The following is a 225,624-nucleotide window of genomic DNA, read 5'->3' on the forward strand; positions in this document are numbered from 1 at the left end:
CTCGATCAGCCCGTGGGCATCGAGGTCCAGGCCCGGCGCGAATGTACCCCAGGTATAGCCCCGCTCGGAGCGCAGGCGCGTGGCGGCGAAACCTTCGGCCACGATCGCCGGCGCGGCGCGGAAGAGTTCCGCCCCCTGGAACGCGAGCGCAAGCGACTCGACGAAATGCCGGGCCGTGGCTTCGCCCAGCGCCTCTTTCACGTTCAGCGTCGTGACCGTATGGATCAGGCCGTCCAGGTAGCGGTCCGCGCCGCGGGCCCCGTCCAGTTCCGCGAACAGCGCTTCCAGCACACCCGGGTCGCGCTGTATGGCCCGCAGGGTATCCAGCGCGATCACGTTGCCGGAGCCTTCCCAGATGCTGTTCAGCGGTGACTGGCGGAAGTAGCGGGGCATCGGCGACTCCTCCACGTAGCCCGCGCCGCCGAGACACTCCATGGCCTCGTAGACGAGAGACGGGGTGCGCTTGCAGATCCAGTACTTCGCGATCGGCGTGAGTATGCGCGCGATGGCGGCGGCATGCTCCGAGTGCGGGGCGTCGTCGAAGGCGCGAGCCACCCGGAAACTCATGGCGAGCGCCGCCTCCTGCTCCAGCGCCAGATCCGCGAGCACCTGAGCCATGGCCGGATGCTCGACCAGCCGCGGGCCGAAGGCGCGCCGGTGTCCGGCGTGCCACAGCGCCTGGGACAGCGCGGCACGCATGATGGCCGTCGAGCCCACCATGCAATCGAGCCGCGTGCCCTGGACCATCTCGATGATGGTCCGCACGCCGCGGCCCTCCTCACCCACCATCCGCGCCCAGGCGTTGTGGTATTCGATCTCGCTGGAGGCATTCGAGCGGTCGCCGAGCTTGTCCTTCAGTCGCACCACCTGGATGGTGTTGCGTGTCCCGTCAGGCCTCCATTTCGGCGCGAAGAAGCAGGACAGGCGGCCATCGGTCTTCGCCAGCGTCAGGAAGCCGTCGCTCATCGGCGCCGAGCAGAACCACTTGTGGCCGACGAGCTCGTATTCTCCCTCCGCGCCCAGGGGCACGGCGCGGGTAGTGTTGGCCCGCACGTCGGAACCGCCCTGCTTCTCGGTCATCGCCATGCCGAGGGTTACGCCCCGCTTCTCGCCGGCCGGAATGCAGCGGGGATCGTAGGCCGCCACCGCCACCCGCGGCTCCCATTCCGCCGCCAGGTCCGGCTGATGGCGCAACGTGGGGACGCAGGCGTAGGTCATCGAGAAGGGGCAGCACACGCCCTGGTCCGCCTGGCTCAACACGTACATCAGCGCCGAGTGCGCCACGTGGCCGCCCTGCTCCGCCGTCCAGGCCACCGAACTCACGCCGCTCTCGAGCCCCAGCGCCATCAGCCGGTGGTAGTCGGGATGAAAATCCGCCTCGTCGATGCGCTGACCGTAGCGGTCGAAGGCCTTCAGGACCGGCGGGCTGGCATTCGCCCGCGCGGCCCAGTCCTGGACCTCGGCCGAGCCGACCCGCGCGCCCAGCCGACCGAGTTCCGCATCCAACCAGGCGGCGCCGTTACGGCTCACGGCCTCCTTCAGCGCGATGTCGTTCTCGTAGCAGTTGACGCCCTCCAGCGGCGGCGCCTGGTTGATGACCTCGTGGGTCGCGAGTTCGGTGCGCGGCTTCAGGTGTCCCATCGTTCGCTCCGGTCGGTGGATCTGCCCACAATGTAACGCCGCCGCGGCGCGGCGTCAGCCGTGGACGGACCGGATCGCCGTGCGGGGCCTGCGCGTCAGTTCTTCTCCCGGTCCACCAACCGGTTCGCAGTGATCCAGGGCATCATCTCCCGCAGCCGCGCGCCGGTGGTCTCGATGAGGTGCGCCTCGGTGTTGCGCCGCTGCGCCGTCATCGACGGGTAGTTCATGGCGCCCTCCGCGATGAACGACTTGGCGTACTCACCGCTCTGGATGCGCTCCAGCGCATTGCGCATCGCCGCCCGCGACTGCTCGTTGATGACTTCCCTGCCGGTGTAGTACTCGCCGTACTCCGCATTGTTGGAAATCGAGTAGTTCATGTTGGCGATGCCGCCCTCGTACATCAGGTCGACGATCAGTTTCAGCTCGTGCAGGCACTCGAAGTAGGCGAGTTCCGGCGCGTAGCCGGCCTCGACCAGCATCTCGAAGCCGGCCTTCACCAGCTCCACGCAGCCGCCGCACAGCACGGTCTGCTCGCCGAAGAGATCGGTCTCCGTCTCGTCGCGGAAGGTGGTCTCGATGATAGCCGTGCGGCCGCCGCCGATGCCGCACGCATAGGACAGCGCGACATCCTTCGCCCGGCCGCTCGCATCCTGGAAAATGGCCACCAGGTCCGGGATGCCGGCACCTTTGGCGAACTCGCTGCGCACGGTGTGACCGGGCGCCTTCGGCGCGATCATGACGACGTCGAGATCCGCCCGCGGCACCACCTGGTTGTAATGGATGACGAAGCCGTGGGCGAATGCGAGGGTGGCGCCCTGCTTCAGGTTCGGCTCGACCTGATCCCGGTACAGCGCCGCCATGGACTCGTCCGGCGCCAGCATCATCACGAGATCGGCGCCGGCGACGGCCTCGGCCACGCCCTGGACCCGCAGCCCGGCTTTCTGCGCCTTCGCCACGGACGCCGAGCCCTCCCGCAGCCCCACGGTCACCTCGACACCGGAGTCCTGCAGGTTCAGCGCATGGGCGTGTCCCTGGGAGCCGTAGCCGATCACGGACACCTTCATGCCCTGGATGATGGAGAGGTCGCAGTTCTTGTCGTAGAAGATGTTCATGGCGGGCTCCTGTCGATGATGTGGACGCATGTGATGATCCTGTAGGAGGGCCTTCAGGCCCGACCCGGTTCATTGGATCGGGCCTGAAGGCCCTCCTACAGGAATGGGGGCACCATAGTGCAACGGCTGTATTTTCTAAAATGAAATATTTAAAATTCTATGTTGCACTTTCTGCAACAATGGAGCCAGCATGGACGACCGCAGCCTGCGTGCCTGCCTGAGCCTGGCCGACACCCTGCACTACGGGCGGGCCAGCGCGGCCTGCCACATGAGCCCGTCGACGCTCAGCCGCATCATCAGCGGCCTGGAGGAGGAACTCGGCGTCCGGCTGTTCGAGCGGGACAACCGCAGCGTCACGCTCACCCCGGCGGGCGAGCGCTTCCGGACGTGGGCCCGCGAGACGCTGGAGCAGTGGGAGGCGCTGCGGGCCGGCCTGGCCGCCGACAGCGACGAGCTGACCGGCGAGATCAGCATCTACTGCTCGGTCACGGCCAGCTACAGCTTCCTGTACGACCCGGTCGCCGAGTTCCGGCGGCGCCATCGGCGGGTGCGGATCACGGTGCACACCGGCGACCCGGAGCAGGCCGTGGCCCGGGTGCGCGCAGGCGACGAGGACCTGGCCATCGGGGCCCGCCCGGAGCGGCTCCCCGCCGGCCTCGCCTTCGAGCCCATGGCCGTCTCACCGCTGGTGTTCATCGCTTCCCGTGAAGACCCGGACATGGATCGTTTTCTGAAGCCGCGCATGCGGCCCGCCGACTGGGCCTCGGTGCCCATGATATTGCCCGAGCGGGGACTCGCCCGGGAGCGGGTCGAGCGCTGGTTCCGGGACAAGGGGATACGGCCCCAGGTGCTGGCCCAGGCAGCCGGCAACGAGGCCATCGTCAGCATGGTCGGGCTCGGCGGCGGCGTGGGTGTCGTGCCGCTGATCGTCCTGGAGAACAGCCCGCTGGCCGGCAGGGTGCGGCAGGTTGCCGCCCGCCCCGCGCTGGCGCCTTTCGAGGTGGGATTGTTTGCGCGCCGCAAGCGGCTCGGCGACCGGCTGGTGCGGGCCTTCTGGTCGGCGCTGACCGCCGGCGGGCCGGCGCCCCCGGCGAATGCCTAGCCGGCTAGCCGGGGACGATGCCGGCCAGTTCGGCGGGGGTGATCTTCAGCGCCTTCGCCACCATGTCGAAGAAGTTCACCTCGCGCTCGCTGATGCGGCAGTCGCTGTGGATGACGTCGGCGAGCGCCTTGGCGATGGCCACCCGCTCCGAGGATTGCAGGCGCTTCGCCACGCTGGACAGATAGTCGGGCAACGGGGCGTTCTCGTAGATTTCGGACTTGGCCGCGACGCGGATGTCGGCGGCGTGGATGTCCTCGTCCAGCATGCGCTTGAGGATGGTCTGCACCGTGTCCACCTCGGCCGGGTCGATGTTGGCGTCGGCGCTCGTGGCCCGGGAGAGGGTCATCAGCAGCACTTCCTTGAACAGGGTGCGCCGGTCTTCCTCGGTCGGCTCCGAGCCGCCGAAAATCTTCAGTACGCTACTGAGATCCGCTATCGCCATGTGAGGTCTCCCGCCTTGTCCGGACCGCCGCTGCAGCGGCCCGTATTGTGATTGTGGGCGCAGTATATACGTATGCGAGCCGATCTTGCACGGCCATGGTGCGCCGGCCCGTCAGCCCACGACACGATCTCTCCCCGCGCGCTTGGCCCGGTACAGGTTCGCGTCCGCCCTGCCGAGGACGTCGGCCCGGTCTTTCCCCCGTCCGCTGGCGGCGACTCCGATACTGACGGTCACCCTCAGCGACGGCGCCATATCGGACCAGTCCATCGACGCCACCGCCACACGGATGGCCTCGCCGATGCCGGCGGCCGCCGCGGCGTCAGTAGCGGGCAGACAGATCAGGAATTCCTCGCCGCCGTAGCGGGCGACCATGTCGGTCTCCCTGCAGTGGGACTCGAGCAGTCGCGAAAGCCGCTCCAGTACCGCATCGCCCACCGCGTGTGAGTGTGTGTCGTTGATCAGCTTGAAATGGTCGACGTCGGTCAGGATCACGCCCAGCGGGCGCCCAACGCGCTCCGCGAGCTCGAGCTGACCGTCGATGAAGCCGTCGGCATAGCGTCGGTTGAACAGCCCGGTGAGCTTGTCCCGGGTCGCCTGCCGTTCGAGCTCCAGGGTCTTGGCCCTGAGTTCGCGGGTGCGCTCCTCCACCAGCGCCTCCAGCCGCTGGCGCATGTCTGCGAACTCCTTCAGCGCCAGCATGCCCAGCGAGAGGACGAACAGCAGGGTCATGATGACGGCCACCTCCATGCGGCTGAAGACGATCGCCACCAGCACGGCGGCCGGTACCGAACCGATCTCGATCATCGTCTGGAAGGCGCTGAACATCCCCGCCGTGTCCATGCCGCGCAGGCTTACGTAGATGCGCATGCCGATCTCGTTGACGGCCTGCATGGTCAGCGCCAGCAGCGCGATAAGGGCTGCGCTGCGCCAGTCGATGTCAGTCAGCGGCACCGGGCCGCCGAGCCTGACATAGAGCAGCCCCGCGACCAGGATCATCAGCGACATGAGACCCGCGTTGTGCAGGGAGGCCGTGACGGTCCGGCGGATTCTGCCGCTGCGCAGCCGCTGCAGCGGCCACAGCAGAGAAGCCAGGCCGTTGATGATGGCGGCATCCACCGGCCCCAGCAGCAGGAGGCTGGACACCTGGGCGACGCGATCGAAGGAAACGTGGCCGAAGGTCGGGTGGGGATAACCCACGGTGATCGTGAACAGCCCGAACAGCAGGAAAAAACCTGCCAGCGGCAACTCGTCGGCGGTTATGGAGGCGCCTGTCGCCACCGCCGCCGCCGCGATCGCCGTGACGGCAACCGCGAACAGGGCAGCGGCGTAGACCAGGTCTGCCGGCAGCCTGGCGTTCAGCGCAACGCCTCCAGCAGATCTTCGGCGAGGCGCAGGTGGTCCGCGACGCTGCGCGGCTCGAGGAAGCGCTCGCTCACCCGCTCCCTGGCAGCAGCGCCAAGCCGGTCCCGCAGCCCGCTGTCGCCCACGAGGCGTTCCAGCAGGCCGGCGAACGACTCCAGGTCGCGCGGGTCGTCGAGCAGCAGGCCGTGGCGGTCGTCCTCGATCTGGTCCTGGATGCCGCCCACCCGGGTCGCCAGCACGGCCGTGCCCTTCCACATGGCCTCGGTGACCGTGAGGCCGAAGCCCTCGTGCAGGCTCTTCTGCACGATGACGGCCGCATGGCGCTGGATGGCATTGACCATGGCGGCGTTCTCCTCGACGTCGACCATGGGCAGCATGGCGAGATGGATGCGGCTGCGCTGGGCGTGGGGCAGCTCGCGCCAGACCCGGAACACCTCGTGAAACACCTCGATGCCTTCCGGGTCGTCGGCCACGCCGGTCACGCTCGGCCCGACCATCACCAGCTCGGCGCCGCCGTCCCCGCCATGGCTCAGCCAGGTGGCGAAGCCCTCGATCACGCCGCAGGGGTCTTTCAGCGGATCCCAGCGCGAGACCTGCACCACCATGGGGAGGTCCGGCGGCGTCGGCTGACCGCAGCGGATGAGGTCTGCGTGACGGTCCACGCGGCCACGGCTGCCGTCGCTGCGGAAGAACTCGTAGTCCGGCGCCGCAGGCAGGGGACCCGACACCAGGCCGGCATGCACCAGCAGCGTGCGCACGGCGTTCTCGCTCATGTCCTGATTCTTCGGCGTGAACGCATCGATGCTCGGCGGGATGATGACGGTGCGGTCCCGGTCGATGATCGGCGGTACGTAGGCGTCACGGGAAAACACGAACCGGCGGGGATAGGCGAGATAGGGGCTCAGAAACTGCCAGGCCCGGTCGTACTCCTCGTTCCAGTCGCTATGGCCGATGTGGCAGCGCCAGGCGACAGCGGCGCCGTGCTCGACCAGGTAACGGGCCAGCCCCAGGGTCTGCGGGTCGTGCAGCAGGACGACGTCGCCGGGCTTGACCAGCGCCAGCAGCTCCGCCGCATTGTCCTCGAGGGTTGCCTCATAGATGCGCCGTGCCTCGTCGTCCAGGGGCGTTCCGTCCCCCGGCTCGCCGTGCAGCCCATGGTGCAGGCGCTTCGTCACACGGAAGAACGCCGGGTTGCCGCCGATGACCAGCCAGCGGGAGTCGATGTCGAAATGGCGGCAGTAGCCGAGCAATGAAGGCAGCATCTCGGCGACGCCGCCGCCCTCCGCCGTGGAATTCAGGTGCCAGAAGACACGGCCTTCCAGCGCCCGGGCGAGCCGCGCAGCCTCGGCGCTGAGATCCGCGAGGAGCCCCGGCGCGGCGAGGCCCTCGTACCGGTCGATGCTGAGCGAGTGGATGTCGACCTCGAAAAGCCTGCCCGTATCCTGTTCCATCCCGCCTCCGGGGGCTGCCAAAAGGGCGCATGATAGCGTGACCGCCCCGCCGCTTCATGCAGCCGGCGCGCAGCGAAGCGTGTAAGCTCCCGGACATCCATCGGCAGGGGCGGTTCGGCAGAGAGGGCAATGAGCAGCGACCCGGCGAACGACAGCACCGCCCGCCCGGCCGTCCCCCCCGTTCCCCTCATCGTGAACCCGGCCGCCGGGCGCGGCGCGGCCGGGCGACACGGCGACGCGATGTGCCGTGTGCTGGAGGCCGCCGGCCGTCCCGCCACGCTCCGCTACAGCCGGGAACCCGGCCACATGGCGGCGCTGCTGCGGGAGGCCGCCGCAGCCGGATCCCGCGAAGTCGTCGTGGCCGGGGGCGACGGCACGGTCCGGGAAGCCGTGAACGGGATCCTCGGCCAGGGGCTGGATCTCGCCCTCGGCGTGATCCCGGGCGGTACCGGCAACGACTTCGTAAAATCGCTGGGCACGCCGCGCAGCTGGCGCAACGCCTGTGCCGCGCTCGCGGTAGCGCTGGCCGAGCGCCGTCGGCGACGCATCGACGTGGGCTACTGCAACGGGCAGTGGTTCGCCAACAGCGTCGGCATCGGGCTGGACGGCGTGGTGGTCCGAGCCGCCGAACGGGTGCGCTGGCTGCCCGGCCTGCTCGCCTACCCGGCCGCCCTCGCCCTCGTGCTGCGCAGCGGAGTGGATGCGGCCGAGGTACGCATCGAGGCCGACGGCCGCCGCCTCCAGCTGCCGGCGTCGATGGTGATTGCCTGCAACGGCGCCTGGTTCGGGGGCCTGTTCCACATCGCCCCGCCGGCCAGCCTGGACGACGGCCTGCTGTCGGTGGTGGTCGCCGCACCGCTCAGCCGCCGCCGGGTGCTGACCCTGGTGCCGCAGGCCGTCCGGGGCACCCACATGAGCGCGCCGGAAGCCATGCTGTTCAGCGCACGGGAACTCGTCATCGAGACCTCCGCGCCACTGCCCCTGGAAGCCGACGGCGAGGCCGCCGACACCCCGGTGACCCGGCTCGCGATCCGCTGCGTGCCGGCCGCGCTGTCCGTCATAGCCTGAACAATAGCCCGAGGCGTCAGTCGAGCCCAGCCATCGCGAAGTACTTGATCTCGAGGTAGTCGTCGATGCCGTACTTCGAGCCCTCGCGGCCGATACCGGACTCCTTCACCCCGCCGAACGGGGCCACCGGCGTGGAGATCAGGCCCGTGTTCAGGCCGACGATGCCGTATTCCAGCGCCTCGGCGACCCGCCACGCGCGGGCCAGGTCGCGGGTGTAGAAGTAACTCGCCAGACCGAAGCGGGTGTCGTTGGCCATGGCAACGGCTTCGGCCTCGTCGCGGAACGGGAACAGCGGCGACAGAGGGCCGAAGGTCTCCTCGCCGGCCACCAGCATCTCCGGCGTGGCGCCCTTGACGACGGTCGGCTGGAAGAACTGCCCGCCGAGCGCATGCCGCTTGCCGCCGGTGATCAGCTCGGCGCCGCCGGCGAGCGCGTCGGCGATGTGCTCCTCCACCTTTTCCACGGCGCTCTCGTCGATGAGAGGACCCTGATCCGTATCCCCTTTCAGGCCGTCGCCCACCACCAGGTCGTCGACGGCGGCGGCCAGCTTCTCGGCGAAGGCATCCATGACCGATTCCTGGACGAGGAAGCGGTTCGTGCAGACGCAGGTCTGGCCGGTGTTGCGGTACTTCGAGGCCACGGCGCCCTCGACAGCCGCGTCGAGGTCCGCATCGTCGAAAACGATGAACGGTGCGTTGCCGCCGAGTTCCAGCGAGACCTTCTTCATGGTGCCGGCGCACTGCTCCATGAGCAGCTTGCCGATCTCCGTGGAACCGGTGAACGAGAGCTTGCGCACGGTCGGGTTGCCGGTCATCTCGCCGCCGATGGCGGACGCCGAGCCCGTGACTACGCTGAACACCCCGGCCGGGATGCCGGCCTCCTCCGCCAGCACGGCCAGCGCCAGCGCCGAGTACGGCGTCTGCGAGGCGGGTTTGCAGACGAACGTGCAGCCGGCGGCGAGCGCCGGTCCCGCCTTGCGGGTGATCATCGCCGCGGGGAAATTCCAGGGCGTGATCGCCGCGACCACGCCCACCGGTTGTTTCAGCACCAGCAGGCGCCGACCGGCCTGGGGTGAGGGAATGATGTCGCCGTATACCCGTTTGCCCTCCTCGGCGAACCACTCGATGAAGCCGGCAGCATAGGCGATCTCGCCACGGGACTCCTTCAGCGGCTTGCCCTGCTCGGCCGTCATGATGACGGCGAGGTCCTCTTGATGCGCCATCATCAGGTCGTGCCAGCGCCGCAGCAAGGTAGCCCGCTCGGCGGCCGGCCGCGCGCCCCACTCGGCCATGGCTTCGCCGGCGGCGGCGATCGCCCGGCGGGTCTCCTCCGCGCCCAGGGAAGGCACGGTGCCGAGATTCTCGCCCGTGGCCGGATTGCCGACGGCGATGGTGCCCTCGTCGTCCGCGTCGACCCATTCGCCGGCGACGTAGCAGCGGCTGCGCAACAGGTCGGGATTGTCGAGTTTCATGGAATGGCTCCTATTCGTGGGTGGTCTCGCCCCGGGTCGTGGTCTCATCCAGCGCGATGTCGTAGCGCCGGATCTTCTCCACCAGGGTCGTGCGGCCCATCCCCAGCATCCTGGCCGCCTGCGCGACGACGCCGTCGCAGGAACGCAGCGCGTCCCGGATCAGGCTGCTCTCGATGTCCCCCATGTGCTCCTTCAGACTCTTGCCGTCCGGCGGCAGGTCGGCGGCGGCGGCCGACGCCGTGGCGGCCCCCGCCGCTTCACGCCGGAGCGGCGCCGGCAGGTCGCCGACCGTGATGCAGCCGTGCGGGCGCACGACCGCCAGCCGCTCCACCAGGTTGGCCAGTTCCCGTACGTTGCCGGGCCAGTCGTACTCCTGCAGCGCCCGCACGGTCTCCTGGGCGAAATCCACCCGGATACCGAGGCGCGCGTCGACCCGCCGCACCATCTCCTCGAGCAGCAGCGGGATGTCGCGCACGCGCTCGCGCAGTGGCGGCAGCTCGATCGGGAACACATTCAGGCGGTAGTACAGGTCCTCCCGGAAGGTTCCGTCCTCGATCGCCTCGGGCAGATCCCGGTGAGTGGCAGCGATGACCCTGACGTCGACCGGGATACTCTCCACGCCGCCGATCCGGTCGATGACGCGTTCCTGCAGCACGCGCAGCAGCTTGACCTGCATGGCCGGCGGCATGTCGCCGATCTCGTCCAGGAAGATGGTGCCGCCGGCCGCCTGCTCGAAGCGCCCCGTCCGCCGCGCCACCGCGCCCGTGAACGCGCCGCGCTCGTGGCCGAACAGCTCGCTTTCCAGCAGCTGGCCCGGGATGGCGCCGCAGTTCACCGCGACGAACGGTCCCTTCCTGGCGCTGAGTTCGTGGATGTAACGGGCGACAACCTCCTTGCCCGTGCCCGACTCACCGAGGACCAGCACGGAGGCACCGCTGGCGGCGACCCGCTCGGCCAGCCCGCGGGCCTCGCACATCGCCAGGCTCTCGCCCAGCGGGCGGGACTGCACCCGGTCGGCGGCATGCTGCATGCGGCGGCGGCTGTAGCCCGCCCAGATCTCCTCCAGCAATGCAGACAGCTGACTGAAATCCACCGGCAGATCCAGACCGAAGAGTCGCGCGCCGGGGCAGTCCGCCTCGAGTGCGGCCAGATCGGCACGGCCCGCGACCACCACCGGCAGCGCGGCGTCCGCGCTGCCGACCTCCGCCACCAGGTGGGCGACGGCCGCGCGCCCGAGGGAGGGGTGGAGGAAGACCGCGGCCAGGCGCTGCCCCGCAGCGCTATCGCGCCAGCGCTCGGGCGCGGCGACCGCCGTGGCCGGCGCGTCCAGGAACTCGATGCTGTCGCGCAGGGTCTCGCCTGCCTCGGCGTCTTCGGCGATGACCAGGATGAGCCGTTCGGTGCTCACCGTGCCGCCTCCGCGGCCGGGCATCGCTTGCCGGGCCGCGCGGGAATCGCGCCCGGAGCCGTCGCCCCCGTCGCCGCTGATCTGATCACGCCTTTCAATTCAGTGCCTTGCGCCTCGAGCGGGCGTCTGCCGCAACCGCCGATGATTGTGCGGCGCAGAGCAGGGGATTGCAACTCGAGACCCGAATAATTCGAGTCGGTTCATACCCTTGCGCTACGCAACGCCGGTCCCGGACGGTACCGTCGAGGATGCGCCCCAGGGGCTAAAGATTCCACGCCGGCGGCCGATACAGAGGGTAGCCACAGGAGCGTGGCGGCGCGTGCGTGCGGATGCGCGGATCGGCGCCGCCTTCGGCATCCCGAACAAGAACGGAGGACGACGCGTTGGATCTCGCAACACTGATAGGCTTGCTCGGCGCCCTCGGGGTGGTCATCACCTCCATTTTCCTGGGCGGCGCGCCGGGCGTCTTCCTCAATACCCCGTCGCTGCTGATCGTGCTCGTCGGCACGTTTCTCGTGACGATGATGAAGTTCAGCCTGAAGCAATTCTTCAGCGCCACCGGCATCGCGGTGAAGGCGTTCACCCAGCGCGTGCCGAACCCCGAGGCCATCATCGAGAAATCCGTCGAACTGGCGAAGACCGCACGCCAGGGTGGCATCCTCGCGCTGGAAGACGCCGAGGTGCCCGACGAATTCATGAAGATGGGCGTGGGTCTCCTGATCGACGGTCATCCCTCCGAGGTGGTCCGCTCCATGCTGAACAAGGACCTGAACCAGACCCTGCAGCGCCACAGCGACGGCCAGGGCATCTTCAAGGCCATCGGCGACGTCGGTCCGGCCATGGGCATGATCGGTACGCTGATCGGCCTCGTGCAGATGCTCTCGGTCATGGACGACCCGAAGCAGATCGGCCCGGCCATGGCCGTGGCCCTGCTCACGACGCTGTACGGGGCCATCCTCGCGAACGTGATCGCCATACCGGTGGCCGACAAACTGGCCCTGCGCAGCAAGGAAGAGCAGCGCCACAAGTCGCTCGTCATCGACGCGCTGATCGGCATTCAGGAGGGCCAGAACCCGCGCATCATCGAGGGCATGCTGGAGGCCTATCTGCCCCGTTCGCGCCGCAGCGTCGACGAAGAACTGGCCTGAGGTAGCGGCGCATGGACGAGGAAGGCGCAGCGGAGGTCAGGCAAGAGGAAAAGAAAGGCGTACCCGCCTGGGTCATGACCTTCGCCGATCTCATGACGCTGCTCATGTGCTTTTTCGTGCTCATGCTGGCGTTCTCCGAGATGGACGTGCAGAAGTTCAAGGTGCTGTCCGGGTCGGTGCGGGAGGCCTTCGGCGTACAGGCACAGGTGGAGGTGAAGACCATACCGAAGGGCACCAGCATCATCGCGCGGGAATTCAGCCCCGGGCGGCCGCAGCCCACCCCGATGAACGAGATCCGCCAGCACACCATCGACTCGGCCAAGAACACCCTTGACGTGGGCGTGGACGAACCCGGCGTGGGTGACGAGGAGGCCGACAACGCGAAGGAGGATGCAGAGAAGCTCCGCCAGGCCCTGGCCGAGGAGATCGAGCAGGGCAGCGTGGACGTCGAGCTGGACGGTCGCCGCATCATCATCCGTATTCTGGAGAAGGCCACCTTCCCCTCGGGCGACGCCAGCATACAGCCGGGCTTCCTGCCGGTGCTGGAGAAGATCCGCGGCCTCATCGGCGAGATGCCGGGCGAGCTCAAGATCTCCGGCCACACCGACGACGTGCCCATTTACAACGAGCGCTACCGCTCGAACTGGGAACTGTCCACGGCGCGAGCCGTCTCCGTGGCCCACACCCTGCTGAAGGGCGGCGACATCGAAGAGAACCGGATCGTGGTGACCGGCCACGCGGACACACGCCCGCTGTATCCGAACGACAGCGTCGAACACCGTGCCATCAACCGGCGCGTGGACATCAGCATCATACGCAACCCGTCCGGCGGCAGTGAGGACCGCCAGCTTCGCATCGCCGAGGCCCGCGAACCGGATGCGGAGGAAGAGACCGGGAGGAGCGCCGACGGCGAAGAGGCCGCGGCCGATGCGCCCGGGGGAGACGAAGACGATGAGTGAAATGCAGAACGATACCGAGACCAGCGATACCAACCGCCGCCGCGTGTTTCGACTCAAGGAGCTCGTGCGCATCGACTACTCGACGGTGGACGAGAGCGAGTGGATACAGCGGCTGGAGAAGAACCTCGGCAGCACGTCCCGGACCTCCGGGCTGGATGCCAAGCTGATGGAGGTGGAGGCTTCCCTGAAGCCCGCCGTCCTGAAACTGCGCCAGAAGGCGCCGGTCAGTGCCGAGTGCGTGGAGTTGCTGAACGAGAAGATCCAGCTCGTGGCCGACAAGGTAATGGAGCTGGAGCAGCAGCGTAACCCCATCTACAAGCGCCCCACCCAGCTCTGCGATCTCAGCTCCACCGGCATGGCGTTCGCGGCACCCCACGGCATGAGCGAGGGCGAGAGGCTGATGCTGAAGTTCCTGCTCGTCTCCGACTCTCACTATGTCGAGACGCTGGCCAGGGTCGTCCGTTGCCAGGCGCCCGAGGAGTCCGACCTGGAGGACGAGGGCTACAAGATCGGGGTAGAGTTCGTCGGCATGCGCGAGGCGGAGAGCGAGATGCTGATCCGCCACATGCTCAGCCGCCAGGCCGAAGACATCCGTACGGCCCGGCTGCGGGCGCTGAAGGAATAGCCGGCGCGGCCGGTCAGCCGGCCAGCGCGGCGGTCAGGGATTCGAGCTTGTCCTCGAAGCGCTGATAGACGGGCGGATAACGGGGCCCGTCGACGCCGAGCTTGTGCACGACCGGCTGGAACTCCTCATCCACCTCGGCCTCGGCCTCCCGCAGCGACAGGTAGCACGCCGCCACGATCACGTCGTGCAGCGTCGGCTTGCTGCTGCGCCGCTGGGTCTGGTCGCCCGCCACCGTGTCGACGATGTCCTCGGGGAACTCCCAGTTCTCCAGGATCGACTTGCCCACCTGCGGGTTCCACTCCTCGAGTATCTGGCGGCGCGAGTCCTCGTCTGCCAGCAGGGTCGGGAACTCCTTCGCCTTGGTGAGGATGTAGAGCTTGCCGATCTCGTTCAGCAGGCCGGCCAGAAACGCGCCGTCGGCGTCCAGCTCGGCGTGCTGGTCCGCCAGCACCTCGGCCATGGCCGCCTTGCGCAGGCTGACCTTCCACAGCGTCTTCAACTGACTGCGGATGGCCGCCTGCTGCTCCGCCTGGAACAGCTGCTCCACGGCCATGGCGATCGCCGTGTTGCGCACCATGTTGAACCCGAGCCGGCTGATGGCGGCGCGCAGGTTTGTGATCTTCACCCCCGCCGGGTTGTAGAAGGCGGAGTTGGCCATCGCCAGGATGCGCGACATCAGCACGGGCTCCAGGCTCACCACGTCGGCGACGCGCTCGGCGGTGCAGTCACCGTCCTCCAGCGCTTCTCGGATCTTGAGCACCACGTCGGGGAACGACGGCAGCTTGATCTCCTTGCGGGTCAGCTCGTCCGCCAGCATCTGGACGAAGCGGAAGTATTCGGCACTCGACATCTTTCTTACTCCGGTCAGGACACCCGGCGAACGGCCGCAGCCTCGCCCCGGTGTCGGTTACCATGCAGTCGCACGAACAGGTCGGCCTCCCCGCGGCTCAGTCCGCAGCGGCTCACCAGATCGTCCGGCACCGCTCCGCCTCCGACCAGCCGCAGGGCCTCGCCGTAGCGCTGGCCGCCGGTGCCACCCGCCGTTGCCGGCGCAGGCGCCTGCGCGGCATCCGCGGACACACTCTCCAATTGCTCCAGGCGCCGGCCGATCTCCTCGAGACGCTCCAGCACCGCCCTGCCCAGGGCATCGTCGCCCGCTGCCTCCGGTTCCAGCGGGAGCGGCTCACGGCGGGGCTCGCCCCGCAGGATCGCCGCCACGGCGAACAGGATCAGGGCATTGGAGAATGCCAGCACGTAGATCACATTGATTTCGCTAATGAAGTCCATCACGCATACTCATCGATAATTGAACCGTTATCCTTGTCCGAATTCTCACTTTTTTCCTCGCGCTCAGATTCGGCGGCGTCGTCCCTGCGCGGCCGCTTCGGCGTATCCGGATTCACCGGCTTCAGCGGTCGGGAGGGCGCAATCGGATACACGTCGCGAATCCTGCCGCCGCCGCTGCCTATGGCCATGACTACGCCCCCTCGTCCTGCAGCCGTGCACGCAGCCGCAGCAGCGCCTGGCTGTGGATTTGACTGACCCGCGACTCGGTGACGTCGAGCACGGTGCCGATTTCCCTCAGGTTCAGCTCCTGGTGGTAGTACAGCGACAGCACCAGCTGCTCGCGCTCGGGCAGACCGCGTATGGCCTCGGCCAGCCGGCCGCGCATCTCGGTGGCCTGGGCGCGTTCCTCGGGACCGGGCTGGCCCTCCGCCGGGACCTCCAGCGGTTCCTGCAGCGTCGTGAAGGGCTGCTCCAGACTGAACAGCCGGCAGCTTGCCGCATCGCGCAGCACTTCGTGATACTCATCCAGCGAGATGCCGAGTTCGCGGGCCACGTCGGCGTCCTCGGCCGCCCCACCGGTGGCCGCCTCCACCCGCTGGATGGCCTCGACGATCTGGCGATGGCGCTGATGCACGGAACGCGGCGTCCAGTCGGACTTGCGCACCTCGTCCAGCATCGCGCCGCGGATGCGGATACCGGCGTAGGTATCGAAACTGGCGCCCCGGGATGCATCGAAATTGCCGGCCGCCTCGATCAGGCCCATGAGCCCGGCCTGCATGAGATCGTCCAGCTCCACCGAGGCCGGCAAACGGGCCACGAGGTGATGCGCGATCCGCTTGACCAGCACCAGGTGCTGTTCCACGAATTCGTCGGTCACGACGCGTCGATCGTCTGCGAGCTGGCTGTAGGTCATCCCGTGAGACTCCCCGCCGCCGTCAGGTCCCGTCCCAACAGGGACTCGAAGAAAAACGCGAGCCCGCCCGGTGCCTGCGCCGCTGCGGGCCATCGATCCACGGCGTCCGCGATGCGGCGGAAGGCGAGCGCCGCGCGGCTGGCCGGATAGGCCTCCACGACGGCCACCTGCTGCTGCACGGCACGGCGCAGCGTGTCATCCGCCGGGACGTTTCCGAGGTGCTGCAGCACCACGTCCAGATAGCGGTCCGCCACCCGCTCGATCTTCTGGAACAGCAGTCGCCCGTGTGCATCGGAGCGGGTCATGTTCGTCAGTACCTGGAAACGGCCCACGCCGTAGTCGCGGCTCAGCACCTTGATCATGGCGTAGGCGTCGGTGATGGAAGCCGGTTCGTCGCAGACGACCACCACCGCGTGCTGGGCGGCCTGGGTGAAGCGGAGCACGTTGTCGGACAGCCCGGCCGCCGTGTCTATCACCAACACCTCGGGCGGACAGGCGAGATCGCCGAACGCACGAATGATCTCGCCCTGGGCCGCAGGCGCCAGGTCGGTCATGGCCTTGTCGCCGGAGGCGGCAGGCACGATCGACAGACCGCGCGGCCCGCGCACGATCGTGCTCTCCAGATCCGTCTCGCCCGAGATCACGTGCTGCAGGTTATAGCGGGGCTGCAGGCCGAACAGAACGTCCACGTTCGCGAGGCCGAGATCCGCGTCCAGCAGCATGACATTGCGCTGGAAGGAGGCCAGCGCGACGGCCAGGTTGGCCGATACGTTGGTCTTGCCGACGCCGCCCTTGCCGCTGGTGACGGCGATCACCTTCACCGGCGCGCCGGCGAGCGCCCGTTCCATGTCCCGCGCCTGGGTATGTTCAAGAGAGCGCATCGGCACCGCCTCCGAATCGCTGAGCCATGGCCTCCTCCGAGACGTCCGCTTCGCTGCGGCGCATGCACTCGACGGCCTGGGTGGCGATCCACAGCCGCTTGGCATCGGCAAGGTAGAAGTCCTGCGGCACCGACTGGCCGTCGGCGATGTAGACCAGCGGCAGGCGGTGGCGGATGAGGACACCGAGCGCGCAGCCGAGCTGGGCGGCCTCGTCGATCTTGGTCAGCGCGCAGCCGGCGAGCGGCAGCTGGCCGAAGCGCCGCACCGCCTCGTCCAGGGAGGCTTCCTGGGCCGTGGCGGAAAGAGTCAGGAATACCTCGATCGGCGTGCCCTCGATCTTCAGTGCCGCGAGCTGATCGCCCAGACGGACGTCGCGCTGATTCATACCGGTGGTATCGATCAGCACCAGGTCCATGGAGCCCAGGCGCTGCAGCAGCGCGGCCAGCGCCTCGCCGTCTTCGGCCACGTACATCCGGGCACCCAGGATGCGCGCGTAGGTCGCCAGCTGCTCCTCGGCTCCGATGCGGTAGCAGTCCGTGGTGACCAGTGCGATGCCCTCGGCGCCGTGGCGCATGGCGTAGCGCGCCGCGAGCTTGGCGATGGTGGTGGTCTTGCCGACTCCGGTCGGGCCGACGAAAGCGGCGATGCCGCCGCGCTCGAGCAGCCGGTCCTCCGTCATCGGCAGCGTCTCCGCCAGGATCCGCAGCGGCAGCTGCCAGGCATGTTCGCTCGCATCACCGTCCTCCAGCTGCTCGGCAATGGGTGCGGCCACGTCCGGCGCCACACCGATGCGGCTGAGATTCCTCAGCACCTGGGCGCGTCCGGGCCGTCGACGCGAGTAGTCGTTCCAGGCCAGGCTGGAGAGCTGGGACTCCAGCAGCTCGCGCAAGCCGCGGATGTCCGAGTGGACCGCGTCGAGGCCGGGGTTCGCCTCGGCGGCGGCCGGGCTCGCAGCGGCCGGACGCTCGGCCAGGTCGGCCAGGGCGCGGTGCAGGCGCGGTCCGGCGGGCGCCTCGGGCTCCGGGGCGGGCGCCTCGGGCGCCTCCGCCACGGTGTCCTCCACCTCCGTCGCAGCCACCGCGCCGGCGCTACCGGTTTCAGCACGGAGGCTGCCGAGCGCCTCGCGTATCAGCGCCTCGTCGTAGTCCAGTGCAGCGATGATCTCCACGCCCTCGGCCACGCGGCTGTTCGAGAGAATCACCGCATCGGGTCCCTGCTCCTCCCGCACCCGGCGCAGGGCCTGGCGCATGTCCGGTGCTACGAATCGCTTGATCTTCATAGTGGGTTCCTCAGCTCAGGCGGCCGGTCAGTTGCCGACGGCGCCGACCATCCTTATCTGTTTGTCTTCGGGTATTTCGTTGTAGGCGAGTACATGCAGGTTGCGTATGCCGCGCATGAGCTTCGCGAGCCACGGCCGGATACCCGGCGCCACCAGCAGCACCGCCGGCTCCCCGGCCGCCTCCTGGCGTTCCGCGTTCTCGGACAGCATCCGGTGGATGCGCTCCACGAGGCCGGGCTCCAGGCCGGCGGTGGCACCGTTGCGGGTGGACTCGGTGAGCAGCTGCTCCAGCTCCGGCTCCAGCGTGAGCACCGGCAGCTCCTCGCGCATGCCGGCGACGCCCTGAACGATGGAGCGGCCCAGCGCGACGCGCACCGCCGCCACCAGCTGCTCCGGCTCCTGACTCTTGGGACCCTGCTCCGTCAGGGTCTCGGCGATGCGGCGGATGTTGCGCACCGGGATGTTCTCGGCGAGGAGCATCTGCAGCACCTTGACCACGGTGGCCATGGGCAGCGTCTTCGGCGTCAGTTCTTCCACCAGCTTCGGCGCGGTCTCGCCCAGTTTGTCCAGCAGCTGCTGGGCTTCCTCGTGGCCGAGCAGCTCGGCGGCGTGGGTCGAGAGCAGCTGACTGATGTGAGTGGCGACCACGGTGCTCGCATCCACCACCGTGTAACCGAGCATCTGCGCCTCCTCGTTCTGGGACGGGTCGATCCACACGGCCTGCATGCCGAAGGCCGGGTCCTTCGTAGCGATGCCCTGCAGCTCGCCGAAGACCTGGCCGGGGTTGATTGCCAGTTCCTTGTCCATGTGGACCTCGCCCTCGCCCAGGGGCACGCCCATGAGCGAGATGCGGTAACCCACGGGCGCCAGATCCAGGTTGTCGCGGATGTGCACGGCCGGGATCAGAAAGCCGAGTTCCTCCGTGAGTTTCTTGCGCACGCCCTTGATGCGGGAGACGAGCGGGCCGCCCCGGTTCCGGTCCACCAGCGGGATCAGGCGGTAGCCCACTTCCAGGCCGACCGTGTCCACGGGGGAGACGTCGTCCCAGCTGAGCTCCTTCGGCTGCGCCGGCTGCTCGGGCTCTGCCGATTCCCCGGCGGGCTCGGCGGCCTCCGACGGACGCCGGGCGGAACGCCAGGCACCGTAGCCGGCGCCGGCCGCCAGCGTCAGGAATGCGAAGTTCGGCATGCCGGGGATGAGGCCCAGCGTGAGCATCACCCCCGCCGTCACGCCCAGCACGCGGGGATCACCGAAGATCTGTGACAGCATCTGCCGGGCCATGTCCTGGGGCTTGGAGACGCGGGTGATGATCACGGCCACGGCGGTGGAGAGCAGCAGCGAGGGGATCTGCGCCACCAGGCCGTCGCCGATGGTGAGCAGGGTGTAGTTCTGCATGGCCGCGGACAGGCTCATGTCGTGGCGCACCGTGCCGATCACCAGGCCGCCGATGATGTTGATGAACAGAATCAGGATGCCGGCGATGGCGTCACCGCGCACGAACTTGCTCGAGCCGTCCATGGCGCCGTAGAAGTCGGCCTCCTCGCGGACCTCCTGGCGACGCTGGCGGGCCTCGTTCTGGTCGATCAGGCCGGCGTTCAGGTCGGCATCGATGGCCATCTGCTTGCCCGGCATGGAGTCCAGGGTGAAGCGCGCAGTCACCTCCGAGACGCGCCCGGCGCCCTTGGTGACGACCACGAAGTTGATGATCACCAGGATCGAGAACACGACCAGACCGACGGCGTAGTCGCCGCCGATGACGAAGTTGCCGAACGCCTCGATGACCCGTCCCGCGGCGCCCGTGCCGGTATGCCCCTCGAGCAGCACCACCCGGGTGGAGGCGATGTTCAGCGCGAGCCTGAGCAGCGTCACGATCAGGAGCACCGTCGGGAACACGGCGAATTCCAGCGGACGCTGCACGTAGACCACCGTCAGCAGGATCGCGAGCGACAGCGCAATATTGAAGGTGAAAAGCGTATCCAGCGCGAACGGATGCATGGGCACGATCATCATGCCGAGCATCGTCAGCATGAGGAGGGGTACCCCGAGCCCGCGGCTGAAGCGGGCGAATCCGTTCACTGCAGCGACACTTGCCACGTTCTACTCTCCTGTTACGAGCGCCGTACGGGCCCGGTAAAAAGACTCTCGTCCACGTCCGGCTCCGGCGCCTCGGGCGCCTCGGCGGCCGGGCCGTCGAAATCCCTGAGCTGGAAGATGTAGGCCAGCACCTGGGCCACGGCGGTATACAGCGCCGCGGGGATCTCCTGGCCGATGCGGGTGCTCGCATACAGCGCGCGGGCCAGCGGCGGCGCCGAGAACAGCGGCACGTCGTGCTGCTCGCCGAGTGCGCGGATGCGCGCCGCGATCAGGTCCCGGCCCTTGGCGACCACCCGGGGCGCCGACATGCGCCCGGAATCCCAGGCCAGCGCCACCGCGTAATGGGTGGGGTTGGTGATGATGACGGCCGCCTCCGGCACCGCCTCCATCATGCGGCGCGTCGCCACCTCCTGCTGCAGCTGGCGGATGCGCTGGCGCACCTCCGGCCGGCCCTCGGTATCCTTCTGCTCGTCGCGCACTTCCTGGCGGGTCATGCGCAGCTTCTTGGCGTGATCCCAGAGCTGGAACGGCACGTCGACCGCTGCGATCACCAGCAGCGACGCGCTCAGGATGATCAGCGACTGCACCAGCAGTTCGGCAGCACCGCCGAGCGCGGCAGCCGGCGTCTGGGTGCCCAGGCCGAGCAGCCGGTCGGCGCTCAGCCAGAGCCAGATGACCGCCGCCGTCGCAACCACCGCGAACTTGGCCACCGCCTTCAGCAGTTCATTCAGGCTCTTCATGCTGAAGATGCGCTTCACGCCCTTGATGACGCTCAGCCGCTCGCCCTTGAACGCGATGGCCTCAACGCTGAAGGCCCAGCCGCCCAGCGCCACCGAGCTCAGCAGCGCGGCTGCGACCACCACGATGAAGAACGGCGCCAGCGCAGCGACGGCCGCCACGCCGGCCTCGGCCAGCGCCTGTGGCCCGTAGCCCGCGTCCATGATCTTCGCGCGCTCGGTGACCAGCGCGCCCGTGAAGCCGTCGACGATGCCGCCGCCGATTGGCGCGGCCAGCACCGCCAGCGCCGCGGAGCCACACAGCATCACGCCCGTGGTGGTGAGTTCCTTGGAACGGGCGACATCACCTTTCTTGCGCGCATCCTCGCGGCGCTTCGGTGTCGCTTGTTCCGTTTTCTCCTGGAACTGTTCCTGCTGTCCGCTCATGGCTTCAGTTCGCTCCCACCAGTGCCCGCGTCATCTCCAGCGACTGCGCCAGCAGCCGCGTGAAGCCCGAGGTCAGGCTGTCCATGGACAGCAGCAGCACGAAGAAGCCGAGCAGCATCGACACGGGAAAGCCTACGGCGAAGAGGTTCAGCGTGGGCGCGGCCCGGCTCATCACACCGAACGCGAGGTTCACCACCAGCAGAGCCGTGATGCCCGGTAGCGCCACTGTCAGCGCACCCACGAACAGGTACGCCGTCCATTCGAGCAGGCCGCCGAGCCCGTCCCGCGTGAGCCCGCCGCTGCCCACGGGCAGACTGTGGAAGCTGTCCGCGAGCACCTGGATCATCACCAGATGCCCATCCAGCGCCAGGAACACCAGCGTGGTCAGCATCAGGAAGAACTGGGACAGCACCGGCACGTTCACGCCGCGCTGCTGGTCCACCAGCACCGCGAAGCCGAGGCCCATGCTCATGGCGATGTTCTGGGCGCCCAGCACCACCGCATCGAAGATCAGCTGCACGCAGAAACCCATGGCGACGCCGATCAGAATCTCGTGGAAGACCGTGATCACGATGGCCGGCTCCAGGAAACGCTCGGTGGGCGGCAGCGGCACCACCGGCGCGATCACCGCCGACAGCGCCAGCGCCAGCAGGATTCGCACCCGCTTCGGCACCAGCCCGCCGCCCAGCGAGGGCATCGCCATCAGCATCGCGGAGATGCGGATCAGCGGCCACAGGTAGGGCAGCAGCATGTCCGTGACGACCGGTATGAGCGTATTCACCTTGCTTCCCGTCCATGGCTCAACCGATGATCCCGGGGATGTCGGTGATCAGGCGGCGCGTAAAGTCGATGATGACGCTGAGCATCCAGGGGCCCGCGACCGAAAGCGCGACGACCAGCATCAGCAGTTTCGGGATGAACGACAGGGTCATCTCGTTGATCTGAGTGGCGGCCTGGATCATGCCCACCAGCAGGCCCACGGCCAGCGCCGAGAGCAGCAGCGGCGAGGCGAGCAGTATCGTCACCCAGAGGGCCTGCTGTCCGATGGTGGTGACTGTCTCGGGTGTCATGGACGCATCCTCAGACGTAGAAACTCGAGGCCAGCGTGCCGAGCACCATGGCCCAGCCGTCCACCAGCACGAACAGCATGATTTTGAAGGGCAGCGAGATGAGCATGGGCGAGAGCATCATCATGCCCATCGACATCAGCACGCTGGACACCACCAGGTCGATGATCAGAAACGGTATGAACACCAGGAAACCGATCTGGAACGCGGTCTTCAGCTCGCTGACGATGAAACTCGGCACCAGCACCGATGTCGGGACTTCCGCCGCCGAGGCAAAATCGGTCCGTCCGGAGATGCCGGCGAACAGCGCGATGTCGTCCTCGCGGGTCTGGTGCAGCATGAACTCGCGCAGCGGCTCCATGCCGGCGCTGAGCGCCACCTCCGCGCTCACCTCGCCGTCGATGTACGGCTTCGCGGCCTCGTCGTAGATGCGATCGAGCACCGGCGTCATCACGAAGAAGGTCATGAACAGGGCGATACCGATCAGGACCTGGTTGGGGGGCGTCTGCGCGGTGCCCAGCGCCTGGCGCAGGATCGAGAGCACGATGATCATCCGCACGAACGCGCTCATGGACAGCAGCCCCGCGGGCAGCAGGGTGAGCAGCGTCATCAGCACCAGGATCTGGATGCTGAGGCTGTAGCTCTCTCCGGCGCCCGTGGTCGAATCGTTCACCGAGTCCGCCGCGGCGGCGATGACGTCCGCCGCCGTCGCCTCGTTCGCGAAGCCGGTGACGGGTACCGCGACCAGCGCGGCGCACACCAGAGCCAGTGCGGCCAGCTGTATCGTCACTCGTGTGGCCATTTGCCTCATGACCGCTCCCTCGTGGTGCCCGCCACGGCGGCGCGCAGACGATCGGTGAAGCTGCGCTCGTCGTCGCCCGGCGCGGGGGTGAGCGGCACGACCGGCCGCTCGGGAACCAGCAGCGTATTCATGCCGCCCGGCGAGATGCCCACGACCACCTGCTGCTCGCCCACCTGCAGCAGCACCACCTTCTCCTTGGCGCCGAGCGGCTGGGCCGCCAGCACGCGGAAGTGGCCATTGCGTGCGGCACGCAGCCCCTGCGAGCGGCTGTAGATCCAGCCGAACAGCAGGATGGCACCGATCACCAGCAGCAGATTCATGCTCATGCTGAGCAGCTCCGTACCCGACAGCGGCGAGGGCATCGGCGTCGGCTTGCCGTCGCCGGCCGCCAGCACCGGGGCCGCGACGAGCCACAGCACGGCGCCTGCGACGATCGTCCGGAGCTGACCTGTGGTGCGACGGAATTCCATGCGCTCGACTCCCTGCGTGCTCAATTCAGCTTGCGGATGCGTTCGCTGGGGCTCACGACGTCCGTCAGGCGCACGCCGAACTTGTCGTTCACCACGACGATCTCGCCATGAGCCACGAGGGTGCCGTTCACCAGCACGTCCATGGGTTCGCCGGCGGGCCGATCGAGTTCGATGACCGAGCCTTCCACCAGGCGCATCAGATCGCGGATGCTGATCTTCGTGTTGCCCACCCGCAGCGAGACGGTGACCGGCACGTCCAGTACCAGATCGAGCTTGATGTCCGCGCTGTCGGCCGGGAGGCTCGACGCCCCTTTTTCGAAGCGGTCTGGCGAGTACTGCTCGCCGGTATCCGCCGCGGGCGGTGCCGCCTGGTCTTCCGCCGCCTCGGCGCCGGTGTTTTCGGTGTTATCACTCATGGTGCTTCCTCTTGCTCTCAGTCCTTGCGAGCGGCGACCCAGACGCCGGTCCGCACTGCATTGCGCCCCCGCGACAGGCCGAACTCGCCCTGGAGTACGGGTGTGTCGCCGACGCTGAGCGTCACTGTCTTCGGGGAGTTGATCGGGATGATGTCGCCGGGGGCGAGACGAGCCACGTTGCCCAGCGAGAGTTCCTTGTCGCCGATGCCGGTGGTCAGCTCCACGACGGAGGCGAGGACATGCTCCCTCAGCATGCCGGACCAGACCTCGTCCTGGTCGTTGCCGCCGGAGCGCTCGGCGCCGTCGAGGCTGTCGAAGACAGGCAGGATCGTCTCGAGCGGCAGGATCAGCTGGATGCGGCCGCTGGACTCGCCCGGCTCCACGCCGAACTCGCATTTCACCACCGGGTCGTTCGGCGCCGCGACCTGCAGCTGCTGCAGATCCGATTCGGTCTGGACGATCTCGGGCTCGAGTTCGAGCACCGGCCGCCACACTTCCTTCATGTTCTCGAGAAACCGGCTCATGACGATCTCGCTGATCCGCACCTCGCCGGGCGTGTAGCCCTCGCGGTCGCTCCGGCACTCGTTGCCGTTGGCGCCGCCGAAGTAGCGGTCGACCAGCGCATTGATCAGCGGCGGGTCGAGGAACATCAGCGCCGGGCCGGTCAGCGGCTTCATGCCGAGCAGCATCAGCAGCGGCGGAGTCGGGAAGCCGTCGCAGACGGTCTCGAAGCGCAGCGTCTCGATGGTGCGTGTCACCACCCGGGTCTCCACCCGCAGCTGGCGCATGAGAGTGCGTTCCATGCGGCGGGCAAGCTGGCGATTGAGATGATCCAGTCGGGGCAGGCTGCCGCGGCGGATCTGATTGCGGGCGGGGATCTCGTAGTCGTAGACCTCCGCATCCAGCGGGCCGGTGTCCGTCTGGACCTCGACCTTGCCGGACGACACCCCGTCCATGAGGGCGTCCATTTCGTCCTGACTGAGTACCTTCTCGCTCATCGGCTCACTGCACCACGAGCGTCGTGAAGTAGGCCTCGCGGACGCCGGGCTCGCCGATGCGCTCCGTGAGGATGCCCTGCACCTCGGCCAGGACGTCGTCCAGCATCCGCTCCTTGCCGGAACGGGTGGTGGCCGTTTCGTAGTCGTAACCGCCGAGCAGCAGCAGCAGGTTGTTGCGGATGACGGCGTCGTGCTCCTTGAACGCATCGATGATGCGTTGCTCGCGAGCCATGAACTCCAGGCTGACCTGCATGAAATGGCGCTGGCCGACTTCGCCGCCGAAGTTGACGGTGAGCGGGGGATGCAGGCCGACGTAGAGGGCCGGCCCGTCGTCCTGCTCGGCCCCGGCGGTCTCCTCTCCGGCTCCGGCGGCCTCCTCCGACGAGAACATGCCGGACATGAAGCCGCCGACGGCGAGCCCCACCACCAGCAACGCGACGGCGCCGCCGATAATCAACAGCTTCGACCCCTTGCCCTTGGGTGCGGCCTCGTCGCCGCCCGGGGTCTCGTTCTGCTCCTCTGCCATCGACATCACTCCTGTAGAAACCACAGGAGTGGATGCAAGGCGCATGCCAACCGATTTTACGCTATTAAATCTTTGTTTTTAATAGCTTTTATTTCTGACGTGTCGGATTTACGTCGCCGGGAAATTGGCGCCGGCGTCAATGATCCAGCAGCGACGCTCAGACATAGGTGTCGATCAGCCCACGGCTGGCCGGGCCGGAACGCACCGGCGTCTCCGCCACCACCTCGGCATCCGCGGCGCCGCTCACATCGGAGCCCGGCGCCGTCTCGCCACCGGCGGCGGCACCTGCGTCGTCACCGCCCCGGCGCGTGTCCGGGCCCTGGCCCGAGACGTCGGCACCAGCCAGGGCCAGGCCCGAGCCGCTGAACATCTCGCGCAGCCGCGGCAGCGCCTGCTCCAGAGCCTCCCGGGTCACGGCATGCTGGGCCGTAAACGTGATATTCGCCCCGTCCTCGCCCACGCTGACGTCGACGGAGATCGGGCCGAGATGGGCCGGATTGAGCCTGATCTGTGCCCGCTCCAGCTTCTGGCCGGCCATCCAGACCACCCGCTCGGCCACCTGGTCCGCAAACTCCGGCGTCCCCGGCGGCGACGGCAGCATGAACGTCGGACGGTCGGCCGCCGAGGCCTGGGATGCCGCCGTCAGTCCGAGTGTGGAAAGGAAGCCCGCGCCGTCCGTGCGTGTCAGCGCCTCGGGTGCCGGACGGCCCCGGTCGCCGGAGGAGCCGCCGCCGTCACGGGCCAGATCCGCCATGGCCTGACGAAGCCCGGCCATGGCCTCGACTCCCGGAGGAACCACCTGCAGTCCCGGCGCGGACGCCTGACCTGCCATTCCGATTGCAGGAGTCGCTGCCGGCATCACCGGCGTGCCCGACGACTGCCCGTTCAGCGCGGTCAGCCCGGCGGATAGAGTCTCGGCGGCGGCCCGGGCATGGGCCGCACTATCGCCCGCCGCCACTGCGCCGGAAATTCCCGGCAGTCCCTGGACTCCCTGTAGTCCCGGGGAGCCCGATCCGGCAGAGCCCGCCGGCAGTGCGCCGCTCCATTCCGACATCCGGGAGCCGGCGGAGAATGCACTCAAAGGATCGGCAAACGTGGAAGGTACGGGATGCAATTGGCCAGGCAGCGCGCCGGGCGAGCCCGGTGTCATCCCGCCAGCGACCGGCGGGGCCCCGTCAACGATCGCGGCAGAGCCGTTCAGCGTGGGCATTACCAGGCCGAGCCCCACGGGTCGGAGTTCCAGCGGCGCGGCCGGAAATTCCAGTTCCAGGTCGGGGAGCAGGTCGGCCGGCAGCGGCACGCTTTCGAACTCGATGTCTCCTTCGGCAGCCGGAGCGGCCGCCTCCCCGCCGATGCCCGCGCCGGACATGTGGCTAATTCCGACAGTGTCAGCGGAGATGCCGCCGGACTCGCCGGCGAGTCGGGCCGCGGTCTGCTCGAGCATCGGCCGGGTCGAGAGCGCCGCGGGATCGCCGGCGTCGGCCGGGATCAGATTCCCCGGGCTCCGCAGTGTCCCGTCCGGAGCCTGGCCGGGCGGCAAGGCGTTGCCGTCCGGGCGGAAGCCGTTTGCCGGTGCGCCGGGAGCGGCCGGGTGTGCCAGCGCGGGGATCCGGAAGGGCGTGCCGGCCGACGGATCGGCGGCCGCCGCGCGCAGTTTCACGGGGCCGGAGCCCGTCGCGAAGCCCTCACCGGGCCGCATGTTCAGCATGTTTTCGATCAACGGATCGCTCCCGTCTTGTGTTATCCACCCGGACAGGAGCAAGAAGCGTGCCAGCCCCTAGTCTTCACCGAATACCTGCCGCGGCCGCGCCTCGGCATCCACGGCCCGCTGCTCGCGACGCTCCTCCTCCCGGAGTTCGTTGCGGCGGTAGCGGTCGATGATGCGATCCAGAGACTCCAGCCGCTGGCGCTTCACCTGCCATTGCCGGCGCAGCTGGTCCCGCCGGCGGCGCCAGTCGGCGATGATGCCCTCCTGCATGACGATCGCCTGGTTCAGCCGGTCCAGGAACAGCCGGTAGTCACGCCACCGGCTCGAACCCACGGCTTCGCTCTCCCGGCTCTTCGCTGCGTATTCCTCGCGGTGCTTCCTCAGTTCCTGCAGCCGGCCGATCTGCTCCTGGAGCGTCGTTTCGGCCCTCCCCAGCTCGCGGGAGAGCTCCTGCTCCTCGGCACTGGCCACGTCGTGCACGGGCTGCATGCGGGTGGAGCGTTTGTTCGCCATGTCAGTCTCCTCCGCCGGCAGCGGCGCCGTCGGCCGGTACCGGCTCCATGCCGGTCGGTTCCGCCGGCAGCAGGTTGTCCAGCATCCTGAGGCTGGTCGCCATGTCTTCGCGCTGCTCGAAGTCCTGGCGTAGGAACTCGAGCATGGCCGGCCAGACGCCGATGGCCTCGTCCACGCGCCGGTCCGAGCCGCGCTGATAGGCGCCCACCGCGATCAGGTCGCGGTTGTGCTGGTAGGTGGCGTAGATCTGGCGGAAACGGCTCACCTGGGCCAGCTGGTCCTTCGATGTAATCTGGTGCATCGCCCGGCTCACCGACGCCTCGACGTCGATGGCGGGATACAGGCCGGATTCCGCGAGCTGGCGCGAGAGCACGATGTGGCCGTCCAGGATGGCGCGTGCGGCATCCGCGATAGGGTCGTTATGGTCGTCGCCTTCGGTCAGTACCGTATAGAGCGCGGTAATCGAGCCGTCACCGCTCGCGCCGTTGCCGGCGCGCTCGACCAGTTGCGGCAGCTTGGCGAAGACCGATGGCGGATAGCCCTTGGTGGCAGGCGGCTCGCCGATGGCGAGCGCGATCTCCCGCTGTGCCTGGGCGAAACGGGTCAGCGAGTCCATGAGCAGCAGCACCTGCAACCCCTGGTCGCGGAAATACTCCGCGATGGCGGTGCAGAGCCAGGCGCCGTGCAGGCGCATGAGCGGCGTGTCGTCCGCGGGCGTCGCCACCACCACCGAGCGGGCCAGGCCCTCCTCGCCCAGTGTGGAGTCCACGAATTCCTTCACCTCGCGGCCCCGCTCGCCGATCATCCCGACCACCACCACGTCGGCATTGGTGTAGCGGGTCATCATGCCGAGCAGCATGCTCTTGCCGACGCCGCTGCCAGCGAACAGGCCCATGCGCTGACCGCGTCCCACGGTCAACAGTGCGTTAATGGAGCGCACGCCCACGTCGAGCGGCTCCGTGATACGCCGGCGCTCCAGCGGATTCATGCGCGTGCCCGTCAGCGGCACGCGGTCGCTCGCTCGCGGCGCCGGGAGTCCGTCCAGCGGGCGGCCGCGACCGTCGAGGACCCGCCCCAGCAGTTCCGTGCCTGCCGCCACCTCGCGCACGCCCGGCGAGGGGATCACCCTCGCGTCCGGCGCGATGCCGTGGATGTGGCCGGTCGGCATCAGGTAGAGACTCTCGCCCGCGAAACCCACCACCTCCGTCTCCACGGTATGGCCGCCCAGCGAGACCACGTCACAGCGGCCGCCCACGGCGGCCTGGCAGCCTTCCGCCTCGAGCGTCAGACCCACCGTGCGCCGCAGCGTCCCCTCCACGACCATCGGCGGCGCGTTCTCGATGCGACCCTGGTAGTGGCGCAGACGCTCGACCCAGCGGGCGGAGCGGTTCGCGGACGGTACGCCCGTGGCGGCACCCCCGCTCATGTGCGCTCGTCCTCGATCAGGCCCGCCAGCGTGCGGTTCAGACGGCTCTCAACCGTTGCGTCGATGCGGGATTTCTCGGCTTTCACCAGGCAGCCGCCGCGGGTCACCAGCGGGTCCTCGGTGAGCCGCCAGGGACGTTCTTCCTCGGCGACCGTGAGCGCCTCGCGTACCAGTGCCGCATCCTCGGGATGCAATTGCACCTCGATGCTGCGGCTGGCCACCGGCAGCATGCGCAGCGCGTCCCGGACCACCCCGATGACGTGGCCGGGATCACTCTGCAGTTCCCGGCGGAGGAGCTGGCGCACCGCCAGCGTGACAAGGCGCAGCACCTGCTCCTCCACCTCGTCGTCGAGTTCCTCGAACGGCTTGCACAGCGCGCCGAGCAGCGACTGCAGCCTGGCCGCACGCTCGCCGACGTCGTCGGCGCCGGCCTGCAGGCCTTCCTCGTAACCCTGGCGCCAGGCCTCCTCGTAGGCCTCCCGCTGCAGGGTCTCCAGCCGGCTCGCCGTGACCAGTCCCTCGTCGCCGATGTCGGGCTGCTGCCAGCGCGTGGCCGCCTTGTCGGTGGCGGACTCAGACATACTCCTCTCCGCTGGTGCCGAGGTCGAGGTCGCCGGCGTCGGCCATGCGGCGTGCGACGGTGAGGATCTCCCGCTGTGCGGTCTCGACCTCGCTCACGCGCACCGGACCCTTGACCTCCAGGTCCTCGCGCAGTAGCTGGGCGGCGCGCTTCGACATGTTGCCGAAGATCTTGTCCTGCATGGCCTGGTCGGTGCCCTTCAGCGCCAGCACGAGCAGGTCGTTGGACACCTCGCGCAGCAGCGCCTGTATGCCCCGGTCGTCCACCGAGAGCAGGCTCTCGAACATGAACATCTTCTCCGAGATGCGCTGACCCAGCGATTCGCTCTGCTCGTTGATGTAGCCCAGGATGGAATCGCCGTCCTGGGGCTGCAGGGCGTTCAGAATGTCCGCCGCCACCTTGTCGCCACCGATCTTCGCCGTCGCCGTGCGCTCGCCCATGTTCGCCTTCTTCTCGATCAATGCCTCGATCTCGGCCAGCGCGCTCTGCTGGACGTCGTCGAGCTTGGCCACGCGCATCACCACTTCGCTGCGGATCTCCTCGGGCAGCAGTTCGACCACGTGGGCGGCCTGGTCGGCATCGAGGTAGGCGAGCACGATGGCGATGATCTGGGGGTGCTCGTCGGAGATCATCTCCGCGACGGACTCGGAGCTCATCCACTTCAGCGCCTCGAGCCCGCTCGCGTCCTCGCCGATGAGGATGCGGTCGATGAACGCGTCGGCCTTGGACTCGCCGAAGGCATTCACGAGCACCTTGCGGATGTAGGCCTCGGTGCCCACGCCGAGGGAGGTCTCCTCCTCGACGATGGAAACGAAGTGGCTGAGCACGTTGTCGGCAGCGTCCTTGGAGACGTCTTTCATCTGTGCCATGGCCACGCCCAGGCGCTGCACCTCACGGGCGCTCATGTGCTTGAGTACCTGGGAGGCCTCCGCCTCGCCCAGGGTCATCAGCAGCACCGCCGCGCGTTCGGTGCCGGAATAATTCGGCTGCTCAGACATCCTCGGCTACCCATTTCTTTACGACCTGGGCCACCCGGGCCGGATCGTAGGTGGTGATATTCCTGGCTGCGGCGATCTTCTGCTCGTAGCTCAGCTGTGGATGGTGCTGCTGCGCGGGGCCGCCGAGGGCGCCTGCGCCTCCCGCGGCGGCGAGCTGGGGCGTCGACTGCTGATGACTCTGCACGATCCCGCGCAGCATGGGGCGCAGGACGCCGAAGCCGAGTGCCAGCACCAGCAGCGCGCCCAGCACCTGGCGGCCGATCGCGAGTACCTGGGGCTGCTGCCAGATCGGCGGGCCGTCCGGCGCCGCGACTTCGGGGGCCGGCTGGAACGGCGCGTTGATCAGCTGCACCGAGTCGCCACGCGCCTCGTCGAAGCCGACGGCTTCTTTCACCAGGGCGGTCATGCGGGCGATGTCCTGTTCGCCGAGACTGCCGGCATCGCCGGCCTCGCCGTCTCCGGCGCCCTCGTCCGCGGCGCCGGCCGCGGCGACGTCGTCGATCAGCACGGCGACGGACAGGCGGCGGATGGCGCCCGTGGGCGCGATCACCCGGCTCACCGTCTTGTCCACCTCGAAGTTGCGTGTGGCCTCTCGGGAGGTATTCACGGCGCTGGCGGCCTCGCCTTCCTGCGGCGCCACGCCGCCGGCCTCGGGCGGCTGATTGCTGAGCGCCCCCGGGATGCCCTGGGCCGCGTCGGAGCCGCCGCTGCGCTGGCGCTCGCTGACGGTCTCGCTGCGCACCACCGTGCTCTCGGGGTCGTAGTTCTCCCGCGTCTCCTCCTTCACGGTGAAGTCGATATCGGCGACCACCTGGGCACGGACGTTGCCGGCGCCGACCAGCGGCGTGAGGAGATCGACGATGCGCTCCCGATAGCTCTGCTCGACCGTGCGAGTGTGCTCGAACTGGGAGGCGGTGAGCGCATAGCCGTTGCGCTCGCCGTTCGAGCTCAGCATGCGGCCGTGCTGGTCGATGAGTGTGACGTCTTTCGCCATCAGATTGGGTACGCTGGAAGCCACCAGGTGCACGATGGCATCCGCCTGCTCCGGTTCCAGCTGGCGGCCGCCATAGAGGCTCAGCATCACCGAGGCGCTGGCGCCTTCCCGGTCACGCACGAAGGCGGTCTGCTTCGGTACGGCGAGATGCACGCGGGCCTCCTGCACCGAACGCACGTTGCGGATGGTGCGCGCCAGTTCGGTCTCCAGCGCATGCTGATAGCGGGCGTTCTCCATGAACTGGCTGACGCCGAAACCCTGGGGTTCCTTGATCATCTCCAGGCCCATGCCGGTGCCTTCCGGCAGACCGTTCGCCGCCAGCTCCAGGCGCGCGTCGTGTACCCGCGAATCCGGCACCATGACCGCGCCCGTACCCGGATCCAGCCGGAAGTCGATACCGGCGGTGCGCAGGGCCTCGACCACCTGGCTCCTGTCCCGCTCGGCCAGATCGCCGTACAGCTGGGTGTAGGCCGGCGACTGCGACCACAGGAACAGGGCGATGCCGATGGCCACGCTGCCGGCAACGCCCACCAGCAGCAGGACCTGGCGTACGGCCGGTATGCGCATCACGCTCGCGAAGTCCAGGTGTGACGCCGAGGCGAAGCGATTCTCGATCGGAGGGTTATTTTCCATAGGGCTTTACCGTCAACAGTAGCGTCAACCTCACACCGGCATGTTCATGATGTCCTGGTAGGCGCTGACCAGCTTGTTGCGTACCTCGGTCACCGCCTGGAACGCGAGCCCGGACTTCTGCCGGGCGAGCATGACGTCCACCAGGCTCGTATTCGGATCGCCCGCCTCGAAGCGCGCAGCGAGGTCGCCGGACTCGGCCTGCGCCTCGTTGACCGCCTTCAGCGTGTTCTGCAGCACGTCGCCGAATTCGGGACGACCGGTCGGCGGCGGCTGCACGGACTCGGGCTGCAGGCCCGGGCTCATCGCGCGGATCTGCTCCAGCAGCTGTTCGGGTCGGATCGTATTCATGGCTCTCTACCTGTGACTGTCGCGACGGCCGCGCTCAGGCGACCTCCCGGTTTCCATTGCCATTACCATTGCCGCCGGGTATGTCGACCCCGGCCTCGCGCATCTTCGCCAGCTTGTAGCGCAGGGTCCTCGCGCTGATACCGAGACGCTCGGCGGCGAACTTGCGGCTGCCGTCGCCCTCCCGCAGCGCCTCCAGGATCAGTTGCTGCTCACGCTGCCAGAGGTCGTCCTGCAGATCCCCGTCGGCGCCGCCACCGGGCGCGGCGATGTGCCCGCCGTCCTCGAAGATCAGATCGTCCGCGTCGATGGTGTCGGTCGCCGTCATGATCAGGGTGCGCTGCACCAGGTTTTCCAGTTCGCGCACGTTGCCGGGCCAGTGGTGGCCGGCCAGCTTCTGCTCCGCCGCCGGCGTCAGCGTGGGCACGTTGCGCATTCCGCCCGCATAGTGTTCCAGCGCGTTCGCCACCAGCGGCAGGATGTCGCCCCGGCGCTCGCGCAGCGGAGGGATGTTCAGCGGGAAGACGTTCAGGCGATAGAACAGGTCCTCGCGGAAGCGCGCCTCCTGGACCTGGGAGCGGAGATCCCGATTGGTGGTCGCGAGCACCCGCACGTCCAGCGGGATGGTGCGCCGGCCGCCGATCCGCTCGACCTCGCGTTCCTGCAGCACCCGCAGGAGCTTGGCCTGCAGGCCCAGCGCCATCTCCGAGATCTCGTCCAGCAGCAGAGTGCCGCCCTGGGCCTGCTCGAACTTGCCCGGGCTCGCGCTGGTGGCACCGGTGAACGCGCCCTTCTCGTGACCGAACAGGACGGCCTCCAGCATGTTCTCCGGGATCGCCGCGCAGTTGATGGCAACGAACGGCGCCTCCGCCCGCGGCGAGCACCGATGGATATAGCGGGCGAATACTTCCTTGCCCGTGCCGCTCTCCCCGCTGATGGTCACGGTGGCCTCGCTGGCGGCAACACGCTCGGCAACCTTCAGCAGAACCCGGGTCGTCGGGTCCCCGGACACCGGGCCGTTGCCGCCCGGGGTCGGGCGGAGGTGGCGGCCCACCGTATCGACCAGTTCCCGCGCCTCGAAAGGCTTCACCAGGTAGTAGGCAGCGCCGAGGCGCATGGCCTCGACCGCTTTCTCGATCGTGCCGTAGGCCGTCATGAGCACCACGGGCAGACTGGCGTAACGGCGTCGGAGCGTCTCCAGCAGCGCCACGCCGTCCATCGGCTCCATCTGGACGTCGCTGACCACGAGATCGACGGTGTGGCGTTCGAGCCGTGCGAGCGCGCTCTCGCCGCAATCGGCCGTGACGACGTCGTGGCCGGCCGCCTCCAGCGTCGCCGTCAGCGCCTCGCGCAGATCGGCATCGTCCTCGACGATCATGACACGGGTCACGCGGCTCTCGCTCATGGGTTGCTCCTGAACTCCGGATGGTGGCGGGCACCGGCCGCGGCCGCCTCGCCCGCCCGGCCGAAGGCCGTCCGGCTCGCCAGCAGCGGCTGATCCGCCCTGGCGGGCAGCCGCAGCAGGAAGGTGGCCCCGTCATCGTGGTTCTCCACCGAAACGCTGCCACCGTGGGCACCCGCGACCGAGCGGACCACGGCCAGGCCGAGTCCGGTGCCCTGACGGCGGGTGGTGAAGAACGGCTCGAAGATCCTGTCCCGCAGGGCGTCGTCGACGCCGGGCCCGTTGTCCGTCACGGTGAGCCAGATCTCGCCGGCGTCCGTGCGCGCGGCGCCCAGTTCCACACGCGCCGTGTCACCCGCCACCTGCAGGGCGTTCTGCACGAGGTTGGTGAGCGCGCCCGCCAGAGCGGGACGATTGCCGCTCATCGTGAGGCCCGGCTCGGCCATCACCACCTTTACCACCGCTGCCGGTGCATCGCCCGGCGCATCGGGTGCAGCGGCTTCGGCCACATCCTCCAGCAGCCTGGCCACGGGGAAATGCTCGGCCGTGCCGCGGCCGCCGCCCGCGAACACCACCATATCGTTGATCATCTGTTCGAGCTCGCGCAGCTTGGCGATGGCGCGGCCGGCGAACCGGCACGTCAGCGCGGGCTCGGTGGCACCCTGCTCGATCTGGGAGACGTACAGCAGCGCCGAGGCGAGCGGCGTGCGGATCTGGTGCGCGAGACGCGCCGTCATCTCCCCCATGCTGGAGAGCCGGCTCTGGCGTTCCGCCGTCTCCTGCAGCCGCCGGGTCTCGGTCACGTCGGCGAGCAGCAGGATCTCGCCCGGCTCCGTGCCGAGCGAGCGGCGCGACAGCGCCAGCCAGCGACCGTCGGGCAGCCGCAGTTCGCCGGCCGAATCGCGTACCGTGCCGAATTCCCGGTCGATGACCTCGGCCCAGGTCAGACCGATCAGGGGGCGGTCAAGCATTTCGACGGCGCGGTTGTTGCACTCGACGATGATGCCGTCGCCGTCCAGCACGATCACCGCGCCTGGCAGCGACTCGAGCAACAGCGCCAGCCGGTTGCCGAGGCGCTCCTTCTCCAGCAGCTGCTCCATACGCTCGGAGCGCGCCTCGGCGAGCTGCCGGCTCAGCGTCAGCACTTCGCGCTGCAGCGCGCGGTACACGGCCTCGAGACCGGTGCGGCGCGCATCTGCGCCTGCTGCGCTCTCGGGTCCGGCACTGGGTTTCGCTTCACTCGTCAATCCGCTGCTCCGTCTTGTTCGCCTTGCGTACTCGACCAGTCCGTCACTCTGGTCCGTCGGATCCCTGCCGGATCCCTGGCGGAGCCGTGCATCCGCCGGTCCCGGCACAGGGTCCGGTGTTATCCAAGCAAGTCTTATGCCAACTTGGATTAGTCGCAAAAACAGAGGGTTATGCGAACGCCGCCGGGCGGCCGGCGTCAATTTCCCGACAGGGCGTCGGTATTCAGGCCGTGCTTGCGCAGCTTCTCGACGAGTGTGGTGCGCTGCATGTTCAGCCGGCGCGCGGCTTCCGCCACGGTGCCGCCGGCCTCGCGCAGGGCGCGACTGATCAGCCGGACCTCGATATCGGCGAGGTAGGAGCGCAGGTCCAGACCGTCGGCCGGCAGATCCGCTGACGGCGCGGCTCCCGCACCGGCAGCGGGCCTCGCCTGCCGGTACTTCTCCGGCAGGTCGTCCAGGCCGATCACGCCGGAGGGGTGCAGGATGGCGAGACGCTCGACCAGATTACCCAGCTCACGCACGTTGCCCGGCCACGGATAGACGGACAGCGCCTCCATGGCCTCCGTAGTCAGGCGAAAGCCGTCGCCGCCTTCCGGCGACCGGGCGACCATGAGTTCGTCGAGCAGCGACGGCAGGTCGTCCGCCCGCTTCCTGAGCGGCGGCATCTCGATGGGAAAGACGTTGATGCGGTAATAGAGGTCCTCGCGGAACTCGCCCGCCTCGATGGCGGCGCGCAGGTCCCGGTGGGTGGCGCAGACGATCCGGCAGCGGCATTCCAGCGAGTCGGCGCCTCCCACCCGCTCGAAGCGGCGTTCCTGCAGCACACGCAGGAGCTTCACCTGCATGGCCAGGCTCATGTCGCCGATCTCGTCCAGGAACAGTGTTCCCGCGCCGGCGAGCTCGAAGCGGCCGGGACGGGATTTCACCGCGCCGGTGAACGCGCCCTTTTCGTGGCCGAACAGCTCGCTCTCCAGCAGCTCCGGCGGGATCGCCCCGCAGTTGACCGGGACGAAGGGCTGGTCCCGCCGCGGCGACAGATCGTGGAGGGTGCGCGCCACCAGCTCCTTGCCCGTCCCGGACTCGCCGGTGACCAGTACGCTGGTATCGAAGTCGGCCACCTGCTCAATCGCGTGGCGGACGGCCTGGATGTCGGCGGAACTGCCGGTCAGGCGCTGGCGCCGGTCGCCGTCGCCATAGCGCCTCGCCCGCTGCAGCAGGCGATTGAGCTCGGAGCGGCGCATGCTGGCCGCCAGCGGCCAGACCGGATGGCCGGTAAGCGCCGCGGGCGGCTCGTCGTCCCCGCCGTCGTTCAGCACGAGGAAGGGGATCTTGCGGCGGACGGAGAGGAGGGAGCGGATCAGGGTCAGCAGAGCGTCGTCGTTGCCGGCATCGCCCAGCAACACCGCCGTCCACTCGCCATCCGGTCCGGTGTTCCGATCGGCGGCCGCCGCTTCGCAGCCGAGGTATTCGAGCCGGTTCAGCAGGGACTCGCGGCGCTCCGCGTCCTGCTCGACCACCAGTATGCGACTGACCGTATTCTCGCTCTCGTTGTCGCTCACGCCCTGTATGGCTCCTCGGTTGCACACGCGGGATGATACAGGGTCGACAGGGTAATGGTGTCAGTGCCGCCGACGTCGTGACGGCGGTCACAATACGGCGGCTTATGTGAAATCAGGCCTCGGTGGGGTCGAGCGAGTTGGCCGCATTGGCAATGCTGCGACGGCTCTGGCGATTCTGACCTCCGTAGGCGTGCACGGCCTTGCGGCCGTTATCGAGCTGACGCAGCTCAGCCGCGACAGCGTCACGCGCCTTGCGGGCCATCGCCAGGATCTCGCCGTCCTGTTCGAGGAGCCGCCGCAGCGGGTCCGCATGATCTGCCGCGGGCGGGCCGGCGAGAAGCTCGCGTACCAGACCGTCGCGCGCGGTCAATGCCGCTCCCACGGCCTCCCAGTCGCCCTGCCCCGCGCAGCGGCGCATCTCGTCGGAGAGTGATTCGATTTCGGCGAGCGCTCGCGTCACACAGCGCCCCCGGCGGTGGCGGCGCCGGTCCGGTCTGCCACCTGGTCGGCCACCTGGTCGGCAATGGCTTCCCAGGCGCTCTTGATCTCACGCACCAGCGAGGCGACTTCGTTCAGCGCGGAAGGGTCGTCATGCAGCTGCGCGTGCAGCAGCCGACGGGACATGTAGTCATAGAGCGCGGCGAGATTGGAGGCGATGTCGCCGCCCTTGTCGCCGTCGAGGCTGACCCGCAGCCCGTCGACGATGGAGATGGCCTTGCCGATGTGCTCCCCCTTGCCCGCGGTATCGCCGCGTTCGACGTGGCCCCGGGCGATGGCGATCCTCGCCAGCAGACGGTCCAGCATGAGCTGGATCAGCTGGTAGGGGTTCGCGTCCGCCACTTCCTGCTCGACGTGCATCTTCCGGTAATCACGGAGTGCGTTGGGACCGGCTGCGTAAGTCATCTGCTGTGTGTCCTCTGGTTCTCTGGTCGCCCCCGCATGAGGAGCTCGTTTCCGGGATGCCTAGGAGTCCTTGCCCGGCGTGGGCAGGTTGGCGAGCTGCTGCGCGAGGAAGCTGCTGGTGTTGTTGAGCTGGCTCACGAGCGAGTCGAGGGCGTTGAACTGGCGCAGCAGACGTGTCTCCAGCGCCTCCAGGCGCCGGTTCAGCGACTCACGCTGCTCCTCGATGCGCTCGATGCGATTGTTCAGGCCTTCCGTGCGCGTCTCGATAGCGCCGTCGTCCGACAGTGCCCGGTCGACGCGGTCGAACAGGCGCACCGCGAATCCGTCCTCGGCGGCGAACAGCCGGCCGACGTCCTGGAAGTTGGTGCCCAGCGCCTCGTCCAGCCGGGTGTCGTCGACGGCCAGCTTGCCGTCGATCTGCAGGCTCACGCCGATCTCCGCCAGCGTGCCGAACGGGCTCTGGCTGTTGCCGGCGGGCGTGGAGAACTCGCGGCGCAGTTGTGCCTCGAGCCCGCGCAGCGTGGCGTCACCGAGCAGCGGGCCGCCCTGCTGTGTCTCCTGGTTGTAGCTCGTCAGCGAGCCGACCGTGTCGACGAGCTCGTTGTAGCTCTCGACGAAGTCCGTGATTGTGGAGCGGACCGCGGCCACGTCGTACTCGATGACCGCGTCGTTGGTCTCGCCCGGCGCGGCGCCGAGCAGGTCGATGGAGACGCCGTCGATCGCGCCGGTCACCGTATTGGTTTCGCTGTAGACGTCGAAGCCGTCGATGCGCACCTGAGCGTCCTGGGCCGCCTGGGACAGCGTCAGGGAACCCGTGCCCGCCGCCGCGTCGTAAGTCAGCGCCGCGAGTTCACCGGTGACGCCGACGTTGCCGCCGCCATTGCCGCCACCATTGCCGCCGCCATTGCCGCCACCGTTACCACCGCCATTGGCGCCGTCAAGCACTTCGGCGACCGAAATCGAGCGCGATGCACCCGTCTTCGTCCCCGACAGGATCAGGTAGCTGCCCGCATCGGCGTTCACTATGGTCGCGCTGACGCCGGCGTTGTCCACTGCCGCGTTGATGGCGTCGCGGATGCCGGCCAGCGTGTTGTTGTCTTCGGTGATTTCGACGTCGAAACTGAGCGCGCCTACGCTGATCCTGAGCGTGCCGGTACCCACCACGGCGTCGGAGTCGGCGAAGGCGCCGGAGGTCAGCTTCGCCGACTGGGCCAGCTGCACCACCTCGACGGAGTAGCTCGCGGGTATCGCGGTCTCGTCCGGGACCACCGCGAACAGCTCCTCGTTGCCGGAACTCGCCTTCCGGGTCAGCAGCGAGTTCAGCGACTTCATGCCGTCGAGCTGGTCGCGGAAATCGGACAGGGCGGATTTGAGCGTACCGTAGGCGGACAGCTCGGACTGCGCCCTCGCCTCCTGCCGCGCGAAGCGCTGCTGCGCAGGCTGGCCCTCGGCCGCGACCAGCTGCTCGACGATGCCGCCGACGTCCAGTCCCGATCCGATGCCCGTGGAGGTGATGCTCGCCATGTCGGTCGCTACCCTTTCCTGCTGTCTCGTTCGTGTCTGGCGGCCGGCTTGCTCCGGCCACTCTGAATGTCAGCTACTGCAATCCAAGAAGCGTGCCATTTCAGGCCTGGCTGTCGTTGGAGGAGCGGTCCAGCTCCGGCAGCAGCTCTCCCCAGGGTATGGAGCGGACCAGTTCGCCGGTTTTCGAATCCGTAACCCGCACGGTTGCGGGATTTTCGCTGTAGTCGACGGCGAAGCGCAGATACATGCCGGAGCGGATGCTGCCGCTGTTCAGCTGATGTACGGCGAGTTCCAGCTGATGCCGGACGTCGCGGGGCGCGGAAAACGGCAAGGTCGTGCCAGCCGCCGGCGTCTCGTTGCCGCCGTGGAGATCCGCCTCGCCGGTCGTTGCCGGCCGGATCGCGGTATGAGCCTGGTAGCCAGCGTCATGCGTTCTCATGCTTGCCCCATTCGTTCGTGAAGTCGCCGTCCGGGAGGAGAGAAGGAAGGGGCGGCACGCGGCCGCCCCTCCCCCATGCTGCGATTGTCAGTGCGATTACAAATGCTATCGCTCTGGCTCTCGCTTACTGCAGGAGGCTCAGCGCCAGCTGAGGCTGGGCGTTCGCCTGTGCGAGCACGGCCACACCGGCCTGCTGCAGGACCTGCGCCTTGGTCAGGTTGGCGGTCTCGGCAGCGAAGTCGGCGTCCAGAATCCGGCCCCGGGAGGCAGCCAGGTTCTCGCTCACCGTCTGCAGGTTGGTGATGGTGGACTCGAAGCGGTTCTGGATGGCACCCAGGTTCGCCCGGAGGCCGTTCACGTCCGTCAGAGCGGAGTCGACACGGGCGATGGCGAAGTTGGCGCCCGCGACCGTATCAATCGCAACGTCAGACATTGCCCCAGCATCGGCAACCGTTGAAATGGCGCCGAGGCCAGTCTCAACGCCGGAATCGGCAACAGTAACGCCCGTCTCATCAGTGAGCAACCGCACCTCACCACCGTCGACAAACGCTGCAACACCCGCGATATTGGCGTTATTAATGGCGTCCGCTGTCTGCTGGGCGTCAAAGCCCTCCAAAACGGAAACCGAGGTGACTCCCGCGGAAGTCGTGATGTCGAGCGTTGCGTCGCCGGTCAAGGTCGTGAAGCCGGAACCCACATCAGTATTAACTTCACCGATCGCAGCAGACGTCACGTCGGTCTCCAGGCTCACGCTAATCGTCTCACCGACGTTGGCGCCCACCTGGAACGTGGCCGAACCGAAGGAACCGTCCAGCACCTTCAGACCGTTGAAGTTGGTCTGCTTGGCGATGCGGTCGACCTCGGCGATACGCTCGGTTACCTCGGCGTTCAGCGCCGCACGGTCGGAGGCGGAGTTGCTGGCGTTGGCCGACTGGACGGCCAGCTCGCGGATGCGCTGCAGGTTGTTGGTGAGCTCACCCAGGGCGCTCTCAGTGGTCTGGGCCAGGGAGATGCCGTCACTCGCGTTACGCACGGCCTGGTTCAGGCCGCGGATCTGCGTGGTGAAACGCTCGGAAATCGCAAGACCGGCAGCGTCGTCTTTGGCGCTGTTGATCCGAAGGCCCGTGGACAGCCGCTCCAGCGACGTGTTCAGCAGACCCTGCGACTGGCTGAGGTTGCGCTGCGCATTGAGCGAGGCAACGTTAGTGTTGATCGACTGTGTCATTACATACACTCCTTCCGATATTTGCTGGTCTGCCGCTCAGCTTCCCGCACACCATGTCCGGGCTCTGCCTCACCGCAGTACAGCTTCTTTATCGGTCGGAACGGGCCTTACTTGAGCCCGGAACGCCATTTGCGGGCCTGAATTGCCGCAGACGTGAAGCAGTCCACACTTTTGGCGCGCGGCTCCGGGCCTGACCAACGACAAGGCCGTGAGAACGGCCGCCGATTCGGCACAAAAAAGCCCCGTTTCGGCACAGCGAAACGAGGCTTCGGAAGACGCAGCTAACGCTTAAAGGACGCTGAACAGCGACAGCGACTGGATGCGCACGAAGGACTTCTGCGCGGCCTCCAGGCTGTTGATCTGCTCGGCCAGGCGGGTCAGCGCCTCGGTGTAGTCGAGGTCCTCGATCTCGGAGATGGTCTGCTCCACGGTGATGGCGAAGCCCTCGTTCGCGTCGCGCTGGTCCTCTATCGCCGCCAGGCGGGAGCCGACGGTGGCGCGCACGTCGAGCAGGTTGCCGATGGCCCGGTCGAGATCGCTCATACTCGAGTTGAGATCGTTGGTCAGGGCCGCCCGGCTGGCGTCGTTCGTGGTCGGGCGTTCCAGCGCGTCGGCGAACCGATCCAGCGTCTCGAAGACGCTCTGGTCGCGGCTCGGCTCGACGGTGAACTCGTCGCCCGCCGCCGGGGCGCCGCTGATGCTGACGACGACGCCGGCGAACTCGATGGAAGAACCCGGCTCGAAGCCGCCGGAGGCCACCAGGGCGCCGGAGCCGTCGGTCACTTCCCAGGCATCGTCGGCGACGAAGCTGACGGTGTAGGTGTCCCGGCTCCAGGCGGCCGGATCCGTCACCGCGCCGGAGTCGATGATGCCGGAGCCGCCGTTGCCGGCGGCCGCGGCGGTCGTGAACGTGCCGTTGCCCCGCGGGATGCGCTCGAACACCCGCGCGCCCGAGTCGCCGTCGGCGATGCGCCGGCCCTCGGCGATCTCGACGAAGCGCTGGCCTTCGTCGCCGTTGTACACGGCGCCGTCGGCGGTGGCGCTGAACGGCTGCACCTTGTCGCTGTAGCCGGAGAAGAGATAACGCCCGGTGGTGTCCTGGGTGTTGGCGATCTGGATCATTTGATCCTTTAGCTGGCGGATCTCGGTGGCGATGAACGCGCGGGTCTCGTTGCTCTGTGTGCCGTTGCTCGCCTGCACGGCCAGCTCGCGGGCGCGCTGCAGCAGATCGCCGGCGCTCGCCAGCGCCTGCTCCTCCACCGACAGGCGGCTTTGCGCCAGGTTGCCGTTGCGGTCGAACTGCTCGATGCGCGAGGACAGCTCACGCAGCTCGATGCTGCGCGCCGCGCCGATCGCATCGTCCGACGGCGCGAGCAGCCGCTTGCCGCTGGCGATCTGCTCCTGGGTGCGGGCGAGCGCCGACTGCAGCTCCTGCATCTGGCCGAGACTCGCCCGGAACATCCCTGCGGTGGATATGCGCATCAGTCTCGCCTCCTAGCGGCGGAACGCCCCGATCAGGGTCTCGAACAGGGTATTGGTCACGCCGATGAGCTGGGCGGCCGCCTGATAGGCCTGCTGGTAGCGCATCAGGTTTGCGGCCTCCTCGTCCAGGTTCACGCCGGACTTGTTACTGAGCGCCTGCTCGGCGTCCTCGCGCACGACGGTCTGGGCATCGAGGCCGATCTGCGCCTGGCGGCTGACGGTGCCCACCTCGGCGACCAGACGGCCGTAGCTCTCGGACACCGCGACGGTGCCGCCCGCCAGCAGACCGCGGGTCTGCACCTCGGCGAGGCCGAGCGCGTTGCGGTTGTCGCCCGTGCCGCCGGCATTGGCCTCGATGCGGAAGACGTCACCGGCCGCGGGCGCACCGGTGATGACCACCCGGGTGCCGTTGATGTCGATGGCGTCGCCGCTGGTGTAGGAGAACGAGCCTGCGCCGTCGATGGTGTAGGTATCCGCTGCCGTGAACTCGATGACCGCGCCGCCGCGCAGATCCGGATCGGCCGGGTCGATCACCTCACCGGCCGATATCTGTGCGTCACCCACGTTGTCCGTGCCGGTTGCCGTGCGCACGGGCGCCGCCAGCGCGACGGACTGGGCGTCGGCGACGGTGCGGGTGAGCGTCCCCGCCGCACCCTTGGCCGGCTGGATCAGGTATCGGTCGCCGGCGGCCGCGCCGGCGCCCGTCGTGATCTCCAGTCCGCCGGCCAGGAACGGATCGCCCGCAGTGCCGGCGCCGGTCATCGGGATGGCCTGGCCGTTGTCGGCCCGGGTCAGCGACCAGGCGCTGCCGTCGTAGCTCATCACGTAGTCGGTGCTCTGCAGGCCTGACACGTCGGCGACCACCGCGTCCACATCTGCCGTGCCGCTGTTGCGCGACGAGACCAGCACCGCAGGATCGCCGACGCCGAAGAATTCACCGCCGAGGCGGCCGTTCAGGTCCATGCCGACCGCGTGTTGTTCGTTGAAGGCCGTGGCCAGCGCCACTGCCGTTTCGCCGATGGCCGTGCGGGTCGGGTCGAGCACCAGACGGCGGAAGTCCATCATGCCGCCGATGGCGCCGCCGGAGAGATCGCCGCCGAGGGCACCGGTGCCCGCGTCGCCCTCGTAGACCACCTCCAGGCGGCGCGGATCGAATTCGCTCGGCTGCGTGGCCAGCTGCCGGGCCTGGCTGCCGGTCACCAGCGTCTGGCCGTTGCCGATGAAGACGTTGAGGGCGCCATCGCCCTGGGGCACGGTCGTCACAGCCACCTGCTCGGAGAGCCTGCGGATCAGCAGATCACGCTGGTCGAGCAGATCGTTCGGCTGGCCGGAGACACCCGCCTCGGCGCTGGCGATCCGGCGGTTCAGTTCGGCGACCGCCGTCGCCAGCTCGTTGACGTCCGTCACCGACTGGCGCAGGCGCCCGTTGATGTCCTTCTCCAGCGACTGCAGGCGGCCATCCAGGAAGTCGAAGCTGGAGGCCAGCGTGTCCGCCTGGCTCACCAGGGCCTGGCGCGCCGGCACGGACGCCGGATCGCCGGCCGCATCCTGCACGGCGTTGAAGAAGTTCTGGATGGCCGGGGCGAGGCCCACGCTGGGGTCGGACAACAGGTTGTCCACCTGGCCCGAGAGCCCGGCCAGCGTGTCGAGCCGCGCCTGGGAGGTGGTCGCGGCCGACAGCTCGTTGCCGAGGAACTCGTCGTAGATCCGGCGCACGTTCGCGACGTTGACGCCGGAGCCGATGTACTGGTTACCGATCAGGCCGGGCTCGCGCGTCTCCAGGTCGACCCGCTGGCGGCTGTAGCCCGGCGTGCTCGCATTGGCGATATTGTGCCCGGTGGTCTCTATGCCGCGCTGGAATGACAGCAGGGCAGAGACGCTTGTGGAGAGAATATTCGGCATGGTCCCTCGTCAGCACGCTCCCGTCAGAAGGAGAAGCGTTCCCTGTCTATCGGCATCAATCCGCCGAACTTGAGTGATTCCAGCGCCCGGCCCATGGTCTCGGAGCCGAGCAGCGACTTGATCTTGTCGGCATAGGCGGGGTCGGTGGCGTACCCGGAGGCCTGCAGCGCCTCGGCGTAGCCCGCCACGTCGTCGCCCCGGTCCAGCACGTTCTCGTAGCGCGGATTCGAGCCGAGCAGCCGGGCGTAATCGTCGAATCCGGCCCCCAGGGACGGATAAGCCCGGAAGCTCGCCACCTCCGGACGGGCCGCCCCACCCCGGTATTCGATGGTGCGCACGCTGACCGCATCGCCCTGCCAGCCGCCGCTGGCCTTGATACCGAACAGGTTCAGCGAGCTGCGACCGTTCTCATCCGCGATCACATGTTTGCCCCAGCCCGTCTCGAGCGCCGCCTGGGCGATCAGAGCCCGGGGATCGACGTTCAGCCTGTCTGCCGCCCGGCTGGCGTAGGGCCAGAGCTTTCGCACGAACTCCGCCGGGCTCTGCCACAGCGGCCGCTCGGTGGTGCCCTCCACCGGCACCCGACGGCCGATGGCCGGCGCCTGGTCCATGGCTCTGCCCAGCTCTTTGCCAATGCCCAGGGCGTCCACATCACCGCCGGCGCGCTGACTACCGCCCAGCTGGCGCACCAGCAGGTCGGCGAAGCCCAGGCCCGGCCCGCCGGAGATCTCCACGGCCATCTGCTTGTCGAACAGGTCCTGATAGGTCTCCGACGCATTGCTGTTGCCGAAGATCGGGTCGCCCATGCTGGCATCGCGCATGGATTTCAGCATGGTCTGCAGGAAGATCGCCTCGAACTGGTTGGCGGCCTCGCGCAGCGCGGCATCCCCGCCGCCGCGGGCCTCCGTGCGCAGCGCCGTGAATTGCTGGAAATCGGTGACGACGGGTTTCACGGGTGCGTCCTCAGATGACCAGCAGCTCGGCGCGCAGCGCGCCCGCCTGCTTCAGGGCCTCGAGGATCGCCACCAGGTCCCCCGGCGCCGCGCCCACCCGGTTCACGGCCTGCACGATCTCGTTCAGGCTGGTGCCGGGCTGGAACAGGAACATGCGATTCGCCTCCTGGGTGATCTCCACCTCGGAATCCGGCAGCACCACCGTCTCGCCCTCGCTGAAGGGCTGCGGCTGGCTGGCGAAGGGCTGTTCGCTGATGGTCACCACCAGCGAGCCGTGGGAGACCGCGGCCGGGCGCACCCGCACCTGGGAGCCGATCACGACGGTGCCGGTGCGCGAGTTGATGATGACCCGCGCGGGCGCCAGCCCCGGGTCCACCTCGAAGTTCTCGAGCACGGAGACGAAGGAGGTCCGCTGGGAGGCATCCCGGGGAGCGCGCACCCGCACGGACACCGCGTCGATGGCCCGCGCCATGTCGGCACCGAGCCGCTCGTTGATGCCGTCGGCCAGCCGGTGGGCAGTGGTGAAGTCCGGCGAATGCAGGTTCAGCATGATCGCATCGCCCTGGTCGAAGGCCGTGGCCACCTCGCGCTCGACGGTGGCGCCGTTCGGGATGCGGCCCGCGCTCGGCACGTTCACCGTCACGCTGGAACCGTCGCGGCCCGACGCGCCGAAGCCGCCGACCACCAGGTTGCCTTGGGCGACGGCGTAGATCTGGCCGTCGGCGCCGCGCAGCGGCGTCATCAGCAGGCTGCCGCCGCGCAGGCTCTTCGCGTTGCCGATGGAGGAGACGGTCACGTCGATGGTCTGGCCCGGCTTCACGAAGGGCGGCAGATCGGCATGCACCGACACGGCGGCCACGTTTTTCAGCTGCGGGTTCACGTTCGGCGGCACGGTGATGCCGAACTGGGTCAGCATGTTCTTCAGGCTCTGCACCGTGAACGGCGTCTGGCTGGTCTGGTCGCCGCTGCCGTCGAGGCCGACCACCAGGCCGTAGCCCACGATCTGGTTGTTGCGCACGCCGGCCACGGAGGCGAGGTCCTTCACCCGCTCGGCCTGGGCGGCACCGGCCGCGAGCACCAGAACGCAGGCGGCCGCCGCGGCCGCTGCCTGGCGGAAGTTCGGGAACCGTTTGTGGTTGTTCATGGTGCGGCGACCTCAGTAGGGATTCAGGATGGAGTTGAAGAACCGGGACAGCAGTCCCATGCGGTTCGCGGCGGCCAGCACGCCCTTGCTGGAATAAGTGATGCGGGCGTCCGCCACCTTGCGGGAGGACACCGAATTGTCCGGCTCGATGTCGTAGGGCCGGATGATCCCGGACAGGCGGATGAACTCCTCGCCCTGGTTCAGCGTCACCCACTTCTCGCCCCGCACCCGCAGGTTGCCGTTGGCCATGCGCTCGACCACCGTCACCGTGATGTCCCCCTGCAGGCTGTTCGACTGACTGCTCGCGCCCTCGCCCGAGAACTCCGAGCTGCCGTCGAGCGAGCCGGAGAGGATCGGCACCCCGTCCTTGGTGACCGGCCGGCCGAACACCGTCGGGCCGGTGTACTCGGCGCTGGTGTTCTTGTCTGTCGAGGTCTGGGCGTTCTTGCTCGCCGCGGTCTGCTCGTTCAGCCGGACCGTAAGGATGTCGCCCACGCGGCCGGCACGCAGGTCCTCGAACAGCCGCACGTCGCTGCCGGCCTGGTAGATGGAGCCATCCGGCTCGGCGGGCTGCGGCGGCGCTACCGGCTGCGGCGGAGCATAGCTCTCCGGGTAACGGGGCGCGCTGCCGCAGGCCGCCAGCAGTGCCGCGACGGTGGCAACGGTGGCGACGGTCTTGATTCGTTTCAGTGCATCCATGGGATCGCTCTTGGTCCTGCCTCTGCGCCCGGGTTCATTCAGGCTCAGAGGTTGTTGTTCACGTACTGCATCATCTGGTCGCTGGTCGAGATGGCCTTGGAGTTCATCTCGTAGGCGCGCTGGGTCTCGATCATGTTGACCAGCTCCTCGACCACGTTGACGTTCGAGCCCTCGAGTGCGCCCTGGATCACCGTGCCGAGACCGTTCAGTCCGGGTGTGCCGGGCTGGGGCGAACCGCTGGCCGCGGTCTCGAGATACTGGTTCTCGCCCCTGGGCTGCAGGCCCGCGGGGTTGATGAAGTCCACCAGCTGCAGCGTGCCCACCTGCACGGGCGACGCCTGGCCGGCGAGCTGCACGGACACCGTGCCGTCGGAGCCGATGGTGATGCTCTGCGCCGCGTCCGGGATGGTGATACCCGGCTGCAGCAGGTAGCCGCTGGCCGTCACCAGTTCGCCCTGGGCGTTGCGCTTGAAGCTGCCGTCACGGGTATAGGAGGTGGTGCCGTCCGGCAGCTGCACCTGGAAGAAACCGCGGCCCTGGATGGCCGTGTCCAGCGCATTGCCGTTCTGCAGCACGTTGCCCTGGGTGAACAGCTTCTCGGTCGCCACCACCCGCACGCCGGTACCGAGCATCATGCCCGAGGGCAGCTCGGTGTCCTGGGAGGTCTGGCCGCCCGCCTGGCGCACATTCTGGTACATGAGATCCTCGAACACCGCACGGCCCTTCTTGAAGCCAGTGGTGTTCACGTTCGCCAGGTTGTTGGAGACCACGGACATGCGCGTCTGCTGCGCATCGAGGCCGGTCTTGGCGATCCAGAGTGACTGATTCATCGTTTAGCTCCTGATTTCCCTTGCCGTAATCCGCTCAAGCGGATGCTGTCATCCGCTCATGCTGAGCAGTTGCGCGGCCTTGTCGGCGTCCTCGGCGGCGGTGGTCATCACCTTCACCTGCAGCTCGTAGCGGCGCGCCAGATCGATCATGTTCACCAGCGTCTCCGCCACGTTGACGTTGCTGGACTCGAGCGCGCCCGAAGTCAGGCGCACCTCGGCATCCGCCTCGGCCACCGCGCCTTCCTTCAGCCGCAGCAGACCGTCCGCGCCCTTCTCGAGCTGCTCGGCCTCCGGGCGCACCAGCTTGATGCGATCCACCGTGGCGAGCGTCTCCGGTCCCTGCCCCAGGGGCCGGATGGAGATGGTGCCGTCGGCGCCGACCGTGATGCTGGCATGGGGCGGCACGGCCACGGGCCCGCCGTTGCCCATCACCGGATGGCCCGCGCCGTTGGTCATGACACCCACCGAGTTGACCCGCAGATCGCCGGCCCGCGTGTAGGCCTCGCTGCCGTCCGGCGCCTGCACTGCGATGAATCCTTCGCCCTGCACGGCCACGTCCAGCTCCCTGCCGGTGCTCATCGTCGCGCCCCGGCGGTGGTCCGTGCCGTAGTTCTCGGCGACGGCATTCACCCGGGTCGGCTCGCCGAAGCCCTGGATGGGCAGCGCGCTGAACGCGTGCAGATCGGCCCGGAAGCCGGTGGTGCTGGCGTTGGCCAGGTTATGGCTGTTGACGGACTGCGCGAGCTCGGTCTGCTTCGCGCCGGTCATCGCCACGTAGACGAGATCATCCATTGTTCATGTCCATCGGTCAGAGTCGTGTCGGTCGATGTGCGTCATCAGCGGATGTTGATGACCGTCTGGGTCACCGTGTCCGCCGTGGAGATCATCTGCGAGTTGGCCTGGAAGTTGCGCTGCGCCGTGATCATGTTCACGAGCTGCTCCGTGAGATCCACGTTGCTTGCCTCCAGGGCACCGGACTGGATCAGGCCGAAGCTCGAGGTACCGGCCTCGCCGAGGCGGGCATCACCGGAGGTGAAGCTCTCGCCCCAGGACGTATCCTCGAGCTGCTGCAGGCCGCCCGCATTGGCGAAGTCCGCCAGCGCTATCTTGCCGAGCTCCGTGGACTGGCCGTTGGTGAAACGGGCAAACAGGATGCCCTCGGAGGTCACCTCGATGCCGGTCAGTCGGCCGGTCGCGAAGCCGTCCTGGGACAGCGAGTTCACGCCGAAGTTGCTGCCGAACTGGGTCGCCCCGTCCAGGTTCAGGGACATCGTGATGTCCGCCGCGCCGTTGCCGGGCGCGTAGGCCGGCAGGTTGATCACGCCGCCCACGGGCGACTGCAGCTGACCGTCATTGCCGAAGACCAGCTGGTCGCCGGCACCCACGACATTGCCGTCCACGGTGAACTGGGTGTTCCAGGTGTTGGTGGCGGCATCCTTCAGGAAGTAAAGCGTTCCTGTGTGGGCCGCGCCCAAGGAGTCGTAGATGGTCACGGACGTCGTGTGATTGAAGGTGTTCGGATCCGTCGGGTCGAAGGGCGTGATCGACGGCACCTCGGCATCCGCGGGCAGGTTCACGCCGTAGTCGATCGCCGTGGTGGACTGGGGCGGATTCGCGCCGGTGCTGAGCTGTACGTCGTTCAGCGAGCCGGTGTTGAAATTGCCGTCGCCGGACGGCGGATAGGCCTGCAGGCGCTTGCCGGCCGGGTTCACCACGAAGCCGTTGTTGTCCACGCTGAAGTTGCCGGCGCGGGTATAGACCCGGGAGCCGTTGTCGCTCAGCACGAAGAAGCCTTCGCCGCCGATGGCCAGATCCAGCGCGTTATCCGTGAAATCCACGTTGCCCTGGGCGAACTGCTGGGAAATATTCGACAGGCGCACGCCGGAGCCGACCGCAGAGGAGCCCGTGCTCTGGGTGCCCACGGCAAAGACCTCGGCGAACTCCGCCCGCGAGCCCTTGAAGCCCGTGGTGTTCACATTGGCGATGTTGTTGGCGGTGACCCCCAGGTCAGCCGATGCGGCATTCAGGCCGCTGAGTGCGATGCGAAAAGGCATGATGCTGTCTCCTTAGACGAAAACCCGATGACTGTGACTATCTATACGTCCGTGCGGATCAGAGGATGCGATCGACTTCGCTGAGCCTGAGCGATCCCTCTCCCGCGATGTTCAGCGTGAGCCCCTGCCCGTTACGGCCCAGGGTCACGCTCTCGATGGTGGCGCCGACCAGCGTCTGCGCGTTCTCTACCTGATTACCCCGGCTGACGATGGTCGACACCCGGTAGTTGCCCGGCGCGGCCGCCTCGCCCTCGGTGTTCATACCGTCCCACCGCCACTGGGTGAGGCCGGACCCCCGGCCGCCCAGCTCGAGGCGGCGCACCAGCTGGCCGGTCTGGTCGGTGATCTCCACGGTCACGCCTGAGGCACCGGCCGAGAGATTGACGGCGCCGTTCAACGTCCCGCCGTCGGCCAGATAGCCCTGGTCAGTGCGGGCGAGCACCTGGTGGCCGACGAGCCCGGCGGCCTGCAGCGCCTGGTCCGAATAGATGGACTCCGAAAGGGCGCTGAAAGAATTCTGCAGATCGCCGATGCCCGACACCGTGCCGAACTGGGCCAGCTGGCTCAGGAACTCACCGTTGCTCATCGGCTCCATGGGATCCTGGTTGCGGAACTGGGCGATCATCAGCTCGAGGAACTGCTCCTGGCCCAGCTCGTCCTTTGCCGTGGTGGGCTCGGATTCGCGCCGGGTGGCTATGCCCAGGCTGCCCAGGTCCTCGAAACCGTTGATGGAATCCATGTGTTCTCCTCCGGCTTACCGGCTCTGGTTACAGGCGCTAGCGGCCGAGCTGCAGCGTCTGCAGCATCAGGTCGCGCGTGGTCTTCAGTATCTCGATGTTGTTCTGGTAGGAGCGCGAGGCCGACATCATGTTGACCATCTCCTCCACCGCGTTGACGTTGCTGAGGTAGACGTTGCCGTTCTCGTCAGCCTCCGGATGCTCGGGCCGATGCTGGACGGTGAGCGGCGCCTGGCTCTCGACGATGCCGAGCACCCGCACGCCGGCGGCGTGGCTCTCGCCGGCGCCCGTCGCCGCCTGCATGGCGGTAGCGAACACCGGATGGCGGGCGCGATAGACCTTGTTCGGGTCGCCGCTGACACTCTCGGCATTGGCCAGATTGCTGGCCGTGGTATTCAGCCGCAGCGACTGCGCGTTCATCGCGCTACCCGCGGTATCGAATATCCGGAACATCGACATCATTCACTCCCCTTGATCGCGAGCTTCAGCGTGCGGACCTTGCCGTCCAGGAACATCAGGCTGGCGCGGTAGCGCAGCACGTTCTCGGCGAACTCCGCCTGCTCCACGTCGGGCTGCACCGTGTTGCCGTCCTGGGACGGCTGATGCGGCAGCCGGTACTTCAGCTCTGCCCCGCCCGGTCCGCTGCTGGCATCCAGATGGCCGGCATGGGTCTTCGCCATTGCGACCCGCCCGGACTGCGCACGCTCGAGCGCCGCACCGAAATCCAGATCACGCGCCTTGTAGTTGGGCGTGTCCGCATTGGCGATGTTGGTCGCCAGCACCTCGGTGCGCATGGAGCGCAGCTTCAGTGCCATTGCGTGTTGTCCGAAAGGGTCGATCTTCATCGTGTCTCTCTGGTCCGCAGGCACTTTGCCCGCTTCCGCCGGATTCACAGCAAATGCCGTGCCAACTCTGCAAGTGGCTGATATTCATGGAGGTCGCCCCGGCAGAAGTCTCGGAGCGGCAAAGGGCTGCCGCTGCCGGCGGCAAAGGACTGCAGCCGCAGACGGCACGGTGGGCGTCCCGCGCGCGGCCCGGCCGGCCGGCGACCCTGGGAATCGCTGGCACAGCTCTTGCATCAGGGATGGCGACCGGAAGCGGAGTCAGGGCGGCAGCGTCCGCACCATAAACCCGCGATGCGCCGCACAGCGCGTATCCGGGCCTCAAGCCTGCTTCCGGACGACGAGGGATAAGTCATGCAGAGTGGTTATGCAGAGTGACGGGACATTGACGGCAGCGACTGAAATCCGGCGCGGATGGTCCGTGCTGGCCGCGCTCGCGATCGTTCTCGTCCTGTTCGCCTCCGGGGCCGCTGCCGCCGACTGGCAGCCGGTGGAGTCCATCCGCGAGACGGCAGCCCGTTACGCTGCGGGCCAGCTTGACGCGGACGGCGACGACATCCGCGTGGAGGCTGGCGAGCTGGACACCCGCCTGCGGATGAACCGCTGCGACGTGCCGCTGTCCGGCTTCCTGCCGAACGGCATGGGCAACGGCAACCGCCTGGTGGTGGGTGTGCGCTGCGAGGGCTCGAAGCCGTGGAAGCTCTTCGTGCCGGTGCGCATCGCCCGCTACGCCGACGTGCTGGTGATCTCGCGCTCGCTGCCCCGCGGCCACGTGCTGACGGCCGGAGACGTACACACGGAGAGGCGCGACCTGTCCAGCCACCTCAAGACTTACGCGGGCAGCCTGCGCCAGTTGCCGGGACGGCGACTGAAACGGCCCGTGCTCGCCGGCACACCGATCACCCACAACATGGTGGACGCAGAGCAGATCGTCCGGCGGGGCCAGAAGGTGACCCTGGTAGTGGACAGCGGCAGCATGAAGATCCGCATGGCGGGAAGGGCCCTGTCCGACGGCGCCCTGGACCAGCGCATCCGGGTGGAGAACGTGTCTTCGCGGCGGATCGTCGAGGGGGTCGTACGGTCCGCCGAAGTCGTTGAAATTAGGATGAATTGACCATATACGGCATGATAAATGAATTGTCACCCAACGCTAAAGTTCTGCGCGGAATCGCCGATACACGGGATAACACAGACTCATGTCTGAGGTAGCCAGTTATGTCCAATAAGATTGATGGAACGAATCAGGGGCAGCCGATCGGCCCGAACGGGGTCGGCGGCAGCCGGCCGAGCGCGGGGGCGGCGCAGCGCACCGGTCAGGCGAAGGAAGCGCCGGTACCGGGCGGCGAGACCGTGCAGCTCACCAGCAACGCCCAGATGATGGAGCGCATGAGTTCGATGCTGGAGAGTCTGGAAATGCAGAACGAGCGTCTGGACGCCATCATGGAGTCTATCGCCAGCGGCGATTACGAGATCGATGCGGAGAAGATCGCCGCGCGTCTGATGATGTTCGAGAGGAGCCTCGGCAGCGACTCATGAGCCACGCTGACGCGACAGCCTGCGCAGGCGCACTCGAGACCGTGATCCGTGAGGCGCTTGCGACCGCGCAGCGACTGGAGTCGGCACTCGCGACCGAGCGCGCCGCGCTCGAGGCGCGGGACACCGCGGCGCTGCACACGGCCGGCGCCGGCAAGCAGGAACTTCTGTCCCGGCTCGACCAACTGGACGGACGGCGCCGTCGCCTGCTCGCCGATCATGGCTACCCGGCGGACCAGGGCGGTGTCGAGGCGGTACTCGCGGCCTGCGCGCCCGCTCATCCGCTGAGCGGTCTGTGGCGGGAACTCGGCGAGATCGCCGGACGCTGCCGGGACGCGAATACGGCCAACGGGGCCATCGTCCATCTTCGCCAGCGGCAGATCGGGCGAGCGCTCGACGTGCTGCGCGGGGTGCCGGAAGGCACGGCGCCGGTCTACGGCGCCGACGGCAGCAGCACCCGCGCCGGCGGCCGCGCTTTCGGCAGCGCCTGAACGGCCAGAGGCCACCAGCCCCGCAACCTGCCCGATCGCGGCGGAACCCGTACAATAGGCGGCGTTGCCATACCGGGGACGTCTCCCATGCCGCATTACCTGCCGCGAGACACCACTCGCACGCTCACCCTCAGTCTGATCTGCCTGCTCGCCGGCTTGCTTCCTGGTGCCTCCTATGCCGCCGCAGATGACGCGGCGAGCGCCCTCCACTACGCCGATATCGCCGCCCTGCAGGAACGCATGGATCGCGGCGACCTCACCTCGGAACAGCTCGTGCGCCGGTTCCTCGACCGTATCGAAGCGGTGGACGATGCCGGCCCCACGCTGAACGCCATCATCGAGGTGAATCCGGACGCCATCGAAACCGCGCGGGACCTGGACCAGGAGCGCGCCGTCGGCGAGAAGCGCGGTCCCCTGCACGGCATACCCGTGGTCCTGAAGGCCAACATCGATACCGGCGACCGCATGGCCACCTCCGCCGGATCGATCGCGCTGGCGCTGCATCGCGCGCCGGACGACGCCTTCCACGTCGCCGCGCTCCGGCGCGCCGGCGCCGTCATCCTCGGCAAAGCCAACCTCAGCGAGTGGGCGAATTTCCGCTCCACCCGGTCCGTTAGCGGCTGGAGCAGCGTCGGCGGGCAGACTCGCAATCCCCACGTGCTCGACCGCAATCCCTGCGGCTCGTCCAGCGGCTCGGCGGTGGCCGTCGCCGCGGGCCTGACCGTGCTGGCGGTCGGCACCGAGACCAACGGCTCCATCGTCTGTCCGGCGGGCACGAACGGCGTCGTCGGCATCAAGCCCACAGTCGGCCTGGTCAGCCGGGACGGCATCATCCCCATCGCACTCAGCCAGGATACGGCCGGCCCGATGGCGCGCAGCGTGCGCGACGCGGCGCTGCTGCTCGCCGGCATGACAGCGCCGGATAACGCGGACCCGGCAGCGCAGGCGCACCCGGGCCCGCGGGACTATCTCGCCGCGCTGGACACCGACGCGCTGGAAGGCGCGCGCATCGGCGTCTGGCGGCAATACTACGGCGCAGGCTCGGAGCCCCGTGTGGAGGCCATCCTCGACGCCGCGATCGCCCGCCTCGGCGAGCTCGGCGCCGAGGTCGTCGACCCGATCGGCCTCGAGATCCCCGAAGACGTCGGCGAGGCCGAATACGAAGTGCTCCTGTACGAGTTCAGGGACGGGCTGAATCGTTACCTCGGCAACGCCGGGATGGAGGGCGACCGGGGCAGCCTGGCCGGGCTGATCCGCTACAACGAATTGCGTGCCGACGAGGCCATGCCCTGGTTCGGCCAGGAGATCTTCGAGGAGGCCGAGACCCGGGGGCCGCTGACGGACGAGGCCTACCTGGCGGCGCGGGAGAACAGCGGTCCGGCTATGCGCCGGCTCATCGACGCGGTGATGGAGGAGCACGAGCTGGATGCGATCATCGCGCCGACCAACTCGCCCGCCTGGCCCATCGACTTCCTCGCCGGCGACACCTACTCGATCTCGAGTTCGCGGCTGGGAGCGGTATCCGGGTATCCCGCGATCACGCTGCCGGCCGGCAACATACACGGCCTCCCGGTAGGCGTAACGCTGTTCGGCCGCCCGTGGTCCGAGCCGCAGCTGATCGGCTATGCCTACGCGCTGGAGCAGGCGACCCGCGCGATACTCCGCCCCGGGCTGGTGCCCACGCTGGAGCGCTAGTCGGCCTGTGGCTCCGAGGACGTCGTCGCCGCCTTCTTCTTTCGCTTGCTCTTCTTCCTGGCCGTCTTTCTCTTGGCGGGCTTCTTCCTGTCGGGCTTCTTCCTGTCGGGCTTTGGTGCCGTCGCCCCGCCAGCGCCCACCAGAGTCCTCGCCCGCTTGCCTGCGGTACCGATAGTCAGCGCCTTCAGCTCGTCGAAGGAGGCCTGCAGACACTCACAGTAGAAGGCGGGATCGGGCATCATCTCCCGGCAGGAGATGGCGCTCACGGTGATCTTGCCGTCGTAGCCGATGACCGGCTGGAACAATCCCACGCCGTGGACCACCGGTCCGAGGCCGTAATAGGCGACCATCTTCGTGCCCATGGAGTACAGCGGATGATTGCTGATGGGCACGTTCGTGATGACGGTATTGAACACCGGCGGCAGGCGCTCGGCCATGTGCCAGCGGCCATAGGCCCTGGCCGCGAGCCCTGAAGTGGTCGTCGGCAGGAACTCCGCGAGTTCCATGCTGAGTTCCGGACCCGCCGTGCGCGTGAATCGCTTGGCCTCGTCGCTCGCCGCATGCACGGCGCGCAGCCGCTCCAGCGGATCCTCGATGTCGCTGCCCACCGGCAGTCGCATGGCGCTGACCCGGTTGCCCTCCGCGCCGCGCTGCCGGTCGGAACGCACGCTCATCGGCGCCATCGCGATCAGCGACTCTCCGGGCAATTCGTCCTTCGCCTCGAGATATTTGCGCAGTGCGCCGCCGCAAACGCTGACGATCACGTCGTTCACCGTGGCGCCTTCCACGAAGCCCTTGATACCGCGGATCTCGTCCAGCGCGAAGGTACGGGCGTCGAAGACACGGTGGGCCGAGACGTTGGCGTTGAAACGGGTACGGGGCACATGCCGGGGCAGGCTGAGGTCCCGCCGCACCAGGCCTGTGGCCAGCTTCGGCAGCGTCGGCGCGACGTGACGCACCAGCTTGCCGATCTTCAGCGGCGTGCGAGCCATGCCCGCAGCGCTGCGGGCCAGGAGTTCCACGTCGGTGGGTTCACGCTCCGCCGCCCAGGGCCGCGGCGGCGGCTCCGGCTGGTCGTGGGGCGTGAGGCTGTGGATCGCCGCGGCGATCTCGGCACCGGAGATGCCGTCGATGGCGGAGTGATGAATCTTGGTCACCAGACCGAAGCTGCCCGGCGGGATGCCGTCGACGTTGTCCAGCCCTTCGATCACCCAGGCCTCCCACAGGGGGCGATTCAGGTCGAGCGGACGGGCGAGCAGCCGCGCGGTCAGGATGCAGAGCTGGCGCCAGTCGCCCGGTTTCGGCAAGGCGATGTGGCGCAGGTGAAATTCGAGATCGAATTCCGGATCCTCGATCCAGTAGGGACGCGCCAGGCCGAGAGGCACGTTCGCCAGCCGGCGCCGGAACGTCTTCGCCTTGTGCAGGCGCTCCTCGAAGAAGCGGATGATCTGCTTGAAGGTGACGTGGCCGCCGGCCGCTGTGGATTGGTCGTAGATGCAGAGACTGCCCACGTGCATGGGGGTGGCAGCCGTTTCGAGATAGAGGAACGAGGCGTCGAGGCCGGTCAGTTGCTGCATGAAGTGTCTCCTTGCCCTGACCGGCAATATACACGATACGCCTGACGGGGCAGGACGCGGATGGCAGGAGACCGCGCCGCGCGGATGCGGCGCGGTCTCCTCCGCCGGTCAGAAGCGCAGACGCGCGCCCGCGTGGAACGAGCGGCCCGGCAGCGGCGCATAGGGCGCCAGGAAGGAGGTGCTGCGCCGGGCCGCCTCGTCGAGCAGATTCGTGCCGCGGACGAAGAGGTCGAGCCGGGTCTCCTGCAGCGTCATGGCATAGATCGCGGACAGATCCACCATGGTGTAGCTGTCGGTCCGGAACGAGGAGATGTTGTCCTGCTCCGAATGCCAGAGGACGTCCAGGGAGGTGGTCAGAACATCGTTGCGCAGAGTGAGTCCCGTGCCGACGCGCATTGGCGGGATGCGCGGCAGGTAGCGGCCATCGTCCAACTCCGCGTAGACGAAGTCACCCAGCAGGTCTAGTTCGGCTTCGAAACCGCCGAGGCGGCCGAGCAAGAGCGTCGCCTCGGCCTCGACCCCGTAGAAGTCGGCGTCGGCCTGGGCATACTCCGCCACCGGCAGCCCGTCCTCTTCCGCGCCGGTCAGGTTCTGGAAGATGTAGTCCCCGATCCGGTTGTAGAAGACGTGGACGTCCCAGCGCAGACGCCCGCCACGGCCGGAGAGCCCGATGTCGTAGTTCACCGAGACCTCCTTGTCGGGATCCGTGCCGAGTACCGCGAGACCGAGTTCAAACTGACCCGTTGCCAGATGGGGCCCGTTGGCATAGAGCTCTTCGGCTGCCGGCAGGCGTTCGGTGCGCGAGACGTTCAGCATCAGTGTGTAGTCGGGCGCGAGCTCGAAGTCGACGCCGGCGGCCAGCGAAACGGAGGTGTCGTCGAAATCGGACGCCAGCTCGTTGTCGTGCTCCAGGAACTCCACGCGGCCGCCCAGGTGGGCGTGACCCCAGTCGTAGTCCCGCTCCTCCACCAGGAACAGGCCGAGAGACTCGGTCTTCGTCGGCGAGATGAACGCTTCCTCGCCCGCGGCGGAGAAATCCCGGTCGTCAAGCTGCAGGCCGAAGGCGCCCCGCCAGCCGGCGATGGGCGCGTGGATGGCCTCCACCCTCGCCTGCCAGGCGTCGTTCTCGAACAGGGTGCCGATCTCGCCGGAGGGCTCGATCTCGGCGTGCTCGTAGTCGTTGATGCCCCAGGAGAACTTGACCGCTTCGAAGTACTCGCCGTTCAGCGCGTATTCGCCGCGCACGTCGACACGCGACTGCTCCAGCTCGATGAACGGACCGCCCTCTTCCTCGCCGGCATGTTCCTCCTCGCCGTGCTCTTCCTCCCCATGCTCCTCTTCGTGCTCGTGGCTGTGGCCGGGCAGGCCGTAGGTCATGTCGGAACCGCTCCAGGAGAAGCCGAGGAAGCCCCGCTCTCCCACCCAGGAGGCGCCGGCGGAGTAACCGTCGGACTCGGAGTAGCTGTTCGGCAGAATGCCGGACATCTCGTCTTCCTCCCGGTCGTCCGGATCGGCGGTGGCGTAGCCGTCGATCTCGACGTCGTCGGTCTCCCGCGTGTAGGCATCGAGGTGCCAGGCGAAGCTGCCGGCGCCGCCGTCCAGACGCCCGACGACGGCCCGCTCTTCGGCGGCCGTATCCGCCCGGGCCTCGACGGCGCCGGAGAGCGGCTCCTCGACAGGCCGACGCGGTATGCGGTTGTCGATCACGTTCACGACACCGCCGGCCGCCGAATTGCCGTACAGCAGCGTCGTCGGGCCGCGGATGATCTCGATGGCCTCCGCCAGCAGCGGCTCGATGCTCACGGCATGGTCGGCACTGACGTCCGCCGCATCCAGCGACGAGATGCCGTCGGAGAGCATGATGACCTGGGAGCCGCCCAGGCCGCGAATGATGGGCCGGGACGATGCCGGCCCGAAGTAACTGGAACTCACGCCGGGCTGTGCGGCGAGGGTCTCGCCCAGGGTCGGCGCACGGTCGGTGAACAGGTCGGCGCCCTTGAAGACGCTGGTGGGCTGCAGCACGTCGCCCAGGGGCGCCGCGGTTACCACGATCTCCTCGATCGTTTCCTCAGCCGCTTGGCCGGACACTTCCTGGGCCTGCAGGGCACCGGCACACAATAATGCTGCGGGCAGCGCCGCAGTCAGTTGCGAGATACGCATTTCTCATTCCTCTGATCGGATCAGCAGATGCCGTGCCGGCCTGTCGCTGGGCGACACGGCTGCGGTCGAGCAATAGTCGGTCGACTGACGATCAGAGGTGGGGAGGTGCGCGGGCGTGACCGTGCCGGGGCGGGAAAACGCAATGCCCGGTCGCCACGGGGACGGTGACGGCGGGTGTCGCCGGCACCGCAGGCAGCTCGGCGGCCGCAGGCGACAGCCCGTGGGCGAGCCGATCGCCGCCGACGCAGACGTCGCACTGCTCGCCGACGCCGTGATCGGCGGCCGCGGCGTGACCGGCGACGGCAATCTGGCCGGCCAGAATCGCGACCAGCGCGATCGCCGTGCAGCGGGCCAGGAATCGTGTGCGCAGGCAGAGCATCCGGATAGTCTAACGAATTTCCGGGCAGCGTGAAGACCCGTGACAGATTTCCGGGAACGCCGAGCCGGCGTCTAGGGGAGCGTCTGGCGCAGAATCAGTATGGCGCCCGAGATCGCGACAAACGACACCACCAGCAGTGCCATCTCGATCATTGCCATCCGGAACTGCTCCGGCTTGCTCTGGATGTACTGGGAAGCCTCGGTCGTCAAGATCAGCATGCGTCGTACGCCGGCGATGAGCGCCACGATGAGGAAGGGCTCGGCGACCAGCGCATGCTCGACGATGAACAGTCTGATCGTGTGGAGCAATTCCACGATCATCAGGACAAGCAGGAGCGAATCCAGCGCCCGCAGGGCGTCCTGGAGCGTCGCGCCTGTGCCGAGCGAGCGGACGAGCGCCGCGCCGGTCTTGAAGAGCAGGACCAGCGCAGTGGCTGCAAGGAGGGCGGCGGTCATCAGGTAGATGCCGTCCTCCGCGTAGGTGAGCAGTTCGGAGATACCCTGACCGCCGGTGGCCATGCGCAACACCTTTCTGGGCGCGTCCCACCTCCATGATACTCCCGGCACCCGCCTCTTTCACGGCTGTCAGACTGCAGAAGAATGCGGGTTTCCGGTCCGCGGACCGGAAACCCGACACGCAGGCGATCAGTTGCGGAAGTTGAGTTCCTGCAGCAGCGAGGAGCTCATGACCTCGCGGTACTCGGCGCGGTTACCGCTCTCCCCCTGCATCTGCTCGATGCTCTTCTTGCGCCAGGCCATGTATTCCTTCTGGCGCTGCTCGCCCTCGGCGCCCGTCGGTACGTCCTCCATGACGCGGATGAGGTAGATCGTCGGCTCGCCGCTGCGCTCGTACACATTGGCGAGGATCATATAGTCCTTGATCCAGCCCTTGGACTTGGAGAATTCCAGATTCTCCCGCCACTCGCTCGCGAGCCACTTGGCATACTTGTAGCCGCCGCCATCCTTGATGTCGATCCCGGTCACTTCCCAGTAGTCCCCCGAGGTGAATGGCCACTCTTCGGCTGCCCAGGCGCCGGTGGCCATGGCCATGGACGAGGCGCAGAGCGCCGCTACGCAGATCGTTTTTCTCATCGTTCTCATCGTTTCTCTCCCTTGGAGCGGGCAGGTATCGCCCGCTTGCCGGTCGGAAAATAGCACAGGTTGCATCGGCAACGGTTGCGAAATCAGCAACGGCTCTGCCGGCCGCGCTCAGTCCGCGCCGCGCGGCATCCCGGTATCGTCGACGTAACGATCCAGCACGGCATCGATCTTCACGCGCGCGGCGTCGGCATCGAAGTCGTCGGCGGAGGTGCCGTCCGCCAGCGAGAACATGGTCATGACCAGGCTGCGGCCGTCCGCCCGCTTCGCGACGCGGACACTCTCGTGCCGCCGGAAAATCTCGCCCCAGGCGGCCCGCACCTGGCGCCAGAACGGGGCCGTACGCTGCCAGTAGCGCTCGCCGGCGGACCAGTCGTAATCCGCTACGCGCTGGTAGCGATTGACGCCGGTCTCACGGGCCAGGATATCTGCGGGAACCATGCCGTCCCCCTCCGCCTCGAGCACGACCTTGCGGTTGTCCTCTTCATGTACCCAGCCGTCCGGGAGGACGGTGTGCCGGTTGGTGCCGATCAGAACGTCATAGTCGTCGCGCACACTGAACTCGCGACGGGGCAGCGGGCGCCAGGTCTCGGCGCTCTCCCAGATCGAATAGCTGTCCGTATGCACCCAGTCGCCGAATGACTCGTAGCGTGGCGAGTCGTCCACCTGGTAGACCGCCTGGGTCCAGCGGCCCTCCACCGCTTTGTCGTCGAGACGCACTTGCCGCCAGCGCCGGTCGCCTGCGTAGACGTGCATGACCGTGTCTTCGTAACGCCAGTCCTGACGCCAGTGCTTGATGACCATTGGCTCGGACAGCGAACCGTCCTCCTGCCTGAACACCATGACCATGATGTGCTGCAGGCTGATGAAGTCCGGCTCGTCGGCGACAACGTAGATGTACTCCGTGCCCCAGGAGCGGAACGGGCGCGCGGGCTCGAAGCCGGCGGAGAATCCCACCGTCTCCAGAAAATCAAAGCTGGCCCGGTAGGGGCCGGCCATCGCGAGTATGGCGCGTCGGTCCCGTTCTTTCTTGTCCACGCCGTCCTCGCGCAGCCGACGCCAGGCGGCGCTCGGCGTCGTGTCCACGGTGACTTCCGGGCCCTCGGTGGTGCCACCGCGAGGCGCCATGTCGCTGGTACCGATGAACGGCCAGCCGAAGATGTAGCGTTCGCCACCCCCGTCCTTCGGCTTGCCGGCCTCCGCCGCGGTGGCCGCGGCCGGGCCGGCGAGGACAGCCAGCGCCAGCACTGCTGCCAGTTGGGCTATGACCCGTTCCTTCCTTCGCATCGTCTTATCCATGGCACCGGAGAATAACATCGGGCCCGATCGGCCCGCCGGGCGCAGTACGCCGCAACCTCGACACGGCCGCTACAAAGATCACCGGCAGGCGCACCGTCCGCCTCACTGCCGTGGGCAGTGACGCGGGTCAGGCGGCTGGCCGCGCCTTGCGCATCGCGCGCCAGACCTTCATGGGCGTAAGGGGCATATCGAGATGCTCGATACCGTAAGGCGCCAGGGCATCGATCACCGCGTTCACCAGGGCCGGCGGCGCACCGACGGTGCCGGCCTCTCCCGCCCCCTTCACGCCCAGCGGATTGCGCGGCGACGGCACCTCCGTGTAATGGAAATCAATGCCGGGCAGCCGGTCGGCGCGAGGCATCGTGTAGTCCATGAACGTGGCGGTCTGCAGCTGCCCCGTGTCGTGGTCGTAGACGGCCTCCTCGAACAGGGCCTGGCCGAGCCCCTGGGCGATGCCGCCCATGATCTGTCCTTCCAGGATCAGCGGGTTGATCACGTTGCCGATGTCGTCCTCCACCGTGTAGCGCAGGATCTCGATCATGCCGGTCTCCGGATCCACTTCGAGCTCGCAGACGTGGCAGCCGTTCGGGAAAGTGCCGGCCTCGGGCGTGAAATGCTCGCTGGAGGCGAGCCCGGGCTGGACGTCGTCCGGCCGCGCCCCGTCGTCGAAGGAGGCCCTGGCGACCTCCGGCAGCGCCACCGTGCGGTCCGTGCCGACGATGCGGTAGTTGCCTTCCTCGAACTCGATGTCCTCGGCGTCCGCCTCCAGCAGCCCCGCCGCGATCTTCTTGCCCGACTCGACCACGGTCTCCACCGTGCGCGTCAGCGCCGAGCCACCGATCGCCATGGACCGTGAACCGCCGGTGCCCTGGCCCGTGGGGATGGTCCGGGTGTCGCCCTGCAGCACGCGGATGCGCGCGAGCGGCACGCCGAGTCCCGCAGCCACCATCTGTCCGTAGCTGGTCTCGTGGCCCTGGCCGGTGGACTGGGTGCCCATGAGCACGGTCACCGTGCCGTCCTGCTCGAAGCGCACGTGAGTGTCCTCGCCGCCCATGGCCGAGCAAATCTCGACGTAATAGCTGAGCCCCATGCCCCGCAGCAGGCCCTTCGCCTCCGAGGCCTTGCGTCGCTCGTCGAAGCCCGCGCGGTCGGCACGCTCCAGCGCGCTATCCAGCAAATGCGCGTATTCGCCCGAGTCGTACACCTGCCCCGTCACGGTCTTGTACGGGAAGGCCGCGGGCGGAATGAAATTGCGCCGCCGGATGTCGGCGGGATCGAAGTCGAGTTCACGGGCCGCCTTGTCCACCAGGCGCTCGACCAGGTAGATGGCCTCGGGGCGCCCGGCGCCCCGGTAGGCATCCACCGGGACGGTGTTCGTCACGGCGAGGCGGATCTCCGCGCAAGCCGCCGGGATGGCATAGGCGCCGGTGAGCATAACGGCGCCGAACCACGGGATGAACGCGCCCGCCTGGGAGGTGTAGGCGCCGACATTGCCGTCGGTCCGCACCCGCATGGCGAGGAAACGACCCTCGCCGTCCAGCGCGAGTTCCGCGCGAGATATCTGGTCACGGCCGTGCAGGTCGGAGAGAAAGCTCTCGGAGCGCTCCGCCAGCCACTTCACCGGCCGGCCGAGGTCCTTCGCCGCATGCAGCGCGGCCACGGTCTCGCACTGCAGGAACATCTTCAGGCCGAAACCGCCGCCCACGTCCGGCGAGACGACGTGCAGCCGCTCCTGCGAGATCCCCGTCGCCGCCGCCACGTGCTTGCGCAGGTTGTGCACGCCCTGGCAGCCCTGGTACAGCGTGTAGACATCCTCACCGCCGTCGTAAACGGCCACGCAACCCCGCGGCTCCATGGCCGTCGGCGCAAGCCGGTTGTTGACGAGTTCGAGTTCGACCACGTGTTCGGCGCCGGCGAACGCCTCGTCGGTGGCCGGCGCGTCGCCGTGAGTCATGATGCCGAGCAGGTTGCCGTCCACGTCGTCGTGCACCCGCGGCGCGCCGTCGGCCAGCGCATCGGCCAGGTCGGTGACGGCCGGTAGTTCGTCGACGTCGAACAGGATCAGGTCGGCCGCGTCTTTGGCCGCCGCGAGAGTCTCCGCCACGATGGCGACGACGGGTTCACCGACATAACGAACCACCTCACGCGCGAGCGGCGGCTGCTGCAGCGCGGCATGCCCGGGGTGCCCGTCGCTCTTCGGCACCGCAGATCCCGGCAGGTCGCCGAAGCCCGCATCCGCGAGGTCCTCGGCGGTATAGACTCCCAGCACGCCCGGCGCCTCGCGCGCCTCGTCCAGGTCGAGTTCGCTGATGACGCCATGGGGAAAAGGCGAGCGCAGGAAATACAACACGGCCGCATCCGCGGGCGCCACGTCGTCCAGATAGCGGCCGGTACCGGTGAGGAAACGCTGGTCCTCGACACGCCTGATCGCTTGTCCCGTGCCGAACTTGCCCATCCCTGACTCCCTTCGCTGCCGACAAGGTTCTGCGGGATTCTGCGCCGCGGCGGGCGGCAATTCAAACGGGCGGCGATCCGCTGGCGGCTGGTTAGCCGTCACTGTCGAATGAGCGGCACCCTGGCGGCAGTTCGCGTTCCGCCACAAAAAAGCGGCCCCAGTGGGGCCGCGGTGTCCATCGTCGTGACGGGATCAGTGCATCGTGTTCCCCCGCCCCAGTGTTTACCTGAAGGTCGTATACCCGGCACGCGACGGTCGATGAAATTTTTGGAATTTGAAAGGTGGCAGAAACCCCACGAAGTGTCAAATTTCAGGCGCAGAAAGCCATCAGCCTGTCGCGGCAGTGCAACATAATCGACCGCCGCACGGATACCGCATAACCCCTCATCCCGTTGCCGGTTCGTCGCCGCCGTGCCCGCGGTGAAACTCCTCCACGCTGCGGGCGACCCGCGTGGGCTGATCGAAGGCTGCAACGTGCACAATGGCGTCGCCTTCGTGCGCCAGCGGGAGTTTCGACAGGCCGATGACCACGCCGTCGTCGGCCGCAAGGATGACGGTGTCCGATGAACCGAGGGGATCGCGCACGTTGGCGATCACGTCGCCCTTCTTCACGTAATCGCCGAGCCGCACGGCGGCGTGCACGATGCCGCTCTGCGGCGAGCGGATCCATCCGCTGTCGAGCGCGGTGACCGGCCTGGATTCGCGGCGCTTCGACTTCCCGGCAGGCAGCATCCCGAGGCGGCGCATCACCTGCAGAATGCCGCGTACGCCGGCGCGGATGGCGAGCTCGTCGAAGCGAAGGGCCTCCCCCGCCTCGTAAAGGAGGAGCGGCACGTCGCGGCTCGCCGCCAGCTCGCGCAGTGAACCCTCCCGCACCGACGCGTTGATCATCACCGGCACACCGAAGGCGCTGGCGAGTTCGCGCGTCTCCTCGTGATCCAGGTCGGCACGGATCTGCGGCAGGTTGGCGCGATGGATGGCGCCGGTATGCAGATCGATGCCGTAGTCGGCCTTGTCCACGATCTCGGTGACAAACAGGTTCGCCAGCCGCGCGGCCGCCGAGCCTCTCTCGCTGCCCGGGAAGGAGCGGTTCAGATCGCGGCGGTCCGGCAGGTAGCGCGACATGTTCAGGAAGCCGAGTACGTTGACCACCGGCACCGCCAGCAGCGTACCGCGGAGGCTGCGCAGCGTGCGCAGCTTCAGCAGGCGGCGGATGATCTCCACCCCGTTGATCTCGTCGCCGTGCACTGCGGCCGAGACGAACAGCACCGGGCCTGCCCGGCGGCCGTTGATGACCTGCACGGGCATGGTCATCTCCGTGTGGGTATAGAGATCCGCCGCCGGCAGGTCGATGCTCGCACGCTCGCCGGGCCCTACGCCATGACCACCGATTTCGATGGGGCGGCCCGTCGCCCCGCGCCGGTCAGCCGACACCTTTGGTCTTCGTCTTGCCCGGCTTCGCGTTGTTCTCGATGAAGCCGATGATCAATCCCGCGACGTCCTTGCCCGTGGCCGCCTCGATGCCTTCCAGCCCGGGCGAAGAATTCACTTCCATCACCACCGGGCCGTGGTTGGAGCGCAGGATGTCCACACCGGCAACGTTCAGACCCATGATCTTCGCGGAACGCACGGCGGTGGAGCGCTCCTCCGGCGTGATGCGCACCAGCGAGGCGGAACCACCCCGGTGCAGGTTGGAGCGGAACTCGCCCTCCTTGCCCTGGCGCTTCATCGACGCGACCACCTTGCCGCCCACCACGAGGCAGCGGATATCCGCGCCGCCCGCCTCGGCGATAAACTCCTGGACCAGAAAGTTCGCATTCAGCCCGCGGAACGCCTCGATGACGCTGGTGGCCGCCTTGCGGGTCTCGGCCAGCACAACGCCGACGCCCTGGGTGCCTTCCAGCAGCTTGATGACCACCGGCGCGCCGCCGGTCATTTTCAGCACATCCTCGGTGTCATCCGGCGAATTGGCGAATCCCGTGACCGGCAGGCCGATGCCGCGGCGCGAGAGCAGCTGCAGGGAACGCAGCTTGTCCCGCGAGCGACTGATGGCCACCGACTCGTTCAGCGGGAAGACCCCCATCATCTCGAACTGGCGCAGCACCGCGGTGCCGTAGAACGTCACCGAGGCGCCGATGCGCGGTATCACCGCGTCGAAGCCCTTCAGCGTGGCGCCCTTGTAGTGCACCGACGGCTTGTGCGACGTGATGTCCATGTAGCAGCGCTGGTGGTCGATCACGTGCATCTCGTGGCCGCGCTCCTCGCCCGCCTCCATCAGTCGTCGGGTGGAGTAGATCGAGCGCCTGCGCGAGAGTATTGCGATCTTCAAGATAGGAGTCCTCCTTCGCCGCCGGCATTCTCCGCCGGCAGCCCGTTCAACGTGTCTTCCTGCGCCTTCTGGCCGCGTCGATGCGCGCGGGCCGCCCGCCGGTGAGATAGGAGCGGCCGGGATCCACGAGCATGTGTCCGCGCAGCGCCGTCCTGCCCAACAACATACGGAAACGCATGTCGGAACGCGAGGTCAGCGTCACCTCGATGGGCCAGACGAGCTCCGGCGAGAGCGCGAGCGTGGTTGTAATCACCACCCGGTGCTGGCGGTGGCCGATGGAGCTGCGCACGCCGCGCCGGTCGACCACGTCGGCGGTACAGACCACCTCCAGTTCGTCGGAGCGATGCTGCGGATGGACCAGGAAGCGCACGCGCTCCCGGCCCTCCTCCTCGAAGTGCTCGATGTCCAGCGCGTGCAGCGTGGAGGTGCGCGCGCCCGTGTCCACCTTGGCCTTGATGCGGCTCAGGCCCAGATCCGGCAAGTCGAGATATTCACGCCAGCCCACGATCCAGGGCGCGTCCTGTCTGCTCATGTGGTCGGATTGTGGTCCAATTGCGGCTGCCCGGCTTCCTGTCTACCATGCTTCGCCCGGATTCCACAATTCATCGGACCAGTCACCCGCGACACGCGTACAGGGGAATCACATGAAACTCGCCAGCCTCAGGAGAGGGCGCGACGGCCGGTTGATCGTCGTCAGCCGCGACCTGAAACGGGCCGTCGCCGCGGACGGCATCGCCGCCACCCTCCAGGACGCACTGGACGACTGGGAGACCGCCGCGCCGCGCCTGCAGGCGCTCTCCGACACGCTGCGCGATGGCAACGCAGACGGTGCCTTCGATCTGGATACGGCCGACCTCGACGCACCGCTGCCGCGCGCCTACCACTGGGTGGACGGCAGCGCCTACGTCAACCATGTCGAGCTGGTGCGCAAGGCCAGAGGCGCGGAGATGCCCGAGAGTTTCTGGCACGATCCGCTCGTCTATCAGGGCGGCTCCGACGACTTCCTCGGGCCGCTGGAAGACATACCGGTACCGGACGAGGACTACGGCATCGACATGGAGGCCGAGACGGCGGTGATCACCGACGACGTGCCGATGGGCACCGGCGCCGGCGAGGCGGCCGGCCACATCAAGCTGCTGATGCTGGTGAACGACGTCTCCCTGCGCAACCTCATCCCGGGCGAGCTGGCAAAGGGTTTCGGCTTCTATCAGTCCAAGCCCTCGACGGCTTTCTCGCCGGTGGCGGTCACGCCGGACGAGCTGGGGGAGGCCTGGCAGGACGGCACCTTCAACCTGCCGCTGGTGACCACGCTGAACGACGAGGAATTCGGCCGTCCCGAGTGCGGCGTGGACATGACCTTCAACTTCCTGCAGCTGATCGAGCACGTGACGAAGACCCGATGCCTCGGCGCGGGCACCATCATCGGCTCCGGCACCATCTCGAACTACGACCGCAGCCGCGGCTCCAGCTGCATCGCCGAGCGCCGCATGCTGGAGACCATCGAGGACGGTGCCGCGAAGACGCCCTTCCTGCGCTTCGGCGACCGCATCCGCATCGAGATGCTCGACGCCGGGGGCAGCAGCATCTTCGGCGCCATCGACCAGAAAATCGTGAAGGCCTGAGCATGGCACACGACATCGAGCTGACGGCCGCCGACGGCCACACCCTCGGTGCGGCCATCGCGCCGCCGGGAGGCACGCCCATCGGCGGGGTGCTCGTCATCCAGGAGATCTTCGGCGTCAACAGCCACATCCGCGACGTCTGCGACCAGTTCGCCGAGGCCGGCTTCCTGGCCGTCGCGCCGGCGGTATTCGACCGGCTCGGCAAGGACATCACCGTCGATTATGCGGACATCGACCGCGGACGGGACCTCGTCGGGCGGCTGGAGCCGCGCCAGACCATCCTGGACCTCGCAGCCGGCATCGAGCAGGCGACACGCGGCGGCAAGGTGGGCGCGGTCGGCTTCTGCTGGGGCGGCGCGCAGGCGTACCGCTGCGCCGCCGAGCTGCCGCTGGCGGCGGCGGTGGGTTATTACGGCGGCGGCATCCACAACATGACCGATCTCACGCCCGCCTGCCCGATCATGCTCCACTACGGCGACCGGGACACCCACATCCCGATGGAACAGGTGGAGCAGGTGCGCACCGCGAATCCGGCGGCCATCGTGCACGTCTACGAGGGGGTCGGGCACGGCTTCAACTGCGACCAGCGCGGCGACTACGACCCGGAGGCGGCCTGTCTCGCTTTCGGGCGGACCACCGAATTCCTCAAGCGCAACCTCGGCTGATCAGTCGGGCTCCCGGCCGCTGAGGACATCCACTTCGTCCACGACGCCGTTGCGCAACACGCCGACGCCGGGGATATCGACCTCCACCACGTCGCCCGGCTGCAGATAGACGGGCGGCTTGCGCACGTAGCCCACGCCGCCCGGCGTGCCGGTGACGATCACGTCGCCCGGCAGCAGCTCGGTGAAGGTGGAGCAATAGCCGATCAGCGCCGGCACGTCGAAGATCAGATCCGCCACCTCCGCGGACTGCATCACCGCCCCGTTCAGACGGGTCTCGAGCGTCAGCCGGGCCGGGTCGCCGATCTCGTCGGCCGTGGTGAGCCAGGGCCCGAAGCCGCCGCTGCGCGCGAAGTTCTTGCCGGCGGTGAACTGGGAGCTGTGGCGCTGGAAGTCGCGCACGCTGCCGTCGTTGAAGCAGGAGTAACCGGCGACGTGGCGCAGCGCCCCCTCCGGGGCGATGTGACGGCCGCGGCGCCCGATGATGACGGCCAGCTCACCTTCGTAGTCGAACTTGTGCGAGACGGACGGCCGCACCAGCGGCTGGCCGTGACCCACCTGGGAGCCGGGGAAGCGAGTGAAGAGCACGGGGCGTTCCGGCGCGTCGCGGCCGGTCTCCTCCACGTGCGGGCGGTAGTTGATACCGACGCAGAGAATCTTGTCCGGGTCGGTGATCACGGGCAGCAATTCCACCTCGGACAGGGCCAGGTCGGGCTCGGCGTCCGCGGCCAGCGCGTGGAGTTCGTCGATGGCATCGGCGGCCAGCACGCTCACGAGGTCCGGAAGCTCCACGCCGAGCTTGCGGCCGGCATCCACGATCCCGCCGGCGCGCACGACGCCGTAGCTCGGCCGGCCCCGGTGGCGGAAGCTCGCGATCCTCACCCGGGCAGCCCGCCGGCCAGCGAGGCGCGGATCCACTGCAGACGGTGGCGGCGCATCTCGCCGCCCTGCAGCGGCTCCTCGGCGGACAGGATGAGACGGTCGCCGTCGAGCTCGGCCTCGCGGATCTGGGTGGTGCCGATCAGGTCCATGTTCAGCGCGAACTCCACCTCGTGGTGGACGTCGCCCTGCACCACGAAGTAGCGGCCTGCGTAGTGCATGTAACCGTCGAAGGCCCGCACCTTCTCCGCATCCGGCGCTTTCGGCACGACCGGCGTGGAGAACGAGCCCCGCTCGCGCTCGGCCAGCACGGCCGACATGTAGCCGTCCGGCGTATACAGGATCATCCCGGTGGCGTCCTCGCCGAATGGCCGGGTCACGCGGCCGGTGGCGGGGTAGCTGATCTCCCAGCGCTCGAGTTTCCAGGCGCCGACCAGGTCGTCTGCGGTTATATGCACATCATCTCCCTCGCATCCGAAGTGGATTCTTGGTCACAGACTCGGCACAGCCGCCGTCTGCCGCCCGGGAGATTGTAGCGGATGAGCCGTGCCGCTAGCCTTGCCAGCCCTGCCCCACCCGTGCGGAGATAGCCATGGAGCCCGAAGCGCCGGCGCTGCCGGCCTGCCTCGAGGAAAGACGGCGCGCGCTGAACACGGCCCCGGTCCGCCGCGGACGCTACGTCCTGTACTGGATGCATCATGCCATGCGCGCCGACGAGAACCCGGCCCTGGAGACGGCGCTGGCGATCGGCGCGGCGCGCGGGCTGCCGGTGCTCGTCTATCAGGGCCTCGGCGGCCGCCACCGCTACGACTCCGACCGCCACCACTTCTTTATCCTGCAGGGCGCGCGGGACGTCGCCCGCGCCCTGGCCGAGCGCGGCATCCGCTATGTCTTTCATCTGCCCCGGGAGGCCGCCGTCCCCTCCCCGCTGCCGCTGCTCTGCCGGGACGCGGCGGCCGTCGTCTGCGAGGAGATGCCCGTGCCGCCTTTCGACCGCTGGCAGCCGGCGCTGGCGGCGCGGATCGATTGTGCCGCGTGGGCCCTGGATGCCCGCTGCGTGTACCCGATGCCGCTGGTCGGGCGTGCCTTCGACCGGGCCTTCCGCTTCCGCGAGGCGGTGGGCCGGGAGCAGGCGGAACGGGCCGCGGCACCGTGGCCGGACGAGGCGCCGCCGAGCGTCGGGCTAGCCGATGCCGATTGCCGCGGTATGGCAGAAGTCGACGGCCTCGCCGACCACGACGACCGGGACCTGCTGGAACTCATCGCCGGCTGCGACATCGATCACGGCGTATGGCCCGTCTTCCACACGCCCGGCGGCGCCACGGCTGCGGCCGAGCGGTGGCGGCAGTTCCTTGATCAGGGGCTGGATGCTTACCATGCGCTGCGCAACGACGCCGCGATCGAGCCGCCCGAGGGCGTCTCGCGCATGAGTGCCTACCTGCACTACGGCCAGATATCCCCGTTCCGGATGGCGCGGGATGCCGCCGCCCACAGCGGCAAGGGCGCAGACAAATTCCTGGACGAGCTGCTCGTCTGGCGGGAACTGGCGCACAACTTCTGCTACCACCGCAAAGTGCTGGAGACTCTGGACACACTGCCCCGCTGGGCCCGGGCGACACTGGAAGCCCATCGGCGCGACCCGCGCGCCCGGGATTTCTCGCCGGAGACGCTGGCCCGCGGCCGCTCGGGCGACGCGCTCTGGGACACGGCGCAGGCCTCGCTGCTCCGCCATGGCGAGCTGCACAACAATCTGCGCATGACCTGGGCCAAGGCCATCCCGTTCTGGACGCGCAGCCCGGAGGCCGCGATGGCGGCGCTGGTCGACCTCAATCACCGTTACGCCCTGGACGGCAACGACCCCAACTCCTACGCCGGCCTGCTCTGGGCGCTCGGCGCCCTGGACCGTCCTTTCAGTCCCGAGGGCCCGGTGCTCGGCCGCATTCGTTCCAGGGACACGGCGTCCCACGCCCGTCGGCTGGATCTGGCGGCCTGCGCCCGGCGCATCGATCGCCCGGCCTCCGGGGAGCGGCTCCGCGTCGCGGTCGTCGGCGCCGGCATCGCAGGCCTGGCGGCCGCCCGCAATCTGGCCGATGCCGGCCACGATGTGACCGTGTTCGAGAAGGCCCGCGGTCCCGGTGGCCGCACGGCGACGCGGCGCGAATCAGAGCGGCGCTTCGACCACGGCGCGCAGTATTTCACGGCGCGGGACGCGGCTTTCCGCCGCCACGTCCGCTCCTGGCGTCACGACGGCGTAGTCGGCCACTGGGCCGCGCGACTTGCCGATATCGCTGCCGACGGCTCCCTGACGTCCGCGTCCGGCGACGACCGCCTGGTGGCAACACCGGGCATGAACGCGCTGGCCCGTCATCTCGGCGCCGAACTCGACCTGCGTTTCCGCACGCAGATCGACGGCCTGGAGCGTACCGGCCGCGGCTGGCGCCTGCGGCGGGATGGTGACCAGGACACCGGCCGCTACGATGCGGTAATCGTCAGCGCACCGGCACCCCAGGCCGCCGAACTCGTCGGGCCGGCCTCGCCGGAACTGGCACGGCAGGCCGCGGCGGTTCCGTTCTCGCCCTGTCTGGCAGTGGCGGCGAGCCCGGCCGCCGCAGGACCGGCCCCTTTCGATGCGGCCTTCGTCGCGGACGCCGTCCTGGGCTGGACTGCGGCCGACCACAGCAAGCCCGGGCGCACTGGCCGACCCACCTGGGTGCTGCACGGCACGGCCGAGTGGTCGACGGCCAGCGTCGACCTCGGGCCTGAGCAAATTATCGATGCCCTGTGCGGCCGGTTCGAGGCGCTGACCGGCATCGCGCTGGACCGCGCCACCGCCATGTTCCACCGCTGGCGCTACGCCCGGGCCGCCGCCCGGCTCACGGCAGGCGCCCTGGTCGACGAACCGCGTTCCCTAGTCGTCTGCGGCGACTGGTGTGCCGGCGGATCGCGGGTGGAGAACGCGTGGCTGTCCGGCATTGCCGCAGCCGCGCGGGTGATCGCACTCGCCGGCACCCGAGACGGATCGCCGCGCCATGAGTAGCGCGCGCGTGAAATTCTGTGTCGCGTGCGGGCGCCGCATCGAATGGCGGCGCAAGTGGGCGCGCGACTGGGAGAATGTCCGCTACTGCTCGCGCGCGTGCCGCGCGCGTCGACTGACGCCGACCGACAACGGCCTCGAGTTGGCCATCCTGGCGCTGCTGGAGGAGCGCGGCCGTGACAAGAGCATCTGCCCGTCGGAGGCGGCGCGCCGGGTCGGCGGGGATGACTGGAAGCGCCTGATGGAGCCGAGCCGGGCGGCGGCCCGGCGACTCGCGGCCCGCGGTCGGGTGGAGATAACGCAGCAGGGCCGCGTCGTGGATGGCTCCACCGCGCGCGGCCCCGTGCGCGTCCGGCTCGCCAGCCGGACAGTGGGCTGACGGCCGGTCAGACCCGGCTCAGCCCTTGTTCTCGGTCCTTGTTCTCAGCTCTTGTTTTCAGCCTTTGGGTGCGTAAGCGCTGCACCAGCCGGCGGCGTTGACCGCCTTGCCCGGGAAGATGGAGCAGCCGGCCCACTCTTCGTCGCCCTTGGCCTGGAACAGAGCGCAATTGGCGCAGTTCTGGCCTTCCTGGAAGCGCGGCTGCTTGCTCTTGTCCACGTTGGCGGCATCGTGGACGTAACCGAGTGCCTTCGCCTGCGGGTTGTCCAGCGCGAGCTTCGGCATCTCCTGGGCCGCCGCCGGCGCCGGGCGCAGCAGCGCCGCCGCCGGGATGGCGAGCAGCCCGGTGGCCGTCATACGGAGAAAAGCACGGCGGTTCGTGAGCCGCCCGGTCTCGTTTTTGTCAGACATGTTGCTACCTCTTTGTCGAACGTTATGGAAGCTTGCCACCCGCTCCGGCAAAAAAAAAGCCGGCGACTCGCGCCGCCGGCCAGTGCACTCTTCCGGGGGAAGAGGCGGGTTGGGGACATACGAGCGAAGCCGGCCAGCGAGGTATGGGGGACTGCAAGAATCCGACTCCACTCGCGGCGAATGATGCCGGTATTACGCGCCCCTCGTCAAATTAATGACGATATCCTGTATCTACAAAATATAGACAATACTCATCGATAGGTCAGCAGTTCCGGTTGCAGGTGATCGGTAGCATTGAAGCAGTCCAGGCTGACCCGCGAGCCGCTGAACGTGAAGCGGGTGACGCTGCCGTTGTGCACGCGCCAGTTGAGCTCCGCCGCCGCCCGGTCGGGGGCGCCGAGAACGGTCTGCACGCCGATCCCTACCGGGCCGCCGGAAGTGAACACCGCCACGTTCTGGCCGGAACCCGCGCCCGCCATGATGTCGCGGAAGGCCGCACGCACACCGCCGCTGAACTCCGCCCATGGCAGCAGGCCCTCGCTGCCCTCTTGCGGATAAGCGCGGGCGATCCAGCGCTCCATCACCGCCTCGAGCAGGCGGTGGAACCCGCGATAGCGTTCGCGGTCCTCCTGCGCCGCCTCGAACGCCCGTGCCAGGTCGTCGATCGACGGGACACGCTCGCGCAACAGCGGCAACAGCGTGTCCATAATGTCGTCGGCGGGATACTCGTCGAGGGTCGGGATGCAGCGGATCGCGGGGAAGTCCCGGCCGGCCTCCCGGTATACCTCCCGCACCGTTTCACCGGAGCGCCGCTGCCGCACCAGACTGCCGCACCAGGCCGCATGGAACTCGAGACCCTGCTCCAGCCAGTGGCGGGCCAGCGCCGCGCATTGGGCTTCGCCTTTCTCCGACAGCCGGTCGTAATCATCCGTGAAGAAGCGGGCCTGGCCGTGCCTGACGACGTAGAGCCGGCTCATCGTGCGCACCCGCCCGCCACATGCCGCCTCATTCGAAGACCTCGGAGGCGTCGATGATGCGGACGTCGTCCGCCCCCATGCCGAGCGGCAGCGCCTGGATCACATCGTCTTCGGCCAGCAGCTCCGCGGGCTTCTCGCTGTTATAGGTCATGGGCGACGCCGCATCGGCCGCGATGGCCTCCGCCAGGCCGGCCGCGTCGGCGGAGACGAACACGAACTGCACGTCCGCGGTGGTGAGATGCTCCCGCAACACCCGGTTGACCTCGTCCAGCTTGAGTTCGGCGAGGCCCTGACGGACGTAGTCGGAGAACTCGCCGATGCCGTAGTAGCGACTGTCGAGGGCGTAGCCCAGCCGGCGGGACTGGTTTCTGGCGAGCAGCGCGACGTATTTGTCGAGGAACTCGCGGGTGGCCTCGAAGTCGGTCTCGCTCATGCCCTGTTCGATGAGCCGGTCCATCTCCCGGAGTGCCGTGCGGGTGGCGAACAGGGCATCGTTGTTGTCCCGCAGCGGCCGGAGCCAGACCTGGAAGATCTGCTGCTGGCGGCCCAGATTGGCGTCCGGCTGGAACTGGAACATGCCCCGCGGGAAGTATTCGATGTAGGCGTAGTCACCGTAGTTCATGCCGCGGGCCTCGCGGATGCGCTGGTACAGGCGGCTGTAGACCGAGCGATGTTCGCCCAGCCACGAGCGCACCAGCCACAGGGCGACCCAGTCCGGGTCGCCGCGGCGGACCGCTATCGGGAAACCGAAGGAGACCGCCACCGCCGGTGTCTCTTTCTGCACGATCAGCGCACGCCGGCCTTCCAGCGCCGGCGCCGGCGGCACCTCGATGGCATCCGGCTCGCCGGCAGCCAACTGTCCCATGTCGGCGGCTATCCGGTCGGCGAAGTCCTCCGGATAGCCGCCGGCGAGGCCGACGGTCAGGTTCGCGACCGTGTAATGATTGCTGTAGAAGCCGCGGACGTCTTCCAGCGTGATGGATTCGATGTCGCTGATGTCGCCCTCGTTCAGCGACCCGTAGGGATGCCCGGGACCGTAGATCTCCGCGTACAGCAGCTCTTTGCCGAGCTCCTCGTCGTTGTTGCCGACCAGGCCCGTGCGGATGGCATTGATGGTCCGTGTGCGCAGACGCTCCAGATCCGACTCGCGCCAGCCGGGCTGCAGCAGCTGGGCGCTCGCGAGCTCGTACCAGTCTGCCAGTTTCTCCCGGTGCACTGTGCCCGCGAGCCGCACCATCTCCTTGTCCACCTGGGCATCGAAGTCGGCCGCCATCGGATACATGGCGCGGTTGATCTCCTGGATGGTGCGCGAGCGGGAGCCGCCGTCGGCGAGCATGGCGGCGGTCAGCGCCGCGAGGCCCTTCTTGCCCGGCGGGTCATCGGCCGCGCCGGTCGCGAACAGGAACGAGACGTCCACCAGCGGCGAGGTCGCCGAGCGCCGCTCGAGCAGGCTGACCGGCGGCGCCTCCGCCTGTACCATCGCCGCCGCGCGCTCGTCCACCGAGAAGCTGCCGTCTACGCCCGGCAGCAAGGGATCGCTGGCCAGCGTCACGAGCACCCGGTTGGCATCGGTGAAGTAGCGCTCCGACATGCGCCTGATGTCCTCCGGCTCCAGCAATGCGTAGGTGCGGAAAGTCTTGTTGATGGTCTCCGGCGTGCGCTCGAACTGCACGTGGCTCGCCAGGATGGAGGCGATGCCCTCCGAGTCGTCCATGCCGGAGGCGAACGAATAGCGCAGGCGGGACTTGGCCTCGTCGACCTCCTCCGCGGACGGCGTGCGGGTGCGCGCCCGCGCCAGTGTGTCGGCCACGGCATCTCGCACCGCCGCGGCATGGCCCGCGTCGGTGAGGCGGGCCGCGATCATCAGCAGGTTGGGATCCTTGCGGTCCGGGAAGTAGGTCCAGAACTCGTCCACCACCTGGTCCTCGATGACCAGCTGCTGATACAGGTCCGAGGACTCCGAGAAATACAGCATGGAGACCAGATCCAGCGCCGGCATGTCCTTTTCGGTCGGCACGAATGCCGGGCCGCGGAAGGACATCACCAGCCAGGGCTGGGTCTGCGCCTCCCAGGTAATGTGTTCGTAGACCGGGCCGTCCAGGGGCGGTTCCACCGGGATCTCGGCCTGGTAGTCGCCACGCTCCCAGCCGCCCCAGTATTTCTCGACGAGCTCGAAGGTAACATCCGGGTCGAGGTCGCCGACCAGGATGATGGAAGTCTTCTCCGGCCGGTACCAGCGATCGAAGAACAGATCGGCATACTCCTTCTGCTCGGGCATCATCTCGATGTCCTCGAAGAAGCCCATGGTGGTGTGCCGGTAGGTGTGGCGCTGGAACGCGAGCGCGCGGGTGCGCTCGTAGAACTTCTGGGTGGGGTTGGAGTAGTTCTTCAGGTACTCGCCCTTCACCGCCAGCGCCTCGGTGCGGAAGTCCGTCTCCGAATAGCTCAGGTTGCGGAAGCGGTCCGCCTCCAGCTCGATCAGCGTCTCCAGGTCCTGCTTCGTGAACGTGACGTGATAATTGGTGTAATCGTCCGTCGTATAGGCGTTCTGATCCGCGCCCGCGCTCTTCAGTATCTCGTTGTAGGCGTCGGCCGGGAAACGCTCCGTGCCGCGGAACATCATGTGCTCGAAGAAATGGGCGAAGCCTGACTTGCCCGGCTCCACCTCGTTACGCGAGCCGGTCTGCACCGGGATCTGCAACGACACCACGTCCGGGTAGTCGGTGGGCACGACGATCACGCGCAGGCCGTTGTCCAGATCCCGCATGAGATAGGGCAGATCGAAGATGCGGTCGTCGCCGCCGGTCTCCGTGACGCTCACGGGAGCGGCGCCCGGCTCGCGGGCCCCCTCACCAGTCTGCACCTCCACGGGAGCCTGGCAACCGAAAGACAGCCAGACCGCCAGGGTCAGCAGCCCCCATTTCTTCATCGGGAATCTCCGTACTGGTGATGTCACCGCGCCCGCAGCGGCGGTGCGCCTGGGATGGCGCGCGGCAAATGCGATATGGTACCGGGAAAGAATCCGCTTTTCGACGTAGCCGGCCACTCCCGGCGGGGAGCCATTCCCCGCCGCACCGTCACGGCCGGCGAGGAAGACCGCGATGATTATCGAACAGATCTGGACCGGCAACGCCTACCGGAATTTCAATTACCTGATCGCCTGTCCCGAGACCGGCGAAGCGCTGGCCGTCGACCCGCTGGAATTCCGCCGGTGCCTCGACCGGGCGCGGGAGCGCGGCTGGGAGATCACCCAGCTCCTGAATACCCACGAGCACCCGGACCATATCGGCGGCAACAAGGGCCTGGTCTCTGCCACCGGTGCGGAAGTGATCGCCCATCGCAATGCGGCCGACCGCATCCACGGTATGGACCGGGGCGTGGGCGCCGGCGACGTCATCCGGGTGGGACAGACCGTGGAGCTGGAATGCCTGGACACGCCGGGCCACACCATGAGCCACATCTGCCTGCTGGCACATACCGACGCACCCGCGCTGTTCAGCGGCGACACGCTGTTCAACGCCGGGGCCGGCAACTGCCACAACGGCGGGCATCCGGAGGAACTCTACGAGACCTTCGTCAATCAGCTGGACCGGCTGGACGAGGGCACCCGCGTCTATCCGGGCCACGAGTATCTGATCAACAATCTGCGCTTCACGCTCGACCGGGAGCCGGACAACGAGGCCGCCGCCGCCCTGCTGGAGCAGGTGGAGGACATGGATCCGGCCGACGCCCTGGTCACCGACCTGGCGCAGGAAAAGGAGATCAATACGTTCTTTCGCCTGCGCAGCCGCACGGTCATCGACCGCCTGCGCGAGGAATTCCCGGACCTGCCCGCGGAACCCTCGCCGAAGGAGGTCTTCCTGAAGCTCCGGGAACTCAGGAACAGCTGGTAGCGCTCAGCCCGGCAGCAGTCCGGACAGCAGGAGCATCACGGGAAACGCCAGCACCGTCTGGGCGGTGATGATCGAGGCCATGGTCTCCCGGTCGCCGCCGAGCTGTCCCGCCAGAATGTAGGCCGACGGTGCGGTCGGCGACATGAGCGCGATCTGCACCGCCCCGGCCGCGGCACCGGCGAGCCCCGTCAGGGAGACCAGTGCGAAGGCCAGCGCCGGTTTCACGCCGAACTGCACGACCGAGGCCGCCGCCACGTGACCGGCATGACCGCGTACCGCGGCCGGCCGGAGCGCCGCGCCGACGGCCAGCAGGCCCAGCGGCAGTGCGGCGCGGCCCGGCACCTCGAGCACGTCCGCTGCGAGCCCCGGCACTCCGATCCCGCTCAGGCTCAGGAACCAGCCGATCGCGCAGGCCACGATCAGGGGGTTGCCGGCGACGTCCCGTACGAGGCGGAGGAGGCGGCCGGGTCCGCGGCCTCCGGCTCCCCAGGCGGCCAGCGTAGTCACGCACAGCAGATTGATCAGCACGATCATGAAACCGGCGGCCAGTGCGCCCATGGCCAGGCCCGCCTCGCCGTAGTAGGCCTGGGCCACGGCCAGCGCGATATAGGTATTGAAGCGCACACCGCCCTGGAATACGGAGGTGAATGTCGGCCCTCGCGTCGCCGGCCGCAACCGCCGCCAGGCGAGGAGCACCACGGCCGCTGTCAGCACGGTCGGCACGACTACGGCCATGACCTCCGGCCAGGGCGCACCCTCGAGACGCTGGCCGCCGAGGGTGCGGATCAGCAGGGCCGGAAACAGGACGAAATACGTGAGTCGCTCGACCCCCGCCCAGGCACCATCGGGCAGGAACGCCAGCCGCCGGAGTGCGTAGCCGGTGAGGATCAGCGCCAGCACCGGCACCAGCGCGGAGACGATACCGTTCACGCGGACTCCTCGTACCGGGTTACACGCCTCACTTGAGCAGGCTCGCCGTCCACAGCAGGACGATGCCGGCAAGGAAAGCGGCCACGTGAACGAGGTTGGAGCGGGTCACGGCATGCCGGTTGACCTCCGGAATCAGGTCGGCAGCCCCGATGTAGAGGAAGTTGCCCGCCGCGAACGGCACCAGCAGCGACACGTCCATCCGGAACGAGGCGAACCAGGTCACCAGCCCGCCTGCCAGGAAGGCCAGCCCCGACAGCAGGTTCATGAGCAGCGCCCTGCGCCGCGGCCAGCCGCCGTGCACGAGCACGCCGAAGTCGCCCAGTTCCTGGGGCACTTCGTGCATGGCCGCCGCGATCCAGGCCGTGATGCCGAGCCGGATGTCGACGAGGAAGGTGCTTGCCACCGCCAGACCGCCGATGAAATTGTGCAGTCCGTCGCCGATCAGGATCAGGTAGGTCACCGGTTCCCGGCATTCCGAACCCGCCCGATGACAGTGATGCCAGTGCAGCAGCTGTTCCAGCAGGAAAAAGCTCGTGAATCCGGCGATGGCGGCCACGAACACGCTTTCGACGGAGTCCGCCTGCGCGAGGCCGGCCGGCAGCATGTGGAAGAACGCGCCGCCGATCAGCGAACCCGCGGCCAGCGCGACCAGCGGCAGCAGCAGCCGCTGCAGCGTCTCCTCGCGGAGCACGAGAGTCAGCGATCCGACGAGCGCGATCAGGCTCATCAGGATGCCGCTGCCCAGTATCCAGTAGAAGGCGCTCACACGCGGATGTTACCGCCTGCGGGGGCGCAGTCCTACGAGCGGCGGTAACCCCGACCCGGCCAGGGCAGTGGCCAGGGCTGTGGCCAGGGCTGTGGTCAGGGCAATAGCTAGGGCAGCGGTGCGGCGGCGAGCCGGCGCTCCACCCTCTCCCGCTCCCTGAGTCCATCGCCGCCGGCGGCCAGCCACAGCCAGTGCAACGCGTCGTGGGCCCGGATAAGCTCGGCCAGCCGATGTCGACGGCGCGGCGAGACCCGCCCGGACCAGGCCCGCAGCAGGTGCAGCGCGGCGGCCGGACCCAGGTCGTGATAGGCGATGACTGCAGCCACGTCGAACAGGGGATCGCCGGTCGCGGCGAATTCCCAGTCGACCAGCCGCAGCCCGGCCGCGGTCCGGATCAGGTTACCGGCGACGGGGTCCATATGACAGACGCGGCGCTCCGCCTGCGGCACGGCCGGCAGCTCGGCGAGTTCCTGCACGAGTTCCATACCGCGCCGGCGCAAGGCCGGGTTGCGAATGGCAGCCAGATACACCGCGCCGGCCTCGGCCAGCCCGTAGGCCGAGCCCGGATCGGGCAGCGCATGGACCCGGCGCAGCAGCGCCGCGATCTCCGTCAGGGTCTCGGGTTTGCCGATCTGCGCCGGACCCGGCTTCTCGCCTTCCAGGTAGCGGGTGACCAGTATTCCCGCAGCGGGGTCGGCGTACAGCATCTCCGGCGCGAGCCCGGCCGCGGCCGCCGACCGGAGTACCGCCAGCTCCCTGCCCCGATCCACGACCGGCGGCGGCACCCGCTCCCGGTCGCGGCGGAGCACGGCTGCCTCCCCGTCGGCCACCACCAGCCAGCTCTCGTTGGAGTGCCCGCCGGTCAGGGCCCGGCACTCGAGCGAGCGCACTCCCCGCCACAGGGGCACGCCCTGCAGCAGCCCTTCAGGCGGCTGCGAGCGCATCGCGGGTCCGCGCATAGTCCTTGCGCCAGCTCAGGAAGCCGACGGGGATGAGCACCAGGTAGAAGCAGAACAGCAGCGCAGTGAGCGGCAGACCCCGGGAGAGATAGAGATACACCGACAGGGCGTCGATCACGAACCAGTACACCCAGTTCTCCAGCACCTTGCGTGCCACCAGGAAGGTGGCCCACACGGCGGACCACGTCGTCAGCGAGTCCAGATACGGGAAGGCGGCGCCCGTGTTCGCCGCCAGCCAGGCGCCGCTCGCAACAGTGAGCGCGGCGATTACCCCGAGTGCAGCGCCGTGCCACGCCAGCGGCCACACGGTGACGGGCAGCCCGGCATGCCGGGCGCCGCCGTGGCGCCACTCATACCAGCCGTATACCGCCATCACCAGGTAGAAGACGTTCAGCGCGGACTCCATGAACAGCGCCGCGCCGTGGAACAGCCAGATGTACAGCCCGGTGCTGACGAAGGCGCAGGCCCAGCACCAGATGTTCTGGCGCACCGCGAGCACCAGGTAACCGACCGCCAGCGCCACCGCCAGCGCCTCGGCCGGCGACATCGAGGACGCCTGTGCGGCGAGCCTCTCGGCGAAACTGCTCACGCGCCGGCGTCCGCCCCGCCCGCGTTCAGTACCTTCAGCACGAACACGGCCTTGCCCTCGCGCTCGAAGGTAGCGCGTATCTCGGCCTTCAGCGCATCCCAGACCGCGTCGTAGTCACCGCGGATGCGCGTGCTGACCGGGTTGGTGTGCACGGTGAGTTCCGGCCGGGCGTTCAGGCGGGCAATGAAATGGTCGATAGCCGGGATGAACTCGTCGGCCAGCGGATAGAGGCTCACGTCGATGAGGGTCTGCATACTCAGAATCCGTATTCCAGGGTGAAACCGATCTGCCGCGGGTCGCCGAGCCGCACGTAACGCTCGTTCGGGAAGTCCGGCGGCTCGTTGCCGAAAAAGAAGCCGCGTACCGCATAGCGCTCGTCGAAGAGATTGCGGCCCCACAGGCTGGCTGTCCAGCCGCCCTTTGCATAGCCGAGGCGCAGATTCACGAGCTGATACGGGTCGGACTTCTGGTCGTGACTGTCGGAGAAATAGAATTCGTCCTTGCCGGTGACGTCGGCCCGGGCGAACCAGCCGGCCGGATGCTCCCAGCTTGCGCCGAGCGCGAAGGAGTAGCCCGGTGCATGCGCCTGCTCGCGGCCGGAGAGCTCCAGGCCGTCCGGCGTGGCGTACTCGTCGAACTCCACCCGCATCAGGCCGAGACGGGCCCAGAACTCGAGGTCGCCGCGGGGCGCCCAGCGCACCTCGCCCTCCAGGCCGATGCTGCGGCCGGTGGCGGCGTTGTCCGTGAAGAAGATGAACGAGGAGGGATCCCCGGGCACCAGCTGGGTCGAGGTGCCGATCTGCTGGTCCTCCCGGCGGGAGACGAACAGCGTCAGTCCCGATTCGAGGACACCCGGCCGCCACTCGGAGCGGATACCGGTCTCCAGGTTCCACAGCGACTCCGGTCCGAAGTAGCGCTCGTCCTCACTCGGCACGCTGCCCAGATTGAAGCCGCCCGCCTTGTAGCCGCGGGACAGGCTCACATAGGTGCCGTGGCGCTCCCCGAGCCCATAGCGGTAACTCAGCTGCCCGCCCAGCATCGTCTCGCTGTCGGTGAGGTCGTTGCGGGACGAGCCGTCCAGCGTATCCACGTAGTCCGCGCCCCGGTGCTCCACCCGCAGCCCCAGGGAGATCTCGTGGCGGTCCGCCGGCGTCCAGTCGAGCTGGCCGAAGGCGGCGGTGCTGAGCGCCTCGTAATCCGAGCGCAGGTCCTTCTCCAGGGGGAAAGCGCCGAAGGCCGGATCGACGTACAGTCCCGTGCTGTCCTCCCGGTTGCCTTCGGAGAGCCGCAGGGCGTAGAGACCGGCCAGCCAGGAGACAGCGCCGTCGGCCAGACCGCCCTCCGGACCGGACATCAGCCGGAACTCCTGGCTGATGGTCTCCCGGTCGCGCAGGAAGCGGGTCACGAAGTCGTAGGTGTAGGGCGCCCAGAAGTCCGGGTTGCCCCAGTCGGCATCGAAGCTGAAGGTGATGTCGGAGCGTGCCGCCGACGTGATGCTGGTCAGGTTGGCCGTCTCGCCGAAGTCCTTCCGTACCTTCAGCGCGCCGCCCCGGCTGCGCTGGGCATCCCGGCCAGGCTCGTCGGAGTACGTGGTGTAGCCGTTGTCGACGGCGAAGGCATCGTAGCCGTTGTCCACGTCCACATAGAGCAGGTTCAGGTCCACCTGCAGGTCGTCGGCCGGCTGCCAGCGGAAACGCGCCCGGCCGTCGGTCTCGTCGCGGCCGTTGGTGTCTTCGCGGCCGAGATACACGTTGTCGCGGAAGCCGTTGCTCTCGTAGCGATTGGCGCTGAGGCGGAAACTCGATGTGTCGGTCAGCGCGCCGCCGACAGCCGCGCTGGCGCCGCGGGCGTCGTCGCCGCCGGCGAGCAGGCGGAAGCGCCCCTCGGTCTCGGGGCCCGGCTCCACCGAGCGCACGTTGATGAGACCGGCCAGCGCGTTTGCGCCGTAGCGGGTGCCCTGGGGGCCGCGCAGGACCTCCACCTGGGCCACGTCCCAGGTGAGGGCGATGCCGCCGATGCCGGAGAAGTCGATGTTGTCGATCAGGAAGCCGACCGAGGGGTTCGGCGCGCCCTCGTACTGGCTGCGCTCGCCGATGCCGCGGATCTGGAAGTAGCGCGGCCGGTTGCTGCCACCCGCCCAGTTCAGGTTCGGCACCAGGTGGGTCAGCTCCTCGAAGTGCTGCACGGCCGCCTTGCGTACGGTCTCCCGCGACAGCACGGCGACACTGGTGGGCAGACGGGCGCGCTCGCGCTCGCGGAAGTCCGCGGTGACCACGATCTCCTCGATGACCTCGTCCTCCGCGGAGACGGCGGGCGCGGCCAGCGGCAGCAGAACGGCAATCGCACCGAGACGGGCGACGACGGATAACGGCATTGTCATGGATCCTCCTCCCTACGCCGGTACTAACCGGATCAGGTTCTGAGGGTTCCCGTGCCGGCGCCGGAGGAAAGAAGCCTCCGCGCCAACGGGTCTCAGGCCCTCTGGGGCCACCCCTGTGGAGCGGTTACTATAACGCACGGGCCAGGGCTGCCAAAGAGACGAACCATGACCGACGCATATCAGGCCATAGACGCCGTCGTGAACATCTGGACCGAGGAAGCGTTGTCGGTGCGCCCGGACTGGGGCCCGGACTTCTTCGTCGGCAAGATGAAGGCCCGGGGCGGCCTCATGGGCGGACTCTCGCTGGAGCAGATGATCGAGCGCATGGGCAAGGCCGGCATCGGTCACGGCTTCCTGGTGGCGGCCAAGTCCGGCCGTCCCGGCCTGCCGGGCTGCTATCACATGCCGCCGGAGATCGTCGCCCGCGCGGTGGAGCAGTATCCGGAGCGTTTCTCCGGGCTGATCGGCATCGATCCCTACACGGGCATGGACGGCGTGCGCGAGCTGGAGCGGGCGGTGAAAGAGCTCGGCTTCATCGGCGCCCACCTCTATCCGCACTGGTTCGAGCTGGCCCCGGACCATGCCAGGTACTACCCCTTCTATGCCAAGTGCGTGGAGCTGGGCGTGCCCATCCAGATGCAGGTGGGCCAGTCCATGATCTACTCGAAGGACTACCGCTGCCGCAGCGTCGGCCAGCCCATCACGCTGGACCCGGTGGCCTGCGACTTCCCCGAGCTGAAGCTGATCGGCATCCACGTCGGCATCCCGTGGACCCGGGAGATGATCGCGATGGCGTGGAAGCACGACAACGTCTACATCGGTTCGGACGCTCACAGTCCGAAATACTGGCCGGAGGAATTCGTGCACTACATCAACACCTTCGGCCAGGACAAGGTGATTTTCGGCACCGACTTCCCCGTACTCGACTTCGCGCGCACACGACAGGAGATCGACGACCTCGATCTCAGGCCCGGCCCGAAGCGCAAACTCCTGCGCGACAACGTCATCCGGATCTACGGGATGGACGGTGGCAGGGACGGTGGCAAGAACGGCGGCACGGGCGGTGACTGACGCGCTGAATCTGGCCGGCCTCATCGCCGGCCACGCCCGCAACCGTCCGGCCCACCCGGCCATTGTCTGGCGCGACCGGGAAGACGAGGCAACCGACTACCGTGAGGCCTGGCGGCGTATCGAGGCCTGCGCCGCGAGGCTCGCCGCGGCCGGCGTGAGCACCGGCGACAGAGTAGCGCTGGCGCTCGGCGATCATCCGCTCCACCTGCTGCTGCATTACGCCGTGGCCCGCCTGGGTGCGGTGATCCTGCCCGTCGACCACCGCTGGACCGCGGCAGAGCAACAGGATGTCGCCCGCGCGTTCGACGCCCGCTGCCTGCTGGCGGATGGCAGCGACACCGACTACGGTGAGCTGACCGTGCTGCGGCCCGACGACAGCTGGTACGAGGAGCCGGGCGAGACGCCGCCGCCAATGCCGGAGGACGGCGACCTGCCGGTCCTGATCTCCCTCTCCTCCGGCACCACCGGCCGGCCCAAGGGAGCGCTGGTCAGCCATCGCCAGTTCTACGAACGATTCGTGAACCAGTGGGTGACCCTGGGCATCAACGTGAACGACCGCTTCGTCGCCCTCACCCCGCTCTACTTCGGTGCGGGCCGCTCGTTCGGCATGTGCCTGCTCGCCGCCGGGGGTACCGTGGTGCTGGATCCGCCGCCGCACAAGCCGGAGGAACTCGCCGAAGCCATCAACCGCTCCCGCGCCACGGTCGCCTTCCTGGTACCGACGCTGATCAGGCGCCTGCTACCGATCGCCGACGGCGACGGCCACCTGCTGCCCGGTCTGAAACTGCTGATCTCCTCGGGCGCCATGCTGCACGCCGAGGAGGCGCGGGAGATCAGCGCCAGACTGAGCCCGCGGCTGCTCTCGTACTACGCCTCCAGCGAGGGGGGCGGCATCTCGGTGCTGCAACCACATGAGGTGGCCGAATACGCCGACACCGTCGGCCGGCCGGTCTTCCGCGTTGACGTGGAGATACTGGGCCGCGACGGCAAGCCCGTGCCGGAGGGCGAGACCGGACGCCTGCGCTACCGCGGGCCCGGCGTGGCCACGCGATTCCTGGACGAGGACGGCCACGAACACGGCGCGGAGTCCGGCGGCTGGTTCTATCCCGGCGATCTCGCCGCCCGGGGCCCCGAGGGCCACCTGATGCTGCGCGGCCGGGAGAAGGACGTCATCATCCGCGGCGGCGTCAACATCTACCCGGGCGAGATCGAGAAGGCGCTGCTGTCCCACCCGGACATCGACGAGGCCGCCGTCGTGGGCCGACCGTCGGCGAAGCTCGGCGAGGAACCGGTCGCGTTCCTCACCGGCGGCCTGCGGGACCCCGAAAGCGTGCTGGCCCACTGCGCGGAGCGCCTCGCGCCTTACAAGGTACCGGCCGCGGTGATCTTCCTGAACGAGATGCCGAAGTCCAGCCTCGGCAAGATCCTGAAGAAAGACCTGGCGCAGCACCTGAACCCCGGGTAGGAGGGCCTTCAGGCCCTCCTGCATTGCTAGTGGTCGTGGTCGCCGTGGTGGTGATGCGTATGCGTCGTGCCGTCGCCGTGGGTGTGGGTGCCGCGGCGCTGCATCGTGTCCTCGAAGTCCTCCGGCCCGTGGGGATGGTTGTGGGCGTGGTTCACGCACCACTTGTAGAGCACGGGGTCACGTTTGGCGAGGCGCGCGGCGGAACGCTCCTCGTTCTCCTCCGGTGTGCTCCACGGGTTGTAGTGGAAGTGGTTGAACAGCTTCGAGTCGGTGCGGCCGATGGCGATGCAGCCGAGTTCGCTGGCGAAGGCGCCGTGGTTGATGTAGGGCGGACGCCAGAAGTAGCCGCCGGTGGGCAGATCGCCGAACTGCATCATCCACGACGTCCCCCACAGGTGATACCCCTCCTCGCAGCAGTCGTGGTAGGAGATATTGTCCTGGTGGAACTGGGGCACCATGCAGTACAGGAACGTCATGGCAAAGGTCTGCGGATTGAAGTTCAGCAGCTTGATCATGCAGCCGGCCGCCACGGACGGGCTGACCACGTTGCCGGGCGCCCAGACGATGTCGGCATAGGTGTCGACGTCGTGATAAAGCTCGGTGCGGGAGAGTTCGTGGTGCCGGTCGCTCTCCACCAGGCTGGGCTCGGCGGTGTTGTACATCATCAGCAGGAGCGCGCCCTGCTCGGCGCTGAGTTCGGGCAGCGCATAGCCCGCCGGCACGAAGAAGTAGTGGCCCCGGTTACACACCTTGTCGCCGAGTCTGATGCTGCCCTCGATGACGATGAACTCCAGCTCGGAGTAACTGAAGCCGGGCGGCTGGCGATAACCCGAGTCGAGCTGCACGGTCATCGTGCAGGAGCCGATCTCCGGATCCAGGCTCAGCATCTTGTAGCGGTAGCCGCTGCCGAAGCCCGGCAGCGGCATGTTCTTGAAACGGACGTCGCGGTCGCAGAACGGTTCGATATGCGGTCTGGTCATGGCGCTCTCCCGACTCAGTAGACGACTTTATGCTTGCGGTCCGGCTTGACCGGCAGGTCGTGCTCGGGGATCTTCATTCGCTGATCGCCGTCCACGTTGAAGCCGTACTCCTGGATGCGCTCGAAGAACTCCTGGTACCACTGGTCCCGGGTGGGATCGAGAGCTTCCATCTCCGCGACGATTTTTCGGTAGCGTTCGTCCTGTTCCGCCACTTCCTCTTCGAGCCACTCGCGAACTTCCTTCGGCAGTTCGCGCTCGATGCGGGTGTTCCTGAATGTCATGACTACTCCGGATCGCTCAGTGATTCGCAGCGCCCGCCGCGGGCCGGGCAGCATGCCGGACCGGCGCCGGGCTCCCTGCCCCCAGGTGTCTTTTTACCAGCCCCTGACGGACCTTGTCACAGGCCCAGGCCGACGATGGCCGCGCCGCACAGACCGATGGCACCGCCGGAGACGGCATGGGACCAGTGCGTGAAGCGCCGCAGGCCGAGCTTCTCGCCGACGGTCTTCAGCCCCCACAGACCTACCAGCACCGCGGCCACCATGGTGACGAGCGTGGCGGCGCCGAAAACGCCGGTGACCAGCACGAGCCCCGCATAATTTTGCTGCGCGGCCGGATACATCAGCACGGGTATCAGCGCCTCGCAGGGACCCAGGACGAAGACGATGAACAGCGCCAGCGGCGTGAGCGTCCTGCCGGCCTCCGCGTGCACGTGGGCGTGCGCGCTCGCGTGCCGGTGCTCGTGCAGGTGCTGGGTGCCGTCCGCATGCGTATGCCAGTGGGTGTGCGGCCGGTTGCGCCAGGCGTGGCGCACGCCCCAGATCATGTACAGCAGCCCGAATACCACCAGCGCCCAGGCAGCCAGGTTGCCGCGCACGCCCTCCACCCATTCCAGCTGGGTCAGGGCGAGGCCCAGGGCGACGCCGACCAAGCCGATCAACACCGAGCCCACGACGTGGCCGAGGCCGCAGACCAGGGTGATCAGGCTGGTGCGCCGCGCGGACCAGCCGCGCGCCCGCGAGAGCATCACGAAGGGCAGGTAATGATCGGGCCCGAGGATGGTGTGGAGGACGCCGATGGTGGCGGCGGTTGCGGCCAGCGCCGCGATCTCCGGTGTAAACCAGTCCATGATGATTCACCCCTCCAGGGCGACAAGAATTATTGTATGCCTAAGCTTCCGTCGTGTCTGCCAGTCTCGCGATCAGGCTCGAGGTGTCCCAGCGCCGCCCGCCCATGGCTTCGACCTCGGCGTAGAACTGATCCACCAGGGCGGCCACGGGCAGCGAGGCGCCATTCCGGCGGGCCTCGTCCAGCGCTATGCCGAGGTCCTTGCGCATCCATTCGACCGCGAAGCCGAAATCGAACTCGCCGTCCAGCATCGTCTCGTGGCGATTGTCCATCTGCCAGGACTGGGCGGCGCCCTGGCTGATGGCCTCCACCACGGCGCGGCCGTCCAGGTTTGCGCGGCGGGCGAAATCCAGCCCCTCGGCCAGGCCCTGCAGCAGCCCGGCGATGCAGATCTGGTTGACCATTTTCGTGAGCTGGCCGGAACCGGCGGGACCCATCAACCGGCAGCGCCGCGCGTAGATGTCGATCACCGGCTCCGCCCGCTCGTAAACGGCGGGATCGCCGCCGGCCATGACCGTCAGCGTGCCGTGCTCGGCTCCGGCCTGACCGCCGGAGACCGGTGCATCGAGAAACCCGGCACCCGCATCGCCTGCCGCCGCCGCCAGCTCCCGGGCCATCGCCGCGGACGCGGTGGTGTGGTCCACCAGGATGCCGCCTTCGCCCAATCCGGCCAGCACGCCGTCCTCGCCCAGCACCACGGCGCGGACGTCGTCGTCGTTGCCGACGCAGGTGAATGCGATGTCGACGCCCCGGGCCGCCTGGGCCGGCGTGGCAGCGGATCGGCCGGTGTGTGTCTCGCACCAGTGGCGGGACTTGCCAGGCGTGCGGTTGTAGACGGCCACGTCGTGACCCGCCCGCGACAGATGACCGGCCATGGGGAAGCCCATGACGCCCAACCCAATGAAAGCGATTCTCATCGCGGTCCGACCCGGCAGTGAGACACGGCCTCACACTACTTGCGGATACTACCGCCAGCAATCGTGGACTTGCCGGACGGGACACGAGGCCCTAATGTCGGGACCTGCAACCGGATCAGGCAGTGGGGGAAATAATGAAGAGATTCCTGATCGCCGTCGCCATCGTGGTCGCGGGCGCACTGGGTCTGTTGTTCGCGGCCGGCAAGGGCTGGCTCGGCGAGCACGAGGGACCGGGCATCATCACCGACCAGCGCGTGCCGGCGGAGGCCGTCGAGGAGCGCGTCGCGCGCCAGGCCGAGGCCATGGAGTCCGCCGGCGCCCCGGCCGACAAGCAGATCCTGTTCGGCGACCTGCACGTGCACACCACGCTCTCGTTCGACGCCTTCCTGAGCAGCCTGCCCCTGATGAACGGCGAGGGAACCAAACCGCTGGCCGACGCCTGCGACTTCGCCCGCTACTGCTCGGCGCTGGACTTCTGGTCCATCAACGATCACGCCGAGGCCTCCACCCCGCGGCGCTGGCAGGAGACCGTCGAGTCCATCCGCCAGTGCAACGCGGTCGCGGGCAGCGGGCCGGTGCCCGACACGGTCTCGTTCCTCGGCTGGGAATGGACCCAGGTGGGCAGCACGCCCGACAACCATTACGGCCACAAGAACGTGATCCTCCGCGACCTCGAGGACGACAGGATCCCGCCCCGGCCGATCAACTCCGGCGGCGTCGCCCGCGACGCGCTGGGCGGCATCTCGGTGACGGCCCGCGCCTACCTCATTGCCCTGGAGCCCTCCAAGCGCATGCTCGACTTCGCCCGCTACGTCGAGGAGCTGCGCAACGCCGACGACTGCCCCATGGACGTGCCCACGACGGAGCTGCCGGCCGACTGCCGGGAGAGCGCCGAGACCCCGGCGGAGCTGTTCGAGCGGCTGCGCGCCCATGGCCACGAAGCCATGGTCATCCCCCACGGCACCACCTGGGGCTTCTACACGCCGGCGGGCTCCGACTGGGACAAGCAGCTCGAAGGCGACATGCACGACCCCGAACTGCAGTCGCTGATCGAGGTCTTCTCCGGGCACGGCAATTCCGAGGAATACCGGCCCTGGCGCGCGATCCGTTTCGACGACCAGGGCAGGCCCTACTGCCCCGAACCGGTGGAAGGCTATCTGCCGTCCTGCTGGCGGGCCGGCCAGATCATCGAGACGCGCTGCCTGGAGGCCGGCGAGAGCGCGGAGCTCTGCGCGGAGCGCGCCGCCATGGCGCGCCAGGACTACGTGAATACCGGCGTCGGCGGCCACCTCGTGGTGGGCGGCGAGACCGGCGCCGACTGGCTGGACGCCGGCCAGTGCGCGGACTGCTACCTGCCCTCGTTCAACTACCGTCCTGGCGGCGCCGTGCAGTACATCATGGCGCTGACCAACTTCGAGGACCCGGAGACACCGCGCCGTTTCCGTTTCGGCTTCATGGCCTCCAGCGACAACCACCGGGCACGGCCGGGCACCGGCTACAAGGAGTTCTTCCGCGCGGGCATGGCCGACCCCACCGGCGGACGCGACGAGCAGGTCCGCTCGATATTCGGGCCGCCGGCCGGTGAGCCCCTGCCCTACTCGCGGGCCGTCGACTTCGAGGGCCGCTTCAACGTGCCGGACAACCTGATCGAGACGGAATCGCCGGTGCAGACGGTCGACCTGCAGCCGTTCCGGCTGACGGAATCCGAGCGCCAGGCGTCGTTCTTCATGACCGGCGGACTGATCGCGGCCCACGCGGGCAGCCGGGACCGCAACGCCATCTGGGACGCGATGGAGCGCAGGGAAGTCTACGGCACCAGCGGCGACCGCATCCTGCTCTGGTTCGACCTGCTGCAAGGCGACGGCAACGAGCTGCCGATGGGCGCCGAGACCGAGATGACCGCGCAGCCGGTCTTCCGGGTACGCGCCGTCGGTGCCTTCAAGCAGAAGCCGGGCTGCCCCGACTACGCCACCAACGCGCTCACGCCGGAGCGGCTGGAGGCCATGTGCCGGGGCGAGTGCTACAACCCCTCCGACGAGCGCAAGCTGATCACCCGCATCGAGATCGTGCGCATCCTGCCCCAGCAGGAACCTGGCGAGGCCGTGCAACCGCTGATCCAGGATCCGTGGAAGGTTCACGAGTGCATACCGGACCCCGCCGGCTGCACAGCCACGTTCACGGACGAGGAGTATCCCGGCATGGCGCGGGATGCCCTCTACTACGCCCGCGCCATAGAGTCGCCGAGCCCGGCGGTCAACGCCGGCGGCGTACGCTGCGAGTACGACGAGGAGGGCCGCTGCGTGGACGTCGACCTGTGCTACGCGGACGATCGTACGCCGCCGGACGACGACTGCCTGGCCATGAACGAGGAGCGCGCCTGGTCGTCGCCCATCTTCGTCGACTGGGGCGGCTGAGCGCCGGTCTCATCCGCGGCGGCATCCGACCGTCTGTTGCCTGGACACAACACCGATCTGCGCGGCCCGACTGCCGGTTGGCCCGCCCTCCACGCGTCGCGAGGACACTACAAGCCGACCCGGGCCCGGGCGGGTCTCGGCGGCCGCGCCGCGACACCCGCGGTCGGTTACCGCTGAAATCTCCTAGAAACAATTCCTTGTGACGGGATTATGACAGCGTTTCCAACTCGGGCGACCGGCCGTATGCAAGGGTGCCCCGACGCCGCCTCCCGTATCGTGCAAACCCTTTATTGCGGCTGGATTTTCAGTGCGCTAGATTGGCGCAGCCTGGCCCGGCTGCGCCATGCGCGCGCATGCGGGACCGCGCGTTGTCCGGAGCAATCAAACCTTCACATTCTTACCCTAGAATCCCGCGGCTCTACACAAACAGGGGCGCAAGAACCCCAAGATCGGAGACAGTAGTGATGCCAAATATCGACTCGCCTAGCAGGGCCCCATGGCTGTGGCGCAACATCGTCCGTGCCTGGGTCGCTGCCCTCCTCATCGTCATGGTCCCTGTTGCGGGATTCGCACAAGAGACCACCTCCAACATCCGCGGCAAGGTCCTCGACGAGAACGGCGCCCCTGTCGCGGGCGAGACCGTTACAATCGAAGACATGCGCAGCGGCGTCTCGCGCACCCTGACCACCGACGCCAGCGGCTTGTTCCTCGCGACCCGGCTCCTGCCGGGCGGCCCGTACCAGATCTCGGTCCGCGGCCAGTCCACCGAGGTACCCAGCATCAGCCTCGGCGACACCTACTCGCTCACCGTCGGGCTCCGGTCCGAAGCCGCGATGGAGGAGATCGTGGTGACGGGGCAGGCCCTGCAGTTCGTGGACGTCGCATCGGGCCCGGCCGCCACCTTCAACGTGGCCGATCTCGAGAGCGCCGTGTCGTTCAGCCGTGACATCTCCGAGGTCTACGGCATCGACCCGCGCATTATGATCGACCAGGACGAGGACGGCTTCGGCGTGAACTGCGCCGGCAAGCATCCGCGCTTCAACAACATCACGCTGGACGGCATCAGTCAAACCGACCGCTTCGGCCTGAACGAGAACGGCTACTCGACTGCGGTAGGCATGCCGTTCCCCTATGACGCGATCGAGCAGATCGCGGTCGAGCTCGCGCCCTTCGACGTGACCTACGGCGGCTTCTCCGCCTGCAACATCAACGCCGTTACGAAGTCCGGCACGAACGAGTGGCAGGTGGGCGCGTTCTATGAGTTCTCGAACGACAGCCTGCGCGGCGACACGATCGGCGATACGACGATCGGCGGCACGCCCGGCTACGACAAGACCTACATCGGCTTCGACCTCGGCGGCCCGATCATCAAGGATCGGCTGTTCATCTTCGCCGCATACGAGGAATCCGAGGAGCCCCGCTTCCTGGCCCGCGGATTCGATGGTTCCGGCAATGGCGAGGAGCGGCCCTGGCTGAGCCAGGCGGACTACAACCGCATCCGCGACATCGCCCAGAACGTGTACGGCTACGATCCCGGCGGCCAGCCGACCGACGGCGTCCAGGAAGCCGAGAAATACATGGTCCGGCTCGACTGGAATATCAACGACCGCCACAACGCGGCGCTGATCTACAACTACTTCGACGGCTTTCAGGATCGTGACTCCGACGGCGACGACAACGAATTCGAGTTCGCCAACCACTTCTACGTGAAGGGCGCCGAGTTCGAGACCTACACCGCGAAACTGTGGTCGCAGTGGACGGACAACCTCTCCACCGAGATCTTCTACAGCACGAGCGAGATGAACGACTCCCAGGTCACGGTCGGACCGAAGGAATTCGCTGACATGCAGATCAGCCTCGGAGCGTTCCCGAACGTCGACACCGTCTACCTCGGCGCCGACGATTCGCGGCAGGCGAATGCGCTGGGCACCGAGTCGACTTATCTGCGACTGGCCGGCAACTATTTCATCGGTGATCATGTGATCACCGCCGGCTATGACCGCGAGGAGCTGGAGATCTTCAACATTTTTGTCCAGCACTCGAACGGCGGCGAGTACGACTATTTCGACAGTTCGCTGAGCAATGACCCGGCCTGTGCGGCACTGACCGCGCAGGAACGGTTCGATGACGTGCTCGGCATCGGCTGTCAGCCTTCCGGCATCGATCGCTTCGAACTCGGCCGGCCGAGCCGAATTTACTATGGTAGCGGTGGTGGAACGAATAACCCGAACGACGCCGCGGCCAATTTCAGCAATGTGCTGAATGCGCTGTATATCCAGGACGAGATCTTCTTCGACGACTATGGGCTGACCATCACCGCCGGTCTGCGTTATGAGTGGTTCACCAGTGACGACCGGCCCAACTTCAACCCGACGTTTTCCGAGATCTACGGCATCCGCAACGACGCCAACATCGACGGCCTCGACCTGATCATGCCGCGTCTTGGCTTCACCTGGGATGTGCGCGAAGACCTGACCCTGCGTGGCGGTGTCGGTCGCTACTCCGGCGGGAACCCGAACGTGTGGATTTCCAATGCGTGGAGTAACGACGGTCTGACCAACGCCCAGTTCCAATTCAATTACTTCGACTCCGCGACGGTGCTGCCGGGCTTCGCCGATTCGCTGCAGCTCTCCGGCGAGGGTCGACCCGGTTTCGATGTACCGCAGGAGATGGTCGATGCAGTGCTCGCGGTCACGCCCTCCGACGCAGTCGATTCCAACCTTGTGATCCTGGATCCCGACTACGATCAGCCTAACGAGTGGAAGTGGGCGTTCGGCGGCACCTGGGATACACCCTGGTACGACATCCAGATGGACTTCGACTTCCTCTACACGCGGGGCGACGATTCCGCCTACTACGTCGATCTCTCGCAGGAAATCGTGGGCACGACAACATTGGGCATTCCAGTGTACGACTACGTCGACCGCAACGGAGACGGCGAGGTCGAGGAAGATAACCTGATGCTCACGAACTCCGATGAGACCACCACCAGCAAGACGATCTCCGTCATTCTGCGCAAGGACTTCGATTTCGGTCTCGATGTATTGTTCGGTTACGCGTGGACGGAGGCGGAGGACGTGAGCCCGATGACCTCAGCCACTGCGGGTTCCAACTTCGGGAACACGGCACTGATCGATCTCAACAACCCTGTCGCTGCCACCTCTAATTATGTGATTCCCCAGCGCTATACACTGCGACTGAATTACGCGAACGCCTTCTTCGGTGACAATCTCACCGAGGTGACGCTGTACGGCTTCGTGAACAAGGGACAGCCGCAGAGTTACGGCATGAGCTCGCAGCCGTTCGAGGGTGACAACGACTTCGCACGTCATCTGCTCTACATCCCGGCCGGTCCGACGGATCCGAACGTCGTGTTCGGCCCGGACTTCGACCAGGAGGCGTTCTTCAACTGGGTCGCAGAGCGCGGACTGGCGCCGGGTCTGACCGAGCGCAACGACTTCCACACAGGCTGGAGCACGCGCTTCGATCTGCGCGTAAGCCAAGAGGTTTCGCTGCCCGCCGGTTTCCGGGGCCAGGCGTATCTGAAAATTTACAACCTCGGCAATCTGCTGAATGACGATTGGGGCGAGATAGTGGATGCGCAGTTCACTACGCCGGGTATCGTCGGACTGGGTTACGAGATCGATGAGGACAATGAAGTGCCCGGAATCGATGCCCAGGGGCGTCTCGTTTACGGCAGCTTTAGCGATGAGTCCATCGAGCGGACCTACATCAACCGCAGCCTGTGGGAAGCTCGCATCGGTATCGACATCAAATTCGGCGGTGATTGATAGCAGTCGATCCACGTTCCGGCAACGTGGTATCTGTGCCAAACTAAAGGGCGGCCTCCGGGCCGCCCTTCTTTTTTGCCCGTCCGGCTGGGCAGGCGCCTTTGCTTACATTACCCTCACGATTCCACGACATGGCAGGGATCGCATCGATGAAGGGAGGGAAATCCGTTCCTGAGAAGGCCTGTCCGGCGGCAAGCCGGTCGATACCGGCGGCGTTTTTGCTGGCCACTCTCGGGCTGTTGCTGGCCGCCGGGGCGCAGGGCGCGGCAAACGATGCAGCCTTCGCCGCGTGTATAGAACGTATCGGCGACCGGGCGCGGCAGGCAGGCATCAGCGAGCCGGTCATCCGGGACGTGCTGGGCAAGGCACAGCCGCTGGAGCGCGTCATCGGACTGGACCGGGGTCAGCCCGAGTTCACCCGCAGCTTCGCGGACTACTACGGCCGGCGGGTCACGGAGGAACGGGTGCGCAGGGGGCGCGAGGTGCTGGAACAGCATCGTGCGGCACTGATGGCAGCCCAGCGACGCTATGGCGTGCCCGCCCACTACCTGGTGGCCTTCTGGGGCCTGGAGACGAACTTCGGCAGCTACTACGGCAAGATCCCGGTACCGGATGCACTGGCGACGCTCGCCTGCGACGCTAGGCGCGGGCCGTTCTTCACGGAGGAACTCCTCGCCGCGCTTCGCATCGTCGATGCCGGCGACATCGCACCCGAGCGCATGGTGGGCTCCTGGGCGGGCGCCATGGGCAACTTCCAGTTCCTGCCTTCTGTCTTCCTGCGCCATGCCATCGACGCCGACGGCGACGGCCGCCGCGATCTCTGGCACAGCACCGAGGACGCCATTCTGTCGGCGGGCAACTTCCTTCAGGCCCTCGGCTGGCAGCCCGAGCTGCGCTGGGGCCGGGAGATCCGGCTGCCGGACGGATTCGACTACGCGCTGGCCGGGCGGGACCAGCGCCGCTCACTGGCCGACTGGGTGGAGATCGGCATCACCGACGCGTGGGGCCGTCCCCTGCCACGGCTGGAGGGCCTCCCTGCCGCCGTCCTGGTGCCGGCCGGCCACGAAGGCCCGGCGTTCATCGTCTACGAGAACTTCGACGTGATCATGGGCTGGAACCGCTCGGAGTTCTACGCGCTGGCGGTGGGCCGACTGGCCGACCGTATCGCCGGCGTCGGCCCATTGGTCGGCGGCCTGCCCGAGGATTCCGCTCGGCTCCGCCGCGAGGACGTCAAAGGGCTGCAGAGTACGCTGGCAGCCATGGGCTACGACCCGGGCGAGCCGGACGGTATCGTGGGCCCGGCCACTCGCCGCGCGGTCTCCGCCTACCAGAAGGACCGAGGCCTGGTAGCCGACGGCCACGTAGACGAAGAACTCCTCACCACTCTGGGTGCCGGACCGAACTAATCCAACTTTTGCAACTTGTTGCTGCCGTCGCGGCGACGACAGGCGGCAGACCCGGACCGGATCAGTTCAGGACGCCCCGCTCGCGCAGCGTGGCGATCTCGTCGGCGTCGAAACCGAAGTCCCCGAGGACGGCGTCAGTGTCCTCGCCCGCCGGTCGCGGGCCGACCGGATCGCCGGGCCGCGTGCGGCTGAACCGGGGCGCGGGCGCATTCTGGGGCACGCCGTCCACCTCGACGACATTCCGCCTGGCCGCGTTGTGCGGATGCGCCCCGACCTCGCCCAGATCCAGCACGGGCGCGAAGCAGACGTCGGTGCCTTCCATGATCTCGCACCACTCGTCCCGGGTCTTCGACAGGAAGACCTCCGCCAGCCGCTCGCCGAGCGAATCCCACTGGGCAGCCGCCTCCGCATCGGTCCGGCCACTGAACACGCCCGGCCCGAACGTCTCCGCATCCAGCCCCGCCTTCTCGATCAACAGCTGATAGAAATGGGGCTCGATCGAGCCGATGGCCACGTAACGACCGTCCTTCGTCTCGTAGGTATCGTAGAAGTGCGACGCACCGGAGAGAAAATGCGTGCCCGTGCCCCCGTCGAACAGCCCCATCGCCCGAAATCCGAAGAACATGGCCATGAGCGACAACGACCCGTCCACCATGGCGGCATCCACCACCTGCCCCTCACCGCTCCTCTGCGCCTCCAGCAGGGCGCAGACCATGCCGAAAGCGAGCAGCATGCCGCCGCCGCCGAAATCGCCGACCAGGTTCAGCGGCGGCACCGGCTTCTCGCCCCGGCGACCGATGGCATGCAGCGCGCCCGACAGCGCGATGTAGTTGATGTCGTGCCCGGCGGCGTGCGCCAGCGGTCCGTCCTGGCCCCACCCGGTCATGCGGCCATAGACCAGCTTCGGGTTCGCGGCCAGACATGCCTCGGGCCCGATACCCAGCCGCTCCGCGACCCCCGGCCGAAAGCCCTCGAACAGCGCATCCGCGTCCCGCACCAGTCGCAGCACCACCGCAGCGCCCTCCGGCGACTTCAGATCCAGCGCGATCGACCGGCGGCTGCGTGTGAGCGGATCCGGCAGTGGCCGACTGCCGCCCGGTGCCGACTTCCTCTCCACGCGGATCACCTCCGCCCCCATGTCCGCCAGCATCATGCCGCAGAAAGGGCCGGGCCCGATGCCGGCGATCTCGATGACCTTCAGCCCCGCGAGGGGCCCCGAGCGCGCCGCGGCGCTCATCGCGGCTGCATGCGGATGGCGCCGTCGAGGCGGATCACCTCACCGTTCAGATAGGCGTTCTCGACGATGTGCCGGGCCAGAATGCCGAATTCCTCCGGCAGGCCGAGCCGCTTCGGGAACTGCACCATCTCGATCAACGGTTGTTTCACCTTGTCGTCGAGCCCCTGCAGCAGCGGCGTGTTCATGATGCCTGGCGCGATGGTCATCACCCGGATGCCGAGTGGCGCCAGGTCCCGCGCCACCGGCAGGGTCAGGCCGCAGATGCCCGCCTTGCTGGAGCTGTAGGCGGCCTGGCCGATCTGGCCGTCGTAGGCCGCCACCGAAGCCGTATTGATGACGACGCCCCGCTCGCCGGCCTCGCCCTCCGGCTCATTGCGGGCCATCTGCTCCGCCGCCAGCCGTAGGACGTTGAAGGTGCCGATCAGATTCAGGTTCACCACCGAGGCATAACGCTCCAGCGGCAATGGCCCATCCCTGCCCAGCGTCTTGCCCGGCGGGCCGCCGCCGGCGCAGTTCACGCAGATGTGCAGCGCGCCGAATCGGTCCATGGTCGTCTCGAGCGCGCCCTGCACCGACACCTCGCTGGTGACGTCCGTCGCCACGTAGTCGGCGCTGTCGCCGAGTTCGGCCGCCGCCTGCTTCGCGGCATCCTCGTTGATATCGAGGATCATGACGTTGGCGCCGTACTTCACGAGCTCCCGGCAAGTGGCGTTACCGAGGCCGGACGCACCACCGGTCACGATCGCCGTCTTGTTGGCGAGATCCATGCTGTACCCCCGTCAGGCCGCGCTGGCCTTGGCCTTCGCTTCCTCCACCGACTTCGGCTTCTTCTGCCTCGGATCCAGACCGATGGAGCGCGCGATGATCTCGCGCATGATCTCGGACGAGCCGGCATAGATACGCGAGATTCGCGCGTTGGTGTACATCCGCGAGATCACGTACTCGTCCATGTAACCGGCACCGCCGTGCAGCTGCACGCACTGATCCATCACCCGACCTTCGAGTTCACTGGTGAACAGCTTGGCCCGGGCGGCCACCTCGGCGGTGAGCTTGCCCTCGTTGTGCTCCTCGACGCAGCGGTCGACGTATACCTGGGCGATGTCGAGCTCCATGCGCATGTCGGCCATGGCGAAACGCGAGTTCTGGAAATCCGCGATGCGCCGCCCGAAGGCCTTGCGCTCGGTGATGTAATCCATGGTGATATCGAAGGCAGCCTGGGCGGACGCCAGATAACCGGCGGCGCCGAGCAACCGCTCCTCGGCCAGGAACTGCATCAGGTAGTAGAAGCCCTTCGTGGCCTCGCCCAGCACGTTCTCCTTCGGCACCTTCACGTTGTTGAAGAACAGCTCGGCGGTATCCTGAGACTTCAGGCCCATCTTCTTGAGATTGCGGCCCCGCTCGAAGCCCTCCATGTCCCGCTCGATCACGAACAGTCCGAGACCATGAGTGGAATCCGGCACGGTACGCGCCGCCACCACCACGAGGTCGGCGTTGATGCCGTTGGAGATGTAGGTCTTGGAGCCGTTCAGCAGCCAGTGATCGCCCTTGTCCTCGGCCTTGGTGCGCATGCCGGCCACGTCGCTGCCGGCGCCCGGCTCGGTCATGGCGATGGCCAGGATGCTCTCGCCGCTCACGCACTTCGGCAGCCAGCGCTCCTTCTGCTCCTCGGTGCCCAGCTCGCCGATGTAGGGCCCGACGAGCCGGCTGTGCAGCGTGGCGAAGAAACCGGGATCGCCGTAGCGGGCCATCTCCTCGATGAAGATCTGCTCGTAGCGGAAGTCCTTCATGCCGGCACCGCCGTACTTCTCGTCGGCCCACATCAGCAGCAGGCCCTGCTCGCCGGCCTTCAGGAAGGCCTCGCGGTCCACGATGCCCTGCTCTTGCCAGCGATCCGCATGGGGCTGGATCTCGTTCTTCAGGAACGCACGGACCGAATCCCTGAATATCTCGTGCTCTTCGTCGAACAGTTTTCTTTCCATGACGTCTACCTCGTTGATGCCGTGGCCCGCTCAGCGGCCCTTGAATTCCGGTTCCCGTTTCTCGAAGAAGGCCGTGACCCCCTCGGTGTTGTCGTCGCTCAGAATGAGTGCGTCCTGCAGGCTCGCCTCCACGTCGAACGTGCTGCCCCAGCTGCCCGCCATGGCGTGGCGCATGGCGCGCTTGGTCGCGGCCATGGACAGCGGCGCCCGTCTCGCCAGCGAGGCAGCCCACTCGGCGGTCGCCCCGCGAAGCCCGTCCGCCGGCACCACCTTGTTGACCAGCCCCCATTCGAGGCACTTGTCCGCCGGGATGCGCTCGGCCTCCACACAGGCCTGGAATGCCCGCTTGTAGCCGATCTGCTTCGCCAGCAGCCAGGTAGCCCCGCCGTCCGGCACCAGGCCGATGCTGGCGAAGGGCGCCAGCAGAAAGGCCTTCTCCGACATGATGGCGAGATCGCACATCAGCGCGAACGACAGGCCGATGCCGGCCGCCGCGCCGTTGATGCTGGCGATCACCGGCTTCTCCGAGCGGCCGATGATCTCGAGCACCGGCCGATACTCGCGCTGCAGCTGCTCCTCGATGCGCTGGTTGCCCGTCTCCCGGGCGCTCATCGCATCCTTGAGATCGGCACCGGCAGAGAAGCCCCGGCCGACCCCGGTGAAGACGATGACCCGGATCTCCGGATCGTCCACCGCCTTGCCGAACGCCGCCAGCAGATCCAGCCGGAGCTGCCGGTTGAAGGCGTTCATGACCTCGTCGCGGTCGATGGAGATCGTCGCGACCGCTCCGTCGGTCGCGTAATCCACCGTCTCCCAGGCACTCATCCCGGCGCCTCAGGCGGCAGAGCGCGTCTCGGACGCGCCGCTGCGGGGATAGAAGGTCTCGCCCTTCTCCGCCATCTCGCGGAGCATCGCCGGCACCTTGAAGCGCTCGCCGTAGGCTTCCGCCATGCGGTCGCACTCGGCCACGAACTCCTTCAGGCCCACGGTCTCGATCAGCGAGATGGTGCCGCCCGTGTACGGCGGGAAGCCCCAGCCGAAGATGGAGCCGACGTCGGCATCCGCCGGGTCGGTGACCACGCCCTCGTCCATGCAGCGCACCGTGTCCAGCGCCTGGATGTAGAGCAGGCGGGTCTTCACCTCCTCGACGCTGGGCTGTTCGTCGGCCACCGGAAAATGCTCGGCGAGGCCCGGCCAGAGCTGCTTCCTGCCGCCCTCGGGGTAGTCATAGAAGCCCTTGCCGAAGCGCTTCCCGCGGCGGTCGAGGTCCTCGACGAACTTGCGCACTACCTCGTCGGCCGGCGTGCCCACGTAATCGTCGCCGAGGTCTTCCCGGGTCTGCTTGCCGACGTGGTAGGCAAGTTCCAGCGACACCTCGTCGGTGACCGCCAGCGGGCCCACCGGCATGCCGGCCTGCCTCGCGACGTTCTCTATCAGCGCCGGATTCACCCCCTCGGCCAGCATCGACATGCCCTCACGGGTGAAGGTGCCGAACACGCGGCTGGTGTAGAAGCCACGGCTGTCGTTGACCACGATCGGCGTCTTCCTGATCTGCTGGATGTAGTCGAGCGACCGCGCGATGGCTTCATCACCGGTCTTCTCGCCCACGATCACCTCCACCAGCGGCATCTTGTCCACCGGCGAGAAGAAGTGGATGCCGATGAACTGTCCGGGCCGCTGCGAGGCCTCGGCGAGACCGGTGATCGGCAGCGTCGAGGTGTTGGAGGCGAAGATCGCGTTCTCCGGGATTACCGCCTCGGTCCTGGCCGTGACGTCGGCCTTGATTTTGCGGTCCTCGAACACGGCCTCGATGATCAGGTCGCAGCCTTCCAGGTCCGCGTAATCATCCGTGGTCCTGATCAGCTCCAGCAGGTCCGCCGCCTTGTCGGAATCCATCTTGCCGCGGTCGATACGCTTCTGCAGGAGCTCGCGGGAGTAGTCCTTGCCCTTCTCGGCCTTGTCCTTCGCCGTGTCGAGCAGGATCACCTCCATGCCCGCCTTGGCGGAGACGAAGGCGATACCCGCGCCCATCATGCCGGCACCGAGCACGCCCAGCTTCTTCACCTGGCTCTTGTCGACGCCCTTCGGGCGGCGCACCAGCTTGTCTGCCGCGCCCTTGTTGATGAACAGCGTCCGGGTCATGTTGCGTGCGACAGGGTCGCGCAGCAGCGAGACGAAATATTTCGACTCGATGTCGAGACCCTGGTCGATCGGCAGCACCGTGCCCTCGTAGGCGCAGGACATGATCGCGATCGGCGCCGGGTAATTGTGGTTGGTGTTCTTCTGCAGCAGGGCCGAACCCACCATCAGCGTCTGGATGGCCTTCGGGTTCATCAGACCGGTGCCGCCGGGCACCTTGAAGCCCTTCTTGTCCCAGGGCTGCTCCGGGTCGCCAACCGCCCTGATCCACTTCTTGGCCGCATCGACTTCTTTCCCGGCATCCACCACCTCGTGGACGATGCCGAGCGAGGCCGCCTTGTCCGGCTTCACATGCGTGCCCTGCAGCATCAGCGGCAGGGAGGCCTCGAGGCCGATCAGTCGGGGCAGGCGCTGGGTGCCGCCGCCGCCCGGCAGCAGGCCTACCTGCACCTCGGGCAGTCCGAGCACGGCCTTCGGGTTGTCCGCGGCCACCCGGTAGTGAGTGGCGAGGCAGATCTCGAGACCGCCGCCGAGCGCCGTGCCGTTGATGGCCGCGGCGAACGGCTTGCCGCAGGTCTCCATGGTGCGCAGCGTCTGCTGCAGCCCGCGGCTGTTGGCGTACATCTCCTCCGCGCTGGCGCCACTGTCGAACGCGTTCACCAGCGACTTCAGATCCGCGCCGGCCAGGAACGAATCCTTGCCGGAGGTGATGACGGCACCCTTGATGGCGTCATCGGAGGCCACCTTCTCGATGCTCTTCTTCAGCTCGGCCATGAACTCGGGCGTCAGCACGTTCATCGGCCGGTCCTTGACGTCGATGGTAATCGTCGCGATGCCGTCGCCGTCTACCTGGAAATCAATCGTATTCATCGTGCTCATACCCTCTCGATAATCGTGGCTGTGCCCATGCCTGCGCCGACGCACAGGTTCACGAGCGCGGTGTTCAGATCGCGGCGTTCGAGCTCGTCGAGCACCGTGCCGAGGATCATGGTGCCGGTGGCGCCCAGCGGGTGACCCATGGCGATGGCGCCGCCGTTCACATTGATCTTGTCGTGCTCGATGCCGAGCCGCTGCATGAACAGCAGCACCACCGAGGCGAAGGCCTCGTTCAGCTCGAAGAGATCGATGTCCTTCCTGTCCATGCCGCAGCGCTTCAGCACCTTCTCCGCGGACGGCGCCGGGCCGGTCAGCATGATGGTGGGCTCGGTGCCGATGGAGGCGAAGCCGCGGATGCGGGCCCGGGGCTTCAGGCCCAGTGCCTCGCCCATCTCCTTCGTGCCCACCAGTACGGCGGCGGCGCCGTCGACGATGCCGCTGGAGTTACCGCCCGTGTGCACGTGGTTGATGGCCTCGACCTCCGGATAGCGCTGCAGCGCCACCGCATCGAAGCCCGCCTGCTCGCCGGGGATGACGAAGGCCGGCTTCAACTCACCGAGCCCCTCGGCGGTGGTGTCGGGCCGGACGTGCTCGTCGCGATCCAGCAGGGTCATGCCCAGCGTGTCCTTGATGGGCACGATGGAGTTCCTGAAATAGCCCTTCTCCCAGGCGTTGGCCGCCCGCTTCTGGCTCTCGGCCGCGTAGGCATCAACGTCGTCGCGAGAGAAACCGTACTTGGTGGCGATCAGGTCGGCGCCGATGCCCTGGGGCACGAAGTAGGTCTTGTAGGCCACCTGGGGGTCGGCCGCCATGGCGCCGGAGTCGGAGCCCATCGGCACGCGCGACATGCTCTCCAGGCCGCCGCCGATGGCGAGATCCGCCTGACCGGCCATGACCTGGGAGGCGGCGGTGTTCACGGCATCCAGGCCCGAGGCGCAGAAGCGGTTCAGCTGCTTGCCCGGGACGTTCTCGGCGTAGTCGGCGTTCAGCGCCGCCACCCGCGCCACGTTGGATCCCTGCTCGCCCACCGGTGCGACGCAGCCGATGACCACGTCGTCGAGCTTGCTCGTGTCCAGTTCGTTGCGGTCCCGGATGGACTCGAGCACCTGCGTCAGCAGTTCGATCGGTGTCACCGGGTGCAGCGAGCCGCTGGACTTGCCGCGGCCGCGGGGGCTGCGGACATGATCGAAGATGTATGCGTCTGCCATTTGCGTGATTCCTGTTGCTGGGTTGATAGGTGCCCCGTTCAGGGGGTAAGAGAGTTGCGTATCTGGTTCTTGAAATCGTCGTTGACCTTCTGCCAGTCGATCGCGCCGGGGCTGATCAGCCACAGATAGGTCATGCCGGAAATGTAGGCCACGTAGCGGGCGCCCTCGCTCTGGGGATCGGCATCGCGCCGAACGGTGCCCTGATCGATGCCGCGGCGTACCCAGCCCGCGACGTCCTCGCGCTGGCGCTCGTAGCTCTCGTCGGCAATCTGGCGGAACTCCGAGCGGGGACTGGCGGCCTCGCACAGCAGGATGTGCAGTACCCGGATCTCGTCGGGCCACTGCTCTATGAAGCGGCGGTAGGCCTCGGCGGCCGAACACATCGCCTCGATACCCACCTGGCCATCGACCGCTTTGTCCAGGTGACTCATCCAGTGTCTCAGGACGGACTTTCCAACCGCCTGGAACAGGCCCGACTTGGTGCCGAAACGGTAGGAGGCGAGCCCGCGGCTGTATCCGGCGAGCTCGCCGATGAGCTGCAGCGTGGTCTTCTCGGTGCCCCGCTCGAGGATCAGCGCTTTCGCCGCCTCGATCATCGCGGCATCGGACTGCGCCGAGCGCTCCGCCTGCGTGCGGGGCGCGGCGTCGTGATCGATGTCGCCGGGGTTTACGGACAAAAGAAATACCTTATTAGCAGTGCGGCCAGAATTTACTTGTTGTCAACAAGCAAGCGAGTATACTCGCACTATTGCAGGGCAACAAGTCGGGAAACGGGGGTCTCCATCCATGAGCGCAGAAGCCTCACAGATACATCATCGGGCGCAGGAGAAGGCGCCGGCCACCAACGATCTCGGTCATATTCCCGGGGAAGACGGACTGCCCTGGGTCGGCCACGGATTCGAGCTCCTCAGGGACGCGCGCGCACTCTCGCGGCGCATGCGCGAGACCTACGGACCGGTCTATCGCACGAAGATGGCGGGGCAGTCGAGCGTCGCGCTGGCCGGTGCCGACGCGCTCGAGAAGGTCCTGCTGAATCGGGAAAAGAACTTCTCCAGCGAACTCGGCTGGGACCATACGCTCGGGCGGCTGTTCACCCGCGGCCTAATGCTCATGGACTTCGACGAGCACCGCTACCACCGCCGCATCATGAACGCCGCGTTCAAGCGCGAGGCGCTCGAGCACTACATGGACAGCATGAACACGGTGGTGACCGAGGGCATCAAGCCGTGGGCGAACGAGCGCGACTTCCGCTTCTACCCCGCCATCAAACAGCTGACTCTGGACAACGCCGCCGTCGCCTTCCTCGGCCTCGAGCTCGGCCCGGAGGCCGATCGGCTGAACAAGGCGTTCGTCGACACCGTGGCGGCGAGCCTCGCCATCGTCCGCGTCCCCGTGCCCGGCCTCAGCTTCTGGAAAGGCCTGAAGGGCCGCGAACTCCTTGCCGATTTCTTCGCACGGCTGATACCGGAGCGCCGTGGCACGGACGGCAAGGACATGTTCACGCGGCTGTGCAACGCCACCACCGACGACGGCCAGTCCTTCACCGATCAGGACATCATCGACCACATGATCTTCCTCATGATGGCGGCCCACGACACACTCACCAGCACGCTCACGACCAGCGCCTACGCGCTCGCCGCCCATCCGGAGTGGCAGGAGCGGCTGCGCGCGGAGGCCCGCAGTGTCGGCGAGGGGCCGGTGCAATACGACGACCTCGACAAGCTCGAGCAGACCGACTGGCTCTTCAGCGAGGCCATGCGCATGTGGGGGCCGGTACCCTACATCCCGCGCCGTACGCTGAAGGAGTTCGAGTGGGAGGGCTACCGGATACCGGCCAACAGCCAGGTCACCGTGTCGCCGGACGCCGCCCACCGCGACCCGAACATATGGACCGAGCCGGAGACATTCGACCCCGAACGCTTCAGTCCGGACCGTGCCGAACACAAGCGCCATGCGTTTGCCTACGCACCCTACGGTGGCGGCGTCCACAAGTGTCTCGGCATGCACTTCGCGGCCATCCTGGCCAAGGTCTTCCTGCACCGCTTCGTGCTCACCTACGATTGCAGCGTGCCGGACGGTTACGAATACCAGGTGCAGCAGGTGCCCATCCCGAAGCCGAAGGACGGACTGAAGCTGCAGTTGAGGCCCGTCGCGTCCTGAGCGGCGACGCCATAGGCTTTGCGGCAGAAAGCCCCGAGCAGGTGGAGGCGTTCCACACTTCGGGCCTCGCGAACGGCGGCACCGCCATCGAAGACCCGCCGGGTGCGCCGCCGAGCAGTAGGGGCGATCTCTACCTGGCCTATCTCCGCGATCCGGACGGCAACAAGATCTGTGCACTGCACCTGTCGCGGTGAGGCACGGCTGATCGCAGGTCCATGTTTTCCAGCAGCTAGATCCCGTGCAGCGTGATGAGCTCCTGATGAACCATGTGTCTCGGTGAATCGTCGCCCTGAATCTCGTTTTCCCTGATCCCCTGTCGCGCGAGCGCATCCTTGACATCATCAATCGTGACTCGTGACGGCTGGATAGAGTGGCGACGTTCTTGTCTCCCGCGATATCGATCAGGATACCTCGGGTTTTGAAGGGTCCCGCCTGTGATCCTCCGGGCCCCATACGGGGCTTGGCCACCGGGGTCCCTTCTCGCCTGTTTGCCCCATTCTCTGGCCGCAAGAGCACAGACAGAGGGAAGGCCGGGATTCCAGTCCAGCCGTTACACCCGGCTTGATGCGGCCCCGGACAGAACGGCGGCGGGCGTTGCCCGCCGCCTCTGTGAGTCTATCGCTCGTCAGTCACGAATCTTCCCCGACCGTATGCTCTCGACCACATACACGCGGGCATCGTCACAGTCGTCGATCCTGGCGAAGATCTCCTGAGACACGTCGCGTCCGCCTTTATTGGCGAAATTTTCTATATCGGACCCGACCTCTTCGAAACTGGTGTAGGCAGAAACCACTTTGTAGTCGAATTCGGCATCGCCGCCGCCGAACATCGGCATCCAGTGGTAGTAGGCAGCCTTGGAGCCCGACTTTTCGAGGTGGTCCATCCATTTCAGCTCTGCCGCCCTGACGTCACTGTATCTGTATCCCTCATTGAGCTCGCAGTCCATGATGCTGATGACTCCCGACCCGGGCGCCCCACCGCTCGGAGGTGCTTTGTACATCGCGGACGAGTAGGCGACGTGCGCGCCGCAATCCAGCACCTCCTCGAATGCCGCATTCATTTCCCTGCCATTCGATATCCAGTTCTGCAGGCCCGTACCCATGGCATTGCCATCCGCGTAGGCGCCCAGCCAGAGGATGTCGAAATCCTGCGCCGGCGTGTAAAAGAAAGGCCTGAGTAGCCAGGCAGCATAATCGTCCATGTCGTTGTCGTCGGCGAACTTGCTCCACCGTTCGATCACCTTGGACAGATCCGCATCGTCCTTACCCTGCTTGAAATTGCACGCATACAACTCCACCGGTAAGACTTTGCCCATGCCATCGGCGCTGACCTGAGCGAAACCCGGTGTGGCGCTCAGCAGCATGCTGGCAACGACCCAGCAGATTACGGTTTTAGGACTGTTCATGACTCTCCCCTGTGCCTGTTCGGCTTTTTGATGTAACCGCTCGTAGGCGGTCGGCTTTGTCGCTCCCCCTACCCCCGGATGTGCCGTAACAGGGCGGATCAGTGAAATTAGTTGAACAATTGGGCAATGTCCAGCGAAATCCACGACGACGGCGGACCGGGGCGAGCAGTCTCGATTGCTCGGCGTCGTGGTCGGGTCGTTGAGCGGGTTTTCGGGGGCGACGTCCGGAGTCCGATGCGAAGGGACCGTGTGGACTCGATAATCGAAGCCGGCCGCCCGGGTCAGGGAGCCCTGTCGTGTTCGACGAGGATCAGTTCGGACGTGTCGTATCCTGCTGCCTCGGCTTTGGAGATCAGCTCATCGAGCATCGCCCGGGGCAGCTCCGGTTCCCTCGCCAGAATCCAGAGATAGGAGCGGTTCGGGCCGGCAACCATCGAGTATTCGTAGTTCTCGCCAAGCTCGAATATGTTGTAGGCGCCGTAGAAAGGACCGAAGAACGAAACCTTGAGCCGCCCGACGCTGGGGTCGCCGATGAAGTAGGCTTTACCTTCAGCCTCGTCCCACTCGCCGCTCTCGGTGCGATAACCGCGATTCAGCACGCGGACGCCGCCGTCCTCGCGCATCGAGTAGTCTGCAGTGACATTCGACAACCCGCGCTCGAACCGGTGATCGAGACGCGCTATCTCATACCAGGTGCCGAGGTACGGTTCGAGTTCGAAGCCATCGACCGGATCGATGCCTTCGGGGATTCCGGTGCAGCCCGCCAGCGCGAACACGGCAACCAGTAGCAGCCTTCTCATGGGGGTTCCTCGGGGCATCCGAAATGCGTTGACTCCGGAGATCATACCTCATGAGGAGCAAACGGCCGCCTTGCCAACGGAAAGGAACGCCCGTCTGATTTTCGCCGTTACCCCGCTGGCGCAGTGGCTCGAAGCGAGGCAGACTCGTTCCCTTTGGCGAGCAACCAGAGCCATCGGGGATACGGGCATGATTCGTTTCGATTGCTTGCGCTCGAGCCTTCTTGCACGACGCGCAATGACGCGGAGTATGCAAAGGGGCGGCGGGATGCGACGGTGGACGATGGCAAGTGTCGCTTTGCTGCTGAGTCCGTTGCTGGTGGCGGAAGATTTTCGCGACAGGTTCACGGCGGTAACGCCGCTCAATTTCGACGCGGGCGGCACCGTGAGCCGGCAGTTCCATCTGAACGTGGGCGCTTACCGCCCGCAGATGACCATTTACTGCACCGGCGACACCCGTGCATTGCCTGTCGTCCTGCGGGAAGCCGTCTCCGGCCAGCGCGTTCGCCACAGCGGCGGGGAAGACGAGCTGGCCGATTACGTTGCCGGTGACCCGCTGCTCGATAGCGTCATCGTGTTGCACCGTGGGGAGGTCGTCTTCGAAGCGTACCCGCGGATGCAGCCCTGGGAGCGGCACTTCGCGTGGTCCGTGACCAAGGTGCTGACGGCCGCCACGCTGGCGGTGCTGGTTGTCGAGGACCGGGTCGAGATGGCAGCACCGGTGGAACGCTACCTGCCGGCACTCGACGGTTCGGCCTGGGCCGGCACTTCTCTGCAATCCGTTGCGGACATGGCCTCCGGCATCGACTGCCTGGACAGCGACGGATACCACGATCCGGACACCTGCATCTATCAGCTGGAAGAATCCCTGGGCATCACCGCCGACACGGGGCGGGAACCGGACTTTGTCGGACACCTTCGCTCGATGTCGCGGCTTCGGCCTGCGGCCAGCAAGAACGAGTACGTGTCAGCGAATACCGCCGTGCTCGGCCAGGTGATCGAGGCCGTGACCGGCAGGCCTCTCGCCGAGGCGGTGCAAGTGCTCCTGTGGAGCCGCATCGGCCCGGAGGCGGACGGACTCATGACCGTCAGCAACCAGGGTTATGCTTACGCCGGCGGCGGGCTGTCGGCGCGGCTGCGCGATGTGGGCCACCTCGGCCTGGCGATCATGGAGGGCGGGCCCGGCGGTGAGTCCATCCTGACGACAATGCAGAGCGGCGGCACCGCACTCACCAACGACAGGAAGCAGACGCTGATTGACGTTTTCGCTGATGATATGCCGGTGCGCGCCGCGTGGCAGTGGGATCTCGTGTGGCCTGACGGCGCCCACTTCAAACTTGGCTACGATGGCCAGGGCCTTTACATCGACCCTGCCCGCCAGCCGGTCATCGCAGCGATACCTCATGCACTACCCCACGACAACACGACTTTTTCGATCCCCTCTGCCGTCGTCCACCTTCCGGATACGGCGAATCCGACTTTCTCGTAGAGCGCCACGGCCGGCAGGTTCCCGCCGGCCGTCTCCACGGTCGCCGTTCGCCACTCGACTCTCTCCAGCAGGGCCTGCAATAGCCGCGTGCCCCAGCCCTGGCGGAAGTAACGGGGATCTACCGCCAGATTCCGTATGTCGAGATGCGGCCCATCGATTGCAAACTCCACGGCCGCCACGAGATCCGCACCTTCGCAGGCGCCGAGATACGCCCCGGGAGAGGATCGAATCTGCTGCGCGGTGCGCCGCAACGGCGGAAAGTCCTCCGCACCGATGAGTTGCGCCTCCACTATGTACGAACGCTGGAAGAGCGCATGGATTCGCATCGCGACCTCTTCGGACCGGTGATCCAGCAATTCGAACATGCAGCGCTCTCTGGCGGTCCCGGTCGGGACCGCTGATCAGGTTACCATTGACCCGATCGTGATGCCGTGCCCGCGGCCATCAGGAGACACTCCGCGCCGATATCGCCGCAGCCGGAAGCGTTGCCGAAGTTCTGCTGCTGGCGCGCAGTGGCGCCCGGCGCATCCACCTTGACCGGAGCGAACTGACGGATGTCCGCGGTTCCCTAGACGAGAGTCGCAGCAGAAGCGTCCCGCTCGGCGCCGTCCAATTCTGCGCGCACACGCGGCAGGCAATCAGGGTGGTTCGAATTCAGCCAGGCGATAAGCGATTCGCGGACGTCGCAGCGCAAGTCCCATGCCCTCGAAGCATCGGCCGCGGTGCAGAGCACCCGCAGAGTCATACCGCGGGCATCAGCATCGGTGATCTGCACGTTCCAGAACCGACCGTCCCACTTCGGATGGCCCTCTATGATGGGAACCAGCGCGTCGCGCACACGATCGACGGGCGTTCGGTAGTCGACCGTGACAGTGACGACGCCCGTAATGTCCGCAGTGTGCCGCGTCCAGTTCTGAAACGGCCGGGTCAGGAAGTAGGTCAGCGGGATCACCAGGCGGCGATCGTCCCAGATGCGCATGACCACGTAAGTCGCGCCGATCTCTTCGACGCGGCCCCACTCACCCTCGACTATGAGCACGTCATCGAGGTTGATCGGCTCGGTCATCGCAATCTGGATCGAGGCCAGGACGTTCTCGACGAACGGGCGTGCGGCAAGACCGATGACCAGACCTGCAACTCCGGCGGAAGCCAGAAGGCCGGCGCCCAACGTACGGATTGATGGAAACGTCGTCAGTACGGCACCGGCCGTCACGACCGTGACCAGAATAATCAGAATTCGGGTCAGCAGCCGGAACTTGGTGTTCACTGCACGAGCCGCCCGGTTGTCTGCCACCTCCATCCGGTAGCGACGCTCGACCACCCGTCTCGCCACCAGTGTGACGGCCACAAAAAGCCAGCCTGCCGAGATGATCGCGGCGATGGTCGCGCCGTGTCGAACGGCCTCCACCGCGGTTTGCTGAACACGGGTAGCGGGGACTGCGGCCAGAACCGCCATGGCCGGGAATCCCAACAGCAGAGGTCCGTCGACGGCGTTCAGACCGGCGTCTATCCACTCATTCCAGCGATCGCGAGCAAGCCGCCGCGCCGCCAGCATTGTCGCTTTTACCACGATCCAGGTCGCGACGAAGACGATCGCCATCCACACCAGCGCATCGACGGTGGTGTTCTCATGTAACAGTGGCAGTTGCATGGTGGATTCCGGCCCCGGCGCATGCGAAGCTTCCTACTCTCCCACATTGGCCTGGCCAATTGAAGCAGGGGAAGAGCCGAGATGAAGCAGAGAGTCGCGCTGGTCACCGGCGCAAGCTCGGGAATCGGCGAAGCCGTCGTTGCACACCTCGCGGAGTCGGATTATCGGATCTTCGCGGCGGGAAGAGACCGCGCAAGAACGAGACGGCTATGCGATCGCTATTCGAATGTCGCGACGTGGGTCGGAGACATCACGTCGGCGGACTCGTGCGCCGAACTGATCGCAGCCTGCATCGCACAGTTCGGTCGGCTCGATCTCCTGGTCAACAACGCAGGAATCTACCGGCGGGCGAATGCCGAGGAAACGACCGACGACCTCTGGCTGGAGACGGTTGCTATCAACCTGAACGCACCCTTCTTCCTCAGCCGTGCAGCGATGCCGCACTTGCGGGAAACGAAAGGCGTGATCCTGAATATTGCCTCCGACTGGGGCCTGTCAGGCGGGGCGCGTGCCGTCGCGTACTGTGCCAGCAAAGGCGGTCTGGTCCTGATGACAAAAGCGATGGCGCTCGATCATGCGCGCGAAGGCATCCGGGTCAACGCCATCTGCCCCGGCGACGTCGAGACGCCCATGCTGTACGCGGAGGGAGCGACGCGCGGTCTGGATCCGCAACAGGCGAGACGTGAAGCCGATGCTGCCAGCCCGACCGGCCGAGTCACGACACCGCAGGAAGTGGCGGCCCTCGTGGCGTTTCTGGCGTCTGACGCAGCCGCCCAGATTACCGGGGCCGCCGTTCCCATCGACGGTGGCAATACCGCTTAGCAGTCTCCGCCGTCGCGCCCGGAGAGACGAACCGGCCGCCGGCATGCCGGATACGTGTTGATCATAGCGAGCTACAGAGGTGCCCGCCGTCGACCACGATGTCGCTGCCGGTCATGAAACTGCCGGCGTCCGATGCGAGCAGCAGCAGCGCGCCGGCCAGCTCCTCGACCTGACCGATTCGTTTCATCGGTATCAGGCTGTTCAGCCGTTCCTCGTAGCCGGCCTGCATGGCGTGCTCGTTGATCTCGGTCCTGAAGAAGCCGGGCGAGATAGAGTTGACCCGGATGCCGTAGCGCGCCCACTCGAGCGCCAGGCTCTTCGTCATGTGCTTCACACCTGCCTTGGCCGCGTTGTAGGGCACCAGCATCTTGGTGACGCGGCTGCCGAGGATGGAAGCGATGTTGATAATGCTGCCGGGCTTCTCCGCCTTGATGAGCCGCTGCGCCGCCGCCTGCGCCACCATGAAGACGCCCTTCAGATCGGTATCGATCACCGCGTCCCAGTCTTCTTCCGAGAGTTCCACGGCGAAGCTGTCCCGGCTGATCCCGGCATTGTTCACCACGATGTCGATGAGGCCGATCTCCTGCTCCGCCTGCTCGAAGCATTCGCGGATCGAGTCGGAATTCGTGACGTCCAGATCGATGCAGGCCGCCGTGCCGCCGGCGTTGTCGATCTCCGTCGCTGTGGCCTTCAGCTTCTCGCGGCGCCTTGCGGCCAGTACGACCTCCGCCCCCGCTGTGGCCAGGGTCTTCGCGAATTGCTTGCCGAGGCCGCTGCCGGCGCCGGTCACGAGGGCGCGATGCCCCTTCAGGTCGAATAGATCGCTCATGTCACTCCCGATCTGGTTGCGTGGATTTCGATTAGCGCTGGCGGCGGAACAGGTTGTAGGTGCCGAGCGCCGTGGCGCAGAGTGTATCCGATCCGGCGTCGAGCACCGTGGTCTCGGTGAAGCACAGCCGGGCGCCCCGGCCGATGAGCCGCGCCTCGACGATGGCGCGCCCGGACCGGTGCGCGGTGACGAAGCTCGTGTTCTGGTTCACGGTGATGGCCACGTATTCCTCCCGCTTGCCGTACAGGCACGCCATCGCCCCGCCGATATCCAGCAGCGAGAGGATGACACCGCCGTGCAGCAGGCCGACGGTGTTGGTGTGCCGTCGCTCCACTTCCAGCGCGAGACGGGCATGGCCTTCGGACCATTCCAGCTGGCGCAGGCCGAGGATGTCGAGGAAGGTGCCCTCGGCGCCGGCGATGTCCAGCACTGCGCCGAGGGCGTCGTCCGAAGAGGCCGCGGCCATTACTTGCGGAAGCCGGACAGCCGCTCTGCGGTATCGGGTATCTCGAAGAGGGTGCCGGCCTCGAAGGCCAGGCCGGCGGTGAGCGTGCGGTCCTCGGTGTCGCGGTAGAGTACCTTGTAGGCGGCCAGGACGTGGGCGCTGTTCTCCCGTATCCGCTCCAGCACCGAGCCCACGAGATCGTCCAGTTCCGCGGCGGGCGCGCAGTCGTTGGCGAGACCAATCTCCACCGCCTCGGCGCCGGTGACGCTGCGGGCCGTGAGCGACATCTCCTTCGCGCGGGTCATGCCCACCCGCCGCGGGAGCCGCTGGCTCATGCCCCAGGACGGCCGCACGCCCCATTTCGCGTGGGTGTCGCCGAGCTTCGCCTCGGCCGCCGTGTAGACGAGATCGCAGCCGAGCGCGAGCTCCAGCGCGCCGGTGAAGCAATGCCCGTTCACCTTGGCGATGACCGGCTTCGGTGCGATCTCCATGTAACGGATGGCCCGCCGCGCCGGGATATCCAGGATGTCGCCGACGCTGCCGTTGATGATCGGCCGGTCGCCCAGCGACTTCAGGTCGACGCCCGCGCTGAAGGCGCGCCCGGCGCCGGTGACCACCACCGCACGCACGTCGTCATCGTCACCGGCGGCCTCCATTGCAGTTCCCAGCGCCTCCAGCATACCCGGCGTCAGCGCGTTCAGCGCATCCGGCCGGTTCAGCGTGATGGTGGTGACACCGTCCTTCGTCTCCGTCAGCAGTTCTTTTTCTTCTGCCATTTCGCGATGCCTCGGTCGTGACTCACATGTTGCGGCGGTACTCGCCGCCCACATCGTACAGCGCCCTCGATATCTGCCCCAGGGAACTCGTCTTCACGGTCTGCACCAGCTCCTCGAAGATGTTGCCGCGGGCCCGCGCCACCTTCCTGAGCTTCTCCAGCGACTCGCTGCGGTCGCCGACGTGGTTGCGCTGGAACGCGCGCACTGCGTCGATCTGCGCCTGCTTCTCCTGGTCGTTGGAACGCATGAGCTCCAGCGTGCCCACCTCGTCCTCCTGGCCTTCCGCCGGCAGGAACGTGTTCACGCCGATGAGCGGCAGACTGCCGTCGTGCTTGCGGCTCTCGTAGTACAGGCTCTCGTCCTGGATCTTGCCGCGCTGGTACATGGTGTCCATGGCACCGAGCACGCCGCCGCGCTCGGAGATGCGCTCGAACTCCTGGTAGACGGCCTCCTCCACGAGTTCGGTGAGCTCGTCGGTGATGAACGAGCCCTGCCAGGGGTTCTCGCAGTAGTTCAGGCCCAGCTCCCGGTTGATGATCAACTGGATGGCCACCGCCCGGCGCACCGACTGCTCCGTGGGCGTGGTGATGGCTTCGTCGAAGGCATTGGTGTGCAGACTGTTGCAGTTATCGAACAGGGCGTAGAGCGCCTGCAGCGTGGTGCGGATGTCGTTGAAGCTGATCTCCTGGGCGTGCAGGCTGCGGCCGGATGTCTGGATGTGATACTTCAGCATCTGGCTGCGGCGGCTCGCGCCGTAGCGCTCGCGCATGGCGCGCGCCCAGATGCGCCGGGCCACCCGCCCGATCACCGCGTATTCCGGATCCATGCCGTTGGAGAAGAAGAACGACAGATTCGGCGCGAAGTCGTCGATGTTCATGCCGCGGGCCAGATAGTACTCGACGATGGTGAAGCCGTTCGCCAGCGTGAAGGCGAGCTGGCTGATGGGGTTCGCGCCGGCCTCGGCGATGTGATAGCCGCTGATGGAGACGCTGTAGTAATTGCGGACATTGTGGTCGATGAAGTACTGCTGCACGTCGCCCATCATCTTCATCGCGAACTCGGTGGAGAAGATGCAGGTGTTCTGGGCCTGGTCCTCCTTCAGGATGTCCGCCTGCACCGTGCCGCGCACGGTGGCGAGCGTCTCGGCCCTGATGCGTTCGTAGGTCTCGGCGTCCACCACCTGGTCGCCGGGGATGCCGAGCAGCCCCAGGCCCAGGCCGTCGCTGCCCTCGGGCAGCTCGCCGCGGTACTGCGGCCGCTCCTTGCCCTCGAACCAGGCGTCGATGGTCTTCTGCGCGTCCTCCCACCGCCCGGTCTCGCGCAGGTGCTTCTCCACCTGCTGGTCGATGGCCGTGTTCATGAAGAACGCCAGGATCATCGGCGCCGGGCCGTTGATGGTCATGGAGACTGAGGTGGAGGGGTCGCACAGGTCGAAGCCCGAATAGAGCTTCTTCATGTCGTCGACGGTGGCTATCGACACGCCGGAGTTGCCCACCTTGCCGTAGATGTCCGGGCGCTCGTGGGGGTCCTCGCCGTACAGCGTGACCGAATCGAAGGCCGTGGACAGCCGCGCCGCATCGTGCCCGCGGGAGAGGTAATGGAAGCGGCGGTTCGTACGCTCCGGCGTGCCCTCGCCGGCGAACATGCGGATGGGATCCTCGCCGGTGCGCCGGTAAGGATACACGCCGCCGGTGTAGGGATAGGAGCCCGGCAGGTTCTCCCTCATGAGGAAGGCCAGCAGTTCGCCCCAGTCCCGATACTTCGGCGGCGCGATCTTCGGGATCGGCTGGTGGCTGAGGCTTTCGCGATAATTTTCGCCGGTGACCTCCCTGCCGCGCACCGCGTAGCTGTAGCGCTCGGCGCGCACGCCCTCGTAGCGCTGCGGCCATTCCTGCAGCAGTTCGACAGCCTCCCCGTCCAGCTCCTGGACGGCCTCCTGGTAGCGCTGGCGCAGCACCAGCAGGGAGCGGTCCTCGTCGGCCGTGAGGGCCTCGCGGGGATAGGACGCGAGCGCTGCGGGCAGCTCCGTATCCTCCAGCGCCCGCAGCGCCTCGTACATCTGCTGCGCCCGGCTGGCGGCCTCTGCCTGGGCGGCGATGCGCTCGTTGATGTCCCGGCCCTGTTCGCTGATCTCGGCGAGATACCGCACCCGGGAGCCCGGGATCATGGCGGTGGCCTTCGGCTCCTTCTCGGGCACGTCCATGTCCGGTGTCCAGCGCGCGGCATCGAGTTCCAGCTTCTCCGCCAGGTTCCCGCACAGGTTGACGAACATCCACGAGACGCCCGGGTCGTTGAACTGGCTGGCGATGGTGGGATAGACCGGCACCTCGTCGTCGGAGGCCTGGAACTTCAGGTGATTGCGCTTCCACTGCTTGCGGATATCCCTGAGCGCGTCCTCGGCGCCCCGCTTGTCGAACTTGTTCAGCACGATGAGATCGGCGAAGTCCAGCATGTCGATCTTCTCGAGCTGGCTGGCCGCGCCGTAGTCGGAGGTCATCACGTACACCGAGTAGTCCACCAGATCGACAATCTCGCTGTCGCTCTGGCCGATGCCGGCGGTCTCCACGATCACGAGATCGTTGCCCATGGATTTCAGGAAGGCGATGGCGTCGCCCAGCATCTCGCTGGTGGCCAGATGCTGGCGCCGCGTGGCCATGGAGCGCATGTAGATCCGCTCGGAGTGCAGGCTGTTCATGCGGATGCGGTCGCCCAGCAGGGCGCCGCCGGTCCGTCGGCGGGTGGGGTCCACGGCCAGCACCGCGATGCGCATGTCGGGGAAGGACTGCAGGAAACGGTTCAGCAGTTCGTCCGTGACGCTGGACTTGCCGGCCCCGCCGGTACCGGTGATGCCCACCACGGGCACGCGGCCGGAACGCATCTGCCAGGTCTTGCGCAGCGTGGCGAGTTCGTCGTCGCTGAACGCGCCCTCCTCGATCGCCGAGATCATCGCCGCGACGGCCGTCATGTCGTCGGGGTCCGGCTCGCCGGGCTGCACCGTCGGACGGCGCGCCGCCACCGTGCGGCGGATCAGGTCCTCGATCATCTCGTCGAGGCCCATCTTCATGCCGTCGTTGGGGTGGTAGATGCGCTCGACGCCGTAGTTCATCAGCTCGCGGATCTCGTCCAGGGTGATGGTGCCGCCGCCGCCGCCGAAGATGCGGATGTGCTCCGCGCCGGCCTCTCGCAGCATGTCGACCATGTAGCGGAAGTACTCGACGTGGCCACCCTGGTAGGAGCTGATGGCGATGCCGTCGGCGTCTTCCTGCAGGGCCGCGCGTACCACGTCGGCCACGCTGCGGTTGTGCCCGAGATGGATCACCTCGGCACCCTTGGACTGGATCAGTCTCCGCATGATATTGATAGCTGCGTCGTGACCGTCAAACAGCGATGCCGCGGTGACGAAGCGGAGCGGGGCCGTCTCGGCATCGCGTGAGATTCGGGGCAGATCGCTGGCTGCGGTACTCATGAACGAGACCTCGTGGTTCGGCTTCCGGAAGCGGCGCTTCCGGCCGGAGACCGGCTGGAAATTTAATGTGGATTAAAATACCGTCGCAGACGGTGCAATACAAGCGCGCGCCGGGGGCTCGTGCAGACTTAATTGAATGTTTTCTGGAGTAATTTCCTGACCGGGAGGGGAGCATGCCGACCTTGAATCTGGCCGACATCAGCCGTGTGCACGCACGGGAGAATCCGCAGGGCGAGGCCCTGGTCTTCAACGGCGAGGTCACCACCTACGCCGAACTCGACGAACGGGTGAACCGGGTGGCGAACGGTCTCGCCGCGGAGGACCTGCCGATCCAGACCCGGGTGGGCTATCTCTCCAAGAACGCGCCGAACTACTTCGAGATCGTGCTCGGTTGCGCGAAATCCCGCAACGTGATGGTCGCCGTCAACACCCGGCTGGCCGCGCCGGAGGTGAAGTACATCCTGGAGGATGCCGATGCGCAGATCCTGTTCGTCGGCAAGGAGTTCTACCCGATGATCGAGGCGCTGGAGGGCGAACTCACGCGGATCGGCAAGATCATCGCGCTGGACGACGGCCACGAGCGATGGGAGTCCTACGCGGACTGGCGCGACAAACAGTCCGCCGACGACCCGATGCTGCCGTACGATCCGGAGGACGACTTCGAGCAACTCTACACCAGCGGCACGACGGGCCACCCCAAGGGCGTACAGCTCACCCACGGCGCCTGGTTCCCGGCGGTGGATGCGGCCACGAAGGTGGACTGGGCGGCCTACGAGCCCGGCGAGACCGCGCTCATCTGCATGCCGGTGTTCCACGTCGCCGGCTCCAACAGCGGCCTGTTCTCGCTGATGCAGGGCACGCGTACGGTGATCGTGGCCGACTTCGACCCCCAGGAGATCCTGCGGCTGCTGGACGAGTACGACGTCAACCACACTTTCTTCGTGCCCGCCGTGATCCTGGCACTGATCCACCAGCCCAACGTGGGCGAGTTCGACTACTCGAGCCTGCGCAACATCGCCTACGGCGCTTCGCCCATCGCCGAGGCGGTGCTGCTGAAGGCCCGCGAGGTGTTCGGCTGTAACTTCACGCAGCTCTACGGCCTCACCGAGAACCTGGGACTGGCCACCCAGCTGCCGCCGGCCGACCACGAGCCCGCGCGGGGCAAGCTGCGCTCCTGCGGCCTGCCCTACGAGGGCTCGGAGATCCGCATCCTCGGCGCGGACGGTAACGAGCTGCCCGCGGGCGAGGTAGGCGAGATCTGCCTGAAATCGGACTGGCTGATGAAGGGCTACTGGAACCGGCCGGAAGCCACAACGGAATCCATGCAGGACGGCTGGTTCCACACCGGCGACGCCGGCTACTTCGACGAGGACGGCTATCTCTACATCCACGACCGTCTGAAGGACATGATCATCTCCGGCGGGGAGAACATCTATCCCGCGGAGGTGGAGAACGCGCTGTTCGCGCATCCCGCGGTAGCCGACGTCGCAGTCATCGGCGTGCCGGACGAGAGGTGGGGCGAGGCAGTGAAGGCCATAGTGGTCCGCAAACCCGGCGAGGAGCTGACCGCCGGAGAGCTGATCGACTTCGCCCGCGAGCGCATCGCCCGCTACAAGGCGCCGCGCAGCGTCGACTTCGTCGAGGAGCTCCCCCGCAATCCCAGTGGCAAGGTGCTGCGTCGGGAGCTGCGCGAGCAATACTGGCAGGGCCGCGACCGGCAGGTGTCGTGAGCGGGAGCGGCGCCGCCGACACCGGGGCCGCTGGCGCAGACGCGGTCGCCGGCACCGCGGACAGCGGCTCGGCGACCGCGTTCCAGTTGAAACGCGGCCGTCTGCTGCGAGCCGCCGCGGCCTGCTTCAACCGGAAGGGCTACAGCGGCACGTCGCTGCGGGACGTGGCAGACCAGCTCGGCATGACGGACGCCGCCATCTATCACTACGTCTCGGGCAAACAGGATCTGGTCTACGAGTGCTACCTGCGGGCAGCGGAGATCGGCACGGCGGCGCTCGCGCGCGCCATCGGCGAGGGCGGCACCGGCCTCGACCAGGCACGCCGCTATCTGCGCTACCACCTGGAGGCGATGTGCGGAGAAGAGGGGCCGATCGCCATCATGAGCGAGATCCCGGCGCTGGCGCCCCGCCACCGCGAAGAGATCCTGCGCCGCTCCCGGGCACACGGCCGGGCGTTCGAGGCCATCCTGGAGCAGGGCATCGGCGACGGCAGCATCGCGCCCTGCGACGTGCGCATGACCGGCAACGCGATCATGGGCGCCGTCAACTGGGTACCGAAGTGGTTCCACGGCGACCCCGGCGTGGCGGCCCGGATCCTCGCAGAGTTCCCCGCCATCCTGACCCGGGGACTGGCACCGCGATGACCCGGACCGGTCGCCTGCCCGCCCTCCTCGCGTCACTCGCCGTGGCGCTGCTGGCCACGGCCCTGCCGTATACCGGCGCGGCGCAAGTCGAGGAGGAACCGCTGCCGCTGTGGGAAGTGGGCGCCGGGGTGGTCGCGACCTGGGCCCCGGATTATCCCGCCGCGGAGGAATCGAGCGGCCGCGCACTGCCCTTCCCAGCCGTCGTCTACCGGGGCGACTTCCTGCGCATCGGCGATTCCAGCGTGGTGTCGGGCCGCCTGTTCCGCTCGCCGCGGCTGGAGCTGGACGTGAGCCTGGACGGCTCGCTGGACGCCGAGAGCGACGACATCGACGTTCGCCGCGGCATGCCGGATCTGGGTTTCCTGTTCGAGGCCGGCCCGGAGCTCGAAATCGTGCTGAACGACCCGGCGGACGCGTCCCGTACGCTGAAGCTGGAGCTGCCGCTGCGCGGCGTGTTCTCCTGGGACGACGACGGCCTGCGCTCCCGGGGCCTCGTGTTCAACCCCGAACTGGAGTACGAAAAGCCGGAGTTCGCCGGCACGCCCTGGGAGTTGTCCCTCAGCGTCGCGCCGGTCTTCGCGACGGAGAAACTGCACCACTATTTCTACACCGTGGATCCGGTCTACGCGACACCGTCGCGGCCGGTGTACGAGGCACGGGGCGGCTATCTGCAGACGGAATTCGGCGCCCGGCTGACCCGGCGCGACCCGAAGCGCTTCCTGTTCGCGGGGGTCACCGTGAACGCCCACACCGGGTCCCGCAACGAGGCAAGCCCGCTCTATCGCCGCGACCTGACCTGGGCGGTCTACGCCGGCGTGGTCTTCGCCTTCTGGCAGAGCGAGGAGCCGGCGCCGGACTGAGGGCACCCGGCGCGGCGGGCGGATCTAGTCCGGTGTCCCGGCCTCCTCTGCGGGGCCGCCCGCGCCGTCTTCGTCCGCCGGCGGGTCCTGATCCAGCTCGTCCGGGAGCGTCTCCAGCTCGCCGAACTCGACGTAGCCCTGCAGGTAACGGTAGCGGCGCTCGAGCCTTTGCTCGATAGCGGCGTAATAGCGCGTGCCATCGACGGAACGCCCGTTGCGCAGGATCACCGTCATCGGCGCGCCGACCGACGCGCCGACGCGGCCGGTGCGACTCTTCAGGCGCAGCTCGTCGAGACGGATCAGACGGCGCACCAGCTCGCGGTCGCCGTACTTGCCGTAGAGACGCTCGTACTCGGCCACGCCGGCCTCCAGTTCGGCCGGCGCAAGCTGTTTCTCCAACTCCTCCATGACGCTCACCAGCTCGTCGTGGCCCCGCTCCGCGGCCAGCCGGTACCAGGCGTAGGCCCGGGCGACGTCGCGCTCGGTGCCCTGTCCGGTGAGGTAGAGATAGCCGACCATGTATTGCGCGTACTTGTCGCCGATCTCCACCAGGTCCTTGCGCCAGATCCTGAAAGCGCGCTCGTAGTCGCCTTCCTGATAGGCCTGTTCCGCCTTCTGCTGGATCTTGACCGTGCGGGTGCCGGGGACGTTGCCGGGGAAGGGCTCCTGGGTGGCGGCGGGCGCAGTCCAGAGGGCCAGGGCCGCCCCGAGGGCGAGCGAGGGCAATGCGCGCCGCGCCGGGATCCGTTTCATCGACATCGGGAATCTCTTGGCCATCATGGCGTGCCGGCCCTCTCACCTTCGTTCCGTGGCGCGGCGACGACGGGGTTTTCCCGAGGACTTGTCACCCGCTCCCTGCTGCGACAAAGTAGCTTAATGATGAATCAGGATGCATCGCAACCGGTATTCATGGTGGTGATCGGCGAGATTACCGACCCGCAGAAGATGAAGGCCTACACCGAGGCCCTGGCCGAGTCCCTGCTGTACGAGCAGCATCAGGGCTACTACGCGGCCATCGGCAAGCCGGTGGAGATGCTGGAGGCGGATTGGCCCTCCCACCAGGGGCTGGTGCTGGCTCGCTTCCCGTCCGCGGAACACGCGCGGGCGTTCTGGAATTCGGACAAATACCAGAAAGAGATCAAGCCGCTGCGCGCCGGGGCCGGCCGATTTACCGTGGGACTGTTCGAGGAACTGCCCGTCCCCGGCCACATCGAGTGGGCGAAGAGCGGCTTCTGAGTCGGGCGGCCGGCCCGCAGAGCGTTATCCGGGGTCGCGGAACCGCGGCGAGCGCTTCTCCATATTGGCCATCACGGCCTCGATCTGGTTCGGCTGCAGCATGAGTCCGGACTGAAGTTCGGCCTCCAGGGCGAGTCCCGTGGCGCCGTCGCCCACGAACGCCTCTTCCAGCAGACGCTTGCTGGCGCGGATCGCGTCCGGCGAGCGATTGGCGATCTCGGCGGCGAGCCCGCGGGCGGCCTGCAGAGGGTCGGATTTCACGGCGGTCACGAGACCGACGTCCGCCGCTTCCCTGCCGTCCAGGATGCGGCCGCTGAAGGTCAGCTCCTTCAGCCGGTCCAGCGGCATGACGCCGCGCAGCGTATGGGTCAAACCCATGTCCGGTATCAGGCCCCACTTGATCTCCATGACCGAGAGGCGGGCATCCGGCGCGGTGTAGCGGATGTCGGCCCCCAGCGCGATCTGCAGGCCGCCGCCGAACACCACGCCCTCCAGCGCCGCGATCACCGGTACCGGCAGCGCCTTCCAGACCCACGCGGGGCTCTGGAACAGATTGGCGGGCGTGTCGCCCCGCGGTTGCATGGCCTCCGCCGCGAAGCCGGGGCCATCTCCGTCGCCGGGTCCGGGTTGGGTAAACGTCGAAGTATCGATGCCAGCGGAGAAGTTGCCGCCCTCGCCACGGAGCACGACCGCCCGCACGTCCGCGCGACCGGCCAGCGACTCGCCGGCCTCGATGATGGCGTGGAACATCTCCCGGTCCAGCGCGTTGTACTTCTCCGGGCGGCTCAGCGACACCTCCGCCACATGATCCCGGACCTTCACATGTAACCTTTTACTCATACCCGTACTCATACCCGGCTCCGTCTCCACCGCCTGTTAAGATGCTCCGTCGTTCCACCCGTCGCTGAGGGACAGCCGGATGATAGCTGGATGATAGCTGGATGATGAGGAAAAAGTCTGACCCCACTGCAGACGCCACAGCAACTCCGCACACCCCACTCACCCGCCTGGCCGCGTTGGCGGCCATGGGCCTGCTGCTGGTCGGCTGCGCCGGCAGAATGCCGGTCGAGCCGGCGCCGCCCACGGAGGAGAGGCACGCGGCCGACGTCGACCGGGCGACGGCCACCGAGTACCGCGTCGATCCGGAGGCCTCCCTGCTGCAACTCTACGTCTATCGCGCGGGCCCGCTGGCGCGGCTGGGACACAACCACGTGGTCGCGAGCCGGGACCTGCAGGGGACCGTCTGGTACCGGGACCGGCAGGGCCGCTCGGCGTTCCGCATCAGCCTGCCGGTGGCACAGCTGACCGTCGACGAACCCGGGTTGCGCGAGGCCGCCGGCGACGACTTCCCCGGCGAAATCCCCCCCGAGGACATCGAGGGGACCCGCGGCAACATGCTTGGTGAGGCAGTGCTGGATGCGGCGCGCCATCCCGAACTGAGCGCCGAACTGGTGGCGGTGGAGAACAGCGGCGAGGCATTGACGGTAACGACGGCGCTCACGATCCGCGGACGGCGCAGGCTGGTGGACTTCCCGCTGCGTGTGCGAGTCGACGAGGACCGGCTGGTGGCCACGGGCGAGACCACGGTGAGCCATGCCGCGCTCGGCCTGGAGCCGTTCAGCATCATGGGCGGCGCCCTCTCCGTGGCCGAGGATATCGGCGTGCGCTACCGGGTGGTGGCGCGCCGGCGCTGACCGATTACTGCAACTTCAGCAGCACCCAGGCGGCGGCGTCCGCCGCAGTCTCCTTCACGGCCCGCCACCAGCCCCAGTCGTTCTGACGCTCCCACTCGCGCTGCGTCTCGAAGATGACGTAGGCGTGGATGGCCTCGATGTCCTCCTCGCTCAGACGATTCTCGAAGCTCGGCATGCCGGCTCCCGCCAGCAGTCCCTTGCCCACGATCTGCGCGAATATCTCGTGCCGGTCGGGCGTGAGGTAGCGCAGATCGGGGATCACGCCGCCGCCGATCACGCGGAAGCCGTGGCACACGGCGCAGTGGCGGGCGTACTGATCGAAGCCCCGTTCCAGCATCTCGTCGCTCGTATCGAGTTCCGGCGGCTCGGGCATCTCCGCCAGGGGCGCCGGGCCGGGCGGCGGGCTACCGTCGGCACCCACCTTGTAGGCCAGCATGCGCCCCGTCGCGCCGCTCACGACATTGTCGTTCACGGCACCGCCGTACAGCGCCATGGCGCCGCCCCAGCCGGCCAGCACCGCGACGTACTGTTCGCCGTCCACCTCGTAGCTGATCGGTGCCGCCACGATGCCGTTGTTCGCCGGCGCCTGCCAGAGCCGCTCGCCGTCCGCCGCCCGGTAGGCGCTGAAGAAGCCCATGGCGTCGCCCTGGAAGACGAGGCCGCCGGCGGTGGAAAGGACGCCGCCGTTCCACGGGTGCTGGTGGGGGACGCGCCAGACAGCCTCCTGGCGCACCGGATCCCAGGCCAGCAGGGAGGCTTTCACCAGCTGGCGGTACATGCTGCGCTCGATGTCGGGGCCGAGCTGCATCGGCGTGGTGCCCTTCGCCATGTCGGTGCCCGTCTGCCAGTAGGTCGACGCGCGCGGCGACTCCGGGTCGGCGCCGTAGGTGGCAGGCACGTCCATCGCGGGGACGTAGACCAGGCCAGTCTGCGGGCTGTACGACATCGGCTGCCAGTTGTGCGCGCCCGACGGCGACGGAAAGGTCAGCCGGGGCTCGTCCGAATAACGCGCGTCCGGGAGCTCCACCGGCCGGCCGGTCTCCGGATCCACGTGGGTAGCCCAGTTGATGCGCACGAAATTCTCGGCGCTGATGAAGCGGCCGTCGCGACGGTCGAGCACGTAGAAGAAGCCGTTCTTCGGTGCCTGCATGATCACCGGCATGGTCTCGCCGCCGATCTCGATGTCCGCCAGGATCATGTGCTGGGTGGCGGTGTAGTCCCAGGTCTCGCCGGGCGTCGTCTGGTAATGCCAGACGTACTCCCCGGTGTCCGGGCGCAGCGCCATAATGGAGGACAGGAACAGATTATCGCCGCCGCCCGGGCTGCGCTGCTTCTGGTTCCAGGGCGAACCGTTGCCCACCCCCACGTAGAGCAGGTCCAGGTCCGGGTCGTAGGCCATGGAATCCCAGACGGTGCCGCCGCCGCCGAGCTTCCACCACTCGCCGTTCCAGGTCTCGGCCGCCATGGCCATGATCTCGTCCTCGAAGCCATCGGCCGGGTTGCCCGGAACCGTGTAGAAGCGCCAGATCATCTCGCCGGTGTCCGGGTCGTAGGCGCTCAGGTAGCCGCGCACGCCGTACTCGCCGCCGCCGTTGCCGATCAGCACCTTGTTCTTCACCACCCGCGGCGCGCCGGTGATGGTGTAGGGCTGCGACTGGTCGACCGTGACCCGCTCCCACAGCTTCTCGCCGGTGACCGCATCGAGCGCGACGAGACGGCCGTCGAGAGTGCCGAAGAAGACCTTGCCCTCCCAGATCGCGACGCCGCGGTTGACGGCGTCGCAACACGCATTGCGCCCGGTGGCGCGGGGCACCTGCGGATCGTGGCTCCAGAGTTTCTCGCCGGTGCGTGCATCCAGCGCGAAGACCATGCTCCAGGAGCCGGTGACGTACATCACGCCGTCGACCACGATGGGCGTGGCCTCCTGGCCGCGCCGGGTGGGCAGTTCGAAAGACCAGGCGAGACCCAGTTCGTCCACGTTCTCCGTATCCACCTGGGCGAGCGGACTGAAGCGCTGCTCGCTGTAGGTGCGGCCGTGGGTGAGCCAGTTGCCCGGCTCGCCGTCGGCCTCGACGATGCGTTCGCCGTCGACGCGTTGCAGCGACTCCCGCGTCTGCTCGTCCAGTGCCGCGGCGGCGGCCGGCGGCAGCGTGGCGGCCAGCAGCGCAAGGAGTACCAGTCCCCGCCCGGATTTCGACCGATCCATCAGCTATCTACCCCCTCAAAGCGACAGAGTGCATCTGCCATTCGACACGACCGTGACACCCCGCTCCGGGACCCGGCAGCGAAACGAGATCAGGTTCCCATCCTGCCACATCTCCGTCAGTATTCGCTCGCCCGGGAACACCGGCGCCGAGAAGCGCGCATCGAAGCCCGTGATCAGCGTGTGGTCGTACTCGCACACCGTTTTCAGCACGGCATGGCAGGCGAACCCGTAGGTGCACAGGCCGTGCAGGATCGGCCTGTCGAAACCGGCCCGGGCGGCGAGCGCGGGGTCGGCGTGGAGCGGATTGCGGTCGCCGTTCAGCCGGTAGAGCAATGCCTGTTCCGGCCGCGTGGCGAGTTCACAGGTAAGATCCGGCTCCCTGTCCGGCTCCGGGTGGGGCGCCGGGCCCGAACCGGCCGGTCCGCCGAAGCCGCCGTCGCCGCGCGCGAATATCGTATTGCCGAGGGTGAACATGGCCGTGTCGTCCCGGGCGAGGCGGCCCTCGGTCTCGGTGAGGATGATGGCGCCCTTGCCCTCCCCCTTGTCATAGGCCGCCGTCACGCGGGAGTCCAGCAGGAGCTCGCCGGCCGGCGGCAGCGGCCGATGCAACGTCAGGCGCTGCTCGCCGTGCAGCACCCGTGAAAAGTCCCAGCCGCTTGCGTCCAGATAGCCGGCGAAGCCGTCGGTCCGGAGCACGGTGGAAAGCGTGGGCACCGTCTTCAGCACGCGCCGCTCGCAGACGTAGCCGAGCTCGCGCTCGTCGGTCGGATCCTGGCCGAAGCCGACGCCAAGGGCATAGAGCAGGGTCTCACGGTCGGTCCAGGCGACCCGCTCGTCCTTCGCCCGGCAGGCCATCAGTCTGTCGTAGTCCAGTGCCATGTTCAGTGTCCCGTGATCCGCTCCGTGATCGGCTGCCCGGCCGGCTCAGTGTTCGTCCTGCCACCACGGATAAAACGGCGGCATGTGCTCCGAGACCCGCAGCGGGAACTGCGGCTTGCGTTTCTCCAGGAAGCTCGCGACGCCCTCCGCCGCATCTGCGGACTGCCCCATGTGCCAGATCGCCTGAGACTCGAGGAGATGTGCCTCGTGCGGCCCGGCGGCACCCAGCATGCGCCAGACCAGCGCGCGCGCCAGCGCCACCGACACCGCGCCGGTGTTCTCGGCTATCTCCGCCGCCAGCGCCCGGGCCCTCGGCAGCAGCGCATCCGGCGCGAGCACTTCCGAGACGAGGCCGGCCTCCCGCGCCTCGTCCGTGCCGAAAACCCGGGCGGTGGCGAACCACTCCATGGCCTTGCTGACACCGACGATGCGGGGCAGGAACCAGCTCGAGCAGGCGTCCGGCGCGATGCCCCGGGCGAGGAAGACGAAGCCGAGCTTGTTGTCCGGCACCGTCAGCCGGATGTCGGCCGGCAGCGTCATGGTCAGGCCCACGCCCACCGCCGGCCCGTTGATCGCCGCGATGATCGGCTTCGGGCAGTCGAACATGGCCAGCGTGACGCGGCCACCGCCGTCACGATGGGCCTCGGCGCTGCGGTCGGCCCGGTTGAAGGTGTCGCCGCCGGACTCGAGATCGGCCCCGGCGCAGAATGCCCGGCCCGCGCCCGTCAGTATCACCACACGCACGTCGTCGTTGCGCCCGGCTTCGGCGTAGGCGTCGATCAACGCATCGCGCATCGCCGGGTTGAACGCGTTCAGCCGGTCCGGCCGGTTCAGCGTGATGGTCATCACGCCCTCGGCCACGTCGAGCAGGATGGGCTCGCTCATCCGCCCCCGGCTCCCGCCCGCAGCGCATAGTCCCAGGCGATCTCGGCCAGGGGCTGCACCGAACGCGCCGACTGCTTCGCGTGTTCGCTGGCCGCCGTGCCGTCGCGCACCCGTCCGGCGATACCCTGCAGGATCGCCGCGATGCGGAAGAAGTTGTAGGCGGCATAGAAATCCCGGTTCTCGATGCCTTTGCGGCCGGTGCGCTCGCAGTACATGTCCACGTATTCGTCCTCGGTGGGGATACCGAGCGGCTTCAGTTCGCGGTCCTTGAGACCGCTGGAGCCGACCCCCAGCGGCGGCATCTGCCAGCTCATGAGGTGGTAGGTGAAATCGCCCAACGGGTGCCCGATGGTGGAGAGCTCCCAGTCCAGCACGGCGATCACGCGCGGCTCCGTGGGATGGATGATCATGTTGTCCAGGCGGAAATCACCATGGACGATGCTGGACGAGTCGTCGTCCGGGATGTTCTCGGGCAGCCACTCGATCAGGCGGTCCATCTCGGGGATCTTCTGCGTCTCCGAGGCGTAGTACTGTTTCGACCAGCGCGAGATCTGGCGGGCGAAGTAGTTGCCCGGCTTACCGAATGTCTCCAGGCCGGCCGCGACGTAGTCAACGGAGTGCAGCGTGGCGATGGTCGCGTTGACATGGTCGTAGATGGCGGTGCGCTCGTCCGGCTCCAGCGCCGGCAGGTCCAGCTCCCAGAAGATGCGCCCGTCCACGCAGTCCATGATGTAGAACATCGTGCCAACCACGCTCTCGTCGTCGCACAGCACATAGGGCCGCGGCACGGGAAAGTCCTGCTCGTACAGGGCGCTGATCACCCGGAACTCCCGGTCCACCGCATGCGCCGATGGCAGCAGTTTGCCCGGCGGCTTGCGCCGCAGCACGTACTGTCCCGAGGGCGAACTGAGCCGATAGGTGGGATTCGACTGGCCGCCGCGGAACTGGCGCACCGTCAGCGGTCCCTCGAAACCTTCCACGTGCCCGGCCATGTATTCCTCGAGGCGAGCCTCGTCGAAGCGGTGCGCCTCCACCACCTCCTTCGTGCCGGAGAATTGTTCCTGTCTGCTCGCCAAGGCTACGCCCCTCCCTTCGCCCGCGGCTCGACGAAGAAATCCGGGTAAGGTTCGTTCTCCGGTACCACACGGTAGGACGTGAGGTCCGTAATGCCGACGCTCTCCAGCACCTCGTCGTCCACGCAGAAGTTGCCGGTGAACTCGCGGCTCGGGCGGGTGAGAATCACGTGCGCCGCGTCCGCCATGACTTCCGGCTTCAGCGAGTGGGCCACCATATCGTCACCGCCGAGCAGGTTCTTCACCGCCGCGGTAGCAATCGTGGTGCGCGGCCAGAGCGCGTTTACGGCCACGCCCTTGTCCCGGAACTCGCCGGCCATGCCGAGCACGCACAGGCTCATGCCGAACTTGGCCATCGTATAGGCGACGTGGGGCGCGAACCATTTCTCTTCCATGTTCAGCGGCGGAGAGAGATTCAGGATGTGGGGGTTGTCCGCCTCCAGCAGGTGGGGCAGGCAGGTCTTGGAGACCAGGAAGGTACCGCGCGTGTTGATCTGGTGCATGAGGTCGTAGCGCTTCATCTCCGTCTGCAGCGTGCCGGTCAGCGAGATGGCGCTCGCGTTGTTGACGCAGATATCGAGCCCGCCGAAGCGCTCGACCGTCGCCGCCACGGCCGCCTGTACCTGCTCCTCGTCACGGATGTCGCAGACGACGGGCAGCGCCTGGCCCCCGGCTTCCTCGATCTCCTCGGCCGCCGTATAGATGGTCCCCGGCAGTTTCGGATGGGGCTCGGCTGTCTTGGCGGCGATGGCGATGTTGGCGCCGTCCGCCGCGGCCCTTTTGGCGATGGCCAGACCGATGCCGCGGCTGGCTCCGGAGATGAATAGCGTCTTGCCTTCGAGTGTGCTCATGGTATGGCGGCCCCTTCCGGTCGTAAATTGCAGTGATTCATGATAACTCAGTCGTCCGCCCCGGCCGTGGCCACGGGCAGGTGTGCGAGGTAGTCGATGACGGCGGCGGTGAAGGCGTCGTTGCGGTCGCCCGCCACCATGTGATCTGCATGCGCCACGTTGACGTAGTCGGCCCGGGGGATCACCTGCAGCGTGTGCCGGACGCTGGTCTCGTCCATCACCTCGGACAGTCCGCCGCGGACCAGCAGTACCGGCACGGCGATACGGGCCGCGGCCCGCTCCACGTCGGCGAACTCGGCGATGTGCCCGGACTCCGAGGCGTGATCCAGCATGCGGGGATCCCAGTGCCAGCGCAGCCGGCCGTCGGCGCTCTCGCGCAGATTCTTGATCAGGCCGCTCGGGTCCCGGGGCCGCTCACGGTGCGGCAGATAGGCCGCGACGGCGTCAGCGGCCTCCTGCAGGTCGGCGAAACCGTCCGGGTGGGCGCTCATGAATTCGAGGATACGGGCGACGCCGGCCCGGTTCATGGAGAGCCCTACGTCCACGAGGATCACCGCCCGCACCAGGCCGGGCACCCTCTCGCCGGCCGCCAGCATCGAGCCGATGCCGCCGAGGGAGGCACCCACCAGGACCGTCGGGCGGTCCAGCGTACGCAATACGGCCGCGATATCGTCCGCGATGGCGTGGAAGCTGTAATCGCCGTCCGCCACCCATTCGCTGTCGCCATGGCCGCGGTGATCGAGGGCGATCGCCCGCAGGCCCGCCTCGGCGAGCAGGCGGGCCGTATCCGACCAGGCGTGGCGAGTCTGGCCGCCGCCGTGCAGCAGCAGCACCGGCGGCGCGCCGGCGGCGCCCCACCCTTCCGCGGCGAGCCGATTGCCCGCCGAGCCGGTGAACGTCAGCTCCTCGGGGTCATTGCTGTGGTCTGCGCTGTGTCCGCGCGGGTGGGCAGGGATAAGCGTCTCTCCGGGTCCTGCGGGGGTGCCGGCGCGGCCGCGCCGCGCAAGGCGGCGCAAGAATGCGGCGGGACCGGGCAAATGTCAAAATAGCCTGATTGCAGGGTCACTGCAGGATCACAGGGGACCGGGCCATGGCAGTCGGCAGCTACCGGCAGATGACGGAAGGGCTGCGTTTTCCCGAGGGACCGATCGCGATGCCGGACGGCAGCGTCCTCCTGGTGGAGATCGCTCGCGGCACGCTCTCGCGGGTAACCGAGCGCGGCGAAGTCGAGGTGGTGGCCGAGACCGGCGGCGGTCCGAACGGCGCGGCAATCGGGCCGGACGGGTACTGTTACGTCTGTAACAACGGCGGCCTGCGCTTCGTCGAGTCCGGCGGTCTGCTGATCCCCGTGGGCACGGCCGCCGACGACGAGTACGAGGGCGGCTCTATCCAGCGGATCTGCCTCGAGTCGGGCAAAGTGGAGACTCTCTACACCCACTGCGGCGATATCCCGCTGCGCGGGCCGAACGACATCGTGTTCGATGCCGCGGGCGGCTTCTGGTTCACGGACCTGGGGAGGAACACCGGCACCGGCGAGGATCTGGCCGCGGTCTATTACGCCCGGCCCGACGGCTCACGCATCGAGCGTGCGCTGTTCCCGCTGCACCACGCCAACGGCATCGGGCTCTCCCCGGACGAGAGCGTGCTCTACGTCGCCGAGACCTGGACCGGACGGGTCTACCACTATCCGCTCACCGGGCCGGGCACGGTGGGTTGCGGCGCCGATACCGCGGATCCCGCGCGCCTGCTGTACGGCGCCCCGGGCCTGCAGCTGTTCGACTCCCTGGCCGTGGACGGCGCGGGCAACGTGTGCGTGGCCACGGTGATCAGCGGCGGCATCACGGTGATACCACCGGCCGGCGGACAGGCGGAACACCTGGCGCTGGACGACCCCTACACCACCAACATCTGCTTCGGCGGCGACGGGCTGGGCACGGCCTTCGTGACCCTCTCGGGCACAGGGCGCCTGATCTCCTTCGACTGGCCCCGGCCCGGCCTCGCGCTCAACTTCCTGAATCGCTGAGCTAAAAGTAGCGCGCAACCACTATGCTATGATCCGGGACCGCCCGGACGGCGAGCGCCCAGCGCCACTACTCCATGGTCGAATCCTTCCACCCCGTCGCCAGAGTCTCCGCTATCCCGAAGAAGCAGTGCCGGAGCTTCACCGTGGCCGGCAGTGACATCGTGGTGGCCCACACCACGGACGGGTTCTTCGCCGTGGCGGATCTGTGCACGCATGCCGAGGCCCGGCTGAGCCAGGGCCGGCTGAAGGGCTGCCGCATCGTCTGCCCGCTGCACGGCGCCGCCTTCGACCTGCGGGACGGGAGCGTGGTCAAGGGACCGGCCATGCTGCCGGTCAGACCGTATCCGGTGCGCATCGTGGGGGATATGCTCGAGGTGGGCGTAAGCTGACGGCGACGTCGCACCGTGATGCGAGGACCAGCGGACCCGGACAAACACAGAGACAGAGCGGAACCAGGACCGAGACATGCCTACAGCCGAAATCAATAACCACAAGATGTACTACGAGATCCACGGCGACGGGCCGCCGGCCATCTGCATGGGCGGCTGGGGCACCTACTGCCACGGTGGGGAACGCCACCTGGCCCGCGGCCTGACCGACGCCTACTCCGTGCTGATCATCGACTACCGGGGCATCGGCGAATCGGACGACGACCTCTCCGTTGAACCGTCCATGGACCTGTACGCCGACGACGTCATCGGCCTGCTCGAGCACCTGGACTGGACCGACGTGCACTTCGTCGGTCTGGTCGGCATGGGCGCCTGTATCTCCCAGATCGTAGCCATCAAGCGCCCGGATCTCGTCCGCTCCATGGTGAACATGGGTGCCTGGGCCCGCTGCGACGACTTCCTCGCCGACCAGCTGCGGCTGTTCAGCGACGTACACCGGGATTCGGGCTTCTACGCGTTCCAGAAGTTCGTGACAGTGATGTCGTTCCTGCCCGAGTACTACAACGCCCACAAGGACAAGCTGCTCGGGCCAGACGGCGGCTGGAAGGAACTGAACGGCCGGCAGGAAGCCCACGCGCGCTTCGTGCAGGCCTGCATCGCGCACGACGTGGCCGACCGGCTCGACCGTATCGAGGCGCCTTCGCTGATCATCCACGCGGGCCGGGACCTGGTGACGAGTCCGCGCACGACGCTGCCCCTCGAGGAGGGTATCCCGAATGCCCGGGGCGTCATGATGGAAGACGTCGCCCACGTAGTCGCGGGCAAGGATCAGAAGATCCGTTTCTGCGACACGCTGCTGCCATTCCTGGCCGAACACTGAACCGCCGCGGAGGATCCCGACAATGAAAGCGATACTCGAGGGCATCCGGGTCGTCGACCTGGGGCGCTACGTCGCCGGGCCCTACTGCGCCACGCTGCTGGGCCACCTGGGCGCCGAGGTGATCCGGGTGGAGAAGGTGGGGGGCGGCGAGGATCGCTACCTGGCCTCGCTTGCCGACTCCGGCGAGGGCGCCCTGTTCCTGCAGACCGCAGTGAACAAGCGGGGCATGACGCTGGACTTCTCGCGGCCGGAAGGGCGCGAGATTCTGAAGCGGCTGGTGGCCACCGCGGACGTCGTGGTGGCGAACCTGCCCGGCGCCGCCCTGAAGCGCTACGGGCTGGACTACGCCACGCTCAGGAAGATCCGCCCCGACGTGATCGTGGCCAATCAGAGCACCTTCGGCGACCAGGGCCCCTGGGCAGGCCGGCCGGGTTTCGACGGGCTCGGCCAGGCGATGTCCGGCGCCGCCTGGTTCGGCGGCGGGCCGGGCGAGCCCTCCAAGGCGGCGGCGCCCTGGGTGGACTTCTCCACGGCGGCGCTGTCGGCGATGGGCGTGCTCGCGGCGCTGATGCACCGGCGCGAGACCGGCGAGGGCCAGCACGTGGAGGCGACGCTGCTCGGCACGGCGCTGGCCGTATTCGGCACCATGCTGACCGAGGAAGGCGCGCTGCACCTCGGCCGCCAGCCGGCCGGGAACCGATCTCAGCACGCGGCCCCGGCGGACATGTTCCCCACCCGCGACGGCCACATCCTGGTGCAGATCGTCGGTGACGGCCTGTTCCGGCGCTGGGCGGAGCTGGTGGGCGCCAACGAATGGCTGGACCACGACAACCGCTTCGATACGGACCAGTCCCGCGGCGACAACCGGGACCTGATCTGCGAGCGCATGGCGGACTGGTGCCGGGACAAGACCACGAAACAGGCGCTCGCCGCGCTGGCGAAGGCCGGCCTGCCGGCGGCGCCGGTACTGAGCCCCGCCGAGGCGCTGGACCACCCCCAGATCCGGGCCATGGGCGTGCTGAAGCCGGTCTCCTTCCCCGGCGCGCCGAAGGACGTACCGGTGGCCGATCTGCCTCTGCGCCTCTCGGCGAACGCGAGCGGCATGCGTGAGCGACCGCCCCTGCTGGGCGAACACACCACCGAGATCCTGACCGAACTGGGCTACAGCGAACGGGAGATCACGTCGCTGCGCCACGACGAGGTCATCTGACTAGACGCAGTCCCTGCGCTCCAGCGCCGCGGCGATGATCTCGCCGTGGTCGAAGGCGAGTTCCGGCAGATCGTCGAGCGGGAACCAGCGGACCTCAGCGGCATCGCTGGCGGCCTCCGGCAGCGCCTCGTCCACCGCGGGACCCCCGGTCCAGGCCACGCTGACCACGCGTCCGCGGGGATCGCGGCCGGGCCGGCCGAAGGCCCCCACCTGCACCAGCGGGCCGGCTTCGAGGCCGGTCTCCTCCGCCAGTTCCCGGCGCGCCGCGGATTCCAGATCCTCATCCATCTCGACGAAGCCACCGGGCAGTGCCCAGCGCCCCTCGTAGGGCGGTTTGCCACGCCGGATCAGGAGTATCGAGGGCCGCGGCCGTGCCGCGATGAGGACCACGTCCGCGGTCAGGGCCGGGCGGGGATGTTCGTAGAACGGCATGGCGGCATTGTAGCCGGAGCGGTCCCCGGCCACAGCCGCGGCGGCGCTACTTGCCGAGCGCCTTGCGCAGCGAGCTGATGTGCTCGTCCGACTCCCGCATGATCGCGAAGAAGTCGGTGGCCTCCACCGCCAGCTTGGCGCTGGCCGGGACCTGCTCCAGTTGCACCTCGGTGGTGTCCTCGACCTCGGCCCGGAAGAAGTCGGCCAGCAGGCTGGAGACGATGAGCACGTCCGTGAGATCCGCATCCCCCTCGTGCTCGTATTCCGTCTCCCGGTAGCGGGAGACCGCGGCAGAGACGTCCTCGGAGAAGCTCCAGGACTCGAGGATGGCGCTGCCGATGGCGCTGTGCCACTCGTCCAGTATCTCCTCCAGTTCGGCGGTGTTCGCGAACAGGTCCGGATGATGCTCCGCCTGGTTGATGATGTAGAGCTTGCCGACGCCGTGCATCAGCCCGGCCAGCAGCGCCTCGTCCGCGTTCAGGCGCGTGAACTTTCGTGCCAGCACGTAGCACAGGGCCGCGACGTAGGTGGAGCGGTCCCAGGTGCGTTCCATGAACGGACGCGCCTCCTCCAGGGAGGTGGCATCGCTCATCTGCTGCAGGCCGAACGACATCACCGTATTACGCACCATGTTCTGGCCGAGGCGGGTCACGGCCATGTTCAGTTCCGTGACCGCATGGGTGCCGGGGCGCAGGGCCGCGGAATTGGCGATCTTCAGCAGCCGTGCCGCCAACGCCGGCTCGGCACCGAGCAACTTCACGAGGTCCGCGGTGCTACAGTCCTCGTCAGCGAGCGCCTGGCGGATGCGGACCACGACGTCCGGGAACGAGGGGATCTCCAGATCTCCCCGGGACAGGTGCTCTGCCAGGGACTGGACGAAAGCGAACTTGGCATCCTGGACGGCGGGCTGAGGCTGCATCGACGGGCTTCCTTCCGTTTCTCAACAGGGTTCTACCCGTGCTATCGGCCGCCCCACCGGATACTTTAGCCCGCCGGCGCCGCGCGGGATCCCCTACAGGACCTCGCAGGCCTCCTCGAATGCGAGCCGGGGACTGCGCGGGAACAGCGCTTCCGGGTCGCCGTAGCCAAGGTTGCAGAGGAAATTGGACTTGATCTGCCCGTCTGGCCAGAACTCCCGGTCCACGCCCTCGTTGTCGAAGCCGGACATGGGCCCGCAATCGAGGCCGAGCGCCCGCGCCGCGATGATGAAATAGCCGCCCTGCAGGGTCCCGTTGCGGAACGCGGTGACGTTGCCGGCCTTCTCCTCGCCGGCGAACCAGTCCCTGGCGCCCGGGTTGTGGGGGAACAGCTGGGGAATCTTCTCGTAGAACAACGTGTCGTAGCCGATGATCGCGGTGGCCGGTGCGGCCATGGTCTTGTCCACGTTGCCCTCGGTCAGATGCGGACGCAGCCGCTCCTTCGCCCCGGCGCTGGTGAGAAACAGGATGCGCGCCGGGCAGCAGTTCGCGCTGGTCGGGCCGAACTTCATGAGATCGTACAGCGCCCGCAGGTCGGCCTCGTCCACCGGCCGATCCTGCCAGGCGTTGTGGGTCCGCGCCTCGCGGAAGATCCGGTCCAGCGCGGCGTCGTTTATTGCTCCATCACGCATCGTCGTCTTGCCTCTCTCCTGTGCCCTCGACAGCGAATCATCTAAACACAGATGACCAAGCCCTGCAGCGCGCCCGCACCGATGGCACCGGCTTGCCCCGGCCGGACCTCTTTGCCATAGTCCGGTGCGGTCGGCGCGCAGCGCCGACTCCGCCAGAGGATTCCGGGCCAGCCGGGTGAGCGATAGTGAGCGACCAGGAAACGACACAGCTGCGCCGCATCGCGCGCAACCTGGGTGTAGGCAACGTCCGCCGGCACATCTTCCTGTGCTGCGACCAGACCGAGCCGAAATGCTGCGACCGCGAGCAATCCCTGCAGTCCTGGTCGTTCCTGAAATCCCGCCTGCAGGAGCTGGGGCTCGTCGGGCGGGGCGGCATCTACCGCACCAAGGCGAACTGCCTGCGCATCTGCCGCGACGGCCCCGTCGCCGTCGTCTATCCGGAAGGAGCCTGGTATCACGGCTGCACGCCCGCGGTACTGGAGGAGATCATCCAGCGCCACCTCGTGGGCGGCGAACTGGTCGAGGAGAACCTGATCACCGTCGCCCCGCTGGACGGGGACGAGGCCGACGACGAGTAACCGTAACGGGTAACGTGCGCGCGGCTCAGTCCGCGTGCTGCCAGCGGCCGTCCTCCTGCCGCACCCGCCCCTCGTCCTCCAGCTTGCCCAGATGGGCGCGCAGGGAGTACCTCGCCAATGGCAGCAGCCTCGGATCCACCTCGTCGTATACCTCGGCCAGCAACACATCGATCTCGCAGGGCTCGACGCGCGCCAGGCGCTCCAGCACCTTCGCCTCGCGTTCGTTGCGGTGAGCGATGATCCAGTCCACCACGGCATCAGGCGACTCCAGCATCTCGCCGTGCCCCGGCGCGATGCGCGCGAGGCCGTAGGTCTTCAGCAGCTCCAGGGAGCGCAGGTACTGGGCCATGTTGCCGTCCGGCGGCGCGATCACCACCGTGGAGCCGTTCATGATGTGGTCGCCGGTGAACACCAGGCTCTCGTCGACCAGCAGGTAGCAGGCATGGTTGGACGCGTGTCCCGGCGTGTGGATGACCTCCAGCGTGTACTCGCCGCAGGCGATGCGCTCGCCGTGGGATACCGCCCGGTCGGGAGTGAAAGCGCGGTCGTTCTCCGGCGTCGGCGGCGGCGGCATGCCGAGCAGCTCGGCGCCGCTGCGCTCCGCCAGCAGCGTCGCCCCGGGGGAGTGATCCCGGTGCGTGTGGGTGACCAGCACCCGGCGCAGCCGCTCGCCCGCCGCCTGCATGATCAGCTCGATATGGGCCTCGTCCGCGGGGCCCGGGTCGATCACGGCGATCGCTTCCGTGCCGATGAGATACGTATTGGTGCCCGGACCGGTCATCATCCCGGCATTCGGTGCGATGAGGCGCGATACCAGCGGGGAGACGCGCTCCAGCCGGCCGGCGACGAGTCCGCTCATCCGGCCTCCGCGTAGCCGTCGTCCCAGGGCATGAGCACCCGGTGGCCGTCCCCGGCGCCGACCACCTTCGGCAGAATCTCCTGAATGGCCGCCTTGTCCCGGGCCGCCATTGCGTCCAGCAGGTCGCCGGTCGTCCGGAAATCCCGGATCAGCGAGAGGTTGGAGACGGTGGGCGGATGCAGCCGGAGCTGCTTGCGCATGGCGGGCTCCAGCGCCTCGCAGGGCCGGATCCACAGGCTCTCGACGGTCTCGCGGCCGTCGTGCACGCCGTGCTGCCCCGGCGGCACGCCGGCGACGAAGAAGCGAGTGGCATAGCGCCGCGGCAGCACCTCCGGCGTGGTCCAGAAGCTGACGTAGTGCATGCGGTCGCAGGCGAGCCGCAGGTTTTCCCGCTGGCAGAGCTCCAGGGCACTCATGCGCCCGGCGTCGAGCTCCACCCGATAGCGCGCGAAATCGGCCTCGCGCCCGGCGGCACCCGGGTCGATGTAGCAGCCGGCAGCGTCGCAAGCGAGCAGGTAGCCGCTCTCCTCGAAGGTCTCACGGATGCCCGCCACCCAGAAGCGCAGCCCCCCGCTCTCCAGGCCCAGCTCCGCACTCGCGGATTCATCGTCGAGGCCCGTGCAGACGGCCTCCAGATCAGTCTCTTCGTCGGCGGCGGCCGCAACGCCGCCGGGGAACACCCAGGCGCCGCCGAAGTCGGCCTTGCCGTGGCGCTGCATCATGAAGACCTCCACGCCGTCGGCGCCGTCGCGCACCAGCATCACGGTGGCGGAGTCGACGGGCAGCGCGGGCGCTTCGGTTTTCCGCAAGTCTGTGTCTTCCGTGGGCATCGGTTGGTAGGATACCGCGAGCAGGCCACAGCGAGAAAAATCCGATGAAGCTCATTACCGCGATCATCAAGCCGTTCCGACTCGACGACGTGCGCAACGCCCTGGCCGAGGTCGGCATTCAGGGCATGACGGTCACCGAGGTCAAGGGCTTCGGCCGCCAGCGCGGCCACACCGAGCTCTACCGGGGCGCGGAGTACGTCGTGGATTTCCTGCCCAAGGCGAAGATCGAGGTGGCTGTGGGCGACGACATGGCCGAGCGCGTGGTGGAGGCCATCTGCGATGCCGCCCGGACCGGCAAGGTGGGCGACGGCAAGATCTTCGTCGCGGATCTCAACCAGGTGGTCCGAATCCGCACAGGCGAATCCGGCGAGCAGGCGATCTGACCGGCCGGCTGCGGCCGGGCGGCGGCGCCCGTCGGCTGCAGATTGTATGCAATCTGCAACAATTCGGGCGGGCATGCGACTTGCGTTAGACCGTTCCGGCACTGAGCGGCGCAAGGCCATTGTATCCCCTGTATACAATCGGCTATCCTCGACGCGACTCGACAACAAAAGAACGACATCAATGGCGAGGTGTTGCGGAAACGCCGCGCCGCGTCGTCAACAGCGGAGGGGACACTCATGAGAACGCTTTTATCGACGGCGCTGGGGGCCTGCGCCGTCTCACTGGTCGGTCTCGGCTATCCTGTCGGCAGCCTTGCCCAGGAGGGCGCCGGGCTCGCCATCGAGGAAATCGTGGTTACCGCCAGGAAGCGCGAGGAATCGCTGCAGGAAATCCCGATCGCGGTTTCCGCCTTCGACGCCCAGACCATCGAGAACCGGGGATTGCAGTCCATCGACGACGTCTCCCGCTTCACGCCCGGCCTGAGCTTCTCCAAGGCCTTCGGCCGCGCGACCGAACGTCCCGTGATACGAGGCCTCAGCAACGTGCTCGCCGGCGTGCAGTTCGGCGTCGAGGCCGGCGCCGCTTACTTCGTGGACGGCGTCTACTACCCCGGCGACATCCAGAATCTGGACCTGGGCGACCTGGAGCGGGTCGAGATCATCAAGGGGCCCCAGAGCGCACTCTACGGCCGTAATACGTATTCCGGCGCCATCAATTTCGTGACCCGGAGTCCCGGTGACGAATTTCGCCTCGACGCCAAGGCGCTGACCGCCAGCGACGGCGAGACCGATTTTCGGGCCACAATGTCGGGTCCGCTCCTGCGTGACGTGCTCGGCGCCAGCCTGACCGCCCGCGCGTACGACTACGACGGCGAATGGACCAATACCATCACCGGCGGAACGGTGGGTGACGAGTCCTCGCGTTCGCTCAGCGGCGTGCTCGACTGGACGCCCACGGACACGTTCAGCCTCCGAACCCGCGTGCAGTTTAATGACGACGACGACGGACCACCGCCGATCTTCCTCCAGCCCGCCGAGTCGAACAACTGCTTCCCGGGCTTCCGCTCGATGGCGTCCTGGATTCTCACGGGAAGCAGCAACAACAACCAGTACTACTGCGGCCAGATCAATCCGGGCCAGGTGGCGCTGAACACGGATGCGATCTCCGGCTCCAGCCCAACAGTGCCAGGCCTCCCGCCGGGCTCCACCTTCTTCGGGAACCTGTACTCGGGTAATGACGGTACTGCGTTCGACGGACTGGAGCGCGAGCAGACGCTAGTGAGCCTGCTGGCGGACTGGACCATCGGCCCGGGCTACGAACTGACCGCTTCCAGCGCCTTCCGCACGGACGAGGTGAAGACGGGCTACGACAGCGACCATACGTCGGTGAATTTCTTCTTCGCGCCCCTTCCAAGCGGCATTGCAGAAGGATTCTTCGCCAACACCAACCGCGACGACATCGACGACTACTCGGTGGAAGTGCGTTTTGCCTCGCCGACCGATCGCGCCTTTCGCTGGCTGATCGGAGGGTTCTTCTACTCCCAGGAGCTCGAGGGCAGCGACATCACCTTCGCAGACCCGGACGGTGGTCCCGTAATCGACATCTCCGACACCCGCAACGAGGCCTGGTTCGGTTACATCGAGTACGACTTCACTGACCGCCTAACGGCCAGCCTGGAAGGGCGCTATGCGAGCGAGACGAAACAGCTCTGGGAAGAGGCGACTACGACCGAGCCTGTGTTCAATGACCGGGACGAGTGGTCGAACTTCACGCCGCGGGCGACGCTGGACTATCAGATAACGGACGACACGCTTCTCTATGGCGTCATCGCCAAGGGCGTGAAACCGGGCGGCTTCAATGGAAACGCCGGACTGGTCAACGACGCACCCACCTATGAGCAGGAGGAGGCCTGGAATTACGAGCTGGGCCTGAAGGCGAGCCTGAACGAAGGACGGGTGCAGCTCTCGGCAGCGGCCTTTTTCATCGACGCCCAGGACATCCAGCTGACGACACCGGTGCCCAACCCCGCCGGTTCTGCCCTGACCTCGATCGCCACCAACCAGGGCTCGGGCGAGGTCATCGGTCTGGAACTGGACGTGCGCGCCAACATCTCCGACCAGCTCGACGTCGGCCTGACCTATGCACTGGCAGACTCCGAGTTCACCGAGGGCTGCGACGACTTCCAGTGGACGCTCACCAGCGGTGGCGGCGAGCTGCAGCCGGGCGGCGAGTCCGTCAGCGCGGACTTCACGGGCAACGGCGACTGCTCCATCGAGGGCAAGCAGTTCCCGATTTCCTCAAAGCACCAGGCGAGCGCCTTCTTCAACTGGTACCTGCCGGCCGGCGGCGCGAACGAGTGGTTCGTCACCGGCGACGTCACCTACGAGTCGAAGAAGTTCGTGCAGGTGCACAACCTGGCCTACGCGCCGGGCGCCACCGTCGCCGGACTGCGGATCGGTTACCAGACGCCGAACTGGAGAGTCTCTGCCTTCGCACGCAATCTCTTCGACGAGGACTCGGTCGTAATCGCGACGCGCTGGCTGGCGATCCCGCTCCTGTCACCGCAGTTCTCCCTGAATCCTGCGGCGTCGATCCCGGGCAGCGCAGCCGGAGGCGCTCCGCGTGCGTTCTTCACCACGTTGCGGCGCGGTCGTCAGATCGGTGCGGAGTTCAGTTACTCCTTCGGCGGCGATTGACCTTCACGACTCCTTCCAGCCCTCGCCGCCCGTGCGGCGAGGGCTTTTTTTTCGGCTGACTGAAATAATCGACCGGGCCGGGCTGGTCTTCCTGACCGGGACCGGTCAGTCTGGACGTACCATGGTCGGCACGGATGACGCTCTTATACTGTTCTCCAAGCGGCCGAAGCACGCCAAGCAGCGGCTCGTGCCCGCACTTGGCGAGGAGCGCACCGCGGAACTGGCGCGGCAGCTGCTCGAATGCGCGCTTGAGGATCTCGCCGGCTGGCCTGGCAGCGCCGTGCTCTCGCCCGCCGATGCGGCCGACGGGGAGTGGGCTGCCGGCCTGGGCCTCGCCGGCGCGCGGATACTGCCCCAGCGCGGCGGCAACCTCGGCGAGCGGCTCAACGACATCGACCTGCGGCTGCGCGACGAAGGATATAAGACCCGGCTGTACGTCGGGATGGACTGCCCGCTCCTCGGCGTGCCGGCACTGACGGACGCGGCGAACGCCCTGGACGAGACAGACGTCGTGCTGGGCGCGGCGGAAGACGGCGGCGTGGTCTTCATGGGTACCGGCCCGGGCTGGCCGCCGCTGGCCGGCCTGCCCTGGAGCACGGAGCGGCTCGCCGACGCGCTGGCCGGGGCGTGCGAGGCCGCGGGCCTGCGGGTGCGCTGGCTGGAGCGGTGGCCGGACGTGGACCGCGCGGCAGACCTGGGTGCGCTCGCCGCCGCCCTGCGCGACGACGCCCGGCCGGCGCGACAGCGGCTGCTGGACTGGCTGTGGGATTGGCTGCGGCGAGAGGAATACGGACAACGGCAGGACGCACAGTGAATTCACGCAAACGCATACTGATACTCGTGGCCGGTCTGCTGGCGCTCGCCGTGGCGGTTTACGCGCTGCCGGTCGGCGGCTGGCTGGAAGCGGTGATCGGCTGGATCGGGGCTCACCGTGAGACCGCGGGGCTGGCATTTTTCGCCACCTACGTGGTGGCCACGGTCTTCCTCATTCCCGGTTCCATCCTCACCGTGGCGGCGGGTTTCCTGTTCGGCGTCGTGGTCGGCACCATCGTGGTCAGCATCTCCAGCGTAGCGGGCGCGACCGCGGCGTTCCTGGTGGGCCGGTCGCTCGGCCGGGACTGGGTGCGGCGCAAGGTGGGCACGGACCGGCGGCTGGCAGCGGTGGACCGTGCCACGGAGGACCGCGGCTTCCTGATCGTCATGCTGCTCAGGCTCTCGCCGGTCTTCCCTTTCAACGCGCTGAACTACTTCCTCAGCCTGACCGGCGTCAAGACGCTGCACTACGTGCTGGCGTCGTGGATCGGCATGCTGCCGGCGACCATCCTCTACGTCTACATCGGCTCGGCAGCACAGGACCTGGCGGCGCTGCTGGCCGGGGACTTCGGCACGGGCACGGCCGGCGACATTCTGTTCTTCGCCGGACTCGGTGCCACGGCCGTGGTGACGGTGCTGGTGACCCGGTTCGCCACCCGCACGCTGCGCACGGAACTCGCACGGGCCGAGGCGGCGGAGTCATGAACGGCTATCCGGGCGCAGCGGCGGACCGGGAGTGGAAGAGCCTCGTCTTCCCGGAGGACTACCGCAACCCCGCACCGGCGGAGCGCTACCACCTGGTGGTGCTCGGCGCGGGTCCCGGCGGGCTCGTCACGGCCATCGGCGCGGCGGGACTCGGTGCCAGGGTGGCGCTGGTCGAGCGTCATGCGATGGGCGGCGACTGCCTGAATGCCGGCTGCGTGCCCTCGAAGGCGCTGCTGGCCATGGCGAAGCGGCGTCGCGCAAGCGGTGGCGAGCAACCGGACTTCGACGACGCCTTCGCCTGGCTGCGCTCGGTGCGCGCGGGGATCGCCCATCACGATTCGGTGGAGCGCTACAGCGAGGCGGGCGTGGACGTATTTCTCGGCGAGGCCCGAATGGTCGACGGCCACACCGTGGCCGTCGGTGATGAGCGCCTGCGTGCGCGCTCGGTGGTGATCGCCACGGGCAGCCGCGCCGCCATGCCGGCCATCGACGGCCTGGCCGAGGCCGAACCACTGACCAACGAGACCTTCTTCGATCAGCGTGCGCAGCCCCGCCGGCTCGCGATCCTCGGCGCGGGCGCCGTCGGCTCGGAACTCGCGCAAGCGATGGCGCTGCTCGGCACCGAGGTGCACCTGTTCGAAGCGGCCGACAGGCCGCTGCCGGCGGAAATCCCGGCTGCCGGCGAACTGGTCGCCGCCCGGCTCAGGGAAGATGGTGTCCACTGCCACTTCGGCGCCGCTGTCGAGTCGGTCCGCCGGCAGGACGGCACGGTGACGGTCCGCGCCGGCGAGATCACGGCAGAGGCGGACGCCGTGCTGGTCGCGCTCGGGCGTCGGCCCAACGTCGAGGGCCTCGAGCTGGAGGCCGCCGGCGTAGACTACGATGCCAGGGACGGGATCCGCATCGACGAGCGGCTGCGCACGTCGAACCGCGCGGTCTACGCGATCGGCGACGTGGCCTCGCAGCAGCGCTACACCAGCAACGCGGACCGCCAGGCCCGGGTCGTGATTCGGAATGCGCTGTTCCCGGGCAGCGGTTCGATGGATGCACGCCACGTAACCCGCTGCGTCTACACGCAGCCGGAGGTCGCCCACGTCGGCGCGGAGGAATCCCGACTGGCGGAGGACGGATTCGACGTCTACGAGGTCGAGTGGAGCGAGCTCGACCGGGGCCAGGCCACGGGCGATACGGCGGGCTTCGCGCGGGTGCTGACGGAGAAGGGCGGCGACCGGATACTCTCCGCCACGCTGGTGGGCAGCGATGCCGGTGAACAGATCGCGCCGCTGTCGATCCTGGTGGCCCGTGGCGAGGGGCTGGGCGCGCTGGACCCGGCCGTCTTCGCCTACCCCACTCGCGCAGAATACCTGCGGCGCCTGGCGGACGCCTACAACCGCAGCCGGCTCACGCCGTTCGTCGCCAGGCTGTTCCGGCTCTGGCTCAGGCTGCGCCGTTGAGTGGCGAGCGCGTCGCCGTGGTTGTCCCCGTGCGCGGAGACGCGCGACCGCTGGCGGAGCTGCTCGGCCGCCTCGGCGACGAGCCCGACCAGAAGATCGTGGTCAGCGCAGGCGACGACACGGCCATAGAACGCATCTGCGCGGAGGCGGGGGCGCGGTGCCTGACCGCCCGGGCGGGCCGTGGCCCCCAGCAGCACGCAGGAGCACTGGCAGCGGGGGCCGACTGGCTGTGGTTCCTGCACGCAGACGCACTGCCCTGCCCCGGCTCGGTCGCGCGGATCCGCGAAGCCGCGGCCGGCGGCGCCGTGGGCGGCCATTTCCGCTTTCGCTTCCAGGGCCCGCAGACTGCCGGTCGCCGACTGCTGGCTGCGCTGATCAACGTCCGCGCCCGCTTCGGCATCCCCTACGGCGACCAGGGGCTGTTCTTCCGGCGCGACGTCTACCTGGAGTGCGGCGGCTTCCCCGACGAACCGCTGTTCGAGGAAGTCCGGCTGGTCCGGCGCGCGCGGCGCCGGGGCCTCTTCGTTAGCCTGTCCTCGCCGCTCGGTGTCTCGCCGCGGCGCTGGGAACGCGATGGCTGGATACGCCGCACGCTGGGTAACCGCATGCTCGCTTTGGGCTATGCTATGGGGTTTTCCCCGCGCCGCCTGGCACGCATCTACGAGAACCGAAAGGAGAACCGGGTCAACCGGCAGACAAGATCATGACCATCTACGCTGGCAATTCCTGGGCGCTGAGACTCGCTTCCGGCTGGACCGGCCGCAGCGAGGACGACGCCGAAGTGCTCTATCACCCCGAGGGCGCCGGCGCGCTGCGCGTGAGCGCGGCGCGCAAGGACGACCCGGTCACGGACGAGGACCTGCAGGGATTCGCGGTCCAGCACCCGGAGGAAGGCGCCGATGCCGAGGCCGTGGAATGCGGCGAGTTCCGGGGCTACCGCTACGACATCGAGGGCGAAAGCGTCCTCGTCCGCCAGTGGTTCCTGCGGGCCGGCACCCTCGCGCTGTTCCTGACCTACAACTGCTCGCTGGAACACGCAGGCGAGGAGGACGAAGCACTGGAGACCATGCTGGAGACGCTGAGCCTTGTTCATGATTGAACGCCCATCGCTTTACCACACGCGAGACGACGAGCCGCGGGGCTATATCGATGCCCACGCGCTCGACGAGCTCTGGTTTCATACCGGCACGGCCTGCAACCTGGCCTGCCCGTTTTGCCTGGAGGGGTCGAAGCCGGGTGACACGCGACTCGACCGCGTCACGCTGGAGGACGTGCAGCCGTTGATGGCGGAGGCGTGCGACCGGGGCGTGCGGCAGTTCTCGTTCACGGGCGGCGAGCCGTTCATCGTCAAGGACTTCGTGCGCATCCTCCGCCATGCCGCCTCGCGACGCCCGTGCCTGGTGCTGACCAACGGGACCGAGCCGGTGCTGAAGCGGCTGCAACAGATCGAGAGTCTGCGGGAATGCCAGCACCCGATCTCGTTCCGCGTCAGCATCGACTGGCCGGACAGGGACCGCCACGATGCGGGTCGCGGCGCCGGCACCTTCGATCAGGCGCTGGAGGGAATACGCTCCCTTGCGGCGCTGGGTTTTCCGGTGTCGCTGGCCCGCCAGGCGGAGAAGAACGAGGACAGCATCGCCGCGGACGAAGTCTTCCGCGAGCTGTTCGCCGCCAATGGCATCGACCGTGACACCCGCATCGTTTCCTTCCCGGATTTCGGCACTCCGGGCAGCGCCTTCGATGTGCCGGAGATCACCGAAGACTGCATGACCCGTTACCACACGGAGAAATCCCGGCGCGGATTCATGTGCGCCTATTCACGAATGGTGATCAAGAAAGGCGGCCGGATGAGGGTGTACGCCTGCACGCTGGTCGATGATGACGAGGACTACGATCTTGGCGGCAGCCTGGCTGAGGCCGACCGCCGCGTCTACCTGCGCCACCATCGCTGCTACAGCTGCTTCGCCTACGGCGCCTCCTGCAGCGAATGAAGGTGATGAAGGTGTGATGAAGGTGCCGGACCGAACTTTTGGAACTTTCTGAACTTGTTGTTCGCTCTGTCGCGTGAGCGTCCTACAGGCGAAAGCCGAAACGCAAGAAAGTTCCAATAGTTCGGTCCGGCACCTTCTACACCTGCTAGCCTGCTAGGCGGGGAAGAAGTCTATGGGTTTGGTGGTGGTGACGGCTTCCACGTCTTTCGCGTCAAAGCGGAAGAGTTTGACGCGTTGGACGAGCTTGCGTTCGAGTTCATCGTCGCCGAGGTCGCTGGAGACGATATCGCAGGCGGTCACCGTCCCCGACGGCGCGATGGTCAGCCTCAGCACGAGCTTGCCCTGCAGCGTGGGGTCACGGCGCAGCGCCCGATTGTACAGCGCGTAGATCGCGCCCTTGTTGCGGTCGAAGACCAGCTCGATCTCCTCGCGACTGCGCGACGCCTTGCCGCTGTCGCCGCTCCGCCGCGCCTCGCCGCCACCGCCGCCGACACCGGCCACCGGGCTCTCCACTTTCGTCGTGTCCCGCGCGGCCAGACCGCTGCCGCCGGTATTGCGCGACAGCGAGGCCGTATTGATGCCGCCGCTGCCGCCCGCCACGTTGGAGGTGATCAGCGAACGCTCGTTGCTGGGACCGCTCCCGACCGAGCCGGTCAGGTCCTTGTCCGCCTTGACCGATGCGACGGCCTGGTTGTCACGCAGGTCCGCGAGCTCGTCTGCGAAGGGCAGCAGCCCCGCCACCGAGGCCTTCTCCCGCGCCTGCTCCACCCGGTCGACCGGCTCCGGTTCCGGCGCGGGTTCCGGGACAACCTCTTCCGGCACCGCCTCCTCGGCCACGACGGGCTCCGGCTCCTCGGGCTTCTCCTCCACCTTCGGCGGCGGAGGAGGCGGCGGCGTGCGCTCTTCCAGCAGCAGCTTCGCGAAGCGCTCCGGAATCTCCTCCGTCTCGAACGGGTCGCGCTCGGGCACCGGCAGCCACGGCCAGATCAGCCCGAGCACGAGCAGCACGCCGCAGACGATCGCGAGGATGCGCCGGAAGCGCTGCTCCTGATCCGTCGAGACGGTCCAGGGCAGCTCGTATTCTCTGTAGAAAGGAATATCCAAACCCCTGCTCCCTGTCACGCCCCGGTGCCGGTGACCTGAGCGAGCTGCTCCGAGCTCTTCTGCAGCACCGCCAGCGATATGCGCCCGTAGTCCGCGTCGCTGCACGTGCGCATCACCTTTTTCAGCAGCCGATAAGGGATATCGCGGTCGCCCATGATGGTCACGGCCCGCTGCGCGATCTCCGCATCGGCCGTCTTGCGCAGCACCCGATCGTTCTGCGACTGCAGCGCCGCCTTCAGCGGCTCCAGTACGCTGGTATCACGCGCCATGGCTTCCTCGATGGTTATCACCGGCGTGCCCTGCACCAGGATCTCCGTCTCGGACACCAGGATTACCACCGTCTCCTCGGCCCTCTGCTCTGCGATCGATTCGGGCAGCTGCAGGTCCTTCGCATTCGGTAGCACCTCCACCTCCGCGGAGTTCACCAGCAGGAAGAAGACCAGGATGGTGAAGATGTCCATCAGCGATACCAGGTTCAGCGCCGTCGCGCCCTTCGAGCGCTTGTGCCGCCGGTCCATCCGTTTGGCGCGATTCGAGTGCAGTGCCATGATTCAGGCTCCTTCGGCTCGCGCGACCGCGTCACCGATGGAAATCTCCGGGAACAGCTCGCCCTTGACGAGATTGCCCGCCACCACCGTCTCGGCCACCCGCACCTTGTCCATGACCTGCACCAGCACGTCGTAGGAGATGTCGGGCTCGAGCAGCAGCGTGGCATCCAGTTTGTCCGGGAAGCGCGCCTTGATCGCCTTCAGCTTGTCCGCCAGCGCCTGGAGGTCGTAACCGTCCTCGCTGTTCGGGATGCGCGATAGCAGGCCCTGGTTGCGGTCACCGATCTCGATCATGTCCGAGCGCACGGTGATCTCCAGGGTGAGCGTCTGCTGGGGTTCGGCGGCGGGCTCGGAAGAGGAGCCTGGCAGATTCAGTTCCAGAATCGCCAGTCGCGAGAACACCGCCGTAATCAGCAGAAACGGCACCAGGATCACCATCAGGTTCATGAACGCGGTGATGTTGAGCTCCGCCGCCTCGATATGGCGCCGGGGCCTGCGATTGCGGATCATGCCGCCTCCGTGCCCTTGCCTTCACGCTCGGTGATGGCGTTCAGGAACTTCACGGACGCCATCTCCAGGCTGTCGACGATCTGGTTGGTCTTCGTCTGCAACACCGTGTGAATCAGCAGCAGCGGGATGGCCACCATCAAACCGAAGGCCGTCGTGTTCATGGCCACCGAGATGCTCGCCGACAGCATGTCCGCCTTCTCCGCGGGATTGGCATTAGCCACCGCCGTGAAGGCGCGGATCAGACCGATGATGGTACCGAGCAGGCCGAGCAGCGTGGCGATGTTCGCCAGCGTTGCCAGATAATGGGTGCGCTTCTCGAGCTTCGGCAGCACCTCCATCATGCTCTCCTCCATGGCCTTCTCGATGTCGTCCCGACGTCGGGCCGAACGGATACGGTACAGACCGTAGGTGAGAATGGTGCCGATGGCGGCCTTGGACTTGCTGGTCAGCTCCACGGCCTTCTGGAAGTTGCCGGCCTTGAGATAAGGCACAATCTTCTTCCAGAGCTGCCGGTTGGAGGCGCCCGAGTAAGTCAGGAAAAGATAACGCTCGATGGCGATCGCCATACCGAGCCCGAATACCAGCAGGATGGGGTACATGAATTCGCCCCCATCCTGGAAAAAACGCACTACGGCGCCGAACATATCCATTTGATTGCTCCTCTAAAATCAAACGTCATTGCGAACTGCCGGCATCGCTGCCGGACTCAGCGCCGGCCTCCGGGCCGGCATACAGGTTCTGGTAGTAGTCCACCTGGCGGACAAAGACCTCCCGGTCCACGGGCGCGAGCACCTCGTCCAGCAGGCTGTTCACCGGGCGGCCCACCAGGTCGCCGAGGTCGGATGCCTTCCAGGGCACGATGTAGAGCACCTTCGGCAGCTCCCGGTTACCGGTGATCTCGGTGCGCTCCAGGTCCAGCTCGTCCATCACGCGGGCCTCGCCGCGGACTGGCGGCGCCGACGTCTCGGCCGACAGCGCTTCACCCGACACGGCCGGTTCCATCACATCCCGCTCGTCGCTCTCCTCGGCGGCCACGGGCGCGAACGCCGGAGCGACCAGCAGGAAAAGGACCGGCAGCAGCCGCATGGCGTGCGCGCCACGCATCAGTCGGCCCTCGCCGACTGGGTCTCGATGCCGAGACGCCGCCTGATATCCACTATCCACATCGCCACCCTGTCATCGCCTCCGCTGGTAAGCGCCTGGTACTTCTCGTAGTGGCTCAGCGCCGTTTCCGGGCTGCCCAGATACAGGTCGTTGAGCACGCCAAGGTTGAAGTGTGCCAACGGGTACTCGGGATCTGCTGTGACGGCCTTCAAATAAGCGGCTTCTGCTTCGGCGAAACGACCGGCCTCCCGGTGCATGACGCCGAGCTGATTCAGGGCCGGCGCATAACCGACGTCGAGGCCCAGGGCCCGGTCGAGAGCCGCCCTGGCCTCGTCGGGCCGGTCGCCCCGCCGGTAGACGATCGCGAGGTTCGTCCACGCGCCCGGGTAGGCCGGGTTGGCGTCGACGAATCGGTTCAGCAGCGCCTCGGCGCCCTCCAGATCTCCGGCCTCCAGCAGCGCCACGGCCTTGCCGTAATCGGCCCTGACCCCGGGGGCGACCCCGGCCGCCGGGTCTGCCGGCACCTCGTCGGCAGCGCTCTGCCCGCCGCCGGTGCTGGCGCAGCCGGCCGCCAGCGCCGCCATTGCCACCATGCCGGCCAGCAGCGCCAGGCGCGGCCAGCGGCGGCGGACGGCGCCCGCCTCAGTAAAGGCCCGGTAACGCATCTTCCGTCTTCTCCGCTTTCGCATAACGCGCCGGCATCAGCGCCGCCAGCTCCTCGAAGCTGCGGCGCACCCATTCGTCGTAGACACCATCGTTGGCGCGGGCGGCGTTCACCTCGTGCAGTTCGATGGACTTCTCCTCGAACGGGAACGCCTGCTCTTCCAGCAGGATCTCGTATTGCTCGAGTTCCAGTTCGTCCAGTCCGGCCGGCCGCTCGGAGTCGATGAGATCCTTGCTGAACCGGTGGTAGACCTCCGCGATGCGAAAGGTCGCCGCGGTCGTCACCTCGGCGACGCCGTAGTCGGCCGCCCTGCCGTAGGCAGCCAGCAGCTCTTCCATCATCGCTTTCTTGGCCGCCAGGCTCTCCTTCAGGGGATGGCTCAGCGGCACGGCGGCGAAGGAGCGCCGCTTCGGCTCGGCGAGTTCCAGCGAGGCCTTAGCCGCCAGGAACTTCGTGCGCTCGGTACGCGCGTCGCCGGCGCCGGCGTCCGCGCTGACAATGGCTTCCAGCCAGCGCTGCCGGGCGCCCGCATCGCCGGCCTCCCTGGCCAGCTCGGCCAGTCGCTGGCGCGCCTCCACGGCTGCGGCCACGGGGGCAGGGAAACGCGCGACGATGTCCTCGAGCACGGCGCGCTCCTCGGCGACGCTGCCGGTCTCCTGATAGAGGTCGGCGGCCTGCCACAGGGCCTCGCGCTGCAGCTGCGGCGTCGTCGAGCCCGCCACAGCGATGCGGCGAAACTCGCTCGCCGCGCGGCCCTTGCGGCCCGATTCCATGTAGACGACGGCCAGGCGCCGGGTCACCTCGTCGGCGCGGTCGCTGTCGGGATAATCGAGGCGGAAGGTCTCGAGGACGCCGGCCGCCCGGTCCCAGGCCTGCATCGCGATCAGCACGGCGGCCGCATCGTACTCCGCCGTCTCGCGGATCGACGCCGCGGGCACCACCGTGCCGACGCGCAGGAAGTGCCCGACGGCTGCCTCCTGCTCGCCCGCCTCCCGGGCGATCTCGCCCTGCTTGTAGATGGAGGAGGCGATGCGCTGGCGTATCTCCGCCACGACCTCGGAATCCTGCGGGTCGGTGCGGGCCCGGAGCTCCAGGTAGGCGCTCTCTGCCTCCGCATAGCGGCCCAGGTCGAAGCGGGAGTGGGCCATCACCCGCCACGCCGTCCCCTCGAGCGCGGGGTCGACCGGCGGCATCTTCGTCACCACATCGCCGGCCACGGCGATGGCCTCCTCGAAGCGGCCCTGGCCGAACAGGTCTTCCGCCACGGTGGTCAGGACCGCCCCGGTCTCCGGATGGGCCGGGAACGTATCGGCGAAGCGCAGCGCGCTCTCGAGGTAGCGCTCGTGCCAGGCCGTGCGGGCTTCCGCCTGCAGGGACTCCTCGTGGCGGCGATAGGCCAGCAGCGCGGCATAACCGGCTTCGGCCGCCTGGTCGTGGAAGGCATAACCGTAGGCGGTCGCCTCGTAGGCGTCGGTGGCGGCCTGATAGTCGCCGCTCTCGTACAGGATCTCCGCCAGCAGGAAGTGGGTATTCGCCGAGTCCTCCTCGCCGGGGAAGAAATCCAGGTGCTTGCGGTACCAGCGCGCCGCCCGCTGGTAGTCCGCGGTCTCGCCCTCTTCCTGAGCGCGGGCGTGATAGTACTGCGCCAGATCCGTGATGCTCGATTTCACGTGGCCCACCACGGCCTCGTGTTCGGCACGCGCGCGCTCCGCCCACCAGGGCGTATCCATGCCGTAGCGCTCGACGAACTCCTCCTTGGCTTCCAGCACCAGCGTGGGGAAACCGCCTTCCCGGTAGGCATCCACGACGCGCACCAGCAGGTGGGGCGCGCGGTCATGCAGAGCGTCGCGCTCGACGAAAGCCCGGTAGGTGGCCGCGGCGTCGTCGTATCGCTCCTTCTCCAGGTAGAGGTCGCCCAGGTTCTCGTAGATCGCGTACGTGTAGTGCGGCGCCAGGTGCTCGTCCAGGTAGGCATCGATGCTCTTCGCGCCTTCCAGGTAGGAGAACGTGATGGAGAGGACGCGGAAGGTATCGGCGACCAGTTCGCGCTCGGCGCGGCTCAGCCCGTCCAGCATGGCCTCCCGGTCCGCGGCGCCGGGGGCCACCTTCAGGTCCAGCAGGCCGAAGAACGGCTCCAGGCTCTCTTCGTGCAGCGCCAGCTTGAAACGGCTCCAGCCGAGCTTGTACAGCGCCTGCTGGTAGAACCCGGTGTCCGTGCCGGCGGCCGCCAGGATGCGGTAGGCCTCCTCGGCTTCGGCATAGCGCTTCAGCGAGAACAGCATCTCGCCGCGGCGGAACTGGGCTTCGTGGAAGTGCGCGGTGTCGGGCCATGCAGTCACGAGTTCGTCCAGCACTACCAGGGCCTCTTCCTGGCGACCGGCGCTCTCGTAGGCCCGCGCGAGCTGGTAGAGCACCAGGTCGTTGCGGGCGTAGTCGGGATAGGTCTCGAGCAGCTTGGCGTACAGCTCGATGGCATTGTCGTAGCCCAGCCGCTCGATGGCCTCCGCGTTGGCGGCCAGCTCGGCGGCCTCGGTGGCCTCCAGCTCGAGGTCGGCCAGCCGGCGCATGGCCTCGGCCTTCAGCGGATCATCGTCAGCGAGCTCGAGGAAGCGCCGGTAATTCTCCCGGGCCAGGCGGTTGCTGCCCGGAATGGGGCCGGCGGGCTCCACCTCGACCCGCCGCTCCTCGAGACTGCCGATTGTCTCCTCGCCCGACGGCTCGTCGCCGCCGAATGGCCAGAGCCAGCTCAGCGCGATCAGGCTGATGGCCGCGCCGTTCACGGCGTGTCCCTCAGCTGTGCGGCGCGATCGTAGATGGAAGCGAGCGCGAACCTCGCCTGCACCGTGTAGGTGGCCATGCGGCCCTTCTGCGCCTCCAGCTCACGCACCGAGATGCGCCTGAGGTAAGCCTCCTGACGGTCGGCGAGATCGGCCAGGCGGTTCAGCAACGCATCGATGCGCGGTGACAGATCGTCGATGCGCGACCGGAAGCCGGCCAGGGTCTCCGGCCCGTCGACGCGGGCCTGATCGACGTTCTGGCGCGAACGCCGGCCCTCGGCCAGCGCACGCTCCAGGTCGCGCAGATTCTTGCGCTGACGCCAGACGCGGGCCTTGAAATGCTTGTCCAGATCCCAGGCCAGCACCCCGCGCATCAGGCGCAGCTTCGCGGCGGCGTCCTGCGCCTCCGGCAGGTCCGCCTCCAGTACGGGATCGGCCGACAGCGTCTGCACCTCCTCCCAGAGGCTGTGTTCCCGGGGCGTCGCCAGGGCCAGCGCGTCGCGCTCCTGCACGATTCGATTCAGGCGGGACTCGAATTCCCGGCGGCGCTGATCGATCGCCTCCAGGTCGGCGTCCGCGAGCGCCTGCTCGACTCGGGGCAGGCGGCTGGCATAGGCGAGCCGGCGGGTCTCCAGCATGTGGTCGAACACGCCGACGCTGTCTCTCCAGTCCAGCAGGTTACGCTGCAGGAAGCGAAGGTCGCGGTAGTTCTTCAGCGCCTCCTGGAACTCGTGGCTCGCGAGCAGATGCGGCAGGTAGCGGTTCTCGGTGGTCGCCGGCAGTTCATCGAGTTGCCAGTACCAGCCCATCTGGTCGCCGGGGTCGGCGGCCAGCAGCGTGTCGATCATCTCGCCCCTGCGGATGCGTTCGATGGCGCCGTCGATGCGGGAGGACTCGGCTTCAAAGGCGTCGATGGCGGTCAGGTAGTGTTCCGCGGCCCTGGCGTTCGCACCGAGCCTGCCATAGGCGTAGGGCACGGCCAGCAGCGATTCCTGCACGGCCGGGTCCAGCAGATTCCGGGAACGCAGCTCCAGCCACGGCACCAGCGCACGCTCGAATTCCGCATCCGCCGAATCGGCCCACCCTGTGCCAAGCAGCGCCTTGTTCGAGAACGGGCCCTGCAAGCGCACGCGCTCGAGCACCGGCCGCGAGGCCTCCGGGCGCTCGTCCTGCAGATAGCTGTAGCCCAGCGCGACGTTCGCCTTGTCCCGCAGGCTCTTCATCTCCTCGCTGTCGGCCCGGCTGCGCCCGACCTCGTCGAGCAGCGCGGCGCCCTCCGCCAGCTGACCGTTGCGGACCAGCGCCACGCCGAGGTTGTAGCGGGCGTAGGCCAGCCAGTCGCCGGGTCCGCGCCAGTTCGAGAGGTTGTCGATGGCTTCCTGGTAGCGCTCCTGGCCCATCAGCACCTGCGCGGCCAGCATGCGCCGCTCGGCCTCCAGCTCGTCCGGCAGCGCATCACGGATCTCCGCCAGCGCCAGTTCGGCGTCCCGGTGATAGCCCCGCTGGAAGCGGATCTTGGCCAGGAAGAACCAGGTCCGGTCGCGGATCGACGGATCGGTACTCTCGGCGAGCAGACGCTCGAAGATCAGCGACGCCTCCTCGTGCTGGCCGTAGGAGAGGTAGAGCCCCCCGCGCAGCAGTTCCGCCTCGGCGGCATGATCCGCCACCAGCCCCCGCTCTTCCGCGGCGGTCAGATGCACCAGCGCGGTGAAGTAGTCTCGCTGATAGAAATGGAAAAGGACCTCGCCGTAATGCGGGTCCTCCACGGTGACCGGTCCCTGCTCTGCGATGGCGGCCGCCGGCAGCAACAGGGCCGCCGCGGCGGCCAGGAATTTTCGCCCGGCCACCAAATCCCTACTCCCACTCGGTAACGACGAACTCGGGCTGTTGCTTGTGCTTGCGGTCCGAGATCTTTAGTTCCATGTACTTGGCGCCGATACCCTTGTCGAATACGAGATCCGCGCCGCGTCGGTAGTCCCGGCCATGGGGACCCTTGCCGCTGAAGAAGGCCACCAGCTCGTGCTCGCCCACCTTCAGATTACCGACGTGGATGCGGTGCACGCCGCCCCGGCGCAATGCCTGGGCCTCGCGTTCGGTGTAGAGATAGTTGGCGACCTCCTTGCCGTTCACCTCGAGGCTCACGGACTCCACGTCGAAGAAGGTGCCGACGTCGAGCGAGACGAACATCGCCACCTGGGAGTTGGCCGGGAACAGGAGGTCCTCCTCCAGCAGGAAGAGTTCCCGGTTGAGGTCCAGCACCTCTTTCTTCAGCGACTGGACCTGTTGGTCGAGGCTGCGGAATTCCTGCTCGTCGCCGGTATTAGCGCGTTCACCAGTATTGGCTGCACCGGCGGAAAGCACGTGGGCGTTGATCCCGGTGATCACCAGCAGCAGCAGGGGGAAAAGCAATCGTCTCACTGTCCTGACTCCGGGCGCCGTGGCGCCTGTTCGCGACCGGTTCCGTCCGCCATCATTCGCGCAGCAGCGTGCGGACCTGGTCCAGGTAGTACTCTTCGTAGCCGGGCTTGTAGCCGTAGTGCGTGTAGCGGACGACGCCTTCGCGATCGAGGATAACGGTGACCGGCATCGCCTCCACCCGATACAGCTCGCTCACTTCCTTGCGGTCGTCGAACAGCACCGGAAAGCTGATGCCGAGTTCCTCGGCCATCTCCATGGCACGGCGCGGGTCGTCGTCGATGTTTACGCCGAGCAGCTGGAAGCCCACCCGCTCGTAGCGGTCGTAGAGTTCGTCGAGCAGCGGCATCTCCTGGCGGCACGGTCCGCACCAGGTAGCCCAGAAGTTGATCATCACGACCTCGCCCCGGTATTCGGAGAGGCGCAGGTTCTCGCCGTCCAGACTCGTCAGGGCGAAATCGGGCGCCTGCTGGCCGTCGAGCGCGCCCTTGCTGGCCAGTGCCGGTGTAGCAGCGAACGCCACGAGCAGCAGGGCAGCCAAAGATCTCCTTATCTCCATCACGGACTCCTCACTGGTTGCACGGGCGGCGAGCCCGTACGGATTACACGGGCGGCAGGCCCGTACGAATCACACGGGCGGCGGGCCCGTCGGCGACCGAACATAATGGTCGCAGCGCTTGCACGTGAGCGGCCGTGATGCCTGTCACAGTACCGCCAGGCCTGTGCGAAGGCGTCGGGCGGACACGGGTGTGACGGGCAGCGACGGCCACCGCAAGGATCACTAGCAAATGGCGTGCCAGCCTCGGCGGGGCGCGGTTTATCAGGGACTTAGCAACGGAGGGACGCCGGGCCGCGGACGCTGGTGTCGGCAGCAGCGGACAGGTTCGGGCGATAGCCCGCTAATTAGCTGACAATTATGGATTTTTCCTGTCGCAAAAAGGCGACGGCCGCGTCACCCCGGCGGGGTCAGCCCCAGGGTGTAATGCATGCGCCCGCCGGCATCGATCACGATGGCTTCATAGCCGGGCAACTCCTCGATGAGGGCAAGGCCGCGCTCGACACCGAGCACGAAAACGGAGGTGGACAGGGCGTCCGTCAGCACGCCGTCCGGACCGACCACGGTCGCGCTGTAGACGCCCCGCGCCGGCTCGCCGGTAGCGGGCGACAGGATATGGTGGTAGCGGACGCCGTCCTCCTCGAAATAGCGCTCGTAGTCGCCGGACGTGGAGATGGCCTCGTCCACCAACGGCAGGCGCACGGCCACGCCTTCCTGGGAGCGGGGATCGCGCACACCCACCACCCAGGGTTCGCCGCCCCGGTCGCCCAGCAAGCGGGAATCGCCGCCCGCCGTAACGATCGCATGGCGATATCCGGCCTCGGCGAGCACGGCCACGGCGCGCTCCACGGCGTAGCCTTTGGCGATGCCGCCCAGGTTGATGCGCACGCCGTCCCGCCCGAAGCGGATGGCATGGTCCTCCGGCACGAGCGTGACCAGGCGGTAATTCAGGCGCCCGATCTCCTCCTCGATGGTGCCGGCGTCGGGCCGCCGGCCGGCACGGTAGTCGTAGTGCTGACCGACGCTGTCGTAGGTAATGTCGAACGCACCGTCGGTCAGGCGCGATACCCGCAAGGCCGTCTCTACCAGGCCATAGAGTTCCTTGCCCGCCGGCACCGGCCGCTCGGCCGCATGGCGGTTGATCTCGGAGATACGGCTGTCGTCGATATAGGTGCTCATGAGCTGCTCGATGCGGTCGATCTCGGTGATCGCCGCATCGACGGCCGCCGCCGCGGCCTGCGCGGACGCCTCGCCGCCCTCGTACCAGAGCCGGACACTGATCCGCGTGCCCATCATCGTCTCGTTGCGGTCCAGCCAGGCCGCCACGGCGGGCTGGGCGAACGCGAGGCAGGCCAGCAGGCACCAAATCGCTGGTCCTGCCGTGCCGCGATGGGTATGCTCGGGACCCGGGACTGTTGCGGAGAGCCCGTCCATGTCTGGATTCCTCATATTCCTCGGCCTGATCGTCGTTGTCGCCGTCTTCGGCATCGGCATCTACAACCGGCTGGTCAACTCGCGTAACCGGGTGAAGAATGCCTTCGCCCAGATCGACGTCCAGCTCACGCGCCGTTACGACCTGATACCGAACCTCGTCGAGTCGGTGAAAGGTTACATGAAACACGAGCGTGAGACCCTCGAGGCCGTCATCAGTGCCCGTAACGCCGCCGCCTCCGGGCTGACCGCGGCGAAGGCCGACCCCGCCAATGCCGACGCCATCAAGCAACTGGCAGCCGCCGAGGCGACGCTGGGCGGCGCGCTGGGGCGCCTGTTCGCACTGGCCGAAGCCTATCCGGACCTGAAGGCCAACGAGAACATGCTGCGCTTCCAGGAAGAACTCGCCAGCACCGAGAACAAGGTGGCCTTCGCCCGCCAGGCCTTCAACGACGCGGTGCTCACCTACAACAACACCCGCGAGAACTTCCCGAACAACATCGTCGCCGGCATGTTCCGTTTCGAGCCGGCTTCCTTCCTGGACATCGAATCCGAGGAGAAGCGCACGGTGCCGGAAGTCTCGTTCACCTGACGAGCGGGAGCGGCGCCGCCCGCTGAGTAGCCGCCGTGAACTTCTTCGAGGCCCAGGACCGCAGTCGGCGCACCAGCCGCTGGCTGGTCGCGGTCTTCCTGCTCGCTACCGCCGTCATCATTGCGGCGGTAACTCTTATCGTGGCGGCCGCTCTCGCCCTGATGCAGCCTGAGACCGCCGCCGGCCTGCTGAACGGAGGCCGGCTCTCCGCGAATTCGGGCCTGCTCGGTAGCGTCGCCCTGGCCACGGCGGCCGTGATCGGACTGGCGAGCCTGTACCGCACGGCGCGTCTCTCCGACGGCGGCGGGCAGGTGGCCCGCGAACTCGGCGCGACGCCTGTGCCCACCGACGTGCAGGATCCGCTGCGGCTGCGCCTGCGCAACGTGGTCGAGGAGATGGCCATCGCCTCGGGCGTGCCGGTACCCGAGATCTACGTGCTGGAGGAGGAGCCGGGCATCAATGCCTTCGCGGCCGGCTTCAACCCGGGCGATGCGGCGATCGCCGTCACCCGCGGGACGCTCGAGACGCTGGACCGGGACGAGTTGCAGGGCGTGGTCGCCCACGAGTTCAGCCATATTCTGAACGGCGACATGCGCCTGAATATCCGGCTGATGGGGCTGCTGTTCGGCATCCTGGCCATCGCGCTGGCCGGCCGCATGGTGCTGCGCGGGACACGTCACGTTCGCCTGAGCGGCCGCTCCGGGCGGGGCGGCGCGCCGGTCGTGCTCGTCATCGGCGTGGGACTGTTCCTTATCGGCTCCATCGGCGTGCTGTTCGCCCGGCTCATCAAGGCGGGCGTCTCCCGACAGCGGGAGTATCTTGCGGATGCCTCGGCGGTGCAGTTCACCCGCCAGACACAGGGCATCGCCGGCGCGCTGAAGAAGATCGCCGCCGCGAGCGCCGGCTCGCGCTTCCGCGCCGCCGATCCCGAGGAGGTGAGCCACATGCTGTTCGCCTTCGGCGGCCGCTCGTTCACCCGGCTGATGGCCACCCATCCGCCGCTCGAGAAGCGCATTTTGGCCCTGGATCCGTCTTTCGATCCGGACAGCCTGGCGGAGATAACGCCGGGCGGAGGAGCCGCCGAAGACGAGGGCCGGGTCGCCGGTTTCGCGGCCGGGGCGGCCGGCGCGGCGGGAGCGACCGGCGCCGCAGAGATGCCCATGGATGCCGAGCGTATCACCGCGAGCATCGGCAATCCCGGCGACGAGCAAGTGGCATTCGCCGGCCGCCTGCGGCGCACGATCCCGGAAGAGGTGCACCATGCGGCGCACTCCCGCGACGGCGCGGTGTTGCTGGCACTGGCGCTGATCCTGCACGCCGAACCCGCGGCACGGCAACGCCAGCTGGCACTGCTGCAGAGCCGGATCGGCGATGCCCGCACCCGACGCGTGGAGAGGCTGCATGAGGACTGCGCTGCCCTCGGCCCACTCTACCGTCTGCCGCTGCTCGAGCTCGCCTTCCCGGCCCTGAAGGACCGGCCGCAGGCTCAGCTCGCCTTCCTCGTCGAACTCGGCGAGGAACTCAGTACCCTCGACGGCGCCCTGGATTTCTACGAATACTGTTTCACGCGAACGCTGCGCGGACATCTGTCAGAGGCGCTGGCACCCCGCGCCGAGGCCCGGCGGGAGGGCACGGGCATCGGCCGCCGCGGCGCCCGCGCCGCAGTGCACCGGCTGCTCGCCACCCTGGCGGCCCACGGCGCACGCAGCGAGGAGTCGAGCCGGCGCGCCTACGAGGCCGGCGTCGCCACACTGGACGGCGAGTGGCCGCCCTATCGTCCACTGGCCGACTGGAAGCAGGAACTGGACGCCTCGCTGCAGATCCTGCGACACCTCTCCGGCCGGGCCCGGCGCCGGGTTGTGGTGGCACTGATCGCGGTGATCCGGCACGACCGGCGCACCACCCTGGCCGAGGCGGAGCTCCTGCGCGCCGTGTGCGCCATGCTGGACTGCCCCCTGCCGCCGCTCGCCGCGGAGGTGGCGGAGCACTGAGGCGGGCCGGATCGCCGCTCGGCGAAATCGCGTATCATTCGCATCCTATTGCCACTTCATATTGCCAGTTCAATAATCACTTCGGACCGGAGCCGCGCACGCCTGCGGGTGGCTGCCGCCGGAATACCCGAACAGCGAACCAGAGAGCGAGCGAGCCAATGAGAATCCTGATGACCGCCTGGCTGTGCGCGGCCGTCCTGCTGGCCGGTGCCGCCCGGGCCGAAACGCCGGAAGAACAGCGCCTCATCAACGCGACCGAAGTCCTGGAACAGCTGGCCGCCATCCCCGAGGACGGCATCCCCCCGGCATTGCTCGGCAGCGCCTACGGCGTGGCCGTCATCCCGGACGTGCTGAAGGTGGGTCTCGTCGTCGGCGTCCGGCGGGGCAAGGGCGTGCTTGTGGTGCGTCAGCCCGACGGTCAGTGGAGCCAGCCGAGTTTCATCACCGTCACCGGCGGCAGCGTCGGCTGGCAGGCGGGCGCGCAGTCCTCGGATCTGATCCTGGTATTCAAGAATCGTCGCGGCGTGGAGGGCATCACCGACGGCAAGCTGACGCTTGGCGCCGATGCATCGGTGGCAGCCGGGCCGGTGGGCCGTTACACCTCCGCCAGCACCGATATCCGTCTCCGCTCCGAGGTGTATTCCTACTCACGCACCCGCGGGCTGTTCCTGGGCGTGGCCGTCGACGGCGCCGCCCTCGGCATCGACCATTCCGCCAATGCCGCCTTCTACGCGACGCCGGGCGTCGGCGCGGAGTCGATCTTCTCGGCCGACGGCGTCACCGCCCCCGTGCAGGCGCGGCGCTTCGTCGCCACCCTCACCCGCCTGACGCCAGAGGACGGCACGGCGCTGCCGCCGCCGGCGCAGGAGACGAGCGGTGACGGCGCATCCACGCCGGCGCGCGACGGGCCGGAACCGGAAGTACGGACCTACGGTATCGGCGATGGCGCCGGTGAACCGCCACCGCCGGAGGAAGAGCCGGAGACCTTCGAACCGGTGGAACCTGACGAATAAACCCGAACGACGTCATGGCCGCGGGCAGGATCATCGACGAGGCGGGCCGGCCGGACTGGCGACGCCCGATCCGCGTGCCCGTCAGCGGTCACCGGACTGAGTGTCCCCCGCGACCGGATCGTCGCCCGGCGCTGGCCCGGCCGGCGCCCCTGCGGGCGCTCCGTTCCCGTCGCCGGGCGCGCTAGCTCCGCCCTCGAACAGCTGCCGCAGCAGCTCCGCCTCCTCGGCGCGGCGCTCGGCTTCTTCGGCACGCTGGCGGGCCTCGTCGGCCGCTCGCTGTAGTGCCCGCAGCTCATCCAGCTTGCGCTGTGACTGGGCCTCCAGCTTGCGCAGCCGCTCCTCCTCCTCTTCCACCGATATGCGGTGTGCCGCCTCCCGGGCGTTCTGGCACTCCGGCTCGCGCAGCGTGCGGGTGCGGTCGGCATTGCAGCGGGCCAGCGTCGCCTCGAGAGCGATCGGATCGTCCAGGAAGTCGGCCGTGGTCCGGGGCGGAGGCTCGGGCACACAGCCCGCCGCCGCCAGGACGGCGACGGTCAGGAGTACGCTGCAGATTCGCTGTTTCACTGGTTTACGGATCTCTGCCCGGCGGCACGAAACGCCGAAAATACTATCACGCAGGATCGACCTGTCCCGTGACGCAGGTCGCGCCCCTGCCACGACCCAATACCGTCACACAATACCGTCGGTTACCATTGTCCGACGTCGCCACGAAGGCCGCCCCGGCAAGGGGGCCCTTGCCGGGGAGCACCATGGCGGAGTCTGTACGAAGCCAGTTCGATCTGCTGCGGGAACGCCGGTTTCTGCCGTTCTTCGTCACCCAGTTCCTCGGCGCGCTGAACGACAACGTACTGCGCAACGGGCTGATTTTCCTTCTCACCTTCCACGCCGTGAGCATCGGGGGGCTGGCACCCTCGCTGGCGGTCAACCTGAGCGCCGCCCTGTTCATCCTGCCATTCTTCCTGTTCTCCGCTCTCGCCGGGCAGCTCGCCGACAAGTACGACAAGGCACTGCTCATACGCCGGGTGAAGCTCGCCGAAATCGCCCTGATGCTGCTCGCCGCCTTCGCCGTCACCGCCGCCCACGGCGGCGCACTGCTGGCGCTGGTTTTCCTGATGGGGCTGCAGTCCACGATGTTTGGTCCGGTGAAGTACTCGATCCTGCCCCAGACCCTCACCGGGAAAGAGATCATCGGCGGAAATGCGCTGGTGGAGGGCGGCACCTATCTGGCCATCATCCTCGGGCTCGCGATCGGCGGTCTCGCCGTTGCGGCGGGCGGCCCGGGGTCGGTGCTGCTCGCGCTCCTGCTGCTCGTCTTCGCGGCGGCAGGCTATGCCGCCTCACGCTTCATCCCGGAGGCACCGCCGCCCGAACCGGACCTGGTGCTGCGCTGGAATCCGTTCGCCGAGACACTGCGCATCATGCGTTTCGCGGGCGAGGAGCGCAGTGTGCTACTCGCCATCCTCGGTATCTCCTGGTTCTGGAGCTTCGGCTTCGTTGTCCTCTCGGAACTGCCGGTCTACGCCGCGGAGATCCTGCGCGGCGACCCGGGCGTCGCCACCGTGCTGCTGGTAGCCTTCGCCGTCGGCATCGCCCTTGGCGCCCTGCTCTGCGAGCGGCTGTCCGGACGCCGCATAGAGCTGGGTCTGGTGCCGATCGGTGCACTGGGACTCACGGTGTTCGCACTGGACGTGTACCTCGCGCACCCGACAGGGGTGGCGGCGGAGCAGGCCGGCGTCGTCACCACCTTCGCCCGGGAAGGCGTCCTGCGCGTCTTCATCGACTTCCTGTTGCTGGGGGTGTTCGGCGGCCTGTTCAGCGTGCCGCTGTACGCGCTGATGCAGGAGCGCAGCGCCGAGCGGCACCGCTCCCGGATCATCGCCGCCAACAACATCATCAATGCCCTGTTCATGGTGCTCGCCGCCGCGCTGGCCCTGGCCGCGCTCGCCGCCGGCCTTACGCTGCCGGGGCTGTTTCTGGTGCTCGCCGTGGTGAATGCCCTGGTGGCACTCTACCTCTGCGTGACGCTGCCGGAATTCCTGCTGCGAGTCTCTGCCTGGCTGCTGGTGCACGTGATGTACCGGGTACGGGTCAGGGGGCTCGAACACATTCCGCAGACAGGACCGGCGGTGCTGGCCTGCAACCACGTCAGCTTCGTGGATGCGCTGATCATCGGCGGGCTGGTGCGCCGTCCGGTACGTTTCGTGATGCACCACCGCATTTTCGCAGTACCGTTCCTGTCCTACCTGTTCCGCGCCGCCCGCGCCATCCCGATCGCTTCGCGCCGTGACGACGAGGCCCTGCTCGAGGCCGCCTACCGCACCATCGACGACGAACTGGCGGCCGGCCACCTGATCTGCATCTTCCCGGAGGGCGCCCTGACGCCGGACGGCCGCATCGGCGAGTTCCGACCCGGCATCGAGCGCATGCTGGCCCGGCGGCCGGTGCCGGTCGTGCCGATGGCACTGCGCGGTCTATGGGACAGCTGGTTCAGCCGCCGGGGCGGACGGGCAGTGCTGAAGCGGCCGCGTCGTTTCCGCGCCCGCGTGGAACTTCAGGCGGCCGCACCCCTGCCGCCCGGGCGGGTCACGGCGCGGCGCCTGGAGATGGTCGTTCGGGCCCTGCGGGGGCCGGCTCGCTGACCAGGGCCGCACCCGCCCGCAGGCGGTCCCGCCACTGCTCCACCAGCACGGCCGACTCGCCCTGCAGCGGCGCCACGTCGGCCGCGCCGAAATCCACGGCCGTCGGCCGCGGCGCGCCGTAGCCGGCCAGCACCCGTACCCTCGCGTCGTCGTCGCCCGCCAGGCTCATGCCACCGCGAATGACCGTGGCGGGCAGCAGCCGGGCAGACTCCGGGAGTAACTGGAATACCGACAGGCGATAACGATGCAGCCAGTGGCCGCTGCGCGCGACCAGGTGGTCGCCGTCGGCGCTGAACGCCAGCGAGCTCGCCGCCCCGGGCAACGGATCCGCCGCGCCCTTCAGCTGCCGATCGGCCATGTCCAGCAGCTGCAGCGCGCCCTCGGCGGTGGCGACCGCAAGGATGCCGCCGTCGCGGCTGGGCGCCAGCGCCGTGATCGACCCGCCGACGCCGGCCAGACGCTCCAGCCGATCGTCTCCGGCCAGCCGCCACACACTGCCGGATGCATCGCCGAACAGAAATCCCTCGCTCCCCGGCAGGCTCCCGACCGCTGTAATGCGGGCACCCGGCTGACGCTCCGACAGCAGGTTACCGTCCCGGGCATCCCAGATTCGCAAATGAGGCCCGGCAATCACGACCACCCGCCCGCCGTCGGCGGACACCGCCAGCGCGCTGACCGGATGGGCGCTCGGCTGCAGTGCAATGAATGCTCTCGGTTCGCCTGCCTCCGCATCCCACACCCGCAGGCTGCCATCCACGGCCGCGCTGGCCAGCACGCGGCCGTCGCGGCTGAACGCAGCGCAGCAGACGGCGCGGGCATGGCCGAAATAGTCGATCCGCTCTGCCGCCGGCTCGTCGACGGCGCCGCCGTCGCCGTCATTGCCATTGCGATAGCCACTGCCTGGCTCATCGCGGACCGCCTGCAGTCGCAGGCTGCCGTCGCGCGTACCGATCGCCATCGTCCCGCCATCCGGAGACAGCGCGACTGTCGTCACGGCACCTGGCTCGCCGCGGCCGACGGCCGCCGGTCGGGGCGGCAGGCGCCACACGCGCATCCAGCCCTCGCCGGGGCTGCCCGTCAGCGCAAGCCGGTCCGCGTACCGGTGGGCGGCCCAGACCGGCTGGGCGTTCGCGAAGCCGCCCCTCAGCAGAGGCCCGGCCAGGGTCTCCAGGTCCTGGCCCAACAGGCGAAAGCCGGAGGCGGCCGAGCCCACCAGCAGGTGGTCGCCGGTGTCATCGAAACTCACCTGCCACGGGCCTGGTCCCGGGAAGCTGCGCACGCGTCCCGCCCCGCCGTCGCCGGCACGCCACAGCGTGAGGCCGCCGTCGGCGAGCGGCACGGCCAAACGGCCGCCCCGGGCGTCGAAGTCCAGCGCGACCGGCTGGCCCGACGGGTCCACTTCGGCAGCGGGCTGTTCGTCACCGAAACTCCAGATGCGCACGGCGCGGTCCGGATCGGCGACGGCCACCAGGCGGCCCCCTGGCGCGATCGCGATGGCGCCGTGGTCCACGCCGGCCGCGGTGGCGCCGAGCTCGCGGCCCTCGATGAGGTCGAAAGCCTCCACGGCCCGCTCCGGACCGGCGCTCACCAGGGCGAGCATCTCGCCGTCCGGCGACAGAGCGCTCAGCGTCGCTTCGCGGCCGACTCCCGGCAGCTCGACCGGATCGCCGGTGGACAGGGTCCATGCCTCGATGCCGGCAGCGCCATGCACCAGCACGACACGCTGATCCAGCACGAAACCGATGATGCGGTCTTCCCGGGTGATCGGCAGCGTGGACACCGGGCTGAGCGAGGCCAGATCCCAGACCCGCGCGGCCGCATCGCCTGCCGGCGGCACGGCGATGGCGTAGCGGCCTGCCGGGCCGAGGAACAGCGAAGAGGCGGATTCCGGTGTCGGGTCCTCCAGCGGCAGCGGCGGGCCGGACGGCGAGCCGTCGGCCCGGACGTCCCCGAAATCGAGGCTCCATCCGGCCAGCGCGCCGGTGACGCCGGGCACCCGATCGGCCACGGCGAGCGTCCAGGTGCCGCCACGCGGCTCGTCCGCCAGCGGCGCCAGCGCGCCGCCCGCTTCGGCCGTGAACCGATGGCGCAGCGGAGACGCGCCGGCGAGGCCCGGCTGGAAAGTCACGCTCCGGCCCGAAGGTGCGGTCAGCGTGATGCTGAGGTCGAAGGGGCGGTCGTGATCGAGCTGGGCCTCCAGCACCAGGCCGGCACCGGCCCTGCCCTCGGCCTGAACCTGGCGGCGGCTGACCGCCGGCAGAAACGCGAGCGCCGTGGCGTCCCAGGCGGGCTCGGCCACCGGCGGCAGGCGGTCGATGCGCCAGGCATGCACACTGTTGCCACGCACGGCGATCAGCCGGCGCCCGTCCCGGTCGAGCACTGCCTGATCGAACCCCCGCGGCACGCGCAGCGTCGCGGCCAGCAGGTCGTAGTCGGCGCCGATGAGCGCGGCCGCCCGCCGCCGGCGCTCGACGGTGGGCTCCACCAGCGAGCGCAGCCTGGCCAGCAGGGCTGCGTCGCGCTCGTGGCGGAACTCGGCCGCCAGCGCCTTGCGGTCCCAGAATTCCGCCACCAGCTGGTCGGCCAGCGGCTCCGCGCCGGGCAGTGCCCGCAGCAGCTCGTCGGCCGCCTCCACGGCAGTGACGTCCGCAGCGCCCCGGCTCATGCGCGTGAGGTAGTCGAGGAACATGCGGTCCGCGCTGCCCCCGTGGCCCGGCAGCCGGGAGAGCGTCCCCCAGGCCTGGCGTGCCTCCGGCAGGGTCGCGGAAGCCGAGGTCAGGACCGCGGTCCACGGACGCGGCAGGAACTGCGTGTACCAGATCGGGATCAGAATGGTGAGCAGGACCGCCGCCGCCACCGCACTGATGCGCCGCCAGCGGAAAGGCAGCTGCTCGTTGGCCCAGCGCGCGGTGAAGACCTGGTGGTAGAGGCGGCTGCGGACCGCGAGCGTGCCGCCACGGGTCGGCACCAGCAGGCCCTGGGAGATCAGACGCCGCTGCGCCGACGATTCCGGGTCGAGGATGACCTTGCCACCCTTGCGCACGCGGCCGTACACCGCGAGGATTTCGTCGTGCTCCTTGCGCGGCTCCGTCAGCGCGTGGTGCAGGTAGCTGAGGTGGGGCTCGTTGCGCAGCGCCGAGGGATTCAGGTACAGCCGGTAGACCAGCGCGTCGACGACGAATGCCGGGTCCTCGAGGTCGGCCTCCCGCATTTTCGCCCGGGCAACGGCACGGGCGAGTTTCTGGGTGAGATAGGGCTGGCCGTTGGTCCAGAAGTGGATCCGCTCCAGCGCCTCCTTCGCCCGCGGCGGCGGCAACCCGAGCGCGGGCCCGAACACATCCAGCTGATGCAGCCGGAAGTCGCGCAGCACCACCGGCTGGGCGACGGCGAAAGGGGAGTATTCCGAATCCGTGTCGAAGCCTTCCGGCACGCTCATGCCCAGCATGACGAAATTGAGCCGGGCCAGCGCCGGCTCCGCGGCACGGGCATTGTGGGCCGCCCGGATGCTCGCCAGCAGCTGTTCGACGCCGGGGAAGTTGTCCAGGCACTGCATCTCGTCGATGAAGATGGTCACCGGCCCGCTCGTGCTCTCCAGGATGAGGTCCCAGTAGAGCTCCGTAAGCCGCTGCCGGTTGGTCAGCACCGCCTTGTCCTGCCACCACTCCTGCAGGTCCACCTTGAGACGGAGCTGGCGGATCAGACGGAAAGCGAAGCTGTAGAACCAGCGCCCCAGATCGTCCGGTCGATCGCGGGCGCCCACCTGGGTGAGATCGACGACCGCGACGTGGCGGCCCTCGCCGCGCAGCTCCTCGGCAAGCCGGGCCATCAGGCTGGATTTACCCATGTGGCGCGGTGCCATGACCTGGACGTACTCGCCGGCGCGCACCAGCCGTCCGAGTTCGCGGTCGGCCGCCCGGCGCACGTAACAGCCCCGGCCCGGCTGTACGGGCCCGCCGGCGACGAAGAAGCCGTCCGGATCCCGGCCGTCCTGTTTTTTCTTGCCCGGCTGGCTCATCGCACCCCGGCGGTTATCATGCGTCCACCGGTCCGTCCGGCGGACGGACCGGTGGACGGCCCCGAGCGGGTCATTCTGGCCAAATCCCGCCGCGGGCGCTATCCCGGCGAAGGCGGACGGCGCCACGGAACCATGGAAAGCACGGAATTACTGAAGAGCGATACGTTCGGCCGCGTCCTGCGGGTGCGAGATGCGACCGACCGCAACTGCGTCCGGCGCGACGTCGGCGCGGCGCCCTTGTGGTCGCGCTGGCTGGCACGTCGCCTCGCGCGCCGCGAGGCGCGCGCGCTGGCCGTGCTGGCTGCCGTGCCGGGTACCCCGTCCGTACTGCGTGAGGGCACGTGGGGCCTGGACCGGGAGTGGCTGACCGGCCGCCCCATGCACGAAGCCCGGCCGCGGGATGCGCGCTATTTTCGCGAGGCCTTCCGGCTGCTGCGGCGGCTGCACCGTGCCGGCGTCGCCCACAACGATCTGGCCAAGGAGCCGAACTGGCTGGTGGACGACGACGGCATGCCGGCGCTGGTCGACTTTCAGCTGGCCTCGGTCAGCCGGCGCCGCGGCCCCTTGTTCCGCCTGCTGGCCCGGGAAGACCTGCGTCACTTCCTGAAGCACAAACGCACCTACCGACCCGAGGCCCTGACCGCCCGGGAGCGGCGCATTCTCGCCACGCCGGCCTGGACCTCGCGCATCTGGATGGCTTCCGGCAAGCGCCTCTACCTGCTCGTCACCCGCCGCTGGCTGGGCTGGGCCGACCGCGAGGGCGCCGGCGACCGCCCGCCGCGTCCGGACGAACGGCGGTGACGCGGCCCGGCTACCCGTTATAATCCCGCCTCCCGTTGCACCGCGAGCCGAGCTGCGAGCCGTCATGGAATACGCCCATCGCCACAATCTCGTCGACAAGGACCGGGCCGGCCAGGACCGCCCCTGGGGCATCCGGGTCACGCTGCCGCCCTCGGATCCGTTCAACAACCTGGTCGACGAGGATTGGGAGAAATGCCACTGGTACGCCACGGAGCGCGAGCGGGACGAGGCACTCGAGCACATGCGCACCCGCCACGGCTACTATCGCATCGGCGACGAGGTGAGCCTCATCTTCGAGAAGGTCGGGAAGCCGGGCTGATGCCGCTGCGCCCCGGACACGGAGCGCGCCTCGCACCGGCGCTCCTGACGGTCGCCGCACTCTGTGCGGCCGCCACGCCCGGCGTTGCGGCGGACACGGCGACGGCGGAACCGATCCAGGAGATCGTGGTCACCGCGACCCGTCGGGACCAGCCCCTCATCACGGCGACGGGCAACGCCGCGCGGATCGGGGGCGAGGCGATCGAGGCGCTGGGGCATCACCACGTGCACGAACTCATGCTGGAGATGCCGGGCACGTGGATCAGCCGCGGCAGCGGTCAGGAGCACCTGACGGCCATCCGCTCGCCCGTGCTGACCGGCGCCGGCTCCTGCGGTGCGTTCCTCTTTCTCGAGGACGGCCTGCCCGTCCGCCCCACCGGCTTCTGCAACGTCAATCAGCTGTTCGAGGTGAACACGGAACAGGCCAGCGCCGTCGAGGTGGTACGCGGGCCGGGCAGCGCATTCTACGGCTCCAACGCGCTGCACGGGCTGGTGAATGTGATCACACCCGACCCGCGCAGCGACCGTCGCCGCGGCTTCAGCGCCGAAGCCGGGCCAAACGACTACCTGCGGGGCTCGGCGCGCTGGGCGGGGGGCGAAACCGCGCCCTGGGTGCTGCGGCTGCATGGCGAGGAGGATGGCGGCTTCCGCGACGATTCCGGCTACGGACAGGGCAAGCTGAACCTGAACCTGGTGACCCCCGTGGCCGGCCGCGAGGTGCGCTGGTCCTTCGCCGCAACCCACCTGGAGCAGGAGACCGCCGGTTTCATCCTCGGCGAGGACGCCTACGAGGACCCGGACGTCAACCGCAGCAATCCGAACCCGGAGGCATTCCGCGATGCCGACGCGCAGCGGCTCAGCGCCCGCTGGACCGCCTTCAGCCGCGACGCGGTCGAGCTGGATCTCACGGCCTACGCGCGGCGCTCGGACATGGATTTCCTGCAGCACTTCCTGCCGGGACAGCCGCTGGAGGAGAACGGCCAGGTGAGCGCCGGCGTGAACGGCGTGCTCGATTTCACCGGCGGCAGCCTGCCGCTGCTCGCCGGCATCGACGTGGAGTGGTCCGACGGCTGGCTGCGCCAGACCCAGGACGGCCCGGTGCAAGCCGGTCCGTCCTTCCTGGTCGAAACCCGGCCGCCGGGCAAGCAATACGACTACGAGGTATCGGCCTGGTCGGCGGCACCCTTCCTGCACTGGACGCCGACCATCGGCGAGCGGCTCACGCTGGAACTCGGCCTGCGTCTCGAGCACCTCAGCTACGACTACGACAACCTCATGCTCGCGGGCAACACGCGGGACGACGGCACGCCCTGCGGTTTCGGCGGCTGCCTCTACACCCGTCCCGCCGATCGCAGCGACGATTTCACCAATCTCGCCCCGAAGCTCGGCTTCAACTACCGCCTGGACGCTGAACAGGCCGTGTTCGCGAACCTGCGCCGGGGCTTCCGCGCGCCCCAGGCCACCGAGCTCTATCGCCTGCAGAACGGCCAGCAAGTGGCCGACCTGGACAGTGAGCGCGTGGACAGCCTCGAGCTCGGCTATCGCCGCCTGGGCGACGCCGTCCGGCTGGAGCTGGTCGGGTTCCTGATGGACAAGCAGGACAGCGTCCTGCGGGACGCGGAGGGCTTCAACGTGAGCGGCGGCGCCAGCCGGCACGCCGGCGTCGAGGTGAACTTCGACTGGCTGCTCACCGACACACTGAGCCTGTCGCTGGATGGCACCTGGACGCGCCAGACCTATCGCTTCGACCTCGTGGCCGACCGCGGCGAGACCTTCGTCTCCGGCAACCTGGTGGACACGGCGCCGCAGACGCTCGCCAACCTGAAGCTGCGCTGGGAGCCGGCGCCGGGTTACGTTGTCAGCGCGGATCTGCGCCATCAGGGCAGCTACTACCTGGACGCCGAGAACGAACACCGCTATCCGGGCCATGAACTCCTCGACCTGGGCGCCGAACTCGATCTCTCGCCCCGGCTCGGCCTGCGCGCCCGGCTGAACAACGTCACCGACCGGGACTACGCCGACCGCGCCGACTTCGCCTTCGGCAATTATCGTTATTTCCCCGGCCGCGGCCGGGAGCTCTACGTGGAGCTGGCCTGGCGGCTGGCGCCGGCCCGTTAGCGGGGTAGGACTACCGCGGCCTATCCCTCATAATACGGGCATCGTGCGACGCCGACGCCCGCCTCCGGGCGCCGCTGCCAGAACAACGACATCCAGAACGGAGACACCATGTCCGAACCAACACTGACACCGCCCGAGGGCGGCGAGAAGATCGTCAACGATAACGGAATCCTGCGCGTACCGGACAATCCCATCATCCCCTACATCGAGGGTGACGGCACCGGTCCGGACATCTGGGCCGCCGCGGTGCGGGTGTTCGACGCGGCTGTCGAAAAGGCTTACGACGGTCGGCGCAAGATCCACTGGATGGAGATCTTCGCCGGCCAGAAATCCAACGACCGCTACAACAGCTGGCTGCCGGAGAGCACGGTGGAAGCGTGCCGGGAGTACCTCGTCTCCATCAAGGGGCCGCTGACTACGCCCATCGGCGGCGGCATCCGCTCCCTGAACGTAGCACTGCGCCAGCTGCTCGACCTCTACGTCTGCCTGCGACCGGTGCGCTGGTTCAAGGGCGTGCCCTCGCCCGTGCGCAACCCGGCCGACGTGGATATGGCGATCTTCCGTGAGAACACGGAGGACATCTACGCGGGCATCGAATTCCAGGAGGGCTCGGACGACAACGCCCGCTTCCTGCGGATTTTCAAGGAGAACTTCCCGGCCGAGTACAACAAGATCCGCTTCCCCGAGACCTCGGGTATCGGCATCAAGCCGATCTCCCGGGAGGGCACCGAGCGGCTGGTGCGGGCGGCGATCCAGTACGCCATCGACAACAAGCGCAAGAGCGTGACCTTCGTGCACAAGGGCAACATCATGAAGTTCACGGAAGGCGCGTTCCGCAACTGGGGCTACCGGCTGGCCGAGACCGAGTTCGCGGATCAGACCTATACCTGGGACCAGTACGACCGCACCCTGGCCGAGAAGGGACGCGACGCGGCCAACCAGGAGCAGGAGGCGGCGCTGGCCGCGGGCCGCATCCTCATCAAGGATGCCATCGCGGATATCACGCTGCAGCAGGTACTGACCCGGCCGGCCGAGTTCGAGGTCATCGCCACCATGAACCTGAACGGCGACTATCTGTCGGACGCGCTGGCCGCCCAGGTCGGCGGCATCGGCATCGCGCCGGGCGGCAACATCAACTACGAGACCGGCCATGCGGTGTTCGAGGCCACCCACGGCACCGCGCCGAAGTACGCCGGACAGGACAAGGTGAATCCCGGTTCGCTGATCCTCTCCGGCGAGATGATGCTGCGTCATCTGGGCTGGGAGGAAGCCGCCGACAAGATCATCCAGGCCATGGACGCGACCATCGGCTCCAAGACGGTCACCTACGACTTCGCCCGCCTCAAGGAAGGCGCCACCGAGGTGAAGTGCAGCGAGTTCGCCACGGCGATGATCGGCAACATGTGAGCCGACGGATAGCGTCGATCTTGAGCGCCGACGAGGACGACAACGCCTCCACGATGGCCGCCGAAACGGCGGAGTTCATCGTGGAGGCGTTCCTTCATTACAACCGGGAATTCCGCCTGATCACCCAGCGCGCCCGCGGGCGTTTCGAGCGGCGGGAATGGGCCGCGGGGCAGCAGGACGCGGGCGAGCGCATCGACCTCTACGACAAGATCGTCAACGGCACCGTCGCCGAGCTGAAGGTGCGTCTCGACGACCGGGCGCAGGACCGTGAACTCTGGGCGGCCATCAAGGAACACTATGCCCGGATGATCCTCGAGTATCCGGACTCGGAGTTCTTCAAGACGTTCTTCAGCTCCATCACCCGGCGCATCTTCGCCACCATCGGTGTGGACCCGGCCGTGGAGTTCATCGCGCTGGACGTCGAGCCGACCGAACACCTGCTGGACGGCATCCAGCGCCGCGTCTACAAGAACCGGGGCGCGCTCGACTTCGTCTTCGACGAGATGCTGTCGGATTACAGTTTCTCGGTGCCGTTCCGCGACCGGGAACGTACGATCAACTACATCACGCTGGAGGTGGACGCCTTCCGCGAATCACACGGGCCCGATGCGCGCATACGCCGTATCGAACTGCTGGAGCCCGTCTTCTACCAGGGCACGCGGGCCTATCTCGTCGGTCGCATTCAGGGCAACGACTGGTGGTCGCCGCTGGTGATCGCGCTGAAAAACACCGACGAGGGCATCTACGCCGACGCGGTGATCCTGTCGGAGAACGACGTCAGCATGCTGTTCGGGTTCACCCGCAGTTATTTCCACGTGGACCTCGAAGTGGTGGGCGCGACGGTCGCCATGTTGAAGTCCATGTTGCCGCGGAAGCCGATCGCGGAGATCTACACGGTGCTGGGCCGCGCGAAGCAGGGAAAGACTGAACGCTATCGCAGCTTCTTCCACCACCTCGAGCAGTCGGACGACCTGTTCGTGCGGGCGCGGGGGGACAAGGGTATGGTCATGGAGGTGTTCACGCTGCCTTCCTACGACATCGTGTTCAAGGTGATCAAGGACCGCTTCGCTTTCCCGAAGACGACGGTACGCAAGGACGTGCTGGAGAAGTATCAGCTGGTGTTCAAGCATGACCGGGCCGGACGGCTGGTGGATGCGCAGGAGTTCCGCCGGCTGGAGTTCGGCAAGCACCGCTTCGAGGAGTCTCTGCTGGAGGATCTGCTGACCGGCTGCGCGGATACCTGCCGGATAGAGGGTGAAGACCTGATCGTGGAGCACGCCTATATCGAGCGCCGGCTCACGCCCCTGAATCTCTACGTGCAGGAGGCGGATTACGACGACGCGCTGCGGGCGGTCATCGACTACGGCCAGGCCATCCGGGATCTGGCCTTCAGCAATATCTTCGCCGGTGACCTGCTGCTGAAGAACTTCGGCGTCACCCGCCACGGCCGGGTGATCTTCTACGACTACGACGAGCTGTGCCTGGTCACCGAGGCGAATTTCCGCAATATGCCGACGCCGCGGGACGATATGGAGGAGATGCAATCCGGTGCCTGGTTCTACGTGGGCCCGAACGACGTGTTCCCGGAGCAGTTCATCGAGTTCCTCGGGCTGAAGCCCGACTACCGGGAGGCCTTCATGGAGCACCACTCCGAACTGCTGCAGGCGGAGTGGTGGATTGGCGTGCAAAAGCGCCTGAAAGCCGGCGAGATCATCGAGGTCGTACCTTACTCGCCGCGCAGCTGGGCCGACCACCGCGGCCCGGGCCTCTACGCCCTGCGTCACTAGGGTGCCGGACCGAACTTTTTAAACTTTTGCAACTTATCTGCCAGAAGACAGCGGGCAATGATGGCAACCGCCCGTGGACGGCCACGAGGAATAAGTTGCAAAAGTTTAAAAAGTTCGGTCCGGCACCTGAAAGCGGTCGAGGCGTTGGTGGTAGGCGGTCTTCGCGGCACGGCGTTCTTCGTCGCTCCAGCCCAGGTGGTGGCCAGCGACCGACGCCACGGCTTCCAGCGCGTCCAGCCCCAGCTCCGGGCCCAGGCCGATCATCATGCGCCGCTGCAGCAGATCGTCCAGCGTCCGGGCGTGTTCCTGCTCCAGGCTGAGGACCACCTCTGCGGCGATCGCGCCGGTGCGTCCGCAGACGATCTCGCCCAGCGCCGGCTCGCCGACCGCCATCTCCGCGATCTCCAGCGCCCGGCTACCGTAGACCGAGAGCAGATGAGCGGCGGTCCTCTCCCCGACGATCCCGGCCGCCGCCAGCCGCTGCCGGGCCTCGTCGAAGTCGGCACCGCCGGGCAGCGGCTCGTCATCGGTGGGACACCCCGGCAGATCGCGTTCCAGCAGCCGGCCGATTCGGTCCACGACCTCCTCGGCGAGGTGGCGGTACGTGGTGAGCTTTCCGCCGATGATCGACAGGAGTCCGCGCGCCACATCGTCATGCTCGCGGATGATGTGCTTGCGCGTGATTGCGCCCTCGGGCCCTTCCTCCCAGGGCAAGGGCCGCACGCCGCAATAGGTGTAGTGCACCGATTCCCGCCGCAGGCCGGCCCGCGGGAATACCCGGTTGGCCTCCGCCAGCAGATAATCCACCTCCGCGCTGCTCGCCCGTGCATCCGCCGGGTCGCCGGAGTAGCGGATATCCGTGGTGCCGATCAGATACAACCCCGCCCACGGGATGACGAACATCGGCCGCCCGTCCGCCTCGGCCTCGATGTAGAACGCGCTCTGCGGCGCCCCGTCGAACGGCGAGACCACCACATGGCTGCCCTTCGTGCCGCCCATCAGCCGGGGCAGCCGCGCGGGCAGCCCCTTCAGCACCCGGTCCACCCACGGGCCGCCGGCGTTCACGACCACCGGCGCATGCACGCGGTGCCGCTCTCCTGTCGCCAGATCCCGGTACTCGACGCCGTCCATCGTGCCGGAGCCGTCGCACAGCGCCTCCACCCGGCAATAGTTGCGGAGCTCGGCGCCGGCGCGCTCGGCCGCCACCAGGTTCTCTATCACCAGCCGCTCCGCCCAGGGCACCTGGGCATCGTAGTAAGCGGCGGCCCCGCGCAGTCCCTCGGCCAGTATCCCCGGCTCCTCGGCCAGCAGCTCCCGCCGGCTCAGCATGTCGTGACCCGGCAGCTCCTTGCCTAGCGACAGCAGGTCGTAGGCAAGCATGCCGGCGCGGATCAGTGCCTTCCCCCGCCGCGCGCCCCGATAGACCGGGATCACCAGCTTCAGCGGATGCACCAGGTGGGGCGCGGCCTCGAGGAGATGGCGCCGCTCGTGCAGCGACTCGTAGACCAGCGAAATCTCCGCGTACTCCAGATAACGCAGCCCGCCGTGGATGAGCCGGCTCGACCAGGCCGTGGTGCCCGCGGAGAAGTCGTCCTGCTCGAGCAGCAGCACGTCCAGACCCCGTTCCGCCGCATCGCGTGCGATACCCGCGCCGTTGATGCCGCCGCCGACGACGACGACGTCGTAGCGGGATCCGTTCCCGCCCTCGACGGCCGCGGCCTCGCTCACGGCCGGGTCTGCCCGTCGCCGCGCACCAGGTACTTGTAGCTCGTGAGCTGCTCGGCGCCGACGGGCCCGCGCGCGTGGATGCGCCCGGTGGCGATGCCGATCTCCGCGCCCATACCGAACTCGCCGCCGTCGGCGAACTGGGTGGACGCGTTGTGCAGCAGGATGGCGCTGTCGAGATCATCGAAGAAACGCTCCACGGGCGCCGGTGCCTCGGCGATGATGGACTCGGTGTGGCCCGAACCGTAGCGGCGGATGTGACCGATGGCCCCCTCCACGCCGTCCACCACGCCGACGGCGATCACCGCGTCGAGATACTCGGTGCGCCAGTCGGCCTCGTCCGCCGGCTCGCAGTCATCCAGTATCCGGCAGGCCTCCGCATCGCCCCGCAGACGGCAACCGGCCTCGCCGAGCGCCGCGCCGATCCTCGGCAGCAGCGCATCGACCACCGCACGGTCGACCAGCAGCGTCTCCGCCGCGCCGCAGATCCCCGTGCGCCGCATCTTGGAATTGACGACGACCGCCACTGCCTTTTCCGGGTCGGCACTCCCGTCCACGTAGACGTGGCACAGCCCCTCCAGATGACCGATGACCGGCACCCGCGCGTCCCGCTGCACCCGCTCCACCAGGCTCCGGCCGCCCCGGGGCACCACCACGTCGACGCAGCCGTCCAGCCCGGACAGCAGCGCACCGACCGCGGCCCGGTCCCGGGTGGGCACCATCTGGATGGCCGCCTCGGGCAGACCGGCGGCGGCCAGGCCTGCGGTCAGGCTGGCGAGGATCGCCCGGCTCGAGTGGTAGCTTTCCGAGCCGCCGCGCAGGATCACGGCGTTGCCCGACCTGAGACACAGACCGCCCGCATCCGCGGTTACATTCGGCCGGCTCTCGTAGATGATCCCGATCACGCCCAGCGGCACCGTCACGCGCTGGATGGTGAGGCCGTTCGGACGGTCCCACTCGGCGATCACCCTGCCGATCGGATCCGGCAGCCCGGCAATCGCCTCCAGTCCGGCCGCCATGGCCTCGACCCTGCCTTCGTCCAGCGCCAGGCGATCCAGCATGGCCGCCGACAGGCCTTTCTCCCGGGCCATCGCCATGTCGCTGCCGTTGGCGCTGAGCACGTCGGCGGCCGAGCGTCGGAGGTGTGCAGCCGCAGCCCTGAGCGCCTGCTCGCGCTGCTCGCCCGTGGAACGGGCCAGCTCGCCGGCAGCCTCGCGAGCCGCGCGTCCCATCTCCTCCATCAGTGCTTCGACTTCCGCCTGCAGTACGCCGTCGTCCGCACTCGCGTGCACGCGTTCGCTCATGCCGTTGCCTCGTCTTTCCGTCCGTCGTCCGCCGCCGGGTACAGCACCAGATCGTCCCGGTGGACCATCACACTGCGGCCGGCGAAACCGAGAATCCGATCGATCTCCGCCGAGCGCCTGCCGCGGATGCGCCGGGCATCCTCCGCACCGCAGGCGATCATACCGCGGCCGATCTCCGTGCCGTCGGCGTCGGCCAGGGCCACGGTGTCGCCCCGGGCGAACTCACCCTCCACCGCCGTGACACCCACCGGCAGCAGGCTGCCGCCCCGGGCCAGCGCGGCCACCGCGCCGGCGTCCAGCCGCAACCGCCCCTGCACTTCGAGGCTGCCGGCGATCCAGCGCTTGCGCGCCGCAACCGGACTGGCCCCCGCCCGGAACAGCGTGGAACGCCCCCCCGCCGCCAGCGCCGCGATCGGCGAGCGCACCCGGCCGTCGGCGATAATCATGTCGCAGCCCGCCGCCAGCGCGATGCGGGCCGCCGCGAGCTTGGTGCGCATGCCGCCGGAGCCCCAGCGGGAAGATACCGGCCCGGCCATCGCCTCGATCTCCGGCGTCAGGCGCTCGACCTCCGGGATGTGTTCGGCATCGGCATCCGTGGCGGGGTCGGACGTGTACAGGCCATCGATATCGGACAGCAGCAGCAGGCCGTCCGCGCTGATCATCTGCGCAACCCGGGCCGCGAGGCGGTCGTTGTCGCCATAGCGCAGCTCGTCCGTGGCCACGGTATCGTTCTCGTTGATCACCGGCATCGCCCCGAGCTCCAGCAGCGTCTCGAGCGTGCCGCGGGCGTTGAGGTGGCGGCGCCGGTCCTCGGTGTCGTCCGGCGTGACCAGCACCTGGGCGACGGTCACAGCGTGATCCGCCATCACCGACTGCCACGCATGGGCGAGCCGCACCTGCCCCACCGCGGCCGCCGCCTGCTGCTCTTCCAGCCGCGACCGGCGTCGCGCGAGTCCGAGGGGTGCGCTGCCGAGCGCCACGGCACCGGAGGACACGACCAGCACCTGGCGCCCCTCGGCGCGGAGCGCTGCCAGGTCGGCGGCGAGCGCCGCCAGCCAGTCCCGGTCCAGGGCGCCGTCTTCCGTGGTCAGCAGCGCCGAGCCGATCTTGACCACCAGCCGCCGGTAGTCACCCGGTCTGCCGCGCGAACTCACGGCGCCCGCCCCGACGGCCTCAGGCGCTGTCCCGCAGGCCGGACTCGTGGGCCAGCACCTGCTCGCCCCGGGACATGGCCAGCGCGCCGCTGCGCACCACGGCGATGATCCGCGCGATGCCGGCGGCGCGGTCCATGAAATCCTGCACTTCCTTCACCGTCGCCGTGAGCTCCAGGGTGAAGCTGGTCTGGGAGTCGTCGAGGACCCGTGCGCCGGCCGTGTCGACCAGCCCGCGGAGCTCTTCGTAGGCGCCGGTGGGCACCTTCAGTTTCAGCAGCAACAACTCCCGCTCGAAGTGCTCACCCAGGGTCATGTCGTGGATGTTGACCACGTCGATGAGCTTGCCCATCTGATTCACGATCTGGGCGATGACGGCATCGGAGCCGCTCGATACCACGGTGAGCCGGGACAGCGTCGGGTCGTCGGTGGGCGCCACGTTCAGCGATTCGATGTTGTAGCCGCGCGTGGAGAACATGCCCGTGAGACGGGTCAGTGCCCCCACCTCGTTCTGCATGAGTACGGAGATGACGTGTCGCATGATCCGGCGGGTCCCGTGACAAGAATGACGTAACGTGATGATACTGGCGCTTATTCCCGGCTATTGCAATGCACAAGGAATTGACCGAGACTCGATCGAACCCTTGATTTTCCGCCGTTCCCGGGGTTGCGGCAGGCCGCAGCCCCCACCGCGATGCCGCGAGCGAGTTGCCATGAGCGAGATCAGCGAGACGAGAGCCACCCCCGCCCACCCGCTGGCGGGCAAGACCATGACCGGCGCGGACATCATCGTGCAGGTACTGGTGGACGAGGGTGTGGACACGATCTTCGGCTATAGCGGCGGCGCGATATTGCCGACCTATGACGCCGTGTTCCGCTACAACGACGAACACCGTGGCGCGGACGGGCGCTCGCCGGTGCCGCTGGTGGTGCCCGCGAACGAACAGGGCGCCGGTTTCATGGCGGCGGGCTATGCGCGGGCCAGCGGCAAGGTGGGCGTGGTCATGGTGACCTCCGGCCCCGGCGCCACGAACACGGTAACGCCGGTGCGCGACTGCATGGCCGACTCGGTGCCCATCGTCGTCATCAGCGGCCAGGTGCCCACCGGCGCCATCGGCAGCGACGGATTCCAGGAGGCGCCGGTCTCCGCCATCATGGGCGCCGTCGCGAAACACGTGTTCCTGGTCACCGACCCGGAGCGCCTCGAGGCCACCGTGCGTACCGCTTTCGAGATTGCCCGCACCGGCCGGCCCGGGCCGGTGGTGGTGGACGTCCCGAAGGACGTGCAGAACTGGGAAGGCCCCTTCCGCGGCAGCGGCTCTCTGCCCGTGCCGGGCTACCGGCGCCGACTGCAGACGGCCATGAGCGACTCGCTCTCGGCCGAGCAGTGCGAGAGCTTCTACCGCATGCTGGCCGAGGCGGAGCGTCCGCTGATCTACGCGGGCGGCGGCGTCGTGAACTCGAATGGCACCGAGGCGCTGCGGGAATTCGCCGACCAGCACGGCATCCCGGTCACGACCACCCTCATGGGCATCGGCGCCGCCGACACGACGCAACCGCTGTCGCTGCACATGCTGGGGATGCACGGCACGGCCTTCGCCAACTACGCGGTGGAGGACTGCGATTTCCTCATCGCCGTGGGCGCGCGCTTCGATGACCGGGTGGCGGGGGTACCCAAGAAGTTCGCCCCGAATGCGCGTCACATCGCCCACTTCGACGTCGACCCGTCGGAGATCGGCAAGGTGAAGAGCGTGCACTGGCACTACATCGGGGAACTGACCTCCAGCCTGCGCAAGCTGTCCGGGTACGGGCGGCGCATCGGCTTCGACAAGGACTACTCCCGCTGGCACGGGGAGATCGCCGACCTGAAGAAGACCTACGCGCTCAACTATGACCGGGCGAGCGAACTCATCCAGCCGCAATACCTCATCGAGGAGATCAACCGGCTCACGGGCGGCGAGGCCATCATCTCCACCGGCGTCGGCCAGCACCAGATGTGGGCAGCGCAGTATTTCGACTTCAAGGCGCCGCGCCTGTGGCTCACCTCCGGCAGCATGGGCACCATGGGCTTCGGCCTGCCGGCGGCCGTGGGCGCCCAGTTCGCCCGCCGCGACCGGCTCGTGATCGACATCGACGGCGACGCCAGCATCCGCATGAACCTCGGCGAGCTGGAGACGGTCACCACCTACGAGCTGCCGGTGAAGGTGGTGGTGCTGAACAACTACGGCGACGGCATGGTGAAGCAGTGGCAGCGGCTCTATTACCGCGGCCGTCTGTCGGCCAGCGACAAGTCGCTGCACAGCAAGGATTTCGTCAGGGCGGCCCAGGCCGACGGCTTCCAGTACGCCGTCAGGCTCGAGGACAAGCAGCAGGTGCCCGACACCATCCGCGAGTTCATCGAGTATCCCGGCCCGGCGTTCCTCGAGGTCATCATCGACCCGGAGGCGAGCGTTTTCCCGATGGTGGGCCCGGGCATGCCGTACTCGGAGATGATCACCGGCGACTTCATCCCGAGCCGCAGCAAGCAGGGCTCGCGGGAGGCCGGTCCGTCCGAGATGTTCTGAGCGCGCGGTGCCGCGTGCGCGGTCCGGCTCTCAGCCGCTCATGGGCGGCCGTGACGCTCGGCCAGCGCCTCGATGGTGGCGGGCGCGTTCTCCTGGCGGATCAGCGCGCGCCGGCGCAGGAAGCGCCGCATGCCGGCCGGGCCCATGCGTGAGCCGCCCAGGCCGGAGTACTTGAACGAATCCTTCTCCGCCTCGTAGAACTGGGCAGTCATCGCCCCGTCGTTCAGGCTCACCGCACCGGCTTCCAGTTGTCGGCCCACGGCCTCGGCCTCCCCCAGGCTGCCTGCCAGAACCGCGGCCGAGAGGCCGAACTCGCTGTCGTTGGCGAGCGCGATGGCCTCCTCCAGGGTATCGAACGGCATCACCGGGATCACCGGCCCGAAGGTCTCCTCGCGCATCAGTGCCATCTCGTGATCGACGCCCGTGACCACCGTCGGCCGGATCCAGAGGCCGCCGCCGAGGTTCTCGATCTCGCCGCCCGCGACGATGCGCGCGCCCCGCGCCACCGCCTCTTCCAGCTGCGCGCGGATGGTCGCCGCCTGCCGTTCGAAGATCAGCGGGCCGATGTGGCCGTCGTGGATGTCGGGCCAGTTCAGCGCCACCCGCTCCGCCGCAGCGACCAGCTCGGCGACGAACTCGTCGAAGATCTCGCGCGCGACGTACACCCGCTCGATGGACTGACAGGCCTGTCCGGTCGCCGTCACCGACGCTCGCAGCGCCGTGGCCGCCGCCTGTTTCGGGTCGGCGCTCGCCAGCACGATCATGGGGTCCTTGCCACCGAGCTCCAGGAACGCGGGGATGAAGCGGGCGGCCGCCGCAGCGCCCACCTTGCGCCCGGTGGCCACGCTGCCGGTGAAGCACACGGCGTCCACGTTGTCGATCAGCGCCGCGCCGGTGGCGCCGTCGCCCTGCACGAAGCCGAGCACGGTATTGAGCGCCGGCACCTCTGCCAGCGCCGCGGCCAGTGGCGCGACGAAGCGTGGCGTCACCTCGCTCGGCTTCACCAGCACCGCGCAGCCCGCGATCAGCGCCGGTATGGCGTCGATGAGCGACAGCGTCAGCGGGAAATTCCAGGGGCTGATGGCGCCCACCAGCGGCACGGGCACCAGCTGGGTGCGGTAGCTGATCCCCGGCACCGAAGACGAGCGCAGCGGCTCGGCCAGTATCTCCGGCGCGAGCCGCGACCAGCGCTGCACGGTGCCGGCAACGCCGCCGATCTCCGCCACGGAGACGAAATAACGACCGGTGTCGGCGACCAGGGCATCCAGCAGCTCTTGCCGACGGCGATCGACCGCGGCGACCCATTCGTTCAGCACGCCGACGCGCTCTTCGAGCGGCCGCGCCGCCCAGTCGGCCTGACCCGACCGCAGGCGGGCCGCGGCGGCGGCGACGGTCCCGGCGTCGGCCGCCGCGATCCGGTAGTCGCGCTCGCCGGTCCGCGGGTTACGGACGTCGAGCAGACGCTCGTCGCTCATGGCGTTCCGCGGCCGTCTGCGGCGTCCTGACGAGGACGGAGGATCAGTGGCGGGACTCCGTTTCCTCGCGCGCTTCGCGGCGCTGCTCCATCACGCTGCGGAAGTAGGACCAGCTGGTGACGTTGCGGCGGGCATCGTCCACCGGCGGCGGCTGGCGATAGATCGGGTAGTTCTCCTCGATCTGCGCCTTCATCGTGTCCGAGAGCTCGTCGTAGCCGTTGATCTTGAGCCCCGCCGTGTGCATGTAGATGTCGCCGTGGCGGCCGCCCATCTTCATCCAGGGCAGCCACTGGGAACGGCGCACCCAGCCCACACGGACGTCCGCGGTGTCCTTGTCGGCGTCCACCAGGTCGTCGATGTCGCCCAGGAAGTTGAACATCTCGGTGGCATGATAGGTGCCGCCGACGTAGGGCTGGTAGTCGCCGCCGAGAGGGTTCGGGTAGAACAACGGCACCGTGATGGTCATCCACCAGGCGTTGTTCTTCGTCGACAGGCCGACCTGGTAGGGCTCGCCGTCGGCGGTACGCTCGAAGGTGGGCCGGCCGTTCACCGGGTCATTGGTAACGTGCATCACCTCCACCGTCTCGCCGGTCCAGGGGTTCTTCCATTCCTCCAGCACCTCGCCGGTCTCCGGGTCCTTGTAGAGCAGAATCTCGCGGCTCACGAGCCGGTAACCCTCGCCCCGCTCCGGGTCCGTGATGGTGCCGCACTGGCGGACATTCATGCCCTCCACCAGGAAGAGCAGCCGGTCGGCCTCGCCGGGCACCCGGCTGTAGGCACGGCCGTGCCACCAGTAGTAGATCGGCTTCTCATCTTCCAGGGAACACATGATCTTGCGCTGGGCGGCCACCGCCCCCTCGCCGGTGGACAGATCGAGCTCCGCCGACTGGACGGCGGGCGCCGCCAGGCAGGCAATCACGGCAACTGCGATCGAAAAAATCGGTCTCGGACTCACGTGCATTCCTGTTCTCCTTCTCGCTGGTCCCGCATGGCCCGCCGGCAGCTCCCCCGCAGGCGTCCAAAGCTTATCACGCCGCCCCGCCTCCGGTGAGCCGACAGAAATCGTCCGCAGCGACGTTGCCACCGGACAGGACCACGACGCTCGTGCCGCCGCTGTCCACCCTGCCCGCGAGCAGCGCCGCGAGGGCCACGGCGCCGCCCGGCTCCAGTACCAGGTGCAGCTCCTCGAAGGCATAACGCATGGCGTCGACGGCCTCCCCGTCCGTGACCGTGAGCGCGCCGGCCAGCCGGCGTGCGAGCACCGGGAAGGTCAGGCGTCCCGGCGAGGGGGTGAGCAGGGCGTCGCAGACGGAGCGGGCCTCCGGCGCCACCGTCTCGCGCCGGCCGCTGGCGAGCGAGCGCGCCGTGTCGTCGAACGCGGCGGGCTCGACGGCCCAGATATCGGCCTCCGGCGCGAGCGCCTCGGCGGCCAGCGCGATGCCGGCGCTGAGTCCCCCGCCGCCGCAGCAGACCAGGATGCGGTCGGGTACCGCACCGAGCGCCCGGGCCTGGCGGCAGATCTCCAGCCCCACCGTCCCCTGGCCCGCGATCACCGCGTAATCGTCGTAGGAAGGCACCAGCGTCGCGCCCCGTTCCGCAGCGATGGCCCGGCCGATGGCCTCCCGGTCCTCCCGGTAGCGGTCGTAGGGCCGAATCTCCGCGCCGAGGCGTCGCGTGGCCTCCAGCTTGCGCCGGGGGGTGTCCTCCGGCATCACGATGGTGGCCTGCATGCCCAGCAGGCGGGCCGCCTCGGCCACACCCTGGGCGTGATTGCCGGAGGACCAGGCGACGACGCCCCGCTCCCGCTCCTGCGGCGGGATCTGTGCCAGCCGGTTGCAGGCGCCGCGGATCTTGAACGAGCCCGTGCGCTGCAGGCATTCCGCCTTCAGCAGCACGCGCCCGCCGACCCGCTCGTCCAGCGCCGGCAATTGCAGCAGCGGCGTCTCCAGCGCCACGCCAGCGATGCGCGCAGCGGCAGCCTCGATAACCGCCAGGTCCGGTTCGCGCCCGGCCGTCACGGCGACACCGCCCGCGCCGAACCTGTTACGCTCGACTCTGCGTCGGAGGCCGATCCGGCGACGAACGATATAACCTGTCCCGGCGCGAAGGAGCCGTCATTCATGCACGAACTGCCACTGGTCCTCGGCACGACCCTCATCGTCACCCTCGTCTGCTTCTTCGTACTCTGGTTGCTGAGCATACCGCTGAAGAACGCCAGTATCGTGGATATTTTCTGGGGGCCGGGCTTCGGCGTCATCGCCGTGGTCGCCTGGTTTCTGGCCGACGGCGCCCCGGCGCGGCAGAACCTGCTGACGGCGCTGACCGTGATCTGGGCGGCCAGGCTCGGCCTCTACCTCGCCTGGCGCAACATCGGCCACGGGGAGGATCCGCGCTACCGCCGCATGCGCGAGAAGACCGAGGCCGCCGGTGGCAACTTCGCGACGGCGAGCCTGTTCAAGGTATTTCTGCTGCAGGGCGTGCTGATGTGGCTGATCTCCACGCCCGTGCAGGTGGGCCAGGTCTACGATGAGCCGGCCGGCCTCGGCCTAGTCGCCGCCATCGGCGCGGTCCTGTGGCTGGTCGGCTTCCTGTTCGAGGCGCTCGGCGACTGGCAGCTCGCCCGCTTCAAGGCCGACCCGGCGAACGAGGGCGAGGTGATGAACCGTGGCCTGTGGCGCTACACACGCCATCCGAACTACTTCGGCAACGCCTGTCTGTGGTGGGGCCTGTTCATCATCGCCTGCGAGAACCCGGTGGGCCTGTGGACGATCTATGCCCCCGTCGCCATGACCTTCCTCCTGCTGAAGGTCAGCGGCGTCAGCCTGCTGGAGCGCTCGCTCAAGAAGACCAAGCCCAAGTACGAGGACTACGTGCGGCGCACCAGCGCGTTCTTCCCGCTGCCGCCCAAGGACTAGGGCCGGCGGACCCTAGGCGCCCGCAGCCAGCCGGTCGATCTTGGCCGCGCAGATGAAGTCGTTGTCCGAGAGGCCGTCGATGGCATGGGTGGTGTAGCGCACCAGGCAGCGGCCGTAGCTCACCTCCATGACCGGATGATGGCCCTCCACCGTCGCCACCCAGGCCACCGCGTTGGTGAAGGCGATGGTGCGCGCGAAACCCGTGAACTCGAAGTCCCGGCTGATGGACTTGCCGTCTCCGGACAGGTTCCACTCCGGGTCCAGGCCTTTCATCAGCGCCCGGGCCTGCTCCGCGCTCAGCGGTTCCACGCCGCCCTCGCAGGGTCTGCAGTGTCTTTCCGCCAGTTCACTCATGCGCTGTCCTCACGTTGTCGGGAAGCCGGGCTGCAGAGTCTAGCGCATACGCTCAGAGCGCCGATGCGGCACCTTCGAGACCGAGCCGGGACAGGTTCACGGTAGCGGCGTCGTAGCTGCCGCGCGCGATCCGTGCCGTCAGTTCCGCGTCGAGATAGCGGATGCGGGCATCGGCGGCCGCCTCCTCGCGCAGGTTCACCAGGAAGAAATCGCTGGCGCCGCTCTCGAAGCGCCGCACTTCGGCCTTGCGCAACAGCTCGGCCTGCTCCACCTCCTGCTCCGCCAGCGACAGCAGCCGTTCGGAAACCTCGAGGTCCAGCAGCAGGTTGCGCACCTCGAGCTCGATCCGGTCGGCCACCAGCCGCCGTTCCTCCCGCATCGCATCCACCTCGGCCCGGGACTGCAGCAGTCGGCCCTCGGCCCGGCGCTGCTGCAGCGGCACGGAGAACGTGAAGCCGAGTACCGTGTCCGTGGTGTCCCGGGACGGCCCGCCCTCGGCCACGGAGCCGAGAGGCTGGCGCAGCTCCAGATTCAGGTCGAGACGCGGCCTCAGGTCGTTGGCCCGGAGCTCGATGCGCCGTTGCTCGCGCTCGATGGCCAGGCGCAGGAGCTCCAGCTCGGGGCGCCGGTTCAGCGCATCGGAGACCGCGCGCGCAGGCGGCGGCAGCTCGCGGGACGGCGCGTTCGCCTTGCTCGGGGGCAGCGCTGCGTAGGACGGGACGACCGGCGCGCCTGATTCGTCGCGGTAGTAGAGCGAGAGCCGGTTGGCCGCCATTGCGAGATCGCGTTCCGCCATCATCACCCGGATGCGTCGGCGGGTGATGTTCTGCTGGTTCTCCGTGAGGAATATGCGCGCCCGAGCGCCCCGTGCCACCTGTTCGGTGAGCCCGTCCCGCCGCTCCAGGGCGATGCGCAGCAGATCCCGGTATACGGCCAGTTGCCGGCCCGCGGCGACCCAGCGCCAGTAGGCCTCCAGGGCGCGCTGCTGCACCCCGATCCGGGTCAGCAGGAGGTCGAACTCGGTCTCGCGCGCCTCCAGGTAGGCGTCCGCCTGCCGGAAGCGGCGTTCGTCGATGTTGCGGTCGCGCAGCAGGGAGAACAGGAAGCCGACCTTCACCGCGCCGCCGGTGTTGGTGTAGCGCTCGTCCTCGTAGACGGGGAACGTACCGTCGGAGAGCTTGTAGCCGGCATACAGGCTGCCACCGAGCGGACGCAGCGGCTGGCGCACGGTGCCCTCCACCGCGGTGCCGTCGTAGAAGCCCCCGAGACGGCTGAAGCCGTCTGCGGCGAAGACCAGGTCGAACTCGCCCGCCGCCTCGGTCACCCGCCCCGCCGCGGCACGCCGGGCGGCGAGACCCTGCACGATGCCGGGATAGTGCACCCGTGCGGAGTCCAGGACGTCCTGCAGCCGCAACCCGGACACGGGCTCGCCGGCCCGCGCGGCCGTCAGCGAGGCCGCCAGCGCGAGGAGGCCGCAGAAGACCGCCCGCGGCCGGTTCGTCACTGGCCGCCTCCGCCGGAGGCGCCCGCCGGCAGCCTGGGCGGGAAGTTGTTAAGCAGCCGCCAGAGCTCGTAGCCCACGGCGACCGTGTCCAGCAGCACCCAGCCGCGCGCCGTGGAGCCGAAGCGCACGAAACGCTCGTCGGGCCACGGGGTCTCGAAGTCCGGGTCCTCCGTGACCAGGATGCGGAAGCGGCCGTTCGCCTGCGCCGTGGGGTCGACGGCCACCACCTTGCCGCCGAACGTGCCCACCGCCACGGACGGCCAGCCGCTGAACTGCACGGCAGGCCAGCCCTCGAACTGCAGCCGTACGTCCGCACCCTCGCGGACCAGTGCGATGTCCCGCCCGTCGACGAAAAGCTCGATCGCCCGTTCCGCGTTGTCCGGCACGAAGGTGGCTACCACGTCGCCGGCCTTCACGAAGGTGGCGGCATCGCCCGCGTTGACCCGCAGGATGACGCCGGCGCGCGGCGCGCGGACGATCTGCACCGACTGGCGGGTCAGGCTGACATCGAGCCGGTTCAGCTCGGCGGCCGCCTCCGCCAGACGCGAGCGCAGCTCGTCCACGCGGATGCGGGCCTGTTCATAGTCCCGACGCGCGGCGAGACCCTGTTCGTACAGCTCCTGCATGCGTCGCATGTCGATCTCAGCCGTCTGCATGGCCGAGTCGGCCGCCGCGAGCTTTGCCACCACCTGGTCACGCTCGGCCTGCAGCCGCTCGAGGAGCTGGGGGTCGATGTCGGCGATGCGTACGATCGGGTCGCCCACCGCCACGTGGCTGCCGTCGCGCACGTACCACTCCTGGATCCGTCCCGGCACCAGCGCGTTGATCTCCTGCAGGCGGTCGTTGGGATTGAGCGCCGTGACGGTGCCCGCACCCTCGGTCGTCTGCACCCAGGGCACGAATACCAGGAACAGTGCCACCGCCGCGGTGCCGATGGTGATGATCCAGCCGATCACGCCCATGACCCGCGGCACCTTCTGGGCCTGCAGCGTCCTGAAGTAGCCGATGTGCTGTTTGCGGAAAGGCATGTCTCGCTCCCTAGCCGGCAGGCACCGTGCCCGGCATGCCGGCGGCGCCCTGCCGTCGATCGTTGGCTCCGGCGAGCCGCTGCTCGAGTTCGCCGAGGCTGCCGAACAGCTGCTGTTCCCGGTAGCCGAGATACAGATAGTGATCGAAGCCGAGCTCCCGCGGCCGGCTCGAGAAGTAGAGCACGGTGGTCGGCGTCTCCTCCTGCAGCACGTCGAGGGAGCGGCGCAGGCAATCGTCGGTCATGGTGTCGAAGAGCTGGCCGAGCACCAGCACCCGCGGTTTGGCGATGATGGCGGCGGCGAGCTTCAGCTGCATGGTCTCGGTGATGGTGAGGGGCCAGCCCGTCGCCGCCACCCGCGTGTCCAGACCCTCCTCCAGGCGCGAGATGGCGGCATTCAGGCCCACGGTGTCCAGCGCCGCGAGGATGCGGGCGGAGGAGGCGCCGTCGCCGCTCAGATGCAGGTATTCACGGATCGTCATCTCCACCGTGTTGGGCCGGTCGAGGACGATGATCCGCTGGCGCAGTTCGTGCACCGGGATGTCCATGATGTCGTTGCCGCCCAGCGTCACGTAGCCGCCGGAGGGGCGGATGTGGCGTTTCAGGAAGTTGGTGACCTCCCGCTGCACGCCGTGCGCCTCGGCCACGCCGAGCACCCGTGTGCCGCCGGGGATGGCGAATGACAGCGTCGTGATCAGCCCGCGGGCGTCGCCCCTGGCCTCCACGAAGGCCACGGAGGAACCTCCCTCGTACGGCATCGCCTCCTCCGGCGGGTCCTCCTGTTCGACGGTATAGAACAGCGACAGCTCGTCCAGCGCGGCGCACAGCTCGTAGAAATAGGCGAGATAGATCCCCAGCTGGGAGAGCCCGAAGAAGACCACGGAGAGGACCAGCTCGGCCGCCACCAGCTGCCCCAGCGACAGCTCTCCCTGGATCACCAGCCAGCCGCCGAGCCCCAGCAGTCCCGCGCTCGCCGCGGCATAGAGGAACAGGAACCCCAGCGTCTGGGCGAAATGATGGCGGAAGTGGGCGATGTGCCGGTCGATGTACTCGGCCGTCACCGCGTCGGTGCGGCTGAAGGCCTCGGCGATATGGCGCTCGGACTTGAAGAAACCGTTCGACGCTGCGAGCCCCTCCAGCCAGGCGGCCGTGGCGTGCTTTTTGTTGGAGACCTCGACGGCGCTCTTGATGGCCCTGCCGCCCCAGACCAGCCAGATGACCCAGATGAACAGGATGATCACCAGGTTGAAGGCGAGGAACAGCGGGTGATACATGGATACCAGCACGAAGCCCACTGCGGCCTGCAGGACGACGGTGAAACCGCCCACCAGCAGGTTCGGGACGGTCTTCTGGACGATGATGATGTCGAAATACCGGTTGAACAGCGCGCCCTTGCTGTAATCCTGGAAGAACGGGTTCAGCGCGAATACCGAGCGCACCGCGATCTCCGACACCATGCGGGCGTAGAAGCGCCGTCCGAACAGGTCCATCAGGTGTATGCGCAGGGCGTTCAGCAGCCCCGAGGCCAGCAGCAGGCCGAACAGCGTGAGCGAGAGCATGACCAGCGGGGCGGTCAGCCCCGTATAGGCGATGGTGTTCACCAGCATCTGCACCGAGATCGGCACCGCCAGCGACAGTACGCCGATGCCGATGCCGTAGACGATGGCGAGCGTGTAGTAATTGCGCTCCGGCGCCAGCAGCAGGCCGAAATTGGAGAATATCTCCCGCAGGGTGGTGTGCCTGGTCAGTGCCTGATCGCTCATGTTCTTCCGTTCCCTCGGCTGCCCTCGTGACGCACCGCAACAGTTTTTAGCATATCGCAGAGCCGAAAACCCGCCGGCACCGCTGCGCTGCGGCTAGGACCGGGGTCGGTCGGCGCGGCCGGTACCGTAGAGGACGATGTCTTCCGGCGGCCCGTCCTCGGCCAGGACCTCGCGCGCGACGCCCTCCTCGCGCATGCCGGTCTTCGCGAGCACGCGTCCCGAAGCAGGATTTCGCAACAGGTGGTGGGCGTGGATGCGTTCGAGGCCGAGCCGGGAGAAACCGTAGTCGACCACCGCAGAGGCGGCCTCGGTGCAATAGCCCCGGTTCCAGTAAGGCACGCCGACCCAGTAACCGAGTTGCGCGGTGCCGCGCGATTCCGGGTCCAGGGTCAGACCGATCGAGCCGATCAGCGTGCGCTCGCCACGCAGCGTGATCGCAAAATTCACCAGCCGTCCGGCGGCGAAACCGCGCTCCTGGCTCTCGATCCAGGCTTCCGCCACGCCGTCTGCGTAGGGATGCGGGATGTTCCGGGTGGTATCGGCAATGGCCCGCTCACCGGCGAGCCGCTGCACTTCGGCGGCGTCCGCGGGCTCGAAGGGGCGCAGCAGGAGGCGCGGCGTCTCCAGCGAAGGTCGTCCCGGATCACTCCTGCCCATCGGTCCAATCGTCCTGCTCACTGCCACGGCCGCGGGTGTGACCGTATCGCGCTCCGCGCGGTTTCGCTAGCATGGCGGGGCGGGAGCGGCCACCGGATCGAAACATGGGCGGATCGGAACAGGGTGACGCCGGCGCATTCGGACCTGCGTACGCATCACCCCGGGATACGGGCTTCGGGGCCCGTTACAGCGCCGGCTGCCACTGCGGTGCCGTACGCTACGAGGTGCGCGCCGATCCGGTGGACGCAAAGATCTGCCATTGCCGCGACTGCCAGGTACTGCACGGCGCACCCATGCAGTGGGCGGCGATATTCCACAAGCGGGACGTGCGCATCACGGCCGGGATCGATTGCCTGCGTTTCTACACGAGCGGGCCGGGACGGGCGGAGCGCATCCTGCCCTGCAAGGTCTCCTGCGGGCGCTGCGGGACCCCGATCGCCGACGAGGGACGGCGGATGTGGCTCGCCTTCCCGGAACTGTTCGACTTCGGCCAGCCCCGGCGGATACCGGACGCGTTCCGTCCGACCTGTCACATCTTCTACCGCATGCGGGTGGTGGACGTGGACGACGAGCTGCCGAAGTGGGCCGGCCACAAGGACCGCTCCGGCCTGCTCTAGCCTGCTCGCGCCTGCTCCAGCCTGCGCTGAGCCCGGCTTCGTCAGCCCTCGCCGGCTGCGGCCGTCTCGAATTGCGTCTTCAGCAGCCTGAAGCGAGCCAGTCGGCTCGGCAGATAGTCCCCTGTCTCGCCGAGACGAATGGCCTCGTCCATCGCGACCACGGCCTCGCCGTGACGCCCGAGCGTCGCGAGGATGACAGCGTGATTGGCGGGTATCTCCGGATGCGACGGAAACGCCCGGCGGAGCTGAGTCATGATGGCCATCGCCTGATCTTCCAGCCCGTCCGCGGCTAGGCTCATGGCGACCAGCGAGTAGGGAGTCCTCTGGGGGTGGAACCGGAAACCGAGCGCCTCTCGTCGAGCCTCGAACCATTCGTCGACCGCCCCTTCCCCGGCCTCTCGCGCCGCGGCTGCAAGCTCCTGCTCCGATTCCCACGTCGGAAACAGGCGGTCCATTGCGCGATGCACGCTCGGCGGCACGGCGGTGAAATGAGTGGTTCTCGGTATCACTTCGTAGTGCCATTCCAGCGACGGCGGAGCCAGGCGCTCGAGCAACGCGGCGAACTCGTGCCCGGCAGGGACCGTCTCGCCGCCGTCGGCTTCGGCGACCGACATGTAGAGAAAACCGTCCAGGTCTTCTCCTCCCTCGAGTGTTTCCTCCGCCGCCGCGAATAGCACACGGTCGGCGACCCAGGTGCTGGTACCGACGACGATCCAGGCATCGAAAAGCTCCGGTGCCTGCAGCATCGCATGCAGTCCGAAAGTACCGCCGAACGAGTGGCCGAAGTAAATGCGCCCGCCGTTCGTGCGGTAACGGCGGTCGAGGGCCGGCAGGATCTCTTCGCTCAGGGCGCGCAGGAAGGCGTCCGCGCCGCCGGTACCCGGGAAGTTGGGATCCACCGCCGGTACGTAGTCCCGGTTGCGATCCGTGTTCACGATGCCCGCGATGATCATGTCCGGGTACCGGTCGCCCGTAAACTCCAGATAGGCGCGAACCAGATCGAAATTCCAGTCGGCATCGGTCAGGAACAGGAGCGGATAGCGGCGTTCGCCCGTCTCGTAGCCGTCAGGCAGGCTGACGTGAAGCCGACGATCTTCATCGAGTATCTGCGACTCGATGGTGACGGAGTCGAATTCCGGTGCGCGAACTTCCGCAGCCACCGCTGCGCCAAACCATGGAGGCCATGCGAGCGTCACGCACAGCGCAGCGAAAAATCTCTTCATGCTCTCCCCCTCTCGCCGGATCTCGCGGCTTCGAATCTGCCGCGATCCCTGAATGCGACCGGCGCGGCGACCGGAAAGTTCACGGGCGGGCCTCTCCCACGAGAAAGGCGGCTGCCGTCGCCGGCAGCTGCCTCTTCTCGCCGCATATCCCGTCCGGTTTGCCTCTCTCAGCGAGTCTCCGCCACCCGCTGCGCGCCATCCTCCGGCACGTACAGCGTCAGGCTGACCCGCCGCTCGAGGGCATTGCGGTCTGGATCGCTTTCCACGCTTGCGGCCTCGCCGTGGGCATTCGCCGTGACGCGGGCGGCGGGGATGCCGCCGGCGGTGAGCAGGCCGCGGACATGCTCGGCCCGGCGTTCGGACAGGGACTGATTGTAGGCTTCCTCGCCGCGCGGATCGGCCCACGCGTCCAGCCTGATCTGCACCGAGGGCAGCGCCGCGAGCACACGGGCCAGTTCGTCCACCCGGTCCGCCGTCTCGGCATTCAGTTCGTCGGCCTCGGTGCGGAACAGCAGGTCCATCTCGATGCCCGTCTTCATCAGCTCCAGCATCTCGGGCGCACCGCTGGCGACCAGTGCCTGCAGTTCCGCGCCGACCTTCCTGAGGTCGCCGTCGGTGGCTGCCAGTTCGGCCTCCATCCGGTCGAGACGCTCGCGCGCAGCCGTCAGCTCGCCGCTCAGGGTTTCGTTGCGCACATCCTTCTCGTGGTACATGTCACCCAGTTTTGCGCCCAGCGCGGCACCCACCAGGAATCCGACCGGGCCGCCGGCGGCGGCGCCCACGACGGCGCCGGTGCCGAAGCCGATGGTTTCCTGGCGCGAAGCCTCGGCGGCCGAGGCCGGCTGCACCGCCGCGGTAACGCCGAGGGCGAGACTCGTGATCAGGACCAGGGATTTGCTCATGCCTTTCGTCTTCATGTCGTCATTCTCCTGCGGCGATGGCCGCGTCCGTTGGCTACGGTTGCCATTGAAGCGCCGCCGCCGGGCGCCGCCGTGGAGTACCCGTGACGGATCGGGACGAAAAATGACGAATTGTGGCGGAGCGCCTCAGCGGTTGTCGTCGACCAGCGCGACGAAGGTGCCGCCGTTGCGGTGCGTGAGTTCGCGCATGAGTGCGGCGAACTGGATGGTGGAGTTCTGGATGTTGCCGGGGCCGCCGAAGCGGTACGGGAAGCCGACGGCGTGGATGCGCACGAGACGCTGGCCGTCCGAGCCCTCCGGATTGAGCCGGTCGACGGCGTCAGCGACACCCTCGACGGACTGACCGGTGTACTCATCGCCGAAGACGTACAGGCTCACCTTCTTGTCAGGGGCGGCGAAGGTGCGGATGGCGGTCTGGATACCGTTCACCGGCGTGGAGAAGCTGAGCGGCCGCCAGTTGGCCATGGCCGAGAGGATCGCCTTGCGGCGCGACGGGGTATCCGGTATCCACTTGCCGGCGAAGCTCTCGAACATGTAGCGGCCGTTGTCGTTCATGATCTGTATGCCCTTCACCCGCGGATAGAGGTCGAGGGTCTCGGTGAGCTTGCGCCGCGCCAGATTCCAGCTGAACTCCTGCATGGAGCCGGACGTGTCGATGATGAAGATGATGTACTCGCTGTCCACAGGAATGCCGCCGACGGGCGCATCCTCCGGTCGGCTGTAGTCCGCGTTCAGCCGCCGCATCTCCTCGGTGAGCTGCTGCCTGGCCGCCCGCAGTTCACCCTCGTCCACGGTGGGGATGCTCTGGTCGCCCGCGGTGGCGTCGTAGCGCCCCTCGATGCGGGAGAGATCGCCGTACAGCCGCGCGAGCTTCTCTTTCGACTCGGAGATCTGCTCCTTCGCACTGTCCAGCTCCCGGTTCAGGATCACCGTCTCGCCGCGGATGTCGAACAGCTCCTGCTCCAGCCGGGCGATGAGGCCCTCCAGATCCTGCTGGGTGCGCTCGATGGTCTGCGGCTCGTAGATCTTGGTGAGCACGAGCAGCAGCAGCACGGCGCCGAAACCGCAGCTGATCGCATCCAGGAACGAGAGGCTGAAGCCCTCCGCGTCTCTTTTCCTGCGCCGCGCCATGGTTCAGGGCCAGTCCTTGCTGATGCTCATGAACGAACCGCGGGTACGGTAGGCGAGCTTCCAGAACTCGATGGGCGCCGCGTAGTCGCCCTCCATTGGGAAGAGCATGATGTTGATCGGCACGCCGCTCGGCACCTCCCGCACCGCCTGGGCATGCAGGGCCTGGCGCTGCGGGCCGGAGATGGTGCGCCGCGCCGGCGGCTTGTTGCCGCGGGTGGGCAGGCTGTCCACCAGCAGGAAGACGTTGTCCGGCCGCGGATTCATCTTTCTTATGACCTCGTACGCCCCCTGCAGGTTCGTGCCCCCCTGCGGTACGGTGATACGCAGCCGGCGGATGGCCTCCGCCAGCTTCAGGCCGTCGCCCACATCCAGCCAGACGCCGTCGCTGCCGTCCAGCACGGGTTCGACGGTATCGTTGAAGGTGTAGATCTGGAACTTCGCATCCGGGCGGAACTGGGTGGTGATCCAGTCCACCGAGGCGATGGCCTGGCGCCACTTCGCCGCGCGCAGTTTCTGCTCGTCGGCCATGTTGCGCCGGCGGATGACGTTCACCACCTTCTTGTCCAGCATGCTCGCCGAGGCATCGACCAGCACCAGGACGCGATCGCCGCCCACCTTCAGGCCGGTGAGGTACTGACGGTCGCCTTCGCCGCGGAAGGCGCGCACCTGGTCGCCGAGTGCGGCTTCCCGCTCCGCGGCCGCCGCCTCGAGTCGCTTCTTCTCCGCTTCCAGCTGCTCGATGTCCGCGCGCAGCCTCTCGATGCGCTCGATGCGCGCCAGCGTGGTGTCCTCGTATTCGGACAGCTCCTCGCGGATGCGCTCGATCTCGCGCTGCACCCGCTCGGCCTCGCCCTCGGTACGCACCCGCTCCTCCTCGATCTCCTCGAGGACGTTGCGCACCTTGACCATATCCTTGCGACCCTCGAGCACCTGCTCCTCGAGGCGGTTCGTCTCGCTCATGAGTTCGGCCGTTTCGGTGTCGGCATTACGGGAGACGGTGGCGTTGATGATCATGAAGAACAGCACCACCGCGCCGAAGCCGCAGCTCATGATGTCGAGGAACGACAGGCTGATGGCTTCCGTCCTGCGGCGCTTACGCGTCATCGCTCTCCACCACGCGGATAAGCCGGAACTCCTGGCCCGGTGTGCCCACGCGCAGGCTGTCGCCCGCCTGCAGAACCGCCGAGCGCTCGATGCGGCTGCCGTTCAACCAGGTACCGTAGCGGCTGAGATCCTCCACGATGCACTGACCGTTGTCCCGGCGCAGCACGCAGTGGCGGCGCGAGACACCGGCCAGGTCGGCGTCCAGCGTGATACCCCGTTCGCCGCCGAGGCTGGTGCCAATGGCGAGACCGTCGCCGTTCAGCGCCCACGCGCGGTGGCCGAGCAGCAGATGGCTGGGCGACTCCCCGGCCTCACGGACGGGCGCGGCGGGCGCCTCCACCGGACTCTGGTCCCAGGGCAGACGCCGGGTCAGCCGGGTGGCTCCCGCCGTTGCCGCCGTCGCACGAGCCAGCGCGCCACGCGCAGCAGCCGCCTCCTCGAGCACGAAGGGTTCGCCGCCGGCGCGCGCCACGAGGAAGTCCACCAGCCCGGGCAGCGCGGCCGTGTGCCGGGTGAACTGCAGCGCCGGCGACTCGGCCGCGCGGATGAGGGAGCGGACGTGGCCGGCGAGACTCTGATAGACGCCGCTCACCGCCTCGGTGAAGGTCAGCAGCGGCAGCACGGCCTCGTGGGTATGGCCGCCGAATTCGAGCTGCATCCGCACCTCGCCGCTCCTCTGCGCCGTCTCCAGCCACGCCTCCAGGCGGTCGTAGAGGAGCTGCTCGGACTCGGCCGTGTGCAGCGGGTCGAAGCGGCTCTGGCGCACGAAGGCCTCGGCGATCACCGCCACCCAGGTATCCCGCAGCGCCGCGAGGCCGGCGGCATCCACCAGTTCCACCCGGTCGATCGCGGCGCCCTCTTCCTGAGCGATACGGCTGAGGGTGGCGGTATGCAGGGAGAGATCGATGTGCAGCAGCGAGCGGCCCGAATAGGCGCGCCGGGAGCAGGCCACGGCGGAGTCCACCAGGGCGGAAACCGGCAGTTCCAGTTCGCCGGCGATGCCGAGCAGCACGCCGAGGCTCTCGCGCTCCATCCACGCAGGCACCGCGAACACCACGCTGTCCGCGGCCGAGCGCTCGCTGCGCCAGATCTCCTCCAGCTGCCGGGAGGCCAGGTCCGCCGGCGTCAGGTGGCGGAATTTCAGCTCCTGCACCGGATCGAGGCCGAGGTGGCGCCAGAAATGGTTCACCACGCTGCGCGGATGGCGACGTGCCTCGGCCATCGCCCGCCGGCCGGTGACCAGGCCGCCTTCGCCGAGCAGCGCGAATCCGGGCTCCCGGTAGACCAGCCGCGAGCCGGTCACGGCGGTGACGGCGGCGTCGTTCAGGGATATCGCGAGCGTCGTCAAACCGTCTCCGTCAGTCGGACTTCATGTGCCGGATCAGCTGCTGGTCCACGTAGCTCTCGGTATCGAAGACGAGCCGCTCCTGGAACAGCTGCACCTGGTGGACCAGGAACATCAGCACGATGGACAGCAGCAGCGCGATGAAGGTGGAGTTGAATGCGACACCCAGGCTCTGGGTGACGCCGGCGATGTCGCCCTCTACGGCCCGGTCGGCCTGGGCGAGCGCCTCGCCGATGCCGCGCACCGTACCGATGAAGCCGATGGACGGGATGGCCCAGGAGATGTAGCGGATCATCGCCAGCTCGGAATCGAGTCGCTCGGCCTCGGACTCGCAGATGGTATGGGTGCTGGAGGCGACATCCTGCACGTTGTGGGTGGAGTTGAAGCGCTGCAGAGCATTCAGCAGCGCGCGCGGCAGCAGCATGCGTCGCTGGTTGTCGTCCAGCGCCTGGATCTGGCGGGCGTACTCGCGGGTATCCTCCGGCAGCACCCGCATGCCCTCGGCCACCGGCACCAGCTCCTGCTCCAGCAGGGAGCGCTCGCGCAGGATGCGCACCGACTTGTAACCCATGATGGCCAGCGCCCAGAACATCAGGATGAAACAGGCCTCCTGCTCGAAGTCCTTGATCAGCACCCACACGGAGCGCTCGCGGACGTAATCCGGATTTTCCTCCACCAGCCGGTTCTGCTCGACGATCACCTCAGCCGCGTTCGGGCGCACCACCGAGACATAGAAGGTATGCACGACGATGATCACGATGATCAGCGCGAACAGCTGATAGACGAACTCGAAGGGGATGTTCTTCTTCTGCATGGGTCCCTCAGATATCCACGGGGAAATTCACTGACTGATCCGAGGAAACCTCCTGCGTGGGCACGAAGTCGTCGTCCTCGTCCTGTTCGTAGTCGCCGCTCGCACCCTGCTCGTCCGCACCGACGATCTCGGCGAGCCGTTCCTCTTCTTCCGTCAGGCCGTCGTCCGCATCACCGGCGGTGACTTCACCGTCGGCGCCATTGCCGCTGGTGGTGCCGGCCGCGTCATCCTCGCCGTCCCCTGCAGATGCCGTGGCATCGCCCTCGGCCGTGCCGCTCTCCTGCGCCAGCGCGACGGCGCCGGACCACGATCCTGCCACGAGCGGCACGGTGGCGCTTACTGCCACTGCTGCGGCCACGACCAGTGCCATGGAGGCGGCCTGACCTGCGAACGTCGATGCCATCGTCGAATTCCTCGGCATATCTCCCGATTCCAATGTCCCGGAACCCTCGAGTATGACAGCGCGGACGCCGAATTATTCCGCCGCCCTCACTCCGGCGCGTTGCGCACCAGCCGGAAACCGACGTCCGTGCGCGGATCCGTGCCGAAGTCGCGGAAACTCAGTCGGAGCTGGGTGATGCCCGAGTGCTGCCAGCTCGAGCCGCGTATGACCCAGTGCGTAGCGCTGTCCGGGCCGAGCGGGTCGACCGCCACGTCGCCGGCCGGGCCGGTGTAGACAGCGTAGTGGTCGTTAGTCCACTCGGCCACGTTGCCGCCGGTATCGTACAGGCCCAGCGCGCTGGCCGGGAACGTGCCCACCGGAGCCGTGGAGGCGAAGCCGTCGTTGTAGCGCGGCAGCACGGTCGGCACGATCTCCTTCGCGGCCTGATCGGCGTAATTGCCCGACTCCTCCGGCGGCGGCATCTCCTGGCCCCAGGGGTATTTCAGTTCGCCGGCGCCGCCCTGGTAGCGCGCGGCCCAGGCCCACTCGGCCTCGGTGGGCAGGCGGTAGCCGTCCGGCAGGGGCCGGATGGGCACCAGCTTGCCGAATCTCTCCTCGTACACCGGCGTGAGCGCTTCCTTCTTGCTCAGCCAGTTGCAGAACGCGGCCGCGTCCTGCCAACTGACGCTGGCCACCGGATTGTTGTCGCCGGCCAGCGCGGGATGCGTGTCCGCGCCCGAGTCGTGGGCCTCCCGGAAGGCCAGGAACTCCCGGTTGGTGACCTCGTTGATGCCGATATAGAAGGGCCGGGTAATGCGGACCCTGCGCAGGTTCTCGTTGGCGCGCCGGCCCGGCTCGCGGCGCGAGGCGCCCATCATGAACTCGCCGGGTGTGACGTAGCGCAGCGCAGCGCCCTGGGATGTGGTGATCCGCTGCGGGATGGAAGCGAGCCTCGCCTCTTCCAGCGTACGCAGCCGGATGTTCACGGTCTGCGGGAAACCGGGCCGTGGCGTCACCTCGCCCTGCCAGGTCTCGTACCCCTGACGGCGCACCTCGATCGCCTGGGGCTCCGCGGGCAGTTCCAGCCGGGTATCCCCCCGCCCCACGGAACGCCCGTCCACCAGGATCTCCGCATCGCCGGGAGTCACGGAGAATCGTACCTCGCCAATGCGCGCGGTCAGGTCCACCCGCAGCGTCTCGCCCTGCGCAGCCTCCAGCACCACGTTGCGGCTGTAGGCTCGATAGCCGGCCTTGGACAGGCCCACGGTATAGCGACGTCCCGGCGCCAGCGAGATGCGCACGGGGGTCTGTCCCCGGTAGCGGCCGTCCACCGTCACGTTGGCTCCCGCCGGATCGCTGATGACGCGGAGCATTCCGTCAGCCCTCTGCAGCTCGACGGTCGGCAGGGTCATGGGTGTGTCGGCGAAGGCCGTGACGCGGCCCTCCCAGGGCTTGTAGCCTTCCAGCACCAGGGAGATCTCGTTGCGGCCCTCCGGCAGTTCCACCGTGGCCGGCGTCTCGCCGAGAGGCTCGTCGCCCGCCAGGATGGTGGCGCCGGCAGGCCGGGAGTTGACGGTCACTGGTGCGAACGCGGGCACCAGCTGGACGGTCAGCCGCTGCATTCGGTCCAGGCCGGGCACCTCGAGCCGCGCCTGCCAGGGCAGGTAGCGCTCGGCGAACACCTCCACGCGGTACTCGCCGGGCTCGAGCAGCCGTGCCGGCAGCGGCGTCCTGCCGACCTCCTCGCCGTCGATCCACACTGCGGCGCCGGCGACCGGCGCGGAGTCCACCACCAGCCGGCCGGGCATGCGCTCCTGCTCGAGCTCCAGCGTCAGGCTGTCCTCGTCGCCCACCTCGAAACGCCGCTCCAGCGGGTGATAGCCCGCGCTCTCCAGGGTCACGGTGTATACCCCGGGACGCAACAGGTAGCGCTCGCCGAGCGGCAGACGGAACCAGCCGCCGCTGACCTGGACGCTGCCCGGTTCGGCGGGGACGGTCTCCAGCCGCACCGAGGTGGAGGTGAACAGCAGCCACGCCATCGCCGCGAGCACCGCCATCGCGGCACCGACCCACCCGTACCAGGGAACGCCGCGGCGCGCCTCGGCCTGCTGCTGCTCGATCTCCCGCCGCCGGTAGGCGATCGGTGCGATCTCCTCCGCATCCTGCGCCGCCTCCCCCTCCTCGACGACAGGCGGGGCCGTGACGTAGCGGCTCTCCTCCAGCGCCAGCTCGAGCCGCAGCACACCTTTCTCGAGGGTCACGCGAATGCGCGTGCCGTAGGCGTCGATCTCGTCACCGTCGCGCAGACGCCGGGCGGCGGACAACGACTCGCCGTTGACCTCGACCCTGCCCTCGGCGCCGCCCGGCTGGACGAAGGGCGCACCGTCCAGCACGTCGACGACGGCCAGCGGCAGCGCGGCCGCCGGACCGGGCACCGGGATCTGGCTACCCGGCGCCGTGGCGATGCGCAGCGGCAGGTCTGAGGCATCGTATTCGCGTTCGCCGACTTCGCTGACGACGATGATCTTCAGGCTCAAATGGGTTCCTCGCAGCGGACCACGATCGGCTCGAGTTCGATCTCCGGGGCCACCCGGAAGTCGATGCGCACGTCCCGGTAACCGACCCGGGAGCCCATGACTGTATAGGTGCCCGGCCGGAGTTCAAGCTCCCGCCGCTCGAAGGTGCCCAGCCGGCCGACCCGGAATACGGTGACCTCGGTCTCGCCATCGGAGACGAACTCCACCTCCAGGGGCGTCGCCGCCCGCTTCAGCAACCGGGCGAGTTCACGCCGCTGGCTCGCGAGCCGCGGGCCGCCGTCCATCTTCGCGAGCTCCGTGAGCAACGTGGAGGCGCGGCGCAGCGTAGCCGGCTCGCTCAGCTGGTCCGGGTTTGCGATCCAGCCCTCGAGCTGGCGATCCAGGGCCAGACGCCGGCGGGCACGGACGCGGCCCTCGCGCGCGAAATCCAGATTCGCATCCTGTTCCAGGATTTCGCCCCAGGTGGCCAGCGCTGCCTGCCAGTCCTCGGCGGCCTCCTCGCGCTCCGCCTCGGCGGTCAGGCGCTCGATGGTCCGCAGCCGCACCGCCTGTTCCACCTGCAGTAGTCCGTCCCGGGGCTCCTGCGAAGCAGGCCGCATCTCGCGGGCGGCCTCGAATGCCTGCCGCGCCGCATCGAAGCGCTCGGCCTGCAGCGCCTCGAAAGCGGCGGTCATGCGCTCCTCGAAGCGGCGCCGTTCCAGCGCGGCGCGCACGCGCTCCAGCCCGGACGAGGCCCGTGCGTAGTAGGGGTCCAGGTCGGTTGCCGCCCGGTATCGCTCTGCCGCCGCGCTCAGCTCCCCGCGCCGCTCCAGTGCCTCGGCCGCGTCGGTGAGGCCGATGACCTCCAGCAGCGTCTCGGCGCGGGCGAGGCCCCGCTCGGCAGCCTCGTTGTCCGGGGTAATGGCGAGTGCCAGCTCGAACTGGCGGCGCGCCGTCGTCACGTCCTCGGCCTCCAGGGCGGCCTCGCCGGCGGCCAGCGCGCGCTCGAATTCGCTGTCGATACGCGCAGTCAGGCCGTCGAGCCCGGCACTGGCTTCCCGGTACAGCGCCTCGGCGCGCCGGTAATCCTTCGCGAGATAGGCCTGGTCGCCCTGCTCGTAGGCGGCGCGTGCGGCCGCGTAGTCCTCGCCGCCCCAGCGTTCCACGCCGCGCAGCTCCAGCACCTCCAGCTTGGTCAGCAGCTCGCCCAGCGCGCGGTCGGCCCGGTTCCTGGCCTGCACCACTTCGTCCCGGGCCGCATCGTCCACCAGATTCTCGGAGAACCGCACGGCCTCCTCATCGCCTCTGTCTTCATCCCCCTCCGGCGACTCGGCGGCCGTCTGTGCGGATTCGACGGCTGCCGGCTCCTGCTCACCGCGCCGCTCCTCGATCCGCTCCGGCAGGAAGGCCACCACCCAGATCGCCGCCGCCAGCAGCACTACCAGCGCAGCCCCGACGGCGACGGCCGGCACACCCTGCCGGCGCGCGGGCGTGGCCGCCGGCGCGGCGGCAGCCCGGCGGCGCGGCGCCACCGCTTCCGTCGGCTCGTCTTCCAGGGGCCGGGCCGGTGACGGCCTCACCGCCCGCGCGCGAGCCTGTTCCCGCGGCAGCAGACCGGCCGAGATGCCGAGGCTGCCGAGGGCATCCACGACCGTCTCCGCGTCGGGCCGCGCCCCCGCCTCGGCCAGCATGGCCTCCGCCAGGTCGCGCAGGCCGGCCACTTCGAAGTCGTCCCGGTCCGGCCAGCGCGGGCCGGGCTCGTCCGGCGCGCGGCCATGCCAGAGCTCGAAGATCAGCACACCGAGGGCATGAATATCGTCGGCGGTCGACGGCGGCCCGTCGGCGCCCCGCTCCGGGCTGAGCGCAGCGGCGGTACCGCCCGCGCCGGCGGAACCGGCGAAATCGCTCAGCACCGTGCGCCCGACGGAATCCACCAACACGTTGCGCGCCGTAATGTCGCCGTGGGGGAGGTGGCGGTTGTGGGCGTATACAAGCGCCGCAGCCACGCTGGCGATCCCGCGCAGCCACTCCGACGGCGGCCGGTCGGCGAAGGCAGCGATATCGGAGCCGTCGACGTACTCCATGCCGTAGAACGGCCGCGGCTCCGCGTGGAACTCGAAGACCCTGACGATGTGGGGATGGTTCAGGGCGCGGATTTGGCGCCAGCCGGCTTCGAAGCGCTCGCGCTGCGCCGGATCGCTGCAGAGCGCGTCGGACAGCAGCCGCAGCGCGACGGCGGAGCCCGCCCGGTGATCGTGGGCGAGCCACACCTCGGCCGTGCCGCCGGCGCCCAGGCGGCGGCGCAGCTCGTAGCGGTCCAGCAGTCGCAGTCCGGGATGCAACTCCATCATCGATGCGGCGGGATGAGTGTCGTTCCGGGCGGCCGTCTCAGCCGGACGGACCGGGCGACGATTCTCTGGACGATACTTCGCGCGAGGGAGCGCCTACCTGGAAGTCTTCGGGGAACCCGGTCTCCGCCTCGTAGATCTCGTGCAGGAGGCGGCGCCATTGCTCGTACTGGGCCTCGGCCGTGCCGGTGAGCCGCCGCGTCTGGCCTTTCACCGTCACCACCATCGGCGCAGCCTCGGAGTTGAACGAGTCCGCCAGCTCACGGATCGACTCCTTGTGCAGCCTGGCTTCGGCATTACGTCGGAATGCCGAACCGATCACCTCGAGCCCGCCGTGGATTGCGAAAGACTGCAGCGCACGCTTCGTGCGCCGCGCGGTGCCGCTGTCGCTGTCCGTGTTCATGCTGGCCGCGCCGGCCACCACGACGATGCCCGCCAGACCGCGGATGAGGGCGGACCTGCGCATCTCCCGGTAGGTCACCGCCTGCTCGCGGGCGGCCTTGCGCCAGCCTTCGTAGGGGATGGCGATACCGTAGTAGAAGTTCGCGTAATGCTCGTTGAGAGTGTCGACGAACAGGTTGTCCCGCTCACGCACCTGGCGCAGCCGGCGCAGCATGGGATCGTTCTCGGCCGGCAGGCGGCGAATCTCGTAGCGGCCGCGGTCGGTCTCGGCGAGATAGTCCTCGTATACCCTGGGCGCGACGTCCTCCATGAAGCGCAATTCGGCGACACGGCGTATGCGGCCGACTTCCTCCGCGGAGACTTCGTCCAGCAGCACCTTCAGATCGTTCGCGATCTCGTTGTAGACGTTCTGGTACGGGTCGTTGCGGCGGTCCCGGCTCTGCGCGTAGTCCGCGCCCACCATGCGCGCCTTGTAGCGCTTGTCCATCCATTCCCGGCCCGTGGCGTCGAAGGCAACCACCTCCAGCTCCACCGTATGGCCGTCGGACTCGCGAATCTTGCCGGTGACGTAGAGGTCGGTATACACCTCCCGGCTCGGCAGCACCCGCACCGCACCCCAGTAACCGGTGCGCTGCAGGGTGTTCTTCAGGTGGTAGGCGAAGTAGCGGGCCTCCGCCCGGCGAATCTCCGGATAGACGCCGGTCTCCTCCGGTTCGTTGTCCTCCTCGATACCGGGCGCGAACTCGATGACGCCGACGTCCAGCAGGCGCGCCTCCGGTATCTCGACCGCGGCACGGGTCAGGTCGATGTCCTCACCGGCACTTTCGACGCGCGCGACGCTGCAGCCCGCCAGCATGGAGCCGGCCAGCAGCAGGATGGCCGCGCGGCAGACAACGGTTGCTGGGCTATGCGGCATGGCTGCTCGATTCGCGTCGGTTCATCACAGCCCCTTGTAGGAACGGTATTCGTCCCAGAGGCGCTCCCGGAGCTCCGGGTCTTCCTCGGCCAGCGCGGCCTCACGCAGCTGCTTGGCGACGATGTCGTCGTCCACCCCCGACGGAATGTCTCCGGGGGTGCGCTCGCCGATCTGCTCCTTGGTGAGCTGATCCACCGAGCCGGGTTCCTGGCGCATGCTGCCGCCGGCACCGCCCGCGGAATTGTTCACGACGCCGACCGTACCGCCAGAGCCCTCTCCGGCTTCGCCCGCCTGCTCGCCGAGTCCGACGCCGCCGCCCTGGCTGCCGCCGCCGTTCTCGAAGGCGCCTGTATCGCGGCTCACCTCTGCCACCTTCTGCTGCTCCTCGAGCAGCGAGTCGTCGAAGTCGCCGAGGGAGCGCTCGAACTCGTCGTCCAGGGAGCCCTGGCCGCCGCTGCCCCCGGGTACGTCGGTCATGCCCCCGGGGCCCGGTTCGCGCTCGCCCACGGAACCCACGGTGCCGTAGGCGCCACCCTCGCCGGTAGTCGCAGTGCCGCCCTCCGCGCCGGTACCGCCCTGCCCGTCCTGGCCGCCGGCCGCGTCGCCCGACGTGCCGCCGGACGCACCACCGGACGCGTCGCCGCCGGGCATACCACCCGACGTGCCCCCGGGCATCTGGCCCGACTGGCTGCCTTCGCTGCCGGGCATCCCCCCGGGCATGCCGCCCGTGGATCCGCTCGGCGATCCGCCGGGTGAAGCGTCGGGAGAACCGCCGGCGGAGCTGCTGCCCGTCGAACCGGAGGGCGAGCCGCTCGTCGAACCGGCAGGCGACCCCGCGGAGCCACTGCTCGGGCTGCCCGTGCTCGAGCTCGGGCTGCCGGAGCTGCTGCTGGGGCTGCCGGAGCTGCTGCTCATGGAGGTCGAGGCGCAGCCGCCCAGCGTGAGGCCGGCCGCGCAAAGACCGAGGACCAGAAGTCTGGCCGCTCGTGGGGTCAGGTGTCGCGTGCTGCTCATGTCTCCCTCTTGATTGCCCGTCCAGGCGGGCCTGCGGCGGACGCCGGGTCGCTCGCCGCACTCGCCGCAACAGAACGACCGCCCTGATAGCTTTCGAGGCCGAAAGCCGCCACAGAGTTCCCTGAGTCCTATTTGCCACAGACGGGACCCTGTATTCAATGCCGGCGGGGTGCCGGCGACCCGGGCCGGGCACGGCGGGCAGGCAGATCGGCAGGGCGGGGAGAAGAAGGGGCCGTCCCGGGCGCGCCCGCCCGGGACGGCGGAGGGTCAGAGGACCTCGTCCTCCTTCGCGCCTGATTCGTTCGCTTCCGGACCGGCTCCGCGGCCCTCGCCGGCGCCTGCGCCGCGGGGCGCAGACGGGCGCTGGCGCAGGCGATGCTGCATTTTTTGCCGGCGCTCGTCCATGCGCGCCATGCGTTCGGTCCGCATCTCGGTAAGCCGCGCCTGCTGGTCCTCGTTCAGTGCCGCCATGACCTCGGCATGGGTCTCGCTGCGCAGCAGTGCCATCCGGCCGGTCAGCTCGCCCTGGCGCTGGGCCAGCGAATTCGCGAGCGTCTGATAATTCGGGTCGGCGGGGTCGAGGTTGCGCAATTCCAGGTGATTGGCGCGCAACTGCTCGTGCAGTGTACGGATCTCGTGGCGTCGGGAGGCCAGGGCCTCGCGGACCGCCTCCTGCTGCTCGGCGCTGAGGTCCAGTTCCGCCGACATGTGTGCGAGCATGCGCGCTGGATCCGGGCCGCCATGAGGGCCGCCGACGGGAGGCCCGGCAACGGCGAGAGAGACTCCGGCGAGAAACAGCGCCACCAGCGCCGCAGCGCTCCGCCGCACGGCTCGACCGATGATAGTCCTTCTCATGTCAGCCTCCTTTCCCGTCGGGGCGAGTCCTGTCTGCCACGCCCTCAGACTACGCCCTGCAGCGCAAAGTTGCGCAACGGCCGTGCAAAGAAGTGTCAAGCCTGTGACTGCGGTCTTGCAGCTTCGCCGCCGGCAGCGGAGCATACGCCCATGAACAGCGCAGCCGCCGACAGCACGGGCCGCGACGAGGCCGACGGACGCCTGTTGCTGGTGGACGACGATGAAGAACTCGCCACCATGCTGCAGGAGTATCTGGAACCCGAGGGGTTCGCCGTCTTTTGGGCCGGTGACGGCCCGAAGGCGCTGGAGCGCCTGGAAGACACGACCTTCGACCTGATCATACTGGACGTCATGATGCCGGGCATGAACGGCTTCGAGGTGCTGCGCCGCATCCGTGCCGAGCGCGACACGCCCGTGCTGATGCTCACCGCGCGGGGCGACGATGTGGACCGCATCGTCGGCCTGGAGATCGGCGCGGACGACTACCTGGCGAAGCCGTTCAACCCTCGCGAGCTGGTCGCCCGCCTGCGTGCCGTGCTGCGGCGGACGCGACCCGCCGCCGCCGAGACAGGCCGCTTGAGCGCCGGCTCCATTGCGCTCGACCTGCGCACCCGCCAGGCCACCCGCGGCGGTCGCGAGCTCCGGCTCACCGGCACCGAGTTCCAGTTGCTGGGGCTGCTGGTCTCCGCCGCCGGCGAGGTCGTGAGCAAGGAGACCATCTCCCGGGAGGTGCTGGGCCGGCGGCTGCAGCCCTGGGACCGCAGCGTAGATACCCATATCAGCAATCTGCGCGGCAAGCTGACCGGCGACGAGCGGGGGGAGAATCCCATTCGCAACATCCGCGGGGTGGGCTACACGCTGGTCCCGGACGAGCCGGATGCCTAGCCTGTTCCTGCGCATCTTTCTCGGCTTCTGGCTGGTCATCGGCGTCCTGCTCGCGGCGGCCATCCTCGTGGTCTGGCAGGTGGCGGAGCAGCGGCGCGAGGCCTGGCAGCAGTTCGATCCGCGGGCGGTGCATATCGAGGCCTCCCAGGTACTCTCCGGCGGCGGCCCCGGGGCACTGCGGGAATGGCTGGAGGACGGCGCCGGACTGCCCGCGGAGCTGCGACTGTTCGTCCTGCTGGAAGACGGCACCGACATCCTGGGTCGGCCTCTGCCCGAGGTGCTGGTGGCCGAACTCGCGCGCCTGCGCGCCGTGGCAGAACAGCTGAACAGACCGCGCGCGCTGCCGCCGAACTTCCGGCCGGCGCGGCCAATTCCCCAGATCATCGGCCCGGACGACCGCGTCTACAGTCTGTTCCTGTTCCGCCGTCCAGGCGCAGCCCTGCGCCTGTTGCCCGATCTGCCCGTGCGCGTGACGCTGCTGCTGTTCGCGCTGGCGGTCAGCGCGGGCGTTGCCTGGCTGCTGGCCGGCACCCTGTCACGACCGGTGAAGAGCCTGCGTGACGCCACCCGGGCGCTGGCGGACGGCAGCCTAGATACCCGCGTGGGCGCGCCCATCGTGTCGCGGCGCGATGAGCTCGGCAGCCTCGCGCGCGACTTCAATAACATGGCCGCACAGCTGGAAGCCTCTCAGCGTTCCCAGCGCGAGCTGCTGCGCAACGTCTCCCATGAACTGCGCTCGCCACTGGCGCGCATGCGGGTCGCGCTCGGCCTCGCCCAGCGCGATGCCGGCGAGCTGCCGGCGCTGGCGCGCATCGAGAAGGAGTCCGACCGGCTCGACTGGCTCATCGGCGAGATCATGGACTTCGCCAGGGCCGATTCCGGGCGAGGCCCCCGCAGCGAAGAATTCGATTTGACGGCGATGCTGCGCGAGCTGGTCCGCGACGCGCGCTTCGAGGGCGGCGACGACGGCCCGCGCATCGAGCTGGAGGCGCCGGCCGGCGTCCTGGTCCGCGCCCAGCGGACCTCGCTGGCGAGCGCGGTCGAGAACGTGCTGCGCAATGCGGCCCACCACGCCGAGCAGCGTGTCGACGTGCGGCTGAGCCGGGAAGCGGAAAGCCTGGCCGTCACCATCGCCGACGACGGCGGCGGCGTACCCGACGAGGAACTCGGCCTGCTGTTCGAGCCCTTCTACCGGGGCGACAAGGTGGGCACCGCCGGACTGGGGCTGGCCATCGCGCGGCGGGTGACCGAGCTGCATGCCGGCAGCATCGTCGCCCGCAACCGGGAAGACGGCGGGCTGCAGGTGACCCTCACGCTGCCCGCAACGGTGCTGGCGACTCAGAGACCGAGCTGACGCGCGGCCAGGTCGCGCATGATCTCCTCGGACCCGCCGCCGATGGCGTTGACCCGCACCTCCCGGTAGATGCGCTCGATGCGGCTGCCGCGGAGATAACCGGCGCCGCCGAGAATCTGCATCGCCTCCCGGGCGCAGAACTCCATCGTCAGCGTGGCCTGCACCTTCAGCATGGCCAGATCCGCCGCCGGGGTCGCGCCCCGGTCGACGCGCCAGGTGCAGTGCTCGAGATAGGCCTGGGTCGCATTCACCTGCCGCAGCATCTCCACCAGCTTGTGGCGGATGACCTGGTGGTCGGCGAGACGCCGGCCGAAGGTGTGGCGCTGGCGGGCCCAGGCAAGCGCGTCCTCGACGCAGACCCGTGCCGAGGCGTTGGCGCCGGCCGCCATCGCCAGCCGCTCGCCGTTGAAGTTCTTCATGATCAGGGAGAACCCGGCGCCTTCGGTGCCAATGAGATGGTCCCGTGGCACGCGCACCCCGTCGAAATGGACGGTGGCGGTATCGGACGACCACCAGCCCTGCTTGCGGTCGAGTTCCGTGCGGCTCACGCCCTCGCTGTCGGCCGGGATCAGCAGCAGCGAGATGCCGCCGGAGCCCTCGCCGGTGCGCACGGCGGTGGTGAAGTAGTCCGCCCGCATGCCGCCGGTGATGAAGGTCTTCTCGCCATCGACCACGTAGTGATCGCCCTCCACGACGGCACGGGTGCGGATGGCGGCGACGTCCGAGCCGCCGCCCGGCTCCGTGATGGCCAGCGACATGTGTTGCTCGCCGGCGAGCACCCGCGGCGCGACCGCCGCTCGCAGCGGCTCGGGACCGCCCGCCAGCAGCGGCGGCAGGGCGATGCCGTGCACCATCAGGCTCGCGTTGACGCCGCCGGCCCCGCTGCGCGCCAGCTCCTCGGAGACGATCAGGCGATGGAAGCCGTCGATGCCCTCGGAGACGCCGCCATAGCGTTCCGGGTAGCCGACCTGCAGCAGGCCGAATTCCGCCGCGTCGTGGAACAGGGACTCCGGGATGCGGCCCGCCTCCTCCCAGTCGTCCACGAACGGCATGATCTTGTCGTCGACGAAACGGCGTACCTGGCGGCGCCACTCCTCGTGGCTCTCCGTCATCCAGGGGCACGGCGGTCGTGGCAGTTCGCTATCCGTCGGCATCGTCGTCACCTTCCTCCTTGGCCGCCGTGTTTGCCGCATCTCCGTCGGGCGCTGCGGCGTCGTCTTCCGCACCGGGCTTGCGGAACAGGATGATGCTGAGGTCGTCGGGCTTGCTCGGCGTGGGCGCCTCCGGCGTCAGCATGCGCTCGCGGGCATAGTCGGCCAGCTGCGCCAGCGTCTCCTCCACCGGACCCTTGCGCGCAATCTCCACGATCTCGGCCAGGTGGAGGTTGTCGGTGAGGCCGTCGCTCGCGAGCAGCAGCGTATCCCGGGGGGCCAGCTCCAGTTCGGCGCCCACCTCGATGCGCATGTCGGCGGTGCCGAGGAAATTGAACACCAGGTTGCGCTCGGCATGATAGAGCGCCTCCACCTCGTCGAGGAAACCGGCCTCCACGGCGAAGGCCACCGGCGTATGGGCGATGGTCTGCATCTTCAGACGGCCGCGCTGTCCCGTCACCAGCGCCGCCGAGTCGCCCACGTGGTACGGGCGCACGAGACGTCCTTCCACGGAGACGACGGTCAGCGTGGTCGCCGATCCGTTGGCCAGCGCCATCACGGCCGCATTGGCCTCCTCCATGGCGTTCAGGATAGCCGTGCGCAGCATCACCGACGGGTCGCTGACCGCCTTCAGCGACTCCATGACGGTGCGGATCGCCGTGCGCGAGGCCCGCTGCCCGGCCGGCAGGCCGCCGGCCCCGTCCGCGACGGCGAGCACGACCGTGTCCTCGGCCAGCGGGATTACGGCGAGCGTGTCCTCGTTGCCGGTCTCCTTGTCCGGGCTGCGGCGGCAATAGGCCGCGGCCTCGCCGCCGGCCGCCGCCGCCGTCAGCACCTCGCCGGAGTCCTCCTCCACCGGCAGTACCAGGGGCTCTTCCGGGGTGCCCCACGCCTGTGCCTCAGCCATTCTTGCGGCGCCGGCCCCGCGCCCGGCCGGAGACCGGCTGCCGGCACCAGGCACAGTAATTCCAGAACTCCGCCGCGATGCCCCAGCCGCAAGAGCTGCAGCACCGGTCGGAGCCGGGCAGCGCCCACTTGCGCTTTACCTTGGCGCGGCACCAGGGGCAGTAGCGCATGAAGGGCATCAGCGGACCGCCGCAGCGCTGGTTGGCGCAGCGAGCCGTGTAGCGACGGTCGCTGTAATGCCGGTTGGTCTCCTTCTCGAAGCCCGGCCCGTAGCACCAGGCGCAATAGTCCCAGTCGAGTTTCACACCCCGCTCGCAGCGGGGGCAGTGGGCCGGGAACGTGCGCGTCTCGCCGGCGGCCGGGTTGTCGGCGCCGCACCAGGGGCAGGCCTGCATGACCTCGGCCACCGGGCCCTCGCAGCGCCGGCACTGATGGCGGGTGTCCAGCACCTTGCGGTAGCGGCTCTGGAACTCCCGCCACTGCACCCGTTTCCAGACCGGTCCTTCGACCTTCGGGCTGCTGCGCCGGCGCTGGCGGCGCGCACGGCTGCTCGCCCGCTCGAACTCCGCGCGCATCTGCACCGCGTCGCGGGTGCGCGCGGAGATGTCCACCTGCATGGCCCGGCGCAGCACCTCCAGCAGATCGGCGCTGGCGTGCTGGCGGGCCCGCTCGATACCGGGCGGCGGCCAGTCGAAAGGCCATTCCGGCAGACGGCCGGAGAACAGCTGGTAGAGCACCAGGCCCAGCGAGAAGACGTCGGACTGGAACTTCGGTCTGCCCATGGCCTGCTCGGGAGCGATGTAGTCGATGGTGCCGGAACCCGACGCCTTCAGGGTACGCAGGTTCAGTTTGGCGAAACCGAAGTCGGACAGCCGCAACCGATTACCCGGGAAAATAATGAAATTCTCCGGCTTGATGTCGCAGTGGATGACCCGGTGCTCGTGGGCGTGAGCCACCGCGGCCAGCGCCTGGGAGGCGAAGTCCATCCGCAAGCTCTGGGACATGCGTCTGACCAGGCGATCGGCCAGGGACTCCGTGCCGAGGGGCATGGAGATGACGAAATGGTCGCCGATGAATGCCGCGTCGTAGACCGGCAGGATGTTCGGATGCTCGAACTTGGAGGCCATCCGCACCTCGTGCAGGAAATCCTCGACGGCGGAGAGGCTCCTGGCCGTGGTCAGGGGTACCTTCAGCGCGACATGAGCCGAGCGCACCGTGTCGTAGGCCTGATACACGTTGGCGAGCGGCCCCTTCGACAGGCAGCGGACGATGCGGTACTTACCGAGTTTCTGTCGCGCACGGAGCAATGCGTGCCGGTCCCCCCTGCTGGCCGGCCCCCCGGCCGGATATCCGAACGCTCCGGGAGCCGGAGCGCCGGAGACGATCATTGGGCCTGGGCCGGGAGCCGTCAAGTCGGGGTACGCCGCAGCTCAGAGCACCTCGAACAGCCCGGCTGCCCCCATGCCGCCACCGACGCACATCGTGCACACCACGTAGCGGGCGCCTCGCCGGCGCCCCTCGATCAGCGCATGGCCCACCATGCGGGCGCCGGACATGCCGTAGGGGTGTCCGATGGAGATCGATCCGCCGTTCACGTTCAGCAGTTCGTTCGGGATGCCGAGCTTGTCCCGGCAGTAGAGCACCTGCACGGCGAAGGCCTCGTTCAGTTCCCACAGCCCGATATCGTCCATCTTCAGACCGGTGCGCTCGAGCAGCTTCGGCACCGCGAAGACCGGCCCGATGCCCATCTCGTCCGGCTCGGTGCCGGCGACGGCGATGCCCCGATAGATGCCGAGCGGCTCCAGGCCCCGCTTCTCGGCCAGTTTGGAGTCCATGACCACGCAGGCGGAGGCGCCATCGGAGAGCTGGCTCGCATTGCCCGCGGTGATCACGCCGCCCTCGAAGACGGGGCTGAGGCCCGCCAGGCCTTCGGCGCTGGTACCGGGCCGGTTGCCCTCGTCCTTCTCCAGCGTGACCTCCTCGAAGCTGATCTCCTTGGTCTCCCTGTCCATCACACCCTTGGTCGTGGTCATCGGGACGATCTCGTCGTCGAACGCCCCTGCCTCCTGGCCGGCGGCGGTACGCATCTGGCTCTGCAGGCCGTACTCGTCCTGCTGCTCCCGGCTGATACCGTAGCGCCGGGCCACCACCTCCGCCGTCTCGAGCATGGACATGTAGATGTGCTCGCTGGCAGCGGTCACGTTCGGGTCCTTGGCACGATAGGTATTCATGTGCTCGTTCTGGACCAGGCTGATGGACTCCAGCCCGCCGCCCACCACGATGGGCATGTTGTCGTGCAGCACCTGCTTGGCGGCGATGGCAATGGCCATCATGCCGGACGAACACTGGCGATCCACGGACATGCCGCTGACCGTCTCGGGCAGGCCCGCGGCGAGCAGTGCCTGGCGGGCGACATTCTGCCCGCTGGAACCCTGCTGCATCGCACAGCCCATGATCACGTCGTCCACTTCCGCCGGGTCGACGCCGGCCCGCTTCACCGCCTCGCGGATGGGATGGGCCGCCAGTGTCTGGGCCTGGGTGTTGTTGAAGGCGCCCCGATAGGCTTTGCCGATGGGCGTGCGCGCCGTGGATACGATTACCGCTTCTTTCACTGCCTTTCTCCCGGCGGGCGCCCGCGCCCGCCCTGTCCGCCTTGTCAATGCTTCGTGGTTCGGGCGTTCAGCCCGTCTTGATGCCCAGTTCCTTCGCCGCGCGGGTGAGGAACTTCATGCTCTGGCCGCTGCCGTCCTGGTATTCCTCGGCACCGGTCTTGGCCGTGATCCTGTCCCAGTTCACCGCCACGTGATCCGCGTCACGCTCCTCGGGCGCCAGCCAGATACCCGGCGTCTCCTCCAGATACACGCGGGCGTAGCCGCCCGCCCCGGCCGAGATGATCTGCCGGCTGGGCGCATCCGGGCTCGCCATGAACACCACGGCGGGCGTGACGTACTCCGGCTGTAGCAGCGCCAGCGCCTCTTCCGGCATGAGACCCTCGGTCATGCGCGTGGCCGCGACCGGCGCCAGGCAATTCACCCGGATGTCGTACTTCTGGCCTTCCAGGTGCAGCGTGTTCATGAAGCCCACCACACCGAGCTTGGCCGCGCCGTAGTTCGACTGGCCGAAATTGCCGTATAGCCCGGTGGAGGAAGTGGTCATGACGATGCGGCCGTATTTCTGCTCGCGCATGATCTCCCACACCGCCTTGGTGCAGTTCACCGAACCCATGAGGTGCACGTCGACCACCAGCTGGAAGTCCTCCAGGCTCACCTTCGCGAAGCTTTTGTCACGCAGGATGCCGGCGTTGTTCACGAGCACGTCCACCCGGCCCCACTTGTCGAGGGCCTCGGCCACCATGGCCTGGACCTGCTCGTAGTCAGCCACGTTGGCGCCGTTGGCGATGGCCTCGCCGCCGGCGGCCTCGATCTCGGCCACCACGGCCTCGGCGGCCTCGCTGGAGCCGCCACTGCCGTCCCGGGCGCCGCCCAGGTCGTTCACCACCACCTTCGCACCGCGGCGGGCGAGTTCCAGGGCATGACAACGCCCCAGGCCGCCGCCGGCGCCCGTCACGATAGCCACCTGATCGTCGAATCGGATCGTCACTTCAGCCTCCCTTGGTCAATCTGTTGCCGCGGCGTCACTGCACGAAGTACAGGGCCAGCGTCTCGGCCACCAGGGCCGGTTTTTCTTCGCCCCTGATCTCCACGGTCACTTCGGAGGTGGTCAGGATCTGGCCCGGCTTCTTCTCGTTCACTTCCTTCAGCTTCACGTGGGCGCGCACCTCGCTGCCCACCTTCACCGGCTGCAGGAAACGGACCTTGTTCGAGCCGTAGTTGATGGCCATGGCGATGCCCTCCGGGATCACGCCGCACTGCCCGGTGAGATGGGGCAGAAGCGAGAGCGTCAGATAACCGTGGGCGATGGTCGTGCCGAAGGGCGTCTGCGCCGCCTTTTCCTTGTCGACATGGATGAACTGATGGTCGAGCGTGGCATCGGCGAAGGCGTCTATGCGCTCCTGCTCGATCTTCAGCCACTCCGACGGCGGCATGTCCCGGTCGATGTAATCGGCGAGTCGGTCTTTGGACACTGTTTCCGGCATGTCCCCTCTCCTGCTTCTGAGACTGGATATCGGCGGGCCGGTACGGTCCGCCACGGTCTTGCCGGGCGCCTTGTTCTTCGCACGCGGAGCCGCCTGGGCGCCTCGGCGGACGCCAAGTGTACCCGAGATGCGGGCCGGGGGGGGCGCGGCGGCAACCGGCCACGCGCTTCCCTGCGTGGGCAGAGAGCCACAAAAACGTCACGGCAGCGTAAGAAAATCTTCAACTTGCGTGACTATCTTCAACGCCATCTCGGAACGGCGGGGGTAGCGGATATGAAGCACGCGGAGGCACGGGTACAGGCGGAGGCGGTCTGGCTCTCGGATACCCATCTCGGCACCCGCGGCTGCCGCGCCCGGCAACTCCTCGACTTCCTCCGCTCTCTCGAGACGCGCCAGCTATTCCTGGTCGGCGACATCCTCGACCTGCAGGCGATGCGAAGCACCGTCTACTGGCCGCCCGTCCACGGCGAGGTGCTGCACGAGATCATGCGCCTGTCCCGGCAGGGGACCCGGGTGATCTACATCCCCGGCAATCACGACGCCGAGCTGCGGCTGTTCGACGGCACGGAGCACCACCTGATCGAGATCCGGCGCCGCCACATCCACGAGACGCGCTGCGGGCGCCGGCTGCTGGTGACCCACGGCGACGAATTCGACCGGGACCTGCGGGTCGGCTCCATGAAAGAGCGCCTCGGCTCGGCCGCCTACCGCTGGCTGGTGGACATGGACGCCGGCCTGAACCGGGTCCGCCACCGCCTCGGATATCGCCCGGTGCGCATGGCGAGTGCCATCAAGATGCGCATCAACGCGGCGCTGGACTACATACACCGCTACGAGAACACGGCCATCGAGTACGTCCGGGCCCAGGGCCTGGACGGCATCGTCTGCGGTCACATCCATCGGCCGTCCGTGCGCCGGGCCGGCGGCGTCATCTACTGCAACGACGGTGACTGGGTGGAGCACTGCACCGCCCTGGTGGAGAACCGGCAAGGTCGCCTCGGACTCGTGTCCTGGGACGGCGAAGCCGAACCGGCGCTCGGCCAGGTGGAACTCGGCGCCGTCGCCTGACCCGGAGACCTGGCCGTGACCACTGCCACCACAAGCACACCGATCGGTAACCGCGTCCCCCGCTACAGCGCGCTGTCGCGGCACATCGGCGCGCTGCTGCAGGCCGACGAAGGGCTGATCGCCGCGTTCTGGGACGACGGCCAGCCGGCCAGCGTCAACCTGGAGAATATCGCCTACTGGCTCGGCCAGTCGGCCGAGGCGCCCGGCACGGGAGAGGAGCAGACGGAGAGTCCGTGATGAACGAGTTCCCGACTGCCACTATGCTGCTGGCGATGCTCTTCAGCCTGAGCGTGCGCGCGCTGCTCGTCTGGGACAGCTGGCGTATCGGACCCTAGCGCTACGGGCTGTGGGGATGCCTCCTAGCCCTGCGCAATATCTTCGCCCCGGACGGGCTGTCTCAGAAGGCTATTGGCGGAAAGCGCAGGACTGCCAGGCTGGCGGCGGCTAACAGCAGGCCGAGGGCGCCGCCCGCGAGCACGTCTGTGGGGTAGTGCAGGCCGAGCACCACCCGGGAGGCCGCGACCAGCAGCGCGAAGGGCAGCATTGCCAGGCCGAGCACCGGCAGGTAGACCAGGAAGAATACCGAGAACAGGGCCGCATGCAGCGTGTGGCCCGACGGGAAGCTGTAGCGGTCGAGGGGCGCCGTGGCACAGCGGATGGCCGCGAAGGTGATGAACGGCCTCTCCCTCACGAGCCGTTCCTTCAGGAAACGGTAAAGCGCGACGCCGGCCAGCGCCGTGACGCCCGTCTGCAGGACGGGAGCGGCAGCCTGCTCGCCGCCGATCAGGAGCATCACGCCGAGCGCCGCGTACCAGGCGACGCCGTCGCCAAGGCGGCTCACGGCACGGAACAGCGTGCGTATCGGCGTGCGCCGGCTGAGACGGTTCACCTTCAGTGTAAACCCGATCTCGGCTGCCGCCACCTGCTGCCACATTGTCTGCACGGAACCCTCTCCCGGGTTGCCCTGACGCTGGCGAGAGTCTCACCGGGCGACAAGTCAGGGAGGTGACAGCTTGTTTAAGAATCGGTGACACGTTCCGCGGCGCTGTCCCGGAACTTTCTCCGAACGGCAAGATTCCGGTAATAGTGACCGCGGACACTATCGGCCATGCGCATCGCCATCGTCACCGATGCCTGGCTGCCCCAGGTGAACGGTGTAGTCACAACGCTGGGCAGGACCCGCGACGAGCTGATCCGTGCCGGACACCGGGTGAAGATGATCACCCCGGCCGATCACCGCACCGTGCCCTGCCCCACCTATCCGGAAATCCGGCTCTCGGTGCTGCCGTATCGTCGCGTCCGCCGGACGCTGGACGCCTTCCGGCCCGACTGTATCCACATCGCCACCGAGGGCCCGCTCGGTTTCGCCGCGAGGCGTTACTGCGTCCGGCACGGCCTCGCATTCACGACGTCGTATCACACCCGCTTCCCCCAATACGTGCGCGAGCGGGTGCCGATACCGTTCTCGTGGATCTACGCCTGGCTCAGGCGTTTCCATCGGCCGGCGGCTGCGACCCTGGTGCCGACGCCCGCCGTACGGGACGAACTCGCCGCCCGTCGCTTCCGCCGTCTCCGGCTGTGGAGCCGCGGCGTCGACGTGGGCCTTTTCCGTCCCGAGCCGAAAGCGGCCGTGGCCGGGCCGCGCCCGATCTATCTGTACATGGGTCGGGTCGCCGTCGAGAAAAATGTGGAAGCCTTCCTGCAGCTCGGCCTGCCGGGCACGAAGTACGTGGTGGGCGACGGCCCCGACCTCGCGCGGCTGCGTGCGGAATACCCCGACGCGGTCTTCACCGGCTATCGGTTCGGGGCGGATCTGGCTGCCCACCTGGCCGCCGCCGACGTGTTCGTCTTCCCGAGCCGCACGGACACCTTCGGCCTGGTGATGCTGGAAGCCATGGCCTGCGGCACGCCGGTGGCCGCCTATCCGGTCACGGGACCGCTGGACGTCATCGAGTCGGGACGCACCGGCATCCTGCACGAGGATCTCGGCGTCGCCGTCCGCGGCGCGCTCGCGCTGGACCGCAGCGTCTGCCGGCAAGCCGCGCTCGAGAAGAGCTGGGCACGGGCGACCGGAGAGTTTGTCAGCCATCTCGCCCGCAACGACGCCGTCACTCCACAGGACGACGCGCAGGTGTGGCCGACCGCCGCCGATCCGTGATCCTCGCAACCGTTTGCATGCGCCCGCCGCCCGGGCACAATGCCGCCATGACCATCATCGAAAGACGGCCGGATGAAACGCCGCAGGGCGGCGGTCGCGTGCTGACCGCCGTGCTGACGCTGGTGCTCGCCATCACGGGCCTGCTGCTGGCGTTCACCGCCATGATGGCGCTGTTCCTCGGCGCGGACGGGCCCGGCATGCAGTCGTTGCTCGCGCTGACCGGCTGGCTGCTTCCGCCCACCGCCGTGCTGGCCCTGCTGTGCCTGCGCCTGCTGGAGCCGGACGGCGGCAGCCGTCTTTCCGCCTGCTGGGCCCGCCTGCCTGCCTGGCTGGTGCTGCTGATCGCCATGATGCTGCTGCTGGCCGTGCTCGCGGAGCTCGCGGTCTGGCTGGTGGAGTTCGCCGGCGGCGGCACGGTGGCGCTCGGCCACTACCTGCCGATCATGAGCGTACTGATCTATTCCCTGGCGCTCACCGCCGGCTACGCGGTGGTGGCGCCGGCCGGTGAAGGTGGCGAGCATCGCGGACCGGTTCGCCACACCGATCCGGTGCGGCGCGACCTCGACTGACCGGCCCGGTCAGGACTCCTGCGCCACCGACCGCACCCGCGCGACCGCGGCGAGCCAACCCTCGTGCAGCGCCCGCCGCCGTTCGCCGGACATGGCGGGTTCGAACAACGCGTCCCGCTGCCAGAGCTGTTCCAGTTGCTCCAGGGAATCGAAGACGCCGCGCTGCAGGCCCGCCAGGCAGGCCGCGCCGAAGGCCGTGGATTCCGTGATGCGCGGACGCTCCACGCTGATGCCGAGCATGTCCGCCAGGAACTGCACCAGCCAGTCGTTGTTGACCATGCCGCCATCGACCCGCAGCAGTTCCACGTCCAGGCCGTCGTCGCGCATGGCCAGCATGAGGTCCCGGGTCTGGAAGGCCACCGACTGCAGCGTGGCCGTCACGATCTCGGCGACGCCGCTGTCGCGGCTGAGGCCCAGGATGGCGCCGCGGGCGTCCGGGTCCCAGTGGGGTGCGCCGAGCCCGGCGAAGGCGGGCACCACGTGGATATTGTCGATGACGCCCTGCTCCGTCGCGATGGCCTCCGAGTCCGGGGCGGCGGCGATGATCTTCAGCGCGTCCCGTAGCCACTGGATGGCCGAGCCGGCCACGAAAATACTGCCTTCCAGTCCGTAGCTCAGACGCCCGTCAACGCGGCTGGCGATGGTGGTCAGCAGCTGGTGACCGGAGGCCAGCGGTGTCTCGCCGGTGTTGGCGATCACGAAGCAGCCGGTGCCGTAGGTGCTCTTGGTCATGCCCGGATGGAAGCAGGCCTGACCGAACAGGGCAGCCTGCTGGTCGCCGGCCATGCCCGTCACCGGGATGCCGGCGCCAAGACTCTCTGTGTCGGTCGTACCGAAGGCGAAGGTGTTATCGCAGACCTCCGGCAGCAGTGAGGCGGGCACGCCGAAGTGCGCCAGCAGGTCGTCGTCCCAGCATTGCCGGTGGATGTCGTAGAGCAGCGTGCGCGAGGCGTTGGTGATATCCGTGCGGTGTTCGGCGCCAGCGGTCAGGCGCCAGAGCAGGAAGGCGTCGATGGTGCCGAAGGCGAGCTCGCCGCGCTCGGCACGTTCCCGCACGCCCGCCACGTTGTCCAGTATCCAGGCCAGTTTCGTCGCAGAGAAATAGGGGTCGATGCGCAGGCCCGAACGGCTGGTGGCGAGCGCCTCGCCGCCGCCGGCCGCGTATTCCCGACATTTCGCCGCCGTGCGCCGGTCCTGCCAGACGATGGCGTTGTAGACCGGCTCGCCGGTGCGCCGGTCCCAGACCACCGTGGTCTCGCGCTGGTTCGTGATGCCGATGCAGGCCACGTCCCGCGGCAGGCAGCCGGCGTCTGCGATCGCATCGTGCACGACGGACAGCACGCTCTGCCAGATCGCCTCCGGATCATGCTCCACCCAGCCGGGTTTCGGAAATACCTGGGGGAACTCCTGCTGACTCACGGCGAGGATCCGCGCCTTGCGGTCGAAGACCATCGCCCGGCTGCTGGTCGTACCCTGGTCGATGGCGAGTATCACTGCTTCGGTCATGATGGTTACTGCTCCGTGGGACTTTGCTCTGCCGTCGCCTGATGCTGCGGTCCGAGCGGATGAGGGACGCGCATGCGGTGCCCCGCCTGTTCCGGCCAGGGGGCATCCGGATGGCGCCTGGCGAAAGCATCGAGCCGGCCGAGCACGGCGTCGGGCCAGCGCGAGACGCGCCGGGAAGCGGTATCGACGTGCAGGTTCATCCACTCACAGGTCGCCGCGAGCCAGCCCTCGTCGGCGTGGTACATGCGCTGGAACTGGTGGATGCGCTTGGCATCCCAGCCGAGGAGCTGCGCGGTGACCGCCACCGGGTCGCCCTCGCGCAACTCCCGCAGGTGGCTGACGTGGCTCTCGACGGCGAATGTGGTGCCGCCGCTCTCCTCCCGGTAGGCGGCGTCGAGGCCGAGTTCGTCCCAGAGACCGTCGACGCCGTGATCGAATATCAGCACATACCAGGCCACATTCATGTGGCCGTTGTAGTCGATCCATTCCGGGCGGATCGTCTCGGCGTGCACCCGGACCCCGTGGAAGGCGCTCACGATTCCGCCAGCTCCGGCCGGTCGCGGAAATATTCCAGCGCCTCCGGGTTGGCCAGCGCGTCCGTATTCTTCACCGTCTCGCCGTGCACGACCGAGCGTACGGCCAGCTCCGTGATCTTGCCGCTGACGGTGCGCGGGATGTCCGGCACCGCCAGAATCTTGGCCGGCACGTGCCGCGGGGTGGCGTTCTCGCGGATGACCCGGCGGATGCGGCTCTCCAGCTGCTCGTCCAGCTCGACGCCGGGCCGCAGCACCACGAACAACACCACGCGCACGTCGTCGTCCCGGTCCTGGCCGATGGCGATGGACTCGAGCACGTCGTCGATCTTCTCCACCTGGCGGTAGATCTCCGCCGTGCCGATGCGCACCCCGCCCGGGTTCAGAACGGCATCGGAGCGGCCGTGGATGATCATGCCGTCGTGTTCGGTCAGCTCGGCGAAGTCCCCGTGGGCCCAGACGCCGGGGAAGCGCGCGAAATACGCGTCCCGATACTTCTCGCCGGTGTCGTCGTTCCAGAAGCCGATTGGCATGGAGGGAAACGGCTGCGTGCAGACCAGCTCTCCCTTCGCGCCGGTGAGCGGCCTGCCGTCCTCGTCCCACACCTCCACCGCCATGCCCAGCATCCGGCACTGCAGCTCGCCCCGCCACACCGGGCGGATCGGGCAGCCGCCGGCGAAACAGCCGAGGATGTCGGTGCCCCCGGAGATGGAGGCCAGCAGCACGTCGTCGGCGATCTCCCGGTAAACGTAGTCGAAGCTCGCAGGTGCCAGCGGCGAGCCGGTGGACAGCACCGTGCGCAGCGCGGACAGGTCGTGATCGCGGCCTGGATGCAGGCCCGCTTTCTCCAGCGCCGCGATGTACTTCGCGCTGGTGCCGAACACGTTGACGCGTTCCTGCTCCGCCATCCGCCACAGCCGTCCGCCGTCGGGATGGAACGGCGAGCCGTCGTAGAGCACCAGCGTGGCCCCGCAGGCAAGACCGGCCACCAGCCAGTTCCACATCATCCAGCCGCAGGTCGTGAAATAGAACAGATGATCACCGGACTTCAGGTCCACGTGAAGTACGTGTTCCTTCATCTGCTGTATCAGCGTGCCGCCGGCGCCGTGCACGATGCACTTCGGCGTGCCCGTCGTGCCCGAGGAATACATGACGTAGAGCGGATGATCGAAGGGCAGCCGCGCGAACTCGATCTCATCCGCCTCCTGCACGAAGTCCGCATAGTGCACGCCGCGGGGAACGCCGCCGATGGCCGGCGCGTCCTCGACGAACGGCACCACCACGCAGGTCTGGACGTCCGGCAGTTTCGCGAGAATACCGGCCACGGTGTCGCGCATTTCGAACACGCGGCCGTTGTAGCGGTAGCCGTCGGTGACGAACAGCACCTTCGGCGCGATCTGGCCGAAGCGGTCCAGCACGCCCTGCACACCGAAATCCGGCGAGCACGACGACCACACCGCACCTAGGCTCGCCGCCGCCAGCATAGCGATCACCGTCTCGGGGCAGTTCGGCAGGTAGCCGGCCACCCGGTCGCCCGGTTGCACGCCGGCCCGGCGCAATCCGGCCGCGACCCGGGCCACTTCGTCGTGCAGTTCGTCGCGGCTCAGCTCCCGGCGCGTGCCGTCCTCGCCGTGGAAGATGATCGCTGGCAGCGGCCCCCGGTAGCGCAGCAGGTTTTCCGCGAAATTGAGTTCGGCCTCCGGGAAGAACTTCGCGCCCGGCATGGCACCGGCATCGCGGATCACGGTCTCGGGCTGGCGCCGGCACACCGGGTCCAGGTAGCGGAACAGCGTGGACCAGAACGCCTCTGGTTCGTCCACCGACCAGCGGTGCATGGCCGCATAGTCCGCGAAGCCGTCACCCCGGGCTTCCGCCGCGAAGGCGGCGAAGCGGGTCAGGTTCGCTCCCGCCTTGCGTTCCTGCGACGGTTCCCACAGTGGTCCTCGCGATCGTTCTCGCGGTGGTCGGCTCATAGTCGCTCCGGCTCGGTTGCGCCCGTGCGGCGCGTCGGCCCGGGCATTGTAACGACACCCTCGGCGGGCCGTAAGGGAAGCGCTGGCCGTCGCGGCGCGAGGCGCTTACCATCGACGGAGGCGTCGGCAGGCAACCAGAGGAACGGGCATGGACAGCAGCAGCGCCGGGAGAATTCCATGAGGGCAGTCGTCAACGCTGTGCTACTCCTGTTCATCGCCGTGGCGTTAGTCCTGGCGTGGGCCTGGGAGCCCGATCGCAGCGTCGAGTCCCTGACCGAGCGCTATCGGGTCACCGGCTCGCAGTTCCTGGAGCTAGACGGCATGAGCGCCCACGTCGCCGTCGAGGGCAGCGGGCCGGCACTGGTGCTCCTGCACGGCACAGGCGCTTCGCTGCACACGTGGAACGGCTGGGTCGAGGCGCTGACCGGCGACTTCCGCATCGTGCGCATGGATCTGCCGGGATTCGGGCTGACCGGCCCCCATCCCGCCGGCGACTACTCCATCGGCGCCTACATGCAATTCGTCGACGCGGTCACCCGGCGTCTCGACATCGAAGACTTCCACCTCGCCGGCAACTCGCTGGGCGGGCGCATCGCGTGGAACTATGCGGTCGCCCATCCGGAGCGGGTGAACCGGCTGATACTCATCGACGCATCGGGTTATCGGCTGCGCCGCACACCCTCGCTGATCTTCCGGCTCGCGGCCTTGCCGGGCGTCGGCGACGCGCTGGCGAAACTGACGCCGCGCAGCCTCTACCGACGTAGCCTGGAGGAGGTCTACGCGGACGACGATCGGGTGGACGAAGCGCTGGTGGACCGCTACTTCGAGCTCTCGCTACGGGAAGGCAATCGGGAGGCTTTCGTGCAGCGGGCCCGGGCCGCCTCACGGTCCGCCCGGGAGGACCCGTCAGCCGCGCTGGCGCAGATCGGCGCGCCGACGCTGGTGCAGTGGGGAGCGCAGGACGAGTGGATACCGCCGGAGCACGGCCGGCGCTTCGCCGACGACATCCCGGACGCGCGGTTCGTCGTCTACGAAGATCTCGCCCATGTGCCGATGGAGGAAGCGCCGGCACGGACGGCCCGGGACGCGCGGGAGTTCCTGCGGGCCGACTGAACCCGCCGGCCCGGTCCGGGCCACTGCAGCCGCTGCGGCCGGCTAGCCCTTCGGACCGAACAGCGCCCAGAGGATGAGTCCGAGCACCGGCAATACCAGGATGACCACGATCCAGAGCACCTTGCTGCCGGTGCTGGCCCGGCTGCCCAGGGTCTTCACGACCGCATAGACATCCAGTATCAGGATGATCAGGCCGAACAGGCCGCCGATTTCCAGTCCCATCTCGGACCTCCCGTGGAGCATTGACCTGCACCGAGGATACACACCCGGCCATTGCCCGGCCATTACCCGGCCATTGCAGCGCCTTCGGTTCGTCTGCCGTTTGCTAGTATTCCCGACCTCCGGACGACACCACGAGGCAACGAGTTGGCGCAAACGGTCCCGAAACCCGGCCCCGCGAGGGATGTCTACGACCTGCTGACGGGCGACGAGGACGCGCGCGTCTGCAAGGACATCCCCGATGCCGCCTGCCGCGAGCAGCCGCGCAATTATCTGATCCACGTCGCCTCTCTGGTCGCGACCAAGACCGGCGACCGGCTGGCCGGGCCGAAGCTGGTGCTGGCCTGGCTCCTGACCAGTCTCGGTGCTCCGGCGTGGATGCTGGGCTGGCTGGTGCCCATCCGCGAATCGCTGGCGCTGCTGCCGCAGCTCGTCGTCGCCCGCTATCTGCGTGCCGTGCCGGTGCGCAAGTGGTTCTGGGTGGCCGGCAGCGTGCTGCAGGGCGTGGCAGTGATGCTCATGGGCGCCGTCGCCCTGACCCTGGAGGGGGCTGCAGCCGGATGGGCGATTCTGGGCCTGCTCACCCTGTTCAGCC

At 68.1% G+C, this 225,624-nt stretch carries 211 protein-coding genes and 1 riboswitch (2 of these 212 running past the window's edge); of the genes, 63 read left to right on the plus strand and 148 right to left on the minus strand.

What is annotated here, in order from left to right:
* Together ACJMKX_RS06445 and ilvC are read right to left on the minus strand one after the other, a co-directional pair.
* Positions 1-1,641, minus strand: the 5' portion of a protein-coding gene (locus ACJMKX_RS06445) for an acyl-CoA dehydrogenase family protein (RefSeq protein ID WP_405222672.1). Its footprint begins 24 nt before the window's first position; the window shows 1,641 of its 1,665 coding nt (coding positions 1-1,641); the start codon lies at positions 1,639-1,641; its stop codon lies beyond the left edge, outside the window.
* 95 nt (positions 1,642-1,736) lie between these two features.
* Complete coding sequence (ilvC, locus tag ACJMKX_RS06450; RefSeq protein ID WP_405222674.1) at positions 1,737-2,753, minus strand: ketol-acid reductoisomerase; 1,017 nt, start codon at positions 2,751-2,753, stop codon at positions 1,737-1,739.
* A gap of 190 nt (positions 2,754-2,943) precedes the next feature.
* Between ilvC and ilvY the strand changes: the two genes are divergently transcribed.
* Positions 2,944-3,855 (plus strand): HTH-type transcriptional activator IlvY, encoded by a 912-nt coding sequence (gene ilvY / locus ACJMKX_RS06455; RefSeq protein WP_405222677.1) that lies wholly within the window; start codon positions 2,944-2,946, stop codon positions 3,853-3,855.
* Positions 3,856-3,859: 4 nt separating this feature from the next.
* Here ilvY and ACJMKX_RS06460 read toward each other — a convergent pair whose 3' ends face one another.
* The 3 genes from ACJMKX_RS06460 to ACJMKX_RS06470 form a co-directional block, all read right to left on the minus strand.
* On the minus strand, positions 3,860-4,297 hold the full coding sequence (locus ACJMKX_RS06460) for a TerB family tellurite resistance protein (RefSeq protein WP_405222678.1): 438 nt from the start codon (positions 4,295-4,297) through the stop codon (positions 3,860-3,862).
* 111 nt (positions 4,298-4,408) lie between these two features.
* Positions 4,409-5,575 carry a GGDEF domain-containing protein gene (locus ACJMKX_RS06465; protein WP_405222681.1) on the minus strand — a complete coding sequence of 389 codons (1,167 nt, stop codon included), beginning with the start codon at positions 5,573-5,575 and terminating at the stop codon, positions 4,409-4,411.
* Between the two features lie 77 nt (positions 5,576-5,652).
* Positions 5,653-7,110 (minus strand): glycosyltransferase, encoded by a 1,458-nt coding sequence (locus ACJMKX_RS06470; protein ID WP_405222684.1) that lies wholly within the window; start codon positions 7,108-7,110, stop codon positions 5,653-5,655.
* Positions 7,111-7,239: 129 nt separating this feature from the next.
* On the opposite strand from ACJMKX_RS06470, the gene ACJMKX_RS06475 reads away from it, so the two are divergent.
* Positions 7,240-8,178 carry a diacylglycerol/lipid kinase family protein gene (locus ACJMKX_RS06475; protein ID WP_405222687.1) on the plus strand — a complete coding sequence of 313 codons (939 nt, stop codon included), beginning with the start codon at positions 7,240-7,242 and terminating at the stop codon, positions 8,176-8,178.
* 16 nt (positions 8,179-8,194) lie between these two features.
* Here ACJMKX_RS06475 and ACJMKX_RS06480 read toward each other — a convergent pair whose 3' ends face one another.
* Together ACJMKX_RS06480 and ACJMKX_RS06485 are read right to left on the minus strand one after the other, a co-directional pair.
* Positions 8,195-9,649, minus strand: coding sequence for an NAD-dependent succinate-semialdehyde dehydrogenase (locus ACJMKX_RS06480; protein ID WP_405222690.1), 1,455 nt, complete (start codon positions 9,647-9,649; stop codon positions 8,195-8,197).
* Positions 9,650-9,659: 10 nt separating this feature from the next.
* Positions 9,660-11,057 (minus strand): sigma-54 dependent transcriptional regulator, encoded by a 1,398-nt coding sequence (locus tag ACJMKX_RS06485; protein ID WP_405222693.1) that lies wholly within the window; start codon positions 11,055-11,057, stop codon positions 9,660-9,662.
* Between the two features lie 383 nt (positions 11,058-11,440).
* On the opposite strand from ACJMKX_RS06485, the gene pomA reads away from it, so the two are divergent.
* Genes pomA through ACJMKX_RS06500 form a run of 3 tightly spaced genes read left to right on the plus strand, consistent with a single transcriptional unit; the run spans position 11,441 to position 13,789 of the window.
* A complete protein-coding gene (pomA, locus tag ACJMKX_RS06490) occupies positions 11,441-12,205 on the plus strand; it encodes a flagellar motor protein PomA (protein WP_405222696.1) in 765 nt (254 codons plus the stop codon).
* Between the two features lie 11 nt (positions 12,206-12,216).
* The gene (locus ACJMKX_RS06495) at positions 12,217-13,164 is read left to right on the plus strand and encodes a flagellar motor protein MotB (RefSeq protein WP_405222698.1); all 948 of its coding nucleotides are present in this window, start codon (positions 12,217-12,219) and stop codon (positions 13,162-13,164) included.
* Positions 13,157-13,789, plus strand: a complete 633-nt coding sequence (locus tag ACJMKX_RS06500; protein WP_405222701.1) for a PilZ domain-containing protein — start codon at positions 13,157-13,159, stop codon at positions 13,787-13,789. The genes ACJMKX_RS06495 and ACJMKX_RS06500 overlap by 8 nt, the downstream gene beginning before the upstream one ends.
* Positions 13,790-13,802: 13 nt before the next feature.
* Here the strand turns inward: ACJMKX_RS06500 and ACJMKX_RS06505 are convergent, their stop codons facing one another.
* The 41 genes from ACJMKX_RS06505 to flgB form a co-directional block, all read right to left on the minus strand.
* A complete protein-coding gene (locus tag ACJMKX_RS06505; protein WP_405222704.1) occupies positions 13,803-14,639 on the minus strand; it encodes an HDOD domain-containing protein in 837 nt (278 codons plus the stop codon).
* Positions 14,640-14,653: 14 nt separating this feature from the next.
* A complete protein-coding gene (locus ACJMKX_RS06510; protein WP_405222707.1) occupies positions 14,654-15,076 on the minus strand; it encodes a DUF2802 domain-containing protein in 423 nt (140 codons plus the stop codon).
* Positions 15,076-15,264: a hypothetical protein gene (locus tag ACJMKX_RS06515; RefSeq protein ID WP_405222709.1), complete on the minus strand. Its 189-nt coding sequence runs from the start codon at positions 15,262-15,264 to the stop codon at positions 15,076-15,078. Before ACJMKX_RS06515 ends, ACJMKX_RS06510 begins: the two co-directional genes overlap by 1 nt.
* 2 nt (positions 15,265-15,266) lie before the next feature.
* Entirely contained in the window at positions 15,267-15,989 is a 723-nt protein-coding gene (locus ACJMKX_RS06520) for an RNA polymerase sigma factor FliA (protein ID WP_405222711.1), read from the minus strand.
* The gene (locus ACJMKX_RS06525) at positions 15,986-16,870 is read right to left on the minus strand and encodes a MinD/ParA family protein (protein ID WP_405222714.1); all 885 of its coding nucleotides are present in this window, start codon (positions 16,868-16,870) and stop codon (positions 15,986-15,988) included. Before ACJMKX_RS06525 ends, ACJMKX_RS06520 begins: the two co-directional genes overlap by 4 nt.
* Positions 16,857-18,149: a flagellar biosynthesis protein FlhF gene (flhF, locus tag ACJMKX_RS06530; protein ID WP_405222717.1), complete on the minus strand. Its 1,293-nt coding sequence runs from the start codon at positions 18,147-18,149 to the stop codon at positions 16,857-16,859. Before flhF ends, ACJMKX_RS06525 begins: the two co-directional genes overlap by 14 nt.
* 27 nt (positions 18,150-18,176) lie before the next feature.
* Positions 18,177-20,243 (minus strand): flagellar biosynthesis protein FlhA, encoded by a 2,067-nt coding sequence (gene flhA / locus ACJMKX_RS06535; protein ID WP_405222720.1) that lies wholly within the window; start codon positions 20,241-20,243, stop codon positions 18,177-18,179.
* A gap of 14 nt (positions 20,244-20,257) precedes the next feature.
* Positions 20,258-21,406, minus strand: a complete 1,149-nt coding sequence (gene flhB, locus ACJMKX_RS06540; RefSeq protein WP_405222723.1) for a flagellar biosynthesis protein FlhB — start codon at positions 21,404-21,406, stop codon at positions 20,258-20,260.
* A 4-nt stretch (positions 21,407-21,410) separates the two neighbouring features.
* Complete coding sequence (gene fliR, locus ACJMKX_RS06545; RefSeq protein WP_405222726.1) at positions 21,411-22,187, minus strand: flagellar biosynthetic protein FliR; 777 nt, start codon at positions 22,185-22,187, stop codon at positions 21,411-21,413.
* Between the two features lie 19 nt (positions 22,188-22,206).
* Entirely contained in the window at positions 22,207-22,476 is a 270-nt protein-coding gene (gene fliQ / locus ACJMKX_RS06550) for a flagellar biosynthesis protein FliQ (RefSeq protein WP_405222729.1), read from the minus strand.
* A 10-nt stretch (positions 22,477-22,486) separates the two neighbouring features.
* The gene (gene fliP, locus ACJMKX_RS06555; RefSeq protein ID WP_405223790.1) at positions 22,487-23,251 is read right to left on the minus strand and encodes a flagellar type III secretion system pore protein FliP; all 765 of its coding nucleotides are present in this window, start codon (positions 23,249-23,251) and stop codon (positions 22,487-22,489) included.
* Positions 23,252-23,280: 29 nt separating this feature from the next.
* Positions 23,281-23,745 (minus strand): flagellar biosynthetic protein FliO, encoded by a 465-nt coding sequence (fliO, locus tag ACJMKX_RS06560; protein WP_405222732.1) that lies wholly within the window; start codon positions 23,743-23,745, stop codon positions 23,281-23,283.
* A 20-nt stretch (positions 23,746-23,765) separates the two neighbouring features.
* Positions 23,766-24,161, minus strand: coding sequence for a flagellar motor switch protein FliN (fliN, locus tag ACJMKX_RS06565; protein WP_405222734.1), 396 nt, complete (start codon positions 24,159-24,161; stop codon positions 23,766-23,768).
* Positions 24,162-24,178: 17 nt separating this feature from the next.
* A complete protein-coding gene (locus tag ACJMKX_RS06570) occupies positions 24,179-25,159 on the minus strand; it encodes a flagellar motor switch protein FliM (RefSeq protein ID WP_405222737.1) in 981 nt (326 codons plus the stop codon).
* A 4-nt stretch (positions 25,160-25,163) separates the two neighbouring features.
* Entirely contained in the window at positions 25,164-25,685 is a 522-nt protein-coding gene (locus ACJMKX_RS06575; protein ID WP_405222740.1) for a flagellar basal body-associated FliL family protein, read from the minus strand.
* A gap of 157 nt (positions 25,686-25,842) precedes the next feature.
* Positions 25,843-27,405, minus strand: coding sequence for a flagellar hook-length control protein FliK (locus ACJMKX_RS06580; RefSeq protein ID WP_405222742.1), 1,563 nt, complete (start codon positions 27,403-27,405; stop codon positions 25,843-25,845).
* 57 nt (positions 27,406-27,462) lie between these two features.
* Complete coding sequence (gene fliJ / locus ACJMKX_RS06585) at positions 27,463-27,906, minus strand: flagellar export protein FliJ (RefSeq protein ID WP_405222745.1); 444 nt, start codon at positions 27,904-27,906, stop codon at positions 27,463-27,465.
* A 1-nt stretch (position 27,907) separates the two neighbouring features.
* Positions 27,908-29,332, minus strand: a complete 1,425-nt coding sequence (fliI, locus tag ACJMKX_RS06590; RefSeq protein WP_405222747.1) for a flagellar protein export ATPase FliI — start codon at positions 29,330-29,332, stop codon at positions 27,908-27,910.
* Complete coding sequence (locus ACJMKX_RS06595; RefSeq protein WP_405222750.1) at positions 29,329-29,913, minus strand: FliH/SctL family protein; 585 nt, start codon at positions 29,911-29,913, stop codon at positions 29,329-29,331. Before ACJMKX_RS06595 ends, fliI begins: the two co-directional genes overlap by 4 nt.
* The gene (gene fliG / locus ACJMKX_RS06600; RefSeq protein WP_405222753.1) at positions 29,906-30,910 is read right to left on the minus strand and encodes a flagellar motor switch protein FliG; all 1,005 of its coding nucleotides are present in this window, start codon (positions 30,908-30,910) and stop codon (positions 29,906-29,908) included. Before fliG ends, ACJMKX_RS06595 begins: the two co-directional genes overlap by 8 nt.
* The gene (fliF, locus tag ACJMKX_RS06605; protein WP_405222756.1) at positions 30,903-32,537 is read right to left on the minus strand and encodes a flagellar basal-body MS-ring/collar protein FliF; all 1,635 of its coding nucleotides are present in this window, start codon (positions 32,535-32,537) and stop codon (positions 30,903-30,905) included. Before fliF ends, fliG begins: the two co-directional genes overlap by 8 nt.
* A gap of 30 nt (positions 32,538-32,567) precedes the next feature.
* Complete coding sequence (gene fliE, locus ACJMKX_RS06610) at positions 32,568-32,885, minus strand: flagellar hook-basal body complex protein FliE (RefSeq protein ID WP_405222759.1); 318 nt, start codon at positions 32,883-32,885, stop codon at positions 32,568-32,570.
* Positions 32,886-32,919: 34 nt separating this feature from the next.
* Positions 32,920-34,287, minus strand: coding sequence for a sigma-54-dependent transcriptional regulator (locus tag ACJMKX_RS06615; RefSeq protein ID WP_405222762.1), 1,368 nt, complete (start codon positions 34,285-34,287; stop codon positions 32,920-32,922).
* Positions 34,284-35,531: a sensor histidine kinase gene (locus ACJMKX_RS06620; protein WP_405222764.1), complete on the minus strand. Its 1,248-nt coding sequence runs from the start codon at positions 35,529-35,531 to the stop codon at positions 34,284-34,286. The genes ACJMKX_RS06615 and ACJMKX_RS06620 overlap by 4 nt, the downstream gene beginning before the upstream one ends.
* A gap of 197 nt (positions 35,532-35,728) precedes the next feature.
* Positions 35,729-37,090 (minus strand): sigma-54 dependent transcriptional regulator, encoded by a 1,362-nt coding sequence (locus ACJMKX_RS06625; RefSeq protein ID WP_405222767.1) that lies wholly within the window; start codon positions 37,088-37,090, stop codon positions 35,729-35,731.
* Between the two features lie 112 nt (positions 37,091-37,202).
* Positions 37,203-37,550: a flagellar protein FliT gene (locus ACJMKX_RS06630; RefSeq protein ID WP_405222769.1), complete on the minus strand. Its 348-nt coding sequence runs from the start codon at positions 37,548-37,550 to the stop codon at positions 37,203-37,205.
* Positions 37,547-37,993, minus strand: a complete 447-nt coding sequence (gene fliS / locus ACJMKX_RS06635) for a flagellar export chaperone FliS (RefSeq protein ID WP_405222772.1) — start codon at positions 37,991-37,993, stop codon at positions 37,547-37,549. Before fliS ends, ACJMKX_RS06630 begins: the two co-directional genes overlap by 4 nt.
* 60 nt (positions 37,994-38,053) lie before the next feature.
* Entirely contained in the window at positions 38,054-39,517 is a 1,464-nt protein-coding gene (gene fliD / locus ACJMKX_RS06640) for a flagellar filament capping protein FliD (protein WP_405222775.1), read from the minus strand.
* 100 nt (positions 39,518-39,617) lie between these two features.
* A complete protein-coding gene (locus tag ACJMKX_RS06645; RefSeq protein ID WP_405222777.1) occupies positions 39,618-39,956 on the minus strand; it encodes a flagellar protein FlaG in 339 nt (112 codons plus the stop codon).
* A 124-nt stretch (positions 39,957-40,080) separates the two neighbouring features.
* Positions 40,081-41,181 carry a flagellin gene (locus ACJMKX_RS06650; protein WP_405222780.1) on the minus strand — a complete coding sequence of 367 codons (1,101 nt, stop codon included), beginning with the start codon at positions 41,179-41,181 and terminating at the stop codon, positions 40,081-40,083.
* Between the two features lie 288 nt (positions 41,182-41,469).
* The gene (flgL, locus tag ACJMKX_RS06655) at positions 41,470-42,663 is read right to left on the minus strand and encodes a flagellar hook-associated protein FlgL (protein ID WP_405222783.1); all 1,194 of its coding nucleotides are present in this window, start codon (positions 42,661-42,663) and stop codon (positions 41,470-41,472) included.
* 12 nt (positions 42,664-42,675) lie between these two features.
* Positions 42,676-44,565, minus strand: coding sequence for a flagellar hook-associated protein FlgK (flgK, locus tag ACJMKX_RS06660; protein WP_405222786.1), 1,890 nt, complete (start codon positions 44,563-44,565; stop codon positions 42,676-42,678).
* 23 nt (positions 44,566-44,588) lie between these two features.
* The gene (flgJ, locus tag ACJMKX_RS06665) at positions 44,589-45,518 is read right to left on the minus strand and encodes a flagellar assembly peptidoglycan hydrolase FlgJ (protein ID WP_405222789.1); all 930 of its coding nucleotides are present in this window, start codon (positions 45,516-45,518) and stop codon (positions 44,589-44,591) included.
* A gap of 10 nt (positions 45,519-45,528) precedes the next feature.
* Positions 45,529-46,662 (minus strand): flagellar basal body P-ring protein FlgI, encoded by a 1,134-nt coding sequence (locus tag ACJMKX_RS06670; protein WP_405222791.1) that lies wholly within the window; start codon positions 46,660-46,662, stop codon positions 45,529-45,531.
* A 12-nt stretch (positions 46,663-46,674) separates the two neighbouring features.
* Complete coding sequence (gene flgH / locus ACJMKX_RS06675) at positions 46,675-47,361, minus strand: flagellar basal body L-ring protein FlgH (RefSeq protein ID WP_405222794.1); 687 nt, start codon at positions 47,359-47,361, stop codon at positions 46,675-46,677.
* A gap of 44 nt (positions 47,362-47,405) precedes the next feature.
* The gene (flgG, locus tag ACJMKX_RS06680) at positions 47,406-48,191 is read right to left on the minus strand and encodes a flagellar basal-body rod protein FlgG (protein WP_405222797.1); all 786 of its coding nucleotides are present in this window, start codon (positions 48,189-48,191) and stop codon (positions 47,406-47,408) included.
* 48 nt (positions 48,192-48,239) lie between these two features.
* Positions 48,240-48,983 (minus strand): flagellar basal-body rod protein FlgF, encoded by a 744-nt coding sequence (gene flgF, locus ACJMKX_RS06685; RefSeq protein ID WP_405222800.1) that lies wholly within the window; start codon positions 48,981-48,983, stop codon positions 48,240-48,242.
* A gap of 44 nt (positions 48,984-49,027) precedes the next feature.
* Positions 49,028-50,245, minus strand: coding sequence for a flagellar hook protein FlgE (gene flgE, locus ACJMKX_RS06690; protein WP_405222803.1), 1,218 nt, complete (start codon positions 50,243-50,245; stop codon positions 49,028-49,030).
* 58 nt (positions 50,246-50,303) lie between these two features.
* A complete protein-coding gene (locus tag ACJMKX_RS06695; protein WP_405222806.1) occupies positions 50,304-50,984 on the minus strand; it encodes a flagellar hook assembly protein FlgD in 681 nt (226 codons plus the stop codon).
* A 37-nt stretch (positions 50,985-51,021) separates the two neighbouring features.
* Positions 51,022-51,441, minus strand: coding sequence for a flagellar basal body rod protein FlgC (gene flgC / locus ACJMKX_RS06700; RefSeq protein WP_405223792.1), 420 nt, complete (start codon positions 51,439-51,441; stop codon positions 51,022-51,024).
* A complete protein-coding gene (flgB, locus tag ACJMKX_RS06705) occupies positions 51,441-51,827 on the minus strand; it encodes a flagellar basal body rod protein FlgB (RefSeq protein ID WP_405222809.1) in 387 nt (128 codons plus the stop codon). The genes flgC and flgB overlap by 1 nt, the downstream gene beginning before the upstream one ends.
* A 418-nt stretch (positions 51,828-52,245) precedes the next feature.
* On the opposite strand from flgB, the gene flgA reads away from it, so the two are divergent.
* From flgA to ACJMKX_RS06725, 4 genes are all read left to right on the plus strand, one after another.
* Complete coding sequence (flgA, locus tag ACJMKX_RS06710) at positions 52,246-52,938, plus strand: flagellar basal body P-ring formation chaperone FlgA (protein WP_405222812.1); 693 nt, start codon at positions 52,246-52,248, stop codon at positions 52,936-52,938.
* 101 nt (positions 52,939-53,039) lie between these two features.
* Positions 53,040-53,360 (plus strand): flagellar biosynthesis anti-sigma factor FlgM, encoded by a 321-nt coding sequence (flgM, locus tag ACJMKX_RS06715; RefSeq protein ID WP_405222815.1) that lies wholly within the window; start codon positions 53,040-53,042, stop codon positions 53,358-53,360.
* Positions 53,357-53,848: a flagella synthesis protein FlgN gene (locus tag ACJMKX_RS06720; RefSeq protein ID WP_405222818.1), complete on the plus strand. Its 492-nt coding sequence runs from the start codon at positions 53,357-53,359 to the stop codon at positions 53,846-53,848. Before flgM ends, ACJMKX_RS06720 begins: the two co-directional genes overlap by 4 nt.
* Before the next feature lie 87 nt (positions 53,849-53,935).
* Positions 53,936-55,543: an amidase gene (locus ACJMKX_RS06725; RefSeq protein ID WP_405222821.1), complete on the plus strand. Its 1,608-nt coding sequence runs from the start codon at positions 53,936-53,938 to the stop codon at positions 55,541-55,543.
* Here the strand turns inward: ACJMKX_RS06725 and ACJMKX_RS06730 are convergent.
* Both ACJMKX_RS06730 and ACJMKX_RS06735 read right to left on the minus strand, forming a co-directional pair.
* A complete protein-coding gene (locus tag ACJMKX_RS06730; protein ID WP_405222824.1) occupies positions 55,540-57,120 on the minus strand; it encodes a WS/DGAT/MGAT family O-acyltransferase in 1,581 nt (526 codons plus the stop codon). The genes ACJMKX_RS06725 and ACJMKX_RS06730 overlap by 4 nt on opposite strands.
* Before the next feature lie 108 nt (positions 57,121-57,228).
* Positions 57,229-59,280, minus strand: a complete 2,052-nt coding sequence (locus ACJMKX_RS06735; protein ID WP_405222826.1) for a TonB-dependent receptor — start codon at positions 59,278-59,280, stop codon at positions 57,229-57,231.
* 220 nt (positions 59,281-59,500) lie between these two features.
* On the opposite strand from ACJMKX_RS06735, the gene ACJMKX_RS06740 reads away from it, so the two are divergent.
* Positions 59,501-59,692: a hypothetical protein gene (locus ACJMKX_RS06740; RefSeq protein WP_405222828.1), complete on the plus strand. Its 192-nt coding sequence runs from the start codon at positions 59,501-59,503 to the stop codon at positions 59,690-59,692.
* A gap of 38 nt (positions 59,693-59,730) precedes the next feature.
* Here ACJMKX_RS06740 and ACJMKX_RS06745 read toward each other — a convergent pair whose 3' ends face one another.
* From ACJMKX_RS06745 to ACJMKX_RS06775, 7 genes are all read right to left on the minus strand, one after another.
* Positions 59,731-60,177: a phosphate-starvation-inducible PsiE family protein gene (locus tag ACJMKX_RS06745; RefSeq protein WP_405222831.1), complete on the minus strand. Its 447-nt coding sequence runs from the start codon at positions 60,175-60,177 to the stop codon at positions 59,731-59,733.
* 126 nt (positions 60,178-60,303) lie between these two features.
* Entirely contained in the window at positions 60,304-60,759 is a 456-nt protein-coding gene (locus ACJMKX_RS06750) for a hypothetical protein (protein ID WP_405222834.1), read from the minus strand.
* 108 nt (positions 60,760-60,867) lie between these two features.
* Positions 60,868-62,043, minus strand: a complete 1,176-nt coding sequence (locus ACJMKX_RS06755; protein WP_405222837.1) for a DUF6607 family protein — start codon at positions 62,041-62,043, stop codon at positions 60,868-60,870.
* 139 nt (positions 62,044-62,182) lie between these two features.
* Positions 62,183-64,510, minus strand: a complete 2,328-nt coding sequence (locus tag ACJMKX_RS06760; RefSeq protein WP_405222840.1) for a xanthine dehydrogenase family protein molybdopterin-binding subunit — start codon at positions 64,508-64,510, stop codon at positions 62,183-62,185.
* 384 nt (positions 64,511-64,894) lie between these two features.
* Positions 64,895-65,944 carry a succinylglutamate desuccinylase/aspartoacylase family protein gene (locus ACJMKX_RS06765; protein ID WP_405222844.1) on the minus strand — a complete coding sequence of 350 codons (1,050 nt, stop codon included), beginning with the start codon at positions 65,942-65,944 and terminating at the stop codon, positions 64,895-64,897.
* Positions 65,934-66,839: a 30S ribosomal protein S6--L-glutamate ligase gene (gene rimK / locus ACJMKX_RS06770; RefSeq protein ID WP_405222847.1), complete on the minus strand. Its 906-nt coding sequence runs from the start codon at positions 66,837-66,839 to the stop codon at positions 65,934-65,936. The genes ACJMKX_RS06765 and rimK overlap by 11 nt, the downstream gene beginning before the upstream one ends.
* Before the next feature lie 46 nt (positions 66,840-66,885).
* Complete coding sequence (locus tag ACJMKX_RS06775; protein WP_405222850.1) at positions 66,886-67,371, minus strand: ATP-dependent zinc protease family protein; 486 nt, start codon at positions 67,369-67,371, stop codon at positions 66,886-66,888.
* A gap of 112 nt (positions 67,372-67,483) precedes the next feature.
* Here ACJMKX_RS06775 and ACJMKX_RS06780 point away from each other — a divergent pair, with 112 nt between their 5' ends.
* Both ACJMKX_RS06780 and ACJMKX_RS06785 read left to right on the plus strand, forming a co-directional pair.
* Complete coding sequence (locus ACJMKX_RS06780) at positions 67,484-68,461, plus strand: fumarylacetoacetate hydrolase family protein (RefSeq protein WP_405222853.1); 978 nt, start codon at positions 67,484-67,486, stop codon at positions 68,459-68,461.
* Positions 68,462-68,463: 2 nt separating this feature from the next.
* Positions 68,464-69,126 (plus strand): dienelactone hydrolase family protein, encoded by a 663-nt coding sequence (locus ACJMKX_RS06785; RefSeq protein ID WP_405222856.1) that lies wholly within the window; start codon positions 68,464-68,466, stop codon positions 69,124-69,126.
* On the opposite strand, the gene ACJMKX_RS06790 is transcribed toward ACJMKX_RS06785, so the two are convergent.
* Positions 69,127-70,005, minus strand: coding sequence for a fumarylacetoacetate hydrolase family protein (locus tag ACJMKX_RS06790; RefSeq protein ID WP_405222859.1), 879 nt, complete (start codon positions 70,003-70,005; stop codon positions 69,127-69,129).
* Positions 70,002-70,460 (minus strand): lipocalin-like domain-containing protein, encoded by a 459-nt coding sequence (locus ACJMKX_RS06795; protein WP_405222862.1) that lies wholly within the window; start codon positions 70,458-70,460, stop codon positions 70,002-70,004. Before ACJMKX_RS06795 ends, ACJMKX_RS06790 begins: the two co-directional genes overlap by 4 nt.
* A 134-nt stretch (positions 70,461-70,594) precedes the next feature.
* Here ACJMKX_RS06795 and ACJMKX_RS06800 point away from each other — a divergent pair, with 134 nt between their 5' ends.
* Positions 70,595-73,039, plus strand: a complete 2,445-nt coding sequence (locus tag ACJMKX_RS06800) for an FAD-dependent oxidoreductase (RefSeq protein WP_405222865.1) — start codon at positions 70,595-70,597, stop codon at positions 73,037-73,039.
* Positions 73,032-73,415, plus strand: coding sequence for a DUF3253 domain-containing protein (locus ACJMKX_RS06805; protein ID WP_405222867.1), 384 nt, complete (start codon positions 73,032-73,034; stop codon positions 73,413-73,415). The genes ACJMKX_RS06800 and ACJMKX_RS06805 overlap by 8 nt, the downstream gene beginning before the upstream one ends.
* Positions 73,416-73,472: 57 nt before the next feature.
* Here the strand turns inward: ACJMKX_RS06805 and ACJMKX_RS06810 are convergent, their stop codons facing one another.
* From ACJMKX_RS06810 to ACJMKX_RS06820, 3 genes are all read right to left on the minus strand, one after another.
* Entirely contained in the window at positions 73,473-73,826 is a 354-nt protein-coding gene (locus ACJMKX_RS06810; RefSeq protein ID WP_405222869.1) for a high-potential iron-sulfur protein, read from the minus strand.
* A gap of 251 nt (positions 73,827-74,077) precedes the next feature.
* Positions 74,078-74,803 carry a histidine phosphatase family protein gene (locus ACJMKX_RS06815; RefSeq protein ID WP_405222872.1) on the minus strand — a complete coding sequence of 242 codons (726 nt, stop codon included), beginning with the start codon at positions 74,801-74,803 and terminating at the stop codon, positions 74,078-74,080.
* 28 nt (positions 74,804-74,831) lie between these two features.
* On the minus strand, positions 74,832-77,732 hold the full coding sequence (locus ACJMKX_RS06820; protein WP_405222875.1) for a M16 family metallopeptidase: 2,901 nt from the start codon (positions 77,730-77,732) through the stop codon (positions 74,832-74,834).
* 172 nt (positions 77,733-77,904) lie between these two features.
* Between ACJMKX_RS06820 and ACJMKX_RS06825 the strand changes: the two genes are divergently transcribed.
* Entirely contained in the window at positions 77,905-78,696 is a 792-nt protein-coding gene (locus tag ACJMKX_RS06825; RefSeq protein WP_405222878.1) for a hydroxyacylglutathione hydrolase, read from the plus strand.
* Between the two features lie 3 nt (positions 78,697-78,699).
* Here ACJMKX_RS06825 and ACJMKX_RS06830 read toward each other — a convergent pair whose 3' ends face one another.
* The 6 genes from ACJMKX_RS06830 to ACJMKX_RS06855 form a co-directional block, all read right to left on the minus strand.
* Positions 78,700-79,626 (minus strand): AEC family transporter, encoded by a 927-nt coding sequence (locus ACJMKX_RS06830; protein WP_405222881.1) that lies wholly within the window; start codon positions 79,624-79,626, stop codon positions 78,700-78,702.
* Positions 79,627-79,654: 28 nt separating this feature from the next.
* Complete coding sequence (locus ACJMKX_RS06835) at positions 79,655-80,392, minus strand: ZIP family metal transporter (RefSeq protein WP_405222883.1); 738 nt, start codon at positions 80,390-80,392, stop codon at positions 79,655-79,657.
* Positions 80,393-80,499: 107 nt separating this feature from the next.
* Positions 80,500-81,351: a phosphotransferase gene (locus ACJMKX_RS06840; protein ID WP_405222886.1), complete on the minus strand. Its 852-nt coding sequence runs from the start codon at positions 81,349-81,351 to the stop codon at positions 80,500-80,502.
* Complete coding sequence (pnuC, locus tag ACJMKX_RS06845; protein ID WP_405222889.1) at positions 81,317-81,940, minus strand: nicotinamide riboside transporter PnuC; 624 nt, start codon at positions 81,938-81,940, stop codon at positions 81,317-81,319. The genes ACJMKX_RS06840 and pnuC overlap by 35 nt, the downstream gene beginning before the upstream one ends.
* The gene (locus ACJMKX_RS06850; RefSeq protein ID WP_405222892.1) at positions 81,937-82,194 is read right to left on the minus strand and encodes a YkoF family thiamine/hydroxymethylpyrimidine-binding protein; all 258 of its coding nucleotides are present in this window, start codon (positions 82,192-82,194) and stop codon (positions 81,937-81,939) included. Before ACJMKX_RS06850 ends, pnuC begins: the two co-directional genes overlap by 4 nt.
* A 2-nt stretch (positions 82,195-82,196) precedes the next feature.
* Positions 82,197-84,320, minus strand: a complete 2,124-nt coding sequence (locus ACJMKX_RS06855) for a TonB-dependent receptor (protein ID WP_405222894.1) — start codon at positions 84,318-84,320, stop codon at positions 82,197-82,199.
* Positions 84,312-84,445, minus strand: a riboswitch (TPP riboswitch). (Overlaps the previous gene by 9 nt.)
* Positions 84,446-84,485: 40 nt before the next feature.
* Between ACJMKX_RS06855 and ACJMKX_RS06860 the strand changes: the two genes are divergently transcribed.
* Positions 84,486-85,391 (plus strand): amidohydrolase family protein, encoded by a 906-nt coding sequence (locus ACJMKX_RS06860; protein ID WP_405222896.1) that lies wholly within the window; start codon positions 84,486-84,488, stop codon positions 85,389-85,391.
* On the plus strand, positions 85,348-86,856 hold the full coding sequence (locus ACJMKX_RS06865; RefSeq protein ID WP_405222899.1) for a class I adenylate-forming enzyme family protein: 1,509 nt from the start codon (positions 85,348-85,350) through the stop codon (positions 86,854-86,856). Before ACJMKX_RS06860 ends, ACJMKX_RS06865 begins: the two co-directional genes overlap by 44 nt.
* 26 nt (positions 86,857-86,882) lie before the next feature.
* On the opposite strand, the gene ACJMKX_RS06870 is transcribed toward ACJMKX_RS06865, so the two are convergent.
* The 4 genes from ACJMKX_RS06870 to ACJMKX_RS06885 all read right to left on the minus strand — a co-directional run bounded on the left by ACJMKX_RS06870 (position 86,883) and on the right by ACJMKX_RS06885 (position 89,881).
* On the minus strand, positions 86,883-87,836 hold the full coding sequence (locus ACJMKX_RS06870) for a DUF4437 domain-containing protein (protein ID WP_405222902.1): 954 nt from the start codon (positions 87,834-87,836) through the stop codon (positions 86,883-86,885).
* Positions 87,837-87,850: 14 nt separating this feature from the next.
* Positions 87,851-88,117: a hypothetical protein gene (locus tag ACJMKX_RS06875; protein WP_405222905.1), complete on the minus strand. Its 267-nt coding sequence runs from the start codon at positions 88,115-88,117 to the stop codon at positions 87,851-87,853.
* Positions 88,118-88,233: 116 nt separating this feature from the next.
* Complete coding sequence (locus tag ACJMKX_RS06880) at positions 88,234-88,965, minus strand: urease accessory protein UreH domain-containing protein (RefSeq protein WP_405222908.1); 732 nt, start codon at positions 88,963-88,965, stop codon at positions 88,234-88,236.
* A 40-nt stretch (positions 88,966-89,005) separates the two neighbouring features.
* Positions 89,006-89,881, minus strand: coding sequence for an NAD(P)-dependent oxidoreductase (locus ACJMKX_RS06885; protein ID WP_405222911.1), 876 nt, complete (start codon positions 89,879-89,881; stop codon positions 89,006-89,008).
* A gap of 134 nt (positions 89,882-90,015) precedes the next feature.
* Between ACJMKX_RS06885 and ACJMKX_RS06890 the strand changes: the two genes are divergently transcribed.
* The 3 genes from ACJMKX_RS06890 to ACJMKX_RS06900 all read left to right on the plus strand — a co-directional run bounded on the left by ACJMKX_RS06890 (position 90,016) and on the right by ACJMKX_RS06900 (position 97,492).
* Entirely contained in the window at positions 90,016-92,295 is a 2,280-nt protein-coding gene (locus tag ACJMKX_RS06890) for a DUF3604 domain-containing protein (RefSeq protein ID WP_405222913.1), read from the plus strand.
* Positions 92,296-92,759: 464 nt separating this feature from the next.
* A complete protein-coding gene (locus ACJMKX_RS06895) occupies positions 92,760-96,086 on the plus strand; it encodes a TonB-dependent receptor (protein ID WP_405222916.1) in 3,327 nt (1,108 codons plus the stop codon).
* 149 nt (positions 96,087-96,235) lie between these two features.
* Positions 96,236-97,492: a lytic murein transglycosylase gene (locus ACJMKX_RS06900; protein ID WP_405222919.1), complete on the plus strand. Its 1,257-nt coding sequence runs from the start codon at positions 96,236-96,238 to the stop codon at positions 97,490-97,492.
* 61 nt (positions 97,493-97,553) lie between these two features.
* On the opposite strand, the gene ACJMKX_RS06905 is transcribed toward ACJMKX_RS06900, so the two are convergent.
* Genes ACJMKX_RS06905 through ACJMKX_RS06935 form a run of 7 tightly spaced genes read right to left on the minus strand, consistent with a single transcriptional unit; the run spans position 97,554 to position 105,608 of the window.
* Positions 97,554-98,729, minus strand: a complete 1,176-nt coding sequence (locus ACJMKX_RS06905) for a CaiB/BaiF CoA transferase family protein (RefSeq protein WP_405222922.1) — start codon at positions 98,727-98,729, stop codon at positions 97,554-97,556.
* Complete coding sequence (locus tag ACJMKX_RS06910) at positions 98,726-99,496, minus strand: 3-hydroxyacyl-CoA dehydrogenase (RefSeq protein ID WP_405222925.1); 771 nt, start codon at positions 99,494-99,496, stop codon at positions 98,726-98,728. Before ACJMKX_RS06910 ends, ACJMKX_RS06905 begins: the two co-directional genes overlap by 4 nt.
* A 12-nt stretch (positions 99,497-99,508) precedes the next feature.
* Positions 99,509-100,708 (minus strand): acyl-CoA dehydrogenase family protein, encoded by a 1,200-nt coding sequence (locus ACJMKX_RS06915; protein ID WP_405222927.1) that lies wholly within the window; start codon positions 100,706-100,708, stop codon positions 99,509-99,511.
* Positions 100,709-100,738: 30 nt separating this feature from the next.
* Positions 100,739-101,533 (minus strand): enoyl-CoA hydratase/isomerase family protein, encoded by a 795-nt coding sequence (locus ACJMKX_RS06920; protein WP_405222930.1) that lies wholly within the window; start codon positions 101,531-101,533, stop codon positions 100,739-100,741.
* A 9-nt stretch (positions 101,534-101,542) separates the two neighbouring features.
* The gene (locus ACJMKX_RS06925) at positions 101,543-103,717 is read right to left on the minus strand and encodes a 3-hydroxyacyl-CoA dehydrogenase NAD-binding domain-containing protein (RefSeq protein WP_405223794.1); all 2,175 of its coding nucleotides are present in this window, start codon (positions 103,715-103,717) and stop codon (positions 101,543-101,545) included.
* Between the two features lie 5 nt (positions 103,718-103,722).
* Positions 103,723-104,931, minus strand: a complete 1,209-nt coding sequence (locus tag ACJMKX_RS06930) for an acetyl-CoA C-acetyltransferase (RefSeq protein WP_405222933.1) — start codon at positions 104,929-104,931, stop codon at positions 103,723-103,725.
* A gap of 38 nt (positions 104,932-104,969) precedes the next feature.
* Complete coding sequence (locus ACJMKX_RS06935; RefSeq protein ID WP_405222936.1) at positions 104,970-105,608, minus strand: TetR/AcrR family transcriptional regulator; 639 nt, start codon at positions 105,606-105,608, stop codon at positions 104,970-104,972.
* A 109-nt stretch (positions 105,609-105,717) separates the two neighbouring features.
* Between ACJMKX_RS06935 and ACJMKX_RS06940 the strand changes: the two genes are divergently transcribed.
* A complete protein-coding gene (locus ACJMKX_RS06940; protein WP_405222938.1) occupies positions 105,718-107,091 on the plus strand; it encodes a cytochrome P450 in 1,374 nt (457 codons plus the stop codon).
* A gap of 41 nt (positions 107,092-107,132) precedes the next feature.
* On the plus strand, positions 107,133-107,285 hold the full coding sequence (locus ACJMKX_RS06945; protein ID WP_405222941.1) for a VOC family protein: 153 nt from the start codon (positions 107,133-107,135) through the stop codon (positions 107,283-107,285).
* 431 nt (positions 107,286-107,716) lie between these two features.
* Here ACJMKX_RS06945 and ACJMKX_RS06950 read toward each other — a convergent pair whose 3' ends face one another.
* Positions 107,717-108,496, minus strand: a complete 780-nt coding sequence (locus ACJMKX_RS06950) for a hypothetical protein (protein WP_405222944.1) — start codon at positions 108,494-108,496, stop codon at positions 107,717-107,719.
* 281 nt (positions 108,497-108,777) lie between these two features.
* Positions 108,778-109,296 carry a lipocalin family protein gene (locus ACJMKX_RS06955; protein WP_405222946.1) on the minus strand — a complete coding sequence of 173 codons (519 nt, stop codon included), beginning with the start codon at positions 109,294-109,296 and terminating at the stop codon, positions 108,778-108,780.
* A gap of 295 nt (positions 109,297-109,591) precedes the next feature.
* Between ACJMKX_RS06955 and ACJMKX_RS06960 the strand changes: the two genes are divergently transcribed.
* Positions 109,592-110,782, plus strand: a complete 1,191-nt coding sequence (locus ACJMKX_RS06960) for a serine hydrolase domain-containing protein (RefSeq protein WP_405222949.1) — start codon at positions 109,592-109,594, stop codon at positions 110,780-110,782.
* Here ACJMKX_RS06960 and ACJMKX_RS06965 read toward each other — a convergent pair.
* Positions 110,695-111,147 (minus strand): GNAT family N-acetyltransferase, encoded by a 453-nt coding sequence (locus tag ACJMKX_RS06965; RefSeq protein ID WP_405222952.1) that lies wholly within the window; start codon positions 111,145-111,147, stop codon positions 110,695-110,697. The genes ACJMKX_RS06960 and ACJMKX_RS06965 overlap by 88 nt on opposite strands.
* A 203-nt stretch (positions 111,148-111,350) precedes the next feature.
* Complete coding sequence (locus tag ACJMKX_RS06970) at positions 111,351-112,433, minus strand: mechanosensitive ion channel family protein (protein WP_405222955.1); 1,083 nt, start codon at positions 112,431-112,433, stop codon at positions 111,351-111,353.
* A gap of 81 nt (positions 112,434-112,514) precedes the next feature.
* Between ACJMKX_RS06970 and ACJMKX_RS06975 the strand changes: the two genes are divergently transcribed.
* Positions 112,515-113,255, plus strand: coding sequence for an SDR family NAD(P)-dependent oxidoreductase (locus tag ACJMKX_RS06975; protein WP_405222958.1), 741 nt, complete (start codon positions 112,515-112,517; stop codon positions 113,253-113,255).
* Positions 113,256-113,316: 61 nt separating this feature from the next.
* Here ACJMKX_RS06975 and ACJMKX_RS06980 read toward each other — a convergent pair whose 3' ends face one another.
* Genes ACJMKX_RS06980 through ACJMKX_RS06995 form a run of 4 tightly spaced genes read right to left on the minus strand, consistent with a single transcriptional unit; the run spans position 113,317 to position 118,771 of the window.
* Positions 113,317-114,084, minus strand: coding sequence for an SDR family NAD(P)-dependent oxidoreductase (locus tag ACJMKX_RS06980; protein ID WP_405222962.1), 768 nt, complete (start codon positions 114,082-114,084; stop codon positions 113,317-113,319).
* Between the two features lie 31 nt (positions 114,085-114,115).
* Entirely contained in the window at positions 114,116-114,550 is a 435-nt protein-coding gene (locus ACJMKX_RS06985; RefSeq protein ID WP_405222965.1) for a PaaI family thioesterase, read from the minus strand.
* On the minus strand, positions 114,550-115,305 hold the full coding sequence (locus tag ACJMKX_RS06990; protein ID WP_405222968.1) for an enoyl-CoA hydratase/isomerase family protein: 756 nt from the start codon (positions 115,303-115,305) through the stop codon (positions 114,550-114,552). The genes ACJMKX_RS06985 and ACJMKX_RS06990 overlap by 1 nt, the downstream gene beginning before the upstream one ends.
* A gap of 22 nt (positions 115,306-115,327) precedes the next feature.
* Positions 115,328-118,771, minus strand: coding sequence for a methylmalonyl-CoA mutase family protein (locus ACJMKX_RS06995; protein WP_405222971.1), 3,444 nt, complete (start codon positions 118,769-118,771; stop codon positions 115,328-115,330).
* A 173-nt stretch (positions 118,772-118,944) separates the two neighbouring features.
* Between ACJMKX_RS06995 and ACJMKX_RS07000 the strand changes: the two genes are divergently transcribed.
* The 3 genes from ACJMKX_RS07000 to ACJMKX_RS07010 are packed head-to-tail and all read left to right on the plus strand — an operon-like array spanning position 118,945 to position 122,005.
* Positions 118,945-120,501: a fatty acid--CoA ligase gene (locus ACJMKX_RS07000; protein ID WP_405222974.1), complete on the plus strand. Its 1,557-nt coding sequence runs from the start codon at positions 118,945-118,947 to the stop codon at positions 120,499-120,501.
* On the plus strand, positions 120,498-121,145 hold the full coding sequence (locus tag ACJMKX_RS07005) for a TetR/AcrR family transcriptional regulator (protein ID WP_405222977.1): 648 nt from the start codon (positions 120,498-120,500) through the stop codon (positions 121,143-121,145). Before ACJMKX_RS07000 ends, ACJMKX_RS07005 begins: the two co-directional genes overlap by 4 nt.
* Complete coding sequence (locus tag ACJMKX_RS07010) at positions 121,142-122,005, plus strand: MipA/OmpV family protein (RefSeq protein ID WP_405222979.1); 864 nt, start codon at positions 121,142-121,144, stop codon at positions 122,003-122,005. Before ACJMKX_RS07005 ends, ACJMKX_RS07010 begins: the two co-directional genes overlap by 4 nt.
* Positions 122,006-122,029: 24 nt before the next feature.
* Here the strand turns inward: ACJMKX_RS07010 and ACJMKX_RS07015 are convergent, their stop codons facing one another.
* Positions 122,030-122,764, minus strand: a complete 735-nt coding sequence (locus ACJMKX_RS07015; protein WP_405222982.1) for a tetratricopeptide repeat protein — start codon at positions 122,762-122,764, stop codon at positions 122,030-122,032.
* A 117-nt stretch (positions 122,765-122,881) separates the two neighbouring features.
* Between ACJMKX_RS07015 and ACJMKX_RS07020 the strand changes: the two genes are divergently transcribed.
* Positions 122,882-123,241 (plus strand): DUF1330 domain-containing protein, encoded by a 360-nt coding sequence (locus ACJMKX_RS07020; protein WP_405222985.1) that lies wholly within the window; start codon positions 122,882-122,884, stop codon positions 123,239-123,241.
* 24 nt (positions 123,242-123,265) lie between these two features.
* Here ACJMKX_RS07020 and ACJMKX_RS07025 read toward each other — a convergent pair whose 3' ends face one another.
* Positions 123,266-124,081, minus strand: a complete 816-nt coding sequence (locus ACJMKX_RS07025) for a crotonase/enoyl-CoA hydratase family protein (protein WP_405222988.1) — start codon at positions 124,079-124,081, stop codon at positions 123,266-123,268.
* 101 nt (positions 124,082-124,182) lie between these two features.
* On the opposite strand from ACJMKX_RS07025, the gene ACJMKX_RS07030 reads away from it, so the two are divergent.
* Positions 124,183-124,935, plus strand: coding sequence for a YceI family protein (locus ACJMKX_RS07030; protein ID WP_405222990.1), 753 nt, complete (start codon positions 124,183-124,185; stop codon positions 124,933-124,935).
* Positions 124,936-124,939: 4 nt separating this feature from the next.
* Here the strand turns inward: ACJMKX_RS07030 and ACJMKX_RS07035 are convergent, their stop codons facing one another.
* Genes ACJMKX_RS07035 through ACJMKX_RS07060 form a run of 6 tightly spaced genes read right to left on the minus strand, consistent with a single transcriptional unit; the run spans position 124,940 to position 131,845 of the window.
* Complete coding sequence (locus ACJMKX_RS07035; RefSeq protein ID WP_405222992.1) at positions 124,940-127,141, minus strand: PQQ-dependent dehydrogenase, methanol/ethanol family; 2,202 nt, start codon at positions 127,139-127,141, stop codon at positions 124,940-124,942.
* A 15-nt stretch (positions 127,142-127,156) separates the two neighbouring features.
* Positions 127,157-128,020: a MaoC/PaaZ C-terminal domain-containing protein gene (locus ACJMKX_RS07040; RefSeq protein ID WP_405222994.1), complete on the minus strand. Its 864-nt coding sequence runs from the start codon at positions 128,018-128,020 to the stop codon at positions 127,157-127,159.
* A 45-nt stretch (positions 128,021-128,065) separates the two neighbouring features.
* Positions 128,066-128,905, minus strand: a complete 840-nt coding sequence (locus ACJMKX_RS07045; protein WP_405222996.1) for a crotonase/enoyl-CoA hydratase family protein — start codon at positions 128,903-128,905, stop codon at positions 128,066-128,068.
* Positions 128,902-129,981 carry a phosphotransferase gene (locus ACJMKX_RS07050; RefSeq protein WP_405222998.1) on the minus strand — a complete coding sequence of 360 codons (1,080 nt, stop codon included), beginning with the start codon at positions 129,979-129,981 and terminating at the stop codon, positions 128,902-128,904. Before ACJMKX_RS07050 ends, ACJMKX_RS07045 begins: the two co-directional genes overlap by 4 nt.
* Before the next feature lie 2 nt (positions 129,982-129,983).
* Positions 129,984-130,829 (minus strand): SDR family oxidoreductase, encoded by an 846-nt coding sequence (locus tag ACJMKX_RS07055; protein WP_405223000.1) that lies wholly within the window; start codon positions 130,827-130,829, stop codon positions 129,984-129,986.
* A gap of 47 nt (positions 130,830-130,876) precedes the next feature.
* Positions 130,877-131,845, minus strand: a complete 969-nt coding sequence (locus ACJMKX_RS07060) for an alpha/beta fold hydrolase (protein WP_405223002.1) — start codon at positions 131,843-131,845, stop codon at positions 130,877-130,879.
* A 74-nt stretch (positions 131,846-131,919) separates the two neighbouring features.
* Between ACJMKX_RS07060 and ACJMKX_RS07065 the strand changes: the two genes are divergently transcribed.
* From ACJMKX_RS07065 to ACJMKX_RS07080, 4 genes are all read left to right on the plus strand, one after another.
* The gene (locus ACJMKX_RS07065; RefSeq protein ID WP_405223004.1) at positions 131,920-132,852 is read left to right on the plus strand and encodes an SMP-30/gluconolactonase/LRE family protein; all 933 of its coding nucleotides are present in this window, start codon (positions 131,920-131,922) and stop codon (positions 132,850-132,852) included.
* A gap of 74 nt (positions 132,853-132,926) precedes the next feature.
* Positions 132,927-133,241: a Rieske (2Fe-2S) protein gene (locus ACJMKX_RS07070; RefSeq protein WP_405223006.1), complete on the plus strand. Its 315-nt coding sequence runs from the start codon at positions 132,927-132,929 to the stop codon at positions 133,239-133,241.
* A gap of 76 nt (positions 133,242-133,317) precedes the next feature.
* The gene (locus ACJMKX_RS07075) at positions 133,318-134,121 is read left to right on the plus strand and encodes an alpha/beta fold hydrolase (protein WP_405223009.1); all 804 of its coding nucleotides are present in this window, start codon (positions 133,318-133,320) and stop codon (positions 134,119-134,121) included.
* Between the two features lie 22 nt (positions 134,122-134,143).
* Positions 134,144-135,331, plus strand: coding sequence for a CaiB/BaiF CoA transferase family protein (locus ACJMKX_RS07080; RefSeq protein ID WP_405223012.1), 1,188 nt, complete (start codon positions 134,144-134,146; stop codon positions 135,329-135,331).
* Here the strand turns inward: ACJMKX_RS07080 and ACJMKX_RS07085 are convergent, their stop codons facing one another.
* The 3 genes from ACJMKX_RS07085 to ACJMKX_RS07095 form a co-directional block, all read right to left on the minus strand.
* A complete protein-coding gene (locus ACJMKX_RS07085) occupies positions 135,332-135,796 on the minus strand; it encodes an NUDIX domain-containing protein (protein ID WP_405223015.1) in 465 nt (154 codons plus the stop codon).
* 13 nt (positions 135,797-135,809) lie between these two features.
* Positions 135,810-136,682 carry an HDOD domain-containing protein gene (locus tag ACJMKX_RS07090; protein WP_405223016.1) on the minus strand — a complete coding sequence of 291 codons (873 nt, stop codon included), beginning with the start codon at positions 136,680-136,682 and terminating at the stop codon, positions 135,810-135,812.
* A gap of 93 nt (positions 136,683-136,775) precedes the next feature.
* Complete coding sequence (locus tag ACJMKX_RS07095) at positions 136,776-137,372, minus strand: malonic semialdehyde reductase (RefSeq protein ID WP_405223019.1); 597 nt, start codon at positions 137,370-137,372, stop codon at positions 136,776-136,778.
* A gap of 209 nt (positions 137,373-137,581) precedes the next feature.
* Between ACJMKX_RS07095 and ACJMKX_RS07100 the strand changes: the two genes are divergently transcribed.
* On the plus strand, positions 137,582-137,950 hold the full coding sequence (locus ACJMKX_RS07100; RefSeq protein ID WP_405223796.1) for a (2Fe-2S) ferredoxin domain-containing protein: 369 nt from the start codon (positions 137,582-137,584) through the stop codon (positions 137,948-137,950).
* A 25-nt stretch (positions 137,951-137,975) separates the two neighbouring features.
* Here the strand turns inward: ACJMKX_RS07100 and ACJMKX_RS07105 are convergent, their stop codons facing one another.
* Entirely contained in the window at positions 137,976-138,809 is an 834-nt protein-coding gene (locus tag ACJMKX_RS07105; protein ID WP_405223021.1) for an MBL fold metallo-hydrolase, read from the minus strand.
* Entirely contained in the window at positions 138,806-139,618 is an 813-nt protein-coding gene (locus tag ACJMKX_RS07110; RefSeq protein ID WP_405223024.1) for an NUDIX hydrolase, read from the minus strand. Before ACJMKX_RS07110 ends, ACJMKX_RS07105 begins: the two co-directional genes overlap by 4 nt.
* Positions 139,619-139,683: 65 nt before the next feature.
* Here ACJMKX_RS07110 and ACJMKX_RS07115 point away from each other — a divergent pair, with 65 nt between their 5' ends.
* From ACJMKX_RS07115 to ACJMKX_RS07150, 8 genes are all read left to right on the plus strand, one after another.
* Complete coding sequence (locus tag ACJMKX_RS07115) at positions 139,684-140,022, plus strand: P-II family nitrogen regulator (protein ID WP_405223027.1); 339 nt, start codon at positions 139,684-139,686, stop codon at positions 140,020-140,022.
* A gap of 237 nt (positions 140,023-140,259) precedes the next feature.
* The gene (locus ACJMKX_RS07120) at positions 140,260-142,719 is read left to right on the plus strand and encodes a TonB-dependent receptor (RefSeq protein WP_405223030.1); all 2,460 of its coding nucleotides are present in this window, start codon (positions 140,260-140,262) and stop codon (positions 142,717-142,719) included.
* 121 nt (positions 142,720-142,840) lie between these two features.
* Positions 142,841-143,533, plus strand: coding sequence for a TIGR04282 family arsenosugar biosynthesis glycosyltransferase (locus ACJMKX_RS07125; RefSeq protein WP_405223033.1), 693 nt, complete (start codon positions 142,841-142,843; stop codon positions 143,531-143,533).
* Positions 143,530-144,237, plus strand: a complete 708-nt coding sequence (locus tag ACJMKX_RS07130; protein WP_405223036.1) for a TVP38/TMEM64 family protein — start codon at positions 143,530-143,532, stop codon at positions 144,235-144,237. Before ACJMKX_RS07125 ends, ACJMKX_RS07130 begins: the two co-directional genes overlap by 4 nt.
* Positions 144,234-145,691 carry a dihydrolipoyl dehydrogenase family protein gene (locus ACJMKX_RS07135; protein WP_405223039.1) on the plus strand — a complete coding sequence of 486 codons (1,458 nt, stop codon included), beginning with the start codon at positions 144,234-144,236 and terminating at the stop codon, positions 145,689-145,691. Before ACJMKX_RS07130 ends, ACJMKX_RS07135 begins: the two co-directional genes overlap by 4 nt.
* On the plus strand, positions 145,688-146,398 hold the full coding sequence (locus ACJMKX_RS07140; protein ID WP_405223042.1) for a glycosyltransferase family protein: 711 nt from the start codon (positions 145,688-145,690) through the stop codon (positions 146,396-146,398). The genes ACJMKX_RS07135 and ACJMKX_RS07140 overlap by 4 nt, the downstream gene beginning before the upstream one ends.
* Complete coding sequence (locus ACJMKX_RS07145) at positions 146,395-146,790, plus strand: hypothetical protein (RefSeq protein WP_405223045.1); 396 nt, start codon at positions 146,395-146,397, stop codon at positions 146,788-146,790. Before ACJMKX_RS07140 ends, ACJMKX_RS07145 begins: the two co-directional genes overlap by 4 nt.
* On the plus strand, positions 146,783-147,682 hold the full coding sequence (locus ACJMKX_RS07150) for a radical SAM protein (RefSeq protein WP_405223048.1): 900 nt from the start codon (positions 146,783-146,785) through the stop codon (positions 147,680-147,682). The genes ACJMKX_RS07145 and ACJMKX_RS07150 overlap by 8 nt, the downstream gene beginning before the upstream one ends.
* A 153-nt stretch (positions 147,683-147,835) precedes the next feature.
* Here the strand turns inward: ACJMKX_RS07150 and ACJMKX_RS07155 are convergent, their stop codons facing one another.
* From ACJMKX_RS07155 to ACJMKX_RS07205, 11 genes are all read right to left on the minus strand, one after another.
* Positions 147,836-148,786, minus strand: a complete 951-nt coding sequence (locus ACJMKX_RS07155) for an AgmX/PglI C-terminal domain-containing protein (protein WP_405223051.1) — start codon at positions 148,784-148,786, stop codon at positions 147,836-147,838.
* A 14-nt stretch (positions 148,787-148,800) separates the two neighbouring features.
* Entirely contained in the window at positions 148,801-149,334 is a 534-nt protein-coding gene (locus ACJMKX_RS07160; protein ID WP_405223054.1) for an ExbD/TolR family protein, read from the minus strand.
* A gap of 3 nt (positions 149,335-149,337) precedes the next feature.
* Positions 149,338-149,844 carry an ExbD/TolR family protein gene (locus tag ACJMKX_RS07165; RefSeq protein WP_405223057.1) on the minus strand — a complete coding sequence of 169 codons (507 nt, stop codon included), beginning with the start codon at positions 149,842-149,844 and terminating at the stop codon, positions 149,338-149,340.
* Positions 149,841-150,494, minus strand: a complete 654-nt coding sequence (locus ACJMKX_RS07170) for a MotA/TolQ/ExbB proton channel family protein (RefSeq protein WP_405223059.1) — start codon at positions 150,492-150,494, stop codon at positions 149,841-149,843. Before ACJMKX_RS07170 ends, ACJMKX_RS07165 begins: the two co-directional genes overlap by 4 nt.
* A gap of 25 nt (positions 150,495-150,519) precedes the next feature.
* The gene (locus ACJMKX_RS07175; protein WP_405223062.1) at positions 150,520-150,948 is read right to left on the minus strand and encodes a hypothetical protein; all 429 of its coding nucleotides are present in this window, start codon (positions 150,946-150,948) and stop codon (positions 150,520-150,522) included.
* Positions 150,948-151,613, minus strand: a complete 666-nt coding sequence (locus ACJMKX_RS07180; RefSeq protein WP_405223065.1) for a tetratricopeptide repeat protein — start codon at positions 151,611-151,613, stop codon at positions 150,948-150,950. The genes ACJMKX_RS07175 and ACJMKX_RS07180 overlap by 1 nt, the downstream gene beginning before the upstream one ends.
* Positions 151,591-154,392: a tetratricopeptide repeat protein gene (locus tag ACJMKX_RS07185; protein ID WP_405223067.1), complete on the minus strand. Its 2,802-nt coding sequence runs from the start codon at positions 154,390-154,392 to the stop codon at positions 151,591-151,593. The genes ACJMKX_RS07180 and ACJMKX_RS07185 overlap by 23 nt, the downstream gene beginning before the upstream one ends.
* Positions 154,389-156,236 carry a tetratricopeptide repeat protein gene (locus tag ACJMKX_RS07190; protein WP_405223069.1) on the minus strand — a complete coding sequence of 616 codons (1,848 nt, stop codon included), beginning with the start codon at positions 156,234-156,236 and terminating at the stop codon, positions 154,389-154,391. Before ACJMKX_RS07190 ends, ACJMKX_RS07185 begins: the two co-directional genes overlap by 4 nt.
* Positions 156,237-156,243: 7 nt before the next feature.
* Positions 156,244-156,807 (minus strand): AraC family transcriptional regulator, encoded by a 564-nt coding sequence (locus ACJMKX_RS07195; protein ID WP_405223072.1) that lies wholly within the window; start codon positions 156,805-156,807, stop codon positions 156,244-156,246.
* Positions 156,808-156,859: 52 nt separating this feature from the next.
* The gene (locus ACJMKX_RS07200; protein ID WP_405223075.1) at positions 156,860-157,363 is read right to left on the minus strand and encodes a TlpA family protein disulfide reductase; all 504 of its coding nucleotides are present in this window, start codon (positions 157,361-157,363) and stop codon (positions 156,860-156,862) included.
* A 393-nt stretch (positions 157,364-157,756) separates the two neighbouring features.
* The gene (locus ACJMKX_RS07205; RefSeq protein WP_405223078.1) at positions 157,757-158,794 is read right to left on the minus strand and encodes an FAD:protein FMN transferase; all 1,038 of its coding nucleotides are present in this window, start codon (positions 158,792-158,794) and stop codon (positions 157,757-157,759) included.
* On the opposite strand from ACJMKX_RS07205, the gene ACJMKX_RS07210 reads away from it, so the two are divergent.
* The 3 genes from ACJMKX_RS07210 (at position 158,793) to ACJMKX_RS07220 (ending at position 162,387) form a co-directional block, all read left to right on the plus strand.
* Entirely contained in the window at positions 158,793-159,383 is a 591-nt protein-coding gene (locus tag ACJMKX_RS07210; RefSeq protein WP_405223081.1) for a LemA family protein, read from the plus strand. The genes ACJMKX_RS07205 and ACJMKX_RS07210 overlap by 2 nt on opposite strands.
* A gap of 35 nt (positions 159,384-159,418) precedes the next feature.
* Complete coding sequence (locus ACJMKX_RS07215) at positions 159,419-161,374, plus strand: M48 family metallopeptidase (protein ID WP_405223084.1); 1,956 nt, start codon at positions 159,419-159,421, stop codon at positions 161,372-161,374.
* A 158-nt stretch (positions 161,375-161,532) separates the two neighbouring features.
* Positions 161,533-162,387 carry a lipid-binding SYLF domain-containing protein gene (locus tag ACJMKX_RS07220; RefSeq protein ID WP_405223087.1) on the plus strand — a complete coding sequence of 285 codons (855 nt, stop codon included), beginning with the start codon at positions 161,533-161,535 and terminating at the stop codon, positions 162,385-162,387.
* Positions 162,388-162,468: 81 nt separating this feature from the next.
* Here the strand turns inward: ACJMKX_RS07220 and ACJMKX_RS07225 are convergent, their stop codons facing one another.
* On the minus strand, positions 162,469-162,951 hold the full coding sequence (locus tag ACJMKX_RS07225) for an EexN family lipoprotein (RefSeq protein ID WP_405223090.1): 483 nt from the start codon (positions 162,949-162,951) through the stop codon (positions 162,469-162,471).
* Positions 162,952-163,136: 185 nt separating this feature from the next.
* On the opposite strand from ACJMKX_RS07225, the gene ACJMKX_RS07230 reads away from it, so the two are divergent.
* Positions 163,137-165,026, plus strand: coding sequence for an MFS transporter (locus ACJMKX_RS07230; RefSeq protein ID WP_405223093.1), 1,890 nt, complete (start codon positions 163,137-163,139; stop codon positions 165,024-165,026).
* Here ACJMKX_RS07230 and ACJMKX_RS07235 read toward each other — a convergent pair.
* Complete coding sequence (locus ACJMKX_RS07235; protein ID WP_405223095.1) at positions 164,971-169,041, minus strand: AAA-like domain-containing protein; 4,071 nt, start codon at positions 169,039-169,041, stop codon at positions 164,971-164,973. The genes ACJMKX_RS07230 and ACJMKX_RS07235 overlap by 56 nt on opposite strands.
* 18 nt (positions 169,042-169,059) lie before the next feature.
* Between ACJMKX_RS07235 and ACJMKX_RS07240 the strand changes: the two genes are divergently transcribed.
* From ACJMKX_RS07240 to aceK, 5 genes are all read left to right on the plus strand, one after another.
* Positions 169,060-169,842: a serine/threonine protein kinase gene (locus ACJMKX_RS07240; protein ID WP_405223098.1), complete on the plus strand. Its 783-nt coding sequence runs from the start codon at positions 169,060-169,062 to the stop codon at positions 169,840-169,842.
* A 64-nt stretch (positions 169,843-169,906) separates the two neighbouring features.
* Positions 169,907-170,161 carry a hypothetical protein gene (locus tag ACJMKX_RS07245; RefSeq protein WP_405223101.1) on the plus strand — a complete coding sequence of 85 codons (255 nt, stop codon included), beginning with the start codon at positions 169,907-169,909 and terminating at the stop codon, positions 170,159-170,161.
* The gene (locus tag ACJMKX_RS07250) at positions 170,161-172,278 is read left to right on the plus strand and encodes a TonB-dependent receptor (protein ID WP_405223103.1); all 2,118 of its coding nucleotides are present in this window, start codon (positions 170,161-170,163) and stop codon (positions 172,276-172,278) included. The genes ACJMKX_RS07245 and ACJMKX_RS07250 overlap by 1 nt, the downstream gene beginning before the upstream one ends.
* A gap of 108 nt (positions 172,279-172,386) precedes the next feature.
* Positions 172,387-173,685 carry an NADP-dependent isocitrate dehydrogenase gene (gene icd, locus ACJMKX_RS07255; RefSeq protein WP_405223106.1) on the plus strand — a complete coding sequence of 433 codons (1,299 nt, stop codon included), beginning with the start codon at positions 172,387-172,389 and terminating at the stop codon, positions 173,683-173,685.
* 20 nt (positions 173,686-173,705) lie between these two features.
* On the plus strand, positions 173,706-175,472 hold the full coding sequence (aceK, locus tag ACJMKX_RS07260; protein WP_405223109.1) for a bifunctional isocitrate dehydrogenase kinase/phosphatase: 1,767 nt from the start codon (positions 173,706-173,708) through the stop codon (positions 175,470-175,472).
* A 105-nt stretch (positions 175,473-175,577) separates the two neighbouring features.
* Here the strand turns inward: aceK and glpD are convergent, their stop codons facing one another.
* The 4 genes from glpD to ilvN are packed head-to-tail and all read right to left on the minus strand — an operon-like array spanning position 175,578 to position 180,193.
* Entirely contained in the window at positions 175,578-177,200 is a 1,623-nt protein-coding gene (glpD, locus tag ACJMKX_RS07265) for a glycerol-3-phosphate dehydrogenase (protein ID WP_405223112.1), read from the minus strand.
* Complete coding sequence (locus tag ACJMKX_RS07270; protein WP_405223115.1) at positions 177,197-178,501, minus strand: glutamate-5-semialdehyde dehydrogenase; 1,305 nt, start codon at positions 178,499-178,501, stop codon at positions 177,197-177,199. Before ACJMKX_RS07270 ends, glpD begins: the two co-directional genes overlap by 4 nt.
* Complete coding sequence (gene proB / locus ACJMKX_RS07275) at positions 178,498-179,655, minus strand: glutamate 5-kinase (RefSeq protein WP_405223118.1); 1,158 nt, start codon at positions 179,653-179,655, stop codon at positions 178,498-178,500. The genes ACJMKX_RS07270 and proB overlap by 4 nt, the downstream gene beginning before the upstream one ends.
* A 19-nt stretch (positions 179,656-179,674) precedes the next feature.
* Positions 179,675-180,193 (minus strand): acetolactate synthase small subunit, encoded by a 519-nt coding sequence (ilvN, locus tag ACJMKX_RS07280; protein WP_405223121.1) that lies wholly within the window; start codon positions 180,191-180,193, stop codon positions 179,675-179,677.
* A gap of 172 nt (positions 180,194-180,365) precedes the next feature.
* Here ilvN and ilvB point away from each other — a divergent pair, with 172 nt between their 5' ends.
* Positions 180,366-182,216 carry a biosynthetic-type acetolactate synthase large subunit gene (gene ilvB, locus ACJMKX_RS07285; protein ID WP_405223124.1) on the plus strand — a complete coding sequence of 617 codons (1,851 nt, stop codon included), beginning with the start codon at positions 180,366-180,368 and terminating at the stop codon, positions 182,214-182,216.
* A 38-nt stretch (positions 182,217-182,254) separates the two neighbouring features.
* Here the strand turns inward: ilvB and ACJMKX_RS07290 are convergent, their stop codons facing one another.
* The 3 genes from ACJMKX_RS07290 to ACJMKX_RS07300 all read right to left on the minus strand — a co-directional run bounded on the left by ACJMKX_RS07290 (position 182,255) and on the right by ACJMKX_RS07300 (position 185,709).
* The gene (locus ACJMKX_RS07290; protein WP_405223127.1) at positions 182,255-183,691 is read right to left on the minus strand and encodes an aldehyde dehydrogenase family protein; all 1,437 of its coding nucleotides are present in this window, start codon (positions 183,689-183,691) and stop codon (positions 182,255-182,257) included.
* A 43-nt stretch (positions 183,692-183,734) separates the two neighbouring features.
* Positions 183,735-184,646 (minus strand): DUF1838 family protein, encoded by a 912-nt coding sequence (locus ACJMKX_RS07295; RefSeq protein WP_405223130.1) that lies wholly within the window; start codon positions 184,644-184,646, stop codon positions 183,735-183,737.
* Positions 184,647-184,719: 73 nt separating this feature from the next.
* Positions 184,720-185,709, minus strand: a complete 990-nt coding sequence (locus ACJMKX_RS07300) for a threonine ammonia-lyase (RefSeq protein WP_405223133.1) — start codon at positions 185,707-185,709, stop codon at positions 184,720-184,722.
* Between the two features lie 102 nt (positions 185,710-185,811).
* Between ACJMKX_RS07300 and ACJMKX_RS07305 the strand changes: the two genes are divergently transcribed.
* Complete coding sequence (locus ACJMKX_RS07305) at positions 185,812-186,606, plus strand: DUF1295 domain-containing protein (RefSeq protein WP_405223136.1); 795 nt, start codon at positions 185,812-185,814, stop codon at positions 186,604-186,606.
* 12 nt (positions 186,607-186,618) lie between these two features.
* On the opposite strand, the gene ACJMKX_RS07310 is transcribed toward ACJMKX_RS07305, so the two are convergent.
* The 5 genes from ACJMKX_RS07310 to ACJMKX_RS07330 all read right to left on the minus strand — a co-directional run bounded on the left by ACJMKX_RS07310 (position 186,619) and on the right by ACJMKX_RS07330 (position 191,911).
* Positions 186,619-186,960, minus strand: a complete 342-nt coding sequence (locus ACJMKX_RS07310) for a 4a-hydroxytetrahydrobiopterin dehydratase (protein WP_405223139.1) — start codon at positions 186,958-186,960, stop codon at positions 186,619-186,621.
* Positions 186,961-187,012: 52 nt separating this feature from the next.
* The gene (locus tag ACJMKX_RS07315; protein ID WP_405223142.1) at positions 187,013-188,464 is read right to left on the minus strand and encodes a TolC family protein; all 1,452 of its coding nucleotides are present in this window, start codon (positions 188,462-188,464) and stop codon (positions 187,013-187,015) included.
* Positions 188,461-189,492 carry an efflux RND transporter periplasmic adaptor subunit gene (locus ACJMKX_RS07320; protein ID WP_405223145.1) on the minus strand — a complete coding sequence of 344 codons (1,032 nt, stop codon included), beginning with the start codon at positions 189,490-189,492 and terminating at the stop codon, positions 188,461-188,463. Before ACJMKX_RS07320 ends, ACJMKX_RS07315 begins: the two co-directional genes overlap by 4 nt.
* Positions 189,493-189,502: 10 nt before the next feature.
* Positions 189,503-191,254 carry an ABC transporter transmembrane domain-containing protein gene (locus ACJMKX_RS07325; RefSeq protein ID WP_405223148.1) on the minus strand — a complete coding sequence of 584 codons (1,752 nt, stop codon included), beginning with the start codon at positions 191,252-191,254 and terminating at the stop codon, positions 189,503-189,505.
* 93 nt (positions 191,255-191,347) lie between these two features.
* On the minus strand, positions 191,348-191,911 hold the full coding sequence (locus ACJMKX_RS07330) for a GNAT family N-acetyltransferase (RefSeq protein WP_405223151.1): 564 nt from the start codon (positions 191,909-191,911) through the stop codon (positions 191,348-191,350).
* A 104-nt stretch (positions 191,912-192,015) separates the two neighbouring features.
* Between ACJMKX_RS07330 and ACJMKX_RS07335 the strand changes: the two genes are divergently transcribed.
* Positions 192,016-192,528 (plus strand): GFA family protein, encoded by a 513-nt coding sequence (locus ACJMKX_RS07335; RefSeq protein WP_405223153.1) that lies wholly within the window; start codon positions 192,016-192,018, stop codon positions 192,526-192,528.
* 41 nt (positions 192,529-192,569) lie between these two features.
* Here ACJMKX_RS07335 and ACJMKX_RS07340 read toward each other — a convergent pair whose 3' ends face one another.
* From ACJMKX_RS07340 to ACJMKX_RS07390, 11 genes are all read right to left on the minus strand, one after another.
* The gene (locus ACJMKX_RS07340) at positions 192,570-193,751 is read right to left on the minus strand and encodes an alpha/beta hydrolase-fold protein (RefSeq protein ID WP_405223155.1); all 1,182 of its coding nucleotides are present in this window, start codon (positions 193,749-193,751) and stop codon (positions 192,570-192,572) included.
* 167 nt (positions 193,752-193,918) lie between these two features.
* The gene (locus ACJMKX_RS07345; protein ID WP_405223158.1) at positions 193,919-194,668 is read right to left on the minus strand and encodes a DUF456 family protein; all 750 of its coding nucleotides are present in this window, start codon (positions 194,666-194,668) and stop codon (positions 193,919-193,921) included.
* A 129-nt stretch (positions 194,669-194,797) separates the two neighbouring features.
* A complete protein-coding gene (locus ACJMKX_RS07350; protein ID WP_405223161.1) occupies positions 194,798-195,802 on the minus strand; it encodes a VWA domain-containing protein in 1,005 nt (334 codons plus the stop codon).
* Positions 195,803-195,805: 3 nt separating this feature from the next.
* Entirely contained in the window at positions 195,806-196,906 is a 1,101-nt protein-coding gene (locus tag ACJMKX_RS07355; RefSeq protein ID WP_405223163.1) for a vWA domain-containing protein, read from the minus strand.
* Positions 196,896-198,254: an FHA domain-containing protein gene (locus ACJMKX_RS07360; protein ID WP_405223165.1), complete on the minus strand. Its 1,359-nt coding sequence runs from the start codon at positions 198,252-198,254 to the stop codon at positions 196,896-196,898. Before ACJMKX_RS07360 ends, ACJMKX_RS07355 begins: the two co-directional genes overlap by 11 nt.
* Positions 198,255-198,264: 10 nt before the next feature.
* Positions 198,265-199,065 carry a MotA/TolQ/ExbB proton channel family protein gene (locus ACJMKX_RS07365; RefSeq protein ID WP_405223168.1) on the minus strand — a complete coding sequence of 267 codons (801 nt, stop codon included), beginning with the start codon at positions 199,063-199,065 and terminating at the stop codon, positions 198,265-198,267.
* 7 nt (positions 199,066-199,072) lie between these two features.
* Positions 199,073-199,468: a hypothetical protein gene (locus ACJMKX_RS07370; protein ID WP_405223170.1), complete on the minus strand. Its 396-nt coding sequence runs from the start codon at positions 199,466-199,468 to the stop codon at positions 199,073-199,075.
* An 86-nt stretch (positions 199,469-199,554) separates the two neighbouring features.
* Positions 199,555-201,984 (minus strand): PEGA domain-containing protein, encoded by a 2,430-nt coding sequence (locus ACJMKX_RS07375; RefSeq protein WP_405223173.1) that lies wholly within the window; start codon positions 201,982-201,984, stop codon positions 199,555-199,557.
* Positions 201,981-204,314, minus strand: a complete 2,334-nt coding sequence (locus ACJMKX_RS07380) for a serine/threonine protein kinase (RefSeq protein ID WP_405223176.1) — start codon at positions 204,312-204,314, stop codon at positions 201,981-201,983. The genes ACJMKX_RS07375 and ACJMKX_RS07380 overlap by 4 nt, the downstream gene beginning before the upstream one ends.
* Before the next feature lie 37 nt (positions 204,315-204,351).
* Positions 204,352-205,629: a hypothetical protein gene (locus ACJMKX_RS07385; RefSeq protein ID WP_405223179.1), complete on the minus strand. Its 1,278-nt coding sequence runs from the start codon at positions 205,627-205,629 to the stop codon at positions 204,352-204,354.
* 24 nt (positions 205,630-205,653) lie between these two features.
* Complete coding sequence (locus ACJMKX_RS07390) at positions 205,654-206,304, minus strand: hypothetical protein (RefSeq protein ID WP_405223181.1); 651 nt, start codon at positions 206,302-206,304, stop codon at positions 205,654-205,656.
* Here ACJMKX_RS07390 and ACJMKX_RS07395 point away from each other — a divergent pair.
* Positions 206,291-206,656 carry a hypothetical protein gene (locus ACJMKX_RS07395; RefSeq protein ID WP_405223184.1) on the plus strand — a complete coding sequence of 122 codons (366 nt, stop codon included), beginning with the start codon at positions 206,291-206,293 and terminating at the stop codon, positions 206,654-206,656. The genes ACJMKX_RS07390 and ACJMKX_RS07395 overlap by 14 nt on opposite strands.
* 254 nt (positions 206,657-206,910) lie before the next feature.
* On the opposite strand, the gene ACJMKX_RS07400 is transcribed toward ACJMKX_RS07395, so the two are convergent.
* Positions 206,911-207,498, minus strand: coding sequence for a Spy/CpxP family protein refolding chaperone (locus tag ACJMKX_RS07400; RefSeq protein WP_405223186.1), 588 nt, complete (start codon positions 207,496-207,498; stop codon positions 206,911-206,913).
* A 150-nt stretch (positions 207,499-207,648) separates the two neighbouring features.
* On the opposite strand from ACJMKX_RS07400, the gene ACJMKX_RS07405 reads away from it, so the two are divergent.
* A complete protein-coding gene (locus tag ACJMKX_RS07405) occupies positions 207,649-208,383 on the plus strand; it encodes a response regulator transcription factor (RefSeq protein ID WP_405223188.1) in 735 nt (244 codons plus the stop codon).
* Positions 208,376-209,737, plus strand: a complete 1,362-nt coding sequence (locus ACJMKX_RS07410; protein ID WP_405223191.1) for a HAMP domain-containing sensor histidine kinase — start codon at positions 208,376-208,378, stop codon at positions 209,735-209,737. The genes ACJMKX_RS07405 and ACJMKX_RS07410 overlap by 8 nt, the downstream gene beginning before the upstream one ends.
* Here the strand turns inward: ACJMKX_RS07410 and ACJMKX_RS07415 are convergent.
* The 6 genes from ACJMKX_RS07415 to ACJMKX_RS07440 form a co-directional block, all read right to left on the minus strand.
* Positions 209,722-210,891: an acyl-CoA dehydrogenase family protein gene (locus ACJMKX_RS07415; protein WP_405223194.1), complete on the minus strand. Its 1,170-nt coding sequence runs from the start codon at positions 210,889-210,891 to the stop codon at positions 209,722-209,724. The genes ACJMKX_RS07410 and ACJMKX_RS07415 overlap by 16 nt on opposite strands.
* The gene (locus tag ACJMKX_RS07420; RefSeq protein WP_405223197.1) at positions 210,878-211,795 is read right to left on the minus strand and encodes a PP2C family protein-serine/threonine phosphatase; all 918 of its coding nucleotides are present in this window, start codon (positions 211,793-211,795) and stop codon (positions 210,878-210,880) included. The genes ACJMKX_RS07415 and ACJMKX_RS07420 overlap by 14 nt, the downstream gene beginning before the upstream one ends.
* Positions 211,788-213,101: a protein kinase domain-containing protein gene (locus ACJMKX_RS07425; RefSeq protein WP_405223200.1), complete on the minus strand. Its 1,314-nt coding sequence runs from the start codon at positions 213,099-213,101 to the stop codon at positions 211,788-211,790. Before ACJMKX_RS07425 ends, ACJMKX_RS07420 begins: the two co-directional genes overlap by 8 nt.
* Before the next feature lie 123 nt (positions 213,102-213,224).
* Positions 213,225-214,406, minus strand: coding sequence for an acetyl-CoA C-acyltransferase (locus tag ACJMKX_RS07430; RefSeq protein ID WP_405223203.1), 1,182 nt, complete (start codon positions 214,404-214,406; stop codon positions 213,225-213,227).
* A 67-nt stretch (positions 214,407-214,473) separates the two neighbouring features.
* Positions 214,474-215,394, minus strand: coding sequence for an SDR family oxidoreductase (locus tag ACJMKX_RS07435; RefSeq protein WP_405223206.1), 921 nt, complete (start codon positions 215,392-215,394; stop codon positions 214,474-214,476).
* A 34-nt stretch (positions 215,395-215,428) separates the two neighbouring features.
* On the minus strand, positions 215,429-215,890 hold the full coding sequence (locus tag ACJMKX_RS07440; RefSeq protein ID WP_405223209.1) for a MaoC family dehydratase: 462 nt from the start codon (positions 215,888-215,890) through the stop codon (positions 215,429-215,431).
* A gap of 273 nt (positions 215,891-216,163) precedes the next feature.
* Between ACJMKX_RS07440 and ACJMKX_RS07445 the strand changes: the two genes are divergently transcribed.
* Positions 216,164-216,958 carry a UDP-2,3-diacylglucosamine diphosphatase gene (locus ACJMKX_RS07445; protein WP_405223213.1) on the plus strand — a complete coding sequence of 265 codons (795 nt, stop codon included), beginning with the start codon at positions 216,164-216,166 and terminating at the stop codon, positions 216,956-216,958.
* A gap of 15 nt (positions 216,959-216,973) precedes the next feature.
* The gene (locus ACJMKX_RS07450; RefSeq protein ID WP_405223216.1) at positions 216,974-217,195 is read left to right on the plus strand and encodes a hypothetical protein; all 222 of its coding nucleotides are present in this window, start codon (positions 216,974-216,976) and stop codon (positions 217,193-217,195) included.
* Positions 217,196-217,355: 160 nt separating this feature from the next.
* On the opposite strand, the gene ACJMKX_RS07455 is transcribed toward ACJMKX_RS07450, so the two are convergent.
* On the minus strand, positions 217,356-217,892 hold the full coding sequence (locus tag ACJMKX_RS07455) for a phosphatase PAP2 family protein (RefSeq protein ID WP_405223798.1): 537 nt from the start codon (positions 217,890-217,892) through the stop codon (positions 217,356-217,358).
* A 174-nt stretch (positions 217,893-218,066) separates the two neighbouring features.
* Between ACJMKX_RS07455 and ACJMKX_RS07460 the strand changes: the two genes are divergently transcribed.
* Both ACJMKX_RS07460 and ACJMKX_RS07465 read left to right on the plus strand, forming a co-directional pair.
* Positions 218,067-219,116, plus strand: a complete 1,050-nt coding sequence (locus tag ACJMKX_RS07460) for a glycosyltransferase family 4 protein (RefSeq protein ID WP_405223219.1) — start codon at positions 218,067-218,069, stop codon at positions 219,114-219,116.
* Positions 219,117-219,163: 47 nt separating this feature from the next.
* A complete protein-coding gene (locus ACJMKX_RS07465; protein WP_405223222.1) occupies positions 219,164-219,685 on the plus strand; it encodes a hypothetical protein in 522 nt (173 codons plus the stop codon).
* 9 nt (positions 219,686-219,694) lie between these two features.
* On the opposite strand, the gene glpK is transcribed toward ACJMKX_RS07465, so the two are convergent.
* The 3 genes from glpK to ACJMKX_RS07480 are packed head-to-tail and all read right to left on the minus strand — an operon-like array spanning position 219,695 to position 223,697.
* The gene (glpK, locus tag ACJMKX_RS07470; protein ID WP_405223225.1) at positions 219,695-221,191 is read right to left on the minus strand and encodes a glycerol kinase GlpK; all 1,497 of its coding nucleotides are present in this window, start codon (positions 221,189-221,191) and stop codon (positions 219,695-219,697) included.
* A gap of 5 nt (positions 221,192-221,196) precedes the next feature.
* Positions 221,197-221,727 carry a thioesterase family protein gene (locus ACJMKX_RS07475; protein WP_405223228.1) on the minus strand — a complete coding sequence of 177 codons (531 nt, stop codon included), beginning with the start codon at positions 221,725-221,727 and terminating at the stop codon, positions 221,197-221,199.
* Positions 221,724-223,697, minus strand: coding sequence for an acetoacetate--CoA ligase (locus ACJMKX_RS07480; protein ID WP_405223231.1), 1,974 nt, complete (start codon positions 223,695-223,697; stop codon positions 221,724-221,726). The genes ACJMKX_RS07475 and ACJMKX_RS07480 overlap by 4 nt, the downstream gene beginning before the upstream one ends.
* A gap of 177 nt (positions 223,698-223,874) precedes the next feature.
* On the opposite strand from ACJMKX_RS07480, the gene ACJMKX_RS07485 reads away from it, so the two are divergent.
* Positions 223,875-224,810: an alpha/beta fold hydrolase gene (locus tag ACJMKX_RS07485; RefSeq protein WP_405223234.1), complete on the plus strand. Its 936-nt coding sequence runs from the start codon at positions 223,875-223,877 to the stop codon at positions 224,808-224,810.
* 42 nt (positions 224,811-224,852) lie between these two features.
* Here ACJMKX_RS07485 and ACJMKX_RS07490 read toward each other — a convergent pair whose 3' ends face one another.
* Positions 224,853-225,032 (minus strand): PLDc N-terminal domain-containing protein, encoded by a 180-nt coding sequence (locus ACJMKX_RS07490; RefSeq protein WP_405223237.1) that lies wholly within the window; start codon positions 225,030-225,032, stop codon positions 224,853-224,855.
* A 144-nt stretch (positions 225,033-225,176) separates the two neighbouring features.
* Here ACJMKX_RS07490 and ACJMKX_RS07495 point away from each other — a divergent pair, with 144 nt between their 5' ends.
* Positions 225,177-225,624 carry the beginning of an MFS transporter gene (locus ACJMKX_RS07495; protein WP_405223240.1) on the plus strand. The gene runs 875 nt beyond the window's last position, so the window shows 448 of its 1,323 coding nt (coding positions 1-448); the start codon lies at positions 225,177-225,179; its stop codon lies beyond the right edge, outside the window.

Source organism: Lentisalinibacter sediminis, assembly GCF_040706615.1.
Taxonomy (GTDB): Bacteria; Pseudomonadota; Gammaproteobacteria; order Steroidobacterales; family Woeseiaceae; genus Lentisalinibacter; species Lentisalinibacter sediminis.

Excerpts from the sequence above, each read along its gene's own strand:
- ilvC (WP_405222674.1), bottom strand. The coding sequence starts at position 2,753 with ATGAACATCTTCTACGACAAGAACTGCGACCTCTCCATCATCCAGGGC.
- ilvY (WP_405222677.1), top strand. The coding sequence starts at position 2,944 with ATGGACGACCGCAGCCTGCGTGCCTGCCTGAGCCTGGCCGACACCCTG.
- ACJMKX_RS06460 (WP_405222678.1), bottom strand. The coding sequence starts at position 4,297 with ATGGCGATAGCGGATCTCAGTAGCGTACTGAAGATTTTCGGCGGCTCG.
- ACJMKX_RS06470 (WP_405222684.1), bottom strand. The coding sequence starts at position 7,110 with ATGGAACAGGATACGGGCAGGCTTTTCGAGGTCGACATCCACTCGCTC.
- ACJMKX_RS06475 (WP_405222687.1), top strand. The coding sequence starts at position 7,240 with ATGAGCAGCGACCCGGCGAACGACAGCACCGCCCGCCCGGCCGTCCCC.
- ACJMKX_RS06480 (WP_405222690.1), bottom strand. The coding sequence starts at position 9,649 with ATGAAACTCGACAATCCCGACCTGTTGCGCAGCCGCTGCTACGTCGCC.
- ACJMKX_RS06495 (WP_405222698.1), top strand. The coding sequence starts at position 12,217 with ATGGACGAGGAAGGCGCAGCGGAGGTCAGGCAAGAGGAAAAGAAAGGC.
- ACJMKX_RS06500 (WP_405222701.1), top strand. The coding sequence starts at position 13,157 with ATGAGTGAAATGCAGAACGATACCGAGACCAGCGATACCAACCGCCGC.
- ACJMKX_RS06505 (WP_405222704.1), bottom strand. The coding sequence starts at position 14,639 with ATGTCGAGTGCCGAATACTTCCGCTTCGTCCAGATGCTGGCGGACGAG.
- ACJMKX_RS06510 (WP_405222707.1), bottom strand. The coding sequence starts at position 15,076 with ATGGACTTCATTAGCGAAATCAATGTGATCTACGTGCTGGCATTCTCC.
- ACJMKX_RS06515 (WP_405222709.1), bottom strand. The coding sequence starts at position 15,264 with ATGGCCATAGGCAGCGGCGGCGGCAGGATTCGCGACGTGTATCCGATT.
- ACJMKX_RS06520 (WP_405222711.1), bottom strand. The coding sequence starts at position 15,989 with ATGACCTACAGCCAGCTCGCAGACGATCGACGCGTCGTGACCGACGAA.
- ACJMKX_RS06525 (WP_405222714.1), bottom strand. The coding sequence starts at position 16,870 with ATGCGCTCTCTTGAACATACCCAGGCGCGGGACATGGAACGGGCGCTC.
- flhF (WP_405222717.1), bottom strand. The coding sequence starts at position 18,149 with ATGAAGATCAAGCGATTCGTAGCACCGGACATGCGCCAGGCCCTGCGC.
- flhB (WP_405222723.1), bottom strand. The coding sequence starts at position 21,406 with ATGAGCGGACAGCAGGAACAGTTCCAGGAGAAAACGGAACAAGCGACA.
- fliQ (WP_405222729.1), bottom strand. The coding sequence starts at position 22,476 with ATGACACCCGAGACAGTCACCACCATCGGACAGCAGGCCCTCTGGGTG.
- fliO (WP_405222732.1), bottom strand. The coding sequence starts at position 23,745 with ATGGAATTCCGTCGCACCACAGGTCAGCTCCGGACGATCGTCGCAGGC.
- fliN (WP_405222734.1), bottom strand. The coding sequence starts at position 24,161 with ATGAGTGATAACACCGAAAACACCGGCGCCGAGGCGGCGGAAGACCAG.
- ACJMKX_RS06570 (WP_405222737.1), bottom strand. The coding sequence starts at position 25,159 with ATGAGCGAGAAGGTACTCAGTCAGGACGAAATGGACGCCCTCATGGAC.
- ACJMKX_RS06575 (WP_405222740.1), bottom strand. The coding sequence starts at position 25,685 with ATGGCAGAGGAGCAGAACGAGACCCCGGGCGGCGACGAGGCCGCACCC.
- fliJ (WP_405222745.1), bottom strand. The coding sequence starts at position 27,906 with ATGGCGAACAAACGCTCCACCCGCATGCAGCCCGTGCACGACGTGGCC.
- fliI (WP_405222747.1), bottom strand. The coding sequence starts at position 29,332 with ATGAGCGGGGGTGCCGCCACGGGCGTACCGTCCGCGAACCGCTCCGCC.
- ACJMKX_RS06595 (WP_405222750.1), bottom strand. The coding sequence starts at position 29,913 with ATGTCTGAGTCCGCCACCGACAAGGCGGCCACGCGCTGGCAGCAGCCC.
- fliG (WP_405222753.1), bottom strand. The coding sequence starts at position 30,910 with ATGTCTGAGCAGCCGAATTATTCCGGCACCGAACGCGCGGCGGTGCTG.
- fliF (WP_405222756.1), bottom strand. The coding sequence starts at position 32,537 with ATGGAAAATAACCCTCCGATCGAGAATCGCTTCGCCTCGGCGTCACAC.
- fliE (WP_405222759.1), bottom strand. The coding sequence starts at position 32,885 with ATGAATACGATCCGACCCGAACAGCTGCTGGAGCAGATCCGCGCGATG.
- ACJMKX_RS06615 (WP_405222762.1), bottom strand. The coding sequence starts at position 34,287 with ATGAGCGAGAGCCGCGTGACCCGTGTCATGATCGTCGAGGACGATGCC.
- fliS (WP_405222772.1), bottom strand. The coding sequence starts at position 37,993 with ATGACTTACGCAGCCGGTCCCAACGCACTCCGTGATTACCGGAAGATG.
- fliD (WP_405222775.1), bottom strand. The coding sequence starts at position 39,517 with ATGGCGAGCATCACCTCCACGGGCATCGGATCGGGACTGGACGTCGGC.
- ACJMKX_RS06645 (WP_405222777.1), bottom strand. The coding sequence starts at position 39,956 with ATGAGAACGCATGACGCTGGCTACCAGGCTCATACCGCGATCCGGCCG.
- ACJMKX_RS06650 (WP_405222780.1), bottom strand. The coding sequence starts at position 41,181 with ATGACACAGTCGATCAACACTAACGTTGCCTCGCTCAATGCGCAGCGC.
- flgL (WP_405222783.1), bottom strand. The coding sequence starts at position 42,663 with ATGCGCATATCCACCGCAGGGATGTTCCGGGCGAGTCTCGGCCAGATG.
- flgK (WP_405222786.1), bottom strand. The coding sequence starts at position 44,565 with ATGCCGAATATTCTCTCCACAAGCGTCTCTGCCCTGCTGTCATTCCAG.
- ACJMKX_RS06670 (WP_405222791.1), bottom strand. The coding sequence starts at position 46,662 with ATGAACAACCACAAACGGTTCCCGAACTTCCGCCAGGCAGCGGCCGCG.
- flgH (WP_405222794.1), bottom strand. The coding sequence starts at position 47,361 with ATGGATGCACTGAAACGAATCAAGACCGTCGCCACCGTTGCCACCGTC.
- flgG (WP_405222797.1), bottom strand. The coding sequence starts at position 48,191 with ATGAATCAGTCACTCTGGATCGCCAAGACCGGCCTCGATGCGCAGCAG.
- flgF (WP_405222800.1), bottom strand. The coding sequence starts at position 48,983 with ATGGATGATCTCGTCTACGTGGCGATGACCGGCGCGAAGCAGACCGAG.
- flgE (WP_405222803.1), bottom strand. The coding sequence starts at position 50,245 with ATGCCTTTTCGCATCGCACTCAGCGGCCTGAATGCCGCATCGGCTGAC.
- ACJMKX_RS06695 (WP_405222806.1), bottom strand. The coding sequence starts at position 50,984 with ATGGATTCCATCAACGGTTTCGAGGACCTGGGCAGCCTGGGCATAGCC.
- flgC (WP_405223792.1), bottom strand. The coding sequence starts at position 51,441 with ATGTCGATGTTCCGGATATTCGATACCGCGGGTAGCGCGATGAACGCG.
- flgB (WP_405222809.1), bottom strand. The coding sequence starts at position 51,827 with ATGAAGATCGACCCTTTCGGACAACACGCAATGGCACTGAAGCTGCGC.
- flgM (WP_405222815.1), top strand. The coding sequence starts at position 53,040 with ATGTCCAATAAGATTGATGGAACGAATCAGGGGCAGCCGATCGGCCCG.
- ACJMKX_RS06720 (WP_405222818.1), top strand. The coding sequence starts at position 53,357 with ATGAGCCACGCTGACGCGACAGCCTGCGCAGGCGCACTCGAGACCGTG.
- ACJMKX_RS06725 (WP_405222821.1), top strand. The coding sequence starts at position 53,936 with ATGCCGCATTACCTGCCGCGAGACACCACTCGCACGCTCACCCTCAGT.
- ACJMKX_RS06730 (WP_405222824.1), bottom strand. The coding sequence starts at position 57,120 with ATGCAGCAACTGACCGGCCTCGACGCCTCGTTCCTCTATCTCGAAACG.
- ACJMKX_RS06735 (WP_405222826.1), bottom strand. The coding sequence starts at position 59,280 with ATGCGTATCTCGCAACTGACTGCGGCGCTGCCCGCAGCATTATTGTGT.
- ACJMKX_RS06745 (WP_405222831.1), bottom strand. The coding sequence starts at position 60,177 with ATGGCCACCGGCGGTCAGGGTATCTCCGAACTGCTCACCTACGCGGAG.
- ACJMKX_RS06750 (WP_405222834.1), bottom strand. The coding sequence starts at position 60,759 with ATGAGAACGATGAGAAAAACGATCTGCGTAGCGGCGCTCTGCGCCTCG.
- ACJMKX_RS06755 (WP_405222837.1), bottom strand. The coding sequence starts at position 62,043 with ATGCGAAGGAAGGAACGGGTCATAGCCCAACTGGCAGCAGTGCTGGCG.
- ACJMKX_RS06760 (WP_405222840.1), bottom strand. The coding sequence starts at position 64,510 with ATGGGCAAGTTCGGCACGGGACAAGCGATCAGGCGTGTCGAGGACCAG.
- ACJMKX_RS06775 (WP_405222850.1), bottom strand. The coding sequence starts at position 67,371 with ATGAGCAGACAGGACGCGCCCTGGATCGTGGGCTGGCGTGAATATCTC.
- ACJMKX_RS06780 (WP_405222853.1), top strand. The coding sequence starts at position 67,484 with ATGAAACTCGCCAGCCTCAGGAGAGGGCGCGACGGCCGGTTGATCGTC.
- ACJMKX_RS06785 (WP_405222856.1), top strand. The coding sequence starts at position 68,464 with ATGGCACACGACATCGAGCTGACGGCCGCCGACGGCCACACCCTCGGT.
- ACJMKX_RS06800 (WP_405222865.1), top strand. The coding sequence starts at position 70,595 with ATGGAGCCCGAAGCGCCGGCGCTGCCGGCCTGCCTCGAGGAAAGACGG.
- ACJMKX_RS06805 (WP_405222867.1), top strand. The coding sequence starts at position 73,032 with ATGAGTAGCGCGCGCGTGAAATTCTGTGTCGCGTGCGGGCGCCGCATC.
- ACJMKX_RS06810 (WP_405222869.1), bottom strand. The coding sequence starts at position 73,826 with ATGTCTGACAAAAACGAGACCGGGCGGCTCACGAACCGCCGTGCTTTT.
- ACJMKX_RS06815 (WP_405222872.1), bottom strand. The coding sequence starts at position 74,803 with ATGAGCCGGCTCTACGTCGTCAGGCACGGCCAGGCCCGCTTCTTCACG.
- ACJMKX_RS06820 (WP_405222875.1), bottom strand. The coding sequence starts at position 77,732 with ATGAAGAAATGGGGGCTGCTGACCCTGGCGGTCTGGCTGTCTTTCGGT.
- ACJMKX_RS06825 (WP_405222878.1), top strand. The coding sequence starts at position 77,905 with ATGATTATCGAACAGATCTGGACCGGCAACGCCTACCGGAATTTCAAT.
- ACJMKX_RS06840 (WP_405222886.1), bottom strand. The coding sequence starts at position 81,351 with ATGCGCGGACCCGCGATGCGCTCGCAGCCGCCTGAAGGGCTGCTGCAG.
- ACJMKX_RS06850 (WP_405222892.1), bottom strand. The coding sequence starts at position 82,194 with ATGCAGACCCTCATCGACGTGAGCCTCTATCCGCTGGCCGACGAGTTC.
- ACJMKX_RS06855 (WP_405222894.1), bottom strand. The coding sequence starts at position 84,320 with ATGACAATGCCGTTATCCGTCGTCGCCCGTCTCGGTGCGATTGCCGTT.
- ACJMKX_RS06860 (WP_405222896.1), top strand. The coding sequence starts at position 84,486 with ATGACCGACGCATATCAGGCCATAGACGCCGTCGTGAACATCTGGACC.
- ACJMKX_RS06870 (WP_405222902.1), bottom strand. The coding sequence starts at position 87,836 with ATGACCAGACCGCATATCGAACCGTTCTGCGACCGCGACGTCCGTTTC.
- ACJMKX_RS06875 (WP_405222905.1), bottom strand. The coding sequence starts at position 88,117 with ATGACATTCAGGAACACCCGCATCGAGCGCGAACTGCCGAAGGAAGTT.
- ACJMKX_RS06880 (WP_405222908.1), bottom strand. The coding sequence starts at position 88,965 with ATGGACTGGTTTACACCGGAGATCGCGGCGCTGGCCGCAACCGCCGCC.
- ACJMKX_RS06885 (WP_405222911.1), bottom strand. The coding sequence starts at position 89,881 with ATGAGAATCGCTTTCATTGGGTTGGGCGTCATGGGCTTCCCCATGGCC.
- ACJMKX_RS06890 (WP_405222913.1), top strand. The coding sequence starts at position 90,016 with ATGAAGAGATTCCTGATCGCCGTCGCCATCGTGGTCGCGGGCGCACTG.
- ACJMKX_RS06895 (WP_405222916.1), top strand. The coding sequence starts at position 92,760 with ATGCCAAATATCGACTCGCCTAGCAGGGCCCCATGGCTGTGGCGCAAC.
- ACJMKX_RS06900 (WP_405222919.1), top strand. The coding sequence starts at position 96,236 with ATGAAGGGAGGGAAATCCGTTCCTGAGAAGGCCTGTCCGGCGGCAAGC.
- ACJMKX_RS06905 (WP_405222922.1), bottom strand. The coding sequence starts at position 98,729 with ATGAGCGCCGCGGCGCGCTCGGGGCCCCTCGCGGGGCTGAAGGTCATC.
- ACJMKX_RS06910 (WP_405222925.1), bottom strand. The coding sequence starts at position 99,496 with ATGGATCTCGCCAACAAGACGGCGATCGTGACCGGTGGTGCGTCCGGC.
- ACJMKX_RS06915 (WP_405222927.1), bottom strand. The coding sequence starts at position 100,708 with ATGGAAAGAAAACTGTTCGACGAAGAGCACGAGATATTCAGGGATTCG.
- ACJMKX_RS06920 (WP_405222930.1), bottom strand. The coding sequence starts at position 101,533 with ATGAGTGCCTGGGAGACGGTGGATTACGCGACCGACGGAGCGGTCGCG.
- ACJMKX_RS06925 (WP_405223794.1), bottom strand. The coding sequence starts at position 103,717 with ATGAATACGATTGATTTCCAGGTAGACGGCGACGGCATCGCGACGATT.
- ACJMKX_RS06930 (WP_405222933.1), bottom strand. The coding sequence starts at position 104,931 with ATGGCAGACGCATACATCTTCGATCATGTCCGCAGCCCCCGCGGCCGC.
- ACJMKX_RS06940 (WP_405222938.1), top strand. The coding sequence starts at position 105,718 with ATGAGCGCAGAAGCCTCACAGATACATCATCGGGCGCAGGAGAAGGCG.
- ACJMKX_RS06950 (WP_405222944.1), bottom strand. The coding sequence starts at position 108,496 with ATGAACAGTCCTAAAACCGTAATCTGCTGGGTCGTTGCCAGCATGCTG.
- ACJMKX_RS06955 (WP_405222946.1), bottom strand. The coding sequence starts at position 109,296 with ATGAGAAGGCTGCTACTGGTTGCCGTGTTCGCGCTGGCGGGCTGCACC.
- ACJMKX_RS06965 (WP_405222952.1), bottom strand. The coding sequence starts at position 111,147 with ATGTTCGAATTGCTGGATCACCGGTCCGAAGAGGTCGCGATGCGAATC.
- ACJMKX_RS06970 (WP_405222955.1), bottom strand. The coding sequence starts at position 112,433 with ATGCAACTGCCACTGTTACATGAGAACACCACCGTCGATGCGCTGGTG.
- ACJMKX_RS06975 (WP_405222958.1), top strand. The coding sequence starts at position 112,515 with ATGAAGCAGAGAGTCGCGCTGGTCACCGGCGCAAGCTCGGGAATCGGC.
- ACJMKX_RS06980 (WP_405222962.1), bottom strand. The coding sequence starts at position 114,084 with ATGAGCGATCTATTCGACCTGAAGGGGCATCGCGCCCTCGTGACCGGC.
- ACJMKX_RS06985 (WP_405222965.1), bottom strand. The coding sequence starts at position 114,550 with ATGGCCGCGGCCTCTTCGGACGACGCCCTCGGCGCAGTGCTGGACATC.
- ACJMKX_RS06990 (WP_405222968.1), bottom strand. The coding sequence starts at position 115,305 with ATGGCAGAAGAAAAAGAACTGCTGACGGAGACGAAGGACGGTGTCACC.
- ACJMKX_RS06995 (WP_405222971.1), bottom strand. The coding sequence starts at position 118,771 with ATGAGTACCGCAGCCAGCGATCTGCCCCGAATCTCACGCGATGCCGAG.
- ACJMKX_RS07000 (WP_405222974.1), top strand. The coding sequence starts at position 118,945 with ATGCCGACCTTGAATCTGGCCGACATCAGCCGTGTGCACGCACGGGAG.
- ACJMKX_RS07010 (WP_405222979.1), top strand. The coding sequence starts at position 121,142 with ATGACCCGGACCGGTCGCCTGCCCGCCCTCCTCGCGTCACTCGCCGTG.
- ACJMKX_RS07015 (WP_405222982.1), bottom strand. The coding sequence starts at position 122,764 with ATGTCGATGAAACGGATCCCGGCGCGGCGCGCATTGCCCTCGCTCGCC.
- ACJMKX_RS07020 (WP_405222985.1), top strand. The coding sequence starts at position 122,882 with ATGATGAATCAGGATGCATCGCAACCGGTATTCATGGTGGTGATCGGC.
- ACJMKX_RS07025 (WP_405222988.1), bottom strand. The coding sequence starts at position 124,081 with ATGAGTAAAAGGTTACATGTGAAGGTCCGGGATCATGTGGCGGAGGTG.
- ACJMKX_RS07030 (WP_405222990.1), top strand. The coding sequence starts at position 124,183 with ATGATGAGGAAAAAGTCTGACCCCACTGCAGACGCCACAGCAACTCCG.
- ACJMKX_RS07035 (WP_405222992.1), bottom strand. The coding sequence starts at position 127,141 with ATGGATCGGTCGAAATCCGGGCGGGGACTGGTACTCCTTGCGCTGCTG.
- ACJMKX_RS07040 (WP_405222994.1), bottom strand. The coding sequence starts at position 128,020 with ATGGCACTGGACTACGACAGACTGATGGCCTGCCGGGCGAAGGACGAG.
- ACJMKX_RS07045 (WP_405222996.1), bottom strand. The coding sequence starts at position 128,905 with ATGAGCGAGCCCATCCTGCTCGACGTGGCCGAGGGCGTGATGACCATC.
- ACJMKX_RS07055 (WP_405223000.1), bottom strand. The coding sequence starts at position 130,829 with ATGAGCACACTCGAAGGCAAGACGCTATTCATCTCCGGAGCCAGCCGC.
- ACJMKX_RS07065 (WP_405223004.1), top strand. The coding sequence starts at position 131,920 with ATGGCAGTCGGCAGCTACCGGCAGATGACGGAAGGGCTGCGTTTTCCC.
- ACJMKX_RS07070 (WP_405223006.1), top strand. The coding sequence starts at position 132,927 with ATGGTCGAATCCTTCCACCCCGTCGCCAGAGTCTCCGCTATCCCGAAG.
- ACJMKX_RS07075 (WP_405223009.1), top strand. The coding sequence starts at position 133,318 with ATGCCTACAGCCGAAATCAATAACCACAAGATGTACTACGAGATCCAC.
- ACJMKX_RS07080 (WP_405223012.1), top strand. The coding sequence starts at position 134,144 with ATGAAAGCGATACTCGAGGGCATCCGGGTCGTCGACCTGGGGCGCTAC.
- ACJMKX_RS07090 (WP_405223016.1), bottom strand. The coding sequence starts at position 136,682 with ATGCAGCCTCAGCCCGCCGTCCAGGATGCCAAGTTCGCTTTCGTCCAG.
- ACJMKX_RS07095 (WP_405223019.1), bottom strand. The coding sequence starts at position 137,372 with ATGCGTGATGGAGCAATAAACGACGCCGCGCTGGACCGGATCTTCCGC.
- ACJMKX_RS07105 (WP_405223021.1), bottom strand. The coding sequence starts at position 138,809 with ATGAGCGGACTCGTCGCCGGCCGGCTGGAGCGCGTCTCCCCGCTGGTA.
- ACJMKX_RS07115 (WP_405223027.1), top strand. The coding sequence starts at position 139,684 with ATGAAGCTCATTACCGCGATCATCAAGCCGTTCCGACTCGACGACGTG.
- ACJMKX_RS07120 (WP_405223030.1), top strand. The coding sequence starts at position 140,260 with ATGAGAACGCTTTTATCGACGGCGCTGGGGGCCTGCGCCGTCTCACTG.
- ACJMKX_RS07125 (WP_405223033.1), top strand. The coding sequence starts at position 142,841 with ATGGTCGGCACGGATGACGCTCTTATACTGTTCTCCAAGCGGCCGAAG.
- ACJMKX_RS07135 (WP_405223039.1), top strand. The coding sequence starts at position 144,234 with ATGAACGGCTATCCGGGCGCAGCGGCGGACCGGGAGTGGAAGAGCCTC.
- ACJMKX_RS07145 (WP_405223045.1), top strand. The coding sequence starts at position 146,395 with ATGACCATCTACGCTGGCAATTCCTGGGCGCTGAGACTCGCTTCCGGC.
- ACJMKX_RS07150 (WP_405223048.1), top strand. The coding sequence starts at position 146,783 with ATGATTGAACGCCCATCGCTTTACCACACGCGAGACGACGAGCCGCGG.
- ACJMKX_RS07160 (WP_405223054.1), bottom strand. The coding sequence starts at position 149,334 with ATGGCACTGCACTCGAATCGCGCCAAACGGATGGACCGGCGGCACAAG.
- ACJMKX_RS07165 (WP_405223057.1), bottom strand. The coding sequence starts at position 149,844 with ATGATCCGCAATCGCAGGCCCCGGCGCCATATCGAGGCGGCGGAGCTC.
- ACJMKX_RS07170 (WP_405223059.1), bottom strand. The coding sequence starts at position 150,494 with ATGGATATGTTCGGCGCCGTAGTGCGTTTTTTCCAGGATGGGGGCGAA.
- ACJMKX_RS07175 (WP_405223062.1), bottom strand. The coding sequence starts at position 150,948 with ATGCGTGGCGCGCACGCCATGCGGCTGCTGCCGGTCCTTTTCCTGCTG.
- ACJMKX_RS07180 (WP_405223065.1), bottom strand. The coding sequence starts at position 151,613 with ATGCGTTACCGGGCCTTTACTGAGGCGGGCGCCGTCCGCCGCCGCTGG.
- ACJMKX_RS07200 (WP_405223075.1), bottom strand. The coding sequence starts at position 157,363 with ATGGAGATAAGGAGATCTTTGGCTGCCCTGCTGCTCGTGGCGTTCGCT.
- ACJMKX_RS07210 (WP_405223081.1), top strand. The coding sequence starts at position 158,793 with ATGTCTGGATTCCTCATATTCCTCGGCCTGATCGTCGTTGTCGCCGTC.
- ACJMKX_RS07205 (WP_405223078.1), bottom strand. The coding sequence starts at position 158,794 with ATGGACGGGCTCTCCGCAACAGTCCCGGGTCCCGAGCATACCCATCGC.
- ACJMKX_RS07220 (WP_405223087.1), top strand. The coding sequence starts at position 161,533 with ATGAGAATCCTGATGACCGCCTGGCTGTGCGCGGCCGTCCTGCTGGCC.
- ACJMKX_RS07230 (WP_405223093.1), top strand. The coding sequence starts at position 163,137 with ATGGCGGAGTCTGTACGAAGCCAGTTCGATCTGCTGCGGGAACGCCGG.
- ACJMKX_RS07235 (WP_405223095.1), bottom strand. The coding sequence starts at position 169,041 with ATGAGCCAGCCGGGCAAGAAAAAACAGGACGGCCGGGATCCGGACGGC.
- ACJMKX_RS07240 (WP_405223098.1), top strand. The coding sequence starts at position 169,060 with ATGCGTCCACCGGTCCGTCCGGCGGACGGACCGGTGGACGGCCCCGAG.
- ACJMKX_RS07245 (WP_405223101.1), top strand. The coding sequence starts at position 169,907 with ATGGAATACGCCCATCGCCACAATCTCGTCGACAAGGACCGGGCCGGC.
- ACJMKX_RS07250 (WP_405223103.1), top strand. The coding sequence starts at position 170,161 with ATGCCGCTGCGCCCCGGACACGGAGCGCGCCTCGCACCGGCGCTCCTG.
- icd (WP_405223106.1), top strand. The coding sequence starts at position 172,387 with ATGTCCGAACCAACACTGACACCGCCCGAGGGCGGCGAGAAGATCGTC.
- ACJMKX_RS07270 (WP_405223115.1), bottom strand. The coding sequence starts at position 178,501 with ATGAGCGAACGCGTGCACGCGAGTGCGGACGACGGCGTACTGCAGGCG.
- ilvN (WP_405223121.1), bottom strand. The coding sequence starts at position 180,193 with ATGCGACACGTCATCTCCGTACTCATGCAGAACGAGGTGGGGGCACTG.
- ilvB (WP_405223124.1), top strand. The coding sequence starts at position 180,366 with ATGAGCGAGATCAGCGAGACGAGAGCCACCCCCGCCCACCCGCTGGCG.
- ACJMKX_RS07290 (WP_405223127.1), bottom strand. The coding sequence starts at position 183,691 with ATGAGCGACGAGCGTCTGCTCGACGTCCGTAACCCGCGGACCGGCGAG.
- ACJMKX_RS07305 (WP_405223136.1), top strand. The coding sequence starts at position 185,812 with ATGCACGAACTGCCACTGGTCCTCGGCACGACCCTCATCGTCACCCTC.
- ACJMKX_RS07310 (WP_405223139.1), bottom strand. The coding sequence starts at position 186,960 with ATGAGTGAACTGGCGGAAAGACACTGCAGACCCTGCGAGGGCGGCGTG.
- ACJMKX_RS07320 (WP_405223145.1), bottom strand. The coding sequence starts at position 189,492 with ATGCCTTTCCGCAAACAGCACATCGGCTACTTCAGGACGCTGCAGGCC.
- ACJMKX_RS07325 (WP_405223148.1), bottom strand. The coding sequence starts at position 191,254 with ATGAGCGATCAGGCACTGACCAGGCACACCACCCTGCGGGAGATATTC.
- ACJMKX_RS07330 (WP_405223151.1), bottom strand. The coding sequence starts at position 191,911 with ATGGGCAGGAGTGATCCGGGACGACCTTCGCTGGAGACGCCGCGCCTC.
- ACJMKX_RS07335 (WP_405223153.1), top strand. The coding sequence starts at position 192,016 with ATGGGCGGATCGGAACAGGGTGACGCCGGCGCATTCGGACCTGCGTAC.
- ACJMKX_RS07340 (WP_405223155.1), bottom strand. The coding sequence starts at position 193,751 with ATGAAGAGATTTTTCGCTGCGCTGTGCGTGACGCTCGCATGGCCTCCA.
- ACJMKX_RS07345 (WP_405223158.1), bottom strand. The coding sequence starts at position 194,668 with ATGAAGACGAAAGGCATGAGCAAATCCCTGGTCCTGATCACGAGTCTC.
- ACJMKX_RS07350 (WP_405223161.1), bottom strand. The coding sequence starts at position 195,802 with ATGGCGCGGCGCAGGAAAAGAGACGCGGAGGGCTTCAGCCTCTCGTTC.
- ACJMKX_RS07355 (WP_405223163.1), bottom strand. The coding sequence starts at position 196,906 with ATGACGCGTAAGCGCCGCAGGACGGAAGCCATCAGCCTGTCGTTCCTC.
- ACJMKX_RS07365 (WP_405223168.1), bottom strand. The coding sequence starts at position 199,065 with ATGCAGAAGAAGAACATCCCCTTCGAGTTCGTCTATCAGCTGTTCGCG.
- ACJMKX_RS07370 (WP_405223170.1), bottom strand. The coding sequence starts at position 199,468 with ATGGCATCGACGTTCGCAGGTCAGGCCGCCTCCATGGCACTGGTCGTG.
- ACJMKX_RS07380 (WP_405223176.1), bottom strand. The coding sequence starts at position 204,314 with ATGATGGAGTTGCATCCCGGACTGCGACTGCTGGACCGCTACGAGCTG.
- ACJMKX_RS07385 (WP_405223179.1), bottom strand. The coding sequence starts at position 205,629 with ATGCCGCATAGCCCAGCAACCGTTGTCTGCCGCGCGGCCATCCTGCTG.
- ACJMKX_RS07390 (WP_405223181.1), bottom strand. The coding sequence starts at position 206,304 with ATGCCCGGGGGCACGTCGGGTGGTATGCCCGGCGGCGACGCGTCCGGT.
- ACJMKX_RS07400 (WP_405223186.1), bottom strand. The coding sequence starts at position 207,498 with ATGAGAAGGACTATCATCGGTCGAGCCGTGCGGCGGAGCGCTGCGGCG.
- ACJMKX_RS07405 (WP_405223188.1), top strand. The coding sequence starts at position 207,649 with ATGAACAGCGCAGCCGCCGACAGCACGGGCCGCGACGAGGCCGACGGA.
- ACJMKX_RS07410 (WP_405223191.1), top strand. The coding sequence starts at position 208,376 with ATGCCTAGCCTGTTCCTGCGCATCTTTCTCGGCTTCTGGCTGGTCATC.
- ACJMKX_RS07415 (WP_405223194.1), bottom strand. The coding sequence starts at position 210,891 with ATGCCGACGGATAGCGAACTGCCACGACCGCCGTGCCCCTGGATGACG.
- ACJMKX_RS07420 (WP_405223197.1), bottom strand. The coding sequence starts at position 211,795 with ATGGCTGAGGCACAGGCGTGGGGCACCCCGGAAGAGCCCCTGGTACTG.
- ACJMKX_RS07440 (WP_405223209.1), bottom strand. The coding sequence starts at position 215,890 with ATGCCGGAAACAGTGTCCAAAGACCGACTCGCCGATTACATCGACCGG.
- ACJMKX_RS07445 (WP_405223213.1), top strand. The coding sequence starts at position 216,164 with ATGAAGCACGCGGAGGCACGGGTACAGGCGGAGGCGGTCTGGCTCTCG.
- ACJMKX_RS07455 (WP_405223798.1), bottom strand. The coding sequence starts at position 217,892 with ATGTGGCAGCAGGTGGCGGCAGCCGAGATCGGGTTTACACTGAAGGTG.
- ACJMKX_RS07460 (WP_405223219.1), top strand. The coding sequence starts at position 218,067 with ATGCGCATCGCCATCGTCACCGATGCCTGGCTGCCCCAGGTGAACGGT.
- ACJMKX_RS07465 (WP_405223222.1), top strand. The coding sequence starts at position 219,164 with ATGACCATCATCGAAAGACGGCCGGATGAAACGCCGCAGGGCGGCGGT.
- glpK (WP_405223225.1), bottom strand. The coding sequence starts at position 221,191 with ATGACCGAAGCAGTGATACTCGCCATCGACCAGGGTACGACCAGCAGC.
- ACJMKX_RS07480 (WP_405223231.1), bottom strand. The coding sequence starts at position 223,697 with ATGAGCCGACCACCGCGAGAACGATCGCGAGGACCACTGTGGGAACCG.
- ACJMKX_RS07485 (WP_405223234.1), top strand. The coding sequence starts at position 223,875 with ATGAGGGCAGTCGTCAACGCTGTGCTACTCCTGTTCATCGCCGTGGCG.
- ACJMKX_RS07490 (WP_405223237.1), bottom strand. The coding sequence starts at position 225,032 with ATGGGACTGGAAATCGGCGGCCTGTTCGGCCTGATCATCCTGATACTG.